The 228,532-nt window shown below is 53.9% G+C and carries 216 protein-coding genes, 5 tRNA genes, 3 other RNA genes, 4 pseudogenes and 1 other annotated feature (1 of these 229 cut by a window edge); of the genes and pseudogenes, 113 read left to right on the forward strand and 115 right to left on the reverse strand.

What is annotated here, in order from left to right; all coding sequences use genetic code 11:
- The coding region (locus MUU46_RS13130; protein ID WP_258965739.1) for a hypothetical protein at positions 1-192 on the forward strand (192 nt) is incomplete at its 5' end.
- 153 nt (positions 193-345) lie between these two features.
- Here MUU46_RS13130 and MUU46_RS13135 read toward each other — a convergent pair.
- Positions 346-780: pseudogene (locus MUU46_RS13135) on the reverse strand (Y-family DNA polymerase); the annotation flags it as partial.
- Between the two features lies 1 nt (position 781).
- Entirely contained in the window at positions 782-1,201 is a 420-nt protein-coding gene (locus tag MUU46_RS13140) for a translesion error-prone DNA polymerase V autoproteolytic subunit (protein ID WP_258965740.1), read from the reverse strand.
- A 167-nt stretch (positions 1,202-1,368) separates the two neighbouring features.
- On the opposite strand from MUU46_RS13140, the gene MUU46_RS13145 reads away from it, so the two are divergent.
- The gene (locus MUU46_RS13145; protein WP_110508335.1) at positions 1,369-1,587 is read left to right on the forward strand and encodes a ParD-like family protein; all 219 of its coding nucleotides are present in this window, start codon (positions 1,369-1,371) and stop codon (positions 1,585-1,587) included.
- A complete protein-coding gene (gene map / locus MUU46_RS13150) occupies positions 1,568-2,347 on the forward strand; it encodes a type I methionyl aminopeptidase (RefSeq protein WP_159756279.1) in 780 nt (259 codons plus the stop codon). Before MUU46_RS13145 ends, map begins: the two co-directional genes overlap by 20 nt.
- 105 nt (positions 2,348-2,452) lie before the next feature.
- Here map and pcaC read toward each other — a convergent pair whose 3' ends face one another.
- The 6 genes from pcaC to MUU46_RS13180 are packed head-to-tail and all read right to left on the reverse strand — an operon-like array spanning position 2,453 to position 7,506.
- The gene (gene pcaC, locus MUU46_RS13155; RefSeq protein ID WP_258965741.1) at positions 2,453-2,833 is read right to left on the reverse strand and encodes a 4-carboxymuconolactone decarboxylase; all 381 of its coding nucleotides are present in this window, start codon (positions 2,831-2,833) and stop codon (positions 2,453-2,455) included.
- Between the two features lie 3 nt (positions 2,834-2,836).
- A complete protein-coding gene (gene pcaD / locus MUU46_RS13160; RefSeq protein WP_258965742.1) occupies positions 2,837-3,589 on the reverse strand; it encodes a 3-oxoadipate enol-lactonase in 753 nt (250 codons plus the stop codon).
- Positions 3,567-4,931, reverse strand: a complete 1,365-nt coding sequence (locus tag MUU46_RS13165) for a 3-carboxy-cis,cis-muconate cycloisomerase (protein WP_258965743.1) — start codon at positions 4,929-4,931, stop codon at positions 3,567-3,569. The genes pcaD and MUU46_RS13165 overlap by 23 nt, the downstream gene beginning before the upstream one ends.
- Positions 4,932-4,940: 9 nt before the next feature.
- A complete protein-coding gene (gene pcaF / locus MUU46_RS13170; RefSeq protein ID WP_258965744.1) occupies positions 4,941-6,143 on the reverse strand; it encodes a 3-oxoadipyl-CoA thiolase in 1,203 nt (400 codons plus the stop codon).
- A 9-nt stretch (positions 6,144-6,152) separates the two neighbouring features.
- Complete coding sequence (locus MUU46_RS13175; RefSeq protein WP_159756264.1) at positions 6,153-6,809, reverse strand: 3-oxoacid CoA-transferase subunit B; 657 nt, start codon at positions 6,807-6,809, stop codon at positions 6,153-6,155.
- Positions 6,810-6,819: 10 nt separating this feature from the next.
- The gene (locus MUU46_RS13180) at positions 6,820-7,506 is read right to left on the reverse strand and encodes a 3-oxoacid CoA-transferase subunit A (protein WP_258965745.1); all 687 of its coding nucleotides are present in this window, start codon (positions 7,504-7,506) and stop codon (positions 6,820-6,822) included.
- Positions 7,507-7,675: 169 nt separating this feature from the next.
- Here MUU46_RS13180 and MUU46_RS13185 point away from each other — a divergent pair, with 169 nt between their 5' ends.
- The gene (locus MUU46_RS13185; RefSeq protein ID WP_159756258.1) at positions 7,676-8,482 is read left to right on the forward strand and encodes an IclR family transcriptional regulator domain-containing protein; all 807 of its coding nucleotides are present in this window, start codon (positions 7,676-7,678) and stop codon (positions 8,480-8,482) included.
- Here MUU46_RS13185 and smrA read toward each other — a convergent pair.
- Positions 8,479-9,042, reverse strand: coding sequence for a DNA endonuclease SmrA (gene smrA, locus MUU46_RS13190; RefSeq protein ID WP_159756255.1), 564 nt, complete (start codon positions 9,040-9,042; stop codon positions 8,479-8,481). The genes MUU46_RS13185 and smrA overlap by 4 nt on opposite strands.
- Before the next feature lie 806 nt (positions 9,043-9,848).
- On the opposite strand from smrA, the gene ogt reads away from it, so the two are divergent.
- The 3 genes from ogt (at position 9,849) to uspE (ending at position 12,397) form a co-directional block, all read left to right on the forward strand.
- On the forward strand, positions 9,849-10,364 hold the full coding sequence (gene ogt, locus MUU46_RS13195) for a methylated-DNA--[protein]-cysteine S-methyltransferase (protein WP_159756730.1): 516 nt from the start codon (positions 9,849-9,851) through the stop codon (positions 10,362-10,364).
- A 193-nt stretch (positions 10,365-10,557) separates the two neighbouring features.
- Positions 10,558-11,310, forward strand: coding sequence for a fumarate/nitrate reduction transcriptional regulator Fnr (gene fnr, locus MUU46_RS13200; RefSeq protein ID WP_110508346.1), 753 nt, complete (start codon positions 10,558-10,560; stop codon positions 11,308-11,310).
- A 136-nt stretch (positions 11,311-11,446) separates the two neighbouring features.
- Entirely contained in the window at positions 11,447-12,397 is a 951-nt protein-coding gene (gene uspE / locus MUU46_RS13205; protein ID WP_159756252.1) for a universal stress protein UspE, read from the forward strand.
- 66 nt (positions 12,398-12,463) lie between these two features.
- On the opposite strand, the gene MUU46_RS13210 is transcribed toward uspE, so the two are convergent.
- Together MUU46_RS13210 and MUU46_RS13215 are read right to left on the reverse strand one after the other, a co-directional pair.
- Entirely contained in the window at positions 12,464-12,652 is a 189-nt protein-coding gene (locus tag MUU46_RS13210; RefSeq protein WP_159756249.1) for a YdiH family protein, read from the reverse strand.
- Between the two features lie 91 nt (positions 12,653-12,743).
- The gene (locus MUU46_RS13215; RefSeq protein WP_159756246.1) at positions 12,744-14,063 is read right to left on the reverse strand and encodes an MFS transporter; all 1,320 of its coding nucleotides are present in this window, start codon (positions 14,061-14,063) and stop codon (positions 12,744-12,746) included.
- Positions 14,064-14,466: 403 nt separating this feature from the next.
- Here MUU46_RS13215 and MUU46_RS13220 point away from each other — a divergent pair, with 403 nt between their 5' ends.
- Positions 14,467-16,854 carry a glucose/quinate/shikimate family membrane-bound PQQ-dependent dehydrogenase gene (locus MUU46_RS13220; protein WP_258965746.1) on the forward strand — a complete coding sequence of 796 codons (2,388 nt, stop codon included), beginning with the start codon at positions 14,467-14,469 and terminating at the stop codon, positions 16,852-16,854.
- A gap of 143 nt (positions 16,855-16,997) precedes the next feature.
- Here MUU46_RS13220 and MUU46_RS13225 read toward each other — a convergent pair whose 3' ends face one another.
- The 3 genes from MUU46_RS13225 to MUU46_RS13235 form a co-directional block, all read right to left on the reverse strand.
- Positions 16,998-18,686, reverse strand: coding sequence for a methyl-accepting chemotaxis protein (locus MUU46_RS13225; protein WP_258965747.1), 1,689 nt, complete (start codon positions 18,684-18,686; stop codon positions 16,998-17,000).
- Between the two features lie 158 nt (positions 18,687-18,844).
- A complete protein-coding gene (locus MUU46_RS13230; RefSeq protein ID WP_159756237.1) occupies positions 18,845-19,963 on the reverse strand; it encodes an S-(hydroxymethyl)glutathione dehydrogenase/class III alcohol dehydrogenase in 1,119 nt (372 codons plus the stop codon).
- Positions 19,964-19,986: 23 nt separating this feature from the next.
- Positions 19,987-20,262 (reverse strand): metal/formaldehyde-sensitive transcriptional repressor, encoded by a 276-nt coding sequence (locus tag MUU46_RS13235; RefSeq protein WP_159756234.1) that lies wholly within the window; start codon positions 20,260-20,262, stop codon positions 19,987-19,989.
- 272 nt (positions 20,263-20,534) lie between these two features.
- Here MUU46_RS13235 and MUU46_RS13240 point away from each other — a divergent pair, with 272 nt between their 5' ends.
- Complete coding sequence (locus tag MUU46_RS13240) at positions 20,535-21,458, forward strand: hypothetical protein (protein ID WP_258965748.1); 924 nt, start codon at positions 20,535-20,537, stop codon at positions 21,456-21,458.
- Between the two features lie 462 nt (positions 21,459-21,920).
- On the opposite strand, the gene MUU46_RS13245 is transcribed toward MUU46_RS13240, so the two are convergent.
- The 5 genes from MUU46_RS13245 to pntA all read right to left on the reverse strand — a co-directional run bounded on the left by MUU46_RS13245 (position 21,921) and on the right by pntA (position 26,674).
- Positions 21,921-22,445, reverse strand: coding sequence for a YagU family protein (locus tag MUU46_RS13245; RefSeq protein WP_159756231.1), 525 nt, complete (start codon positions 22,443-22,445; stop codon positions 21,921-21,923).
- Between the two features lie 136 nt (positions 22,446-22,581).
- Positions 22,582-22,809: a putative hemolysin gene (locus MUU46_RS13250; RefSeq protein WP_159756228.1), complete on the reverse strand. Its 228-nt coding sequence runs from the start codon at positions 22,807-22,809 to the stop codon at positions 22,582-22,584.
- A gap of 188 nt (positions 22,810-22,997) precedes the next feature.
- Positions 22,998-23,636, reverse strand: a complete 639-nt coding sequence (leuE, locus tag MUU46_RS13255) for a leucine efflux protein LeuE (protein ID WP_258965749.1) — start codon at positions 23,634-23,636, stop codon at positions 22,998-23,000.
- 109 nt (positions 23,637-23,745) lie between these two features.
- On the reverse strand, positions 23,746-25,134 hold the full coding sequence (pntB, locus tag MUU46_RS13260; protein ID WP_258965750.1) for a Re/Si-specific NAD(P)(+) transhydrogenase subunit beta: 1,389 nt from the start codon (positions 25,132-25,134) through the stop codon (positions 23,746-23,748).
- Between the two features lie 10 nt (positions 25,135-25,144).
- Positions 25,145-26,674 (reverse strand): Re/Si-specific NAD(P)(+) transhydrogenase subunit alpha, encoded by a 1,530-nt coding sequence (gene pntA / locus MUU46_RS13265; RefSeq protein WP_258965751.1) that lies wholly within the window; start codon positions 26,672-26,674, stop codon positions 25,145-25,147.
- Positions 26,675-27,322: 648 nt separating this feature from the next.
- Here pntA and ydgH point away from each other — a divergent pair.
- The 3 genes from ydgH (at position 27,323) to folM (ending at position 30,597) form a co-directional block, all read left to right on the forward strand.
- Positions 27,323-28,279 carry a DUF1471 family protein YdgH gene (gene ydgH / locus MUU46_RS13270; protein ID WP_159756216.1) on the forward strand — a complete coding sequence of 319 codons (957 nt, stop codon included), beginning with the start codon at positions 27,323-27,325 and terminating at the stop codon, positions 28,277-28,279.
- Between the two features lie 177 nt (positions 28,280-28,456).
- Positions 28,457-29,839 carry an amino acid permease gene (locus MUU46_RS13275; protein WP_258965752.1) on the forward strand — a complete coding sequence of 461 codons (1,383 nt, stop codon included), beginning with the start codon at positions 28,457-28,459 and terminating at the stop codon, positions 29,837-29,839.
- A gap of 35 nt (positions 29,840-29,874) precedes the next feature.
- Positions 29,875-30,597: a dihydromonapterin reductase gene (folM, locus tag MUU46_RS13280; RefSeq protein WP_159756210.1), complete on the forward strand. Its 723-nt coding sequence runs from the start codon at positions 29,875-29,877 to the stop codon at positions 30,595-30,597.
- Here the strand turns inward: folM and MUU46_RS13285 are convergent.
- Positions 30,594-30,929 (reverse strand): GlpM family protein, encoded by a 336-nt coding sequence (locus tag MUU46_RS13285; RefSeq protein ID WP_159756207.1) that lies wholly within the window; start codon positions 30,927-30,929, stop codon positions 30,594-30,596. The two genes, folM and MUU46_RS13285, sit on opposite strands and share 4 nt — an antisense overlap.
- Before the next feature lie 125 nt (positions 30,930-31,054).
- Between MUU46_RS13285 and rstA the strand changes: the two genes are divergently transcribed.
- From rstA to tus, 3 genes are all read left to right on the forward strand, one after another.
- The gene (gene rstA, locus MUU46_RS13290; RefSeq protein ID WP_159756204.1) at positions 31,055-31,774 is read left to right on the forward strand and encodes a two-component system response regulator RstA; all 720 of its coding nucleotides are present in this window, start codon (positions 31,055-31,057) and stop codon (positions 31,772-31,774) included.
- Between the two features lie 24 nt (positions 31,775-31,798).
- Positions 31,799-33,100: a two-component system sensor histidine kinase RstB gene (gene rstB, locus MUU46_RS13295; protein WP_159756201.1), complete on the forward strand. Its 1,302-nt coding sequence runs from the start codon at positions 31,799-31,801 to the stop codon at positions 33,098-33,100.
- 73 nt (positions 33,101-33,173) lie between these two features.
- The gene (tus, locus tag MUU46_RS13300) at positions 33,174-34,106 is read left to right on the forward strand and encodes a DNA replication terminus site-binding protein (protein WP_258965753.1); all 933 of its coding nucleotides are present in this window, start codon (positions 33,174-33,176) and stop codon (positions 34,104-34,106) included.
- Here the strand turns inward: tus and fumC are convergent.
- A complete protein-coding gene (gene fumC, locus MUU46_RS13305) occupies positions 34,096-35,499 on the reverse strand; it encodes a class II fumarate hydratase (RefSeq protein WP_258965754.1) in 1,404 nt (467 codons plus the stop codon). The two genes, tus and fumC, sit on opposite strands and share 11 nt — an antisense overlap.
- Before the next feature lie 136 nt (positions 35,500-35,635).
- Complete coding sequence (gene fumA, locus MUU46_RS13310) at positions 35,636-37,282, reverse strand: class I fumarate hydratase FumA (RefSeq protein ID WP_258965755.1); 1,647 nt, start codon at positions 37,280-37,282, stop codon at positions 35,636-35,638.
- A 200-nt stretch (positions 37,283-37,482) separates the two neighbouring features.
- Here fumA and manA point away from each other — a divergent pair, with 200 nt between their 5' ends.
- Both manA and MUU46_RS13320 read left to right on the forward strand, forming a co-directional pair.
- Entirely contained in the window at positions 37,483-38,661 is a 1,179-nt protein-coding gene (manA, locus tag MUU46_RS13315) for a mannose-6-phosphate isomerase (RefSeq protein WP_159756189.1), read from the forward strand.
- A gap of 96 nt (positions 38,662-38,757) precedes the next feature.
- On the forward strand, positions 38,758-40,329 hold the full coding sequence (locus tag MUU46_RS13320) for a YdgA family protein (protein ID WP_159756186.1): 1,572 nt from the start codon (positions 38,758-38,760) through the stop codon (positions 40,327-40,329).
- A 29-nt stretch (positions 40,330-40,358) separates the two neighbouring features.
- On the opposite strand, the gene MUU46_RS13325 is transcribed toward MUU46_RS13320, so the two are convergent.
- Positions 40,359-41,384 carry a Mal regulon transcriptional regulator MalI gene (locus MUU46_RS13325; RefSeq protein WP_258965756.1) on the reverse strand — a complete coding sequence of 342 codons (1,026 nt, stop codon included), beginning with the start codon at positions 41,382-41,384 and terminating at the stop codon, positions 40,359-40,361.
- Positions 41,385-41,557: 173 nt separating this feature from the next.
- On the opposite strand from MUU46_RS13325, the gene malX reads away from it, so the two are divergent.
- The 3 genes from malX to add all read left to right on the forward strand — a co-directional run bounded on the left by malX (position 41,558) and on the right by add (position 45,493).
- Positions 41,558-43,150 carry a maltose/glucose-specific PTS transporter subunit IIBC gene (gene malX / locus MUU46_RS13330; protein ID WP_258965757.1) on the forward strand — a complete coding sequence of 531 codons (1,593 nt, stop codon included), beginning with the start codon at positions 41,558-41,560 and terminating at the stop codon, positions 43,148-43,150.
- Positions 43,151-43,220: 70 nt separating this feature from the next.
- Positions 43,221-44,393, forward strand: coding sequence for a MalY/PatB family protein (locus MUU46_RS13335; protein WP_258965758.1), 1,173 nt, complete (start codon positions 43,221-43,223; stop codon positions 44,391-44,393).
- Positions 44,394-44,491: 98 nt separating this feature from the next.
- A complete protein-coding gene (add, locus tag MUU46_RS13340) occupies positions 44,492-45,493 on the forward strand; it encodes an adenosine deaminase (protein WP_258965759.1) in 1,002 nt (333 codons plus the stop codon).
- 87 nt (positions 45,494-45,580) lie between these two features.
- Here the strand turns inward: add and MUU46_RS13345 are convergent, their stop codons facing one another.
- Entirely contained in the window at positions 45,581-46,621 is a 1,041-nt protein-coding gene (locus MUU46_RS13345; protein ID WP_159756172.1) for an oxidoreductase, read from the reverse strand.
- A 212-nt stretch (positions 46,622-46,833) separates the two neighbouring features.
- Here MUU46_RS13345 and blr point away from each other — a divergent pair, with 212 nt between their 5' ends.
- The 13 genes from blr (at position 46,834) to gstA (ending at position 58,639) form a co-directional block, all read left to right on the forward strand.
- Positions 46,834-46,974, forward strand: coding sequence for a division septum protein Blr (gene blr, locus MUU46_RS13350; RefSeq protein WP_159756169.1), 141 nt, complete (start codon positions 46,834-46,836; stop codon positions 46,972-46,974).
- A 110-nt stretch (positions 46,975-47,084) separates the two neighbouring features.
- Positions 47,085-48,485 carry a GH1 family beta-glucosidase gene (locus MUU46_RS13355; RefSeq protein WP_258965760.1) on the forward strand — a complete coding sequence of 467 codons (1,401 nt, stop codon included), beginning with the start codon at positions 47,085-47,087 and terminating at the stop codon, positions 48,483-48,485.
- Between the two features lie 226 nt (positions 48,486-48,711).
- Positions 48,712-48,927 carry a transcription modulator YdgT gene (gene ydgT, locus MUU46_RS13360; protein WP_159756163.1) on the forward strand — a complete coding sequence of 72 codons (216 nt, stop codon included), beginning with the start codon at positions 48,712-48,714 and terminating at the stop codon, positions 48,925-48,927.
- A gap of 75 nt (positions 48,928-49,002) precedes the next feature.
- Positions 49,003-49,446, forward strand: coding sequence for a DUF2569 domain-containing protein (locus MUU46_RS13365; RefSeq protein ID WP_159756160.1), 444 nt, complete (start codon positions 49,003-49,005; stop codon positions 49,444-49,446).
- Positions 49,447-49,523: 77 nt separating this feature from the next.
- A complete protein-coding gene (rsxA, locus tag MUU46_RS13370) occupies positions 49,524-50,105 on the forward strand; it encodes an electron transport complex subunit RsxA (protein WP_159756157.1) in 582 nt (193 codons plus the stop codon).
- Positions 50,105-50,683, forward strand: a complete 579-nt coding sequence (gene rsxB / locus MUU46_RS13375) for an electron transport complex subunit RsxB (RefSeq protein WP_159756154.1) — start codon at positions 50,105-50,107, stop codon at positions 50,681-50,683. Before rsxA ends, rsxB begins: the two co-directional genes overlap by 1 nt.
- Positions 50,676-52,811, forward strand: coding sequence for an electron transport complex subunit RsxC (rsxC, locus tag MUU46_RS13380; RefSeq protein WP_258965761.1), 2,136 nt, complete (start codon positions 50,676-50,678; stop codon positions 52,809-52,811). The genes rsxB and rsxC overlap by 8 nt, the downstream gene beginning before the upstream one ends.
- Positions 52,812-53,864 (forward strand): electron transport complex subunit RsxD, encoded by a 1,053-nt coding sequence (rsxD, locus tag MUU46_RS13385; protein ID WP_258965762.1) that lies wholly within the window; start codon positions 52,812-52,814, stop codon positions 53,862-53,864. It abuts the gene before it with no gap.
- Between the two features lie 8 nt (positions 53,865-53,872).
- Complete coding sequence (gene rsxG, locus MUU46_RS13390; protein ID WP_258965763.1) at positions 53,873-54,493, forward strand: electron transport complex subunit RsxG; 621 nt, start codon at positions 53,873-53,875, stop codon at positions 54,491-54,493.
- Between the two features lie 3 nt (positions 54,494-54,496).
- Positions 54,497-55,201: an electron transport complex subunit E gene (locus MUU46_RS13395; protein ID WP_258965764.1), complete on the forward strand. Its 705-nt coding sequence runs from the start codon at positions 54,497-54,499 to the stop codon at positions 55,199-55,201.
- On the forward strand, positions 55,201-55,836 hold the full coding sequence (gene nth, locus MUU46_RS13400; RefSeq protein ID WP_258965765.1) for an endonuclease III: 636 nt from the start codon (positions 55,201-55,203) through the stop codon (positions 55,834-55,836). The genes MUU46_RS13395 and nth overlap by 1 nt, the downstream gene beginning before the upstream one ends.
- A gap of 578 nt (positions 55,837-56,414) precedes the next feature.
- The gene (gene dtpA / locus MUU46_RS13405; RefSeq protein WP_159756136.1) at positions 56,415-57,926 is read left to right on the forward strand and encodes a dipeptide/tripeptide permease DtpA; all 1,512 of its coding nucleotides are present in this window, start codon (positions 56,415-56,417) and stop codon (positions 57,924-57,926) included.
- Positions 57,927-58,033: 107 nt separating this feature from the next.
- Entirely contained in the window at positions 58,034-58,639 is a 606-nt protein-coding gene (gstA, locus tag MUU46_RS13410; RefSeq protein WP_159756134.1) for a glutathione transferase GstA, read from the forward strand.
- Positions 58,640-58,753: 114 nt separating this feature from the next.
- Here gstA and tyrS read toward each other — a convergent pair whose 3' ends face one another.
- From tyrS to anmK, 4 genes are all read right to left on the reverse strand, one after another.
- Complete coding sequence (tyrS, locus tag MUU46_RS13415) at positions 58,754-60,028, reverse strand: tyrosine--tRNA ligase (protein ID WP_258965766.1); 1,275 nt, start codon at positions 60,026-60,028, stop codon at positions 58,754-58,756.
- A 127-nt stretch (positions 60,029-60,155) separates the two neighbouring features.
- On the reverse strand, positions 60,156-60,812 hold the full coding sequence (gene pdxH, locus MUU46_RS13420; protein WP_159756131.1) for a pyridoxamine 5'-phosphate oxidase: 657 nt from the start codon (positions 60,810-60,812) through the stop codon (positions 60,156-60,158).
- A 57-nt stretch (positions 60,813-60,869) separates the two neighbouring features.
- The gene (mliC, locus tag MUU46_RS13425; RefSeq protein ID WP_258965767.1) at positions 60,870-61,205 is read right to left on the reverse strand and encodes a C-type lysozyme inhibitor; all 336 of its coding nucleotides are present in this window, start codon (positions 61,203-61,205) and stop codon (positions 60,870-60,872) included.
- A gap of 91 nt (positions 61,206-61,296) precedes the next feature.
- A complete protein-coding gene (gene anmK, locus MUU46_RS13430) occupies positions 61,297-62,421 on the reverse strand; it encodes an anhydro-N-acetylmuramic acid kinase (protein ID WP_258965768.1) in 1,125 nt (374 codons plus the stop codon).
- A 276-nt stretch (positions 62,422-62,697) separates the two neighbouring features.
- Between anmK and slyB the strand changes: the two genes are divergently transcribed.
- Entirely contained in the window at positions 62,698-63,165 is a 468-nt protein-coding gene (gene slyB / locus MUU46_RS13435) for an outer membrane lipoprotein SlyB (protein WP_159756122.1), read from the forward strand.
- A gap of 94 nt (positions 63,166-63,259) precedes the next feature.
- On the opposite strand, the gene slyA is transcribed toward slyB, so the two are convergent.
- Positions 63,260-63,700: a transcriptional regulator SlyA gene (gene slyA, locus MUU46_RS13440; protein WP_159756119.1), complete on the reverse strand. Its 441-nt coding sequence runs from the start codon at positions 63,698-63,700 to the stop codon at positions 63,260-63,262.
- A 184-nt stretch (positions 63,701-63,884) separates the two neighbouring features.
- On the opposite strand from slyA, the gene MUU46_RS13445 reads away from it, so the two are divergent.
- Genes MUU46_RS13445 through MUU46_RS13455 form a run of 3 tightly spaced genes read left to right on the forward strand, consistent with a single transcriptional unit; the run spans position 63,885 to position 67,092 of the window.
- Positions 63,885-64,121 carry a DUF1656 domain-containing protein gene (locus tag MUU46_RS13445; RefSeq protein ID WP_159756116.1) on the forward strand — a complete coding sequence of 79 codons (237 nt, stop codon included), beginning with the start codon at positions 63,885-63,887 and terminating at the stop codon, positions 64,119-64,121.
- An 8-nt stretch (positions 64,122-64,129) separates the two neighbouring features.
- Positions 64,130-65,068, forward strand: coding sequence for an HlyD family secretion protein (locus MUU46_RS13450; RefSeq protein WP_258965769.1), 939 nt, complete (start codon positions 64,130-64,132; stop codon positions 65,066-65,068).
- A complete protein-coding gene (locus MUU46_RS13455) occupies positions 65,068-67,092 on the forward strand; it encodes an FUSC family protein (protein ID WP_258965770.1) in 2,025 nt (674 codons plus the stop codon). Before MUU46_RS13450 ends, MUU46_RS13455 begins: the two co-directional genes overlap by 1 nt.
- Here the strand turns inward: MUU46_RS13455 and sodC are convergent.
- The 3 genes from sodC to MUU46_RS13470 all read right to left on the reverse strand — a co-directional run bounded on the left by sodC (position 67,085) and on the right by MUU46_RS13470 (position 68,872).
- Positions 67,085-67,606 carry a superoxide dismutase [Cu-Zn] SodC gene (sodC, locus tag MUU46_RS13460; protein ID WP_159756107.1) on the reverse strand — a complete coding sequence of 174 codons (522 nt, stop codon included), beginning with the start codon at positions 67,604-67,606 and terminating at the stop codon, positions 67,085-67,087. The genes MUU46_RS13455 and sodC overlap by 8 nt on opposite strands.
- An 80-nt stretch (positions 67,607-67,686) precedes the next feature.
- On the reverse strand, positions 67,687-68,583 hold the full coding sequence (locus MUU46_RS13465) for an aldo/keto reductase (protein WP_159756104.1): 897 nt from the start codon (positions 68,581-68,583) through the stop codon (positions 67,687-67,689).
- 49 nt (positions 68,584-68,632) lie between these two features.
- The gene (locus MUU46_RS13470) at positions 68,633-68,872 is read right to left on the reverse strand and encodes a DUF1289 domain-containing protein (protein ID WP_125355416.1); all 240 of its coding nucleotides are present in this window, start codon (positions 68,870-68,872) and stop codon (positions 68,633-68,635) included.
- 110 nt (positions 68,873-68,982) lie between these two features.
- Here MUU46_RS13470 and MUU46_RS13475 point away from each other — a divergent pair, with 110 nt between their 5' ends.
- The 4 genes from MUU46_RS13475 (at position 68,983) to rnt (ending at position 71,987) form a co-directional block, all read left to right on the forward strand.
- Positions 68,983-69,582 (forward strand): TetR/AcrR family transcriptional regulator, encoded by a 600-nt coding sequence (locus tag MUU46_RS13475; protein WP_159756098.1) that lies wholly within the window; start codon positions 68,983-68,985, stop codon positions 69,580-69,582.
- 57 nt (positions 69,583-69,639) lie between these two features.
- On the forward strand, positions 69,640-70,737 hold the full coding sequence (locus MUU46_RS13480; RefSeq protein WP_258965771.1) for an alkene reductase: 1,098 nt from the start codon (positions 69,640-69,642) through the stop codon (positions 70,735-70,737).
- A 78-nt stretch (positions 70,738-70,815) separates the two neighbouring features.
- The gene (gene gloA, locus MUU46_RS13485; protein WP_110508445.1) at positions 70,816-71,223 is read left to right on the forward strand and encodes a lactoylglutathione lyase; all 408 of its coding nucleotides are present in this window, start codon (positions 70,816-70,818) and stop codon (positions 71,221-71,223) included.
- A gap of 107 nt (positions 71,224-71,330) precedes the next feature.
- Positions 71,331-71,987, forward strand: a complete 657-nt coding sequence (rnt, locus tag MUU46_RS13490) for a ribonuclease T (protein WP_159756092.1) — start codon at positions 71,331-71,333, stop codon at positions 71,985-71,987.
- 43 nt (positions 71,988-72,030) lie between these two features.
- On the opposite strand, the gene MUU46_RS13495 is transcribed toward rnt, so the two are convergent.
- Positions 72,031-72,381, reverse strand: a complete 351-nt coding sequence (locus tag MUU46_RS13495; protein WP_110508449.1) for a Grx4 family monothiol glutaredoxin — start codon at positions 72,379-72,381, stop codon at positions 72,031-72,033.
- Between the two features lie 338 nt (positions 72,382-72,719).
- Here MUU46_RS13495 and MUU46_RS13500 point away from each other — a divergent pair, with 338 nt between their 5' ends.
- On the forward strand, positions 72,720-73,535 hold the full coding sequence (locus MUU46_RS13500; protein WP_159756089.1) for a C40 family peptidase: 816 nt from the start codon (positions 72,720-72,722) through the stop codon (positions 73,533-73,535).
- A 120-nt stretch (positions 73,536-73,655) separates the two neighbouring features.
- Positions 73,656-74,237, forward strand: coding sequence for a superoxide dismutase [Fe] (sodB, locus tag MUU46_RS13505; protein ID WP_258965772.1), 582 nt, complete (start codon positions 73,656-73,658; stop codon positions 74,235-74,237).
- A 40-nt stretch (positions 74,238-74,277) separates the two neighbouring features.
- Here sodB and MUU46_RS13510 read toward each other — a convergent pair whose 3' ends face one another.
- Positions 74,278-75,444, reverse strand: coding sequence for an MFS transporter (locus tag MUU46_RS13510; protein WP_258965773.1), 1,167 nt, complete (start codon positions 75,442-75,444; stop codon positions 74,278-74,280).
- 171 nt (positions 75,445-75,615) lie between these two features.
- On the reverse strand, positions 75,616-75,705 hold the full coding sequence (cydH, locus tag MUU46_RS13515) for a cytochrome bd-I oxidase subunit CydH (RefSeq protein ID WP_159756080.1): 90 nt from the start codon (positions 75,703-75,705) through the stop codon (positions 75,616-75,618).
- A 292-nt stretch (positions 75,706-75,997) separates the two neighbouring features.
- On the opposite strand from cydH, the gene purR reads away from it, so the two are divergent.
- The gene (purR, locus tag MUU46_RS13520) at positions 75,998-77,023 is read left to right on the forward strand and encodes an HTH-type transcriptional repressor PurR (protein ID WP_159756077.1); all 1,026 of its coding nucleotides are present in this window, start codon (positions 75,998-76,000) and stop codon (positions 77,021-77,023) included.
- 18 nt (positions 77,024-77,041) lie between these two features.
- Here the strand turns inward: purR and punR are convergent, their stop codons facing one another.
- Positions 77,042-77,953, reverse strand: a complete 912-nt coding sequence (punR, locus tag MUU46_RS13525) for a DNA-binding transcriptional activator PunR (RefSeq protein ID WP_258965774.1) — start codon at positions 77,951-77,953, stop codon at positions 77,042-77,044.
- Between the two features lie 107 nt (positions 77,954-78,060).
- On the opposite strand from punR, the gene punC reads away from it, so the two are divergent.
- The gene (punC, locus tag MUU46_RS13530) at positions 78,061-79,260 is read left to right on the forward strand and encodes a purine nucleoside transporter PunC (RefSeq protein ID WP_258965775.1); all 1,200 of its coding nucleotides are present in this window, start codon (positions 78,061-78,063) and stop codon (positions 79,258-79,260) included.
- 299 nt (positions 79,261-79,559) lie between these two features.
- The gene (gene cfa / locus MUU46_RS13535) at positions 79,560-80,708 is read left to right on the forward strand and encodes a cyclopropane fatty acyl phospholipid synthase (RefSeq protein ID WP_258965776.1); all 1,149 of its coding nucleotides are present in this window, start codon (positions 79,560-79,562) and stop codon (positions 80,706-80,708) included.
- Positions 80,709-80,737: 29 nt separating this feature from the next.
- Here the strand turns inward: cfa and MUU46_RS13540 are convergent, their stop codons facing one another.
- Positions 80,738-81,379: a riboflavin synthase subunit alpha gene (locus MUU46_RS13540; protein ID WP_258965777.1), complete on the reverse strand. Its 642-nt coding sequence runs from the start codon at positions 81,377-81,379 to the stop codon at positions 80,738-80,740.
- Positions 81,380-81,616: 237 nt separating this feature from the next.
- Here MUU46_RS13540 and mdtK point away from each other — a divergent pair, with 237 nt between their 5' ends.
- The 4 genes from mdtK to MUU46_RS13560 all read left to right on the forward strand — a co-directional run bounded on the left by mdtK (position 81,617) and on the right by MUU46_RS13560 (position 83,373).
- The gene (gene mdtK, locus MUU46_RS13545; protein ID WP_159756062.1) at positions 81,617-82,990 is read left to right on the forward strand and encodes an MdtK family multidrug efflux MATE transporter; all 1,374 of its coding nucleotides are present in this window, start codon (positions 81,617-81,619) and stop codon (positions 82,988-82,990) included.
- Between the two features lie 138 nt (positions 82,991-83,128).
- A tRNA-Val gene (locus MUU46_RS13550) sits at positions 83,129-83,205 on the forward strand.
- A 2-nt stretch (positions 83,206-83,207) separates the two neighbouring features.
- Positions 83,208-83,284 (forward strand) — tRNA-Val (locus MUU46_RS13555).
- A 12-nt stretch (positions 83,285-83,296) separates the two neighbouring features.
- Positions 83,297-83,373, forward strand: a tRNA-Val gene (locus tag MUU46_RS13560).
- Between the two features lie 96 nt (positions 83,374-83,469).
- Here the strand turns inward: MUU46_RS13560 and MUU46_RS13565 are convergent.
- Complete coding sequence (locus MUU46_RS13565; RefSeq protein WP_258965778.1) at positions 83,470-84,498, reverse strand: LacI family DNA-binding transcriptional regulator; 1,029 nt, start codon at positions 84,496-84,498, stop codon at positions 83,470-83,472.
- 187 nt (positions 84,499-84,685) lie between these two features.
- On the opposite strand from MUU46_RS13565, the gene hisD reads away from it, so the two are divergent.
- Genes hisD through MUU46_RS13595 form a run of 6 tightly spaced genes read left to right on the forward strand, consistent with a single transcriptional unit; the run spans position 84,686 to position 90,675 of the window.
- Positions 84,686-85,993, forward strand: a complete 1,308-nt coding sequence (gene hisD / locus MUU46_RS13570; protein WP_159756056.1) for a histidinol dehydrogenase — start codon at positions 84,686-84,688, stop codon at positions 85,991-85,993.
- 7 nt (positions 85,994-86,000) lie between these two features.
- On the forward strand, positions 86,001-86,768 hold the full coding sequence (locus MUU46_RS13575) for an SDR family NAD(P)-dependent oxidoreductase (RefSeq protein ID WP_258965779.1): 768 nt from the start codon (positions 86,001-86,003) through the stop codon (positions 86,766-86,768).
- Between the two features lie 14 nt (positions 86,769-86,782).
- Positions 86,783-87,976, forward strand: coding sequence for an MFS transporter (locus MUU46_RS13580; RefSeq protein ID WP_159756053.1), 1,194 nt, complete (start codon positions 86,783-86,785; stop codon positions 87,974-87,976).
- Between the two features lie 2 nt (positions 87,977-87,978).
- Positions 87,979-88,716, forward strand: coding sequence for an alpha/beta fold hydrolase (locus MUU46_RS13585; RefSeq protein WP_258965780.1), 738 nt, complete (start codon positions 87,979-87,981; stop codon positions 88,714-88,716).
- A complete protein-coding gene (locus MUU46_RS13590; RefSeq protein WP_159756047.1) occupies positions 88,698-89,480 on the forward strand; it encodes an HpcH/HpaI aldolase family protein in 783 nt (260 codons plus the stop codon). Before MUU46_RS13585 ends, MUU46_RS13590 begins: the two co-directional genes overlap by 19 nt.
- Positions 89,481-89,490: 10 nt before the next feature.
- On the forward strand, positions 89,491-90,675 hold the full coding sequence (locus tag MUU46_RS13595; protein ID WP_258965781.1) for a cupin domain-containing protein: 1,185 nt from the start codon (positions 89,491-89,493) through the stop codon (positions 90,673-90,675).
- Between the two features lie 90 nt (positions 90,676-90,765).
- Here the strand turns inward: MUU46_RS13595 and pgeF are convergent, their stop codons facing one another.
- From pgeF to MUU46_RS13615, 4 genes are all read right to left on the reverse strand, one after another.
- Entirely contained in the window at positions 90,766-91,485 is a 720-nt protein-coding gene (gene pgeF, locus MUU46_RS13600) for a peptidoglycan editing factor PgeF (RefSeq protein WP_258965782.1), read from the reverse strand.
- Positions 91,486-91,574: 89 nt separating this feature from the next.
- Positions 91,575-92,297, reverse strand: a complete 723-nt coding sequence (locus tag MUU46_RS13605) for an amino acid ABC transporter ATP-binding protein (protein WP_159756720.1) — start codon at positions 92,295-92,297, stop codon at positions 91,575-91,577.
- Entirely contained in the window at positions 92,284-93,048 is a 765-nt protein-coding gene (locus MUU46_RS13610) for an amino acid ABC transporter permease (RefSeq protein ID WP_159767752.1), read from the reverse strand. Before MUU46_RS13610 ends, MUU46_RS13605 begins: the two co-directional genes overlap by 14 nt.
- Before the next feature lie 66 nt (positions 93,049-93,114).
- Complete coding sequence (locus MUU46_RS13615; RefSeq protein WP_159756035.1) at positions 93,115-93,882, reverse strand: basic amino acid ABC transporter substrate-binding protein; 768 nt, start codon at positions 93,880-93,882, stop codon at positions 93,115-93,117.
- A 197-nt stretch (positions 93,883-94,079) separates the two neighbouring features.
- On the opposite strand from MUU46_RS13615, the gene MUU46_RS13620 reads away from it, so the two are divergent.
- Genes MUU46_RS13620 through MUU46_RS13630 form a run of 3 tightly spaced genes read left to right on the forward strand, consistent with a single transcriptional unit; the run spans position 94,080 to position 96,887 of the window.
- Positions 94,080-95,144 carry an ABC transporter substrate-binding protein gene (locus MUU46_RS13620; RefSeq protein ID WP_258965783.1) on the forward strand — a complete coding sequence of 355 codons (1,065 nt, stop codon included), beginning with the start codon at positions 94,080-94,082 and terminating at the stop codon, positions 95,142-95,144.
- The gene (locus MUU46_RS13625; RefSeq protein ID WP_258965784.1) at positions 95,134-96,138 is read left to right on the forward strand and encodes a FecCD family ABC transporter permease; all 1,005 of its coding nucleotides are present in this window, start codon (positions 95,134-95,136) and stop codon (positions 96,136-96,138) included. Before MUU46_RS13620 ends, MUU46_RS13625 begins: the two co-directional genes overlap by 11 nt.
- On the forward strand, positions 96,138-96,887 hold the full coding sequence (locus MUU46_RS13630; RefSeq protein WP_258966011.1) for an ABC transporter ATP-binding protein: 750 nt from the start codon (positions 96,138-96,140) through the stop codon (positions 96,885-96,887). Before MUU46_RS13625 ends, MUU46_RS13630 begins: the two co-directional genes overlap by 1 nt.
- Here MUU46_RS13630 and MUU46_RS13635 read toward each other — a convergent pair.
- The 4 genes from MUU46_RS13635 to MUU46_RS13650 form a co-directional block, all read right to left on the reverse strand.
- On the reverse strand, positions 96,867-97,595 hold the full coding sequence (locus tag MUU46_RS13635) for a substrate-binding domain-containing protein (RefSeq protein ID WP_258966012.1): 729 nt from the start codon (positions 97,593-97,595) through the stop codon (positions 96,867-96,869). The genes MUU46_RS13630 and MUU46_RS13635 overlap by 21 nt on opposite strands.
- 70 nt (positions 97,596-97,665) lie before the next feature.
- The gene (locus MUU46_RS13640; protein ID WP_159756023.1) at positions 97,666-98,502 is read right to left on the reverse strand and encodes a shikimate dehydrogenase family protein; all 837 of its coding nucleotides are present in this window, start codon (positions 98,500-98,502) and stop codon (positions 97,666-97,668) included.
- Positions 98,503-98,511: 9 nt separating this feature from the next.
- The gene (locus tag MUU46_RS13645) at positions 98,512-99,843 is read right to left on the reverse strand and encodes an MFS transporter (RefSeq protein WP_258965785.1); all 1,332 of its coding nucleotides are present in this window, start codon (positions 99,841-99,843) and stop codon (positions 98,512-98,514) included.
- Between the two features lie 79 nt (positions 99,844-99,922).
- Entirely contained in the window at positions 99,923-101,776 is a 1,854-nt protein-coding gene (locus tag MUU46_RS13650) for a bifunctional sugar phosphate isomerase/epimerase/4-hydroxyphenylpyruvate dioxygenase family protein (protein WP_258965786.1), read from the reverse strand.
- A 125-nt stretch (positions 101,777-101,901) separates the two neighbouring features.
- On the opposite strand from MUU46_RS13650, the gene MUU46_RS13655 reads away from it, so the two are divergent.
- Entirely contained in the window at positions 101,902-102,540 is a 639-nt protein-coding gene (locus MUU46_RS13655; protein WP_159756014.1) for a TetR/AcrR family transcriptional regulator, read from the forward strand.
- Here MUU46_RS13655 and fumD read toward each other — a convergent pair whose 3' ends face one another.
- Positions 102,541-102,753 (reverse strand): fumarate hydratase FumD, encoded by a 213-nt coding sequence (gene fumD, locus MUU46_RS13660; protein WP_159756011.1) that lies wholly within the window; start codon positions 102,751-102,753, stop codon positions 102,541-102,543. It abuts the gene before it with no gap.
- A gap of 216 nt (positions 102,754-102,969) precedes the next feature.
- Between fumD and ynhH the strand changes: the two genes are divergently transcribed.
- The 3 genes from ynhH (at position 102,970) to MUU46_RS13670 (ending at position 105,132) form a co-directional block, all read left to right on the forward strand.
- Positions 102,970-103,161 (forward strand): protein YnhH, encoded by a 192-nt coding sequence (gene ynhH / locus MUU46_RS23050; protein WP_445326602.1) that lies wholly within the window; start codon positions 102,970-102,972, stop codon positions 103,159-103,161.
- Positions 103,162-103,175: 14 nt separating this feature from the next.
- Positions 103,176-104,588, forward strand: coding sequence for a pyruvate kinase PykF (pykF, locus tag MUU46_RS13665; protein ID WP_159756008.1), 1,413 nt, complete (start codon positions 103,176-103,178; stop codon positions 104,586-104,588).
- Between the two features lie 307 nt (positions 104,589-104,895).
- Entirely contained in the window at positions 104,896-105,132 is a 237-nt protein-coding gene (locus MUU46_RS13670; protein WP_034455915.1) for a major outer membrane lipoprotein, read from the forward strand.
- 67 nt (positions 105,133-105,199) lie between these two features.
- Here MUU46_RS13670 and ldtE read toward each other — a convergent pair whose 3' ends face one another.
- From ldtE to ydiJ, 10 genes are all read right to left on the reverse strand, one after another.
- Positions 105,200-106,204 (reverse strand): L,D-transpeptidase LdtE, encoded by a 1,005-nt coding sequence (ldtE, locus tag MUU46_RS13675; RefSeq protein WP_159756005.1) that lies wholly within the window; start codon positions 106,202-106,204, stop codon positions 105,200-105,202.
- Between the two features lie 107 nt (positions 106,205-106,311).
- Complete coding sequence (sufE, locus tag MUU46_RS13680) at positions 106,312-106,728, reverse strand: cysteine desulfuration protein SufE (RefSeq protein ID WP_258965787.1); 417 nt, start codon at positions 106,726-106,728, stop codon at positions 106,312-106,314.
- Between the two features lie 12 nt (positions 106,729-106,740).
- Positions 106,741-107,961: a cysteine desulfurase SufS gene (sufS, locus tag MUU46_RS13685; RefSeq protein ID WP_159755999.1), complete on the reverse strand. Its 1,221-nt coding sequence runs from the start codon at positions 107,959-107,961 to the stop codon at positions 106,741-106,743.
- Positions 107,958-109,229 carry a Fe-S cluster assembly protein SufD gene (gene sufD / locus MUU46_RS13690; protein ID WP_258965788.1) on the reverse strand — a complete coding sequence of 424 codons (1,272 nt, stop codon included), beginning with the start codon at positions 109,227-109,229 and terminating at the stop codon, positions 107,958-107,960. Before sufD ends, sufS begins: the two co-directional genes overlap by 4 nt.
- Entirely contained in the window at positions 109,204-109,950 is a 747-nt protein-coding gene (sufC, locus tag MUU46_RS13695) for a Fe-S cluster assembly ATPase SufC (protein WP_258965789.1), read from the reverse strand. Before sufC ends, sufD begins: the two co-directional genes overlap by 26 nt.
- A 16-nt stretch (positions 109,951-109,966) precedes the next feature.
- On the reverse strand, positions 109,967-111,454 hold the full coding sequence (gene sufB / locus MUU46_RS13700) for a Fe-S cluster assembly protein SufB (RefSeq protein ID WP_258965790.1): 1,488 nt from the start codon (positions 111,452-111,454) through the stop codon (positions 109,967-109,969).
- A gap of 2 nt (positions 111,455-111,456) precedes the next feature.
- Positions 111,457-111,831, reverse strand: a complete 375-nt coding sequence (sufA, locus tag MUU46_RS13705) for a Fe-S cluster assembly scaffold SufA (RefSeq protein ID WP_159755990.1) — start codon at positions 111,829-111,831, stop codon at positions 111,457-111,459.
- A gap of 334 nt (positions 111,832-112,165) precedes the next feature.
- A complete protein-coding gene (gene lpxP, locus MUU46_RS13710) occupies positions 112,166-113,080 on the reverse strand; it encodes a kdo(2)-lipid IV(A) palmitoleoyltransferase (protein ID WP_159755987.1) in 915 nt (304 codons plus the stop codon).
- 418 nt (positions 113,081-113,498) lie between these two features.
- A complete protein-coding gene (gene menI / locus MUU46_RS13715) occupies positions 113,499-113,909 on the reverse strand; it encodes a 1,4-dihydroxy-2-naphthoyl-CoA hydrolase (RefSeq protein WP_258965791.1) in 411 nt (136 codons plus the stop codon).
- Entirely contained in the window at positions 113,906-116,962 is a 3,057-nt protein-coding gene (gene ydiJ, locus MUU46_RS13720; RefSeq protein ID WP_258965792.1) for a D-2-hydroxyglutarate dehydrogenase YdiJ, read from the reverse strand. Before ydiJ ends, menI begins: the two co-directional genes overlap by 4 nt.
- A gap of 450 nt (positions 116,963-117,412) precedes the next feature.
- On the opposite strand from ydiJ, the gene ydiK reads away from it, so the two are divergent.
- Positions 117,413-118,537, forward strand: a complete 1,125-nt coding sequence (gene ydiK, locus MUU46_RS13725; protein WP_258965793.1) for an AI-2E family transporter YdiK — start codon at positions 117,413-117,415, stop codon at positions 118,535-118,537.
- A 194-nt stretch (positions 118,538-118,731) separates the two neighbouring features.
- An RNA gene (gene rprA / locus MUU46_RS13730) (antisense sRNA RprA) lies at positions 118,732-118,839 on the forward strand.
- Positions 118,840-118,842: 3 nt separating this feature from the next.
- Here rprA and MUU46_RS13735 read toward each other — a convergent pair.
- Together MUU46_RS13735 and ppsA are read right to left on the reverse strand one after the other, a co-directional pair.
- Complete coding sequence (locus MUU46_RS13735) at positions 118,843-121,212, reverse strand: glycoside hydrolase family 3 N-terminal domain-containing protein (protein WP_258965794.1); 2,370 nt, start codon at positions 121,210-121,212, stop codon at positions 118,843-118,845.
- A 192-nt stretch (positions 121,213-121,404) separates the two neighbouring features.
- Positions 121,405-123,783 (reverse strand): phosphoenolpyruvate synthase, encoded by a 2,379-nt coding sequence (ppsA, locus tag MUU46_RS13740; protein ID WP_159755956.1) that lies wholly within the window; start codon positions 123,781-123,783, stop codon positions 121,405-121,407.
- A gap of 454 nt (positions 123,784-124,237) precedes the next feature.
- Here ppsA and ppsR point away from each other — a divergent pair, with 454 nt between their 5' ends.
- The 8 genes from ppsR (at position 124,238) to MUU46_RS13780 (ending at position 132,414) form a co-directional block, all read left to right on the forward strand.
- Positions 124,238-125,071, forward strand: coding sequence for a posphoenolpyruvate synthetase regulatory kinase/phosphorylase PpsR (ppsR, locus tag MUU46_RS13745; protein WP_159755953.1), 834 nt, complete (start codon positions 124,238-124,240; stop codon positions 125,069-125,071).
- Positions 125,072-125,236: 165 nt separating this feature from the next.
- Positions 125,237-126,283: a 3-deoxy-7-phosphoheptulonate synthase AroH gene (gene aroH / locus MUU46_RS13750; RefSeq protein ID WP_258965795.1), complete on the forward strand. Its 1,047-nt coding sequence runs from the start codon at positions 125,237-125,239 to the stop codon at positions 126,281-126,283.
- A gap of 203 nt (positions 126,284-126,486) precedes the next feature.
- A complete protein-coding gene (gene hemP, locus MUU46_RS13755) occupies positions 126,487-126,711 on the forward strand; it encodes a hemin uptake protein HemP (RefSeq protein WP_159755947.1) in 225 nt (74 codons plus the stop codon).
- A gap of 81 nt (positions 126,712-126,792) precedes the next feature.
- Complete coding sequence (locus tag MUU46_RS13760) at positions 126,793-128,772, forward strand: TonB-dependent hemoglobin/transferrin/lactoferrin family receptor (protein WP_258965796.1); 1,980 nt, start codon at positions 126,793-126,795, stop codon at positions 128,770-128,772.
- A 49-nt stretch (positions 128,773-128,821) separates the two neighbouring features.
- Complete coding sequence (locus MUU46_RS13765; protein ID WP_258965797.1) at positions 128,822-129,850, forward strand: hemin-degrading factor; 1,029 nt, start codon at positions 128,822-128,824, stop codon at positions 129,848-129,850.
- Positions 129,847-130,665: a heme/hemin ABC transporter substrate-binding protein gene (locus MUU46_RS13770; protein WP_258965798.1), complete on the forward strand. Its 819-nt coding sequence runs from the start codon at positions 129,847-129,849 to the stop codon at positions 130,663-130,665. Before MUU46_RS13765 ends, MUU46_RS13770 begins: the two co-directional genes overlap by 4 nt.
- Positions 130,665-131,654 (forward strand): FecCD family ABC transporter permease, encoded by a 990-nt coding sequence (locus tag MUU46_RS13775; RefSeq protein WP_159755935.1) that lies wholly within the window; start codon positions 130,665-130,667, stop codon positions 131,652-131,654. The genes MUU46_RS13770 and MUU46_RS13775 overlap by 1 nt, the downstream gene beginning before the upstream one ends.
- Positions 131,635-132,414: a heme ABC transporter ATP-binding protein gene (locus MUU46_RS13780; protein ID WP_445326600.1), complete on the forward strand. Its 780-nt coding sequence runs from the start codon at positions 131,635-131,637 to the stop codon at positions 132,412-132,414. The genes MUU46_RS13775 and MUU46_RS13780 overlap by 20 nt, the downstream gene beginning before the upstream one ends.
- A 2-nt stretch (positions 132,415-132,416) precedes the next feature.
- Here MUU46_RS13780 and selO read toward each other — a convergent pair whose 3' ends face one another.
- The 15 genes and pseudogenes from selO to MUU46_RS13855 form a co-directional block, all read right to left on the reverse strand.
- Entirely contained in the window at positions 132,417-133,859 is a 1,443-nt protein-coding gene (selO, locus tag MUU46_RS13785; RefSeq protein WP_258965800.1) for a protein adenylyltransferase SelO, read from the reverse strand.
- Between the two features lie 61 nt (positions 133,860-133,920).
- Positions 133,921-134,634, reverse strand: a complete 714-nt coding sequence (locus MUU46_RS13790; RefSeq protein ID WP_258965801.1) for an EAL domain-containing protein — start codon at positions 134,632-134,634, stop codon at positions 133,921-133,923.
- Between the two features lie 277 nt (positions 134,635-134,911).
- Positions 134,912-135,376 (reverse strand): C40 family peptidase, encoded by a 465-nt coding sequence (locus tag MUU46_RS13795; protein ID WP_159755923.1) that lies wholly within the window; start codon positions 135,374-135,376, stop codon positions 134,912-134,914.
- Between the two features lie 77 nt (positions 135,377-135,453).
- Entirely contained in the window at positions 135,454-136,200 is a 747-nt protein-coding gene (gene btuD / locus MUU46_RS13800) for a vitamin B12 ABC transporter ATP-binding protein BtuD (protein ID WP_258965802.1), read from the reverse strand.
- A gap of 2 nt (positions 136,201-136,202) precedes the next feature.
- Positions 136,203-136,754 (reverse strand): glutathione peroxidase, encoded by a 552-nt coding sequence (locus tag MUU46_RS13805; protein ID WP_159755917.1) that lies wholly within the window; start codon positions 136,752-136,754, stop codon positions 136,203-136,205.
- A gap of 28 nt (positions 136,755-136,782) precedes the next feature.
- Complete coding sequence (btuC, locus tag MUU46_RS13810) at positions 136,783-137,760, reverse strand: vitamin B12 ABC transporter permease BtuC (RefSeq protein WP_258965803.1); 978 nt, start codon at positions 137,758-137,760, stop codon at positions 136,783-136,785.
- 101 nt (positions 137,761-137,861) lie between these two features.
- Positions 137,862-138,161 carry an integration host factor subunit alpha gene (ihfA, locus tag MUU46_RS13815; protein ID WP_006820203.1) on the reverse strand — a complete coding sequence of 100 codons (300 nt, stop codon included), beginning with the start codon at positions 138,159-138,161 and terminating at the stop codon, positions 137,862-137,864.
- A 4-nt stretch (positions 138,162-138,165) separates the two neighbouring features.
- Complete coding sequence (gene pheT, locus MUU46_RS13820) at positions 138,166-140,553, reverse strand: phenylalanine--tRNA ligase subunit beta (RefSeq protein WP_258965804.1); 2,388 nt, start codon at positions 140,551-140,553, stop codon at positions 138,166-138,168.
- Between the two features lie 15 nt (positions 140,554-140,568).
- Positions 140,569-141,552 carry a phenylalanine--tRNA ligase subunit alpha gene (pheS, locus tag MUU46_RS13825; RefSeq protein WP_159755908.1) on the reverse strand — a complete coding sequence of 328 codons (984 nt, stop codon included), beginning with the start codon at positions 141,550-141,552 and terminating at the stop codon, positions 140,569-140,571.
- Between the two features lie 63 nt (positions 141,553-141,615).
- Positions 141,616-141,739, reverse strand: a sequence feature (Phe leader region).
- Complete coding sequence (gene pheM / locus MUU46_RS13830; protein ID WP_001386830.1) at positions 141,690-141,734, reverse strand: pheST operon leader peptide PheM; 45 nt, start codon at positions 141,732-141,734, stop codon at positions 141,690-141,692. Its footprint overlaps the feature before it by 45 nt.
- Before the next feature lie 129 nt (positions 141,740-141,868).
- Entirely contained in the window at positions 141,869-142,225 is a 357-nt protein-coding gene (gene rplT / locus MUU46_RS13835) for a 50S ribosomal protein L20 (RefSeq protein ID WP_002440151.1), read from the reverse strand.
- 52 nt (positions 142,226-142,277) lie between these two features.
- A complete protein-coding gene (gene rpmI, locus MUU46_RS13840) occupies positions 142,278-142,475 on the reverse strand; it encodes a 50S ribosomal protein L35 (protein WP_001124225.1) in 198 nt (65 codons plus the stop codon).
- Between the two features lie 96 nt (positions 142,476-142,571).
- Positions 142,572-143,114: a translation initiation factor IF-3 gene (infC, locus tag MUU46_RS13845; protein ID WP_110508565.1), complete on the reverse strand. Its 543-nt coding sequence runs from the start codon at positions 143,112-143,114 to the stop codon at positions 142,572-142,574.
- 3 nt (positions 143,115-143,117) lie between these two features.
- On the reverse strand, positions 143,118-145,046 hold the full coding sequence (gene thrS, locus MUU46_RS13850; protein ID WP_159755905.1) for a threonine--tRNA ligase: 1,929 nt from the start codon (positions 145,044-145,046) through the stop codon (positions 143,118-143,120).
- 302 nt (positions 145,047-145,348) lie between these two features.
- Positions 145,349-145,465: pseudogene (locus MUU46_RS13855) on the reverse strand (IS3 family transposase); the annotation flags it as partial.
- A 171-nt stretch (positions 145,466-145,636) separates the two neighbouring features.
- Here MUU46_RS13855 and MUU46_RS13860 point away from each other — a divergent pair.
- The gene (locus tag MUU46_RS13860; RefSeq protein ID WP_258965805.1) at positions 145,637-146,860 is read left to right on the forward strand and encodes a mechanosensitive ion channel family protein; all 1,224 of its coding nucleotides are present in this window, start codon (positions 145,637-145,639) and stop codon (positions 146,858-146,860) included.
- 17 nt (positions 146,861-146,877) lie between these two features.
- Here MUU46_RS13860 and MUU46_RS13865 read toward each other — a convergent pair whose 3' ends face one another.
- Positions 146,878-147,654 carry a LamB/YcsF family protein gene (locus MUU46_RS13865; RefSeq protein WP_258965806.1) on the reverse strand — a complete coding sequence of 259 codons (777 nt, stop codon included), beginning with the start codon at positions 147,652-147,654 and terminating at the stop codon, positions 146,878-146,880.
- A 232-nt stretch (positions 147,655-147,886) separates the two neighbouring features.
- Positions 147,887-148,645 carry a DUF481 domain-containing protein gene (locus tag MUU46_RS13870; protein ID WP_159755893.1) on the reverse strand — a complete coding sequence of 253 codons (759 nt, stop codon included), beginning with the start codon at positions 148,643-148,645 and terminating at the stop codon, positions 147,887-147,889.
- Between the two features lie 316 nt (positions 148,646-148,961).
- Here MUU46_RS13870 and pfkB point away from each other — a divergent pair, with 316 nt between their 5' ends.
- The 3 genes from pfkB (at position 148,962) to MUU46_RS13885 (ending at position 151,232) form a co-directional block, all read left to right on the forward strand.
- Complete coding sequence (gene pfkB, locus MUU46_RS13875) at positions 148,962-149,894, forward strand: 6-phosphofructokinase II (protein ID WP_159755890.1); 933 nt, start codon at positions 148,962-148,964, stop codon at positions 149,892-149,894.
- A gap of 90 nt (positions 149,895-149,984) precedes the next feature.
- Positions 149,985-150,287, forward strand: coding sequence for a type V toxin-antitoxin system endoribonuclease antitoxin GhoS (ghoS, locus tag MUU46_RS13880; RefSeq protein ID WP_258965807.1), 303 nt, complete (start codon positions 149,985-149,987; stop codon positions 150,285-150,287).
- An 87-nt stretch (positions 150,288-150,374) separates the two neighbouring features.
- Positions 150,375-151,232 (forward strand): fructosamine kinase family protein, encoded by an 858-nt coding sequence (locus MUU46_RS13885; RefSeq protein WP_258965808.1) that lies wholly within the window; start codon positions 150,375-150,377, stop codon positions 151,230-151,232.
- A gap of 42 nt (positions 151,233-151,274) precedes the next feature.
- Here the strand turns inward: MUU46_RS13885 and tonB are convergent, their stop codons facing one another.
- On the reverse strand, positions 151,275-152,012 hold the full coding sequence (gene tonB, locus MUU46_RS13890; protein ID WP_258966014.1) for a TonB system transport protein TonB: 738 nt from the start codon (positions 152,010-152,012) through the stop codon (positions 151,275-151,277).
- Positions 152,013-152,232: 220 nt separating this feature from the next.
- Here tonB and MUU46_RS13895 point away from each other — a divergent pair, with 220 nt between their 5' ends.
- The gene (locus MUU46_RS13895; RefSeq protein ID WP_159755878.1) at positions 152,233-152,529 is read left to right on the forward strand and encodes a YciI family protein; all 297 of its coding nucleotides are present in this window, start codon (positions 152,233-152,235) and stop codon (positions 152,527-152,529) included.
- A 48-nt stretch (positions 152,530-152,577) separates the two neighbouring features.
- On the opposite strand, the gene MUU46_RS13900 is transcribed toward MUU46_RS13895, so the two are convergent.
- A complete protein-coding gene (locus MUU46_RS13900; protein WP_159755875.1) occupies positions 152,578-152,751 on the reverse strand; it encodes a YciY family protein in 174 nt (57 codons plus the stop codon).
- Between the two features lie 137 nt (positions 152,752-152,888).
- On the opposite strand from MUU46_RS13900, the gene cls reads away from it, so the two are divergent.
- Positions 152,889-154,349 carry a cardiolipin synthase gene (gene cls, locus MUU46_RS13905; RefSeq protein WP_159755872.1) on the forward strand — a complete coding sequence of 487 codons (1,461 nt, stop codon included), beginning with the start codon at positions 152,889-152,891 and terminating at the stop codon, positions 154,347-154,349.
- Positions 154,350-154,383: 34 nt separating this feature from the next.
- Positions 154,384-154,713: an HI1450 family dsDNA-mimic protein gene (locus MUU46_RS13910; RefSeq protein ID WP_110508601.1), complete on the forward strand. Its 330-nt coding sequence runs from the start codon at positions 154,384-154,386 to the stop codon at positions 154,711-154,713.
- Between the two features lie 42 nt (positions 154,714-154,755).
- Here the strand turns inward: MUU46_RS13910 and MUU46_RS13915 are convergent, their stop codons facing one another.
- The 7 genes from MUU46_RS13915 to MUU46_RS13945 form a co-directional block, all read right to left on the reverse strand.
- Positions 154,756-155,598 (reverse strand): ion transporter, encoded by an 843-nt coding sequence (locus MUU46_RS13915; protein WP_159755869.1) that lies wholly within the window; start codon positions 155,596-155,598, stop codon positions 154,756-154,758.
- A 45-nt stretch (positions 155,599-155,643) separates the two neighbouring features.
- Entirely contained in the window at positions 155,644-156,648 is a 1,005-nt protein-coding gene (oppF, locus tag MUU46_RS13920; RefSeq protein WP_159755866.1) for a murein tripeptide/oligopeptide ABC transporter ATP-binding protein OppF, read from the reverse strand.
- Positions 156,645-157,655, reverse strand: coding sequence for an ABC transporter ATP-binding protein (locus tag MUU46_RS13925; RefSeq protein ID WP_159755863.1), 1,011 nt, complete (start codon positions 157,653-157,655; stop codon positions 156,645-156,647). Before MUU46_RS13925 ends, oppF begins: the two co-directional genes overlap by 4 nt.
- An 11-nt stretch (positions 157,656-157,666) precedes the next feature.
- On the reverse strand, positions 157,667-158,575 hold the full coding sequence (oppC, locus tag MUU46_RS13930; RefSeq protein ID WP_159755860.1) for an oligopeptide ABC transporter permease OppC: 909 nt from the start codon (positions 158,573-158,575) through the stop codon (positions 157,667-157,669).
- Positions 158,576-158,589: 14 nt separating this feature from the next.
- Complete coding sequence (gene oppB / locus MUU46_RS13935; RefSeq protein WP_258965809.1) at positions 158,590-159,510, reverse strand: oligopeptide ABC transporter permease OppB; 921 nt, start codon at positions 159,508-159,510, stop codon at positions 158,590-158,592.
- A gap of 120 nt (positions 159,511-159,630) precedes the next feature.
- On the reverse strand, positions 159,631-161,262 hold the full coding sequence (gene oppA, locus MUU46_RS13940; RefSeq protein WP_258965810.1) for an oligopeptide ABC transporter substrate-binding protein OppA: 1,632 nt from the start codon (positions 161,260-161,262) through the stop codon (positions 159,631-159,633).
- Positions 161,263-162,141: 879 nt separating this feature from the next.
- Positions 162,142-162,789: a YchE family NAAT transporter gene (locus MUU46_RS13945; RefSeq protein ID WP_159755851.1), complete on the reverse strand. Its 648-nt coding sequence runs from the start codon at positions 162,787-162,789 to the stop codon at positions 162,142-162,144.
- Between the two features lie 478 nt (positions 162,790-163,267).
- Between MUU46_RS13945 and adhE the strand changes: the two genes are divergently transcribed.
- The gene (gene adhE / locus MUU46_RS13950) at positions 163,268-165,943 is read left to right on the forward strand and encodes a bifunctional acetaldehyde-CoA/alcohol dehydrogenase (protein WP_159755848.1); all 2,676 of its coding nucleotides are present in this window, start codon (positions 163,268-163,270) and stop codon (positions 165,941-165,943) included.
- Between the two features lie 72 nt (positions 165,944-166,015).
- Here adhE and tdk read toward each other — a convergent pair whose 3' ends face one another.
- Positions 166,016-166,642 (reverse strand): thymidine kinase, encoded by a 627-nt coding sequence (tdk, locus tag MUU46_RS13955; protein ID WP_258965811.1) that lies wholly within the window; start codon positions 166,640-166,642, stop codon positions 166,016-166,018.
- A gap of 556 nt (positions 166,643-167,198) precedes the next feature.
- Between tdk and hns the strand changes: the two genes are divergently transcribed.
- Entirely contained in the window at positions 167,199-167,609 is a 411-nt protein-coding gene (gene hns, locus MUU46_RS13960; protein ID WP_110508619.1) for a histone-like nucleoid-structuring protein H-NS, read from the forward strand.
- Positions 167,610-167,769: 160 nt separating this feature from the next.
- Here hns and galU read toward each other — a convergent pair whose 3' ends face one another.
- The 3 genes from galU to rssA all read right to left on the reverse strand — a co-directional run bounded on the left by galU (position 167,770) and on the right by rssA (position 170,891).
- Positions 167,770-168,678, reverse strand: coding sequence for a UTP--glucose-1-phosphate uridylyltransferase GalU (gene galU, locus MUU46_RS13965; protein ID WP_159755842.1), 909 nt, complete (start codon positions 168,676-168,678; stop codon positions 167,770-167,772).
- 198 nt (positions 168,679-168,876) lie between these two features.
- Positions 168,877-169,890, reverse strand: a complete 1,014-nt coding sequence (gene rssB, locus MUU46_RS13970) for a two-component system response regulator RssB (RefSeq protein ID WP_159755839.1) — start codon at positions 169,888-169,890, stop codon at positions 168,877-168,879.
- Between the two features lie 89 nt (positions 169,891-169,979).
- Complete coding sequence (gene rssA, locus MUU46_RS13975; RefSeq protein ID WP_258965812.1) at positions 169,980-170,891, reverse strand: patatin-like phospholipase RssA; 912 nt, start codon at positions 170,889-170,891, stop codon at positions 169,980-169,982.
- A 113-nt stretch (positions 170,892-171,004) separates the two neighbouring features.
- Between rssA and MUU46_RS13980 the strand changes: the two genes are divergently transcribed.
- From MUU46_RS13980 to MUU46_RS14005, 6 genes are all read left to right on the forward strand, one after another.
- On the forward strand, positions 171,005-171,463 hold the full coding sequence (locus MUU46_RS13980; protein WP_159755833.1) for a YchJ family protein: 459 nt from the start codon (positions 171,005-171,007) through the stop codon (positions 171,461-171,463).
- A gap of 47 nt (positions 171,464-171,510) precedes the next feature.
- Positions 171,511-172,353, forward strand: a complete 843-nt coding sequence (gene purU, locus MUU46_RS13985; RefSeq protein ID WP_159755830.1) for a formyltetrahydrofolate deformylase — start codon at positions 171,511-171,513, stop codon at positions 172,351-172,353.
- Between the two features lie 152 nt (positions 172,354-172,505).
- Positions 172,506-172,590 (forward strand) — tRNA-Tyr (locus MUU46_RS13990).
- A gap of 37 nt (positions 172,591-172,627) precedes the next feature.
- Positions 172,628-172,712: transfer RNA gene (locus MUU46_RS13995), tRNA-Tyr, on the forward strand.
- Between the two features lie 43 nt (positions 172,713-172,755).
- A non-coding RNA gene (locus MUU46_RS14000) (RtT sRNA) lies at positions 172,756-172,887 on the forward strand.
- Between the two features lie 43 nt (positions 172,888-172,930).
- Positions 172,931-173,062: non-coding RNA, RtT sRNA (locus MUU46_RS14005), on the forward strand.
- A 50-nt stretch (positions 173,063-173,112) separates the two neighbouring features.
- Here MUU46_RS14005 and MUU46_RS14010 read toward each other — a convergent pair.
- Positions 173,113-173,286: pseudogene (locus tag MUU46_RS14010) on the reverse strand (Lrp/AsnC ligand binding domain-containing protein); the annotation flags it as partial.
- On the opposite strand from MUU46_RS14010, the pseudogene MUU46_RS14015 reads away from it, so the two are divergent.
- Positions 173,280-173,732 (forward strand): annotated as a pseudogene (locus tag MUU46_RS14015) (DMT family transporter); the annotation flags it as partial. The pseudogenes MUU46_RS14010 and MUU46_RS14015 sit on opposite strands and share 7 nt — an antisense overlap.
- Here the strand turns inward: MUU46_RS14015 and narI are convergent.
- The 5 genes from narI to MUU46_RS14040 form a co-directional block, all read right to left on the reverse strand.
- On the reverse strand, positions 173,733-174,410 hold the full coding sequence (gene narI / locus MUU46_RS14020; RefSeq protein WP_159755828.1) for a respiratory nitrate reductase subunit gamma: 678 nt from the start codon (positions 174,408-174,410) through the stop codon (positions 173,733-173,735).
- Positions 174,410-175,120, reverse strand: coding sequence for a nitrate reductase molybdenum cofactor assembly chaperone (gene narJ, locus MUU46_RS14025; protein WP_159755825.1), 711 nt, complete (start codon positions 175,118-175,120; stop codon positions 174,410-174,412). Before narJ ends, narI begins: the two co-directional genes overlap by 1 nt.
- Positions 175,117-176,652 carry a nitrate reductase subunit beta gene (gene narH, locus MUU46_RS14030; RefSeq protein WP_159755822.1) on the reverse strand — a complete coding sequence of 512 codons (1,536 nt, stop codon included), beginning with the start codon at positions 176,650-176,652 and terminating at the stop codon, positions 175,117-175,119. The genes narJ and narH overlap by 4 nt, the downstream gene beginning before the upstream one ends.
- Positions 176,649-180,392, reverse strand: a complete 3,744-nt coding sequence (locus tag MUU46_RS14035; RefSeq protein ID WP_159755819.1) for a nitrate reductase subunit alpha — start codon at positions 180,390-180,392, stop codon at positions 176,649-176,651. The genes narH and MUU46_RS14035 overlap by 4 nt, the downstream gene beginning before the upstream one ends.
- A gap of 390 nt (positions 180,393-180,782) precedes the next feature.
- Positions 180,783-182,174, reverse strand: coding sequence for a NarK family nitrate/nitrite MFS transporter (locus tag MUU46_RS14040; RefSeq protein WP_159755816.1), 1,392 nt, complete (start codon positions 182,172-182,174; stop codon positions 180,783-180,785).
- A 311-nt stretch (positions 182,175-182,485) separates the two neighbouring features.
- On the opposite strand from MUU46_RS14040, the gene narX reads away from it, so the two are divergent.
- Both narX and narL read left to right on the forward strand, forming a co-directional pair.
- Positions 182,486-184,282 carry a nitrate/nitrite two-component system sensor histidine kinase NarX gene (narX, locus tag MUU46_RS14045; RefSeq protein ID WP_258965813.1) on the forward strand — a complete coding sequence of 599 codons (1,797 nt, stop codon included), beginning with the start codon at positions 182,486-182,488 and terminating at the stop codon, positions 184,280-184,282.
- Positions 184,275-184,925: a two-component system response regulator NarL gene (gene narL / locus MUU46_RS14050; protein ID WP_159755810.1), complete on the forward strand. Its 651-nt coding sequence runs from the start codon at positions 184,275-184,277 to the stop codon at positions 184,923-184,925. The genes narX and narL overlap by 8 nt, the downstream gene beginning before the upstream one ends.
- Here narL and MUU46_RS14055 read toward each other — a convergent pair.
- A complete protein-coding gene (locus MUU46_RS14055) occupies positions 184,922-186,313 on the reverse strand; it encodes a YchO/YchP family invasin (RefSeq protein WP_309582940.1) in 1,392 nt (463 codons plus the stop codon). The genes narL and MUU46_RS14055 overlap by 4 nt on opposite strands.
- A gap of 167 nt (positions 186,314-186,480) precedes the next feature.
- Between MUU46_RS14055 and MUU46_RS14060 the strand changes: the two genes are divergently transcribed.
- The 4 genes from MUU46_RS14060 (at position 186,481) to MUU46_RS14075 (ending at position 189,824) form a co-directional block, all read left to right on the forward strand.
- Positions 186,481-187,032 (forward strand): YbhB/YbcL family Raf kinase inhibitor-like protein, encoded by a 552-nt coding sequence (locus MUU46_RS14060; protein ID WP_258965815.1) that lies wholly within the window; start codon positions 186,481-186,483, stop codon positions 187,030-187,032.
- A gap of 93 nt (positions 187,033-187,125) precedes the next feature.
- The gene (locus tag MUU46_RS14065; protein ID WP_258965816.1) at positions 187,126-187,476 is read left to right on the forward strand and encodes a DsrE/DsrF/TusD sulfur relay family protein; all 351 of its coding nucleotides are present in this window, start codon (positions 187,126-187,128) and stop codon (positions 187,474-187,476) included.
- 105 nt (positions 187,477-187,581) lie between these two features.
- Complete coding sequence (locus tag MUU46_RS14070; protein ID WP_258965817.1) at positions 187,582-189,366, forward strand: methyl-accepting chemotaxis protein; 1,785 nt, start codon at positions 187,582-187,584, stop codon at positions 189,364-189,366.
- Between the two features lie 212 nt (positions 189,367-189,578).
- Complete coding sequence (locus MUU46_RS14075; protein WP_159755799.1) at positions 189,579-189,824, forward strand: DUF1883 domain-containing protein; 246 nt, start codon at positions 189,579-189,581, stop codon at positions 189,822-189,824.
- A gap of 91 nt (positions 189,825-189,915) precedes the next feature.
- Here the strand turns inward: MUU46_RS14075 and MUU46_RS14080 are convergent, their stop codons facing one another.
- Complete coding sequence (locus MUU46_RS14080) at positions 189,916-190,596, reverse strand: gamma-glutamylcyclotransferase (RefSeq protein ID WP_258965818.1); 681 nt, start codon at positions 190,594-190,596, stop codon at positions 189,916-189,918.
- 175 nt (positions 190,597-190,771) lie between these two features.
- The gene (gene chaB, locus MUU46_RS14085; RefSeq protein ID WP_159755793.1) at positions 190,772-191,002 is read right to left on the reverse strand and encodes a putative cation transport regulator ChaB; all 231 of its coding nucleotides are present in this window, start codon (positions 191,000-191,002) and stop codon (positions 190,772-190,774) included.
- A gap of 265 nt (positions 191,003-191,267) precedes the next feature.
- On the opposite strand from chaB, the gene chaA reads away from it, so the two are divergent.
- Positions 191,268-192,368 carry a sodium-potassium/proton antiporter ChaA gene (gene chaA / locus MUU46_RS14090; RefSeq protein ID WP_159755790.1) on the forward strand — a complete coding sequence of 367 codons (1,101 nt, stop codon included), beginning with the start codon at positions 191,268-191,270 and terminating at the stop codon, positions 192,366-192,368.
- 165 nt (positions 192,369-192,533) lie between these two features.
- Here chaA and kdsA read toward each other — a convergent pair whose 3' ends face one another.
- The 5 genes from kdsA to hemA form a co-directional block, all read right to left on the reverse strand.
- The gene (kdsA, locus tag MUU46_RS14095) at positions 192,534-193,388 is read right to left on the reverse strand and encodes a 3-deoxy-8-phosphooctulonate synthase (protein WP_159755787.1); all 855 of its coding nucleotides are present in this window, start codon (positions 193,386-193,388) and stop codon (positions 192,534-192,536) included.
- 39 nt (positions 193,389-193,427) lie between these two features.
- Positions 193,428-194,237, reverse strand: coding sequence for an invasion regulator SirB1 (gene sirB1, locus MUU46_RS14100; protein ID WP_159755784.1), 810 nt, complete (start codon positions 194,235-194,237; stop codon positions 193,428-193,430).
- 78 nt (positions 194,238-194,315) lie between these two features.
- Positions 194,316-195,152, reverse strand: coding sequence for a peptide chain release factor N(5)-glutamine methyltransferase (prmC, locus tag MUU46_RS14105; protein ID WP_258966015.1), 837 nt, complete (start codon positions 195,150-195,152; stop codon positions 194,316-194,318).
- Positions 195,152-196,234, reverse strand: a complete 1,083-nt coding sequence (gene prfA / locus MUU46_RS14110) for a peptide chain release factor 1 (RefSeq protein ID WP_159755781.1) — start codon at positions 196,232-196,234, stop codon at positions 195,152-195,154. Before prfA ends, prmC begins: the two co-directional genes overlap by 1 nt.
- Positions 196,235-196,279: 45 nt before the next feature.
- Complete coding sequence (gene hemA / locus MUU46_RS14115) at positions 196,280-197,536, reverse strand: glutamyl-tRNA reductase (RefSeq protein ID WP_159755778.1); 1,257 nt, start codon at positions 197,534-197,536, stop codon at positions 196,280-196,282.
- A 194-nt stretch (positions 197,537-197,730) separates the two neighbouring features.
- Here hemA and lolB point away from each other — a divergent pair, with 194 nt between their 5' ends.
- From lolB to MUU46_RS14140, 5 genes are all read left to right on the forward strand, one after another.
- Positions 197,731-198,348 (forward strand): lipoprotein insertase outer membrane protein LolB, encoded by a 618-nt coding sequence (gene lolB, locus MUU46_RS14120; protein WP_258965819.1) that lies wholly within the window; start codon positions 197,731-197,733, stop codon positions 198,346-198,348.
- Positions 198,345-199,205, forward strand: a complete 861-nt coding sequence (ispE, locus tag MUU46_RS14125) for a 4-(cytidine 5'-diphospho)-2-C-methyl-D-erythritol kinase (protein ID WP_258965820.1) — start codon at positions 198,345-198,347, stop codon at positions 199,203-199,205. The genes lolB and ispE overlap by 4 nt, the downstream gene beginning before the upstream one ends.
- A gap of 134 nt (positions 199,206-199,339) precedes the next feature.
- Positions 199,340-200,287, forward strand: a complete 948-nt coding sequence (gene prs, locus MUU46_RS14130) for a ribose-phosphate diphosphokinase (protein ID WP_110508800.1) — start codon at positions 199,340-199,342, stop codon at positions 200,285-200,287.
- 122 nt (positions 200,288-200,409) lie between these two features.
- A complete protein-coding gene (gene dauA, locus MUU46_RS14135; RefSeq protein ID WP_258965821.1) occupies positions 200,410-202,113 on the forward strand; it encodes a C4-dicarboxylic acid transporter DauA in 1,704 nt (567 codons plus the stop codon).
- Positions 202,114-202,121: 8 nt separating this feature from the next.
- Positions 202,122-202,646, forward strand: a complete 525-nt coding sequence (locus MUU46_RS14140) for a GNAT family N-acetyltransferase (protein WP_258965822.1) — start codon at positions 202,122-202,124, stop codon at positions 202,644-202,646.
- Between the two features lie 54 nt (positions 202,647-202,700).
- On the opposite strand, the gene ychH is transcribed toward MUU46_RS14140, so the two are convergent.
- Positions 202,701-202,976 carry a stress-induced protein YchH gene (gene ychH / locus MUU46_RS14145; protein ID WP_258965823.1) on the reverse strand — a complete coding sequence of 92 codons (276 nt, stop codon included), beginning with the start codon at positions 202,974-202,976 and terminating at the stop codon, positions 202,701-202,703.
- 271 nt (positions 202,977-203,247) lie between these two features.
- Between ychH and pth the strand changes: the two genes are divergently transcribed.
- Positions 203,248-203,832: an aminoacyl-tRNA hydrolase gene (pth, locus tag MUU46_RS14150; protein ID WP_258965824.1), complete on the forward strand. Its 585-nt coding sequence runs from the start codon at positions 203,248-203,250 to the stop codon at positions 203,830-203,832.
- Between the two features lie 115 nt (positions 203,833-203,947).
- A complete protein-coding gene (ychF, locus tag MUU46_RS14155; RefSeq protein ID WP_258965825.1) occupies positions 203,948-205,039 on the forward strand; it encodes a redox-regulated ATPase YchF in 1,092 nt (363 codons plus the stop codon).
- Between the two features lie 172 nt (positions 205,040-205,211).
- On the opposite strand, the gene MUU46_RS14160 is transcribed toward ychF, so the two are convergent.
- On the reverse strand, positions 205,212-205,973 hold the full coding sequence (locus MUU46_RS14160; RefSeq protein ID WP_258965826.1) for a FadR/GntR family transcriptional regulator: 762 nt from the start codon (positions 205,971-205,973) through the stop codon (positions 205,212-205,214).
- Between the two features lie 222 nt (positions 205,974-206,195).
- On the opposite strand from MUU46_RS14160, the gene MUU46_RS14165 reads away from it, so the two are divergent.
- The 8 genes from MUU46_RS14165 (at position 206,196) to MUU46_RS14200 (ending at position 213,235) form a co-directional block, all read left to right on the forward strand.
- Positions 206,196-206,936, forward strand: coding sequence for an SDR family oxidoreductase (locus MUU46_RS14165; RefSeq protein WP_258965827.1), 741 nt, complete (start codon positions 206,196-206,198; stop codon positions 206,934-206,936).
- A gap of 63 nt (positions 206,937-206,999) precedes the next feature.
- Complete coding sequence (locus tag MUU46_RS14170) at positions 207,000-207,842, forward strand: fumarylacetoacetate hydrolase family protein (RefSeq protein ID WP_258965828.1); 843 nt, start codon at positions 207,000-207,002, stop codon at positions 207,840-207,842.
- A gap of 27 nt (positions 207,843-207,869) precedes the next feature.
- On the forward strand, positions 207,870-209,147 hold the full coding sequence (locus MUU46_RS14175; RefSeq protein WP_258965829.1) for an L-fuconate dehydratase: 1,278 nt from the start codon (positions 207,870-207,872) through the stop codon (positions 209,145-209,147).
- 34 nt (positions 209,148-209,181) lie between these two features.
- Positions 209,182-210,009: an amidohydrolase family protein gene (locus MUU46_RS14180; RefSeq protein WP_258965830.1), complete on the forward strand. Its 828-nt coding sequence runs from the start codon at positions 209,182-209,184 to the stop codon at positions 210,007-210,009.
- Between the two features lie 25 nt (positions 210,010-210,034).
- A complete protein-coding gene (locus MUU46_RS14185) occupies positions 210,035-210,811 on the forward strand; it encodes an L-fucose dehydrogenase (protein WP_258965831.1) in 777 nt (258 codons plus the stop codon).
- Positions 210,808-211,167, forward strand: a complete 360-nt coding sequence (locus MUU46_RS14190; protein ID WP_258965832.1) for an L-rhamnose mutarotase — start codon at positions 210,808-210,810, stop codon at positions 211,165-211,167. Before MUU46_RS14185 ends, MUU46_RS14190 begins: the two co-directional genes overlap by 4 nt.
- A gap of 93 nt (positions 211,168-211,260) precedes the next feature.
- Entirely contained in the window at positions 211,261-212,499 is a 1,239-nt protein-coding gene (gene fucP / locus MUU46_RS14195) for an L-fucose:H+ symporter permease (RefSeq protein ID WP_258965833.1), read from the forward strand.
- Between the two features lie 253 nt (positions 212,500-212,752).
- Positions 212,753-213,235, forward strand: a complete 483-nt coding sequence (locus MUU46_RS14200) for a glutathione peroxidase (RefSeq protein WP_159755721.1) — start codon at positions 212,753-212,755, stop codon at positions 213,233-213,235.
- A 78-nt stretch (positions 213,236-213,313) separates the two neighbouring features.
- Here MUU46_RS14200 and MUU46_RS14205 read toward each other — a convergent pair whose 3' ends face one another.
- Positions 213,314-214,207, reverse strand: a complete 894-nt coding sequence (locus MUU46_RS14205; protein WP_258965834.1) for a LysR family transcriptional regulator — start codon at positions 214,205-214,207, stop codon at positions 213,314-213,316.
- A 294-nt stretch (positions 214,208-214,501) separates the two neighbouring features.
- Between MUU46_RS14205 and MUU46_RS14210 the strand changes: the two genes are divergently transcribed.
- A complete protein-coding gene (locus MUU46_RS14210; protein WP_159755715.1) occupies positions 214,502-215,689 on the forward strand; it encodes an MFS transporter in 1,188 nt (395 codons plus the stop codon).
- Between the two features lie 100 nt (positions 215,690-215,789).
- Here MUU46_RS14210 and MUU46_RS14215 read toward each other — a convergent pair whose 3' ends face one another.
- From MUU46_RS14215 to MUU46_RS14225, 3 genes are all read right to left on the reverse strand, one after another.
- Entirely contained in the window at positions 215,790-217,454 is a 1,665-nt protein-coding gene (locus tag MUU46_RS14215; protein WP_258965835.1) for a bifunctional aspartate transaminase/aspartate 4-decarboxylase, read from the reverse strand.
- 83 nt (positions 217,455-217,537) lie between these two features.
- A complete protein-coding gene (gene aspT, locus MUU46_RS14220) occupies positions 217,538-219,223 on the reverse strand; it encodes an aspartate-alanine antiporter (protein ID WP_159755709.1) in 1,686 nt (561 codons plus the stop codon).
- Positions 219,224-219,261: 38 nt separating this feature from the next.
- On the reverse strand, positions 219,262-220,962 hold the full coding sequence (locus MUU46_RS14225) for an aspartate-alanine antiporter-like transporter (RefSeq protein ID WP_159755706.1): 1,701 nt from the start codon (positions 220,960-220,962) through the stop codon (positions 219,262-219,264).
- An 882-nt stretch (positions 220,963-221,844) separates the two neighbouring features.
- Here MUU46_RS14225 and MUU46_RS14230 point away from each other — a divergent pair.
- A complete protein-coding gene (locus tag MUU46_RS14230; RefSeq protein WP_258965836.1) occupies positions 221,845-224,133 on the forward strand; it encodes an FdhF/YdeP family oxidoreductase in 2,289 nt (762 codons plus the stop codon).
- 39 nt (positions 224,134-224,172) lie between these two features.
- Here MUU46_RS14230 and catA read toward each other — a convergent pair whose 3' ends face one another.
- The 6 genes from catA to MUU46_RS14260 form a co-directional block, all read right to left on the reverse strand.
- A complete protein-coding gene (gene catA / locus MUU46_RS14235; RefSeq protein WP_258965837.1) occupies positions 224,173-225,099 on the reverse strand; it encodes a catechol 1,2-dioxygenase in 927 nt (308 codons plus the stop codon).
- Between the two features lie 43 nt (positions 225,100-225,142).
- The gene (gene catC, locus MUU46_RS14240; protein WP_159755697.1) at positions 225,143-225,430 is read right to left on the reverse strand and encodes a muconolactone Delta-isomerase; all 288 of its coding nucleotides are present in this window, start codon (positions 225,428-225,430) and stop codon (positions 225,143-225,145) included.
- Between the two features lie 11 nt (positions 225,431-225,441).
- On the reverse strand, positions 225,442-226,554 hold the full coding sequence (locus MUU46_RS14245; protein WP_258965838.1) for a muconate cycloisomerase family protein: 1,113 nt from the start codon (positions 226,552-226,554) through the stop codon (positions 225,442-225,444).
- A complete protein-coding gene (locus tag MUU46_RS14250) occupies positions 226,538-227,818 on the reverse strand; it encodes an MFS transporter (RefSeq protein WP_374685011.1) in 1,281 nt (426 codons plus the stop codon). Before MUU46_RS14250 ends, MUU46_RS14245 begins: the two co-directional genes overlap by 17 nt.
- Positions 227,819-227,912: 94 nt before the next feature.
- Positions 227,913-228,407, reverse strand: coding sequence for a flavin reductase (locus tag MUU46_RS14255; RefSeq protein ID WP_159755688.1), 495 nt, complete (start codon positions 228,405-228,407; stop codon positions 227,913-227,915).
- 10 nt (positions 228,408-228,417) lie between these two features.
- Positions 228,418-228,532: the 3' portion of a PDR/VanB family oxidoreductase gene (locus tag MUU46_RS14260; RefSeq protein ID WP_258965840.1), read on the reverse strand. 818 nt of this gene lie beyond the right edge of the window; only the last 115 of its 933 coding nucleotides appear in the window; the start codon falls outside the window, past its right edge; its stop codon occupies positions 228,418-228,420.

Raw genomic sequence — 228,532 nt, forward strand, 5'->3', positions numbered from 1 at the left:
TTTGGCCATGGTGCGTGCGCTGAACAAAATGACGAAGGCAGGTATGCCAGAAAGTGTACGTATCGGCTGAGAGCCGGAGCTGTTACAGGGGAAACTCGCCTCAAATCTGATTTATTCAACAAAGCCGTCGGTATTCTCAATACCGGCGCGCGGATGATAGGGTCAGTCAGCCTGTGGAGGATCTTTATCTGACAATGCTTGCCATGAGGTGGGGATATACACCCTCCCATAGACACCAAGAAAAGGTTAAGACACATCATTCTCAAGCTATCTACATATGCTACTAGCTCATGTGAAAGTTCTCATCATTCAAAAAAAATCACAAAAAAGTTGATCACTGTATAAGGCTAGCGTCTTGGTTTGAGCAATCCCCACCCCAACGGTCAGATGCGTGCGCTGCAAAACCGTCGCTCTGATTTCACGGCCAAATTCGGTCAGGTCGCGGCAATTTCGCACCCCGGTCAGGTCACAAAATACCTCATCAATGGAATAGATTTCGCAGCGCGGTAGCATCTCCTCGAGAGTGCTCATCACCCGGTTGGACATGTCCGCGTAAAGCTCATAGTTACTGCTAAAGCACACCACGCCGTGGCGCCTGAACGCGTCTTTTTGTTTGAAATACGGTTCACCCATTTTTACAAAGGGTTTGGCTTCGGCAGAGCGTGCAATCACGCAGCCGTCATTGTTGGATAAAACGACCACCGGCTTTCCCTTCAGATCCGGGCGAAATACGGTCTCACAGGAAGCATAAAATGAATTCACATCACACAGCGCAAACATGTCAGCACGCAGACTTCACGATGTAGGTGACGACACCGAACACTTCCAGGCAGTCTTCGCTGCCAATCATAATCGGTCGGTAGGCGGCATTCTCCGGTTTGAGCATGACGATGGGATGCAGCTGCAGGCGCTTCACCGTAAATTCGCCGTCGACCGCAGCGATGACGATGTCACCGTGTTCGGCCTTACGAGAGCTGTCCACCACCAGCAAATCACCCTCGCCGATCCCGGCATCCATCATTGAATCACCAGATGATTTCACAAAATAGGTCGCGCTCGGGTGCTGAATCATCAATTCATTCAGGTCGATACGCTGCTCAACGTAATCCTGTGCCGGGCTGGGAAAGCCGCATGGGACGTGGTCTCCAAAGAGAGGTAACGCCACAATTTGGCGCAATTCGCCAGGTGTGAAAAACTGCATAATAATCACCATCAATGATAACTGTATATATATACAGTATTATATGTTGATGACAAAGATCAAGCAGGATCCGCTGATAACGCAGCTCTACGGCCGCAACCGCAAGGTGACAGCAGGCTACGATTCATATACGCTTTGTATATGTTTCATATATAGAGTGTCGCTTTATGGGTATCGTTAAAATCTCCGACCTGCTGCATGAAGACATCCGTGATGCCAGCAAGGCCATGTCACGGTCGGTGAATGCGCAGGCCGAATACTGGATCCGTCTCGGGATGATGAGCGAGCTGTACCCGGATCTTAACTACCAGCAAATCAAAATGATGATGCTGAAATCTGGATCCGATCGACTACTGGAGGTGATCAATGCCATCAATTCTCATTAAAACTGCCGATGAACTCGCACGCCAGCGTCATGCGGGCGAGCTGTTAGCCTCTGTGTTTGCCATGCTGGATGACTTTATTCAGCCCGGCATTAGCACCATGGATATCAATAATCGCACCGAAGATTTTATCGTCAATCAACTGCAATCCCGGCCGGCCAGTAAAGGACAATACGATTTCCCGTACGTGCTGAATACCTCGGTGAATGAAGTGGTGTGTCACGGGATCCCGAAAGAGTCGGAACACCTGAAATCCGGCGCTATCGTGAACGTCGATATCACTCTGGAAAAAGACGGCATGATCGCGGACTCCAGCAAAATGTACCTGATTGGTGACGTTTCGCCGCTGGCCCGTCGGCTGGTGAACAAAACCTACGAAGCGATGTGGAAAGGCATCAAAGCAGTGAAGCCCGGTGCGACGCTGGGCGATATTGGGCACGCCATTCAGACGTATGCGGAAAGCAACGGTTATAGCGTGGTGCGGGAATACTGTGGGCATGGCATTGGCAAAGAGATGCACGAAGAGCCGCAGGTGCTGCACTACGGTAAACCCGGTACGGGCGAGGTGCTGCGTGAGGGAATGGTGTTTACCATCGAACCGATGATTAACCAGGGCGACAGCAAAATCAAAACCAAAAAGGACGGTTGGACGGTTATCACTCGCGACAAAAAATTATCGGCGCAGTGGGAGCACACCATCGCCGTGACCGCTGACGGTTATGAAGTACTGACCCTGCGTAAAGACGAAACGATCCCGTCGTAATGCGAGTGCCCGATGGCGCAATGCTTATCGGGCCAACACAGATCGAACCTAAGTACACCGCAGAACCCAACGTTAGCCCGTACAAACGCCGGGCCGCCGGGCATTTTACGCATCCATCTCTTCAAACACCTGTTGTGCCAGGTGCAGCGTCGCGTTGGCCGCCGGAAGACCGCAATACAGCGCCGAATGCATGATGAGCTCTTTGAGTTCATCACGCGTAACGCCGTTATTGAATGCCGCACGCAAGTGCATTTTCAGCTCGGCCTCGCGGTTGAGCGCAATGAGCATCGCGATGGTAATCATGCTGCGCGTGTGGTGGCTCAAGCCCGGACGGGTCCAGGTTTCGCCCCACGCATAGCGGGTAATAAAATTCTGAAACTCTTCGTTCAGCGGCGACAGGTTATCCAGCGTGCGATCTACGTGCGCGTCACCAAGCACCTTGCGACGCACATCCATACCCTGCTGATAACGTGCTTCATCGTCCATGCATTACCCCCGGAAATAGCTCAACACCACAGAGGCAAACTCATCTGCGGCTTCAACGTTAGAAAGATGCGATGCGGGCAGCGTCACGCACTGGCTACCGGCGATATTTTTATGCAGGAAATCGGCATCTACCAGCGTGGTCACCGGATCATATTCCCCGGCGATAATCAGCACCGGCGCGGTAATGGCGCTGACTTCAGCGCGTAAATCTGCCGCGGCCAGCGCCTCGCAACCTTCAGCGTAGCCTTCCGGATCCATGTGCGTCAGCTCGTGTACCAGTTGCTCCACTACTTCCGGAGAATGCTGGCGAAACGCCGGGGTGAACCAGCGGTCAGCCGTACCTGCTGCCACAACGTCCATGCCTTCCTGACGCACGGCGCGCGCACGCGCAAGCCAGCTGGCTTGATCGCCGATTTTTGCCGCCGTGTTCGCCACGGCAAAACCATAAAAACGTTCCGGCGCAAAACGTGCCAGCCACAGCCCTGTCAGGCCACCGACAGAAATCCCGCAGAAGCAGGCCTTGTCGATATTCAGGTGATCGAGCAGCGCAATCACATTCTCGCCCAGCTGCGCAAGCGTCACTTTACCGCGCTTGGTGGTTTGCCCATGGCCGTGGGTGTCATAGCGCAGCACGCGAAAATGTGCGCTCAGCGCCTGAATCTGCGGCTGCCACAGCGACAGCGACGTGCCCATCGAGTTCGAGAGCACCAGAACCGGCGCGTTTTCCGGGCCATCAATCTGATAGTGAAGCGTCATGACGTTGCTCCTGATATCGCGTCAGAACCTGACGCACAAAATGATCGGCGCTGCCGGTGGCCCGCGACGGGTCCAGTAGCGTATGTAATTCAGTGGAGGTGAACCAGGCGGTGATACGCGAATCGGCTTCCAGCAGCTGCAACAGCGGGCGTTTTTGGTCCAGCGCCGCGTGACAAAGTGTCTCCACGAGATGGTGCGCGTCCTGTTTGCCCAGATGTTTCGCCAGCGCCAGAGTTACCGATTCCGCCATAATCAGCCCGTGAGTGATATCCAGGTCGGCGCGCATTTTGGCGGCGTCCACCTGCATCCCACGCACCAGCTGTTCGCTCTGAACGATAGCCGCGCCGGTCAGCATCAGCAATTCGGGCAGCACTTCCCATTCCGCCTGCCAGCCGCCGAGCGCCCTTTCATGCTGCTGAATAAGACCGGCGTACAGCGTTGCCATCAGGCCCGGCGTTCGCTGGGCGGCGGTGAGAATAGCTGCGCAGCCAATCGGATTACGTTTGTGCGGCATAGTCGACGATCCGCCGCGCCCTGGGGCCGTCGGCTCGCAGACTTCCGCCACTTCGGTTTGCATCAGCAGTGAAAAATCGTTGGCGAATTTACCGAGCGTGCCGCACACGCCCGCGTACCCGTGCCCCACCTCGAGGAACCGATCACGTTGACTGTGCCACGGTGTATCCGGCTGCGTGAGGTGTAATTCCTGCGCTAACGCCTGCGCCACCGCCGGACCGCGCTCGTTGAGTGAGGCCAGAGTGCCCGCCGCGCCGCCAAACTGAAGCGTCAAAACGCGAGACTGCATTTCACGCAGGCGCCGCTGCCAGCGTAGTAGCGCATCCAGCGTTCCGGCGAGTTTGAGACCAAAAGTGACAGGCAACGCGTGCTGCATCCAGGTGCGGCCCGGCATCACCGTCTGGCGATGGATTTCAGTTTGTTCGGCCAGCGTCGACAACAGCCGCGTCAGCATCGCGTCCGTTTCACGCAACGCATTACGCAGTTGCAGCACAAAACCGGTGTCGATGGCATCCTGGCTGGTTGCGCCCCAGTGCACGTAGCGGGCCGCATTTTCATCACGCATCTTCACCTGTGCGGTGAGCTGTTTGACCAGCGGGATTGCCAGATTGCCCGCGCTGGCAGCAGCATCAGCCAATGCCAGCAGGTCAATATTCTTTACCTGACAGGCGGCTTCAATGGCCGCCACCGCCTCCTGCGGGATAACGCCGCAGCGCGCTTCAGCCCGCGCCAGTGCGGCTTCAAAATCGAGCATCCCCTGCACGGTGTTCGCATCGCTAAACATGGCCGTCAGCGCACTGCCGCGCAACAACGGGGTCAACACATCCATTCCGGCTCCTTAAACCCGTTCAATAATCAGCGCAATCCCCTGCCCAACGCCGATACACATGGTGCACAGCGCGTAGCGCCCACCGGTGCGTTTCAGCTGATACGCGGCGGTCATCGCCAGTCGTCCACCGGACGCACCGAGCGGATGTCCCAGCGCAATCGCCCCACCGTTCGGGTTGACGTGGGCCGCATCGTCCGCCAGCCCCAGCGAACGCGTCACCGCTAACGCCTGGGCGGCAAAGGCTTCATTCAGTTCTATCACATCCATCTGGTCGAGCGTCAATCCGGTCTGTGCCAGCACTTTGTGTACAGCCGGAGACGGGCCAAACCCCATTATTCGTGGTGCCAGGCCCGCCGTCGCCACGCCAACTACGCGCGCCAGTGGCTGTAAATCATAGGCAATTAACGCCTGTTCGCTTGCCAGCAGCAACGCACATGCCCCGTCGTTCACACCGGAAGCATTACCCGCCGTGACGCTGCCGTCAGCCCGCACCACCCCTTTCAGTTTAGCCAGTGATTCCAGCGAGGTGCTGCGCGGGTGCTCATCGCGCGCAAAATTCAGCGCATCGCCTTTACGCTGCGGCACCGATACGGCGATGAGTTCGTCGTCAAACAGGCCTTTTTCCTGCGCCAGTGCGGTTCGCTGCTGACTACGGAGCGCAAACGCATCCTGATCAGCACGAGAAATACCGAACTCATCCGCCACGTTTTCCGCCGTTTCCGGCATCGAATCTACACCGTACAACGCTTTCATCAACGGGTTGATAAAACGCCAGCCGAGGGTGGTATCTTCCATTTTCATGCTGCGGCTAAACGCGCTTTCGGCTTTGCCCATCACAAACGGCGCGCGGGACATGCTTTCCACGCCACCGGCTACCATCAGCTGCGTTTCCCCACTTTTAATAGCGCGCGCCGCTATGCCTATCGCATCCAGGCTCGAACCGCAAAGGCGGTTTACGGTGCTGCCCGGCACGCTTTCCGGTAGGCCAGCCAGCAGCAGTGCCATGCGCGCCACGTTGCGATTGTCTTCCCCGGCCTGGTTGGCACAGCCGTAAATCACGTCGTCGATACGCGCCGGATCCAGCCCCGGATTGCGTTCCAGCAGCGCTTTCAGCGGCAGTGCAGCTAAATCGTCAGCTCGCACCGTTGAGAGCGTACCACCAAAGCGACCAAAGGGTGTGCGCACTGCGTCGCAGATAAATGCCTGATTCATCGTCATTCCTTACGCGCTCTGCGCCAGTTGGCTGAAGGTCAGTTTCACCGGCGTGAGTCGCTGCAACTCTTCAAACGAGAGGCCGTTGAAAATTTCACGCACCACCGGGCCGTCAGGTGTGATATCAATCACCGCCAGGTCAGTATAAATGCGACTGACGCAGCCAATACCGGTCAGCGGATAACTGCAGCTATTCACCAGTTTGCACTCGCCATCGCGAGTCAGGTGATCCATCATCACGAACACCTGGCGTGCGCCAATGGCAAGATCCATCGCCCCGCCGACTGCCGGGATCGCATCCGGGGCACCGGTGCTCCAGTTAGCGAGATCGCCGCTGGCAGAAACCTGATACGCACCCAGCACGCAGATATCGAGATGACCGCCGCGCATCATCGCGAACGAGTCACCGTGATGGAAATAGCAACCACCGGGCAACAGCGTGACGTACTCCTTCCCGGCGTTGATCAGTTCCGGATCCTCTTCCCCTTTCTGCGGCTTTGGCCCCATACCAAGCAGCCCATTTTCGCTGTGCAGGAAGATCTCTTTATCCGCCGGAAGATAGTTGGCGATGCGGGTCGGCAGGCCGATACCCAGATTCACATACGCGCCTTCAGGAATATCTTGGGCCACGCGTTTCGCCATTTCGTCACGGGTCAATTTTTGCATCAGGTTCTCCTCAGGCGCTTTTTGCCGCGGTCAGGTTAGCCAGCGAAAACACGCGCTGAACGAAGATCCCCGGCGTTACCACGTTTTCCGGGTCAAGTTCACCAAGCGGCACAATGTCCGACACTTCCGCCACGGTGATTTTTGCCGCGGTCGCCATGATCGGCCCAAAGTTGCGCGCCGCTTTGCGATAAATCAGATTGCCCCAGCGATCCGCCTGATGGGCTTTGATCAACGCGAAATCCGCGTGGATCGGATATTCGAGCACATAATGACGGCCGTCGATTTCACGCGTCTCTTTGCCTTCCGCCAGCGGCGTACCGTAACCGGTTGGCGTAAACACCGCGCCAAGCCCGGCCCCAGCAGCCTGAATGCGCGCCGCCAGATTGCCCTGCGGCACCAGTTCCAGCTCTACTTTCCCACGGCGATAAAGATCATCAAAAATCTGCGAATCCACCTGGCGCGGGAAGGAGCAGATCATTTTGCGCACCCGCCCGGCTTTCAGTAGCGCAGCCAAGCCTACTTCACCGTTTCCGGCGTTGTTATTAATGATGGTGAGGTCGCGGGCGCCCTGTTCTATCAGGGCATCAATCAGAAAGGTAGGCTGTCCGGCGGGGCCAAAACCGCCAATCATGATGGTGGCACCATCGGGGATCCCGGCGATGGCCTGTTCCGGCGTCGGGACGCTTTTATCAATCATCAGGTCGCTCCTTGTTGTGCGGTTATCGCACTTATATGCGTTGTTCGCACAAAATGTGACCCGCTTAACGATGTTGGTCAAGGGCGATAATCGAAATATGGTGCGATTATCGAACATCCTGTATGTTTGTTTTCAGAATGTGATCAGTGGCAAATCCGGAGACAACAATATGACCAAACATCCTGACGATGTGCTGAACGGTGAAAGCGATCCGTTCAAGGGTGACCCGAATTATATGGCTTCGCTGGCGCGTGGTCTGGAAGTGATTCAGGCATTTACCCCGCAGCGCCCGGTGCTGTCGATTTCGCAAATCAGCCAGAAAACCGGCATTCCGCGGGCGGCGGTACGACGCTGCCTGTACACCCTCGGAAAGCTGGGGTTTGTGTACGCCGAGGACGGAAAAAATTTCCAGCTGCGTCCTCGCATTCTGTCGCTCGGGCACGCCTGGCTGGCCTCTACACCGCTAGCCCGCTCCGCGCAGCCGGTGTTAAAACATCTGAGTGAAATGCTGAACGAATCCTGCTCCATCGCCACGCTCGACGGCGACGATATTCTTTATATTGCGCGGGCATCGAGTTCCCGAATCATGACTATCGATTTGGATATCGGCAGTCGCTTGCCCGCCTGGGCGACGTCAATGGGGCGCGTGCTGTTGAGCCACCAACCGGAAGAGAAACTGAACGATATGCTGGCGCGGGTAACGATGATCCGTTACACGCCGCAAACGGTGGATTCAGTGAGCAAACTCCGCACAGAGCTGAAGCGCGTGCGCCAACAGGGCTACGCGCTGAATGATCAGGAGCTGGAAATGGGGTTACGATCGCTGGCGGTGCCGCTGTTTAACCCGCAGGGACATTGTGTTGCGGCACTGAACGTCGGGGTCCATGCAGGCCAGGTTTCTGCCAATGAAATGGTCGCTCGGGTGTTGCCAGAACTGCAGAAAGCGGCGAAGGAATTAACGCTGTTGCTGCGTTAGCGGCTGCGTTTGGCGTGACGTTCCCAGTTTTCCTGCTTCGCCTGTTCGGATTTCTTTAATGCCACATAACACGCCCCGCTGCCGCCGTGATGTGGCAGTGCGCTACAAAACGCCTGAACGTCGTCAAATTCTGTCAACCAGCGCGCCAGATAGCTCCGAATCACATTGGCGTGGGAGTTGTCCGCTTTACCTTTGCCATGAATAATCAGCACGTTTCTCAGTCCGTCTTTATGCGCCTGACGGATAAACGCAAACAGCTGCTGTCGACACTGCTCGACCGGCTGGCGCAATAGCGTCAGGCTCGCCTGTTGGCTGTATTTTCCTAAGCGCAATTTATCCAGAACGCCTGTTTGTAGCCCGTCGCGCTTGAACTCCAGCGGTATGCCGAGCGGCACGAGATCGAGGAAACCGGTGGTCAGGAAATTATCGTGCTGGAGCGTATCGAAATGCTGCGGCGTGCGGGTGTTGCGGCTGGGCTGCCAGTGCACGTCATCATTGTGCTTCAGCGGCTGAACATCTTCCATGGCGTCAAGAAACAGAAATTTGTCGTCAGGGTTCATCTTCACCTCCTCCCAGTGCTGCGACGGCTGAAAAGCTACTATAGCCGCGCCCAGCCCCGTGCTCAACGCGTTTTGGGATTCTGGAAACTGATTGCTGAAAGAATATATTCAGAGGTGAACGTTAACCGAATGGGGAATAGGGATACTTAACCCCCACTTAAATAGTATTAACGCGCGGTACAATGAAACAACAATGTTAAAAAATCGTGAAATCTATCACCTAAAAGTACTGGTAATTTAATTTAAATTCGCTATAACTATAATACCTGCATAGGGGAGCCAATTGCAGGAACACGTTATGGAAATATTGCTGTGTATACTGTGGGATCTGGCGGATGTCGGCAGATCCTGTTTTTTTATTGCGGCGACAACAGTCACCTTTGAAATAATTACCGACACCATTAACGTCATAAATTCATTAGCAAAATAAGTACCTGCTCGGGTTAACCATTTCGCCGTACACGTGTTGACACGCGCTTTCCACCATGGTCCGCGGCAGTCATCAAAGTCTGTTCATTCAGAATAAACCGCTGCGTTTTATCTATTTTGAAACGATGCTTAAATAATAACCCTCATCACTTAAGAATATATTTTTATAGCATCCGATTGCATTTCCCCTCACGCACTGAAATAACCTCTCCGATAAATAACCACGGAATTTTTCGATTACTTTTTACGCGTAAAAACCTCTTCTCATTGTTAATGGAGAACGCGTCTGTTTTTGGAGATGGTTGCGCAGACGACTGGCATGGTATCGTCCTCCCATTGCGCTCGGGATTTTCTCGCGGCTAAACTAAGGAAACATGATGCTGAGATTGCTGGAAGATAAGATCACGACGCCGCTCGGGGCACTGTGGATCCTGTGTGATGAGCAGTTCAACCTGCGGGCCGTCGAGTGGGACGAACACAGCGACCGTATGGGCTATCTGCTTGATCTTCATTACCACGCCGAGGGCTATGAGCGCGTAGCGTCCAGTAATCCCAACGGTTTAAGCAAAAAGATGCAGACCTACTTCGAGGGCGATCTCAGCGTGATTGATGACCTGCCAAGCGCGACTGCGGGCACGCCTTTTCAGCGAGAAGTGTGGCAGGCGCTACGTTCCATTCCCTGCGGCCAGGTCATGCACTACGGTGAGCTGGCCGAACAGCTTGGCCGACCTGGTGCGGCACGCGCGGTGGGCGCGGCTAATGGTTCAAATCCAGTCAGTATTGTGGTGCCCTGTCACCGTGTGATTGGCCGTAACGGCACCCTGACCGGATATGCCGGTGGTGTGCAGCGCAAAGAATGGCTTCTGCGCCATGAAGGCTATCTGCTGCTTTGATTTTTAGTGCTTTTCTGGAGTGATTGCGCAATTTATTAATAAATCGCTCCAGTTTAAACCCATAGATTTCAGAGAGATATAATCTTCAGACTATTTCCCTTGCTTATATTGCGTGAATAGGGTTTTCGAGACTTACCTGCTCAACAAAAAGATGTTAAAATTGACCAATATCAATTAAAGCCTGAGCAAATCTATGATCCCGGAAAAGCGAATTATTCGACGCATCCAGTCTGGCGGTTGTGCTATCCACTGCCAGGATTGCAGCATCAGCCAGCTCTGTATTCCGTTCACTCTGAATGAACATGAGCTCGATCAGCTTGATAATATCATCGAGCGCAAGAAGCCCATCCAGAAGGGGCAGACCCTGTTCAAAGCGGGCGACGAGCTGAAATCTCTGTATGCCATCCGCTCCGGGACCATCAAAAGCTACACCATCACCGAACAAGGTGATGAGCAAATCACCGGCTTCCATCTGGCGGGCGATTTAGTAGGTTTTGACGCCATTGGTACCGGCCATCACCCGAGCTTTGCTCAGGCGCTGGAAACCTCTATGGTTTGCGAAATCCCGTTTGAAACACTGGATGACCTCTCCGGTAAGATGCCAAACCTGCGTCAGCAGATGATGCGTCTGATGAGCGGCGAAATCAAAGGCGACCAGGACATGATCCTGCTGCTGTCTAAGAAAAACGCGGAAGAGCGCCTGGCAGCGTTTATCTATAACCTCTCCCGTCGTTTCGCCGAACGGGGTTTCTCGCCGCGTGAATTCCGTCTGACCATGACCCGTGGCGACATCGGTAACTATCTCGGTTTGACGGTGGAAACCATCAGCCGTCTGCTGGGTCGTTTCCAGAAAAGCGGCATGCTGGCCGTTAAAGGGAAGTACATTACCATCGAAAATAGCGATGCGCTGGCGGTCCTCGCTGGCCACGCCCGTAACGTCGCCTGATTCTTCTCTTTCCTTTCGCCGGATCGTTAAATTTTCCTGATTTATTGATCTGGCGAAGGTTCTCCCCTGTTTCAATCACTCCGGATGGGTTATCTTTTAGTTACAGACTGTGGTGACAGTTGTAAGGAGACCCTGTATGGCAAAGTATCAAAATATGTTGGTAGCCATCGATCCTAACCAGGACGATCAACCCGCATTACGGCGCGCTGTTTACCTTCATCAACGGATTGGTGGATCGATTAAAGCCTTTTTGCCGATCTATGATTTTTCCTACGAGATGACCACCCTTCTGTCGCCTGACGAGCGTACCGCGATGCGTCAGGGCGTCATCAGCCAACGAACCGCCTGGATCCGCGAGCAGGCAAAATTTTACCTGGATGCCGGTGTACCGATTGACATTAAGGTCGTCTGGCATAACCGTCCTTTTGAAGCCATCATTCAGGAAATCATGAGCAACGGGCACGATTTGTTGCTCAAGATGGCGCATCAGCACGACAAACTGGAAGCGGTGATTTTCACCCCAACCGACTGGCATCTGCTGAGAAAATGCCCGTGTCCGGTCTGGATGGTGAAAGACCAACCGTGGCCGGAAGGTGGTAGAGCGATTGTGGCGGTTAATCTCGCCAGCGAAGAGGAATATCACAACGCCCTCAACGATAAGCTGGTTCGTGAAACCCTCCAGCTCGCCGATCAGATTAACCACACCGAAGTGCATCTGGTTGGCGCGTATCCGGTTACCCCTATCAATATTGCAATCGAGCTGCCTGATTTTGACCCGAGCGTGTATAACGACGCGATTCGCGGCCAACATCTGCTGGCAATGAAGTCATTACGTCAGAAATACAGTATTTCGGAAGAGATGACCCACGTCGAAAAAGGCCTGCCGGAGGAAGTTATCCCGGATTTGGCGGAGCATTTGCAAGCGGGGATTGTGGTGCTCGGCACCGTAGGACGCACCGGATTGTCTGCGGCGTTCCTCGGCAATACGGCAGAACAAGTGATTGACCATCTGCGCTGCGATTTGCTGGCACTGAAACCGGATCAGTATCAGACGCCGGTCGAACTGGACGATGAAGACGACGATTAAGCGTTAGCCGCTAATAAAAAACCCGATGAGGACACTCACCGGGTTTTTTTATAGCTGACGTCAGGATCAATGGATACCCATGCGCCAGGCGTAGTCGATCTCTTCTTTCAGTTCGAGGGAAGAAAGCGCCATCAGGTCGGCAAACTCCAGCTCCAACTGTTTAACGCGTTTCAGATATTGCGCAGGGGTTAACGGGTTTGTATCGCGACGCAGAAATTCGACGGCCAGCTGCTTAGGGTTTAATTCGGTATCCATGACATCCTCTTTTACGTTGAAAACCGATTCAGTATAGCACTTGGTCTTGATTGTTTTTTGACCAAAAGCAACACTGGCATGAATATAAACCTCATCTTTTAAGCGGTTTTCCTGCAGTTTCTTTAGCTTTCAGCACGGTAAGGAAGGTGATCAATGCCGCACCCATCACGTAATACGCCGGGGAAAATCGATCGCCGGTGGCCCCAATCAGCCATACCGAGAACCACGGTGTGATGCCGCCAAAGAACGCCACCGCAAAGTTATAGGCGATGGATAAACCGCCGTAGCGCACGCTGGTCGGGAACAGCTCGGCCATGGCCGCGCTGCACGCCCCATCAAACGCGGCAATAAACGCACCGAGCAGCAACATCGCCAGCACCGCCGAAAGCATATTCCCCTGCGCCATAACCACCATCGCCGGGTAGCTGAACAGAATAAACCCGGCGCATCCGGCCAGCATTAGCGGCTTGCGGCCGTATTTATCCGAAAGCCAGCCCATAAACGGCACCAGAACCGCAATGCCAAACAGGCCGATAGTAGTGATCGCGTAAGCGTTGAGCTTTGAGAAATGCAGTTCGGTGGAGAGATAGCCCGGCATAAAGGTTTGTAGCGTCCAGTGCCCAACCGCTTTGAGCACCACGAATCCCATGCAAAACAGCAGCGCGCCCCAAGCTTTCGTCACCGCAGCCCGCAGCGGCTTGCTTTCGGTTTTACCGCTTTGCACTACGGCCTTGAATTCCGGTGAATCCTCCAGATGCTGGCGCAGATATAGCCCCACCCAACCCAGTGGCCCGGCCACCAGGAACGGGATCCGCCAGCCCCAGTCGTTCATCGCGCTTTCGCCCAACGACGCCGTGAGCATAAATACCAGCCCCGAACCGGCGACAAAAGCCATAAAGCCAAAGTTGTCTATCCAGCAGGTAAAATAGCCGCGCCGTTCGTTCGGGGCATACTCTGCCAGATAGGTGGTGGCGCCAGAGCTTTCACCGCCCGCGGCAAAACCCTGAACCAAACGGGTAATCACCAATAGCACCGTCGCCGTGACGCCAATCTGATGGAATGTGGGCAACAAGCCCATAACAAACGTCGCACCAGAGGTCAGCAAAATCACCGTCGCCAGTACCTTCTGCCGCCCCACCCGATCGCCAAGCGAGCCGAAATACAGCCCACCTAATGGGCGCATGATAAACCCGGCACCAAAAACAGCGAACGATGACAGCAGCGCCACGCCCGGACTGTCGGCGTGGAAAAACTGCATACCGATAATTGCCGCCAGCGTGCCGTACAATCCGAAATCGAACCATTCGACGAAATGCCCCACGCCGGTGGCAAGCAGCACCTTGCGTAGCTTACGCGACACTGGAATTTCAGCTGCGGTCGATACCGCCTGCAGCGTCTCTGTTCTGTTCATCGTTCATCATCGCCTTTTTTGTTTCTATTATAGATATAGCTTTAATCATGATGAGCAAAATACGCCCAGCGTTCACGGCGTGAATTGTGATGTTGATCGACGCTGGCAAAGAATTTATCAGTCCCGATCACAGTTTAGACCCTGCAGAATTTTCATCGGCTATCCTCGTTTTCGGCCACGCCTCTGCTGAGCAAATAATGCGAAATTATTTATTAACAATTGCGCAATGCAATTTAACAGATCTATTATGCTCACCATTCACCAAATGGTTCATATGAAACTCATAAAAGTGATTATTGCGCCTCTCTGAAGGTATTTATTGCTTCATTCAAAAACCCATTCGCATTTAAGCGTTACGTATGGTTCATAACATGTGTGTATGGGTGTCGTTAAGGAGACAGAAATGGCAACTGGCAGTTCGCCACGCGGATTACCTCGGATCCTGCAGTGGCTTTTAGTGGTGCTTATGACCGTGATCGGCCTCGCCGTAGGTGGCCTCGGAGCCAAACTCGCGAGCGTAGGCGGGAGCTTGTACTTCGTCATCGCCGGTATCGTGATGCTGATTTCAGCATGGTTTATCGCTAAAAACCGTCGCAGCGGTCTTGTGCTTTATGCTGTGTTGTTCATTGCTTCTATTGTCTGGGCAATTAGCGATGCAGGCTGGGAGTTCTGGCCGCTGTTCTCACGCCTGTTCACCTTCGGCGTACTGGCGTTACTGGCTATCCTGCTCTGGCCTTTCCTCGGCCAACAGACCGCCACATGTAAAGCACCGGCCTTTGGCATCGCCGCGGTGCTGGTTGTTATTTTACTGGCCAGCGCAGGCGGCATGTTCCGTCCACAAATGCTCGTGACTGCCGACGAACCCGTTCCGGTGAAACCGGTCGCACCTGGCGAAGCGCAAAAAAACTGGGAGCACTGGGGCAATACCACCCACGGCGACCGCTTTGCCGCCCTTGATCAAATCAATAAACAAAACGTCAGCCAGCTTCAGGTAGCGTGGACCGCACATACTGGAGATATTCCGCTGAGCAATGGTTCCGGCGCGGAAGATCAGAATACGCCGCTGCAAGTGGGCGACACGCTGTTTGTCTGCACGCCTTACAGCAAAGTGTTGGCGCTGGACGTTGACTCCGGCAAAGAGAAGTGGCGCTATGATTCAAAAGCCACTGCGCCAAACTGGCAGCGCTGCCGTGGTCTCGGCTATTACGATCAGGCCGCTGCAACACCTGCGGCTAACGCAACGCCAGCAGCAGATTCGCAGCCTGCTGCCTGCCCGCGTCGCCTGTTTTTGCCAACCACTGACGCCCGTCTGATCGCCATTAACGCCGACACCGGCAAACTTTGTGAAGACTTTGGCACGAACGGAGTGGTGGATTTGAGCGTTGGCATGGGCGAAATCAAACCCGGTTACTACCAGCAAACCTCGACTCCATTGGTCGCCGGGAATGTTGTGGTGGTCGGCGGTCGCGTCGCGGATAACTTCTCGACCGGTGAACCACCGGGCGTGGTGCGCGCGTATGACGTTCACACTGGCAAACTGGCGTGGGCGTGGGATCCGGGCAATCCGAACCTGACCGGTGTTCCGCCTGAAGGCACAACCTATACCCGCGGTACGCCGAACGTCTGGTCAGCGATGTCTTATGACGCGAAGCTGAACCTGATTTATCTGCCAACCGGCAACGCAACCCCTGACTTCTTCGGCGGTCATCGCACGGCGCTTGACGATAAATACAGCTCATCTATCGTCGCCGTTGACGCAACCACCGGTCAGGTGCGCTGGCATTATCAAACCACCCATCACGACCTTTGGGACTTTGACCTGCCCTCGCAGCCTCTGCTGTACGATTTGCCAGACGGTAAAGGCGGCAGTACGCCAGTCCTGGTACAAACCTCCAAACAGGGCATGATCTTTATGCTCAACCGCGCAACGGGTAAACCTGTCGCCAAAGTGGAGGAGCGTCCGGTGCCTGCGGGGGATATAAAAGGTGAACGTTATTCCCCAACACAGCCGTACTCTGTAGGGATGCCGATGATCGGCAATCAAACCCTGAAAGAGTCCGACATGTGGGGCGCTACACCCATTGACCTGCTGCTGTGCCGCATTCAGTTTAAAGAGATGCGTCATCAGGGCGTCTTCACTCCCCCTGGCCTCGACCGTTCGCTGCAGTTCCCAGGCTCGCTCGGCGGGATGAACTGGGGTAGCGCGTCGGTGGATCCGAACAACGGCCTGATGTTCGTGAACGATATGCGTCTGGGCCTGGCGAACTATATGGTACCGCGCGCCAACGTGGCGAAAAATGCCAGCGGCATCGAGATGGGTATTGTGCCGATGGACGGTACGCCGTTCGGCGCAATGCGTGAACGCTTCCTGTCCCCGCTCGGCATTCCGTGCCAGAAACCACCGTTCGGAACGATGTCCGCCGTTGACCTGAAAAGTGGCAAGTTGGTGTGGCAGGTTCCGGTCGGTACGGTAGAAGACACCGGTCCGCTGGGTATTCGTATGCACCTGCCGATCCCGATCGGGATGCCGACGCTGGGAGCATCGCTGTCAACGCAGTCTGGTCTGCTGTTCTTCGCGGGCACGCAAGATTTCTACCTCCGCGCGTTCGATACCGCGAACGGAAAAGAAATCTGGAAATCCCGTCTGCCGGTGGGCAGTCAGTCCGGCCCTATGACCTACGTGTCACCGAAAACCGGGAAGCAGTACATCATCATTAACGCGGGCGGCGCGCGTCAGTCTCCGGACCGTGGCGATTACATCATCGCCTACGCGCTGCCAGACAAGGAATAATCTTCATGCAGTAACGAAAAAGGGACCAAAAGGTCCCTTTTTTATATTCGTTGTTGTGTCCGGCGGCGCAGGCTTGCCAGACCTACGCTGATATTACATTCGAATGTAGGCCAGTAAGCGAAGCCTCCGGGCATTTCGCGCAATCAAAACGTTTCCCAGTTATCCCCGCTCGCCAGTGCTGGACGCTGCGGGACATAGTTCGGACCGGAAGTGGGTTTCGGCTGACGTACTACGCCCGCGTGCTGCAAGCGGAACGCGCCCACGGCCTCGGTCAAGCGAGCGGCCTGCTCTTCCAGTGACCCTGCCGCCGCAGACGCTTCTTCCACCAGCGAGGCATTTTGCTGGGTGACATTATCCATTTCGGTGATGGCCTGGCTGACCTGCAAAATACCACGGCTCTGTTCGTCGGACGCCGCCGCAATTTCCAGCATAATGTCGGTCACGCGCTTCACCGCATCAACGATTTCACTCATGGTGCTGCCTGCCGCAACCACTTCGCCAGATCCGCGTTCAATCAGCGTCACGGATTCGCTGATCAACCCTTCAATCTCTTTCGCCGCCTGTGCGCTACGGCTCGCCAGCGTTCGCACTTCGCTGGCAACCACGGCGAATCCGCGTCCTTGTTCACCGGCGCGCGCTGCTTCTACCGCCGCGTTGAGCGCCAAAATATTGGTCTGGAACGCGATGCTGTTAATCACGGCGGTAATTTCAGAAATTTTCTTCGAGCTGCTGGAAATATTACCCATCGTCGATACTACGCCCGACACAATCTGCCCGCCGCGAGTGGCTTTCCCGGAGGCATCTTCCGCCAGTTTGGTGGCGTGATGCGCGTTGTCGGCGTTCTGTTTCACCGTTGCAGTCAGCTGTTCCATGCTGGCTGCCGTTTCTTCAATTGCCGCTGCCTGCTGCTCGGTGCGGGATGAGAGATCGGTGTTACCAGCCGAAATTTCGCTGGTACCGCGGTAAATTTCCTCAGCACCTTGACGTACGGTACCGACCGTTTGCGACAGCGCGTGCTGCATTTTCTGCAAATCGTGGCTGAGCTTGCCGATTTCACTTCGTCCGGTGGCTTCATCCGCCAGAGTTAAATCGCCATCGGCAATCTGTTCGATGCGATGCAGCGCACGGCGAAGCGGGTTGATAACAGTGCGGCGCAGCGCAACGAAAGTCAGCAGCGTCAACACCAGCGCCAGCGCAAACGCACCGACCATAAAGACCAGGCCGAGCTGGGTGCGGCTATGGGCCGATTCAGAGAGATGACGCGCGCGGTCGCTACGGATTTTAATCGCTTTCAACAGCACATCGTTATAGGCCGAATCCAGCAGGCGAGCGTGCTCGTTTTCATGGTTAATGATCGCTTCAAACATGCCGTTTTTGGCATATTTCAGCATCGGTTTCATGCCGTCGATATAAGCGTTGTAACGGGCGTTGATTTCGCCATCCAGCGCTTCGTCCGCAGGTGTTTTCACGTCACGGCTCACGTACTGCTTAAACCCTTCCTGTGACTGTTTGATTCGCAGTTCAGCCTCGGAAATATTGCGTTTCATATCATCCATCTCGGCAATACGACTAGCAGCCCCAGCGTGGATCAGGTTGATACGCGCAGTACGCAGGTGGTTTGAGCTGTTCGAGAGCCCCATTCGGACTTCTAACTCTTGCGTGACGTCGCTCTGGTCTCTATCGGCCTGCAACAGGAAATAGCCCGCAAGACCCGAGCTTAATGCGAACAGCAGCAGGATGCCGCCCAAAATGGAGGAGAACAGTGGAACGAGACGGATGTGATGTAAGAAACTGACTGTTTGCGACTTTTGCCCTGCGGCTGATTTGTCCATGGCTTATCGACTCTCTTATTGTAAGAGGCGTACCAAAACGCCCGTTAGATTGTCATCGGCCTGGCGGGGAGATTGCTTACGGGTAAAAGCGCCACATCGGTCACACTTTGGAAATTAAGCGGGGAAAAGCCAGCGGAATGGCTCCGCTGGCTTGCGCATCAGTTGTCGCCGAAATGGATAACGGTGCGGATTGACTTGCCTTCATGCATCAGATCAAACGCTTCGTTGATCTGGTCCAGCGGCATACGGTGGGTGATGAACGGGTCGAGATTAATTTTACCAACCATCGCATCTTCAACCATGCCCGGCAGTTGGGTACGCCCTTTCACGCCGCCAAACGCCGAACCGCGCCACACGCGACCGGTCACCAGCTGGAACGGTCGGGTTTTGATTTCCTGACCTGCACCGGCCACGCCGATAATCACGCTTTCGCCCCAGCCTTTGTGGCAGCATTCCAGCGCCGCACGCATCACGTTCACGTTGCCGATGCACTCGAAGCTAAAATCCACACCACCGTCGGTCAGTTCGACGATAACGTCCTGCACCGGTTTGTCACTGTCATTCGGATTGATGAAATCAGTCGCGCCCATTTCACCAGCCAGTTTGAATTTCTCTGGGTTGGTGTCAACCGCAATAATGCGCCCGGCCTTTGCCTGAACCGCGCCCTGAATAACCGCCAGACCGATACCACCAAGGCCAAATACCGCCACGGTGTCGCCTTCTTTCACTTTCGCCGTGTTATGCACCGCGCCGATACCGGTGGTCACGCCGCAGCCCAGCAGACATACTTTATCCAGCGGCGCCTGCGGGTTTACTTTCGCCAGCGAGATTTCAGCCACTACCGTGTACTCGCTGAAGGTGCTGGTGCCCATGTAGTGGTAAATCGGTTCGCCGTTATAAGAGAAACGCGTGGTGCCATCAGGCATCAGACCTTTACCCTGCGTGGCGCGAACGGCCTGGCAAAGGTTGGTTTTACCGGATTTACAGAACTTACACTCGCGACATTCCGCGGTGTACAGCGGGATAACGTGGTCGCCCGGCTTCAGGCTGCTTACGCCTTCACCGACTTCAACCACTACACCGCCACCTTCATGCCCGAGCACCGCCGGGAAGACGCCTTCCGGATCGTCACCCGACAGCGTGAACGCATCGGTGTGGCATACGCCGGTATGGGTAATTTTGACCAATACTTCGCCCTTCTTCGGCGGCGCCACGTCAATTTCGACAATTTTCAGCGGCTGGCCTGGACCAAACGCAACTGCAGCACGTGATTTCATTCCGTCTCTTACCTTGTTGTCAGTTATTTTAAATACGATCGTAGCAGATGACCGACTTCCGCCATGCGAGCGGCGCGCTGATCGGCGGTGGTTTCGCCCGTCACCAACTCGTCTTTAAGATGCATTTCGATCATTTCGCCCATCAAGCCGTTGGCGGCCCCACGCACGGCGGCAATCTGTTGCAGGATGCTCAGGCACGGTTCGCCGGACTCCAGCGCCCGCTCAAGTGCATCGACTTGCCCGCGAATACGACGCACGCGCGTCAGAGCGCGCTTTTTATCTTCAGGTGAATGCGGCATAGGCCCTCTTATACTGTAGGGGGGTATAGTAACTTTTTTAACATCTGTCTGTATACATTAACTTTTATAAGGTTATCTGAACTCTTAATTGAAATGGCAAAGCCAATTTCGTGACTTGAAACAGGGTGCGTTAATTGTTTTTAACTATCAATAACAGGCTTATCAATCGATAAAAAAATGAAACCAAAAATAAAATTTGTCCTTACATGGAAAAATGTAACTCTTTGGTTATATTTAAAAAACATTTCTGAAAACAAGCAGATGTGAAGATTATGGCAGTGGTTCGACGTTGGAGGGTGCGCTGGACTATATGGATAAATTTGAGTTTTGGTTCAACACCGTTGCGCCATAAAATAATTTCCCGGCAGCTTCCGCGCCGCTGGGATGTAACTTCAGGTGATCATATGCGGATTCGACACACAATTTTGCCTTGTATTTTATGCCTTGCTTCAGCTTATGTTTCTGCGGCTGAAGATCATGCCCCCGATGCGGCACAAGCCAATAATCCTCTGGCGAATATGACTGCATTTAATATGCAAAACTATTACATCGGAGATGTCAGCGGTACTGACAAAGATGCGAATCAATTCTGGTTCCGTTATGCACAGCCTTTTTCATTAGGCGATAGCAAGTGGCTGTTACGCGGTTCATTACCCGTTAATACCTATCCTGTCGCGCCATCAGGCGGACATAAAACAGGTTTAGGCGATCTCAATTTATTTGCCTCATGGCTCATTGATACCGGAAATCCCGCGGTGAGTTTTGGTTTTGGCCCACAAATCACGGCCCCAACAGCAACTGAAAATGCTCTCGGGACCGAAAAGTGGTCCGCTGGTCTGGTCAACGTTCTTTTCAATGCCAGTTCGCCAAAATTCCAGTACGGTTATTTGGCTTCATGGCAACACAGTTTTGCGGGAGAAGATGACCGCAGCGACGTAAATCTTGGCACATTTCAGCCATTTTTATTCTATCAGTTAGGCGGCGGCACTTACCTAAGAGCAGCACCTATTTGGGTCTACAACTTCCAGAATGATAGCTACAGTGTTCCTCTGGGAGTAGGTATTGGACAGGTCATCAAACAGGAGAAAACCGTCTACAACGTATTTGTTGAGCCTCAAGGTTCGGTTGCAGACCACGGTCCAGGCCAACCTCGCTGGCAGATTTTCTTCGGTTTAAATCTCCAGTTCCTCAATTAAACACGTGTAGATTTAAAGCCCCAGTAGGACTTCATAATATTGCGCAGCGTCAACTCTGAGACCATCAGAGAAGACGCTCCGAATTCTGGAAAAAGAATGAATACCTTATTCTCTTCAAACTTCACAACCCGCCACCAATGCTCGAGGTAATACAACCAGTTCATATGCCCACCAAATTCAATCTTCTTATTGTTTATTTTTAGATTTTTGGGCATCCCTCGTCCACAAGTATCCTCCTAAAGTGCAAGGTTATTGGTAGTATTATGAAACGAATCAAGAAAAAAGCGCTTCATTGAATACCTGCTACCGACGCGATTTATCAACCGCGGACTCCCGTTCAGCATACACAACCCAATAGCGGCGCGGGAATTGGGTGCCTGCATCAAAAAACTCATAAAAAAGGCTCGCCAAAGCGAGCCATTATAGAATGATCTCATAAGTATTACGGTGATTAACAGCTAATCACTGAAACTCGGGATCTGGTTTTTTCGTTATTCGATTACGGATGTCACGTCGAACAATCTCAATTGCCCACATCCAAAGGATATGCCCGAGCGTCTCCGAGAGAAGCTCATCAAAAGGCAATTGCCATAATGGCGGAGCCCAATGAAATACTGGCAACATTACACCATGAAACCCAATGGTAACGAGTATGGCAAAAGCAGCGCCCTGCCATAGTTTAATTGCCGGGAATACTTCTGCAACGAGGCAATAAAACATAGCAAAAACGATAGAGAACATATGATGGATACCTGCCACTCCCCAGTTCACGACGTGACCGGAATAGTGATAGATCATTTCATTCACCTGAAACCCAACGTCCTGAAGCATTTCTGCCGGTGGGATAGCTCTGTCTGCAGTCCGTGGAGGCATAGGATTTTCTGTCCCCCACTTTACGAAACTCGATAAGTTTCCACCTAAAAAACCGGCCCATAATGCGACGCCATAGTTTCGCGCTTCAGCTTTGGTTCTCTTTAAAAAATCCATAACACGCTCCCTGAGGTTAAATTCGCCGCAAAGATGCAACAAAAACACAACCTAAATTTAGCTTTAAATGCTGGATTTTCAAGTCGCGTGTAAATGGACTGTTTATTTATAAACAATTCGTTAGGCAAAAATAATATCAATGTCCCATTCGGCGATATAGCTCCCACTCCTCTACCCGCTCTTTATTAGGCAGATTGCAGTAGCCAACTTCGCCATTGCCAGAGTTAACAATGCTCAATTTGCCGCCCTGCTTGATGCAGTAAATAGAAGCAGGATTTGAGAGGCCAGGTTCTGGGTTTTGTTCAGACTTAGATGTACATCCAGCGATGAGAATTACAGATATGGCTAAGATTGCTTTTTTCATTAGTTTCCCCTTTTGATGAGGAATGCTAACCAACCCACTCACAAAAAGCAAAAACCCCACAAAAGTGAGGTTCTAAAACACGTATAAACCCTGTCGCCAACTGCATTTCATGCTGTATTGATGGGCGTCGGGAATAAGAAACCACGCCCGGAGACGTGATTTTACATGTGGTCATATTGCCGAAAATTTTAAGACTGTAACGATGCCAGTCGTGCGGCAAAACCGACGAACACCAAGCCAATCAGGCTGTTGCCAAGCTTCACCAGCTTTTTACGGCTGCCGACGAAACGGGTCACCAGCGAACCGGAGACAATCAGGAAGCTGAGATAGGCAAAGCTGACGATTTCCAGCGTAACGCCGAGGATCAGGAATGCCAGACCCGGCGTAGTGGAGTTCACGTCGATGAACTGCACGAAGAAAGAGACGTAGAACAGAATCGCTTTCGGGTTAGTCAGGCTCAACGTCAGCGCGCGTTTGAAAATAGTGCTGCGCTGGTCAGCGGTGTGCGTGTGCTCGCCACCCTTCTGTTTGATAACTGCCCACAGCATTTTCAGCCCGAGATATAGCAGATACAGCGCGCCCAAATAACGGACGATGTTAAACAGCACCGGGGTGGTTTTAATCAGCGTGGCGACGCCCGCATAGGAGAGGAACATCAGCACCGCATCGCCGATAAACACCGCCAGCGCGGCCAGATAGCCAGTGCGGATGCCGTAAGCGGCCCCGGTTTTGAGCACAAAAAAGGTATTAGGCCCTGGCACCAGAATGATAAATATCGCGCCAACCAGGTAAGTCCAGTAATTCAGTACACCAAAATCCGCAAACACGTTGATCTCCCTTCACTGCTACTGATTAAAAATGTGACGGCCATCATAACAAAAAAGCCGCCTTCCTTTTACCGGAAGACGGCTTTAAGCACAGATTTATAGCAGGGAATTACAGCGCTTTAAGGATCGCATCCACACTGGCTTTTGCATCGCCAAACAACATGTGGGTATTCTCTTTGAAGAACAGCGGGTTTTGTACGCCAGCGTAGCCGGTGTTCATCGAACGTTTGAAGACAATAACGTTCTGCGCTTTCCACACTTCCAGCACCGGCATACCGGCGATTGGACTTTTTGGATCGTCCAGCGCAGCCGGGTTAACGGTGTCGTTGGCGCCAATGACCAGCACGGTATCAGTGTCGCGGAAGTCATCGTTGATTTCGTCCATTTCCAGCACGATGTCATACGGTACTTTCGCCTCAGCCAGCAGCACGTTCATGTGCCCTGGCAAACGGCCCGCCACAGGGTGAATACCGAAACGCACTTTGATACCGCGCGCGCGCAGTCTTTCAGTGATTTCAGCCACCGGATACTGCGCCTGCGCCACCGCCATGCCGTAGCCTGGAGTGATGATGACCGTCTGCGAGTTTTTCAGCATATCAGCGGTGTCTTCCGCGTTGATTTCGCGGTGTTCACCCACTTCGTCGTCAGCGCCGGTAGACGAACCGTCGGTGCCGAAGCCACCCGCAATAACGCTGAAGAACGAACGGTTCATCGCTTTACACATGATGTAAGACAGGATCGCACCGGAAGAACCAACCAGCGCACCGGTCACGATCAGCAGATCGTTGCTGAGCATGAAGCCCGCCGCCGCCGCCGCCCATCCAGAATAGGAGTTCAGCATCGACACCACAACCGGCATGTCAGCCCCACCGATGGACGCCACCAGGTGCCAGCCAAAGGCCAGCGCGATAACGGTCATGATGAGCAGGGCCAGTACCTGCAGGCCAACGCTTTCGGTGCGAACGAATACCACCAGCATCAGGAATGAAACCACCAGCGCGGCCAGGTTCATTTTGTGACGGTTCGGCAGCATCAGCGGCTTGGACGAAATTTTGCCGCGCAGTTTACCGAATGCAACGATTGAACCGGTGAAGGTCACCGCACCAATAAAGATGCCAAGGAACACTTCGGTCAGGTGAATATTGACCAGGATCGGCTCGAGACCCGGTTCGTGATACAGGTAGCTGTTAAAACCGACCAGAACCGCTGCCAGGCCCACAAAGCTGTGGAGCACCGCCACCAGCTCTGGCATTTCGGTCATTTCGACGCGTTTTGCCAGACGAATACCAATTGCCCCGCCGATGATCATCGCGACTAAAATCCATGCCACGTTGCCCGTTTCCGGCCCAAAAATGGTGGCAATCAGCGCAATGGCCATCCCGGCGATGCCGTAATAGTTGCCCTGCTGTGACGTTTCGTGTTTCGAAAGCCCTGCCAGACTGAAAATAAACAGGATCGCGGCAACAATGTATGCAGCTGTAACTAATCCTCCAGACATGTGCTACCCCTTACCCTTTGCGGAACATTTTCAGCATGCGCTGAGTTACGGTGAAACCACCGAAAATATTGATGCTGGCAATCAGCACGGCAATAAAACTGAGGAAACTAACCCAGCCACCGTGACCAATTTGCAGCAGCGCACCGACCACGATGATCCCGGAAATGGCGTTCGTTACCGACATCAGCGGCGTGTGCAGCGCATGAGACACGTTCCACACAACATAATAACCGACCACGCAGGAGAGCGCGAACACGGTGAAGTGTCCGAGGAACTCTTTGGGTGCAACGTCTGCGAGCCAGCCAAACAAAATAATCGCCAGCGCCATCAGCGCGTATTTGCGCCACGGCGATGCCGGTTTCTCCGGCTCCGCAGGTGCCGCTTCAACTTTTGCTGCCGCTTTCGGCTGAGCAGAAACCTGAATCGGCGGCGCAGGCCAGGTCACTTCGCCTTCGCGAACCACGGTCACGCCGCGAATAACCACGTCTTCAAAATCAATATTGATGTTGCCGTCTTTTTCTTTGCACAGCAGTTTAAGCAAGTTGACCAGGTTGGTGCCGTAAAGCTGTGAAGACTGGGTCGACAGGCGGCTGGCTAAATCGGTATAGCCAATCACCTTCACGCCGTTGGCCGTGGTGAACACTTCCCCCGGAACGGTGTATTCGCAGTTGCCGCCGTTTTGTGCCGCCAGATCAACCACCACACTGCCTGGATTCATCGAATCCACCATTTCACGGGTGATCAGTTTCGGGGCTGGCTTGCCAGGGATCAGCGCGGTGGTGACGATAATATCGACGTCTTTCGCCTGGGCGGCGAACAGTTCCATTTCCGCTTTGATAAAGGCTTCGGACATTACTTTGGCATAGCCGTCGCCGCTGCCCGCTTCTTCCTCGAAATCCAGTTCGAGGAATTCAGCGCCCATACTCTGGACCTGTTCCTTCACTTCCGGACGGGTATCGAAAGCACGCACGATAGCGCCGAGGCTGTTTGCCGCGCCAATGGCGGCCAGACCCGCAACGCCCGCACCGATCACCATGACTTTAGCCGGTGGCACTTTACCGGCGGCAGTGATTTGCCCGGTGAAGAAGCGGCCAAATTCGTGAGCGGCTTCGACAATCGCGCGATAACCCGCGATGTTCGCCATCGAACTCAGGGCATCGAGAGACTGCGCGCGTGAAATACGCGGCACGGAATCCATCGCCATCACGTTGACCTGTCGCGCGGCTAATTTTGCTATCAGCTCCGGGTTTTGTGCCGGCCAAATAAAGCTAATCAGCGTGGTGCCCGGATTAAGCAACGCGATTTCCGCGTCCGTTGGGGCATTCACCTTTAGAATGATGTCAGACTGCCAGACGGTTTCTGTGCTGACAACTTCAGCGCCCGCATCGGTAAAAGCACGATCATCGAAGCTTGCAAGCTTACCGGCACCGCTTTCAACTGCCACTGTAAAACCGAGTTTGAGCAGCTGTTCAACCGTTTTCGGTGTCGCTGCAACACGGGTTTCCAGGGCCAGCGTCTCTTTAGGTACTGCAATACGCATAGTTTTCCCTTCCATCGATTGTAATGATGGTTTGTTGTCTCATCGGGTTCCGTCCCAGCAGCCTGCGCTGACGTAGAGGCGAATCACCCGCAAAATAAAACATTCACAAACTTTCTATACCCTCAATAAATCGAACAGCAGGAAGGCGGCAAAAAAGTGAATCCTCAGGAGCTTACTTGAGTAAGTGGCTGAGGTGAGCGAGTGCAGCCAACGCCCCTGCTGTTTGAAGTATGACGGGTATATAACCTACTGAAAATAACGGTTGTGATCCACCGTCAGAAAACAGTAATTTTGATTTTATTCGGGAATATGGCACTTATGCAGGCCTCAGGCAGCAATATTTACCTTTTTTTGTCTGGCGAGCCTGATATTTCGCTTAAGCGAAGCGCTAAAACATGATTATTCGCGTCACTGTTACCGGAAATTAACATCACATTAACCTATAAAAGTCATAATGATTATCGCTTTTGCTGGTCAACCGTCCATTTCCACAACATATCGTGAAAAGTTATCGCGCCCTGTTAACGGGGTCGCACAAGATGAGCAAAATCACGCAGACAGTGAAGCAATTTAAATGCAATAATCTGTGACGTTTTAGTCACTAACAACTACCAGTACCTGGTTTGCGCAAGGCGAAGGATTATTTTTATGAAGCTTAAGTACACCCTCCTGGCGTCCGCTCTCCTGTCTGCAGCGGCTTTTTCTGCCAGTGCAGCAACTGAGTTAACACCGGAGCAAGCGGCAGCCCACAAGCCGTACGATCGTATCGTTATCACCGGTCGTTTTAATGCTATTGGTGACGCCGTTGATGCTGTTTCCCGTAAAGCCGACAAAGCAGGCGCAGCCTCTTTTTACGTCGTCGATACGTCCGATTTTTCCAGCAGTGGCAACTGGCGTGTTACCGCAGACTTATATAAAGACGATGCCGCTAAAGCCGACGCACCTAAAAACCGCGTAATTGATGGCGTGACTGAACTGCCGAAAGACCAGGCTGCCCTGATTGAGCCATTCGACACCGTCACCGTGCAGGGTTTTTACCGCAGCCAGCCTGATGTTAACTCCGCCATTGCGAAAGCCGCCAAAGAGAAAGGCGCTGCGTCGTTCTTTATTGTTCGTCAAGTGGATGCAAACGGCGGCGGTAACCAGCGTGTCACCGCTTATATCTATAAAGCCGATGCGAAGAAGCGCCTTGTTCAGAGCCCCGACGCTATCCCGGCAGATTCTGATGCAGGACGTGCGGCATTAGTGGAAGGTGGTGAAGCCGCCAAGAAAGTTGAAATCCCAGGCGTGGCGACATCCTCCACCGTGGGCTCGACTTCAGCGGCAGGCGTAGGTCTGTTCTTCGAAACGCAGTCTACCAAAGGCGGACGTTACAGTGTAACTCTGCCAGACGGTACTAAGATTGAAGAACTGAACAAAGTTACTGCCGCCCAGATGGTGCCGTTTGATAGCGTTCAGTTCACCGGCAACTACGGCAATATGACTGAAATCTCTTATCAGGTCGCTAAGCGTGCGGCTAAGAAAGGGGCTAAGTATTACCACGTTACCCGCCAGTGGCAGGAACGTGGTGGTAACATGACTATCAGCGCCGACCTCTATAAGTAATTGCTTTTCCTGACAGATAAGGCAGCTTCGGCTGCCTTTTTTATTTTTTTCTGGCTTACGCCATTGCATGCCACCTACTCTCTCCGTAAAATCGCGCGCCGTAGCGTAATCTTCCATTTTTATGCGTTTTAGCCAAATAAATATTCTGGCTTTTGTTCTTCCTTCGACAGGATGCCCATGGAAAAGAAACTCGGCCTTAGTGCCTTGACGGCCCTGGTACTCAGCTCAATGCTGGGTGCAGGTGTATTCAGTTTGCCGCAAAACATGGCCGAAGTGGCCAGTCCTTCCGCACTGCTTATTGGGTGGGCCATTACCGGCGTGGGCATTTTGTTCCTCGCTTTCGCCATGTTACTGCTGACCCGCATTCGTCCGGATCTGGATGGCGGCATTTTCACTTACGCCCGTGAAGGCTTCGGCGAGCTGATTGGCTTCTGCTCCGCCTGGGGTTACTGGCTCTGTGCAGTAATCGCCAACGTCTCCTATTTGGTCATCGTGTTTTCAGCCCTGAGTTTCTTTACCGATACGCCAGAATTGCGCCTGTTTGGCGACGGTAATACCTGGCAGGCGATGATCGGAGCCTCAGTTCTGCTGTGGGTGGTGCATTTCCTGGTGCTACGCGGCGTGCAGACCGCAGCCAGCATCAACATAGTGGCTACGCTTGCGAAGCTGGTGCCGCTCGGCCTGTTTATCGTGCTGGCGGCGATGGCCTTCAGCAGCGACACCTTCAGCCTGGATTTCAGCGGCGTGGCGCTGGGCGTGCCGGTGTGGGAACAGGTTAAAGGTACCATGCTCATTACCCTGTGGGTGTTCATCGGCGTAGAAGGCGCGGTGGTGGTTTCTGCCCGCGCGCGTAATAAGCAAGACGTAGGCCGCGCCACTCTGCTGGCGGTGCTTTCAGCATTGAGTGTGTATTTGCTGGTCACCCTGCTGTCGATGGGCGTCGTACCGCGTCCTGAACTCGCTGAGATGCGTAATCCGTCGATGGCTGGTCTTATGGTTCGCCTGATGGGTTCCTGGGGCGAGGTGGTGATTGCCGCCGGACTGATTGTCTCCGTGTGCGGCGCATACCTGAGCTGGACCATTATGGCGGCGGAAGTGCCGTATCTGGCGGCGACGCATAAGGCATTCCCTCGAATTTTTGCCCGTCAGAATAAAAATAACGCGCCGTCGTCCTCGCTGTGGTTAACCAACATCAGTGTGCAAGTGTGTCTCATCCTGATTGGTATTACCGGCTCTGACTATAATACGTTGCTGACCATCGCCTCAGAGATGATTCTGGTGCCTTATTTCCTCGTCGGCGCGTTCTTGCTGAAGATGGCAACGCGTCCGCTGCATACCGCTGTGGGTATCGGTGCCTGCATTTATGGCTTATGGTTACTGTATGCTTCCGGACCGATGCACCTGCTGCTGTCGGTTGTGCTGTACGCGCCGGGCCTGCTGGTGTTTATGTATGCTCGCCGGACGCACGCGTTGAGTGACACGCTTAAGCGCCGTGAAATGGCGCTGATTGGCTTATTACTGGTTGCCGCCGTACCGGCAATGTGGATGTTAGTGGGGTAATGCGCTTACCCCATCGCGACCCTAAGGAGAAAACGATGGGAGAAAGTCCTTCCCGCCCCGTTCTGATTACTGGTGGAGGCCGCCGTATCGGCCTCGCCCTTGCCCATCATTTTCTGAATCAACAACAGCCGGTGATCGTCAGCTACCGCACGCGCTATGACGCTATCGGTGTGCTGGAACGCGCCGGGGCGCTGTGCATCGCCGCCGATTTCTCCAGTGATGACGGTATCTTATCTTTCGCTGAAACCGTGAAGTCCCATACCGATAGCCTGCGGGCAGTCATTCACAATGCCAGCAGCTGGCAGGCCGAAAAGCCCGGCGTTTCATTGAGCGACGTGATGCAAAAGATGATGCAAATTCATGTTAATGCACCCTACTTACTGAATCATGCGCTGGAAGCACTGCTGTGTGGTCACGGCCACGCGGCCAGCGATATCATTCATTTCACCGATTACGTGGTGGAAAAAGGCAGCGACAAACATATCGCCTACGCCGCCAGTAAAGCCGCGCTCGACAATATGACCCGCTCATTTGCCCGCAAGCTTGCACCGGAAGTGAAGGTCAACGCCATCGCCCCGGCGCTGATTTTGTTTAATGAAAGTGATGATGCGGAATATCGCCAGCAAGCGCTGAATAAGTCGCTGATGAAAGTCGCGCCTGGCGAAAAAGAAATTATCGACCTGGTGGATTATCTGCTGACCAGTTGTTACGTCACCGGACGGTCGTTCGGCGTCGACGGCGGTCGCCCGCTGCGTTAATGCACGCGACTCCAGATGGCGATTAACAGCCAAGCGCTTAGACTCCAGCACGCGACTGCGCCTGCCAGCGCCAACGGCAGGCGAAGAAAACCGGTGAAATACCACAGCGAAAGAAGATAGAAAAAATAGGGAATGATCGACCACATACCAAACACGATGGTGGTGCGCAGCGCCTCGGTGCCCCGCTCGCTGGCGACGATATAATGCGCAATCAGGGCGAACGTCGGAAACAGCGGAATAAGCCCGGCAATATAATAATTTTTCGTTTTCGCCAGCACACCAATCAATAATACCACCAGCGCACCCAGCGCCGCTTTTATCAGTAAAGCCATCTTCCAGCCTGCAATTCACCTAATGAATGAATCGAGGATAGCGGAAGTTACATTGTTTATGAAAGATTAATAGCACCCCACAGATTGGCGGTGTATTTTAGTTTTTTTCGCCTCGCACAGTTGATATGAATAAGATCGTTTTTGTGGAAGATGATCCGGAAGTCGGATCGCTCATCGCCGCCTACCTTGGCAAGCATGATATGGACGTTATCGTTGAACCGCGCGGTGACCGCGCTGAAGAAGTGGTTCTGCGTGAAAAACCCGACTTGGTCCTGCTCGACATCATGCTGCCCGGCAAAGATGGGATGACCATTTGCCGCGATTTGCGCGCGCAGTGGCAAGGCCCGATCGTTCTGCTGACCTCGCTCGACAGCGACATGAACCATATTCTGTCTCTGGAAATGGGCGCCAGCGACTATATCCTCAAAACCACCCCGCCTGCGGTGCTTTTGGCTCGTCTGCGTCTGCATTTACGTCAGCACATTGCGAACCCGACAGGAGAAAAACCGGTAACCGGACTCACGCCGCATAAAGCGATCCGCTTTGGCACCCTGTCTATCGACCCGGTTAATCGGCAGGTATTGCTCAGCGGCGTTAATGTCACCCTGTCGACCGCCGATTTTGACCTGTTGTGGGAACTTGCAACCCATGCAGGGCAAATTATGGACCGCGATGCGCTGCTGAAAAACCTGCGCGGCGTGACCTATGACGGGATGGACCGCAGCGTGGACGTGGCAATTTCTCGCCTGCGTAAAAAGCTGCTCGACAGCGCTACCGAGCCGTACCGTATTAAAACCGTGCGTAATAAGGGCTATCTTTTCGCGCCCCACGCCTGGGATAACTAATTTTCCGTACTTCCGGGGCCAGAAATGAAAAAGTTGTTCGTGCAGTTTTACCTGCTGCTGTTTGTCTGCTTTCTGGTGATGACCATGCTGGTCGGGCTGGTGTATAAATTCACCGCCGAACGCGCGGGCCGACAGTCCCTCGACGACCTGATGAAAAGTTCGCTTTATCTGATGCGCAGCGAACTGCGTGAAATCCCGCCCCGGGACTGGAGTAAGACCCTTAAAGAACTCGATCTCAATCTCTCTTTCGATTTACGCATTGAGCCGCTGAATAAGTTCCAGCTGGCAGAAAGCTCAATGGAGCATTTACGCCGTGGCGATATCGTCGCTCTCGACGATCAGTACACGTTTATTCAGCGCATTCCGCGCAGCCACTACGTTTTGGCCGTCGGTCCGGTGCCGTATCTCTATTACCTGCATGAAATGAGATTGCTGGACGTGGCCCTGCTGGCATTCATCGCCGTCTCGCTGGCCTTCCCGGTGTTTATCTGGATGCGACCGCACTGGCAGGACATGCTACGTCTGGAAACAGCGGCCCAGCGCTTTGGTGAGGGTCATCTTGCTGAGCGCATCCATTTTGACAGTATGTCGAGCTTTGAGCGGCTTGGGGTGGTGTTCAACCAGATGGCGGACAACATCAATACGCTAATTGCCAGTAAAAAGCAGCTCACCGACGGGATAGCTCACGAACTGCGTACCCCGCTGGTGCGTTTGCGCTACCGTCTCGAGATGAGCGAGAAGTTAACCGACGCAGAATCTCAGGCGCTAAACCGGGATATCGGCCAGCTCGAAGGGCTTATCGATGAACTGCTGACCTACGCGCGCCTCGATCGCCCGCAGAACGAATTGATCCTCACCACACCTGACCTCCCTGCGTGGATAAGCGCCCATGTCGAGGATATTCAAGCAGTAAATCCTCAACGCGATGTGTCGCTTGTGAAATTGACGCCGGGTCACTATGGCGCGCTGGATATGCGTCTGATGGAACGCGTGCTGGATAACCTCGTGAACAATGCGATGCGCTACAGCTGCCAGCAGATTCAGGTCAGCCTGACGCTGAACGCCGGGCGCGCGACGCTGTTGGTTGATGACGATGGTCCAGGCATTGCACCTGACGAACGTGAACGCGTGTTCGAGCCATTTGTGCGCCTCGACCCAAGCCGCGACCGCGCCACCGGAGGCTGCGGGCTGGGCCTGGCTATCGTGCATTCCATTGGCCATGCGATGTCAGGGGAAGTGACCTGCGATGCCAGCCCGATTGGCGGCGCACGTTTCTGTTTCAGCTGGCCGGTAAACGTTTCGCAAAACCCTGGCGCCCCTGCCTGACTGAACATTGCACAATGCCACCACTCGGCTTATAGTAAAAATCAATGAGTATGTTGTAACTAAAGTGAGTGTTATGGCCGATTACGACATGATTGAGCGTTTAACCGCGACCTTCCGCCAGATGGAGCACGAACTGCTTGAGTTGCAGCAAATGCTAGCGGACTGTCGCCTGCTCGCCGCGCGGGTGTTTGAACTACCGGAGGTGAGCAAAGAGCATGAGCACGACCCGCTCTCTGCCATTTCGGTTGCGCCGCATCTGGGCGATGCGGCGCGGCTGAAAGCGCTGAACCACTATAGTCACCTGTTTATTCAGCAACAGTCGGAAAACCGCAGCAGTAAAGCGGCGGTGCGTCTACCCGGGGTGATTTGTCTGCATCCGGAGCCAGAGCAGTTGCAGGTGCTGCATGACAAAATCAGCACCATTAACGCGCTAAAAGCGGCGTTCGAAACCATTGTCACCGTCGAGTCTGGTTTGCCCTCCGCAGCTCGTTTTGAGTGGGTGCATCACCATTTACCGGGGTTAATTACTCTCAAAGCCTACCGCTCCCTGACGTTGTTGCGCGACCCGGCTACCATCCGCTTTGGCTGGGCCAATAAGCACATCATCAAGAATATGACCCGTGACGAAGTGCTAAAACAGCTGGAAAACAGCCTGCGCTCGCCGCGTTCCGTGCCACCTTTCACTCGTGAACAGTGGCAGGCCAAACTGGAGCGTGAGTATCAGGACATCGCGGCGCTGCCGCAGAAGGCAAAACTGAAGATTAAGCGTCCGGTGAAAGTCCAGCCGATTGCCCGCGTGTGGTATGCAGGAAAGCAAAAGCAGGTGCAGTACGCCTGTCCTGGGCCGATGATCGCATTAATCTCCGGCACTCAAGGCGTTAGCGTACCGGAGATTGGAGAGTTACTGAATTACGATGAAAATACCGTGCAGTATCGCTATAAGCCTGAGGCGCAGTTACTGGAGCTCATCATCCCCCGACTGCACCTGTATCTGGCTAGCGACTGATTTTCATGCTGCCGACCATCGCTTCCGGACGTACCCACTCGTCAAACTCGGCGTCGGTCAGATAGCCGAGTTTCAAAGCAGAGGCCTTCAGAGTCAGCCCCTCTTTATGGGCTTTTTTGGCAATTTCAGCCGCTTTATCGTAGCCAATATGGGTATTGAGCGCGGTTACCAGCATTAGCGATTCATTCAGCAGCTGATCGATACGGGTGCGGTTTGGTTCAATCCCCACCGCACAGTGCTCGTTGAAACTTTCCATTCCATCCGCCAGCAGGCGCACCGATTGCAGGAAGTTATGAATCACCATCGGGCGATACACATTCAGCTCGAAATTGCCCGACGCACCGCCCATATTCACCGCCACATCATTACCCATAACCTGACAGCACAGCATGGTTATCGCTTCGCACTGCGTCGGGTTCACTTTGCCTGGCATTATCGAACTGCCAGGTTCATTCTCAGGGATCGACAGCTCACCAATACCACAGCGCGGGCCAGATGCCAGCCAGCGCACATCGTTGGCGATTTTCATTAGCGACGCTGCCAGCCCTTTCAGCGCACCGTGGGCGTGAACCAACGCATCGCAGGTTCCTAACGCTTCGAATTTGTTCGGCGCGGTGATAAACGTCTGTTTGGTGATTGCCGCCAGTTCATCCGCCACACGCCTGGCGTATTCCGGATGGGTGTTCAGGCCGGTACCAACCGCCGTGCCACCCAGCGCCAGCTCGCTCAAGTGCGGCAGCGTTAAATCGATATGTTTTAGATTATGTTCCAGCATCGCCACCCAGCCTGAAATCTCCTGCCCGAGCGTCAGCGGCGTGGCGTCCTGCAAATGCGTACGGCCAATTTTGACGATATCAGCGAAGGCGTGGGATTTGCCGCTCAGCGTCTTTTTCAGTACCTGTAACTGCGGGATCAGGTTTTCGCGAATCGCGATCACCGCCGCAACGTGCATGGCGGTCGGGAATACGTCGTTCGAGCTCTGGCTTTTGTTCACATCGTCATTAGGGTGAACTTTCCGCTCCATGCCGCGCACGCCGCCGAGAAGCTCACTGGCGCGGTTGGCCAGCACCTCGTTCATATTCATGTTGCTCTGCGTACCAGAGCCAGTTTGCCAGATGGCGAGGGGAAATTGGTCTGCATGTTTGCCGGCCAGCACTTCGTCGGCAGCGCTGACAATAGCATTGGCTTTCTCAGCCGGAAGTAGCTGCAAATCCTGATTGACCTTGGCGGCCGCGCGTTTGGTCAGCGCCAGCGCGGCAATCAGCGAGACCGGCATTTTTTCGGTGGATATGCGGAAATGTTCCAGCGAGCGCTGGGTTTGTGCGCCCCACAGCTTGTCTGCAGGAACCTCAATCGCGCCCATGGAGTCGCTCTCGCGGCGTAACGTTGTCATGTCTTTCTCCTTGAAATCAAAGTGAAGGGTTTCGACGAAGCTCACATGCCGTCCAGAACGTTAAGTATTGAAGCTTTTTAACTTTTGTTTTATCGCAATGTGCCAAAAAAAAGCCGCCCCGAGGAGCGGCCTGTTATCACTTCACGCAGCGGTCGCACTGCGACGACTGAATCTGCTGGAAGAAATCGTTACCTTTATCGTCCACCAGGATAAACGCGGGGAAATCTTCAACTTCGATTTTCCAGATGGCTTCCATCCCCAGCTCCGGGTATTCGATGCACTCGAGGCTTTTGATGCTGCCTTGCGCCAGGACGGCTGCCGGGCCGCCAATGCTGCCGAGGTAGAACCCGCCGTGTTTGTGACACGCGTCAGTCACCTGCTGACTGCGGTTGCCTTTGGCGAGCATGATCATGCTGCCGCCTTCCGCCTGTAACTGGTCGACGTAGGAATCCATACGCCCGGCGGTGGTTGGGCCGAGAGAGCCCGACGCATACCCTTCCGGCGTTTTGGCCGGGCCTGCGTAGTAAATCGGGTGATCTTTCACGTACTGCGGCAGACCTTCTCCGTTGTCCATGCGCTCTTTGAGTTTCGCATGGGCGATATCGCGAGCCACAATAATGGTGCCGTTCAGCGACAGACGAGTGGAAACCGGGAAGTCAGAAAGCTGGGCAAGGATCTCTTTCATCGGACGGTTGAGGTCGATTTTTACCGCTTCGCCTTCTCCGGCGTTGCGCATTTCTTCAGGAATATACTTGCCCGGATTGTGTTCCAGCTTCTCAATCCACACGCCTTCGCGGTTGATTTTCGCTTTGATGTTGCGGTCTGCGGAACAGGATACGCCCATTCCCACCGGACACGACGCACCGTGACGCGGCAAGCGCACCACGCGAATGTCATGGGCGAAGTATTTACCGCCGAATTGCGCACCGAGGCCGAGGTTTTGCGCTTCAAGCAGTAATTCCTGCTCAAGCTGAATGTCACGGAACGCCTGGCCGTGCTCGTTACCAGCGGTCGGAAGGCCGTCATAGTATTTAGTCGACGCCAGTTTAACCGTTTTCAGCGTCGCTTCTGCGGACGTACCGCCAATCACAAACGCGATGTGATACGGCGGGCACGCAGCGGTACCGAGCGTACGCATTTTCTCGACCAGATAACCTTTCAGCTTCGCCGGGGTGATCAGCGCTTTGGTTTCCTGATACAGATAGGTTTTGTTGGCGGAACCGCCACCCTTGGCGATGCACAGGAACTTGTACTCTTCGCCGTCGACGCTGTAGAGGTCAATCTGCGCAGGCAGATTGGTCCCCGTGTTGACCTCTTTATACATGTCCAGCGGCGCGTTCTGTGAATAGCGCAGGTTATCTTCGATGTAGGTGTCATACACGCCGCGGGCCAGTGCCGCGTCATCGCCGCCGCCGGTCCAGACGCACTGGCCTTTTTTACCGACGATGATCGCCGTGCCGGTGTCCTGACAGGTCGGCAGAATACCCTTCGCCGCGATATCAGAGTTGCGCAGAAACTGTAGCGCTACGTATTTATCGTTTTCGCTGGCTTCCGGATCATTCAGGATATCGGCGACCTGCTGCTGATGCGCCGGGCGCAGCATAAAGGAGGCATCGTGGAAGGCGTGTTTGGCCAGCAGCGTGAGCGCCTGCGGGTCTACTTTAAGGATTTCCTGGCCTTCAAATTCGGTAACAGAGACGTGGTCTTTACTGAGGAGATAATATTCGGTGTCATCCTTTTTCAGAGGAAAAGGATCCTGATAGATAAAGGGTTTGTTCGACATTGTACTCTCACTTACGACGTTGGCTGATTAGTTCACGGGTCAGTTTTCCATAGACCCTGGGAAAAGCGAGTCCGCATATCCTACACAACTTTTTAACAAAAACTGAGACTAGTACGACTTTTTCCCTGAGAAGGTTACTTCTGTGCGGTTTATTGGTTTAATACGAACAGATAATTTCCTTATGAATACAGGGCTTGATAATGCAAAAACTCATCAACTCAGTGCAGAACTATGCCTGGGGTAGTAAAACTGCGTTAACGGAACTCTACGGTATCGCCAACCCGGATAACCTGCCAATGGCAGAACTCTGGATGGGTGCGCATCCGAAGAGCAGCTCGAAGATAACCGACACCAGCGGCCAGGTCCGCAGTCTGCGTGACGTTATCGACGCCGATAAAGCCGCACTGCTGGGCAAAAACGTTGCCGACCGTTTCGGTGAATTGCCGTTCTTGTTTAAAGTGCTGTGCGCCGATAACCCGCTCTCTATTCAGGTTCACCCGAATAAGAAAGCGTCCGAAGACGGCTTTGCCAAAGAGAACGCCGCGGGTATTCCGCTGGACGCAGCCGAGCGTAACTACAAAGATCCGAACCACAAACCGGAACTGGTATTCGCCCTCACCCCGTTCCTGGCGATGAACGCTTTCCGCGAGTTTTCCGACATCGTCTCTCTGCTGCAGCCGGTTTCTGGGGCGCACACCGCTATCGCCCATTTCCTGCAAGACCCGAGCGCCGAGCGACTGAGTCAACTGTTCGCCAGCCTGCTGAATATGCAGGGAGAGGAAAAATCCCGGGCGCTGGCCGTACTCAAAGCCGCACTCAACAGCCAGCAGGGCGAGCCGTGGGAAACCATTCGCTTTATCGCTCAGTTCTACCCGGACGACAGCGGTCTGTTCTCGCCGCTGCTGCTGAACGTGGTGAAACTCAATCCAGGCGACGCAATGTTCCTGTTCGCAGAAACCCCACATGCTTACTTGCAGGGTGTGGCGCTGGAAGTGATGGCGAACTCCGATAACGTACTTCGTGCGGGTCTGACGCCGAAGTATATCGACATTCCAGAGCTGGTGGCGAACGTGAAATTCACGCCGAAACCGGCGGCCGAACTGCTGACGCAGCCGGCTAAAAACGGTTCTGAGCTTGATTTCCCAATTCCGGTCGATGATTTTGCTTTCTCTTTGCACGACCTAAGCACGGCGGGTGCCGACGTTGCTCAGCAGAGCGCTGCGATCCTGTTTTGTGTTGAAGGCGAAGCGGTATTGCGTAAAGGTGAACAGCAGTTGGTGCTGAAGCCTGGTGAGTCCGCTTTTGTCTCCGCCAACGAATCACCGGTTAATCTGAGCGGTGTCGGCCGTGTCGCACGGGTTTTTAATAAGCTCAAGTAAATACTGAAGATCGGGGCAACTCTTGCTAAGCTTGAGGCAGCCTAACGACCTCACAGGCGGACGATTCCGCCTGTTTTTATTTTATGGACAAACGCTATGAAAAAATCGCTGGTTGCAGTTGGAATTATTGTGGCTTTAGGAGTGGTGTGGACCGGGGGCTCCTGGTACACCGGTAAACAGCTGGAAGGCCGTCTGACCGATATGGTTGCGCAGGCCAATGCGCAGCTCGCAAGCACCGCGCCGGAAGCCGGTATTCAGCTGGCCTATCAAAACTACCAGCGCGGCGTGTTCAGCAGCCATCTTCAGATGGTGGTTAAACCGGTAGACGGCGCGAAAAGCAGCTGGCTGAAACCCGGTCAGACCATCGTACTGGATGAAAACGTTTCTCACGGTCCGTTCCCTCTGGCGTCGCTAAAAACCTTTAATCTCGCTCCGGCGATGGCGACCGTTGAGTCAAAACTGGTGAATAACGAGGCCAGTAAACAACTGTTCGAACTGGCGAAAGGCCAGTCTCCATTTGATATCAGCACCCGCATCAGCTATGCCGGTGACACCCGCTCCGACATCAGCCTTAAACCGTTAAATTATGAAAAAGGCGAAGAGAAAGTCGCTTTCAGCGGCGGTGAATTCCAGCTTGATGCAGACCGCGATGGCAACGCTTTCGCTCTGAACGGTGACATGGAAAGCGGCGTGATTAACGCGGTTAACGAATACAACCAGAAAGTACAGGTCACTTTCAACAACCTGAAAACCAGCGGCGACAGCAAGCTCACCAGCTTCGCAGAACGCATTGGCAATCAGAAAGTGACACTGGATAAAATGGCGATTTCCGTGGAAGGCAAAGAGTTGGCGCTTCTCGACGGCATGACCATCGACGGTAAATCCAACCTGTCGAAAGACGGTAAAACCATCGACGCAACGCTGGACTACGCGCTCAACAGCCTGAAGCTTCAGGGCCAGGACATGGGCAGCAGCAAACTGGCGCTGAAAATTGGTCAGATTGACGGCCAGGCGTGGCACCAGTTCAGCCAGCAGTACAACGGCCAGGTTCAGGCCCTGCTTGCGCAGCCTGGCGTGATGGATAATCCGGAAGTGTATCAGCAGAAAGTGACCGAAGCGTTCTTCGGCGCCCTGCCGCTCCTGCTGAAAGGCGAGCCGGTGATTACCGTGGCACCGCTGAGCTGGAAAAACAGCAAGGGCGAAACCACCTTTAATCTGTCACTGTTCCTGAAAGATCCTTCCCAGGCGACCATCGCCCCGCAAACACTGGCGCAGGAAGTCGATCGCAGCGTTAAGTCGCTCGACAGCAAACTGGTTATCCCAATGGATATGGCGACCGAGTTTATGACTCAGGTAGCGCGTCTGGAAGGTTATCAGCAGGCCGATGCCGAGAAGCTGGCAAGTCAGCAGGTGAAAGGCCTGGCGGCGATGGGTCAGATGTTCCGCATCACCACCCAGCAGGACAACAATATTCAGTCCAGCCTGCAATATTCGAACGGTCAGGTCTCTCTGAACGGAAAGAAAATGCCACTGGCTGATTTTGTCGGAATGTTCGGCGTGCCGGATGTTGCTATTCCAGCCCCGCAGAGTGACGCACCATCCACTGCGCCACAGGGTCAAGTTGTACCTGCGCCGGAAGACGCAGCCCCGGCCATCGCGCCAAACTGATAAAAGAACCGGCAGCCCTGCTGCCGGTTTTACTGCTGTTTGACCAGCCGCGGCGGCATAATCTGATTACGCGCCGTGCTCTTTCTGTCTTCGATTCGCTGTAGCATTCTTTCCGCCACGCTTTTTCCCATTTCCCGGGCCGGGGTTATCACCCAACTCATCGGTGCGTCATCGAGATCTTTTTCCGGAACATCAGCAAACGCCGCCAGCGCGACTCGTTTATCGTAGTAATCGACTGCATGCTCGCCACTCTGCCACCCCGCACGCATCAACCCCAGCCACGCGCCCATCGCTACCACGTTGTTGTAACATACTACCGCGGTGATGGTCGGATTGTGCCGAAGGAGCTGCGTCAGCGCCTGTGACGCCTGTTTCTGGCTGGTTTCGCACTCAACGACCCATTCGCTGTGGAACGGTAAACCAAATTTTAACAGCGTGGAACAATAGCCACCGACGCGCTCCGCACGAGTCAACGACGCACTCAACCCACCGAGCCAGGCGATGCGCTGGTGTCCACGTCGGATAAGATGTTCGGTTATCATTTGCGCCGCTTGCATGTTGTCGGGACGGATTAAATCGACGTCATCGAGATAGCTTGCTCGCGAGGCAAATACCAGCGGGACCCCGCTTTCATCGGCTTTGTCACGCAGTTCAATGCCCTGATCAACCGAGCCGGCAATCACCACGCCGTCCACACCCTGCGACACCAGAGTATCGAAGCGCTGAAGCATGTGCTCGCCCGTCTTCCCACCCTGAGTGAGAAACACCATTTTGCCCTGCGATTCGAGGGCTTCGATAAGCCCAGCGGCCAGCTCTGCGTAAAAGGGTGAACTGAGATCGCCGACAATCAGTCCGATAACACCCGTTTGACCGCCGCGCAACGATGCCGCCTGGCGATTACGTACAAATCCGAGATGTTCAATCGCCTGAATGACACGCTCGCCCGTGGCAGTAGAAATACGCCCTTTACCACTTAATACCAGCGAAACGGTGGCGACCGACACCCCAGCAGCATGCGCGACATCGTTAATGGTGACTTTTTTTGCAATGGCCATGCGCCGCTTGCCACTCCTGTGTAGCGATAAAACGTTTTATCAATGGGTTATATTTATAAACCTTATCAGAGTTGGATTGTGTGATTTACCTCGCAATAAAAAGTGGTAAAACGTTTTATCTTTCTGCTGGATTCTACAACACCAACAGAAATCTCAGGACAAGGAGTCGTTATATGACGGCGAAAGCAGCACCAAAAATCACCTTCTGGGAATTTTTCCAGCAATTGGGTAAAACCTTCATGCTGCCAGTGGCACTACTCTCTTTCTGCGGGATCATGATGGGGATCGGCAGCTCGCTGAGCAGCCATGACGTCACTACGCTGCTACCGTGGCTGGACACCCCTTTACTGCAGGCCATTTTCATCTGGATGGGTAAAGTCGGCTCGTTTGCCTTCAGCTTCCTGCCTGTGATGTTCTGTATCGCTATCCCACTGGGGCTGGCACGTGACAACAAAGGCGTGGCCGCTTTTGCCGGCTTTGTTGGTTTCGCGGTAATGAACCTGGGCGTCAACTTCTGGCTGACGGCACAAGGCATTCTGCCGACAACGGATGCCGCCATTCTGAAAGCCAACAACATCCAGAACGTGATTGGTATTCAGTCGATTGATACCGGTATTCTCGGCGCGGTTATCTGCGGCGTTATCGTCTGGATGCTGCACGAGCGTTTCCATACCATTCGCCTGCCGGATGCGCTGGCATTCTTCGGCGGCACTCGCTTCGTGCCGATCATCACCACCGTGGTGCTCGGTCTGGTAGGACTGGTTATTCCGCTGATTTGGCCGGTCTTTGCTAAAGGCATCAATGCCCTCGGTTACGTGATTAACGAAGCCGGTGAGTTTGGTCCGATGATCTTCGGCACCGGTGAACGTCTACTGCTGCCATTCGGCCTGCATCACATCCTTGTTGCACTGATTCGCTTCTCTGAAGCCGGTGGCACCATGGACGTTTGCGGTCATTCGGTGAGCGGCGCACTGACTATCTTCCAGGCGCAGCTGAGCTGCCCGACCACGCAAGGCTTCTCCGAAAGCGCAACCCGCTTCCTGTCACAGGGCAAAATGCCAGCCTTCCTCGGCGGTCTGCCGGGTGCTGCGCTGGCGATGTACCACTGCGCACGTCCGGAAAACCGTCATAAAATTAAAGGCCTGCTGATCTCCGGCGTGGTTGCCTGCGTTGTGGGCGGCACCACTGAACCACTGGAATTCCTGTTCCTGTTCGTGGCTCCGGTACTGTATGTTATCCACGCCCTGCTGACCGGCCTTGGTTTCACCGTGATGGCGGTACTGGGTGTGACCATCGGTAACACCGACGGTAACATCATCGACTTCGTGGTATTCGGGATCCTGCACGGCCTGGCGACCAAGTGGTATCTGGTGCCGGTGGTGGCAATCATCTGGTTCGTGGCCTACTACGCTATCTTCCGCTTCGCTATCACCCGCTTTAACCTCAAAACGCCGGGTCGTGATATCGAAACCGCATCCAGTGTGGAAAAAGCGATGACAGGTACTATCGGTAAATCGGGCTACAACGTTCCGGCTATTCTGGCGGCACTCGGCGGCGCAGATAACATCACTAACCTCGATAACTGTCTGACCCGTCTTCGTCTGTCGGTTGATGACATGACCAAGGTCGACGTTGAAGCGTTAAAAGCGAACCGTGCCATCGGCGTGGTCCAGCTGAACCAGCACAGTCTGCAGGTCGTGATTGGCCCGCAGGTGCAGTCGGTGAAAGATGAAATGGCGACACTGATGCACAGCGTCGAGGCGTAAATCCCCTTTCCCCCTTCGCCCTGAAGGGGGACAATGTTTCCTCACCCGTTTTACCGAAATGGAGTTTCCGATGTTTGATTTCTCAACGGTCGTCGACCGCCACGGCACCTGGTGCACTCAGTGGGATTACGTCGCAGACCGCTTCGGCGTTGCCGATTTGCTGCCTTTCACTATTTCGGATATGGATTTCCCGACCGCGCCTTGCGTGCTCGAGGCTATCAACAAGCGCCTGAGCCACGGTGTCCTCGGCTACAGCCGCTGGAAAAATGACGAGTTTCTCGGTGCCATTCAGCACTGGTTCCAGACGCGTTTTGACAGCGCGATTAACACGGAACACCTGGTGTATGGACCGTCAGTTATCTATATGGTTTCCCAGCTGATCCGCCAATGGTCAGAGGTGGGAGATGGCATCGTGGTGCAAACACCGGCCTATGACGCATTCTATAAAGCGATTGAAGGCAATCAGCGTACTATCGCCGCCGTGCCACTGCACCAGACGGCCGAAGGCTGGGCCTGCGATATGGCCCTGCTGGAAAGCGTGCTCGCCGCGCCGCGGAACAAAGTGCTGTTGCTGTGCAGCCCGCATAACCCGACCGGGAAAGTGTGGACGCGTGAAGAGCTGACCACCATCGCGGCACTGTGTCAGAAGCACAACGTGAAAGTGATCAGTGATGAAATCCATATGGATATGACGTGGGACGGACATCGGCATATTCCGTGGTGCGAGGTGGCGCAGAACGACTGGGCTCTGTTCACTTCTGGCTCCAAGAGTTTCAACATTCCGGCGCTCACCGGTGCGTATGGCCTGATTGGCAATGAAACCTCACGCAACGCTTACCTCAACGCGCTAAAAGGTCGCGATGGACTCTCTTCCCCATCGATTCCCGCAGTGGTCGCGCACATTGCAGCCTATCAGCAAGGTGCTCCTTGGCTGGATGCACTGCGCGATTATTTGCAGGGTAATATGGGCTTTATTGCCAGCGAGCTGAACGCCGCGTTTCCGGAACTGAACTGGCAGCCGCCAGAATCCACCTATCTGGCGTGGATTGATTTACGCCCGCTGCATATTGACGACAAACTGCTGCAAAAAGTCCTGATTGAGCAGCAAAAAGTGGCCATCATGCCGGGTTATACCTATGGTGAAGAAGGCAATGGTTTTGTCCGTCTGAATGCAGGCTGCCCGCGCAGTAAACTTGAGCGTGGCCTTCAGGGTTTGATCAACGCCATTCACGCCGTCCGCTGAATCCGTTGCGCAACGGAGATTTTCGTTGCGCAAAATGGCTTTTTCATCCGCTTTGACTCTATAATACGCCGCACTTTAACTAAAAAAAGAGTGCGACCATGATTAATAAAGACCTGCCCCTGACAGACATTCACCGCCACCTTGACGGCAACATTCGCGCACAAACCATCCTTGAACTCGGTCGCCAACATAATATTGCGCTTCCTGCTTCCACTCTGGACGCTCTGCGCCCGCATGTGCAGGTCATCAGCCTTGAGCCTGATCTCGTCAGCTTCCTCAGCAAACTCGACTGGGGCGTGAAGGTGCTGGCGGATCTCGACGCCTGTCGTCGCGTCGCCTACGAAAATATTGAAGATGCCGCACGTAACGGCCTGCACTACGTTGAACTGCGTTTTTCCCCGGGCTATATGGCGATGACGCACAACCTGCCGGTAGCGGGCGTGGTCGAGGCGGTGATCGCCGGGGTGAAACAGGGCTGCCGTGACTTCCCGGTTCAGGCGAACCTGATTGGCATTATGAGTCGCACCTTCGGCGAAACTGCCTGCGAACAAGAGCTCAACGCCCTGCTCACCCATCGCGACAGTATCACCGCGCTAGATTTGGCCGGTGATGAACTGGGCTTCCCGGGCAGCCTGTTCCTCAACCATTTCAACCGCGCGCGTGACGCGGGCTTGCATATCACCGTCCATGCGGGCGAAGCGGCCGGTCCGGAAAGCATCTGGCAGGCAATTCGTGAGCTGGGCGCGGAGCGTATCGGCCACGGGGTGAAGGCGGTAGAAGATCGCGCCCTGATGGATTTCCTCGCAGAGCAGCGCATCGGCATTGAATCCTGCCTGACCTCCAATATTCAGACCAGCACCGTGCCGTCACTTGAGCGTCATCCTCTGAAGGTTTTCCTGGAACACGGCGTGCTGGCGTCACTGAACACCGACGACCCGGCGGTTCAGGGAATTGACATTATTCACGAGTATGAAGTTGCGGCCCCGGCTGCGGGCCTTTCGGTGGCGCAGATTCGTCAGGCGCAGATTAACGGCCTGGAAATTGCGTTCCTGTCGGCGCAGGAGAAACAGGCGTTAATTGATAAAGTAAAAGCAGCTTAAAAAAACGCCCGGCGGCGCGATACCTACATGCCTACACGCAAAATGTAGGCCAGCCGGAGTCGCGCCGTCAGGCATTGACGATGAGAATCAGGTCAAACTCAGCGTCGAACGATGTTTCGCTGATTCAATCCCCAGCTCAATCAATTCCATAATCTGAATCGCCTGGCTGGCCGGAACCGGGTTCTCACCGCTGCCGTTCAGCGCATCGCGAATACCCGCGTAGTACGCCGGATAGTTGCCCGGCACCGTCAACCACGTTTCTTCCGTACGCTCGTCACCATCCACACGCGTTACTACACCATCGCGCATGTCGTATCCCCAGTCCTCTTGCGGCAGACGTTCGCCATTTTTCAGGCGTTCTTCCTGCGGGTCGAGACCGTACTTCACATAGCTTGCGCGCGTGCCGTGCACGATATAACGCGCAGACTCCGCTGCAGCCAGCAGCGTGCCGTGCAAAACCACACGACGCTGTGGATAAGTCAGGACAGCATGGAAATAATCCGTGGACTGTGCGCCCGGACGCAGCTGCGCCAGATCGACCGTCAGGCTGACCGGTAGGCCGAACAGATTTACCGCCTGGTCGAGCAGATGCGGAGCCAGATCGTACCAGATGCCACTGCCTGGACCGCCCTGTTCGCGCCAGCGGTTACGCACTTCCGGACGATAGCGATCGAAATGCGATTCAAAGAAGGTCACTTCCCCAAGCGTACCGTCGGCAATTAATGCCTTCATGGTCAGAAAATCACTGTCCCAGCGGCGGTTGTGGAACACGGAAAGCAGTCGACCCAGGCTACGGGCTAGTGCATCCAGCTCACGTGCTTGTGACAACGTCACGGTAAACGGTTTGTCCACTACCACATGTTTGCCCGCTTCCAGCGCGGCTTTAGCCAGCGGGAAATGGGTGTCGTTAGGTGTAGGAATGACAATCAAATCGATGCTGGGATCGTTGAAAAGATGCCTGGGCTCAGAGACGACTTTTACCCCCGGCCAGTCCACTTTTACCTTCGCTTCATCGCTACTGGAAACAGCCGCCAGCTCCATGCCAGGCGTACCGCTGATCAGCGGCGCGTGGAAGGTTTTACTCGCGTAGCCATAGCCTATTAATCCGACCCGGATAGTGTCACTCATTTTATCGCCCTCATCTGTAGATGTCTGCCATTTCACAACATATGCAGGATGCTCACAACCAATTATTAACATTATCCCCCTTCCATCATTACGAGCACTGTGACTTTCAGCTACTGGTGAAAAAAACCGCAAGATTGTTCCGCAACGCCCTGGCCCGAAACCCGTGTTCCTGGTAATATTTCGCCCCTGGATAATTTTGGACATTGATTGTTATGACTATGGTATTTAATCGCATTGTCGAGTTGGTGGGCTGGATAGTGCTTGGGGTGTGCGTTTTGCTGCTCGTTGCCGCGCATCATATTGATAATTACCAGCCACCAGAGCAGCCTGTTGCGGCCCAGCCGCATAAGTAAGCGCCAGAAAGTGACCTCGATCGCAACTATGTAACCGGTTTCTGAAACCGGTTGCAGACTCATATCTTCACTCCTTACACTGGACTTATCTCATCGATAAGGAGCGTGTAATGGCCGCATTTCCGAAAGACTTTCTCTGGGGCGCTGCAACCGCCGCGTATCAGGTTGAAGGCGCGCATAACGAAGATGGTAAGGGACTTTCCATCTGGGACGTATTCTCTCATCTCCCCGGTACGACCTATCAGGATACAAATGGCGACGTCGCCGTAGATCACTACCACCGTATGCAAGAAGACGTGGCGCTAATGGCCGAAATGGGCCTGCAAAGCTACCGATTTTCCATCTCCTGGCCTCGCCTGCTGCCCAACGGGCGTGGTACCGTCAACGAAGCCGGGGTCAAGTTTTACAGTGATTTGATAGACACCCTGCTGGCGCACAACATTGTGCCAATGATTACCCTTTACCACTGGGATCTGCCGCAGGCCTTGCAGGATGAAGGCGGCTGGGAAGTTCGCTCGACGGCACACGCCTTCGAAGAGTACGCGCGCCTGTGTTATTCGCGCTACGGCGACCGCGTTAAGCTGTGGGCGACCTTCAACGAAACCATCGTATTTATCGGTCATGGCTACATTACCGGCAGCCATCCGCCTTCCGTGCGTGACCCGGCCAGAGCCGTTCAGGCCTGCCACCAGGTCTTTATCGCTCATGCGCTGGCGGTGAAAGCCTTCCGCGAAATGAACGTTCAGGGCGATATCGGTTTTGTGAACGTGCTGCAACCGCACACTGCGCTGACCAACAGCCCGGAAGACCGAATTGCCACAGAAATTGCCGATGCTATTCACACCCACTGGTTGTACGACCCGGTATTGAAAGGCCATTACCCGGAAGCATTACTGGCACAAACTCAGGCGCTGTGGGACGTACCCCGCTTTGAGCCGGGCGATGACGAATTACTGCGCAACAACCTCTGTGACTTTATCGGCTTGAACTACTATCGCCGTGAAACCGTGGTCGCCAACCCAGATGAAACGAAAACTACCCATAATCACAACGGTGAGCCAAACAGCGGCACGGAATTCGGCTTCAAAGACTTGTTTAAATTCGTCCGTAATCCGGAGGGGGTTTATACCGACTGGGATTGGGAAATCTGGCCGCAGGGGTTAACTGACGGCATCATGATGATCAAAGAACGCTACGGCGATATTCCGATGTATATCACTGAAAATGGCCTTGGCGCAAAAGACCCGATCATTGACGGGGAAATTGTCGACGAGCCCCGAATCGACTATTTGCGCATGCATATCGACGCAATGGAAAAAGCTATAGCGCAAGGCGCTGACGTTCGCGGATATTATCCGTGGTCATTTATCGATTTATTGAGCTGGCTGAACGGATACAAAAAACAGTACGGTTTTGTTTATGTCGATCACCAACAAAACCTGGCCCGTAAGCGTAAAAAGAGCTTCTTCTGGTATCAAAACGTGATTGCCACTCATGGTGAACAGCGTTAGTCTTCCTCACCAGGCGCCGTCCGGCGCCTGATATCCAGCTTGGAAAATTCTTAATTTAAATTTTACAGCAACAGAATCACCTTCTGTGCTTGTTTTTGGCATTTTTAGCCTAAATAATCCATGCAAATCTTATCGCCTGATCCCCTTACCCTGACTGGCGAAGATTGCCCTCACCAGGTTATTTTTACCTAATAAATACAACATTATAAAATGGAAGATCGCTAATATGACCGTTCAGGATTATTTATTAAAATTCCGAAAGATCAGTTCTCTTGAAAGTCTGGAAAAACTTTTTGATCATCTTAATTACTCGCTGACCGATACCCAAGAAATCGTCAATATGTATCGCGCGGCCGATCATCGTCGCGCAGAACTGGTTTCCGGCGGGCGTCTCTACGACGTAGGCCAGGTGCCGAAGAGCGTCTGGCGCTACGTGCAATAAAGACTGTTTTCTCACGCGTCAGTTGCTTATACTTCTCGCCCTGCATTTTTGACTGACGCTGATTCTGGAGAAGTAATGTCCGCTGAACCGACAGAAGAACGTATTGGTGGCTGGCTGCTCGCCCCGCTCGCCTGGCTCATTGTGGCCTTACTCAGCGCTTCGCTGGCTGTCCTGTTGTACGCAGGTGTGCTGTTGTCGCCTGCCGCACGTTCGAATCTGGCCGCATTAACAACGACCAATTTAAGTTTGTGGCTACTGTCTCTGGTTTTTGCAGTCGGCATGTGGTGTTACACCCTGTGGCTAACCGCGGCATTCTTTAAACGCCGAAAGCTGGTGCCTAAGCATTACATTATCTGGCTGCTGATTTCAGTACTGCTTGCAGTGAAAGCCTTTGCCTTCGCGCCGGTGTCCGATGCCCTCGCATTACGCCAGCTGCTCTTCCCGTTACTGGCCACCGCGCTGCTGGTTCCGTATTTCAAGCGTTCAGAGCGCGTGAAGCGGACCTTCATCAAGCCGTAATAACCCTACAGATAATCTGTTGTCGCCTGCTGCGGTTTGACCGATAATAGGCGGCTTTTTTTCGTTCCAGGTCCAATATGACTGATTACCTGCTGCTCTTTATCGGCACCGTCCTTGTTAATAACTTCGTTTTGGTGAAGTTCCTTGGGCTGTGTCCGTTTATGGGCGTTTCCAAAAAACTGGAAACGGCCATGGGGATGGGTCTCGCCACCACCTTCGTGTTGACGCTTGCGTCAGTTTGCGCGTGGCTGATTGATACCTGGATCCTCATTCCGCTTAATCTGATTTACCTGCGCACACTGGCCTTTATTCTGGTCATCGCCGTGGTAGTGCAGTTCACCGAAATGGTGGTGCGTAAAACCAGCCCGGCGCTTTATCGTTTGCTCGGGATTTTTCTGCCGCTGATAACCACCAACTGTGCGGTGCTCGGCGTGGCGCTGTTGAATATCAATCTTGGGCATAATTTCCTGCAATCGGCGCTGTATGGTTTCTCTGCGGCGGTCGGTTTTTCGCTGGTCATGGTGCTATTCGCGGCGATTCGTGAACGCCTCGTGGTGGCCAATGTGCCTGCTCCCTTTCGCGGGAACGCCATTGCGCTGATCACCGCTGGGCTGATGTCGTTGGCCTTTATGGGCTTTAGTGGTTTGGTGAAGGTGTAATGACGTTAGTGTGGATTGCCATCGCTGCCCTCAGCCTGTTAGGCCTGATTTTTGGCGGCATTCTCGGATACGCTTCGCGCCGTTTTGCGGTCGAGGATGATCCGGTGGTGGAAAAAATTGATGAAATCCTGCCACAAAGCCAGTGCGGCCAGTGCGGGTATCCCGGCTGTCGCCCCTACGCAGAAGCCGTAGGTGCCCAGGGCGAGAAAATCAACCGCTGTGCGCCAGGCGGCGAAGCGGTGATGCTTAAAATCGCTACTCTGCTTAACGTAGAACCGCAGCCTATCGACGGCGACGAACAAGCCGTGGAGCCAGTGCGCTTGATTGCGGTTATCGACGAACCGAACTGTATCGGCTGCACCAAATGTATTCAGGCCTGCCCGGTAGATGCCATCGTTGGCGCCACCCGCGCCATGCACACCGTGGTCACCGACCTGTGCACCGGCTGTAATCTCTGCGTCGCTCCTTGCCCGACGCAATGTATCGAATTAATTCCGGTCGCAGAGACGACCGAGAGCTGGAAGTGGGATCTGCAAACCATTCCAGTCCGTATTATTCCAGTGGAACACCATGCTTAAGTTATTTTCCGCGTTCAGAAAGGACAAAATCTGGGACTTCGACGGGGGCATTCATCCTCCGGAAATGAAGAGCCAGTCTAATGGCACGCCGCTGCGCCAGGTTCCTCTGGCGCAACGCTACGTCATTCCGCTGAAACAACATATCGGTGCCGAAGGCGAGCTGGCCGTGAGCACGGGCGATCGCGTTCTGCGAGGCCAACAGCTGACCCGCGGCTGGGGCCGTATGCTGCCGGTGCACGCACCAACCTCAGGTACCGTTATCGCCATTGCGCCCCACTCCACCGCACATCCATCCGCGTTAGCCGAAATGAGCGTCATTATCGAAGCCGACGGCGACGACTGCTGGATTGATCGCGATGGCTGGAACGACTGGCAGAATCGCAGCCGCGAAGAACTTATCGAGCGCATTCATGATTTCGGCGTTGCCGGACTCGGCGGCGCAGGTTTCCCGACCAGCATCAAGCTAAAAGGCGGCGGCGATAAAATCGACACGCTGATCATCAACGCCGCTGAATGCGAGCCGTATATTACCGCCGACGACCGCCTGATGCAGGATTGCGCGGCGCAAATCGTCGACGGCATTCGCATTCTGGCGCGTATTCTGCAGCCGAAAGAAGTGCTGATCGGCGTCGAAGACAATAAACCGCAGGCTATTTCGATGTTGCGTGCGGTGCTGGCCGATGCGCATGGCATCAGCCTGCGGGTGATCCCAACCAAATATCCGTCCGGCGGTGCAAAACAGCTGACGCAGATTCTTACCGGCAAACAGGTTCCGCACGGCGGTCGTTCGTCGGATATTGGCGTACTGATGCAAAACGTCGGCACGGCCTTTGCGGTTAAACGCGCCGTTATCGATGGTGAACCGCTGACCGAACGCGTCGTGACCCTGACCGGTGAATCCGTTTCCCGACCGGGTAACGTCTGGGCTCGATTGGGTACGCCGGTGCGTCATCTACTGGAAGACGCCGGTTTCTGCCCAAGCCCGGAGCAAATGGTGATTATGGGCGGCCCGCTGATGGGCTTTACCCTGCCTTGGCTCGATGTGCCGGTGGTTAAAATCACCAACTGTCTGCTGGCGCCTTCCCCACGCGAGATGGGTGAACCGGAAGAAGAACAGAGCTGTATTCGCTGTAGCGCCTGTGCCGATTCCTGCCCGGCAGATTTGCTGCCTCAGCAGCTGTACTGGTTTAGCAAAGGCCAGCAGCACGACAAAGCCACCGCGCACAATTTGGCCGACTGCATCGAATGCGGCGCCTGTGCGTGGGTGTGTCCGAGCAATATCCCTCTGGTGCAGTATTTCCGTCAGGAAAAGGCTGAAATCTCGACCATCCAGCAGGAAGAAAAGCGTGCGGCCGAGGCCAAAGCCCGCTTCGAAGCGCGTGCCGCACGACTCGCGCGTGATAAAGCCGCCCGCCTTGAGCGCCATAAACAATCTGCAGCACAGCCTGCCGCCCAGGATCAGGATGCGATTAACGCCGCCCTGAATCGTGTGCGTGATAAGCAAAAACAGGCGACGCAGCCTGTGGTTGTACAGGCCGGTACGCAGCCCGATAACAGCGCAGTGATTGCTGCACGCGAAGCTCGCAAGGCCTTGGCGCGCGCTGCTCAGGCAGAAAAGCGCCGGACCGACAGCGACAGTGACACGGTGAATGACGCAGCCGACCCACGCAAAGCTGCGGTTGAAGCCGCCATTGCCCGTGCTAAAGCCCGTAAAGCTGAATCGCAATCCGCTGAAACGCCTGCTGCGGAAGCCGTCGACCCGCGTAAAGCCGCCGTTGAAGCCGCGATTGCCCGTGCTAAAGCCCGTAAAGCCGAATCGCAATCCGCTGAAACGCCTGCTGCGGAAGCAGTCGACCCGCGTAAAGCCGCCGTTGAAGCCGCGATTGCCCGTGCTAAAGCCCGTAAAGCCGAATCGCAATCCGCTGAAACGCCTGTCGCCGAAGCAGTCGACCCGCGCAAAGTTGCCGTTGAAGCGGCGATTGCCCGCGCGAAAGCACGCAAAGCGGCACAGCAGGCAGCCAACGAGTCTGAGGCTGAAACCATTGATCCGCGTAAAGCCGCCGTTGAAGCGGCTATCGCCCGTGCGAAAGCACGCAAAGCAGAAAAACAGGCAGTAAACGAGGAATAAATGGTCTTTAAAATCGCAAGCTCCCCATACACCCACAACCATCGCCAGACCTCGCGCATTATGCTGCTGGTTCTGTTGGCGACCGTTCCGGGGATAGCCGTTCAGACCTGGTTTTTCGGCTGGGGCACGCTGGTGCAAATCCTTATCGCGAGCGTCACGGCCTGGGTCGCGGAAGCCGCTATTCTGCGTCTGCGCAAACAAGAAATTGGTAAAACGTTGGGCGATAACTCCGCCCTACTCACCGGGCTACTGCTGGCTATCAGTATTCCATCAATGGCGCCGTGGTGGATGGTGGTACTCGGCACGGCCTTCGCGGTGATTATCGCCAAACAACTGTATGGCGGCTTGGGCAATAACCCGTTTAACCCGGCGATGATTGGTTACGTGGTGCTGCTGATTTCCTTCCCTGTGCAGATGACATCATGGTTGCCGCCACAGGAAATCGCGATTAATACACCGAACCTGATGGATACGCTGCAGATTATCCTCAGCGGACATACCGTCACTGGAACAGATATCAACGCACTGCAAATGGGTGTTGACGGCATTAGCCAGGCGACACCGCTGGACACTTTCAAAACCTCGCTGCACGCGGGCCACAGCGTTAATGACATTCTTCATTCCACGATTTATCACGGCGCGCTGGCAGGCATTGGCTGGCAGTGGGTGAACGTTGCGTATCTGGCGGGCGGCTTATTCCTGCTGTGGCAACGTGCCATTCGCTGGCATATCCCGGTGAGTTTCCTGGCGACACTCGCCGTCTGCGCTACGCTCGGCTGGGCATTCTCGCCAGAATCGTTGGCTTCACCGCAGCTGCATATTTTGTCCGGGGCGACGATGCTCGGTGCCTTCTTTATTCTGACCGACCCGGTGACCGCCTCCACCACCAATCGTGGTCGCCTGCTCTACGGCGCACTGGCTGGTGTGCTGGTGTGGCTGATTCGTAACTTCGGCGGTTATCCAGACGGTGTGGCCTTCGCGACGCTGTTGGCCAACATTACCGTGCCACTAATCGACTATTACACGCGCCCGCGCGTTTATGGACACCGCTGAGAACGACCATGCTGACGACGATTCGCAAACACGGCATCACGCTGGCGCTTTTCGCTGCGGGCGCCACAGGAACGACGGCCATCATTAATCAGATGACCAAAAGCACCATTGATATCCAGGCGGCCAAGCAGCAAATGGCGCTGTTCGATCAGGTGGTGCCGCAGGGAAGCTATAATAACGACCTGCTGAAAAGCTGTTATGTGTTGGACGCTCCAGCGTTAGGTAAAGGCAGCCACATGATTTATATCGCCCGTAAAGATGACGTGCCGGTCGCTGTGGTGATGGAAGCCACTGCGCCAGACGGGTATTCCGGTGCCATTCAGCTTCTGGTTGGGGCCGATTTTAGCGGAACCGTACTCGGTTCTCGTGTGACCCAGCACCATGAAACACCGGGCCTGGGTGATAAAATCGAGATGCGCCATTCCGACTGGATCACCCGTTTTGCCGGTAAAATCATTCACGGCGATAATGACAGTCAGTGGGCGGTGAAGAAAGATGGCGGCGAATTCGATCAGTTTACCGGGGCCACCATTACGCCTCGTGCGGTGGTGAATGCAGTAAAACGCGCCGGACTTTTTGCCGAGACGCTGCCGCAGCAGATCAACGAACTTAGCCCCTGTGAAGAGTAAATCATGAGTGAAATCAAAGACGTTATTGTTCAGGGATTGTGGAAAAATAACTCCTCGCTGGTGCAGCTGTTAGGGCTGTGCCCGCTGCTGGCGGTGACCTCCACGGCAACCAACGCCCTTGGCCTGGGGCTGGCGACCACGCTGGTGCTGACGCTGACCAACCTGTTTGTCTCCTTGCTTCGCCGCTGGACTCCGCCTGAAATTCGTATTCCGATTTACGTGATGATCATCGCTTCGGTGGTGAGCTCAGTGCAGATGCTGATCAACGCCTACGCATTCGGCCTGTATCAGTCGTTGGGCATTTTCATCCCACTGATTGTGACCAACTGTATTGTCGTTGGCCGCGCCGAAGCCTTCGCTGCAAAGCAAGGTCCGATGCTGTCCGCGCTGGACGGATTCGCCATCGGGATGGGTGCCACCTGTGCGATGTTTGTGCTGGGATCCATCCGTGAAATTCTCGGCAACGGTACGCTGTTTGACGGCGCAGATGGCCTGCTGGGCAGTTGGGCTAAAGTGCTACGCATTGAAGTATTCCACACCGACACGCCGTTCCTGCTGGCGATGCTGCCGCCGGGCGCGTTTATTGGACTCGGTATGCTGCTAGCAGGAAAGTACGTCATCGACCAGCGCATGAAGCAGAAGGCCACAAGCTTGCGTAATCATTGCGAAGTTGCACCGGAAGTGAAAGTCACGACAGGGAAAGCCTGATGAATAAAGAGAAGCGTCTTGAGATCCTCAGCCGGTTACGGGACAACGACCCGCACCCGACCACAGAACTTAATTTCACCAGCCCGTTCGAGTTACTGATTTCGGTGCTGCTTTCCGCTCAGGCGACGGACGTCAGCGTCAATAAGGCCACGGCGAAACTGTATCCGGTGGCGAACACCCCGGAAGCGATGCTGGCGCTTGGCGTCGACGGAGTGAAAGATTACATCAAGACTATCGGCCTGTTTAACAGCAAGGCCGAGAATGTGATTAAGACTTGCCGTATTCTGATTGAACAGCACGGCAGCGTGGTACCGGAGGACCGGGCCGCACTGGAAGCCTTACCCGGCGTAGGACGCAAAACTGCGAATGTTGTACTGAACACCGCCTTTGGCTGGCCAACTATCGCCGTCGACACCCACATATTCCGGGTCTGTAACCGCACTCACTTCGCGCCTGGCAAAAACGTCGAACAGGTAGAAGAGAAACTGCTGAAAGTGGTGCCTGCCGAATTTAAAGTAGACTGCCACCACTGGCTGATTCTGCACGGTCGCTATACCTGCATCGCGCGTAAGCCTCGCTGTGGCTCCTGCCTGATTGAAGACCTGTGCGAATTTAAAGAAAAAGTCGATTGCTGATCCCGTTTTAACGCCGTGTTGCCACACGGCTTTCCTGCCTTCTGATTCACTCTCTCACCAGCCCAAATCTAACGCATGATCCGGTCATTTATCGCTCTGGCAGGTTAATCGTTTTTTTCTCAACTAAAATTTCTATACAAATGTGATCCAGATCACTTCGATAACATCACGTTACATCAATGTTATAAAAATGCTCGCAAGCCTTTGCCGATGCAGTAGTTAACTGTTTTTTAGCCAGACATATCACCACTATTTTTCGGATTAATGGACCATATCACTGGATGCAAAGCAAAACAGCAGAACATCTCGCCTTTAGGGCGCGAATCGGGCTCTGTTTTAGTGAAAAAATCTAGCGGAATCGAAACGGCGGTGTTAAACGCTGAATAACATTTAGATGAACGGACGATTATAACGATCTCGTTATGTGTAACAGAGTATTACAAACCCCTTGTGTGAACGTTCAGGATAGTGAACATTACCTCCCGTTTTCCCCTCCAAGAATAATTATAAGGCGGATGTCAAAACGAACGTCACGCCCACCACCCCCGTTAATATGGGATGTAAAAAAAGAGGTATATGTGTCTACTGCAAACAATAAACCAACTGAAGAAAGCGTAAGTCTCAACGCCTTCAAGCAACCAAAAGCGTTCTATCTCATATTCTCTATCGAACTTTGGGAACGTTTTGGCTATTACGGCCTTCAGGGCATCATGGCCGTCTACCTGGTGAAACAGCTGGGTATGTCCGAATCGGACTCCATCACGTTGTTCTCCTCTTTCAGTGCGCTGGTATATGGCCTCGTCGCTGTAGGCGGCTGGCTGGGTGATAAAGTTCTGGGTACCAAACGCGTTATCATGCTGGGCGCCATCGTTCTGGCGATCGGTTACGCCCTGGTCGCCTTCTCAGGTCATGATGCAGCTGTCGTTTATATGGGTATGGCGGCCATCGCGGTCGGTAACGGCTTGTTTAAAGCGAACCCGTCTTCCCTGCTTTCTACCTGCTACGACAAAGAGGATCCGCGTCTGGACGGTGCATTCACCATGTACTACATGTCCATCAACATCGGTTCCTTCTTCTCTATGCTGGCCACTCCATGGCTGGCGGCGAAATACGGCTGGAGCACTGCGTTTGCGCTGAGCGTAGTCGGTATGTGTATCACCGTGGTGAACTTCGCGTTCTGCCAGAAATGGGTGAAAAGCTACGGTTCCAAGCCTGACTTTGCGCCGGTACACGTCGGCAAACTGCTGGCAACGATCGTCGGTGTTGTGATTCTGGTTGCTATCGCCACCTGGCTGCTGCACAACCAGGGTATCGCACGCTTGGTTCTGGGTGTTGTTGCTCTGGGTATCATCTGCATCTTCGCGAAAGAAACCTTCGCCATGCAGGGTGCTGCACGCCGTAAGATGCTCGTTGCTTTCATCCTGATGGTTGAAGCTATCGTGTTCTTCGTGCTGTACAGCCAGATGCCAACTTCTCTGAACTTCTTCGCTATCCGTAACGTTGAGCATTCCATTCTGGGTATCGCGTTTGAACCAGAACAGTTCCAGGCACTCAACCCATTCTGGATCATGATTGGTAGCCCAATTCTGGCTGCCATCTACAACAAGATGGGCGATCGTATGCCAATGCCGAACAAATTTGCCTTCGGTATGGTGCTGTGTTCTCTGGCCTTCCTGGTGCTGCCAGTGGGTGCGAAATTCGCATCTGACGCAGGTATCGTCTCTGTAAACTGGTTGATTCTGAGCTACGCGCTGCAGTCTATCGGTGAGCTGATGATCTCCGGTCTGGGTCTGGCAATGGTTGCACAGCTGGTTCCACAACGTCTGATGGGCTTCATCATGGGTAGCTGGTTCCTGACTACCGCCGGTGCTGCAATCATCGCAGGTAACGTGGCCAACCTGATGGCGGTTCCAGAAAACGTAACTGACCCTCTGCTGTCTCTGCACGTCTACGGTGATGTGTTCATGAAGATTGGTATTGCGACCGCTGTTATCGCTGCACTGATGATGCTGACCGCGCCGAAACTGAATCGCATGACTCAGGATGACGAAGCGGATATCGCAAAAGCGCGCGAAGCCGCTTCCGCATAACTTTTCCGGAAAACGAATTAATTAAGCCGCTGATACATTCAGCGGCTTTTTTTTTATCTGTTCGCACTCTAGGATAAGGAACACATCTGTGTCCAAAGGAGTTCGTCATGAAATTGTTCTACAAACCCGGTGCCTGTTCCCTTGCTTCCCACATTGCGTTGCAAGAGAGCGGGATGGATTTTTCGCTGGTCGGGGTTGACCTCGCGCAAAAGCAGCTGGAAAACGGGGAAGATTATTGGCAAGTGAACCCAAAAGGCCAGGTGCCCGCCCTGCTTCTGGATGACAACACCCTGCTGACTGAAGGGGTGGCGATTATGCAGTACATCGCCGATACAAAAGCCGATCGTCAGCTGCTGGCCCCGGCTGGTAGCATTGCGCGCTACAGGACGCTGGAATGGCTGAATTACATCGCCACTGAGCTGCATAAGGGCTTTACGCCACTGTTCCGTCCCGACACCCCGGAAGACTACAAGCCAACCGTCCGTGCGCTGCTGGAGAAAAAACTGCACTACGTGAATGATGCTCTGCGTGATAACGAGTGGATTTGCGGTAGCCGCTTTACGATTGCCGATGGCTATCTGTTTACCGTTCTGCGCTGGGCACGTGCGGTGAAACTGGATATGAGCGGACTGAAGAATATTGAAGCCTACATGGCGCGTGTGGCGGCCCGTCCTGGCGTGACGGCGGCGATGGAAGCGGAAGGTCTGAGCTAACCCGGCGGGCAAGTCTGGCTGAGTGACACCAAAACACAGGACCGATAAGCGCTAGCGCCATCGGGCAATAAAAAAGGCCGCATATGCGGCCTTTTCTTTTGCTGTCTGCGGGAATTATTTCCAGCACACCAGGCAGTAGTTTTTCTTACCGCGACGCAGCAGCGTGTAGCGTCCGAACAGACGATCGATTTCAGCGAAGGTGTATTCCGGATCAATCTGCTTCTCGCCGTTGATAGTGACCGCATTAGAGGCGATAGTTTTACGCGCCTGACCGCGGGACGGCTGCAGTTCGGAATCCACCAGCGCCTGGATCAGGTCAGCACCTTTTTCCATTTCGACCATCGGAACGCCATCCTGCGCCAGCTGTTCGAAATCAGCTTCGCTTAACGCGCTCAAAGTGCCGTTGAATAGGCTTTCGGTGATGCGTTTTGCAGCCACCAGGCCTTCTTCACCATGCACCAGACGGGTCACCTGCTCGGCCAGAACGTACTGGGCGCGTGGCGCTTTGCCGCTGTTTTTGTCTTCTTCTTCCAGCGCATTGATTTCAGCAATGTCCATAAAGGTGAAGAATTTCAGGAAGCGGTAAACGTCCGCATCCGCGGTGTTGATCCAGAACTGGTAGAATTTGTACGGGCTGGTTTTCTTCGGATCCAACCACACAGCACCGCCTTCGGTCTTACCAAATTTGGTGCCGTCTGATTTGGTTATCAGCGGAACGGTCAGGCCGAAGACCTGGTTCTGGTGCAGACGACGGGTCAGGTCGATACCTGAAGTGATGTTTCCCCACTGATCGGAGCCGCCAATCTGCAGCGCCACACCGTGCAGTTTGTTCAGGCAAGCGAAGTCATAACCCTGCAACAGGTTGTAGGAGAACTCGGTGAACGAGATACCCTGATCGTCACGATTCAGACGCTGTTTCACCGCTTCCTTGTTGATCATCTGGTTTACAGAGAAGTGTTTACCGATGTCACGCAGGAAGGTCAGCACGTTCATGCCGCCGAACCAGTCGTAGTTGTTAGCCGCGATGGCAGAGTTGCTGCCGCAGTCAAAATCGAGGAACGGCGCAACCTGTTTGCGGATTTTATCCACCCACTCCTGCACTGTATCTTCGGTGTTTAATTTACGCTCAGCCGCTTTAAAGCTTGGATCGCCGATAAGACCGGTCGCTCCGCCCACCAGCGCCACAGGCTTGTGACCTGCTTCCTGGAAGCGTTTCAGGCATAACAGGGGAACGAGATGCCCCAAATGCAAGCTGTCAGCGGTCGGATCGAAGCCGCAATAGAGCGCGATCGGGCCCTGCGCCAGTCGCTCTGCTAACGCTTCCTCATCCGTCACCTGAGCCACAAGGCCCCGCTCTTGCAATTGTTTAATCAAGTTACTGCTCGCCATCAAAGTCTCCATGTATAAAACAGACTGCACCTTAGTCGGTACACGACGTTTCGCCGTTTGCGAAATGGTCAATAGAATAAAACGCCAGCCCGTGTTGTGCCAGCGCTTAAAACAACAAAATGCGCGATTACGGCGCGAGGCGGTCGATTTTCCATGCGTCGTTTTCACGCTGGTATAAAAAACGATCGTGCAGACGGTGTTCACCACCCTGCCAGAACTCCATCGACTCAATATTGATGCGGTAGCCACCCCAGAAACTCGGCAGCGGTACTTCGCCCTGCTGGAACTTCTGTTTGAGCTCGAGGAATTTGCTTTCGAGGATCCCGCGCGCCGAAATACGGCTGGACTGTTTGGAGACCCAGGCGCCAATCTGGCTGTCCCTTGGACGACTGTGGAAGTATTTCACCACTTCAAGGGTAGAAAGACGTTCGGCTTTACCGGTGACCATCACCTGACGCTCCAGCGTGTGCCACGGGAAAAGCAGGCTGATATGCGGATTCTGCTCGAGGTGGTGCGCCTTCCGACTACCGAGGTTGGTATAGAACACCAGCCCTTTTTCGTCGTAATGCTTCAACAAAACGATACGCTGATACGGTTGACCGTTTTCGTCCACGGTTGCCACAACCATCGCGGTAGGATCGGCGAGTCGGGCCTCACAGGCCTGACCCAGCCAGCGCTCAAACAGCGCCAGGGGTTCAGCAGGAAGGTCGCGACGGCGCAGGCCGCCACGGGTGTACTCACGGCGCAGATGCGCGATTTGCTGCAGGGAGTCGTTGTCAGACATGGCGTTTAGGATAGTTGTCTTCAGGTGGCGCTATTGTGCGCCGCCATCAGCAAAATCTCAACGCTTCGGGTTTTGTAACTGACAGTTATTCAGCACGATACGGTCACGTTTGTAGACCGTGGCGCTGTCGCCTTGCGACCAGAAGACGTAAATACCGTCGGTGTAACGCGTGCCAGAGGCGGAGATGCCCTGGGTTAACGTTTGCTGCTGATTGTCATAGATGAAATCCACCTGCTGACGGGTGTTATTGAGGTGAACGGTCAGCGGTTTTTCATCGCACTGGTATTGCAGGGTGTCGGTGTTCATTCGCTCAACGAACTGGTTGTAGTAGCTACAACCGGAGAGCATCAGGGGGGCTATCAGTGGTACTACAGCGAGAAGAATTTTTTTCATTGGCTTGCCTTAAGACTGTCCCGGTCCCGGAGGGCAGATGCCCTCCCTTAACCCTTCTATTCTATCGTCAATGGGCACGCGCCTCAGTCAGTTAACTCTGATTCTGCCGCGGATTTGCAGGGAAAATAGCCCCTAAAATAGTAGGCTCACTGGCACCAGTGACCGACGGTAAATTACCCGGTAGCCCTGCAAGGGTACGCCACGCGAGCCATGCGAAAGCCAGGCCTTCCATATCGTCTCCGCTGACGCCAGCATCATCGGTGGTCGAGACTTCGGTGCCAGACAGCAGTGCAGCCAGACGTGCCATCAACAGCGGATTACGGCTCCCGCCGCCGCACACCAGTAACCGTTCACAGCCGCCGCTCAGCAACACCTGCTCGCTGATGGTAACTGCGGTTAATTCAGTCAGTGTGGCCATGACATCTTTCGCCGCTAAACCCGGATGCTTCGCCAACTGCCGTTCCAGCCAGCCGTAATTAAAATATTCGCGACCGGTACTTTTCGGTGCCGGTAGCGCAAACCACGGGTCACTCAGCATTTCCTGCAACAGTGGCAGGATAACTTTGCCGGAGTTCGCCCACTCGGCGTCTTTATCGTACGGTTTACTGCACTGACGCCAGATCCACGCGTCCATCAGCATATTGCCCGGCCCGGTGTCGTGCCCTTTTACCGGCAAACCAGGACAAAGCATCGACAGATTCGCAATCCCGCCGATGTTCAGCACGATACGACGCTCATGCGGATTAGCCAGCAACGCGTGATGGAACGCAGGCACCAGCGGCGCACCTTGGCCACCAAGCGCGATATCGCGACGGCGGAAATCGCCAATCACCGTCACGCCGGTGCGCGCGGCAATAATATTGTTGTCACCAATTTGCAGCGTATGCGGGGCGTCTCCGTCCGGTTCATGCCAGACGGTCTGGCCATGACAGCCAATGGCAACGATATCATCGGCAGACAGTTTTTCCTGCGCCATCAGCGCCAACACCGCATCGGCAAACAGACGACCCAAGCGTGTATCGAGCTGACCGTACATCGACAGAGTCAGTTGCTGACCTTGGCAAATCGCGAGGATGTCTTCCTTCAGCGCAATGGGAATGGGATACGACAAGCTGGCCTGCTGCGCCACCATGTTATCGTCCATGGCCGCAAGCACTACGTCCACGCCATCAAGGCTGGTACCCGACATCACACCAATATAGCGACCCGAATTCATACGCCTTCCTTAGTTCATGACAGAGAGCCACACTGAAACATAAAGTCTTTCTTAATACCATGATCCAATAACAAAATTTAACAAACCTGTGCGTGGGCGCGATACGGCCTGAATCAGAGTGGCAACGTAACGGCCGTTTACGCTTGGTTAAGCACAAAGAGATTATAATTTTGCAGAGATCCTCGTAGAACATATGACCCGTGGCGCATAAATGCCATATAATTGCGGTGTAAGGATGCTCTCAAGAGCGTTTCTTGGTGAACAGGAGATTCATAAATGATGTTACGTGTATTGGCCGTTTCAATGATTGGTTTATCGCTTGCTGGTTGTGTTAATAGCAGCGGCCTCTCCGGGGACGTTTATTCCGCATCCGAAGCCAAACAGGTTCAGAATGTGACCTACGGGACCATCGTCCACACGCGTCCGGTACAGATCCAGGGTGGCAACGATTCTAACGTTATTGGCGCAATCGGTGGTGCGGTTCTCGGTGGCTTCCTCGGGAATACCGTCGGCGGTGGTTCGGGTCGTTCACTCGCGACCGCAGCAGGTGCTGTTGCAGGTGGCGTAGCGGGCCAGGGCGTTCAGGGGGCAATGAACAAAACCCAGGGCGTTGAGCTGGAAATCCGCAAAGACGACGGCAACACCATTATGGTTGTGCAGAAACAGGGTGATACGCAATTTGTCTCAGGCCAGCGCGTTGTAATGGCCAGCAACGGCAGCCAAGTGACCGTTTCCCCACGCTAATTATCAGGCCAGCTGGAGGTCACCGGATGGTGACCTGGCGGGCATAAAAAAAGGCCCTGATATCAGGGCCTTTTTGTCACTATCGGCGAGAAACTCAGTCTATGGACTGCAGTTCGTTGATATTTTGCTCTAGCTTACGAATAAGCCCAAGCAGTAAATCCAGTTCCTCAGGAGAAATGCCCGCAAGGATTTCACCCCGCGTCTTGCGAATCACCGTCTCCATATCTTCAATCAACGGTTCGGCTTTTTCTGTCAGTTTAATGCGTTTAGCACGACGGTCATTAGCACAGGTCTGACGCGTAATCAGGCCCTTCTCTTCTAGCTGATCCAATGTACGAACCAGTGAAGGTTGCTCAATCCCAATCGCTTTAGCCAGTTGAATTTGCGACTGTTCAGGCGGCAGCTGATGAATGTTATGCAGCGTGACCCAGTGAGTCTGCGTTAATTCCAGAGGTTTCAGGCGATGGTCAATCAAAGCACGCCAGATACGCACCAGCCGTGCCAGATCAGAACCCAGTGGCGATTCCAATTTCATCTCCTTATAATTAGCTTGCTAAGTTATTATACTGATTTTAGAATAGTGTGCAGCATTTAAATGCCCAAAACAAATGTATTGCCTTGTCCCCGCAGGCTGACACAATGATTTACACTGATAATTATGATGGCGCATCGTTACGGCCCTCGACCCGCAACGATGCATTTGCAAAGGATTTTTGCTCGTGAAGCTGACGCTCAATACTTCGGGACTTCCCCTCCAGGACCTCATCGTCGGGGCCTCTATTTATTTTCCCCCGCTGTTCAAAGCGGTTATCCTGGGTTTCCTCATCTGGCTGCTAGCCCATCGCCAACTGCGTGACTGGATGTACGCCGGTGACGTCTGGCATCCGTTGTTAATGGATCTTTCCCTGTTCGCGCTGGCGGTATGCCTGGCGTTGGTTTTGATTGTGGCGTGGTAACTAACTAAATGAAAAAACTAAAATATTTCTCCACGCTGCTGGTCGCGGCCCTGGCACTGATAGCCGTGTGGCTGGTCTGGAATTACTACATGCAGTCGCCGTGGACCCGTGACGGCAAAATCCGTGCCGAGCAGGTCAGCATCACGCCGCAGGTTTCGGGCAGTATCATGGAACTGAATGTGAAGGATAACCAGCAGGTTAAAGCTGGTGATGTGCTGTTTCGCCTCGATGCCACGCCGTTTCACATTGCGGTGATGAATGCCCAGGCACAACATGCTAAGGCTTTGTCTGATATGGCAAAAGCGAAATCGGATATGGACAGGTCACAGTCGGATATGGACAAGGCAAGACGTGAGGCCACTCGCCGTCGCAATTTGCCAAAAAACTTCATCTCCGCAGAAGATCTCGACACGGTTAACATCGCGCTACAAACCGCTAAAGCCAATACTGAAGCCGCTAAAGCCAGCGTTGCCGCCGCCAAAGCCAGTGCTGATGCCGCTAACGCCGCGCTGGAACATGCCAACTGGCAGCTGTCGCAAACCGAGGTCAAAGCCCCGGTTGACGGCTGGGTAACCAACGTGTCCACTCGCACTGGCGATTACGCCGCCGTCGGCCACCCTGTATTCGCCCTCGTAGACAGCCATTCCTTCTACGTCGTGGGCTACTTCGAAGAAACCAAACTTCGTCACATCAAACCAGGTGTCAGTGCCAGCGTGGTGCTGTACAGTAATGGGCAAGCGTTACAGGGTCACGTCGCCAGCATTGGACGCGCCATCTCTGATCAGAGCGTTGGCGCGGAAGGTAGCCTGATTGCCGATGTCAAACCAACCATTCCGTGGGTGCGCCTGGCCCAGCGAGTGCCGGTACGTATCGAATTTGATAAGTTGCCGGACGATATTATTCTGGTGTCCGGCACCACCTGCACCGTGTCGATTGGATCTCTGTAATGAACCTCCAGGTGCTCAACTGGCGGTCGCTGCCGTGGATTAAAGCGACCCGCCCGCAATGGCGATATGCGCTACGCAACGGCATCGCCATGTGTCTGGCCCTGAGCTTTGCGTATTACATCAATCTCGACCAGCCCTACTGGGCAATGACCTCCGCCGCAGTGGTGAGTTTCCCCACCGTCGGCGGTGTTATCAGTAAAAGCCTTGGCCGAATCGCCGGAAGCCTGCTCGGCGCCGTCGCTGCAATCCTGATTGTCGGGCACACCATGACCGACCCCTGGCTTTTCCTGCTGGGGCTATCTGCGTGGATAGCCTTTTGCACCTGGACCTGCGCGATGTACATGAATAACGCCGCGTATGCGTTCCAGTTGGCGGGCTACACCTGCGCCATCATCGCCTTCCCAATGGTCAATCTGGTGGATACCACCCATCTGTGGGATATCGCGCAGGCCCGTGTCTGTGAAGTTGTTCTCGGGATTTTGTGCGGCGCGCTGATGATGATGATCCTGCCAAGCACCTCAGATGGCACTACGCTTCTGACCGCCCTGAAAAACATGCATGCGCGTATTCTGGAGCACGCCAGTCTGCTTTGGCAGCCGGAAACCACTGATGCGATTCGTACCGCGCATGAGAGCGTTATCGGTCAGATCCTGACCATGAACCTGCTTCGCATTCAGGCGTTCTGGAGCCATTATCGTTTCCGACGCCAGAACAGCCTGCTGAACTATTTGTTACACCAGCAATTGCGACTGACCAGCGTGATTTCCAGCCTGCGCCGGATGTTGATTAACTGGCCTGAATCCCCCGCCAATACCCGCGAAGTGCTCGAAAAATTATTTGCCGAGCTCGCCAGAACTGACGCAAACGCGTATTCCGTGGCCCGGATAATCGCGCCGCTGGCCCCACGCAACCCGATGGATTACCGCCATCAGGCATTCTGGCAGCGTCTGCGCTATTTCTGCCGTCTTTATTTGACCTCCAGTCGTTGGCTGCAACGGCTGGAAAATGCCTCAGCGATCACCGAATTTGACGTACCAACAGCGCCTGCATTGACCCGGCGAACCGACCACGCTGAAGCGCTGTGGAACGGACTGCGCACCTTTTTCGCGCTGATCATGGTCGGGGCATGGACCATCAATACCCAATGGACATCCGGCCCTGCGGCGCTGACCCTGGCGGCGATTTGCTGTGTACTGTTTTCGACATCGCCCTCACCATTCAATTCTCTGGCTTTGCTGCTACGCACGCTGCTTTGGCTGTCGCTGTTCAGCTTTGCCGTGAAGTTTGGCCTGATGGTGCAAATCAGTGACCTCTGGCAATTCCTGCTGTTTCTGTTCCCTCTACTGATCACCATGCAACTGTTCAAATTACAGATGCCGAAATACGCGGGGCTATGGGGACAGTTGGTGGTGTTTATGGGTTCTTTTATTTCGGTCACCAATCCGCCAGTGTATGATTTTGCAGGGTTTCTCAATGATAATCTGGCAAAAATTATCGGCGTAGGAATGGCATGGCTGGCCTTTGCGGTGCTGAAACCGGGCTCTGACGCGCGTAAAAGCCGGCGTCATATTCAGTCGTTACGTCGTCACTTTATTGATCAACTGAGTCGTCATCCTCAGCAAAATGAGCATGAATTTGAATCGTTGGTTTATCACTATATCAGCCAGCTCAGTAACAGCCAGGATGCCTTCTCCCGCCGCTGGCTGCTGCGCTGGGGCGTGGTATTGCTCAACTGTTCCCACGTGGTCTGGCAGTTGCGTGATTGGGAAACGCGTTCTGATCCGCTGGTTCAGGTCCGGGACATGTGCATCAGCCTGCTGCGGGATGTAATGAGCGAACGCGGCGTCCAGCAACGCCCGCTGGCATCCACGCTGAGCGAGTTAAAACGGATTTACGAAACCTTGGGCCATCACCACCAGCCTGCCGCCGGTGAACTGGCGGCGATAGTATGGCGGCTTTACTGCTCTCTGTTACAGCTCGAACAGGCTCCGATAGCGGGCACCATAACAGAAAGAACTACTTGATAACCCCACAAGCATAGCGCACGCCACCACCGCCGAGCGGTTTCGGCTGATCGGACATGTTATCTCCGCCTACGTGGATCATCAGTGCTTTGCCTTTCACTTCATCAAGTTTTTTCAGACGCGGCGCCAGGACGGGCTGCGTCGCTTTCCCCTCTTTATCCACCACCAGCACTGGCAAATCACCTAAGTGCCCCAGTCCGGCGGGTCCTTCGTGTTTACCGGTATGATCCGGGTCCAGATGACCGCCAGCAGCTTCGGCTGCATTGGCTTTGCCCTCTTTAATCGCAGGCTGGCAGCTGCCGTTGGCATGTACGTGGAAACCGTGTTCGCCAGGAGGCAACGCTTTGAGGTCAGGAGAAAATTCGAGGCCTTTATCGGTTTCGGTGATTTTTACCTCACCAATGGACTGTCCGACGGCTTGCGGGGTGACAAGATTCATTTCCACTTCCGTGCTGGCCGCGTATGCGCCGCTTGAAATGGCAAGAGTCAGTAACGTGAGCGTGATGCGCTTCATAGTACCTCCAAAAAAAAAGTGTCCCTGGTAAGTCTAAACCAGGAACACCTTTTTGGACGGAACGTCAGCGCAAAACGTGATTACGGTACGTCGTAACCCAGCGCGGCTTTACGGATGCGGAACCACTGCTGACGGGTCATTTCGAGGTGCTCGGCAGCAATCGCAGAACGCACGCGTTCGATTTTGCCGGAGCCGATAATCGGCAGTGGCTGAGACGGTAGACGCATCACCCAGGCGTAAACCACCTGTTCGATGCTTTCCGCGTTCAGTTCTTTCGCGACGTTGGCCAGCTCTTCGCGCAGCGGGCCGAATTTGTCGTCATTGAACAGGCTACCGCCCCCCAGGCACGACCATGCCATCGGACGCACGCGCAACTGTTGCAGCTGATCGAGCGTGCCGTCCAACAGCAGCGGCTGGTGAACCGGAGAAAGTTCGACCTGGTTAGTCGCCAGGGTAAATGGCAGACGTGATTGCAGCAGCGAGAACTGCGCCGGGGTAAAGTTAGACACGCCAAAATGGCGCACTTTGCCACTCTGATGCAGCTCGGTGAAGGCTTCAGCCACTTCGTCTGCATCCATCAGCGGATCCGGACGATGGATCAGCAGCAGGTCCAGATAGTCGGTGGCCAGATTGGTCAGGGACTGCTCAGCGCTGCGAACGATGTGAGATTTATCGGTGATATAGTGCCCGATAGCGTGTTCAGGTTTCGCGGTGGTCGCAATTCCGCATTTGCTGACCACTTCCATACGCGAACGCAGCTGCGGAGCCAGTTTTAAGGCTTCGCCAAACGCGGCTTCGCACAGATAACCGCCATAGATATCGGCATGGTCGACGGTGGTAATACCGAGGTCGAGATGCTCTTCAATAAAGCTGACCAGCTGCTGCGGGGACATGTTCCAGTCCATCAGACGCCAGTACCCCATTACGAAGCGGGAGAATTCTGGGCCATTTGGCGCGAGAGTAATACGCTGAACCATACGAGCTTCCTCAACTGAAAAATTTCATCGAGTATACGCATATTTAGCGTTAAAACAGTGAAGGCTGATCAGGTTCTTCAGGTAAAGCGGATTTGTTTGCGCGGATTTTACGCAGCAGACGTTGACGGCAGAGTCGTAACACCTCCTGCTTTTGAGCATCATTGAAATTTTGCCAGTTGAATCGCTCGTCGCGGCTGCGCATACAACCCCGGCAGTAGCCGCGTTCATCGGACTGACAAATCCCCCGGCACGGACTCTGTACCGGGAAAAACTCCAGTTGTTCTGCCACGCCGCCCCCTGTTATCTGCCTACTCTCATTGAAGCCTGATAATGCGCATCCTGCAACCAGCAATCATTTATCTCTTGCATTAGACCGATCGGTCTACTACATTGAACCCCATGAACAAACATGCTGAACACGACACTCGCGAACATATCCTCGCTACTGGCGAGCGTTTATGTATGCACCGCGGCTTTACCGGAATGGGGCTCAGCGAGCTGCTGAAAACGGCAGAAGTGCCAAAAGGCTCGTTTTATCACTATTTCCGCTCTAAAGAAGCGTTTGGTGTCGCGATGCTCGAACGCCACTACGCAGACTATCACCATCGTCTCTCTGAGCATTTTGCCCATGGCGACGGCAACTACCGCGACCGCCTGCTGGCCTATTACCAGCACACGCTGAATCAGTTTTGTCAGCAAGGTATTATCAGCGGTTGTCTGACGGTAAAGCTGTCTGCCGAAGTGTGTGACCTCTCGGAAGTCATGCGCACGGAAATGAACAAAGGGGCCAGCCAGATTATTGTTTTGCTCTCCCACGCGCTTGAAGAAGGACGTAAAGAGAAAAGCCTTACCATTTACGGTGATGCTCATACCCAGGCCGAAGTGCTGTATTCGCTCTGGTTGGGGGCCAATCTTCAGGCCAAAATTTCTCGCAGTGCGACGCCCCTCGAAAGCGCGCTCGAACATGCGAAGACCATGATTGCCGCGCCTGGCCAATAACAGGCGTTTTTATTTTACGATTTACTAGACGACCGGTCTATTCAGGAGTCATGCACTATGTCACAACACAAACTGTTTACCCCGCTCAAGGCTGGCGCTGTTACGCTGCCTAACCGCGTACTGATGGCCCCGTTGACGCGTCTTCGCAGCATCGAGCCCGGTGACATCCCTACACCACTGATGGGTGAATACTATCGCCAGCGCGCAAGCTCCGGACTGATTATCTCTGAAGCGACGCAGATTTCTGCCCAAGCGAAAGGCTACGCGGGCGCACCCGGTCTGCACAGCCCAGAACAAATTGCCGCGTGGAAAAAAATCACTGCAGGCGTACATGCTGAAAACGGTCACATCGCCGTTCAGCTGTGGCACACCGGCCGTATTTCGCATAACAGCCTCCAGCCAGACGGCCAGTCACCGGTTGCCCCATCTGCGCTGAGCGCGGGCACCCGTACTTCCCTGCGTGATGCTAACGGCCACGCCACTCGCGAAGACACGTCTGTACCGCGCGCGCTGGAACTGGAAGAAATCCCGGGTATCGTTGACGATTTCCGCCAGGCGGTGGCTAACGCTCGTGAAGCCGGTTTCGACCTCGTTGAACTGCACTCCGCGCACGGCTACCTGCTGCACCAGTTCCTGTCTCCATCAGCAAACCAGCGTACCGATCAGTACGGCGGTAGCATTGAAAACCGCGCCCGTCTGGTGCTGGAAGTGGTAGATGCCGTCAGTAAAGAGTGGAGCGCCGATCGCATCGGGATCCGTGTTTCGCCGATTGGTTCGTTCCAGAACACCGACAACGGCCCGAACGAAGAAGCGGATGCGCTGTATCTGATTGAAGGACTGGGCAAACGCGGTATTGCATACCTGCACATGTCTGAGCCAGACTGGGCCGGCGGTCAGCCTTATACCGAAGAATTCCGTCGTAAAGTACGCGAACGTTTCCACGGCCCAATTATCGGGGCCGGGGCGTACACTCCGGAAAAAGCAGAAGATCTGATTGCTAAAGGTCTGATTGATGCCGTGGCATTTGGTCGCGCATACATCGCAAACCCCGACCTGGTTGCACGTCTGGAACGTAAAGCAGAACTGAACCCACAGCGCCCGGAAACCTTCTACGGCGGCGGCGCAGAAGGTTATACCGACTACCCTACACTCTAATCCCCGCATTGATAGCGGCGGGCATCCGCCGCTATACTGATTGTCCTGCTTTATAAACAATACGATAAGGGGAAGACTATGCGCCTACTTCACACCATGCTGCGTGTTGGCAATCTGCAACGTTCCATCGAATTTTACACCAACGTGCTGGGCATGAAGCTGCTGCGCACCAGCGAAAACCCGGAATACAAATATTCCCTCGCCTTCGTCGGCTACGGCCCGGAGAGTGAAGAAGCGGTCATCGAACTGACCTATAACTGGGACGTTGAAAGCTACGATCTCGGCACCGCTTACGGCCATATCGCACTGAGCGTAGATAATGCCGCAGAAGCCTGTGAGCGCATCCGCAATAACGGCGGCAACGTAACCCGCGAAGCCGGTCCGGTAAAAGGCGGCTCCACCGTTATCGCCTTTGTCGAAGATCCAGATGGATATAAAATCGAACTGATTGAAGCCAAAGACGCCGGTAAAGGTCTTGGTCATTAAGACTCCCTGGGTGCTACGGCACCCATTTTTTTGCTCCTGCCTCTGCTGCAACTGCTGGCAAAATTTGCCATAATGCGCGCTACTTTTTGTAAGCCTAAGAGATCCTGATGTCCGACAACGCTCAACGTAATGCACTGTGCGACCGCTTCCGTGGTTTTTATCCTGTAGTAATAGACGTAGAAACAGCGGGCTTTAACGCCAAAACAGATGCGCTGCTGGAAGTCGCCGCCGTGACGTTAAAAATGGACGAAGACGGCTGGTTGATGCCGGACAGTACACTGCATTTCCATGTTGAACCGTTTGAAGGTGCGAATCTGGTCCCGGAAGCGCTGGCGTTTAATGGTATTGATCCTAATGACCCTGAACGTGGTGCCGTCAGCGAATACGACGCCCTGCACGCTATCTATAAAGAAATACGTAAAGGCATGAAGGATCAGGAGTGCAATCGGGCAATCATGGTGGCGCACAACGCTACATTCGATCACAGCTTTATAATGGCCGCTTCTGAACGCGCCGGGCTGAAACGCAATCCCTTCCACCCGTTTGTGACTTTTGATACCGCCGCGCTGAGCGGGCTGGCACTGGGGCAAACCGTGTTGTCGAAAGCCTGCCTGGCCGCAGGAATGGAATTTGACGGCAACAAGGCACACTCTGCGCTGTATGACACCGAACAGACGGCGCAGCTGTTTTGTGAAATCGTCAACCGCTGGAAACGTTTGGGCGGCTGGCCGCTACCATTGCCAGAAAGCGAAAGCGAAGAATAAAAAAAGCGACCATCGGGTCGCTTTTTTATTACCAGTCAAAAACTTACTCAGCGCTGCTCTGCTCGTCGTCTTTGTACTTTGCAGCCGTCTCTTTGATCAGCTGCTGCAGTTCGCCACGCTGGTACATCTCAATCAGGATGTCACAGCCGCCAACCAGCTCACCGTCAATCCACAGCTGTGGGAAGGTCGGCCAGTTTGCGTATTTTGGCAGCTCAGCGCGGATATCCGGGTTTTGCAGAATATCAACGTAAGCAAAACGTTCGCCACAGGCAGACAGTGCCTGAACCGCCTGAGCAGAGAAACCACAGCTTGGCAGTTTCGGGGATCCCTTCATATACAGGAGGATTGGATTCTCGGCGATTTGGGTCTGGATTTTCTCAAGAGTCGTACTCATATCTTGCTTCCTTAAACTTCTTTTTATGGCTGTAGTCGCTAAGTGTAACGTCAACGACGGCTGTCAGAAAATAACATTTTGTTCACGATAATGCATTTTACCTCTGACCTTTTGAAGTTGCCTTAAAAATATGCCTTTATCGGCCTCCCCTGCCTAAACATGCGCATTTTCCGAGCATGTTATGTCCACTTTGACGCATTTTTTTGCAGTCGCTAACGAAACTGTGCAGCAGATACAAAAACACTATTAACAATTAATGTTTTTATGCTTTAGAATCGATTCGTTTTGTCAATCATACCCAGGCATGACCGTTTGCCTGCCTAACAGAGGAATGCTCAGTGGCGCGGATAAATAAAGTCTCGATCACGCTCTGTGCTTTGCTGTTTACATCGTTGTCCATTACGCCTTTGTCCCACGCATCGGAGCAGGCGCGTGCTTCTGCGTCGCAAAAGTCCCATCAAGCGAAAGCAGACCGTAAAAAGAAAACGACGGGCAACAAAACAAAATCGACGACGAAAACTTCAAGCAAAAAGAAAACCAGTACTCTTAAGCAAACAACGACCGCCAAAAGTAAAAAAACATCCGCCGTCAATAAAACCGCCTCCACCCGCAAAATACATAGCCCCGCACTGAAAACCGCTTCCGTCAAAATGGCGCAGAAATGCAGCGTACGTAAAGGCCATAAAAAGAAATGCCTTAGCGAAGACGTAAAACCGTTAACCATTGCGGATGCACATAAAGCACGCGTGCAGAAAGCACAAAAAACGGCGATGAATAAATTGATGGGCCAGATTGGCAAACCATACCGTTGGGGTGGCACTTCGCCACGCACCGGTTTCGATTGCAGCGGTCTGGTTTATTACGCGTATAAAGATCTGGTGAAATTCCGTATTCCTCGCACCGCGAATGAAATGTATCACTTGCGTGATGCGCGCGCTGTTAACCGGGGTGAGCTGCAAAGCGGCGATTTGGTGTTCTTCCGTACCCGCGGTCGTGGCACTGCCGATCACGTAGGCGTTTACGTCGGCAATGGCAAATTTATTCAGTCCCCGCGCACCGGCCGCGATATCCAGATTACCTCTCTGAGCGAAGATTACTGGGCGAACCACTACGTTGGCGCACGACGCGTGATGACGCCTAAAACAATTCGCTGATCCCTGCCCTGTCGATATATCGATAGGGTAAGTTCTTCTTTAGCCACATCTTTTAATTTGCTACCCTATCCATACTCAATGCATGGTTATTGAGTAATAAAATAATAGGGAGAATAAGCAATGTCATTCGAATTACCTGCATTACCGTATGCAAAAGACGCCCTGGCGCCACACATCTCCGTAGAAACGCTGGAATACCACTACGGCAAACATCACCAGACGTATGTCACCAACCTCAACAACCTGATCAAAGGCACTGCGTTTGAGGGCAAAACGCTGGAAGAGATCGTTCGCACTTCCGAAGCGGGCGTTTTCAACAATGCTGCACAGGTATGGAACCACACGTTTTACTGGAACTGCCTGGCACCCAACGCCGGTGGCGAGCCAAACGGTGACGTCGCAGCCGCTATTAACACGAGCTTCGGCAGCTTTGCTGACTTTAAAGCACAGTTCACCGATGCCGCTGTTAAGAATTTCGGCGCTGGCTGGACCTGGCTTGTGAAAAATACAGACGGCAAACTGGCTATCGTTTCTACGTCTAACGCGGGTACCCCGTTAACGACTGACGCCAAACCGCTGCTGACCGTGGATGTGTGGGAACATGCCTACTACATTGACTACCGTAACGCCCGCCCGAACTATCTCGAGCATTTCTGGGCGCTGGTAAACTGGGAATTTGTCGCGAAGAACCTGGCGGCATAATCTATTGCCCGGCGAGAAACATCACCCGCCGGGCATATTATCAATGGCTGGAATACACTTCTTCTGGCTGACGACGCCCAGTCATCAGCACAACCAGTAACGCAACCCCAGCGATAATCGCACCCATTACTGGCACGAAGGTGTAACCCAGACCGCCGGAAATCACTGCCCCGCCCGCGGCCGCGCCCAGCGCATTACCCAGGTTGAACGCCCCAATATTGACCGATGACGACAGACCTGGTGCTTCATGTGCTACACGCATCACGCGCATTTGTAGCGGAGGAACTACCGCGAAGGTCGCCGCCCCCCAGATAACCATGCTCACCGCCGCACCGATTTCGTTTTGCGCAAGCCACGGGATGAACGCCATGATAATGATAAGTAGCGTCAGGAAACCTTTCAGCGTGGCAGTCACGGAGCGGTCAGCAAACTTGCCACCGAGATAGTTACCGATAGAGAAGCCGATGCCAATCAGTACCAGCATGGCGGTAACGAACAGCGGTGACGCATGCGTAATGGTATGCAGCACTGGCGAAATATAGGTGTAGAGCGTGAACATCGCCCCGGCCCCGAGCACGGTCGTCAACAGCGCCGTCAGCACCTGTGGGCGCATCAGAACCGACAGCTCTTTTTTTACGTCCGGGCGTTCACCGCTGCTGCCCTTCGGTAACGAGAACCACAGGCTGACCATCGCCACCAGGCCAAGTCCGGCCGTCGCAAGGAACGACATTCGCCAGCCGATGGTTTCACCAAGCCAAGTGGCCGCCGGAACGCCGCCGATATTGGCAATCGTCAGCCCCATAAACATGGTCGCCACCGCGCTGGCTTGCTTGTGCTTAGGCACTACGCTTGCAGCCACAACCGAGCCGAGGCCGAAGAAAGCGCCATGATTAAGACTGGTGATAATGCGCGACAACAGCAGCGTAGTGTAATCCGGCGCGATAGCCGACAGCACATTGCCGAGCGTGAAAATTGCCATCAGGAAAATAAGCGCATTACGGCGCGCGCGATGTGAAAGCAGCAGCGTCATCAGCGGGGCACCGACCATCACGCCAATGGCATAGGCGCTGATCAGCATTCCGGCCGCGGGAATCGACACGTCCACACCTTTGGCGATGACAGGCAGCAGGCCCATTGGCGAAAACTCAGTGGTACCTATGCCAAATGCCCCAACAGCCAGTGCCAGCAGGGGGAAATTGATTTTCATGTAACGACTCCGGTAAGCCATCTCATTGAGACAGTGCGAAAGCAGAAGCCAAAAGCATGACATCAATCACAAAAAAACAAAAGTAAACAAAATGGCAAAAGTTTTTTGCGAATTTGATAACAATCAGGAAGGAAAATGAGAAGGAGGAAGAGAGCTCTCCCTCCGGATAAATCAGTGCAGTACAGCAGTCAGCGCGGCAGCAACGATCAGCGCCAAAGCGATAACGGTGGTCATCAGAGAGAGCTTCAGGTCGGTACTCATCAATTTTTCTCCTTTTAATCCCCACAACAAAAGTGAGCTTGCTCATTTTTGCACAAATATACGCAAAAATCTTCCAGGTTTTAGGCTCATAGCGATTTTTCTCTTTCCCTTTGCCTCAGAATCAGACAAAATTCCACGCTAATTTAAAAGCGTACCAGCCATTGACCCCCTCCCGTCGTCCTGTCTGTCTCCCGGCGTACTGCAATTCAGTTGAATTGTGTTAAGGGTGTGTAAAGGCAAACGTTTTCGTGTCGGTAATCAGGCGTAAGGAAAGGGTCTGGAGTGAGAACGAATGGCAACTATTAAAGATGTAGCGAAACGCGCAAACGTTTCCACTACAACTGTATCACATGTAATTAACAAGACGCGTTTCGTGGCAGAAGATACCCGTAACGCGGTATGGGCGGCCATTAAAGAGCTGCACTACTCCCCAAGCGCCGTGGCACGCAGCCTGAAGGTGAATCACACCAAAACAATCGGCCTGCTGGCAACCAGCAGTGAAGCTGCCTATTTTGCTGAAATCATTGAAGCCGTTGAGAAAAACTGCTTCGAGAAAGGCTATACCCTGATCTTGGGTAATGCCTGGAACAACCTTGAAAAACAGCGCGCCTATCTTTCAATGATGGCGCAAAAGCGCGTCGATGGCCTACTGGTGATGTGTTCCGAATACCCGCAGTCGGTGCTCGAGATGCTGGAAGAGTACCGTCACATCCCGATGGTGGTGATGGACTGGGGCGAATCTAAAGCTGATTTTACCGACTCGGTGAATGATAACGCTTTCCAGGGGGGCTATATTGCCGGACGCTATCTGGTCGAACGCGGTCATCGTGAAATCGGCGTCATTCCTGGCCCGATGGAGCGTAACACCGGCGCCGGACGTCTGGCGGGCTTCATGAAAGCCATGGAAGAAGCGCAAATCAACGTGCCTGAAAACTGGATTGTTCAGGGTGATTTTGAGCCGGAATCCGGCTATCGCGCCATGCAGCAAATTCTTGCACAACAGCCACGCCCAACCGCCGTGTTCTGCGGCGGTGACATTATGGCGATGGGTGCGTTGTGTGCCGCAGACGAAATGGGTCTGCGTGTTCCACAGGATATTTCAGTCATTGGTTACGATAACGTGCGCAACGCGCGCTTCTTTACCCCTGCCCTGACCACTATCCACCAGCCTAAGGATTCGCTGGGTGAAGCGGCCTTCGATATGCTGCTGGATCGCATCGTCAATAAGCGTGAAGAGTCGCAGTCTATTGAAGTGCATCCTCGCCTGATCGAGCGCCGCTCGGTGGCCGACGGCCCATTCCGCGACTACCGCCGTTAATGACCTCTCAGGAGCCGGTTATTCCGGCTCCTGTAACCACTCTTTATTCAACGTTTCACTGTCCCCCAAATACTCCAGCAGCCAGCTCAGCGCCGGTGACATGTCATTTTGTTGCCAGGTCAGGCAGCACGCTGCATCAGGGAACGGATTTTCCAGCTCCAGCGCCACCCATTCACCACTGTCGATATACGGACGGGCAAAATGCGTGGGCACCATTCCGGCACACAGACCAGCGGAAAGACAGGTCGCGGAAGATTCCCAGTCCGGCACCACAATCCGTTTTTGATTATCCAGCAACCAGGTGATACGTTTCGGCAGCGATCGCGAGGTATCTTCCCGTACCAGCGCCGGCCAGTTGCGCAACACATCATCGCTGAGCGGGCCGGGCATCTGCGCCAGCGGATGTTGACTCGACACCACGCAGTTCCAGCTCAGCATCCCCATATCACGAAATGCGTAACGCCCACCGACCGGGATCGCCTGTGTGGCGCCAATCGCCAGCTCTACACGCCCGTCGGATAACGCATCCCACACGCCGTTGAATACTTCCTGGAAAACGCACAGTTCGACATCCTTAAAGTGGCGATAGAAATCGACAATCATCTGCCGGGTACGTTCCGGGCGCACAATATTATCCACCGCGATGGCCAAATTGCCACGCCAGCCGTTGGCAATTTGCTGACACTGCTGGCGGGTGATCTGCATTTTTTTGATAACAGAGCGACCCTCTTTCAAAAACCAGGCACCTGCGGGGGTTAATTCTACGTCGCGATGGCGTCGTTCAAACAGCGGTACCGCCAGCCATTCTTCCAGCTGACGTACGGTATAGCTGATCGCAGAAGGCACACGGTGCAACTCCTGCGCGGCTGCGCTGAAGCTCCCGTTACGCGCTACGGCGTCCACGACTTCTAGAGAATATTCTGACCACATAGGCTGCCTGCAAAAAATTTGAACTCACCAGACAAATATTAGCGTTTCACAAGAGAAGTTGCACTCCCTACACTCTGCTGCCATCGACACCTGCAACGAGAAAGAAAATGAATAAGCAACCTGGGAAAGGATTTTTGTGCTGGCTGGCTGGCCTGAGCGTACTCGGTTTTCTGGCAACCGATATGTATCTGCCCGCATTTGCCGCCATTCAAACTGATTTACAAACCCCTGCTGCTGCCGTCAGCGCCAGCCTGAGCCTGTTCCTGGCCGGTTTTGCCCTCGCACAGCTGATGTGGGGTCCGCTGTCTGACCGTTACGGTCGTAAACCTATTCTGCTGACCGGCTTGGCGATATTCGCCTTTGGCTGTCTGGGGATGCTGTGGGTCCGTGATGCAACCCTGCTGCTGGTGCTCCGCTTCGTTCAGGCGGTCGGCGTTTGCGCCGCTACCGTCACCTGGCAGGCGATGGTCACCGATTATTATCCGGCCCAACGCACCAATCGTATCTTCGCGACTATCATGCCGCTGGTTGGACTTTCCCCAGCGCTGGCACCGCTGCTCGGCAGCTGGATCCTGCATCATTTCGAATGGCAGGCAATTTTTGCCACCCTGTTCGGCATTACGCTGCTGCTGATGCTGCCTGCGCTACGTCTGCAAAAACCCGTGCGAACCGTGCATAAAGAAGAACAGCCGCTGACCTTCCTGACACTTTTGCGCTCGAAAGATTATCGCGGCAACGTACTGATTTACGCCGCCTGCTCCGCCAGCTTCTTTGCGTGGCTGACCGGCTCGCCGTTTATTCTGAGCGCCATGGGTTACGGCCCGACGGTGATTGGCCTGAGCTACGTGCCGCAGACCATCGCTTTCCTTATTGGGGGCTACGGCTGTCGTGCCGCCCTGCAAAAATGGGAAGGACAACAGATGCTGCCATGGCTGCTGCTGGCCTTTGCCGTGAGCGTAGCGGGCACCTTTGCTGTCGGTTTGACCGCAGGCAGCTCACTGACCACCCTGCTGATCCCTTTCTGTCTGATGGCGATGGCCAACGGCGCGATTTACCCAATCGTTGTGGCTCAGGCACTGCGCCCGTTCCCACACGCTACGGGTCGGGCAGCTGCGATGCAAAACACGTTGCAGTTGGGTTTGTGTTTCCTGGCAAGCCTGGTGGTTTCCACCCTGATTTCTACTCCACTCCTGACCACCACCAGCGTGATGCTGGCCACCGTGGTTCTGGCAGGCTGGGGTTACCGGATGCAGTTTGTTGCACAACGTGATGAAAACGCGGGTCCAACTGAAGAATCACACGCATAGTATCGTTAGCGACTATGTAACAATTCAGTCATTAGTTTGCTAAGAATTTTTTATTGAATCACTCATTTTTGCGGCCTATACTGGTTCGGTAACACATAAATACGATAAATATTAGCGATTAACGGGGGAACGGATCTCCCCCGATTAACCACGGAAGGCCTTTCGGCAAGGGTTATCTCCCTTCCTCTGTTCTACGTCGGATAGCAGACTCACGGATATTCCGTGAGAGTTCTCACACAACCAAAAAAGCGTCTACGCTGTTTTAAGGTTCTGATCACAAGCCGCGTGATGGAGAAGCTATGAGTTCATCGTGTATAGAAGAAGTAAATGTGCCTGATGATGACTGGTACCGCATTGTTAATGAATTACTGAGTCGTGCCGGCGTCAGGGTTAATGGTTCTGCTCCCTCAGATATCCGGGTCAATAATCCCCTGTTCTTTAAACGTGTGCTGCAGGAAGGGTCACTGGGATTAGGCGAAAGCTATATGGACGGCTGGTGGGAATGCGAACGGCTCGATGTATTTTTTCATAATGTGCTTCGTGCCGGTCTGGAAAGCCAACTCCCCCACCATCTTAAAGACACGCTTCGTGTCGCAGGTGCCCGTCTGCTCAATCTTCAAAGTAAAAAACGCGCCTGGATAGTGGGTAAAGAGCATTACGATTTGGGCAACGATTTATTCAGTCGGATGCTTGACCCCTTTATGCAATATTCCTGCGCGTACTGGAAAGATGCGGAAACGCTGGAACAGGCACAACAGGCGAAACTGGACCTCATTTGTCAGAAACTGCATTTGCAGCGCGGCATGCGGGTTCTGGATATCGGCTGCGGCTGGGGTGGGCTGGCGCAATTTATGGCGAAAAACTACGACGTGAGCGTCGTCGGTGTGACCATTTCGGCTGAACAGCAGAAGATGGCCCAGGCGCGCTGCGAAGGGCTGGACGTGCAAATCCTGTTGCAGGATTATCGAGATTTGCAGGATCAGTTCGACCGTATTGTATCTGTCGGAATGTTCGAGCACGTCGGGCCAAAAAACTACACCACCTATTTCGACGTAGTGGATCGTAACCTGACACCTGACGGCCTGTTTTTGCTGCACACCATCGGGTCGAAGAAAACGGATAACAGTGTGGATCCGTGGATAGACAAATACATCTTCCCGAATGGCTGCCTGCCTTCCGTGCGTCAAATTGCCAACGCCAGTGAACCGCACTTTGTAATGGAAGACTGGCATAACTTTGGCGCTGATTACGACACGACTCTGATGGCCTGGCATACGCGTTTTCTGCATAGCTGGCCAGAAATTGCTGACAACTATTCAGAGCGTTTCAGAAGGATGTTCTCATATTATCTGAATGCTTGTGCCGGGGCATTTCGTGCTCGCGATATCCAACTCTGGCAGGTGGTATTCACCCGCGGTGCCGAAGGTGGTTTACGCGTCGCCCGATAAAACAAACCCCGGCAAGCCGGGGTTTGTTTTTACTCATCTGCGCTGAACGTTTTGGTTGCCGCTTCCTTTGCGGCCATGACACGTTCTACCGTATCCACCACCGCCTGCGTCTGCGGATCAATCTCAATGTTCACCTTCTCACCGAGCTTTTTCTTACCGAGCGTCGTGCGCTCCAGCGTTTCCGGGATCAGATGCACGCAGAAGCGCGTCGGTGTGACTTCTCCGACTGTCAGGCTAATACCGTCAATGCCGATAAAACCTTTATACAAGATATATTTCATCAGCGTCGGATCCTGAACCTTGAACCATATCTGGCGGTTATTTTCAGAGGTCAGGATTTTTGATACGTCGGCAGTGGTCATAATATGGCCCGACATTAAATGGCCGCCAATCTCATCGCTAAAACGCGCGGCACGTTCCACGTTAACCACGTCGCCAGCTTTCAGCTCGCCAAGATTGGTGATGCGCAGCGTCTCTTTCATCAAGTCAAAACTGATGTGATTGCCGTTAATTTCCGTCACCGTCAGGCAGCAACCGTTGTGGGCAACAGAGGCACCAGTTTCAATGCCGTCGAGCATATGCACTGGCATTTCAACGACATGCGTGCGGAAGTTAGGTTTTTCATCGATGGACACAATTTTTGCAGTGCCCTGAACGATACCAGTAAACATGCCAATAACTCCTGTATCTTACGAGGACGGAATCATCACCGCCTTTTATACCCCGCACAATACCAGTTGCCATCCAGCCTTGCCAGTCAGGCTGTGCTCACTGCCATTTTTTGACTGGCTTAATACCCATTACTCGCTACAATATATTCGAAAATTCCCCAGCTCTTTCTTTTTGCTGCCAGTGCCGGCGGCTTTTTTAGTCTTTTCAACAATAACAAACAATAAAAGGTACCTCCCGTGCAAAAGTACGTTATTGAAGCGCGCCAGCTTCTCGCGCTGGCAATCCCGGTCATCATTGCGCAGGTGGCCCAAACCGCAATGGGTTTCGTTGATACGGTCATGGCCGGTGGTTACAGCGCCACCGATATGGCCGCGGTGGCGATCGGCACCTCTATCTGGCTCCCGGCAATTTTATTTGGTCACGGCCTGCTGTTGGCCCTGACGCCGGTGGTGGCTCAACTGAACGGTTCCGGTCGTCGCGACCGCATCGGCCATCAGATTCGCCAGGGGTTCTGGCTCGCCGGTTTTGTCTCCATCCTGGTGATGGTTGTGCTGTGGAATGCCGGTTATATCATTCACGCCATGCATAATATTGACCCGGTTCTGGCGGATAAAGCCGTCGGCTACCTGCGCGCATTGCTGTGGGGCGTTCCAGGGTATTTGTTCTTCCAGGTATGCCGCAATCAGTGTGAAGGTCTGGCGAAAACCAAACCGGGCATGGTAATGGGCTTTATCGGTCTGCTGGTGAATATTCCAGTGAACTACATCTTCATTTATGGTCATTTTGGTATGCCAGAACTCGGCGGCGTTGGCTGCGGTGTGGCGACGGCTTCCGTTTACTGGGTTATGTTCTTCGCGATGGTTTCCTACGTGAAACGCGCCCGTTCAATGCGAGATATTCGCACCTACGAAGGATTCGGGAAGCCTGACTACGCGATCATGAAACGTCTGGTGCAGCTCGGGTTGCCTATCGCGTTAGCGCTGTTTTTCGAAGTGACGCTGTTTGCGGTAGTCGCACTTCTGGTATCGCCATTGGGGATTGTTGATGTGGCCGGACACCAGATTGCGCTTAACTTCAGCTCGCTGATGTTCGTCATGCCAATGTCTCTGGCGGCGGCGGTCACTATCCGCGTTGGTTTTCGTCTGGGCCAAGGTTCCACGCTGGATGCTCAAACCGCGGCCCGTACCGGACTTGGCGTCGGTGTCTGCATGGCGGTATTGACAGCGATTTTTACCGTGACGATGCGTGAGTATATTGCGCTGCTTTATAACGATAATCCTGAAGTCGTGACCCTTGCCTCGCACCTGATGTTGCTCGCTGCGGTATATCAGATTTCAGACTCCATTCAGGTTATCGGCAGCGGTATACTTCGCGGTTATAAAGATACGCGCTCAATCTTCTTTATTACGTTCACCGCCTATTGGGTGCTCGGTCTGCCAAGCGGATATGTGCTGGCGTTAACCGATATCGTCGTGCCGCGTATGGGTCCGGCGGGCTTTTGGATAGGCTTTATCATCGGCCTGACCTCTGCTGCAATCCTGATGATGTTGAGAATGCGTTTCCTCCAGCGTCAGCCGTCAACAATTATTCTGGCTCGTGCATCCCGATAAGTGTCTGACAGTCGCCTCAGGGCGGCTGCTTTCTCGACAGTTTGTGCAGTGTTTCCGCAATCGCGTGAAATCTGGAAGAAAAGTGGCATTTGCCTCTTGCCACTTCTCCTTCCTGCCGCTAATATTCGTCCCCGTTGTGCGTCCGTAGCTCAGTTGGTTAGAGCACCACCTTGACATGGTGGGGGTCGGTGGTTCGAGTCCACTCGGACGCACCATTGCGTTTATAGCTCAGTTGGTTAGAGCACCACCTTGACATGGTGGGGGTCGTTGGTTCGAGTCCAATTAAACGCACCATTTCTCTTTTATGCGTCCGTAGCTCAGTTGGTTAGAGCACCACCTTGACATGGTGGGGGTCGGTGGTTCGAGTCCACTCGGACGCACCATTCTGTAAAATATCTCTCCCTCTTTCCTTTATTCTTAAAAGCTGTCCACGCAACAATATTCAGGCAATGAAGCGCTTTCGTCCTTCTTATCGTGCCTCAAATTTCAGTCTGGGTCGGTTTGCGTGCACTGTTTCGTACCACCAGTTTTCCCGACAACACTTGCTGGACTGCCGGTGAGTCAGCATCGTCGAATTGCTGAGTAATGATCCGCACCGCGGAAGTCACCATGTCGTTAACCGGCTGAACATAGGTCGTCAGGCTGAATAAAGGCCAGGCCCCCATGGCAATGTTATCGAACCCCACAACAGAGATATCCTGACCCGCCACGAGCCCCAACTCACCAACCACGACATTCAATGCGCCTATCGCCATAATATCGTTGGCGCAGAAAATACCCTCCGGACGATCTTTACCTTTCAGCAACTGGCGGGTCGCCTCCATAGCCATTTCAAGATTGTATAGACCCTGAACACGCAGCGGTGGTGCAATACCCTGCGCACGCAGGCGATCACAGAAACCTTTCTCGCGATCCCGGCTGGTCGATGAACTGTCGAGCCCGGCCATAAATGCCAGACGTTGGTGCCCACCCGCCACCAGAAAATCGGCAATTTGTGCGCCGCCTGCGAGGTTGTCACTGGTCACACTTGAAACGCTTTTGCTGTCATTTTTTCGGTTCAGCAGTAATACCGGCAAGCCATTCTGTTGACACTCTTCAGCAAAATGGGATGAAAGAATGGTGGACACTAAGATCAGCGCCTCGACGCGATGCCGCAGTATCTCTTCCAGAATCGGATCAGTATCGCCATCGCCCTGCATTGAGAATAGCAGCACGCGATATCCTATTTCGTTGAAGGCGTGCGACAGTTCGTCTACCAGACTGGCATAGAAAGGATTCATCAAACCAGGCACCACTACGCCAATCAGATTAGAGCGACGGGTTATCAGTGAACGGGCGACAAAACTCGGCCGGTAACCCAGGTGTGCTGCGGCGAGTTTGACTTTCTCCCTCGTCGCATCAGAGACCTTGCCCCCTTCGGTAAAGGCCCTTGATACCGCAGATTGTGAAACGCCTGCAAGCTTTGCCACTTCATAGCTTGTCACGGGACGGCGGATACGTTCGACCATTGAGAGCTCCCTTCAAAAAGAAATACCGTGGCAGACATTATGGAGGATTACACCCCTGAATCATAATTTTTGCGATCTCCATTGCATTCGAATGCAATAAAAGTTTCTTTCCGATTTATTTCATGACTACTATTGAATGCATTCGAAGTCACACACCTGCATAAGAGACACTGGAGAGTAGACGATCATGGCAAAATGGCTGAAACACGGCGCTGAAGCTGAGGCACTTAAATCCGCAGACCGTAAGGTTCGGGAAACAGTCGAAAGTATTCTGGCGGATATCGCGGAACGAGGAGACGCGGCGGTGCGGGAGCTTTCCATTCGCTTCGACAATCTGGATCGCGAAAGCTATCGTTTAACCGTTGAAGAAATTGCCACTTGCTATGAGCAATTGTCCGAGCGAGATATTGCTGATATCGCTTTTGCCCAGGAGCAGGTGCGCAATTTTGCCCAGCATCAGCGTGACAGCATGCATGATGTTGAGGTTGAAACGCTGCCGGGCGTGATCCTGGGTCATAAAAACATTCCGGTCAGCGCGGCGGGTTGTTATGTTCCGGGCGGAAAATACCCTCTCCTGGCCTCCGCGCACATGTCGGTGATCACCGCAAAAGTGGCAGGCGTTCCCCGCATCATCACTTGCGCCCCACCCTTCAATGGCAAACCAGCTCCGGCAATTGTCGTTGCGCAGCACATGGCCGGGGCGGATGAAATATATTGCCTCGGCGGGATCCAGGCCGTTGCTGCGATGGCGATTGGCACAGAAACTATCTCCCCCGTCGATATGTTGGTCGGTCCGGGCAATGCCTTTGTCGCCGAAGCGAAAAGGCAACTTTTCGGTCGCGTGGGCATCGACCTGTTTGCGGGCCCAACCGAAACACTGGTAATTGCTGATGACAGCGTTGATGGTGAGCTGTGTGCCACCGATCTGCTTGGTCAGGCTGAGCATGGCCCGGACTCTCCGGCAATTTTGCTAACGACCTCTGAAAAACTGGCTATTGAAACACTTGCTGAAATCGAGCGCTTGTTAGAGATTTTACCCACGGCGCATATCGCTCGTCAGTCATGGGACAAATTTGGCGAAGTGATTGTCGCCGACAGCGACGAAGAAATGCGGGATATCGCCGATAAGCTGGCTTTCGAGCATGTCCAGGTGATGACCCGTAATCCTGACTGGTTCTTGCAGAATCTGCGTAATTTTGGCGCACTGTTCCTCGGACCTCGCACCAACGTCGCCTATGGGGATAAAGTTATCGGCACCAACCATACTCTGCCGACCAAACAGGCCGCACGATATACCGGTGGATTATGGGTAGGTAAATTCCTCAAAACGTGTTCTTACCAAAAAGTCCTTACCGATGAAGCTTCAACCCATGTTGGCGAATATTGCTCTCGCCTGTGTGCGCTTGAAGGATTTGCAGGTCACGGTGAGCAAGCAAACATTCGCGTACGCCGCTATGGACACAAAAATGTGCCCTACGCCGGCATTGTTGAATAAGGATGTAATGATGACGTTGCCCAAAACCCCCAGTTTTCGTCTGGATGGAAAACGTGCGCTGGTTACAGGAGGCTCTCGCGGCATCGGATATGCTGCGGGACTGGCGCTGGCCGAGGCCGGTGCGGAGGTATGGATTGCCGCCCGTGACGCTTCCCGGCTAAATATCGCGGCAGAGATGGCCTGCGAGGCAGGCCTGAAACTCAATCCAGTGCAGGTCGACATCACCCGGCCTGAGGACGTTCAGCACGTTATCGAACACCTTCCTCAAATGGATATTTTGATTAACAGCGCCGGACTGGCACGGCATCAGCATTTTACCGATGTCAGCCAGGAGAACTATGACGCCGTTATGGACATCAACGTGCGGGCAACATTCTTCCTGTCCCAGCAGGTGGTACGGCGGATGAAAAGTGCCGGTATTCACGGATCGATTGTGCATATTTCATCGCAAATGGGGCATGTCGGCGGACCGATGCGCAGCGTTTACTGCGCATCGAAATTTGCACTGGAAGGCCTTACTCGGGCGATGGCCATTGAATTAGGCCCCTTCGGGATCCGCGTCAACACCTTGTGCCCGACGTTTATTGAAACCGAACTGTCGAAAAGCTCACTGGCCGACCCGCAATTTCATCAGCAGGTTCTGAGTAACATTAAACTCGGGCGTTTAGGGCAACTGGAAGATGTGATGGGACCGGTGGTGTTTCTGGTGTCACCAGCAGCAGCCTTGATCACGGGCACTGCGTTAATGGTTGATGGTGGCTGGACCGCATCCTGAATCTGGAGGTTATTATGTCTGTGCAATTACTGCGTCGTGATGTCCTGCTGTTCTTCATTATCAGCCTGCTGTTTTTCGTCAGCATTCATGCTTTCGATCCGTTTCTCGCGCCTTACATTACTTCACTCAATGTCGAGGCCCGAACGATGGGCATTATTATTGGTGCGACGGGGCTGGCGTCAATGCTGCTGCGTTTCCCGACAGGCATACTTTCCGACCGTTTTCATAACCGTAAACGCATTATTCAGGTAGGTTTGCTGTTTACCATTCTTTCCTGGCCGATAGTGTTTTTGCATCCGACACCGGAAACCTTGTTTATTGCCAAGCTGGCTGATGGCGTGACCAGCGCGACATGGGTGATCTACAACGTGATGTTTGTCGCCTTCTTCCCGCCTCTTGAAGCCGCAGCCGCCGTGGCATTGCTCAGCGTCACCTCTCCGGTAGGCACCTTTATTGGCATCTCACTGGCGGGTTTTATGGCGCGTCATTTCGGTCCACAGTCGAGCTTTCTCGTCGCCTCCACGGCGGCGAGCCTCGCCCTGCTGCTGACGTTCTTCATTCGTGAACGCCGTCCTGAGCGTTCGCGTGAAGAAGCCGCCATATCTGCCGTGCGCAGCCAGCTTAGCGATAAATCTGTCTGGTTTCTCGGCGGACTCTGTGCCGCAGTGATGATGGTGCCTTTTGCCACCCGCGATACTCTCACGCCGCTGCTGGCGGAAGGGTTCGGCATGGCGGCGGGCTCACTGGCAACATTAAGCAGCATTCACCTGTTCTTTTATGCTCTCTCTACCGCTCTGTGCGCCCCCGTCTTCTATCGTCGACTCGGCCTCGCCAAAACCGCTGTGATTGGCGGGGTGATGCAAGGGGTGATCGCCATCGCAATGCCTTATGCGCCGAATATTCTGGTGCTCTATGGCCTGCAGGCGCTGGCTGGCGTGTCCTTCGGTATGATTTTCACCGTACTGAATTCTCTGATCATCACCCATACCCCGGTCTGGCAGCAGTCCACCCGCGTCGGGCTTTATCAGAGTATCTACTCCGCCGGGATTTTCTTCGGCCCGGTGCTGGTCGGCTACATCAAATACTACTTCGCCATGAAACAGGGATTCCTGGTGGTCGGCCTGATTTCCATCCTTTCGATTGTGCTCATCCATCATGTGATCCGCATGGTTGAAGCCCGTCGTGAACCTGAAACCGTACCGGCATGAAGATGAAACCGATCAAAAACGAAGACGTTCCGTTAATTCTGCTCGGCGGCACCCTGTGCGACGAGCAGCTATGGCAACCGATGCTGGATACACTCTCTGTCAGTCATGTGCAGTGTCTGACGCTGCAAGACGAAGAGTGCGCACAAGCCGCCGCAGAGCGTCTGCTGGCGCAGCTACCTGCAAGGTTCTGTGTGTGCGGATTTTCATTGGGTGCGATTGTCGCATTACAGTTGCAGGCCATCGCACCGCAACGCATCGCGGGACTGGCGCTGATTTCGGTTAATCCGTTCGCCGATTTGCCGCAAAATGCGCAACCACGTCGGGCGGCTGTAGAACACGCTCGGGCGCTTGGATTTGAGGCGTTTATTACACAACAACTCTGGCCACGCTATGTCGCGGCTCAGCGCCAAAATGATGACGCTTTGCGCCAAAACATTATCGCCATGGCGCAAAATTGCGGTCATGAGGTCTTCGCCAGACAGACAGAAATTGCTATCAGCCGCATCGATCGTCGGGATGCAATGACAAAACTCGCCGTACCGGTTTTGCTGATGAACGGCGAAGAAGACCCGATTTGCACGGCGGAGCATCATCGCGCCGTACATCACGCCGCGCCGTCCGCAGACTGGCAAACTCTGCCTGGCGTCGGTCACTTTGTGCCGCTCGAAGCGCCGCACTTAACAGCAAAAGCCCTTCATTCATGGTTAAACGAGGTCCTGCTATGCGACTTAACCCACTAAAACAACGCCAGCAACCGATAATCAATGGCTGGCTGGCCATTCCGAGCAGTTACAGTGCCGAAATCGTCGGCCACCAGGGGTATGACTCGGTCACGGTCGATATGCAGCACGGTATGATCGATTTCGCCTCCGCGCTGAGCATGTTGCAGGCACTGTCATCGACTCCTGCAACACCCATTGCTCGAGTCTCGCACAATGACGGCGCGCTCATTATGCAACTGCTTGATGCAGGCGCTTACGGCATTATCTGTCCAATGGTTTCCACAGCCGATGAAGCGCGCCGTTTCGTCTCAGCCTGCCGATATCCGCCTCTGGGTAACCGCTCATTCGGACCCGCGCGCGCCCTGCTGTATGGCGGCAAAGATTATCCTCAACATGCCAACGAGCAAATCCTGACCCTGGCGATGATCGAAACCCGTGATGGCTTAAAAAATCTGGATGCGATCCTCGATGTTGAAGGTCTAGACGGCATTTTCATTGGGCCTAACGACCTTTCCCTGACGCTGACCGGTACGGCCAGCGCAGAGTCTCAGCACCCGGAAATGCTGGCGGCGGTCGATCATGTTCTCAAACGCACTCAAGCGGCGCAAAAAATCGCCGGAATTTTCTGCACCTCGGGCCAGGCCGCGGCTGACCGTATCGCACAAGGCTTCACCCTGGTGACGCCAGCAAATGATGTTATGCAACTCTCTCAGGCTGGTCGCGAAGCGGTTGCTCGCGCTCGCGGCGACGTTCCTCCGGCCCGTTCAGGTTCCGGTTATTAATGGAGATGGTATGAAAAACACGACTCTGACCCACGAAGAAGCCCGTAAGCGTCTGATTACGCCAGAAGATATGGTGTCATGCAGCGTGGCGTTTATTGACTGCAAATTACCCGGATCTCATCTTAAGCAAAATTACTCATTTATCGGGCCTGGCGTCACGCAATCCAGCGAGCAAGTCATCAATATTCCGCTGCCTCACGGTTTCAATATTGGCGCCGCCGCGATGCCGAAAGGCGTCACCAATAATCTTCATCTTCATTTTACCGCTGAAGTGTTCCTGATCCATGAAGGGAGCTGGCGCTTTCGCTGGGGTGCAAACGGCGAAAACGAAGCGACATTCAGCGCACCGGCAATTTTGTCGATCCCGACGTGGATCTTCCGTGGTTTTACCAACGCTTCAGCAACGGACACCGATGGCTGGGTCTTCACCGTCCTGGGCGGCGATAACACCGGCGGTATTATCTGGCACCCTTCCGTTATGCAGGCGGCGAAAGAATACGGGTTATACCTCAGCCGCGAGAACATGCTGATCGATGTTGAAAAAGGAGATGCGATTCCGGACGATTCCGCGCTGATGCCGGAACTGGCACAAGCCGAAATCGAGAGTCTCACCCACTATACGCCGCAGCAAATGGCAGAATTTGCGGTGACGGGCGAACAACGCCAGTGGTCCTCGCAGGGATTGCTGGATGCTATCCTCCCCGGCCACGGTGCGCAAATTGCGCCGGTTATCGGGTTTGGTATCAGCCAGGATCGAAACAGCCTGCCGAAAATTATCCGTCCTCATGGTTTTTCAGTGGAATGGTTGAAACTGCCTGCTGGCGGCCAGCTTGGCCGTCACCGTTGTGAGCAGGTTCAGGTGATCATGGTCTTTAAAGGTACGCTGGAAGTGACGTTCAATCACCAGGGTGAAGAGGTCGTCCTCACCGCCCCGGAGCGCTCGGTCATTTCTGTTCCGGAAAATTGCTGGCGGCAGTACCGTGCACTGGACGGTGAGTGTGAAGTGACGCTGACCAGTCGCGGCGATCAGCGCAAAACGATCTACTGGGATGACGAGATCGTCGCCGCAGCGGAGCAACACGGCTGGGCGGTAGATCCTGACGGCTATATTGCGAAGGTAGATGTCATGCCGCTTACGGCACGTAAGGTTGCCCCCCGCGTGTCTGCGGCCTACACCGCGCGCATCGAAAACTAGACGGCATTCTTTCATGTTTATCGCGCTACAGTGTGATGTTACGCCGCTGTAGCGCTTTTCTCTTTGCAGCACACCCTGTCAGCCTGCGCGTTAATCCCGCACAATCCACGATACCTGCTGGGTTTTCGTTGCCGGAACGTGCGTCCGTCGACGATACGACCCTAAGCTTTCGGGCGTACAGTAGGTACAGTGTGCCAGACAGTCGATGTTTTCCTGACGCACGCCTGCATCCAGCAGATGAATCTCGCAAAATGCCGGTAAATCAAACCACAGACTGTTTTCTTCACGTGCTGTTGCACTGCGCACATTTGGCCCTCGCGGGGCCACAGAGAACAAACGCTGCCGGTGCAGGCGCACCTGTTCTGTGGCAGGTGTTTGTAATAACGCGTCATAAAATGAGGGCGATACCTCATAACAGCACGGGCGAATATGCGGGCCGATAGCAACGATAATATCCTCAAGACTAACCCCCGCTGCGCTAAACTGCGCCACGCTTTGCCGCACGATGCCTTCTGCGGTACCGCGCCATCCGGCATGAATGCAGGCAATAAAGTGTCCGTCACGCGACGCCATCAACAACGGTAAACAATCTGCGGTGTAGACCCCGATCTGCTGGCCTGAAATTTGCGTAAAAATGCCATCCGCATGAGGACGTTCTGTAGGAGGTGCGACGTAATTGAGGATGTCCGTGCCATGAACTTGCTTGATATCCACGAGGGTGGATTTATCAAACACCGCGGATTCATGCACGTCGAGTAAGGCGTGGCGAACGCCGGGGATGTCTGCCAGTAAACGGGAAAAATAGGCCATGAGGTTCTGTCATTCAAATGTCGTAGCCTTTAACCGTAATCCAGCGATGCCTTTCCGACAAGTCGGCTGGCATCGCTGGCAACGATTAATTACAACACCTTACTGAGAAACGACGCGGTGCGAGGGTTCTGCGGCGCGCTGAAAATCTGCTCCGGCGTGCCCTGCTCCTGAATAATGCCCTGGTCGATGAAAATCACCCGATCCGCCACTTCGCGGGCAAAGCCCATTTCGTGGGTCACGATAACCATCGTCATCCCTTCCGTGGCCAGTTTTTTCATCACTTCCAGTACGTCGCCGACCAGTTCCGGGTCAAGTGCGGATGTCGGCTCATCGAACAGCATGATCGACGGTTGCATCGCTAATGCCCGAGCAATTGCCACGCGCTGCTGCTGCCCGCCGGACAGACTGGACGGCCAGGCATCGCGCTTATCGCTCAGCCCGACTTTCGACAGCAGCCCTTCGGCATAGGTCACCGCCTCGGCACGGGACATCCCGCGCAGCGACATCGGCGCCATCAGCAGGTTTTCCAACACCGTAATGTGCGGGAAGAGGTTAAAGCGCTGGAAGACCATGCCCACGCTCTCGCGCAGTTTATTGAGATCGGTCTTCTTATCGTGCACCGGGAAGCCGTTGACCACCACTTCGCCTTCGCTCACCGATTCCAGCGCGTTCATGCAGCGTAAAAAAGTGCTTTTCCCGGAGCCGGAAGGTCCAATCACGCAGACCACTTCCTGAGGCTGAATATCACAGTCGATGCCGCGCAGAACGTGACTCGCACCGAAGTGCTTATGCAGATTTTTAATGTGAATCACTTTTGCCAAACCTCTTTTCCAGACGGTTAACCAGCTGCGCCAGCACGAAAGTAATGACCCAATACACAACCGAAATGGTCAGGTACGGTTCCCAATAAGTGGCATATGCCCCGGAAACGGTGCGCGCGGCGTACGCCAGGTCCGCCAGACCAATCGCCGACGCCAGCGAGGAGTCTTTCACAATCGCGATGGCGTTATTGCCGAGCGGCGGCAGAATACGGCGAAACGCCTGCGGTAAAATCACCTTGCGCATGGTTTTCCACCACGGCATACCCAGCGCGCGGGAGGCTTCCATCTGGCCTTTATCAATCGACTGAATGCCTGCGCGGAAAATCTCCGACACGTAGGCCCCGGCGTTGAGCGTAATCGCCACAATGCAGGATAAAAACGCGCCGTAGTTTGAACGCAATTCGCGGGCGAAATCACTGCTCATCACACCGTGAGTCACCAGCAGACCATCGCGTGGGTTAATGAACAGCGGTACCAACGCAAAATGGACCACCATGATCTGCACGAAAAGCGGTGTGCCGCGAAAGGCGCTGACATAAAAGCGCACCGGGAACTGCACCAGGTAACGCAGAACATATTTCCACGGTCCGTGTTCGGCCTTCGCCATCCGGCCCAGACCGAGCGTCAGGCCCCACAGAGTGCCGAGGATCACACAAATAATGGTGCATTTGAGGGTCATTATCGCGCCGTCGATAAACAGCGGGCCGTACTCCTCGATAATTTCCCAACGGAATCCCGTCATAGCTTTTCCCTGAAAAAAACGGCGATCGTCAGCAGTGGCGATCGCCGTGAAAATAAAAAGAAGATATTACTGAGCTGGCAACGTAGGAACGTCTGCGTCAAACCAGGTTTGATAAATTTTGGCGTAGGTGCCGTCGGCGACGATCTTTTTCAGTCCGGCGTTAATTTTGCCGAGCAGTTCGGTGTTGCCTTTCGCTACCGCAATACCGAAATACTGACGTTCAAATTTGGCATCCGGGACCAGTTTGAACTGTTTTTCCGGGTGCTGTTTGATGTAGTACTTCACCACACCAACATCGCCTACCGCTGCGCTCACGCCATCTTCAAACAGTTCTTGCAGCATCAGCGGAGTGTTGTCGAACCGCTTGATGGCAGTACTGTTTTTACCGAGCACGTCAGATACCACGATATCCCCGGTGCTGGAGTTCACCACGCCAACCTTCTCGCCTTTCAGCGCTGCCAGCGAACTGACTTTAGAATCCTTCGGCACCACAATCGACTGTTCCGCCGGGAAGTACGGCGCGGAGAAATCGATCATCTGCTTACGTTTGTCGGTAATGGTGATGCCGGAAATGATGATGTCACGGTCGCCGGAATTGAGGGTGGCGAAGATGCCTTCCCACGGCGTGTTGATCAGTTTGATATCGAAGTTCTCGGCTTTGGCGATAGCCTTAATCACATCGATATCAAAACCTTCCAGCTGTTTCTGGCTGTTTTCAAATTCAAACGGGCGATAAGTGCCACCCGAACCGACGATATACGTTTGAGCTGCAACATGGGCACTGGCCGCCAGCGCCGCTGTTAAACAAAATCCCTTCATCCATTTGCTGATCATATCATTACCTTTTTATGCATTTAATATGCATAAAAATACATAACTTGTCTGGCATATGCAACACGCGAGGCGGGATATTACATTCGGTTATAACGGCCTTTCCCATGAACCGTTGAGATAATCGGCACGAAAGGTTTGCAACCCGCATCGCTATATAATCTAATGCATAGCGATTTTTTCCCTTCTCAGAGTGAATCATGCCCAGACTACATCACCTTTATCTGTGCACTGCCCTTGCCTGCAGCGCCCTTCTTACCGCCACGGCCGCACAGGCTGACCGAACCGTTACTGACCAGTTGGGTCGTCAGGTTACGCTGCCCGATCACGTCAATCGCGTGGTGGTACTTCAGCATCAGACGCTGAATCTGCTGGTACAGCTGAATGCGCAGGACGACATCGTCGGCGTGATGAGCAGCTGGAAAAAACAGCTCGGGCCACAGTTTGCACGCTTTATGCCGAAAATCACCACGCTGCCAATGCCAGGCGACCTGACACAGGTCAATATTGAAAGCCTGCTGGCGCTGCATCCGCAGGTGGTTTTCGCGGCGAACTATGCGCCGACCGACATGATCCAGCAGATTCAGAATGCCGGTATTCCGGTGGTGGCGATTTCATTGCGCGAGGATGCCGCCGGTGAGAAAAATAAAATGAACCCGACGATGGCCAACGAAGAACAGGCCTATAACGAGGGATTGAAACAGGGCATTCGCCTGATTGGCGACGTAGTGGAACGGCCGAAAGAAGCCGAGGCGTTAATCGACTACACCTTCAGCGCACGCGCCAACGCTAACGCTCCAGTGGCCGATATTCCTGAGGCTAAAAAAGTCCGCGTGTATATGGCAAACCCGGATCTCAACACCTACGGCTCAGGTAAATATACCGGGCTGATGATGGAACATGCAGGTGCACTGAACGTGGCGGCGGCAACCGTTAAAGGTGCGCGTCAGGTGTCGCTGGAGCAGGTTTTACAGTGGGATCCTCAGGTTATTTTTGTGCAGGACCGCTACCCGCAGGTGCTGAAAGCCATCGAAAGCGATCCGCAGTGGCAGGCAATTGACGCCGTGAAAAATCATCGCGTATGGCTGATGCCGGAATATGCCAAAGCCTGGGGCTATCCGATGCCGGAAGCGATGGCGATTGGTGAGCTGTGGATGGCGAAAAAACTCTATCCGGAACGCTATAAAAACGTCGACGTGGATGCCCTGGCGCAAGATTACTATCAGCACTTTTACCGCGTGAGTTGGAAATCAAATGCCCTCTGAAGCCCGGTATCGCGCGCTGCAAGTGGGGTTAATGGCCTCAACTCTGCTGCTGGCGCTGGTTTCGTTGTGCCTCGGCCAATATCATTTGCCAATTAGTGACGTTGTCACTCATCTTCTCCATCTTGATACGACGAACGATAACGCCGGACAGGTGGTGTGGACGGTGCGTTTACCTCGCGTGGTGATGACCTTTCTCTGCGGCGCGGCGCTCGGTTTGAGTGGCGCCACGCTACAGGGCGTGTTCCGCAATCCGCTGGTCGACCCCCACATCATCGGCGTGACTTCTGGCGCCGCGTTTGGCGGCACGCTGGCGATTCTGCTCGGATTAAGTCCGCTTTTAATGATGGGCTCGACCTTTAGCTTTGGCCTGGCCGCACTTGGACTGGTGTATCTGATTGCGACCTTACAAGGGCGCGAAAGTACACTGGTGCTTATTCTGTCGGGTATTATCCTCAGCGGATTTTTCGCCGCACTGGTCAGCCTGATGCAGTACCTCGCCGACACCGAAGAGGTGTTGCCCAACATCGTATTCTGGCTGCTCGGCAGTTTTGCCACCGCCAACTGGCACAAAGTGATACTGGTCGCCGGGCCGGTACTGCTGGCGGGTGCGGTGCTGTTCGCCCTGCGCTGGCGCATTAATTTGCTGTCACTGGATGAGAAAGATGCGCGAGCGCTCGGCGTATCGGTGAAACCGCTGCGTCGCGGGGTGCTGGTCAGCTGTGCGCTTCTGGTTGCTGCCCAAGTGGCAGTCAGCGGCAGCATCGCCTGGGTCGGACTGGTGATTCCGCATCTGGCGCGGCTGTTAGTTGGGGCCGACCATCGACGCCTGTTACCGACCGCGTTCTGGCTCGGCGGCGGGTTTATGATTGTGGTCGACGATCTCGCCCGTACCCTGACTAACGCCGAAATTCCTGTCGGTATTATCACCGCCCTGGTCGGCGCGCCGGTCTTCACCTTTTTGCTGATTTACAGCCAACGCCGGAGTGCCCAATGATTACGACTTCGTTATCCGTCAGCGAACTGCTGTACGGTCACGGCCAGCCACTGTTTTCGCCGCTCAGTTTTAGGTGTCAGCCGGGGGATATCTGGGCCGTACTCGGCGCGAACGGACGCGGGAAAAGTACCTTACTGGATACGCTGACCGGAGTGTTGCCCGCTCTCGGCGGCCAGTTTTCGGTTGATGGCGGCGTCAGCGTGGTGCCGCAGGCTTTTCGCCCGGCCTTCGCCTGGCAGGTGCATGACGTAGTGCTGATGGGCCGCGCTCGCCACGTGGGGCTGTTTTCACAACCGTCAACCGATGACCGACAGCAGGTCGAGAGCGCGCTGGCGCAGCTGAACATTTCCGCACTGGCGCAGCACAACGTCGGCACGCTCTCAGGTGGTCAGCAGCAGCTGGTGATGATTGCCCGGGCGCTTGTCAGCGGCAGTCAGAATATTTTGCTTGATGAGCCCTGCTCCGCGCTGGATCTGGCTAATCAACAGGTGGTGCTGCAATTGATAAGCGACCTGGCACATCGCCAGCAGCGCAGCGTGCTGTTTACGACGCACGATCCGACCCACGCGTTACAGGTGGCGAGCCATACGCTGATGCTGTTGCCGGACAGGAAATGGCTGGCGGGTAAAACTGAAGATGTAGTAACGGACCGCCATCTACACCAGGCGTATGGCGTGCCAGTCAGGACGCTGACGCTGGATGACTATCCGCGTCAGGTCATTGCCCCATTATTTGCCATCGAGCGTTAAAAAAGCGGCCTCACGTAAAAACGCCTGGCCTTCTGATGCCACAATAAACTGTTCCAGCAGGTGCGCTTCGTCACTGAGCCGCGCCAGCTGATATTCACAGCGCGTCTGATACGTATCCGGCAGCGCCAGAATGCGCAAATCGTCCGAGTTTTCCAGCGCCTGAGCATAGTGCGCATAACCGACAAACAGGTCGGTCAAATTCTGACGTATCAGCCACGCACTGGCAATTTCCCCCGCAGGAACGATTAACGACGCTCTGCCACCCACCAGCTGCTGTGCCCGGGTAGACAGCTTGATATCCGGATACTGCGCCTCAATTCGGGCAAACAGCTCAAAAGTGTAATCGCCAGAAGGGTCACATCCGGGCGTCGACGTCCCCAACCGCAGCGCCGGATTCGACAGCAGGCTGAGCCAGTCGGCATTTTCCGTTTGCGCGGTTTTACGGGCCGTGAGGTTCAGGCGATTAAACGCAAAGGTAGTCGCCGCCTGCGCGCGTCCGCTCGCCAGCAGCATTTGCGGATGCCGGGTGTTCGCGGAGGCGAACAGGTCACAGCGCTGACCGGCTTCGATGCGCTCCCGCAGCAGGCCTGCTGGGCCAAAATCGACATGAACAAGAATACCGGTTTGTTGGCTGAAATGCTGACACAGCGGAATAAATGCCCGCTTGAGGCTGCCTGCGGCGAGTACGTGAAGGGTTGTGGTCATCAGTGTGAAATCTTTGCCCGGTTCGAAAGCGATTATCTTAGCCGGGCAAACAGGGAACGCCAGTCGAATCCGCTTATTCCCTGATCTCAGCCCGCTCACGCAGCTGTTCAGGGGTAGCGACCGGGAGGCCAAAGAACTTCAGATAGGCGGGGATCATTTCAAACAACATGTCGGTGCCACGCTGCACCTGACAATCGCGGGCCATTGCCGCCTGCAAGAACGGCGTCCACATCTGGCTCATGACCACTTCGCCGACGTACGTGCCGGGTGTCAGGCGGTCAGCATCCAGCGGCAGCGGGTCGCCCGGTTTCATTCCCATCGGTGTCGCGTTTACCACCAGCGAATGGCCCTGCGGATCCTTTTGCATCAGCCTGATGTCAAGTGTCGGATAATGACGTAGCAGGCGCATGGCCAGCGCCTGAGCGGTTTGCTCACGGGTATCAAACAACGTGAGCGATGGCACGCCCGCCGCAGCGAGGGAGGCAGCAATCGCCGATCCCACACCGCCGCAGCCCACCACTAATGCCCGGGCATTGTCCGTACAAAAACCTTTACGCTGAATGCCCTGCACGAAACCATCGCCGTCGAACATATCACCGGTGAGCGAGCCGTCCTCTTCACGCCGAATGGCATTGCAGGCTCCGGCAATCGCCGCCGTCGGGCTGAGTTGTTGCACCAACCCGGCGGTGACGACTTTATGCGGCATCGTCACCAGCGCGCCGACCAGATTAGTCATCTGAAACAGCGCTGGCACGAACGTGGCAAAGGCCTCCGGACGCACGCCCATCGGCACCACTTTGACATCCACGTTTTGCGCCGCAAACCACGGGTTGTAAATCATCGGTGCTTTGAAACTTTCCGTAGGCCAGCCCAGATGCGCAATCAGTCTGGTGTTTCCGGTAATGATCATGCGTGCTCCCTAATCCTGCTGTTCCGTGAGTTCGATGCGTTTGACATCGCCAAGAATAAAGACATACGCCACCACACCGAGCAACGCCGCAGCGCCGATGTAAATGAGCGCGTAGAAGAAACTGCCGGAGGCGGCGACGATAAAGCCAATCACCAGCGGCGTGAGGATCCCCGCCAGGTTGGCGCAGAAGTTAAACAGTCCGGCAGTCAGACCACCGAGTCCGTTGGGTGCCATGTCGGAAATCAGCGTCCAGCCGAGGCCAACCATTCCCTGGCCGAAGAAGGCGAACGACATCACCAGGATAACCGCGGTGTCACTATGCAACCAGTTGGCAGTGATGATGCAGCTCGCCATCAGCAGGCCGACAATAATCGGCAGCTTGCGCCCAAGGTTGGCGGAGCCAGTAGCTTTCAGCAGTTTGTCCGATACCCAGCCGCCGAACATTACCCCCCCCGCTGCCGCGAGAAACGGCAGAATGGCGAAGAAACCGACCTTCAACCATGGCATGTGACGCTCGGTGGCGAGCCAAGTCGGGAACCAGGTCAGGAAGAACACCAGCACCGTGTTACCGGCAAACTGCCCAATACTCGCTCCGACAATCTGACGTTTGCTCAGCAACTGGCGCACCAGCGGCCAGCTGAATTGCGTTTTTGTCGCCGTTGCGGAATGGATCCCGCCGCCAGCTTCAATGTATTCACGTTCTTGCTCGCTCAGACGGCTGTCTTCGTGCGGCTCACGGTACAGACGCCACCAGGCTATCGCGAATAATATGCCGACTACGCCAACGGTGATAAACAGTGCGCGCCAGCCAAAGCTGCCCATAATCCAGAACAGCACAGGAGAGAAGCAGGCGAGGCCAAGATATTCCCCGACGGTGTACACCGCCGTGGCTTTCGCCCTCTCCTGCTGTGGAAACCAGGCGCTGACCACCCGGCTATTCACAGGGAAGCACGGCGCTTCGCTGATCCCAAGCCCAAAGCGGCACAGTAACAAGGATTTGATACCCACCGCCATGCCGTGAAACAGCGTGAACAGCGACCACAGCGTGAGGGAAAGGAAATAGGTGATTTTGTTGCCGAAGCGGTCGAGGAACAGGCCGCCAGGAATCTGTGCCAGGGCGTAGGTCCAGGCAAACGCCGAGAACACCAGGCCCATTATCGCTGCGTTGATGCCCAACTCTTGGGTCAGTGCCGGCGCAGCGATGCCCAGCACCGTACGATCGAGATAGTTGATCATTGTGCCCACTGCCAGCAGGGCCAGAATACCGATCCGACGCCGGGTGCGGCGCACAGCGGTGACCGCCTCCGCGGCCACTGCGTGGTCATGGCTGTAAGTGCTCATAGTGTTTCCTGTCTTTGTAGGGTGCAGATGAATGTTGTTATTTTCACTCCACCAGCCGAACCTTTTGGTTCAGTCTGATTTACTCACTGTACTGCATGGCCGAAAGACGGACCGCCGCATTGACCGCACCGTATTGTGCATAGCCGTTACGTCGTTCGGTTAACTCAAAGAAAAAGCGTCCGGCGCTGAATGGGAGAGTATACAGATGTAAAAACTCGCCGCCGCTGCCGTCACGATCGTACAGGATCTGCTGCTGTTGCAGAATGTCGACCTGTTCACTGTCGCCAAACCGCGCCCGCAAATCCTCATAATAGTTGGCTGGAATAGGCAGCGCAGAAGGCAGCCCGCCGGGTAAGGTTTCAAGCACTGCGGGTAAATCCGCGCAGGAAAATGCCGCATGCTGCAGGCCCGCACCTTGATAGCAGGCTACCGAGCGCGCAATCTGCGTGGCGCGACTTTGGGAAATATTTAGCGCCAGGCGAATATTGCCCTGTGGGCTGTGTACCGCCAGGCTGCGTACCAGCCCGTAAGGATCGGGCATCGTCTGCTCATGCTCAAGCGTAAAACCAAAGACGGTGCGGAAGAACATCACCCAGTTATCGCGGCTGTCGGCTTCCATCCCTAACGCCAGATGATCGATGCCTTGCAGGCCAGAAGTCGAGACCGGCACATTGAGTTCAAAGTCGCGGGCGTAGATATCATCACCCTCTTCCACCAGATAAATCAGGCTACCGTCCGGGGCGCAAACCGCCGGGATAGTGCTTTCATTCGGCCCCACTTCCCCTTGCCAGGTGGCGTAGCCGTAAGCTTTTGCCCGGGAAATAATCGGCTCACTGCGGCTAACGCGCAGCGCCATAGCGCACAGAGAAACGCCGTGCCGCTGCCAGAAGTGATCGGCCCAGCTGTGCGGCTGGTGATTGACAATCACCCGTGCGCCGCCGTTTTGCCACAGGCTTACTTTTTTACTGCGGTGCATTCCCTGCTGCTGGAAGCCCATTTGGCTTAGGCTGGTACCGAGTTTTTTTGCTTCAGCGGGACTGGCGGCAAATTCAATAAATTCCGGCCCCTGATATTCCGGCAGCGCGGGCAGCGAGCAGAGTTCTGCTTCGGTTTCTGGTAACTGTTGACGGGTTTGTTCTTCCAGCCACAGCAGAGAACGATAACCGTCCTTCGCGGTTGCGCCGTTTGGCGAGGCGCGAAAACCATCGTTGAACACCTCCAGCGACCACGGACCGCGATAGCCCCGCCGGGTTAAATCGGTGGCAAATTCCACCACCGGAAGCTCGCCCTGCCCCGGGAAGCAGCGGAAATGGCGGCTCCACTCGAGTACGTCCATTTTCATCACCGGCGCATCCGCCAGTTGGAGGAAGGTGATTTTATCGACCGGCACTTCGTCCAGCCGGGCCAACGTGTCACCCAACGCCAGTACGTGGAAACTGTCGAGCACAATCCCCATCGCCGGGCTGTCCACCGCTTTTACGCGCTGCCACGCCTGATGCCAGCGATTCACCTGAGTTCCCCAGGCTAGCGCTTCGTACCCGACATTGATTTTTTCACGTTCGGCCAGTTCCGCCAGCGCACGCAGGTCGCTGATTTGCAGGTCAATATCCGGGCTGGTGTCCGGCGCTACGCTGCTGCATAACAGCAACGTGTCGCAGCCGAGTTGATGCATTAGCTCAAATTTACGTCTGGCGCGTTCGAGATTGGCGGCAAATTGCGGGCGACTGGCACCTTCGAAATCACGAAAGGGCTGAAAAAGCGTGATCTGCAAACCGAGATCGGCGGCCATCTGTCGGATATCCGCCGGCGAACCGGTATAATAGAGCAGATCATTTTCAAAAATTTCAACGCCCTGATAGCCTGCATCGGCAATGGCGCTCAGTTTTTCCGGTAAGGTGCCTGATATCGAGACGGTTGCGATGGAGCGCAGCATAGTGTCACCTGTCATGATCCACGGGAAAGCTGAATATGAATCATTTGGTTCATCTGCGCCATAATTCGTTGCTAATTTGTGATCATTGTGTGTATTTTTTGTTCTTACTAGAAGCTGGAGTTGCTATGTCTGTTGTTGTTCACGATGAAGCCCAGAGCCTGAAAGAGAAGATTTTTGCCGCTGCCATCGCGGTTTTCGCCGAGCACGGCCTGGCCGGGGCGAGAATGGAACAGATAGCCGGAGAGGCGCAAACCACCAAACGGATGGTGGTTTATTACTTCAAAACCAAGGAACAGCTGTATCAGGCGGTACTGGAACACGTGTATGCCCGCATTCGTGAAAACGAGCAGCAGCTGGGGCTAGAAAACTTACCGCCGGTCGAAGCGCTGGTACAGTTGGTGAAATGGAGCGTGGCGTACCACGCAAGCCATGCGGATTATATGCGGATCATTTGCATGGAGAACATGCAGCGTGGGAAGTGGCTGAATGCGTCAGGTTTGTTGAAACCGCTAAACAAAAGCGCCCTGTCGATTCTGGAAAATATTCTCGATCGCGGTCAGCAACAGGACATTTTCCAGCAAGGCGTTGAGGCCCGGGACGTACATCGTCTGATCAGCAGCTTCAGTTTCTACCAGGTGTCAAATTTTTACACCTTTAATAGCCTTTATCTGGAAGGCCCCCTGCCGGAAATTGACGACCCGCAACTGGTGGCGCATCACTCAGAAATTGCAGTGAAAGCTGTCTTGCGCTTTGTCATTGCCTGATTATTGACCCGCCAGCGCGGTGATGACGCGTTCCATCGCCTCGCGGGTCTGTTCGTTGCGTTTGATTTTCTGGTTAGCAAGCGATGTGCGCAATACGCCAGCAATTACAATGTGTTTGGGCTCTTGTCCCAGGTCGCGCATCTCCAGTACGACCTTGCCGACCACCCGGCACATCTCCTGATACAGCGCTTCATCTTTACCTTGATTGCCCATCTCTAACTCCTGCTAACTCATTAATTTTCAATTCATTACTGATGATAGCGTCTTTCTGGGTAACTTTCGCCATTAGATTCTGTTACAAAGTAAAGATCGCCTCGTAATGATTTTGTTAAGCGCTATCGTCTTGTTCTGAAACGGTGTTTTCATTTTCCTTTTCAACCGTAACCTCGTATAATACGCACCGATTCTTTCTTGAATGGTTTCAGCGCATTGGACTGCATAAAAAATAACGTAAAACTTCATCCAACCTTCGTAGCTGAAAACCAGGCTCACTTTCCTCTGCACGCTTTTTTGATGTCACCTATCCTTATCTCGTGGCATCGCGACTTTCGTAATACAGGTTTCGTTTCGTGGCAGTGCGCCCACGATCCAAATTTTCCTATTCCTTCTCTCTCAACTTAAAGACTAAGACTGTCATGAAAAAGACCAAAATTGTTTGCACCATCGGTCCAAAAACCGAATCCGAAGAGATGCTGACCAAAATGCTGGACGCCGGCATGAACGTGATGCGTCTGAACTTTTCTCACGGCGACTATGCTGAACACGGCCAGCGCATCAAGAACCTGCGCAACGTGGTGAGCAAAACCGGTAAATCAGCGGCAATCCTGCTGGATACCAAAGGCCCTGAAATCCGCACCATCAAACTGGAAGGCGGCAACGACGTCTCCCTGAAAGCAGGCCAGACCTTCACATTCACCACGGATAAAACCGTTGTCGGTAACACCGAGACTGTGGCTGTCACCTACGAAGGTTTCACCAGCGATCTGAGCGTCGGCAACACCATTCTGGTTGATGACGGCTTGATCGGTATGGAAGTTACCGCTATCGAAGGCAACAAGGTTGTTTGTAAAGTGCTGAACAACGGCGACCTGGGCGAAAACAAAGGCGTTAACCTGCCAGGCGTTTCCATCGCTCTGCCAGCTCTGGCTGAGAAAGACAAACAGGACCTGATCTTCGGTTGCGAACAGGGCGTTGACTTCGTTGCAGCTTCCTTTATCCGTAAGCGTTCTGACGTGCTGGAAATCCGTGAGCACCTGAAAGCCCACGGCGGCGAAAACATCCAGATCATCTCCAAAATCGAAAACCAGGAAGGCCTGAACAACTTCGACGAAATCCTCGAAGCATCTGACGGCATCATGGTTGCTCGTGGCGATATGGGCGTTGAAATCCCGGTTGAAGAAGTTATCTTCGCACAGAAGATGATCATCGAAAAATGCGTACGCGCTCGTAAAGTGGTGATCACCGCGACCCAGATGCTGGATTCTATGATCAAGAACCCACGTCCAACCCGCGCAGAAGCCGGTGACGTTGCTAACGCCATCCTCGACGGTACCGATGCAGTAATGCTGTCCGGTGAGTCTGCAAAAGGTAAATACCCGCTGGAAGCTGTGACCATCATGGCCACCATCTGCGAACGTACTGACCGTGTAATGAGCAGCCGTCTGGATTTCAACAATGACAGCCGTAAGCTGCGCATCACCGAAGCGGTTTGCCGTGGTGCAGTAGAAACTGCTGAGAAACTGGAAGCGCCATTGATTGTTGTTGCGACCCAGGGCGGTAAATCTGCGCGTGCTATCCGTAAATACTTCCCGGATGCCACCATCCTGGCGCTGACCACCAACGAACTGACTGCGCGTCAGCTGGTGCTGTCTAAAGGCGTTAACGCGCAGCTGGTTAAAGAAATCTCTTCTACTGATGATTTCTACCGTCTGGGTAAAGAAGTTGCACTGCAGAGCGGTCTGGCTCAGAAAGGTGACGTTGTGGTGATGGTTTCTGGTGCGCTGGTACCAAGCGGAACCACCAATACTGCATCCGTTCACGTACTGTAATTTCGGTTCAGTCGACTTAATTTGCATAAAAGCGCCCTCGCGGCGCTTTTTTTATTCCTTTGATAGACTTATTTAATAAAATTGCAAATCGGATTTCACTATTTAAATTTTGATTATCTAAGATTAATCCAATGAAATCGTACTGTTTTCACACAACTTTTGCATTTTGTACATCCATTAGATGCTTCTTTGAGCGAACGATCAAAAATAAGCGTATTCCCATCAAAAAAATATTCTCAACATAAAAAACTTTGTGTAATACTTGTAACGCTACATGGAGATTAACTCAATCTAGAGGGTATTAATAATGAATCGTACTAAACTGGTACTGGGCGCGGTAATCCTGGCTTCTACTATGCTGGCAGGTTGTTCTTCTAACGCTAAAATCGATCAGCTGTCTTCTGACGTTCAGACTCTGAACGCTAAAGTTGACCAGCTGAGCAACGACGTGAACGCAATGCGTTCTGACGTTCAAGCTGCTAAAGACGACGCAGCACGCGCTAACCAGCGTCTGGACAACCAGGCTCACTCTTACCGTAAGTAAGAGTACCTGTAATAAAAATGGCGCACATTGTGCGCCATTTTTTTTACCTGTTAATCACCTTTCCACGTTATTGCATTATCCGCGTTTCATTCGCCGTTGAAGGCGTTCCATTCTGAACGGAAATGACCTGATTCTGCCCTGTCGCCACCGGCGTTACGCCTGAAGAGACAACAACAGGGATCCCCGCCCGCCGGTACATCGCTTTATCCGCCATCACCTTATCGGTGCCTTTATCGGTGGCGAACTGCGAATAGCCCGCAGGGAGCACGTAGGTCATGGTCTGTGGGTTCTGGGTTTCATCCTGCGTCAGTGGACGGTGAACTTCCATATAACGCGTACCGTTCGGCTCAATCGAATATTTCACTGGCTGGTTAATCACCTGCACCGGCGTCCCGACCCGTACCTGTGCGAACAGCGCTTTGATGTCATCGGTAAACATCCGCATACAGCCGGAACTGACGCGTAGCCCGACGCTGCTCTGCGCATTGGTCCCGTGGATCAGATACTCACCGTTACCGTACGCCAGACGCAATGCGAAGCGCCCCAGCGGATTATTAGGCCCAGCGGGTACCACTGGGGGCAGCGTAATGCCTTTTTCCAGTGAGCGCTGGCGGATGCCCGCTGTGGGCGTCCAGGTCGGATTAGGGATTTTCTGACCGACGCGAGTGGTCATTTCAGGCGTTTCAAGCCCAAGCTGGCCAATGCCTAACGGATACACCTGCACCGTATTACCGCCTGGTGGGAAATAATAGAGCCGGAGCTCAGCCAGATTGACCACAATGCCTTCCCGCGGTACGTCAGGCAGTAGCAATTGAAGCGGAATGATCACCTGCGTTCCCGGTTTCGGCACCGGCGCAATGGTGTTATTCGCTTCAAGGATTATCATCGCGGCGGTATCAAAGCGCCGGGCAATGGTTTGCAGGCTATTGTCGCCTTCCTGCACCGTGTAGGTTTGGTTTTGTCCAACAAGACGGCTACCGTTAGCCGGTAAGGTGTATTCAACCGCTCTGGCGGCCTGAGACGCGCCGAGAGCACCTAAGAGCATTAACGAGATGAGAGATGCGCGTTTCATACTGAGTTTCCCTTTTATTCACTGACAGAACGCCAGAAAGCTGAACCACCCGCGAGGTGGAATCCCCACCTCGCGTTACAGAATGAAAGCTGTATTTTAAGATTAGTTTAGCTAAAACTCAGAGCCTGCGCGCGAATTGCGCGGATCATCGCTTCGAGCCCCTGCGAACGCGAGGGCGTAAGGTGTTGGGTGAGCGCCATTTTCTCAAACCACGGGCGTACATCGAAGGCCAGAATGTCCTGGGCAGTCATCTGATGGTAGAGAATAAAAACGACGGCGATCAGACCCTTAACGATAGCTGCGTCGCTGTCGCCGTGCAGCTCTATCCGCCCGTCGGCGCTGCGTTTCATCACAATCCACACCTGACTCTGGCAGCCCTGAATAATGTTTTCCGGGTTATGCGCATCCTCACTCAGCGGGGCTAAACGCTGGCCCAGCTCAATGATATACAGATATTTCTCTTCCCAGTTGGCGCAACGACTGAAGTTACGCAACAGCTTATCTTTGTCCGGCAATGCGGCCATAGAGCCTCCCTGTCAGCCCAGTAGACGATGTATACGTTTCAATCCTGCCACCAGACGGTCTACCTCTTCAACCGTGTTGTACATCGCAAGCGATGCGCGACACATAGCAGGCACGTTATAGAACGCCATTAGCGGCATGGCGCAATGGTGTCCGGTACGCACTGCAATACCGTAATTATCAAGGAAACTGCCGACATCATAGGCGTGATGTTTACCGAGATTGAACGCGATAACACCGAGTCGATTTTGCGGACCGTACAGCGTGAGTTCTGGTACCGTTGCCAGCTCCGCCAACGCATAATGCATTAAGGTGTGTTCGTAATCGGCAATATTGTCCAGACCCAGCCCGCTGATATACTCCAGCGCCGCCCCGAGCGCGATAATCCCGCCCGTGTTAGGCGTGCCCGCTTCAAAACGCCACGGCGCTTTCGCCCACGTGGTGCCTTCCGTCAGACTGACGGTGGCAATCATTGAGCCCCCGCCTTCCCACGGCGGCATATCCTGCAAAATTTCATCTTTCGCGTACAGTACGCCGATGCCGGTCGGGCCATACAGCTTGTGCGCTGAGAAAACATAAAAGTCGCAGTCCAGGTTTTGCACATCCACGGCGTGATGCATCACCGCCTGTGCCCCGTCGATCAACACTTTTGCGCCGTGCTGATGTGCCAGGTCGGTCAGCGCCTTCACGGGGTTTTCTGTGCCGAGCACATTCGACACCTGAGTTACCGCCAGCAGCTTCGTGCGTTCGTCAAACAGACCGGGTATTACATCCAGCTGCAGCGTGCCGTCAGCGTTAAGTGGGATGACACGCAGTTCAGCGCCAACGCGCGTACAGAGCATCTGCCATGGCACGATGTTGGCGTGGTGTTCCATCTGGCTGATAACGATGTTATCGCCCTGAGCGACATGACTGTCGCCCCAGCTGTTCGCCACCAGGTTGATGCCTTCGGTGGTGCCGCGCACGAACACCAGTTCTTCAGCCGAACGGGCATTGAGGAAGGTGGCAGCCTGCTGACGCACCTGCTCCATTCGGGTCGTGGCTTCAGCGCTGAGGGTGTGAATACCACGATGCACCGCCGCATAACCGTGACGATAAAACTCCGCTTCAGCGTCGATTACCGCGTTAGGTTTTTGCGCGCTGGCCGCGCTGTCCAGATACGCCAGCGGCTGGCCATTGACTTCACGGGTCAGCAGCGGGAAATCGGCCCGCACCCGTTCAATGGAAAATGTCATGCTCTTCCTCCCGGCAAGCGCTGGCCAATCCGCGCCAGCACTTCATGTCTGATGGTCTCATCGCTAATGGCTTCAGTCAGCTCAGCGGCAAACGCATACATGATCATCTGCTGGGCGGCCTGCTGTTTAATTCCGCGCGAACGCAGATAGAACAACTGTTCGTCGTCGATACGCCCAATGGTCGCGCCGTGGCTGCACTTTACGTCATCGGCATAGATTTCCAGCTGCGGCTTGGTGTCCACTTCTGACAGTTTTCCGAGCAGCAGATTATTGTTGGTCATCTGCCCGTCGGTTTTAATCGCGTGCTGTGCAACATTGATAAGCCCGTTAAATACCGCCCGGCCTTTATCGCTAACAATGGTTTTATGCAGCTGACGGCTGTTGCAATAACCTTTGTTATGCTCAAGCCAGGTGCGGGTGTCGCACACTTCGTTGTTCACCGGCATCGCCAGGCTGTTAATGCGCAGCGTGGTGTTTTCGCCGTTGAGCTGAGTGCTGGTGTTATGCCGCAGCACCACGCCGCCGAGCAGGAAACTGTGGCTCGCCGCGCTGGCATCCTGACCAAGCTGAATGTCGTTATGACCGAAGTGATAGCTGGTCGGGTTTTCAAATGCGAGCTTGATATGCTGCAAATGCGCGTTGTCCGCGACCTGCATCGTCAGGCGCGAACCGGTAAAGTGTCGCGCGGTATTCAGACTGACGTAATGTTCAATCACCGTAGCTTCCGCACCCTGCGCCAGTTCCAGATGATGGCGATAATGCGCGGTGTTCATCTCCTCACCTTCGGCACCCTGAGTGATATGCATCAACAGCAGCGGTCTGGCAGGACGCTGATTACGCGCCACCTGAATATGCGTCACCGTCTGCGCCAGGCTTTCCGTGAGGTGCAGGAACACGTCCGGCTGCACCGCCGCAGGCAGCGTCTCACGCGCGTTATCAACCGTGACCTGGAAACCACTCTCTGTCAGCGAGTCGCTCAGTTCGCGGATAAATCGACCGTTCACAAACACCATTCGCAGCGCATCAATTGGCAGCGCCAGCGCGTCACGCTGTTGCGCATCGATCGTCGCATCGGCGCTGACAAACTGGCTGTTCAGCAGTCCATCCAGCGGCGTGTATTTCCAGTTTTCTTGTTTACGCGTTGGCAGGCCGAGACGCAGCATCTGCTGCAGGTGCTGTTCCGAATGTGCCGTGTGCGCGGTGCTTTGCGCCTCGAACAGATGATGCCATTGCTGCAGCGCGTTACTGCTGTTCGGTAAGCCAGCCATAGCCCTGCTCCTCCAGCTGTTTAACCAGCGTGAAATCGCCGGATTTAACGATACGGCCCTGATACAACACATGCACAAAGTCCGGTTTGATATAGTCGAGAATACGCTGGTAGTGGGTGACGATAATAAACGCCCGTTTGCCGTCACGCAGCGCATTGACGCCGTCGGAGACAATTTTCAACGCATCAATGTCCAGCCCTGAATCCGATTCATCAAGAATGCACAATTCCGGCTCAAGCACCGCCATTTGCAGAATGTCGTTACGCTTTTTCTCACCGCCGGAGAAACCGACGTTGACCGAACGCGTCAGCAAATCTTCAGGCATTTTCAACAATTTGATTTTCTCTTCCATCAGATCCTGAAAATCAAAGCGGTCGAGTGATTCCTGGCCGCGATATCCCCGCACTGCGTTGAGCGCCGTTTGCAGAAAGAACTGATTACTGACGCCGGGGATTTCCACCGGATACTGGAAGGCCATGAAGATGCCTTCTCCGGCGCGATCTTCCGGGGCTAACTCCAGCAAATCTTTGCCTTTGAATTCAACCGTTCCGCCAGTCACTTCGTAATCTTCACGCCCGGCGAGCGTCGCCGACAGCGTACTTTTCCCGGAGCCGTTCGGCCCCATGATGGCATGCACTTCGCCCGGGCGAATTTCCAGATTAAGCCCGCGCAGGATCTCTTTATCTTCTACCGCTACCTGTAAATCTTTAATGCTTAACATGGGTGTCCCTTAATCCTTAACCGACGCTGTGTTCGAGGCTTATCGCCAGCAATTTTTGTGCTTCGACCGCAAACTCCAGCGGCAGCTCTGAGAAAACGTCCTTACAGAAACCGTTAACGATCATTGAAATCGCGTCGTCTTCGCTGATACCGCGTTGCAAGCAGTAGAAAAGCTGATCTTCACCAATGCGCGAGGTCGTGGCCTCGTGCTCAAGCTGAGCGGTGTTGTTGCGACATTCGACGTACGGGAAGGTATGCGCTCCGCTGTCCGGGCCAATCAGCATCGAGTCACACTGGGTGAAGTTACGCGCGTTGGTCGCCGTCGGCATGATTTTGACCAAACCGCGATAGCTGTTCTGGCTGTGTCCGGCAGAGATCCCTTTCGAGATGATGGTCGATTTGGTGTTTTTGCCGATGTGAATCATCTTGGTGCCGGTGTCGGCCTGCTGATGTCCTGCGGTCAGCGCCACCGAGAAGAACTCACCGATGGAATTATCCCCGCGCAAAATACAGCTAGGGTATTTCCAGGTAATGGCCGAGCCGGTTTCTGACTGGGTCCATGACATTTTGCTATTTTCACCTTCGCACAGCGCACGTTTGGTAACGAAGTTCAGAATGCCGCCGGTGTTGTTATCGCCCGGGAACCAGTTCTGCACTGTGGAATATTTCACTTCCGCATCTTTGTGGATAATCACTTCCACCACTGCGGCGTGTAGCTGGTAGCTGTCGCGCACCGGGGCCGAGCAGCCTTCGATATAGCTCACGTAGCTGCCTTCATCGGCCACCAAAATTGTGCGCTCGAACTGGCCAGTTTTTTCGGCGTTTATGCGGAAATAGGTCGACAATTCCATCGGACAGCGCACGCCTTTCGGCACATAAATAAAAGTGCCATCAGAGGCGACCGCGGCGTTCAGCGCGGCAAAGAAGTTATCGTTACCTGGCACCACGGTGCCGAGATATTTCTGCACCAGTTCGGGATAGTCATGGATAGCCTCGCCGAACGAACAGAAAATAATGCCCTGCTCGCCCAGTTTTTCGCGGTAGGTAGTGGCGACAGAGACGGAGTCGAAGATCGCATCAACCGCTACCTCACGACCTTCACGTACCGGCACACCGAGCAGGCTAAACGCATCTTCGACTTCCTGACTCAGGAACGCATTGGCCCCGGTTTGCTGAACCGCACCCGGTTCTGAGACACAGGTTTCATCGCAGTTACCGCAGGAGGGTGCTGAGTAGTAGCTGTAATCCTGATAGTTCAGTTTGTCGTAATGCGCTTTCAGCCAGTGCGGCTCTTCCATTTCGAGCCACGCACGAAACGCGTTCAGCCGAAATTCGAGCATCCACTCTGGCTCGTTGCGTTTAGAAGAAATGGCCCGCACTACCTCTTCGCTGATCCCTTTCGCCAGTTCGTCGGTCTGCAGGTGGGTAAAGAACCCTTCTTTATAATTGAGCTGACCACCGGCCCAGGTTTTGACATCGTCAGTTGCTTCAATATTACGTGACATAATTACTCCGCCTGAACCCCAAAACTTTCACCACAGCCACATTCATGCTGGGCTTTCGGGTTGTGAAACTTAAAGATCTGATTTAAGCCTTCGCGCACATAATCCACTTCCGTGCCGTCGATAAAAGGCATCGCCTGTAACGACACCCACAGCTTCGCGCCGTCAGACTCGAACAGTAGATCGTCCGCTTTCGGTTCGGTGACGGTATCCAGTACGTAAGCAAAACCCGCACAGCCGGAGGTTTTCACTCCCAAACGGATCCCCTGTACGCCCTGCTTGATTGCCAGATCGCACACATGCGCCGCCGCAGCGGGCGTCATACTGATTCCGCGCCAGGAAAAATCAGCCGGGTTGAAGGTTTCTGAATGCAATTCCATAGGTCCACCTTATACGTTGAAGCCATCAGGGCATCCCTCCATGTTAGTGATAATGATTATCACTTCAACCCCTTGTCAGCAGGGGCTTTCAGCAGAATGCCTCCAACAGAGGGCTTTTACTAAGCATAGACCCTGTGCGCAGACTGGACAGGGCTATCGGGAAATGTTCAATGCATTGAAAAATAAATGCTTTAACTTCAACGGCGGAGAAAAATTGCGGCAATGAAAAGATGTAAAGAAAATACCTATTTATGAGATAGGAATTGCTGTCTGCGGCGACAATAAAAAAGCCCCGTGGCAAATGCACACGGGGCTGTCATAAAAAATAGGTTCGTTAGTAGAGCGACGCCTGTCCGACCGGGCGCGTTTTGAAGCGACGATGCACCCATAAATACTGCTCTGGCGCGCGCAGGATCTCTTTCTCGATAACCTTGTTCATATAGCTCGCGGCCTTGAATTCGTCTTCAGTCGGGTAATCGGTCAGTGCTTCACTGATGTAAAGACTGTAACCCCGGTTATTGGCTTTACGCACCATGGTGATGGTCAGCAGAGCGGAACCTGATAAGCGTTGAAGCACAAACGTACCGTTGGTGGTCGCCGCCTCCGGGACGTTAAAGAACGGCGCGAAGGTGCTGCCTTTCGGGCCGTAATCCTGATCCGGGGCGAACCAGACCGCTTCCCCGGCTTTCAGCGCGCTCACCAGTCCACGCAGATTACGGCGGTCGATCATCGCTTTATTGGAACGCAGGCGCCCTTTGGTCTGCACCCACTCCATCAATTTGCTGTTATGTGGACGGTAGGTTGCCATCATTGGACGGCACAGACCCATCGTTCTGCCACCAAGCTCCAGCGACATGAAATGCACGCCGACCACCATAACCCCTTTTTTGTTTTCAAGCGCTTTGGTCAGGTTTTCGTAGCCTTCTACATCAAACCATTTTTTTACCCGGGCATCGCTCCAGAACCAGGCCATACCGGTTTCAATTAAACCCATTCCGAGAGAAATAAAGTTCTGCTCAATTAATTTCTCTTTTGCTTCGGCGGTCATATCCGGGAAACAAAGTGTTAAATTTGTTGACGCAATCTTTTCTCTTCTTTTCAAAAATGGACGCGCGGCGCGGCCGAGAGAAGACCCGATAATATACAGCAGCGGATAGGGAAGTTGGACTAGCAGCCACAGCACACCTAAACCAAACCAGGTTAACCCGTTGCGAGGGTGCAGTAGCGTTTTGTCGAAGGCTTTTGCCATCGTTAATTCCTGTAAGCATGTGAACCAGTAACGCATAAGGAAAAAACGAAGAAAATCATCAATCTTTAGGCGATACGTTGTGAATTTTCACGTCGATTAAAAGCCAGTTTTAACCGAAGCGCCAAAAGTCTCTTTGCAAAGTGAATCCAGAATAGAGACAAAAGTGGCTTCCGTGGGGTGCAGGCGAAGTGCTCCGATGAGGATGCAACATCTGTCTGGAAAAAGATAGTGAATTAATCTGAAGCTACAGTTAACTGCGCAGGAATAAAACGGGACCATTCTTATGGTTGAGCACAATAAACGTCAGCAATTCTTATCATTAATTCGAAGAGTGTCGGTTATTGAATCAATTCGCCAGAAATAAGGCAGAAAAGCACCGGGACTGAGTGCTTTTCTGCTCGCTTTTCGTTCAATAATTCTAAACCACCGCGGTGGTGAGTCGGGAAGAGCAGCACAATTTGCCGTACTCATCGAAGATCTCTATCTGCCAGACCTGATGACGCCGTCCGGCATGCAGCGCTTTACAGACGCCGCGCACCCTTCCGCTCCGCACGGCGCGCAGGTGATTGGCGTTAACCTCTACCCCTACCACTTTCTCATCGCCTTCAGTACAAAGATAACCCGCCACAGATCCCAGCGTTTCGGCCAGCACCACCGACGCACCACCGTGCAGCAGGCCAAAGGGTTGATGCGTTCGGCTGTCCACCGGCATGGTGGCTTCCAGGCTATCGTCGGTCAGACGCTCAAAGCGAATATCCAGCAGGCCAACCATGTTGCCCTCGCCCATCGCATTGAGCGCCTCCAGCGTCGTGCTACGTTTCCAGATCATCCCATAATCTCCAGTAAAGCCTGCAACGGATGGCGCACGCCGCTGCCCTCAACGCGCTTCACTTGGCTGCGACAGGAATATCCCGTGGCCAGACAGCGGTTGCGAGGCAGGCGTTGCATCGCCTGTTGCCACGACAGCGCATAAATGCCCAATGAGTTAGTGTGATTCTTCACTTCATGACCATAGGTTCCGGCCATGCCACAGCAGCCCACGTTGACGCTTTCCAGCTTTGCGCCAAAACGCGCGAAAATAGACGCCCACTGTTTGGGTGCCATCGGCAAGGCGGTCACTTCAGTGCAATGACCGAACAGATACCAGGCCTCACCGCTGACGTCACGCATTTCGGTGTTTTCCAGCGCTTTCGGCAACCACTCATGCACCAGCTGAACCTGGAAATCCCCGCGTTTTTCGCCGAGCGTTTGCTTGTATTCGTCGCGATAGCACAGCACCAGCGCCGGATCGACGCCCACCATCGGCATCTCGAGCTGCGCCACACGGTTGAGGAAATCGGCCGTTTTCTGCGCCGTTTTCGCAAAACGCGCCAGGAAGCCTTTAATATGCTGCGCTTTACCGTTCGGTGAGAACGGCAGTACCACCGGCTGATAGCCGACGCGTTCCACCAGCCGGACGAAATCTGCCACCACCTGCGCGTCGTAGTAGCTGGTGAACGGATCCTGCACCACCAGCACCATTTTCGCTTTTTGTTCCTGGCTCAACGCTTCAAGCTGTTCGAGAGTCAGATTCGCCGAGCGATGTCCCACCATTTGCTGCTGCAGCGACGGCGTCGACAGCAGCGGCAGATCAATCATGCCGATGTGCTTCTTCGACAAACTTTTCACCCACGGCTGGCTGATAAAGAAGTTGAACGTTTTCGGCGCGCGCGCCATCAATGGCGCATAGCTTTCGACCGTGGCGACCACGTGATCGCGCATCGGGCGCAAATAGCGGGTGTGATACAGCTGCAGGAAGCGCGAACGGAAATCCGGCACGTCAATTTTGATCGGGCACTGCGTTGAACAAGCTTTGCAGGCCAGACAGCCGGACATCGCCTCTTTCACTTCGTGCGAGAAATCGTATTCGCCTTTATTGGCATGCCAGCTGTTGCGCGTCCGCTCTATCAGGCCCCGCAGGCTGGCGCGTTTTTCCGGCAGCTCTTTTTCAAGCTTGAGCGGATCAATACCGCGATCCGCCAACAAACGCAGCCATTCACGCACCAGCGTGGCGCGCCCTTTTGGCGAATGCATTCGGTTACTGGTGATTTTCATCGACGGGCACATCGGGCTGTTCACATCGAAGTTAAAGCACAAGCCGTTGCCGTTACACTCCATCGCACCGCGCCAGGAGGTACGCACCGAAATCGGGATTTGACGGTCGAAGGTACCGCGTTTGACCGCATCGACTTGCATCATCGGCGCATCCACCCCTTCCGGCGGACATATTTTCCCTGGATTAAGACGGTTATTCGGGTCGAATGCCGCCTTTACTTTGCGCAGCTCGCCGTACAGACTGTCGCCAAAGAATGCCGGGCTATATTCCGCGCGGAAACCTTTGCCGTGTTCACCCCACAGCAGACCTCCGTATTTTGCCGTCAGCGCGACGACGTCATCGGAAATCTGCTTCATCAGGATTTCCTGCTGCGGGTCGCACATGTCCAGTGCCGGGCGCACGTGCAGCACGCCCGCATCAACGTGACCAAACATACCGTAGCTGAGGCCATGCCCATCGAGCAACGCACGGAATTCGACGATGTAATCCGCCAGATGCTCCGGCGGCACGCAGGTGTCTTCGGCAAACGGAATCGGTTTGGCAGCGCCTTTGGCATTGCCAAGCAGGCCAACCGCTTTTTTACGCATCGCATAAATTCGCTCGATACCGTCCAGTTCATTGCAAAGCTGCCAGCCGATTACGCCACCCTCGCCTGCGGCGATCAGCGCATCAAGACGCTGACACAGCGCACTCACCTGGCCTGCGATCAGTTCTTCATCATCACCGGCAAATTCCACGATATTCAGGCCGAGCATCTCTTTTTCCGGCACGTCGGTAATGAGTTCGTTGACGGAGTGCCAGACGATATCTTCCCGCGCCAGATTCAGCACTTTCGAATCGACGGTTTCCACCGACATCGCGCGCGCATCGACCATAAACGGCGCATTACGCAGCGCCGAATCGAAGGAATCATATTTGACGTTCACCAGACGACGCACTTTTGGCAGGCGCGTGATATCCAGGCGTGCTTCGGTGATGAATGCCAGCGTGCCTTCCGACCCGGTCAACACGCGGGTCAGGTCAAACTCGGTCATGTCGTCATTGAAGACATGACGCAAATCGTAACCGGTGAGGAAGCGGTTCAGTTTTGGGAAGCTGTCGATAATCAGCTGACGATTTTCTTTGCAGCGCTCATACACCGTGCGGTAAATGCGCCCGCTCGCCGACTGCTCTTTGGCCAGTGTTTCCGCCAGCAGCACCGGCACCGGCTGTGTATCAAGAATATCGCCACCCAGTAACACCGCCCGCACGCCCAGCACGTGGTCAGAGGTTTTGCCATACACCATTGACCCTTGCCCGGACGCATCGGTGTTGATCATCCCGCCAAGCGTGGCGCGATTGCTGGTTGACAGTTCAGGTGCGAAAAAATACCCGTAAGGTTTCAGAAACTGATTAAGTTGATCTTTGATGACGCCCGCTTCTACCCGCACCCAACCCTCTTCGGGATTGATTTCAATGATGCGATTCATATAGCGGGACATATCAATGACAATGCCCTGGTTCAGCGACTGGCCGTTGGTACCCGTCCCGCCACCGCGAGGCGTGAAGACCAGCGAGCGGAAACGCTCTTCATCGGCAATGCGTGAAAGCAGCGCGACATCTGCGGTTGAACGGGGGAAAACCACGGCATCGGGGAGGAGCTGATATATGCTGTTATCGGTCGCCATCGTCAGCCTGTCGGCATAACGGGTGGCAGTATCGCCGGTAAAACCTTGTTGCTCCAGTGCCTGCAAAAAATTCAGCACCAGCTGAACAACGCCGGGTGCCTGAGAAATCTGTGGGATCATGACGCTTGACCCTGCCTGACTAAGTTGTGTTGGACGGTTTTTACCCAAAAGAATTCGAGTTGCATCCAGGCGGCAACAGAGCTAGCCCGATGAGCTTACATAAGTAAGTGATTCGGGAAAGTGAACGCAGCCAACACCGATGCAGCTTGAAGTATGAAGGGTATGTTTATCGTTTGCGTATTGCCTAAACGTTGTATCACATTTTTCACGGATCAGCTTATTGGTTTTCGGGCCGAACATGGAAACGAAATTGTTGATATTATTATCAGTAAATGGATTTATACCCAAAATTGTTCACGTTACAGGCAGACGGCGACACAGTGAATCCCCAGGAGCTTACACAAGTAAGTAAATGAGGTGAACGAGGAAAGCCAACACATCTGTAACTTGAAGTATGACGGGTATATCATCTGCGCCTCTTTAGGGCGCAACTACTAAGGTACAAAACGTATGACAACCCTTCATCGGCCCCGTGATATACCGCAAATTCTGCTGTCGGTGCTGTTTTTAGCGCTCATGATCGTGGCCTGTTTATGGATAGTACGACCCTTCGTTCTGGGGTTTGCGTGGGCCGCGACAATCGTTATCGCTACCTGGCCGCTGTTGCTAAAACTCCAGCGTTTGCTGTTTGGCCGCCGCTCACTTGCGGTGTTGGTGATGACGCTGCTGCTGTTTTTACTGTTCGTTATTCCGATTGCACTGCTGGTTAACAGCCTTGTCGATGGCAGTGGTCCGCTGGTTCATGCCATCACCACGGGTAATATTGCCCTGCCCGATCTCGGGTGGCTGAACAGCATTCCGCTTGTTGGCAGCAAACTGTACACTGGCTGGCACAGCCTGCTGGACATGGGCGGCTCGGCTATTATGGCGAAGGTTCGCCCATACATCGGCACCACCACCACCTGGTTCGTTGGACAGGCCGCGCATATTGGCCGCTTTATGATGCACTGCGGTCTGATGCTGTTGTTCAGTGCGCTGCTGTACTGGCAGGGGGAAAAAGTGGCGTTCGGCGTACGCTATTTTGCCACCCGTCTGGCGGCTAAACGTGGCGATGCGGCGGTGCTGCTGGCGGGTCAAGCCATTCGCGCCGTGGCGCTTGGCGTGGTCGTCACCGCACTGGTACAGGCGGTTCTGGGCGGTATCGGCCTGGCAATTTCCGGCGTGCCTTACGCGACGCTGCTAACCGTGGTGATGATTTTCTCCTGTCTGGTTCAGCTTGGTCCCTTGGTGGTGCTTATTCCGTCTATCATCTGGCTGTACTGGACCGGCGATACCACCTGGGGCACCGTGCTGCTGGTGTGGAGCTGCGTGGTCGGTACCATGGATAACTTCATTCGTCCTATGTTGATTCGTATGGGCGCAGACCTGCCGATGATACTCATCCTTACCGGCGTTATCGGCGGCCTGATTGCGTTTGGCATGATTGGCCTGTTCATCGGCCCGGTACTGCTGGCGGTGTCCTGGCGTTTGTTTGATGCCTGGGTGCGCGAAGTGCCGCCACCGTCAGACGATGCTGAAGAAGTGCTTGAAGAACTTGAGGCTTTGGAAGCCAGCCACGACAAGCTCGGCAATTGATAAAACGTGGCCCGGATGCGCCTTTGCACCGGGTCTGATACTTAAGTATTACTTATCGTTGTGACCCCGTCGCACCGTTATTCTGCTCAGAATTACCGCTAACACCCATTCAGGCCACTCAAATCCTTTACCTTTTTTTAACGATTAAGACCAATCTGATCGACGCAAAAAATCTGCATGCCTACTATTAGCTCACGGTTATAAATCAACACCTTGATTTATAAGCATGGAAATCCCCTGAGTGAAACAACGAATTGCTGTGTGTAGTCTTTGCCCATCTCCCACGATGGGCTTTTTTTTATCCTTTATTTCACCTCACAGCGGCTCAGCATCTGCCAGTTTTTCGCTAATTCTCGCGTGGTTCCGCTGACGTTAACGATCGCGTTGCCATGAATATCTACTGATGATGAACCTGCCATCAGCGTAAATTCACCCGGTTCGACGATACGTTTCCCGTTACGGTCGGTAAAGTTCAGCATGTCGACAGGCACATGGAAGGTCAGCGTCGCCGACTGATTCGGTGTCAGCTCCACGCGCTGGAACGCTTTCAACTCTTTCACCGGACGCACCATCGACGCCACGTTATCGCGTACATAAAGCTGGACCACTTCGCTGCCGCGACGTTCCCCGATGTTGGTCAGCGTGACCTGCACCGCAATCTCTCCGTCGATAGCCACTTCAGGTGTGATAAGCGTCAGCTCGCTCCATTGGAACTGTGTCCAACTTTTACCGTAGCCAAACGGATAACGGCTACCGAAATGGAAGGCAAATGGCGTGCCGCCGCTTTTCAGTTTGTGGTTGTAGTAATACGGCATCGCCCCGGCACTTTTCGGCACGCTGACCACCAGCCGCCCTTGCGGTTCTGCGCGTCCGGTCAGGACGTCGGCAATAGCCCAGCCACCTTCTTGCCCGGGTGCCCAAGCCATTATTAGCGCCGCCACCTTATCTTCCAGCCCTTGCAGGTTATATGGCCGCCCGCCGGTCATCACTACCACCACCGGTTTGCCGGTTGCCACCAAGGCTTCAAGAAGCTGTTGCTGGACGCCGGGTAGATTGAGTGAGTCGGTATCGGAGCCTTCGCCAACGGTCCCGCTCTGGAACAGTCCAGCCAAATCCCCCACGCAGGCCACAACGACCTCGGACTCCTCAGCCACACGTACCGCGTTTGCAATGAGTGACGTATCCAAAGACACCGGTGATTGCTGGATAGGTTTTCCGCTGCTGTCCCCCGGGAATACTGGTGCGCCCGCCATGCGTTTTTCGATAATGTGGCAGCCTTTGGCATAGCGAACCTGCTGCTCGCCGAGCGTCTGGCGCAGCGCGTCCAGCGGCGTGGTCACCTGCGACGTTTGTTCCAGCATATCGCTGATAATCAGATGGACCGGGAAGCTGTAGCCGCTGAGCAATGCCAACGGATCGTCCGCCGTTGGGCCAATAACCGCCACGTTCGGATTCCCGGTAAATGGCAGCACGCCGTTGTTTTCCAGCAGCGTCAGTGAGCGCGTTGCCACGTCCCGCGCTGCCTGCCGCGTTTGCGCACTTTGCAGTTCAACCGCATTTTCATCGGTGTAAGGCTGTTCAAACAGCCCGAGGCGGAATTTCTCCGTCAAGGTTCGGGTCACGATTTCATCGACTTTGCTCATTGAAATCAGCCCTCGCTCCACGGCCTCTGCCAGATGTCGCGCGCAGTCATCTTTTGGCAGCTCGACGTCCAGCCCGGCGTTAAACGCCAGCGCCGCGGATTCAGCCGCGTCATGAGATACGCCGTGATGCTGATGCAGCAGACTGATTCCGCCGTAATCGGCGACGATAATGCCGTCAAACCCCCACTGCTCACGCAAGATGTGTGTCATCAGGAAGGCGTCGCTGTGGCCCGGCTGGTTATCAATGTCGTGATAGGCGGGCATCACCGACCCGGCGTTGGCGAGTTTGACCGCCATTTCAAACGGCAGCAGGAAGGTGTCGTTGAGTTCACAAAAACCCAGATGCACCGGAGCATGGTTCCGTGCGCCTTCGCTGAATGAATGTCCGACATAATGTTTGAGCGTCGCCAGCAGGTCGCGTTTTTCGCCCTGTAAACCTTCGACGTAGGCGCTGGCCATGACGCCAACCAGCCACGGATCTTCGCCAAAGGTTTCTTCGGTGCGGCCCCAGCGCACGTCGCGAGAGACATCCAGTACCGGTGCCAGCCCCTGATGGCACCCCGTTGCACGGGCCTCATCGCCAATACAGGCGGCGGCGTGGCGAATGAGTTGCGGGTCCCAGGTCGAACCGTAGTTCAGCGGCGACGGAAACAGCGTCGCGTCTTTGCACAGCAGGCCGACCAGGCACTCTTCATGGAACAGCGCCGGAATACCGAGCCGCGTCTCCTCCACCAGCATTTTTTGCAAACGATTTGCGGCGCGCACCCCGGTTCGGGCATCGACAATGTGCGTCCCCATTGGACGGGTGATTTGCCCGACGCCGAGCTTCAGCCGCTCATTCAACGAAGCCTGAGCAGATACCCCGGCAAATTCATCACTCATGTCGCTGCGTTCGCGGTGATCGCCGGTTTCACTCAGCACCAGCCAATAGGCGTGCATCTGGGCAAACTTCTCTTCCGGCGTCATTCTCGCCAGCAAATCGGCAACGCGTTCAGCGACTGGACGCTGCGCATCCTTATACAGTGCGGTCATCAACTTCCCCTCCGTTAAGGTTTATCTGGTTGAGAAGCAGTATTCAGAACCGAGCGAAGGGCGACAATTGTCGAAATTAACAGCGAAGTTATGATTTTTCGTTTTGTTTCAATTCTGTGAAGGCGCTCGACAAACTGTGTCGTGCATAAAAAAGCCCCGACAGCGCAAGCTGCCGGGGCGTTGATTGAGCAATTACTTACGCAGTTCGGCGAGGCTCAGCCAGGTCTGTACCACGGTGTCCGGGTTCAGCGACAGGCTGTCGATCCCCTCTTCCATCAGCCAGGCGGCGAAATCCTCATGGTCAGACGGACCCTGACCGCAGATGCCGACGTATTTACCCTGCTTCTTCGCCGCGCGAATCGACATCGACAGCAGCGCTTTCACCGCCTCGTTGCGTTCATCGAACAGTTCAGACACCACCCCGGAGTCACGGTCCAGACCCAACGCCAGTTGAGTCATGTCGTTCGAGCCGATAGAGAAGCCGTCGAAATACTCGAGGAACTGTTCCGCCAGCAGCGCGTTGGATGGGATCTCACACATCATGATGATTTTGAGACCGTTTTCGCCACGCTTCAGACCCTGGCGCGCCAGCTCATCGATGACCGCTTTCGCCTGGTCCACGGTGCGCACGAACGGGATCATGATTTCCACGTTGGTGAGGTCCATGTCGTTTCGCACCCGTTTCACCGCGTCGCACTCCAGCGCGAAGCAATCGCGGAAGCTGTCAGCCACGTAGCGACCCGCACCACGGAAGCCCAGCATTGGGTTCTCTTCTTCCGGCTCGTAACGCTTGCCGCCCACCAGGTTGGCGTATTCGTTGGATTTAAAGTCAGAGAGTCGCACAATCACGCGTTTCGGGTAGAAGGCCGCGCCGAGCGTAGCGATCCCTTCGGTCAGACGGCCAACATAGAACTCTTTTGGCGAGTCATAGCCTTTCATCATTTCGCGAATTTCGTTTTGCAGCTTCGCGTCCTGATCGTCAAATTCCAGCAGCGCGCGCGGGTGCACGCCGATCATGCGGTTGATGATGAATTCCAGACGCGCCAGACCGACACCTTCGTTCGGCAGGCAGGCAAAGTCAAACGCACGATCCGGGTTGCCGACGTTCATCATAATTTTCAGCGGCAGATCCGGCATGGTGTCGACGGTTGAACTTTTCACGCTGAAATCGAGCATTTCAGCGTAAACGTAACCGGTGTCGCCTTCAGCACAGGACACGGTAACTTTCTCGTCATCCTTCATGCGTTCGGTCGCATCGCCACAGCCGACGACTGCCGGAATGCCCAATTCACGGGCGATAATTGCTGCGTGACAGGTCCGTCCGCCACGGTTGGTAACAATCGCCGCCGCCTTTTTCATGATCGGTTCCCAGTCCGGGTCGGTCATGTCGGTAACTAATACATCACCCGGCTGAATGCGGTTCATTTCACTGATGTCGTGAATGACTTTCACCGGACCTGCGCCGATGCGATGCCCAATGGCACGACCTTCGGCAATGATTTTACCCTGCGAATGCAGCGTATAACGCTCTGTCACCTGGCCGCGAGACCGCACGGTTTCCGGACGCGCCTGCACGATATACAGTTTGCCGGTGTGACCATCTTTGGCCCACTCGATGTCCATCGGGCGACCGTAGTGTTTCTCAATCTGTACCGCCTGTTTCGCCAGTTCCTGAATTTCGTCGTCGGTCAACGAGAAGCGGTCGCGGTCAGCCTGCGGCACATCTTCGATGCGCACCTGCTTCCCGTGTTCCTGGGTTGGGGCATACACCATCCGAATTTTTTTCGAGCCCATGGTGCGGCGCACGATGGACGGACGGCCTTTTTCCAGCGTCGGTTTGTGGACATAGAACTCGTCCGGGTTCACCGCGCCCTGCACAACCATTTCGCCGAGGCCGAATGCGGAGGTGATGAACACCACCTGATCAAAGCCGGATTCGGTATCGATGGAGAACATTACGCCTGCGGCACCGAGGTCGGAACGCACCATGCGCTGCACGCCCGCTGAGAGCGCTACGCCGCGATGGTCATAGCCCTGATGCACACGGTAGGAAATCGCGCGGTCATTAAACAGGGAAGCGAAGACGTGCTTCACCGCCACCAGCACCGCATCGTAGCCCTGCACGTTAAGGAACGTTTCCTGCTGACCGGCGAAGGAGGCATCCGGCATATCTTCGGCAGTCGCGGAAGAACGCACGGCAAAAGAAGCGTCGGCGTCGTCAGACGAAAGCTGGTTATAGGCCTGATGAATCGCCTGTTCCAGCTCAGGTGTAAAGGGAGTATCGATAATCCATTGACGAATTTGCGCACCAGCTTTCGCCAGAGTGGAGACGTCGTCGATGTCGGTTTCATCCAGCAGTTGATAAATACGCTGGTTAACGCCGCTCTGGTCAAGAAACTGATTGAAAGCATCAGCCGTGGTAGCAAATCCGTTGGGTACGGAAACGCCCAAATCGGACAGATTGGTAATCATTTCACCCAGGGAGGCATTTTTGCCTCCAACGCTATCTACATCATTCATGCCGAGTTGGTTATACCAGAGCACCAGCGGTGACGAGCTATTGTTGGACATCGAAACAATTCCTTTTATATCCTTCATTCTTCATGCTGCATGGGCTGCGTTCGCTCCCCCCAGTCACTGACTTAAGTCAGCACTGCGATTCACTAACGTGTCGCCTGCCTGCAGCGCGAATTATTATGGATAGAATAATTAAGAAAAATGCCAGAGCAGATCCGGCGTCGTTATTTATCCTGCCATAATTAACGTGACGGGAAAAAAGGTGAATCGTTCAAGCAAATTAATTTTTTGCTTTTTAAGACTGTTCCTCGAAAACCTTTAACTCCATGATTATTGAGGATTCCCACATAAAAACACGGTTTCCACCCCTCTACCATAAAATGAACACCCCTTTTCAAATAAAATAAAAACCACGTTTCATTTTTAAATTTAAGACAAAACCCACTCGGATGTGATTAAAATAAATATAGGCTTCATGGAATTAACTTAATCTTACCGGATGGTCAAAATGGATATAAATGTCGATCGCCATGTGTTTTACATTTCTGACGGTACCGCCATTACCGCCGAGGTGCTCGGGCACGCGGTGATGTCGCAATTCCCGGTGTCGGTCAACAGCATTACCTTGCCGTTTGTCGAAAGCGAAAGCCGGGCGAAGGCGGTGAAGGAGCAGATTGACGCGATTTATCAGCAATCTGGCGTCCGTCCGCTGGTCTTCTATTCGATCGTCATTCCGGAAATCCGAACTATCATTCTGCAAAGTGAAGGCTTCTGTCAGGACATCGTGCAGGCACTGGTTGCACCATTGCAGGAAGAACTGAAGCTCGACCCGACACCCATCGCCCATCGCACCCACGGCCTGACACCGGGGAATCTCACTAAATATGACGCCCGTATCGCCGCCATTGACTACACATTGGCGCACGATGACGGTGTTTCGCTGCGCAATCTCGATCAAGCACAGGTGATCTTGCTCGGCGTCTCACGCTGCGGCAAAACGCCAACCAGCCTTTACCTCGCGATGCAGTTTGGTATTCGCGCCGCCAACTATCCGTTTATCGCCGACGATATGGATAATCTGGTGCTGCCCGCCGCGCTGAAACCGTTACAGCATAAATTATTCGGGCTAACCATCGACCCGGAACGTCTGGCCGCGATTCGTGAAGAGCGCCGCGAAAACAGCCGCTATGCATCGATGCGCCAGTGCCGCATGGAAGTCACCGAAGTCGAAGCGCTGTACCGTAAGAACCAAATCCCGTGGATCAATAGCACTAACTATTCAGTGGAAGAAATCGCCACCAAAATCCTCGACATTATGGGACTCAATCGCCGCATGTACTAACACACTAGTACAGCATTGCAAAATGCGCTATCATCTTTTTGCAATGTATGCGCCTCACGTTGCTGAATAAGTGTTGAACCTTGAATTCAGCAGAGATTGGTTTATCGTGATGCGCATCACTTCCGGTATTCCTGCCGTAGAAGCCATCAAATTCTGAGAGTTCCAATGAACAAAACTGATGAACTGCGTTCGGCGCGCATCGACAGTCTGGTAACGCCTGCTGAACTGGCGAAGCGTTACCCTGTCACTTCCGAGGTTGCTGGTCATGTTACCGCCTCCCGCCGTCGCATCGAAAAAATCCTCAACGGCGAAGATAAACGTCTGTTAGTGGTGATGGGGCCCTGCTCTATCCATGATCTGGATGCGGCGATGGATTACGCACATCGCCTGCAAGTACTACGTGAAAAGCACCAATCACGGCTTGAAATCGTGATGCGCACCTATTTCGAAAAACCGCGTACGGTGGTGGGCTGGAAAGGCCTGATATCCGATCCGGATCTCAACGGCAGCTATCGCGTTAATCACGGTATCGAACTGGCGCGCAAGCTGCTGCTGCAGGTCAATGAGTTGGGGGTACCCACCGCCACCGAATTTCTCGATATGGTGACCGGTCAGTTCATCGCCGATTTAATCAGCTGGGGTGCGATTGGCGCTCGCACGACGGAAAGCCAAATTCACCGTGAAATGGCCTCCGCGCTCTCTTGCCCGGTTGGATTCAAAAACGGCACCGACGGCAATACCCGCATTGCCGTGGATGCAATCCGCGCCGCTCGCGCCAGTCATATGTTCCTGTCGCCGGACAAAAACGGCCAGATGACCATTTATCAGACCAGCGGTAACCCGTACGGTCACATCATCATGCGCGGTGGCAAAAAGCCGAACTACCACGCATCAGACATTGCGGTCGCCTGCGATACGCTGCACGAATTCGACCTGCCGGAACAGCTGGTTGTCGATTTCAGCCACGGCAACTGCCAGAAGCAGCACCGCCGTCAGCTGGAGGTGTGTGACGATATTTGTCAGCAAATTCGCAACGGTTCGACGGCGATTGCCGGGATCATGGCGGAAAGCTTCCTGCGCGAAGGTACGCAAAAAATCGTGGCCGGACAGCCGCTGGTGTACGGGCAGTCGATCACCGATCCTTGTCTGAGCTGGGAAGACAGTGAAATTCTGTTGGATAAACTTTCTGCAGCGATTGATACCCGCTTCTGAGTGTACTTTTCGTGTCGGGCGAATCGCATTGCCCGGCACGGAAATCCCCCGAATCCCCTCCTCACTCTCGTCAAAAATCAGCCACCATCGTCGGTTAAACAAGTATGTCGCCGGACAATATCCTCCTGTACTGAAACAATCTTTTTTGATCCAGTCACATATTTTTCACAAAAGGGGTTGCTGAGCTTTTTGATTTGTTGATAATGATTATCATTGTTACATTAATTGCTATTTATAACACTATGACATCATCGGATACATTTCTGATCGCAGGTAAAAGATCCCCGACGCCACAACCGCAGGCTGAAGATCGTCGCGTGAGCAGCAAAACCCTGCTAGGCGCGGAAGGTCGCGTCATCATTGAGCATGATGGCCAGCAATACTTACTGCGCCAGACCCATGCCGGAAAACTGATCCTGACTAAATAACAAACTTACACACAACATTTCGCCAGCCACCCAGGGACTCGCCGAGGCAGCCAGCGCTTTTCACTTTTCATGGAGAGTTGCATGCTACACCTGCATTCCGCGTCGCTGCGCCCATCGCTGGTCGCACTGGCTGTATTCGGCGCAATCACCACTCCGGCTTTCGCCGCCTCTGAACAAATGACCGTCACCGCCACCGGCAACGAACGCAGCGCGTTTGAAGCGCCGATGATGGTCACCGTTATCGACGCCGACACCCCTGAAGGCCAGACCGCCAGCTCCGCCGCAGATATGTTGCGCCAGGTCCCGGGTTTGACCATTGACGGTACCGGCCGCACCAACGGTCAGGACATCAACCTGCGCGGCTACGACCGTCGCGGCGTTCTGGTAATGGTCGATGGCATTCGTCAGGGCACCGACACTGGCCACCTCAACAGCACGTTTCTCGACCCGGCGCTTATCAAGCGTATCGAAGTCGTACGTGGCCCCGGCGCGATGCTGTACGGCAGCGGAGCGTTGGGCGGCGTGATTTCCTATGACACCGTTGATGCAGCAGACCTGCTACGAGTGGGTCAGAACAGCGGCTACCGCGTGTTCGGCACCGGCGGCACTGGCGATAACAGCCTTGGCATGGGTGCCAGCGCTTTTGGTCGCACTGATACCCTCGACGGGATTGTCTCCTGGTCCAGTCGTGACCGCGGTGATTTGAAGCAGAGCGACGGTTTCACCGCCCCAAATGACGAAAGCATTACCAACTTCCTTGCCAAAGGTAGCTGGAAAATCGATCCGGCGCAGAAGCTGAGCGGTTCGTTACGTTATTACAACAACGCCGCGCAGGAGCCAAAAAACCCGCAAACGCCACAAGCGTCTGACAGCAGTAACCCGATGACCGACCGTTCAACCATTCAGCGCGACGCGCAGTTGACATACAACATCGCGCCGGAAGGCAACGACTGGCTGAATGCCGACGTCAAAGGCTACTGGTCAGAAGTGCGTATCAACGCGCAGAACCTCGACGACTCCGGCGAGTTCCGCAAACAAACCACCAAAGGCGGGAAAGTAGAAAACCGCACTCGCCTGTTCACCGACAGCTTTGCCTCGCACCTGCTGACCTACGGCGGCGAATACTACCGTCAGGAGCAAAATCCGAGCGGCATGACCACCGGTTTCCCGAACGCGCGCATTAACTTCAGCTCTGGCTGGTTGCAGGATGAAATCACCCTACGCGACCTGCCGGTAACGATTCTCGGCGGTACGCGCTACGACAACTATCGCGGTACCAGTGACGGCTATGACGACGTCGATGCTGACAAATGGTCTTCCCGCGCGGGCATGACCATCAGCCCAACCGACTGGCTGATGTTGTTTGGCTCCTACGCTCAGGCTTTCCGCGCGCCGACGATGGGCGAGATGTATAACGACGCCAAACATTTCTCCATCGGCAGTTTCTACACTAACTATTGGGTACCGAACCCGAACCTGCGTCCGGAAACCAATGAAACGCAGGAGTACGGTTTTGGACTGCGCTTTGACGACGTATTGCTGGCGAACGATGCTTTCGAGTTTAAAGCCAGCTACTTCGACACTAACGCCAAAGATTACATCACGACGTCTGTTGATTTCGCGGCGGCCTCGACCACTTCCATCAACGTTCCGAACGCCAAAATCTGGGGTTGGGATGTGATAACCAAATACACCACTGACCTGTTCAGCCTCGACGTGGCGTATAACCGTACTCGCGGCAAAGACACCGATACCGGCGACTGGTTGACCTCAATCAACCCGGATACCGTCACCTCTCGCCTCGACGTTCCGATTGCCCAGAGCGGTTTCTCGGTGGGCTGGATTGGCACCTTCGCAGAAGACACGAAGAGCATCAGCGCTACCCCGCAGGCGGGCTATGGCGTGAATGATTTCTACCTGAGCTATAAAGGCCAGCAGGCGCTGAGCGGCCTGACCACCTCGCTGGTGTTCGGCAACGCCTTCGACAAAGAATATTACTCACCGCAGGGCATCCCGCAGGATGGCCAGAACGGTAAGATTTTCGTGAGTTATCAGTGGTAATCACCCAACCCCGGTTCGCCGGGGTATTTCACCTGGAAGGAATATGACAATGAATCACTACACACGCTGGCTGGCATTAAAAGAAGAAAATCCGGGCAAATATGCGCGTGACATCGCCGCGATGATGCACATCAGCGAAGCGGAATTGAGCTGGGCGCGCGTAGGCCACGATGCCTGGCGTCTACAGGGTGAAGTGCGCGACGTGCTGACCGGCCTTGAGGCTGCTGGCGACGTGAAATGCATCTGCCGTAACGAATACGCCGTTCACGAACAGGTTGGCAGCTTCACCAATCAGCACCTCAGCGGCCATGCCGGTCTGGTGCTCAATCCGCGCGCGCTCGATTTGCGCCTGTTCCTCAATCAGTGGGCCAGCGTTTTCCACATCAGCGAGATGAGCCCTCGCGGCGAGCGTCAGAGCATTCAATTCTTTGACCATCAGGGCGACGCGCTGCTGAAGGTGTACACCACAGACGCCACCGACATGACTGCATGGGCTGATATTCTGACCCGCTTTATCCATGCCGATAACCCGACGCTTGAACTGAAAGCAGCTGATGCGCCGACCACCAGCGGAGATATCGATGGCAAAACCCTCGACGGCGAATGGCGTGCGATGACCGACGTACACCAGTTTTTCACCCTGCTTAAGCGTCACAATCTGAGCCGCCAGCAGGCTTTCCGCCTGGTGGGCGATGACCTGGCGTGTCAGGTGGATAACGATGCGGTAGCGCGCCTGCTGGCGAATGCCCATCAGGATGCCAACGAGATTATGGTCTTCGTTGGCAACCGTGGCTGCGTGCAAATTTTCACCGGCGCTATCGAAAAAGTAGTGCCTATGAAAGGTTGGCTGAACATCTTTAATTCAGTCTTCACTCTGCACCTGCGCGAAGACACCATCGCCGAAACCTGGGTGACGCGTAAACCGACCGCCGATGGCCACGTTACCAGCCTTGAGCTGTTCGCCGCCGACGGCACGCAGATTGCGCAGCTTTATGGTCAACGCACCGAAGGCGAGCTGGAACAAACCCAGTGGCGTGCACAGGTTGAAGCACTGATTACCAAAGGGCTGGCCGCATGAAAACCGTCGTCGCGTTGATGGCCGCCCTGCCTCTGTTGGCAGGGGCGGCAGCTCAAAAAGTGGTAACGCTTGGCGGCGACGTGACGGAGATTGTCTATGCACTGGGGGCGCAGAGCGCCCTCGTTGCACGTGACAGCACCAGCATGTGGCCGACTGAAGCGTTGAAATTGCCTGACGTGGGCTATCTGCGGCAGCTGAACGCCGAAGGAATTCTCGCCACGCGCCCGACGACCGTTCTCGCCAGCGTGCAGGCCCAGCCGTCGCTTGTGCTGAAGCAAGTCGAACAAAACGGTGTGACGGTGGTGACGGTTCCGGGCAGCAACGACATTTCCGTGATTGACGACAAAATTCGCATCGTCTCCGAGGCATTGCATAAAGACGCCGAAGGCGAGCAGCTCCGTCAGCAGATGAAACAGGCGCTGGATGCGTTGCCTAAAACGACGCTCAATAAACGCGTGCTGTTTATTCTCAGCCACGGTGGCATGAGCGCCATGGCCGCCGGGCAGCAAACAGGGGCCGATTCGGCTATTCGTGCCGCGGGGCTTCAAAATGCAATGCAGGGTTTTAATCGTTATCAGCCGCTTTCTCAGGAAGGTGTGATCGCCAGCCAGCCGGATCTGGTGGTGATCTCAACCGATGGCGTTAAAGGCATGGGTGGCGAAAACGGATTGTGGACGTTGCCAGGTCTGGCGCAAACCCCGGCGGGCCGGAATAAACAGGTGCTGCAGATTGATGACATGGCGTTGTTAGGCTTCAGCATTCGCACTCCGGAAGCAATTCAACAGCTGCGGCATAAAGCGGAGCAGCTTCCCTGATGACGCCGTTGGTTTCCCGTTCTCTGTGGTCACTTCTGGCCCTGCTAACGATGTTAACGCTGTGCGCTACCACCTTCGGCGCACTGAAGCTGCCGTTAGATATACTTTGGCGTGGCGACAGCGCGCTGCGTCAAATCTGGTTCACTATCCGTTTGCCTCGCGTACTTTTGGCGCTGACCATCGGCGGTTCGCTGGCGTTGGCGGGCTGCGTGATGCAGGGCTTGTTTCGCAATCCGCTGGCGGACCCAGGCCTGCTCGGGATCAGCAGCGGTGCCGCGTTGGCGGTAGCGATGTGGGTGGTTTTACCCTTCTCACTGCCGATGGTGCTGATGCTGTACGCCCCGATGTTGGCGGCATTTCTCGGCAGCCTGGCAGTGACGATGGTGATTTTTGTCCTCAGCCAGCGCAACGACAATTCGCTCTCGCGCCTGCTGTTGGTGGGGATCGCTATTAACGCGCTGTGCGGCGCGGCAGTCGGCGTGCTGTCGTGGCTCAGCAACGATGCGCAGCTTCGCCAACTCTCGCTGTGGGGCATGGGCAGTCTCGGTCAGGCACAGTGGTCAACGCTGCTGGCGACGGCCTCGCTGATGCTGCCGACGGTTTTCATTCTCTGGCGGCTGGCAAAACCGCTGAATTTACTGCAACTGGGGGATGAAGAAGCGCATTACCTCGGCGTGAACGTGCGTCAGATTCAGCGACGTTTATTGATGTGCAGTGCCCTGCTGGTTGCGGCTGCAGTAGCGGTCAGTGGCGTGATTGGCTTCATCGGGCTGGTGGTGCCGCATTTACTACGCATGTGGCTCGGGGCCGATCACCGTGCGGTCATTCCCGGTTCGGTGCTGGTCGGTGCCATTTTACTGCTGGTGGCGGACACCGTGGCGCGTACGCTGGTTGCGCCTGCGGAAATGCCGGTCGGTCTGTTGACCAGCCTGCTCGGCGCCCCCTGGTTTTTATGGATGATTTTCCGTCGTGGAGGCCAACATGGCTAATCGCTTACAGACTGTTAATCTGTACTACTCCCCGGTGTTACGTGACATTACTCTGACACTGGTACCCGGCGAACTGGTAGCGCTGATTGGCCCCAACGGCGCGGGAAAATCGACGTTGCTGCGCGTGCTGACCGGCTATTTGCCGCCGGATAACGGGCACTGTCTGCTGAACGATAAACCGTTATCCGCCTGGACGCCTCAGGCGCTGTCTCGCCAGCGGGCGGTAATGCGCCAGCAAAACCAGCTTGGCTTCGACTGGCCTGTTGAAGATGTGATTACCATGGGACGCGCACCGTGGGAACAGAGCAATAGCCGAAAAGTCGTTGAACAGATCATGGCTCTGACCGGGTGTGCCCCGCTGTCGGGCCGGAAATACAATGCGCTTTCAGGAGGGGAGCAACAGCGGGTTCAGTTGGCGCGCGCGCTGGCGCAGCTATGGGTGAACGATGCGCCACAGGGCTGGTTATTTCTCGATGAGCCGACGTCGGCACTGGATTTATATCACCAGCAACATTTGCTTCGTTTGTTGAAAAATCTGACCCAGGCAGGAAATCTTCACGTCTGTGCGGTGTTGCACGATCTCAATCTGGCAGCACTTTGGGCTGACAGGCTGATCCTGCTTCATGAAGGAGAGATAGTGGCCCAGGGCAGCCCGCAACAGGTATTGCAGGCAGAGACCCTGAGCCGCTGGTACGGTGCCGAAGTGCACATCGGTCAGCACCCCGGCAACCACGCACCACAGGTGTTTTTAGCCCCGTAGCGTCAGCTCGAACAGCTCACTTCCAGCCGTTTGCCCCACTCAGGCGGACGACTGGCATAGTCATCATCCCGTTCCGCAAATGGGTCACGTAACGCCTCGTGCAAACGCTCAAACTCGGCATAGTCTCCGCGTTCAGCCTGCTCGATGGCACGCTGTGCCAGCCAGTTACGTAACACCACCGCCGGATTGACCTGCTTCATACTTTGCTGGCGCGTGGCGTCATCCACCCCATCCTGCTGCAAGCGCGCGCGATAGTCGCTGAACCACGAATCAAACGCCGCCCGGTCGATAAACTCATCGCGCAAGGGTGAACTCGCACTCTGCTGTTCCGTCACACACAGCATACGGAAGGTGCGGGTATAATCGCTGCCCTCCCGCTCCATCAGGCTAAACAGCCCGTTCAGTAGTTCATTATCGCCCTTTTGCTCCGAGAACAGACCGAGCTTGCCGCGCATCCTCTGACCGTATTCCACCAGCAATGCTTCCTGATAGCCGTCCAGCGTATCGTTGAGCACATCCACCGCAATAAACGGCGACAGCGACTGCGCCAGGCGTTGCAGGTTCCATAGCGCCGCCGCAGGCTGATTATCAAAACTGTAACGGCCCTGATGGTCGGAGTGATTACAGATAAAGCCCGGCTGATAATCATCGAGGAAACCGTACGGACCGTAGTCCATGGTCAGACCCAGAATCGACATATTATCTGTGTTCATCACCCCGTGACAGAAGCCAACGGTTTGCCAGCGGGCAATCAGACGCGCGGTCCTGGTGACAACGTCACGGAACCACAGCGCATACTTTTCGGCTTCGGAATCCAACTGCGGCCAATGGTGACGAATCACATAATCCGCCAGCATACGCACCTTTTCAGGTTCACGGCGGTAGTAGAAGTGTTCGAAATGGCCGAAACGCACATGACTTTCCGCCAGACGCATCAGCATGGCACCCTGCTCAACCGTTTCTCGGTACACCGGCGTGTCGCTGGTTATCACCGATAGCGCACGCGTGGTCGGAATGCCGAGCGCGAACATCGCCTCAGACGCCAGACTTTCGCGCAACGTGGAACGCAATACCGCACGCCCATCGCCCATTCGGGAATACGGCGTCAGTCCTGCGCCTTTGAGGTGCCAGTCATAACGACGTCCGTCGGCCAACTGCTGTTCGCCGAGCAAGATGCCACGCCCGTCGCCAAGCTGACCGGCCCAGACGCCAAACTGATGGCCGCTGTAGACCTGCGCGAGAGGCAGCATTCCGGGCAGCAGCGTTTCGCCGCCCCACACACCCGCGCCTTTTTCTGGCCTGAACAGCGATTCAGGTAAGTCGAGACTCTGCGCCAGCGCCGCGTTGTGCCAAATCAGGCGTGCATTGGCCAGCGGCGTCGGTGACAGTTCGGTATAAAAACCTGGCAGCTCATCGCGCCAGTGATGGGTAAAAGACAGGGTCATGGTTCCTCCTGTCTGTAGTGTAGTGCCTGTGAGGGCAGATAAATACGGGCAGGATACAGGGTTATTCCTGCATCAACCGGGTCAGCGATGCGCAATCAACGGTGGGCCACAGTAATCCCTGGTATGCGCTCAGGCCCCAAGGCTCCAGACGTTCAAGGATCTGTGGGTTGTCCACACCTGCCGCCATAATCGCACTACAGCAGGGCTGCACCTGGGCGATTATCGCCCGTATAAAGGGATCAAACGATAATAATAACGCCTGCTGTTGAATAAAGTTTTTATCCAGCATAACGCGTTTGAACAACCCGCTGAAAACAGCCTGGGTTGATGCGTCTCCGGCACCAAAATTGGCCTGCACCAGCGGGAAAAGATTCGCCAGTTGAACCAGCAAATGATTTTTGTCGATGGTATTCAATTCTGGAAAGTTTTCATTAACCGTAAACTCCAGAAAGGAAAATCGCGCCGCCTGTTCCGCCAACACGTTTTGTGTTAACAACGCAAAAGCTATTGCCGGCGTTATATTAATCCACGCAATTAATTGCTGTTGAATAAAAAAGATTTGGCAGGTTTCGAGTAACGCGAGTTTTTCGCGAAACAGGATGACTTCCTGTTCAGCGCTCAGGCGTGACATCACCAGCGTGGTTGGCGTACGCACCGCATCATCCACGCCAACAACGTTCGCGATTATTTCTAATCCGACAAGTTGCCCCCCACCATTTCTGGCAGGCAGGAATAACAATTCGGTTTTCCAGGCTTTATCCAGAGTAACAATCATTACGTCCACCCTTGTTCAAGGGAGCTCCCTGGTCGCTGCTGCATGGTTCCAGTTGAAAACAAAATCTTTGATTTTAAAAAGATTAATTTCATTCGTCCCTTTGTAATTCAGGAATTCCTTTGCTTTATCATTGGGATGATTGTAATCCATATTCGTACAATCGCACAATCCAGAGATTCATTAGCTGAATGCAATGACAATTGATAATTATTTCGTAGCGCATTTTTATATTTATCTGCCAACAAAAAAGGGCCATCAGGCCCTTTTGTTTTTACGACTAAATACGTCTGGCTTGCCAGAAGTGCTTTCGCCAGTAGACATTATCCAGTGAGGATCGGGTGACCCCCTGGCTGGTTGAGGCATGAATAAATTGATTATCCGTATCATAGATGCCGACATGCAGACCATTTCCGCCCGACCCGGTGTTGAAGAATACCAGGTCGCCCGGCAACAAATCGTCTTTATCAATTTCGGTGCCGATTTTAGACTGCTGTTTGGTATCGCGCGGCAGCTGTAAATCAAACTGGTCCCGAAAGGTCATCATTACGAACGCAGAGCAATCCACGCCACCGCGAGTACTTCCCCCATAGCGATATGGCGTGCCGCGCCAGTTTGCCAACTGATCATTAAGATTGGCAATAACTGTGATGGAGTCCGAAAGCCGTGGGTTAGGCGGCGGCGCACGATGGCTGCTGCACCCGCCTAAAATTAGCGCTGCCACTAAAATAAATAAGAGACGCATATCCTGGCGTTTCCTCTGATATTTTTTATAAGAATAATTTAGCCTGCGAATTTGCAAAGTTGCAAGAAACCTTGAGGTTACAGCGCAGAAATTAAGATCTGTACGCCATCCGCGTTTAGCTTTTTGAACGGCATATCATACGCAGCCGTCAGATTTTCGATCGTCAAAACGTGCGGCGTATCACCGCTGGCCAGCATTCGCCCCCGACGCAATAACCACGTCTGACTGGCAAAGCGTAACGTGTGATTCAAATCATGGCTGCTCATGACCACCGTAACACCGGCAAGCCTTAGCTCGGTCAGCAATTTATCCAGCCCGCTCTGCTGGGCCACATCCAGGCTGTTCATCGGCTCATCCAGCAACAGCAGCTTCCCTTCCGGATTTCCCCGCGGGTGAATTTGCAGCACCACCGCCGCGAGACGGACACGCTGCCATTCACCGCCGGAAAGCTGGTTCACCTGGCGGGCTAGCTTATCCCCCAGACCCAACTTTTCGGCGATTTCTTGCTGTAATGCATGTTGCGTTTTGTCGTGCTGATGCAGCGTCAGGTAATGCCATACCGGCATCGCAAAGGGCGGCGTCTGATGCTGCGTCAGATACGCCCGATGACGCGCCAGTTCAGGTGCAGGCCAGTCAGCCAACGGTCTACCGTTTAGCATAACCTGCCCTACGCCCTGGCTTAAGCCTGCCATTCTGGCGAGCAACGTGCTTTTTCCTGCGCCGTTGGGGCCGACAAGATGCACCATTTCGCCCTGACGGACGTCTGCGCTGACCGGGTGCAATCGTCCCAGTTCCGCCGCGCCCTGCAACTGCATCAGCGGCATGATTACTTCGCCAGTGCCAGCTTGATGGATTCCATCACAATCGGATCTTCAGGCGTCATGTCCGGGGAGAAACGCTGAATAACTTCGCCCTCACGACCAATCAGGAATTTTTCGAAATTCCACAGAATATCGCCTTCCTCCTTCGGCGCTCGGCCTTTGCTGGCCATACGCTCGTAGAAACCGCTGCTTTCTGGCGCGACGGCGACGGGGGCGGCCGAGGTCAGTTTCTGGTACAGCGGATGACGCTGTTCGCCGTTGACGTCGATTTTGCTGAACATCGGGAACGTCACGCCGTACGTAGTACTGCAGAAAGTTTTTATTTCTTCGTCACTGCCCGGCTCTTGGCCGAGGAACTGGTTACATGGGAAGCCCAGCACGGCGAAACCGTCTTTGCTCCAGGCTTCATGAATATTTTCCAGCTGCTCGTACTGTGATGTCAGCCCGCACTGGGAAGCGACGTTCACCACCAGCAGTACGTTACCTTTGAACTGTTCGAGATTGACGTTTTCACCGTCGATGGTTGTGACATTGGTGTTGAGAATATCGTGTTGCATAGCGTCCTCTTGGGTTATCAGCCGGCGCTTAGCGGCCAGCCCTTAATAGTAGCCAGATAAATACAGGTGCGCCCAAGGTCGCGGTGACGACGCCTATAGGCAATTCTGCCGAAGCCAGCGCCATACGCGCCACGATATCGGCGAACAGCAGCGTTGCGCCCCCTGCCAGGACACAGGCAGGCAGAAGCACACGATGGTCGGTCAGGCCGCACAGCCGCAGCATATGGGGAATAACCAGCCCGATAAAGCCAATGGCACCAGAGAGCGCCACGCTGACGCCTACCAGCCAGCCCGTCGCCAGCACCAGAAGCCTTCGCCACAGCCACAGTGGCAAGCCAAGCTGGCGGGCAGACGTTTCGCCGAGCGATAATAAATTCAGCGGCTGCGATTGCAGACAAGCCCAGCCAATCACGGGCACAAGCGCCAGCATTAGCCAGCCCTGATTCCAGTCCACGCCACCAAACCCGCCCATCATCCAGTACATCAGCTGGCGCAGGTCAAACGACGTCGAAAAATATACGGCCCAGGTCATTGCCGCGCTGCAAATAATCCCCAGCGCCACGCCTGCGAGCAGAAGCCGACTGGTCGATAAGTGACGGCGTGCAAAACGCAGTAATATCACGGTGATGATCAGCGCCCCGACAATCGCGCTCAAGCCCAGCGCCCAGTTTGGCAGCCCTTTTCCCAGCAATACGGCGGCAATCAATCCGACTCCCGCGCCGTTAGATACGCCGAGCAAGCCAGGCTCCGCAAGCGGGTTCTCAAATAATGCCTGCATAATTGCCCCGGACACCGCCAGCGCCGCGCCCACTAGCACCACGGCCACGGTACGCGGCAGACGAATTTGCCAGACAAACAGCTCCCCACGAGCGGTAAACCATTCACCCGGCGCAATCCACGCTTCACCCGCGCACAGGCTGATGAACACCGCGAGCAGAAGAAGCAACAGCAAGAATCCGAGCCATCGCTGGTTTCGTTGCTGCTGACGTTGGGCGAGTCGTTGCATGATGTCCTGAGATAATGAAGTGAAGTGTCTGATTTTATTGTGCCTGATGCTCGCAGAAAAGAAAAAAGGCCGCAAGAGCGACCTTTTTGGTTAATCAGAAATTATTCTGCTTTGGGCGAAGCGTTTTCGACACGACTTTTCAACTTCTGGCCGGGTCTGAAGGTCACCACGCGCCGGGCTGTAATGGGAATATCTTCGCCCGTCTTCGGGTTGCGCCCGGGGCGTTGATTTTTATCGCGCAAATCGAAGTTACCAAAACCGGAGAGTTTTACCTGCTCACCGTTTTCAAGAGCGCGACGAATCTCTTCGAAAAACAACTCTACCAGTTCTTTGGCATCCCGTTTGCTAAGCCCAAGCTTATCAAACAGATATTCTGACATTTCAGCTTTTGTAAGCGCCATAGGTTCAATCCCTCAATGATGCCTGGAATCGCTCTTTTAATGCCACTACACATTTGGCAACGGTAGCGGCAATCTCCTCTTCTTCGAGTGTACGGCTGGTATCCTGAAGGATCAGGCTAATAGCGAGGCTCTTGAAACCCTCCTCTACGCCCTTACCGCGGTACACGTCAAACAAGTTTACGCCAACTACCTGATTTACGCCAACTTTCTTACACTCATTGAGAATATCAGCTGCAGGAACGTTTTCGGCCACGACCACAGCGATGTCACGACGGTTCGCAGGGAAGCGAGAAATCTCTTTCGCCTGAGGCACCACGCGGTCTGCGAGCTTGTTCCACTCCAGTTCAAACACCATCGTGCGACCGTTCAAGTCTAGTTTACGTTCCAGCTCAGGATGAACAACCCCAATGAAACCAATACGTTCGCCTTTCAGATAAATCGCCGCAGACTGTCCCGGATGCAGCGCTGGATTGGCTTCAGCTTTAAACTGGATATCGCCCAGCTTGCCTGTCAGGTCCAGAACGGATTCGAGGTCGCCTTTTATATCATAGAAATCAACTGTCTCTTTCGCCAGATCCCAGTGTTCTTCATAGCGGTTACCGCAAATAACGCCGCTCAGCATCACGTCCTGACGGATGCCCAACGGGGCCTGAGTGTCCGGTACGAAACGCAGACCGCTTTCGAAAATACGTACACGGCTCTGTTGACGGTTCTGGTTATAGACCACGGTGCCCAGCAGGCCAGTCCACAGAGAAAGACGCATAGCGGACATTTCACTGGAGATTGGGCTTGGCAGGATCAGCGCTTCTTCGCCCGGGTGGATCACCTGCTGCACTTTCGGATCGACGAAGCTGTAGGTGATTACTTCCTGGTAGCCTTTGTCATTCAGCATGGTTTTCACACGCTTAAGAGACAAGTGAGCTTCATGATGATGACCCATGATCAGACCCGCCTGAACTGGCGCATCCGGGATATTGTTGTAGCCGTAAACGCGGGCCACTTCTTCCACCAGATCTTCTTCGATTGAAATATCGAAACGCCAGCTTGGCGCGACGGCCTGCCACTGGTCCTGACCCTCTGTCACTTCGCAGCCCAGACGGCGCAAGATATCGCAAACCTGCTCATCGGCAATGTGATGTCCAATCAGGCGGTCAAGTTTGCTACGACGCAGCGTAATGGTGGCACGCTTCGGCAGAGTGGCTTCGTTGGTCACGTCAATAACCGGTCCCGCTTCACCGCCGCAAAGGTCCAGAAGCAGACGCGTTGCACGTTCCATTGCTTTATATTGCAGCGCCGGATCCACGCCACGCTCGTAGCGGTGGGAAGCATCGGTATGCAGACCCTGACGACGCGCGCGACCAGTGATGGACAGCGGATTGAAGAATGCACATTCCAGCAGCACGTTTTGGGTTTCGTCATTCACGCCAGAATGTTCACCACCGAAAATGCCGCCCATTGCCAAGGCTTTATTGTGGTCAGCGATAACCAGCGTATCAGTACTCAGCTTGGCTTCGTTGCCGTCCAGCAAAACCAGAGTTTCACCTTCTTTCGCCATACGCACCACGATGCCGCCGTCGATGCGGTCGAGGTCGAACGCGTGCATCGGCTGACCCAGCTCCAGCAATACGTAGTTGGTCACATCAACGACTGCATCGATAGAACGGATACCACAGCGACGCAGTTTTTCTTTCATCCATAGTGGCGTTGGCGCTTTAACGTTGATACCTTTCACTACACGACCCAGATAACGTGGGCACGCGTCGGCAGCGTCGACGTTGATTGGGAAAGTGTCATTGATGGTTGCGGCAACGGGTGCCATTTCTGGCACGTTCAGCGGCTGCTGGTTCAGAACCGCGACGTCACGCGCCACGCCGATGATGCCTAAGCAGTCAGCACGGTTCGGGGTAACGCTGATTTCGATGGTGTTGTCATCGAGTTTCAAATATTCGCGGATATCAGTTCCCAACGGAGCATCCGCAGGCAGTTCGATAATCCCGTCATGATCGTCGGAAATACCCAGCTCGGAGAACGAGCACAGCATGCCTTCAGACGGTTCGCCGCGCAGTTTCGCTGCTTTGATTTTGAAGTCGCCAGGCAGAACGGCCCCGATGGTCGCGACGGCCACTTTCAGGCCCTGACGGCAGTTTGGAGCCCCGCAGACGATGTCCAGCAGACGCTCGCCACCAACATTAATTTTGGTCACGCGCAGTTTATCGGCGTTCGGATGCTGCCCGCATTCAACCACTTCACCCACTACGACACCATTGAATACGCCTGCAACCGGCTCAACACCGTCCACTTCCAGGCCTGCCATGGTGATTTGGCCAGACAGCGCTTCGCTGTCAATCGCCGGGTTAACCCATTCGCGTAACCACAGTTCACTGAATTTCATTGTTCTGTCCTGCCCTTATTTAAACTGTTTGAGGAAACGCAGATCGTTTTCGAAGAATGCACGCAGGTCGGTGACGCCGTAGCGCAGCATGGTCAGACGTTCCATACCCATGCCGAAAGCGAAGCCGGAGTAAACTTCCGGATCGATGCCGACATTACGCAGTACGTTCGGGTGAACCATGCCGCAGCCCAGCACTTCGAGCCATTTGCCGTTTTTACCCATAACATCAACTTCTGCAGACGGTTCGGTGAACGGGAAATAGGACGGACGGAAACGAATCTGCAAATCTTCTTCAAAGAAGTTACGCAGGAAGTCGTGCAGCGTGCCTTTCAGGTTGGTAAAGCTGATGTTGGTGTCAACAATCAGGCCTTCCATCTGATGGAACATTGGCGTGTGGGTCTGATCGTAATCGTTACGATAGACGCGGCCCGGCGCAATGATACGGATAGGCGGCTGCTGGTCTTTCATGGTGCGGATCTGTACGCCAGAGGTCTGGGTACGCAGCAGACGCGTTGCGTCGAACCAAAAAGTGTCGTGGTCAGCACGTGCCGGGTGGTGACCTGGAATATTCAGCGCATCGAAGTTGTGATAGTCATCTTCGATTTCCGGGCCAGTCGCCACGGTAAAGCCGAGCTCACCGAAGAAACTTTCAATGCGGTCGATGGTGCGGGTCACCGGGTGCAAACCACCGGTTTCAACACGACGCCCCGGCAGAGAAACATCGATGGTTTCTGCGGCCAGACGTGCATTAAGGGCTGCCCCCTCGAGAGCGGCTTTACGCTCATTCAGCGCCTGCTGAACCTGTTCTTTTGCTTCGTTGATAACGGCACCTGCGGCCGGGCGCTCTTCCGCCGGCAATTCACGCAGGGTTGTCATTTGAAGGGTCAGATGCCCTTTTTTACCCAGATATTCGACACGCACGTTATCCAGCGCGGCGACATCTGAAGCTTCATTAATAGCTGCCCTGGCACTGGCAACCAGCTCTGCGAGATGTGACATGGTTTTCCTCAATAATGTCGATGCAAACACCCGTTTGCGGACTTAATCTCTTGAATTCTACATACGAAAAAAGCCTCCCTGGGGAGGCTTTCTGGCGCTGTTTTTCGTTTCGTCTTTCACGCGCTAGCCTCCTGGATTCAGGTGCTAAAGTAAAAAAAGAAGCGGAAAATAGCAGCATTCATGCTTGCGTTACCTTGTCTGATAAGGGCAGCGAAGAACTTATTGAAAAGTTTTCACTCTGAAAAGTCAACGAGTTACTGATTCTTAACGATAATGTGAAAGAGAAGAGGGAGGCAAGCCCCCCTCTTCAACTGGCTTATGCCAGTGCAGATTTCGCTTTTTCGACCAGAGCGGTGAACGCTACTTTGTCGAATACTGCGATGTCAGCCAGAATCTTACGGTCAATTTCAACAGAGGCTTTTTTCAGGCCGTTGATGAATTTGCTGTAAGAAATACCGTTCTGACGTGCTGCTGCGTTGATACGCGCAATCCACAGTTGACGGAACTGACGCTTACGTTGACGACGGTCACGGTAAGCATACTGACCTGCTTTGATAACTGCCTGGAAGGCAACGCGGTATACGCGTGAACGCGCACCGTAGTAGCCTTTGGCTTGTTTCAAAATTTTCTTGTGACGTGCACGGGCAACTACACCACGTTTTACGCGAGCCATATGAGCTCTCCTGTTCTATATTCTTGATTAATAAAAGTTAAACGTTAACGACTTATGCGTACGGAAGGCACGCGATTACCAGACCCAGATCGCCTTTAGAAACCATGGCTTTCGGGCGCAGGTGACGTTTACGCTTAGTAGCTTTTTTGGTCAGAATATGACGCAGGTTAGCGTGCTTGTGCTTAAAACCACCTTTACCGGTTTTTTTGAAGCGCTTAGCAGCACCGCGTACGGTCTTAATTTTTGGCATCTTAATAACTTCCACTTCGCATTGTTGAAAAATGAAACGTAGGCGAACAAAGACTGTGAGACCCGAGGGTCCCACGGTCAATGCTACTTGAAGGCCTTACTGTTTCTTCTTAGGAGCGAGCACCATGATCATCTGACGGCCTTCGATCCTTGTTGGGAAGGATTCGACAACTGCCAGTTCACTCAGATCGTCACGGACGCGGTTAAGCACTTCCATACCAATCTGTTGGTGGGCCATCTCACGTCCGCGGAAACGCAGAGTGATTTTGGCCTTATCGCCCTCTTCGAGAAAGCGTACCAGGCTGCGGAGTTTTACCTGGTAATCGCCATCGTCGGTGCCAGGACGGAATTTAATTTCCTTAACCTGAACAATCTTTTGCTTTTTCTTCTGTTCCTTAGAAGATTTGCTTTTTTCATAGAGGAATTTGCCGTAGTCCATGATTCGGCAAACTGGCGGTTCGGCGTTAGGGCTGATCTCTACCAGATCCACTCCTGCTTCTTCAGCTTTTTCCAGAGCTTCTCTCAGACTCACTATACCAAGCTGTTCGCCTTCCAGACCTGTTAAGCGAACTTCCTGAACTCGAATCTCGCCATTTATACGATTCGGACGTGCCGTTTGTACTCGTTTTCCGCCTTTAATACTTTATTCCTCCAGTTGTTGAAGACTGCGGCTGCGTATTTCGTTCAGCAGCTTCTCGATCACTTCGTTTACGTCCACAGTGCCGAGGTCTTTTCCGCGACGGGTGCGCACGGCAACTTTGCCTGCTTCAACCTCTTTGTCGCCACAAACCAGCATATACGGGACACGACGCAATGTGTGCTCGCGGATTTTAAAGCCAATCTTCTCATTTCTCAAGTCTGCTTTTACGCGAATGCCCGCATTTTGTAGTTTACGAGTCAATTCGTTGACGTATTCAGCCTGAGAATCAGTGATATTCATCACCACGACCTGCACAGGTGCAATCCAGGTTGGGAAGAATCCAGCGAACTCTTCGGTAAGAATACCGATGAAGCGTTCGATGGAACCCAAAATGGCGCGGTGAATCATCACCGGCACCTGACGCTCGTTACTTTCGCCTACATAAGAGGCGTTAAGACGCTGCGGCAGGGAGAAGTCCAGCTGTACTGTTCCGCACTGCCATGCACGATCGAGGCAGTCATACAGTGTAAATTCAATTTTCGGGCCGTAGAAGGCACCTTCACCCAGTTGATACTCAAACGGGATGTTGTTTTCTTCCAGAGCCACGGCCAGATCGGCTTCCGCACGATCCCATGTTTCATCGCTACCAATGCGTTTTTCAGGACGCGTAGACAGCTTGACGACGATTTTCTCGAAGCCAAAGGTGCTATACATATCGTAGACCATACGAATGCAGGCGTTGACTTCATCACGCACCTGGTCTTCAGTACAGAAGATATGTGCATCATCTTGGGTAAACCCACGAACGCGCATCAAGCCATGCAGCGCGCCCGATGGCTCGTTACGATGGCAGCTACCGAACTCCGCCATACGCAGCGGCAGATCGCGATAGGATTTGAGTCCCTGGTTGAAAATCTGCACGTGGCCTGGACAGTTCATCGGCTTGATGCAGTATTCACGGTTCTCAGAAGAAGTGGTGAACATCGCATCTTTGTAGTTGTCCCAGTGCCCGGTTCTTTCCCATAGCACGCGGTCCATCATGAACGGACCTTTTACTTCCTGATACTGGTACTCTTTCAGCTTAGAGCGCACGAAAGTTTCCAGTTCACGGAAGATAGTCCAGCCATCGTTATGCCAGAACACCATACCCGGTGCTTCTTCCTGCATATGATACAGGTCAAGCTGCTTACCGATTTTACGGTGGTCGCGCTTCGCCGCTTCTTCAAGACGCAGCAGATAAGCGTTCAGCGCTTTCTTATCGGTCCATGCGGTACCGTAGATACGCTGCAGCATTTTATTGCTGCTGTCGCCGCGCCAGTAGGCACCTGCTGTTTTCATCAGTTTGAAGTAATGACAAAAACGCATATTCGGCACGTGCGGACCACGGCACATGTCGACGTATTCTTCGTGATGATACAAGCCTGGCTTGTCATCTTGGGCGATGTTTTCATCGAGAATGGATACTTTATAGCTCTCACCGCGGTTCACAAATGTTTCGCGCGCTTCGCTCCAGCTCACTTTTTTCTTGATGACATCGTAGTTCTTCTCAGCCAGCTCATGCATCCGCTTTTCGAGGGCGTCGATATCTTCCTGGGTCAGCGTGTGGTCGAGGTCAACGTCGTAGTAGAAACCGTTATCAACGACCGGACCGATAGCCATTTTGGTGTGCGGCCACAGCTGTTTGATAGCGTGTCCCAGCAGATGCGCGCATGAGTGACGAATGATCTCCAGACCGTCAGCGTCTTTCGCGGTAATCAACGACAGAGTAGCGTCTTGTTCAATGAGATCGGAAGCATCAACCAGCTCACCGTTAACACGGCCAGCAATGGTGGCTTTCGCCAGACCTGGACCAATGTCCAGAGCAACATCCATAGGGCTTACAGCGTGATCGAACTGGCGTTGACTGCCATCAGGAAGAGTAATTACAGGCATTTTATATCCTTATTCACAGTGGTGCCCCACACGAAAGAGCACATGCAAAAATAATTTATTTATTCATATCAGCAAGTTAGAGGGCTTTATTTGCTTCACTCTGCAAACTGTGTACATCAAGGTGTACATCATTCGAAATGTACATACCTTCGCTTGCTGATAACGAGCAACCATAGTACACGGCATTGCTTATTTATTAAAGCCAATGAAGAACATGGGCTTTTACCGCAGCTGCGATCACAGCCTGTTTGCAATAAAAAACCGCCCGTATGAAGTGAACCCCATTTGTTGGACACGTTACTTCACCTGGCGGTCGACATGGCCTGAGTTCGGTATTGTACCGGGCTCAGGCCATTTAGTTTTAGCTTGATTCGCTCATTGTTGTAGTAGTGGATGTACTCTTCCACTGCATTTCTTATTAGTTGACTTACGTCATAAATAAAGTTTGATCCCGTTAGGAGTATTCTGCAATACGGCATACCTGCATCAATCCCGGCTTTCATTGAAATTTAAATAAAGACTTGAAACACTCTGCCGATTGCCAGCCCGTGTCTTTTTCCACACCATACGCGCCTTTGCCCGGAGCGTTTATGCGTCACCTACTGGCCTTCTTGCAACGATATGGCATCGATCTGAACAACCCTTCCTCACTGTTTATTGTGTTCGGTTATATTTTCCTGACCGCACTCGTGGCGCATTTTATTTTACGACTCATTTTAAGAAAAATTGAAAAACATGCGGAACAGGGTAACCGTCCGTGGTTGAAAATATTCACGCAAAATAAGTTATTCCACCGCATTTCGCTGACTTTGCAGGGTATCCTTGTCAGCGTACAGCTCAGTTTCTATCTCGAAACCGGCAGCCACGTGGGGCTGTTTTTCAACATCTGTGTACAGTTGTGGATCCTGCTGTTCGCCCTGCTCTCCTTTTTCTCGCTGCTGGACGTCATCCTCAAGCTGTCACACCAGTACAAGTTTTCTGTGCAACTACCGCTGCGTGGAATTTTCCAGGGTGTGAAGCTGGTCGCCGCATCGATTGTCGCTATCCTGATGATTTCCCTGCTGATTGGTAAGTCCCCAGCCATTCTGTTTAGCGGCCTGGGTGCCATGGCGGCAGTGTTGATGTTGGTGTTTAAAGACCCGCTGCTCGGCCTGGTCGCCGGGATCCAGCTTTCCGCCAATACCATGCTGCATATGGGTGACTGGCTAGAAATGCCAAAATACGGCGCAGACGGCACGGTAATTGATATCGGCCTGACGACGGTGAAAGTACAGAACTGGGATAACACCATCACCACGATCCCGACCTATGCACTGGTGTCTGATGCTTTCAAAAACTGGAGCTATATGTCGGCTTCCGGTGGACGTCGTATCAAGCGTAGCGTGTTCATTGACAGCACCAGCATTCACTTCATGTCAGCCGATGAATTGCAGCGTCTGGGTCAGGTTGATCTGCTGAAGCCGTGGCTTAAAGAGCAGAGTCAGAAAGTGGCGAACGGCAATGCCGCGCAGAGCGTGCTGAATGGCGAAAGCATGACTAACATCGGTGCTTTCCGTGCCTGGCTGACGGAATACCTGCATCAGCATCCGAAAATCCGCAAAGACATGACGCTGATGGTTCGCCAGCTTCCGCCAGGCGCTGAAGGCCTGCCGCTTGAAATATATGCCTTTACCAATACCGTTGAATGGCTGAAATATGAGGCGATCCAGGCCGATATTTTCGACCATATTTATGCGGTGATTGAAGAGTTTGGCCTGCGCATTTATCAGCGCCCTTCCGGAAACGACCTTCGTCCGCAGGCGCTTGTCTGCTGATACAACGACAGGGCGCGTTATGCGCCCTGCTTAAATCCTCTGACGACAATCCCTTCTACATCCAGCCGCTGACGTATCTGTCGCGTCATCTCCACCGCACCCGGGCTGTCGCCGTGTACGCAAATGGAATCCGCATGAATAGCAGTGAACTCGCCTTCAATGGACATCACCCCACCATCGATAATCATCCGCACTACTCTTTCAGCGACCTCATTCGCGTCGTGAATGACGCCTCCCGGTTCACGTCGGGAAACCAGCGAGCCATCCTGGTGATAAGCGCGATCGGCAAAGGCTTCCGCCACAGTATGTACTCCCGCATCCTGCGCCCACTCAATCAGCGCCGAACCCGCCAATGCCACCAGCGATAACGACGCATCTACTGCCCGCAAACCGGCGATTACCGCCATCGCCTGACGCTTGTCATGCGCAATGGTGTTATACAGCGCCCCGTGTGGCTTGACGTAACGCACGCGCGTACCCGCCGCTGCCGCTAAGCCCTGCAAAGCGCCAATTTGGTAAATCACGTCGGCGGTCAATTCATCGCTGGCAATATCCATATTCCGGCGACCAAAGCCGACCAAATCAGGGTAGGAAACATGCGCCCCGACGTTTACACCCAGGCGCTGTGCGGCGCGCAGTGTTTCGAGAATGCCCGCAGGTGACCCCGCATGAAATCCGCAGGCCACGTTGGCGCTGGTCACCAGCGGCATAATTGCGGCGTCATCACCCATTATCCACTGGCCGTAGCTTTCACCTAAATCGCTATTTAAATCAATGCATGGCGCAACGGACATTTCTAGGATCTCCTGGCTGTTAGCCTTTCGTTAAGGTCTCACGGTTTATCACTGTTTCATTCGTTTTACCACGAGGGACACAAAATGGACTTCACGGGAATAATACAAAGCACCACTGATTTTATCAGTGGTCCATCCGCAACTGGCAGACGGGCGCCCTGGCATTCCGCAACTGGCGGAGTTGTTTGCGTAATACGGAAACAATCAGGCCGGATTGCTCCGGCCTGACAAATTACATCTTATAACCTAAGGTCACCATGGTGCGGCGGTCCGTATGCTCCGGTGCCGATGATGGCGGCTCGGAGTTCCAGGTGATGTTGTAGGCCACTTTCAGACCAAAGTTGTCGTTAATGGCAACGTCCAGCGCCGTCTCTGAGTTGACGGTGGTGTCATCTGCACCAAACACCGAGAGACCCTGGGTAAATTTGGTGGTGTCGGTCATCTGCCAGGCGTAGGTGCCGGAAGCATAACCCAGCGGCTGAGTTTTGGTTTCACCGTTGGTGTATTCGTCGTAACGCACACCAGGACCGAATTCAAAACGCAGGCTGTGGACCGGCCCGTTGAGGATCTGACGACCGTAACCGGCCGTAAATACATCGCGCTGACGATAGCCGTTATAACGGTCGGTCAACCAGCTTGCCTGGCCGAAAAGATAGTCAGCGTCGGTAATGTTGTAACGCGAACGGCCGCCGACTGAATAGGTTTCAGACGAGCGTTCATCGTTAGAAGACGTGTTGCTGGCGTTACCCCACAGCGACCATGCTGTCGTATCGCCGTACCAGGTCAGTGTGGAATCAGCAGTCAGAGAAGAACTTTTAGTATTGCCAGACTGTGCCAGGTAACCGCCGTTGATTTTACCTTCAAACGGTTTCTTCGCTGTGGAAGGGTCGTCCATGACAGTAAAAACGGTATTATCGGCCATGGCGTGCAGTGACGCAAAAAGGCCCCCCGCCAGAACAACTACTGCGGGTACTGTCTTGAAAAGCTTCATTTATTATAAGTCCGTACAACAAAAAAAGAGACCATTACGGTCCCGGAAACTTTCGCGAGGATCAACAACAGGCGGTCCTAAGAAAGGTAACAAATTATAAAAAGGCGTGAATAACATAGCAATGAATTCTTGTTTCATTTTTTGAATAAGAACGATCTCAAATAGCACTTTTTTTCATATATAAACGCAGCCATAAGGGATTGTAAATTTGCGAAAAATCATATTCTTGTCACTTTCTTAACCCCCCTTAAGGTGCCAGGCTTATCGCTGACCATAAAATCGGCGACTCGTCTGGGTCATAAATGGAGGTAATCGAATGGTTAACATCTATACGCTTACGCTGGCACCCTCTCTCGACAGCGCAACGCTGACGCCACAAATCTATCCTGAAGGCAAATTACGCTGTAGCGCCCCGGTGTTTGAACCCGGCGGCGGAGGGATAAACGTTGCCCGCGCCATTACGTTTCTGGGCGGAAAATCCACGGCGATTTTCCCGGTCGGTGGCGCCACCGGTGAGCATCTTGTTTCCCTGCTCGCTGATGAGCAGGTGCCTGTGCAAACGATCTCTGCTCATGACTGGACGCGTCAAAATCTGCACGTGCATGTCGAAACCAGCGGTGAACAGTATCGCTTTGTGATGCCTGGTGCTGCGCTAAATGAAGACGAATTCCGCCAGCTTGAGCTGAAAGTCCTGCAAATCGAAGTCGGCGCTATTTTGGTGATCAGCGGCAGTCTGCCGCCGGGCGTGGGCGTGGCGAAGCTGGTAGCGCTTATCAAATCGGCCCAGCAGCACGGCATTCGCTGCGTGGTGGACAGCTCCGGCGACGCACTTTCCGCCGCGCTCGACGTCGGTGGCATTGAGCTGGTGAAACCGAATCAGAAAGAACTTAGCGCACTGGTGCAGCGGGAATTAACCCAACCTGATGACGTGCGTAAAGCGGCCGAAGAGATTGTCCGCAGCGGAAAAGCGCGACGCGTGGTGGTCTCATTGGGACCACAGGGGGCCTTGGGTGCCGACGCCACTGGCAGCGTGCAGGTCGTGCCGCCGCCGGTTAAAAGCCAAAGCACCGTCGGGGCCGGTGACAGCATGGTCGGCGCAATGACCCTGAAACTGGCTGAGAGCGCGTCGCTCGAAGAAATGGTTCGTTACGGCGTGGCCGCCGGGAGTGCCGCGACCATCAACCAGGGCACCCGTTTGTGCTCGCTGGAAAACACACAAACGATTTACGATTACTTGTGCCGAAGCTGACCGTCACTCCCGCTGTAACCGCGGCGGGAGTCGAAAAATCACGGTAATCGGCTATGCTATAAAACTCCATGCTTAACAACGAGGTTTCCGATGAGCGGCGAAATCACGCGTTACGTGGTAACCGTCAGTTTTCATGAACAGACGCTGACCGAAATAAATGAGCTCAATAACCATCTGACCCGCGCCGGATTTACGCTGACGATGAGCGACGACGGCGGTAAAGTACACGATCTGGGCACCAACTCGTTTGGTCTCGTCAGTCCGCAAAGTGAAGACGATATCAAAGCCCTGACCACCGGCCTGGCGGAAACCGCAATTGGCCACCAGCCCGACGTCAGCGTTGTGACCTTTGAACAGTGGCTGCAGGGCAACGCAACCAATACGGCAAGTTAAAACGCACAGTTGTGCGTCAGTTCGAGTTTTTCCACCGCATTTATACGCTAACCTTATGATCTGGCAGAAAACATGGGGAGAGAGAGCATGTGGCAAGCGATCTGTAGCCTGTTGAAAGAGCACGGAGACGGCGAAATCGAGCTGCGCAACGAACTGCCCGGCGGAGAAATCCACGCCGCATGGCATTTACGCGTTAGCGGTCAGGACTATTTCGTCAAATGCGATGAGCGAGAAATGCTGCCCATCTTCACCGCGGAAGCCGATCAACTAGACCTGCTGTCGCGCAGCGAAACCGTTGCCGTACCTGAGGTGTACGCCGTTGGCAGTGACCGGGATTACAGCTTTGTGGTGATGGAGTTTCTTCCTCCCCGACCGCTGGATGCGCACAACGCCTTCCTGCTCGGCCAGCAGCTGGCTCGTCTTCATCAGTGGAGCGAGCAACCGCAGTTTGGCCTCGATTTCGACAACGACCTTTCCACCACACCTCAACCCAATGCCTGGCAGCGACGCTGGTCAACCTTCTTTGCGGAACAGCGCATTGGCTGGCAGCTGGAGCTCGCCGCCGAAAAAGGCCTCGCGTTCGGTAACATTGATGCCATCGTTGAGCACATCCATCAGCGTCTGAGTTCGCACCAGCCCCAGCCTTCGTTGCTACACGGCGATTTGTGGTCTGGCAACTGTGCACTCGGCCCGTCTGGCCCCTATATTTTCGACCCGGCCTGCTATTGGGGGGACCGTGAATGCGATTTAGCGATGCTGCCGCTGCACCCGGAACAACCGCCGCAAATTTATGATGGCTATCAATCGGTCTCGCCGCTACCACTTGATTTTCTCGACCGGCAGCCGGTTTACCAGCTCTACACGCTGCTTAACCGCGCCATTCTGTTCGGTGGGCAGCATCTGGTGAACGCGCAAAAGGCACTGGATCACGTACTGGCCGCATAAAAAAAGCCCCATTAAAAGGGGCTTCATTTATTAATTGCTGCGTTAGTTAATCGAAACGCCTTTGAGACGGAATTCGATATTCATGACAATCCCTGAACCCGGTTTACCCGGTTCGTAGCGCCATTTGCGCATCGCAGTTTTCACCTCACGCTCAAACATGTTCGACGGTTGGGCTGAGAGGATCTCGAGATTATCCACGCGCCCATCTGCCGTAACGTCAAACTTCACGCGCACTTTGCCTTCAATACGCAACGCCTGGGCGCGGGCCGGATATTGCGGCTCACCACGGCTTAATGCCCGTGGGCCGGTAGGTGCCGTTACGGCTGGTTTGCTTGGCGCAGGAGCGGTATTGGTCGCCGGACGGCTCTGGGTCGTCGAATTTTCAAACGGTGACGCCGGGCGCGGCTCAACCGGTTTCGGCTGTGGCTTCGGTTGTTCCACCTTTTTCACCGGTTTCGGTTTCGGCTTTGGCTTAGGTTTAGGTTTAGGTTTCGGCTCAGGCTTATGAATCACCACCGGCGCTTCTTTCGGCGGTTCTGGCACCACTTCTGGCTCAGGCTCCGGCTCAGGTTCAACCACCGGTTGTGGCGGCGGTTGTACAGCCTGCGGCGGCTCCAGATCGGCTGGCGCTACCATCGTCACCGTAATAGGCTGCGCGGGTGCGGGCAGTTCAATAACCTGATGTACCGAGGTATAAAGTAAACCCGCCACTAAGGCTCCGTGAATGACCACAGAAAGCAACGTGGGCCACGGAAAACGGCGAGGCATATCGAGGGTCATTGAAGTCATAATCGCTGCAGTTGAAAAATGATGCCTCGATTTTAAATGCAAATAGCAATCATATTCAATAAGCCATCTTATCTTCGGTCAACTTTCTGCCACTGTTGGCGAAAAAAAACACACTTATCACGTTCTGCCAAGCCTCCAGGAATCTTTGCATTGCAGTCATCAGCGCTTTGAAATAACGTGTTTCGACTATTTACCGATAAGGACTGTGCCCGTGCTTTACGTGATTTATGCTGAAGATGTCGCCGACTCTCTGGAAAAACGTTTGTCGGTCCGCCCTGCTCATCTTGCCCGTCTGCAGTTGCTGCACGACGAAGGCCGTCTGCTGACCGCAGGCCCAATGCCCGCTGTGGACAGTAACGATCCTGGCGCAGCCGGTTTTAGCGGTTCGACGGTGATTGCAGAGTTTGAGTCGCTGGAAGCGGCACAGGCCTGGGCTGAAGCCGATCCGTACGTTGCGGCGGCGGTGTACGGTAATGTGAGAGTGCGTCCGTACAAGAAAGTGTTCTGATAAAACCCAAAAAACAAGAGGCACCGCATGCGGTGCCTTTTTTTGTTATCAAAATTCGTAGATTGCGAAGAGCAGTGAATTTCGCTGCCGCGCGCCCAAACATTTTCTGATTGAGTGGATACGCATGTTGCGGCGCGACTGAGCTTCCAGCCAACGCGCTTTGCGACGGCTGGCTTGTCTCAGCATCCGCCAGCGCCCCACTTCGTTTCTGCTACGCTTCATTTCAACATCTCAGAGATGAAAGAGCGAACATTATAAACCCTTGCGCCCGGCTGACCAGTCTTTTGCCGCCTGTTTTTATTTGCCAGATGAATCCGTACGCGTAAACTCTTAACGACAGGCTTTCAAAAGGATTTTTTATGACAACCTTCTACACCGTGGTGAGTTGGCTGGTCATTCTGGGGTATTGGTTGTTAATCGCGGGCGTGACGTTACGTATCCTGATGAAACGACGCGCGGTACCTTCAGCAATGGCATGGTTGCTGATCATTTATATTCTGCCGTTGGTCGGGATCATCGCCTATCTTTCCGTGGGAGAGTTGCATCTGGGGAAGCGTCGTGCCGAACGTGCCCGTGCGATGTGGCCGTCTACCGCCAAGTGGCTCAACGATCTTAAAGCCTGCAATCATATATTTGCGGAATCTAACAGCCCGGTGGCGAGCTCACTGTTCAAACTGTGCGAACGTCGTCAGGGCATTGCCGGAGTTAAAGGCAATCAGCTCCAGCTGCTGACCGAATCGGATGACGTCATGCAGGCGCTGATCCGCGACATTCAGCTCGCGCGTCACAATATCGAAATGGTTTTCTATATCTGGCACCCGGGTGGCATGGCTGACCAGGTTGCGGAATCGTTGATGGCCGCCGCGCGTCGGGGTGTGCACTGCCGGTTAATGCTGGATTCCGCCGGTAGCGTCGACTTTTTCCGCAGCCCATGGGCGGCGATGATGCGTAACGCCGGTATCGAAGTGGTGGAAGCGCTCAAGGTTAATTTGATGCGTGTATTTCTGCGCCGTATGGACTTGCGTCAGCATCGTAAAATGGTGATGATCGATAATTATATTGCCTACACCGGCAGCATGAATATGGTCGATCCGCGCTTCTTCAAACAGGAGGCAGGCGTTGGGCAATGGGTCGATTTGATGGCTCGTATGGAAGGTCCAATCGCCACTTCAATGGGGATTGTCTACTCCTGCGACTGGGAAATCGAAACCGGCAAACGCATTCTGCCCCCTACCCCGGACGCCAATATTATGCCGTTCGAAGAAGCGAGTGGGCACACTATCCATACCATCGCTTCCGGCCCGGGTTTCCCCGAAGACTTAATTCATCAGGCCCTGCTCACTGCGGCTTATTCTGCACGTGAATACCTGATAATGACCACCCCGTACTTTGTGCCAAGCGACGACCTGCTGCACGCAATTTGCACCGCCGCTCAGCGTGGGGTGGACGTGAGTATTGTTATGCCGCGCAAGAACGATTCGGTGCTGGTAGGTTGGGCGAGCCGTGCCTTCTTCACCGAGCTGTTAGCCGCTGGCGTTAAGATTTATCAGTTCGAAGGCGGCCTGCTGCATACCAAGAGCGTACTGGTCGACGGCGAGCTGAGCCTGGTCGGCACGGTCAACCTGGATATGCGCAGCCTGTGGCTGAACTTTGAAATCACTCTGGCGATTGATGACGCTGGTTTTGGTGGTGATTTGGCAGCGGTACAGGACGATTATATTTCCCGTTCGCGCCTGCTGGATGCTCAGCGCTGGTTAAAACGCCCGCTGTGGCAGCGCGTCACCGAGCGACTGTTTTACTTCTTTAGTCCGTTGCTGTAAAACGTGCCCATTAGCTGAAAATCTAGGTGTCATCATGGAAATGGATTTAAATAATCGCCTGACCGAAGACGAAACGCTCGAGCAGGCCTACGATATTTTTCTCGAACTGGCGGGTGATAACCTCGATCCTGCGGATATCATTATCTTTAATTTGCAGTTTGAAGAACGTGGCGGCGCCGAGCTTTTCGACCCGGCCGAAGACTGGCAGGAACATGTCGATTTCGATTTGAACCCTGATTTCTTCGCTGAAGTGGTTATCGGTCTGGCCGATACCGATGGCGGCGAATTAAACGATATCTTTGCCCGCGTGCTGCTGTGTCGCGATAAAGACCACAAGATTTGCCATATTCTGTGGCGTGAATAATCGCAGAATATGAACAAGATAAGGCTGCTTACGCAGCCTTTTTTATTTCCCTTCCGGTAATGGCGTGCCACAAATGCTGCAGTAGTTCGCTTTTTTTTCATGCCCTGTATGCCGACATTTAGCGCACACACGGGCACTACGGCGATTCTGAAACTCATTACTCATATGGGTGGTAATTAACCCGGTTGGAATGGCGATTACCGAGTAACCAATCAAAATGAGAAGCGACGCCACAAACCGCCCGACACCGGTGTGTGGGGCAATATCGCCGTAGCCCACGGTAGTGGCGGTTACCACCGCCCAGTACACCGACGCCCCTAAGGTCACAAAGCCGTTCTCAGGGCCTTCGATGCCGTACATCAGCGAGCCGAACACCACCATCACAATCGCGATTAAGAAATAGAACACCATTAATTGATGTCGGGCGCTGACAATCGCCACCCAGAAGATCCGCAGTGATGACATATAGCGCAGCAGCTTTAGCACGCGCAGAATACGAATGGTCCTTAATGCCCGCCAGGCGAAAACATAATTCACGCTGATTTCCGGCCATAGCCAAAGAACATACATCGGCAGCACGGTGATTAAATCGATTATTCCCCAAAAGCTGAATACATATTTCGCGGGCTGCGGCCAGCACAGCACTCGAAGAAAATACTCAACGGTAAATACCGCAGTGATGAGCAGTTCCAAATAGACAAAGGTGTGCCACTGATCGAAAGTCAGATGGTAATGAGAATCCAATGCCGATTCGATAAAAATAATCATGACGCTGAATAGCGCAAAAAAACCGCACAACGCCTCGACGCGACGTCCGCAGCGGGTACTTTGATCAAACAGAATGCGGTAAAGACGCTGACGGAGTGAAACCGGGGCGACGGGCACAATAACCTCACAATAAAAAGGGCTGACATTTGTCAGCCCGGGAGATTATAGCGGGTCCACCTTCAGACAGGAAACGGCATGTCGGAAGCTACCCTCCAGAACCGGTCGCGTTTTCGCGCATTCCGGCCCGGCAATCGGGCAACGGGTGCGGAATACGCAGCCTGACGGCGGGTTGATAGGTGACGGTAACTCACCTTCCAATAATTGTATCTTTTTGTTCTTTTCCAGATCCGGGTCTGGAATGGGCACCGCGGACATCAGCGCTTTGGTGTAGGGGTGCAGCGGATTGTGGTAAACCTGATCGTAGGTGCCCAGCTCTACCGCGTGGCCCAGATACATTACCAGTACACGATCGGAGATGTGTTTTACCACCGCCAGATCATGGGCGATGAAAATAAGCGACAGGCCCATTTCACGTTGCAGCTGCTGGAGCAGGTTTACCACCTGCGCCTGGATCGACACATCCAACGCCGAAACTGGCTCGTCACAGATAATCAGTTTTGGCTCAAGAATCAACGCACGTGCGATGCCGATACGCTGACACTGACCACCGGAAAACTCATGCGGGTAACGGTTGATGAGGTTCGGCAGCAGGCCTACTTTCATCATCATCGCCTTCACGCGGTCACGGACTTCCTGACGAGGCATTTTCGGATGATAGGTGCGCAGCGGCTCGGCGATGATATCACCGATATTCATACGCGGATTCAGGGAAGCCAGCGGATCCTGGAAAATCATCTGAATGTCGCTGCGCACGGCGCGCCATTCGTCCGGTTTCATGCCCAGTAAATCTTTACCCAGCCAGGCGACACGCCCTTCGGTGGCTTTCACCAGACCGATGATGGCGCGGGCAAAGGTCGATTTACCACAGCCAGATTCTCCGACCACACCCAGCGTTTCGCCTTCATACAGTCGCAGCGTTACGCCATCGACCGCCTTCAGGGTTTTCGAGGGCTGCCAGAACCACTGTTTGCCGTCTTTGATGTCAAAGTGCACTTTCAGATCGGCAATTTCGAGCAGAACTTTTTTATCTTCAGTCACGGCGTTCATACCAGATCCCCCACCGGTTTAAAGCAGGCGCGTAAACGGCCAGGCGCGAACGCCTCCAGAGGCGGAGCCGTATTGCAGATTTCCATCGCATGCGGGCAGCGTGGCTGGAACGGACAGCCTTTCGGCAGACGCATCAGGTTTGGCGGGTTGCCAGGAATGGTTAACAGCGCTTCACCTTCCGCATCCAGACGCGGCACCGCGTTAAGCAGCCCTACTGAATACGGGTGCGCCGGGTGATAAAACACGTCGCGCGCGTTGCCATATTCCATGGTGCGTCCAGCGTACATCACCAGCACTTTGTCACAGATCCCGGCCACAACGCCAAGATCATGCGTGATCATGATGATGGCGGTGTTGAATTCACTTTTCAGCTCATTCAGCAGGGTCATGATTTGCGCCTGAACAGTCACGTCCAGTGCGGTTGTCGGTTCATCCGCAATCAGAAGTTTTGGCCGACACAGCAGCGCCATGGCGATCATCACACGCTGACGCATACCACCAGAAAACTCGTGCGGGTACATGCGCATACGCTTACGCGCTTCCGGCATTTTTACCGCATCCAGCATCCGCACGGACTCTTCAAATGCTTCGGCTTTACCCATGCCTTTGTGCAGCATCAGCACTTCCATCAGCTGCTCGCCTACCCGCATGTACGGGTTCAGGGACGTCATCGGATCCTGGAAAATCATCGAAATCTGTTCGGCGCGCAGGCGGTTAAGCTCTTTCTCCGGTAGATTCAGGATCTGACGGCCGTTAAAAGACGCGACGCCGCCAATGCGGCCGTTCTTCGCCAGCAAGCCCATCAGCGCAAACGCGGTCTGGGATTTACCGGAACCGGATTCACCGACGATCCCCAGCGTTTCGCCTGCTCTCAGGCTGAAATTCAGATCATTTACCGCCGTCACGTCGCCGTCTGCGGTGGCAAACGTTACGCGTAAATCTTTCACGTCCAGCAGCAGACCAGATTGTTGCTGCTGCGGGGCGTTAACCATTTCAATCGTGCTCATGGCATCACTCCTTAGCGGTCTTTCGGGTCGAGGGCATCACGCAGGCCATCGCCGATAAAGTTGAAACAAAACAGGGTTACCACTAGGAAACCTGCCGGATACAGCAGCAGCCATGGAGACACTTCCATAGAGTTGGCGCCATCACTCAGTAATGCGCCCCAGCTGCTGAGTGGCTCTTGGGTACCCAGACCGAGGAAGCTCAGGAACGATTCAAACAGGATCATGCTTGGCACCAGCAGTGAAGCGTAAACCACCACCACGCCCAGCACGTTTGGCACAATATGGCGCACAACGATATTTGCGGTTGAGACACCGCCCACCTGTGCCGCTTCGATAAATTCTTTGCGCTTCAGGCTTAAGGTCTGACCGCGTACGATACGCGCCATATCCAGCCAGGAAACCATCCCGATTGCCACAAAGATAAGCAGGATGTTTTGGCCAAAGAACGTCACCAGCAAAATAACGAAGAACATGAACGGGAAGGAGTTCAGGATTTCCAGCAGACGCATCATGACGGAATCCACCTTTCCACCGAGATAGCCGGAAAGTGAGCCGTACAGCGTCCCCAGGATTACGGCGACCAGCGCCGCGGCGATCCCTACCATCAGCGAGATTCGACCACCAATCGCGACACGTACTAATAAATCACGGCCGGATGAATCGGTCCCGAAATAGTGCCCAGAAGGCATATCAGGGGCGCTGGACATCATGTCCCAGTCGGTATCGAAGTAGCTGAACTGCGATAGCATCGGGGCCAGCGTTACGAACAGGGCGATAACCACCAGCACAATCAGGCTGGCAACCGCCGCACGGTTATGCATAAAACGACGGCGGGCGTCCTGCCAAAGGCTGCGACCTTCAACTTCCAGTTTTTCACTGAAGTGTTCCAGCGCCTCGCTGTTTTTCTTACTCAACATCATGGCGAACTCCAGTGTCAGTAACGGATTTTCGGATCGATAACGGCATACAGCACATCGACGATCGCGTTAAACAGAATGGTCAGCGCACCGACCAGAATGGTCAGGCTCAGTACCAGGGAATAATCGCGGTTCAGTGCGCCATTCACGAACAGCTGACCGATACCCGGCAGGCCGTAAATGGTTTCGATGACCATCGAACCGGTGATGATGCCCACAAACGCTGGTCCCATATACGAAAGCACTGGCAGCAGCGCCGGTTTCAGCGCATGACGCAGAATAATGCTGCGCATCGGCAACCCTTTCGCCCTTGCGGTACGAATGAAGTTGGAGTGCAGGACTTCAATCATCGAACCACGGGTGATACGTGCGATACTAGCGATATAGGCCAGCGACAGCGCCACCATCGGCAGGATCATGTATTGCACCGCCCCGCCGTTCCAGCCACCGCCCGGCAACCAGTGCAGCGTGATGGCAAATATCATCACCAGCAATGGCGCGACCACGAAGCTCGGGATAACCACCCCGGTCATCGCCACCCCCATGACGGCATAATCCCATTTGGTATTTTGATTCAGCGCGGCTATTACCCCGGCACTAACGCCCAGGATTACGGCGAGGAAGAATGCAGCAAAACCTAACTTAGCTGACACCGGGAAGCTCGCGACCACCAGGTCGTTCACAGAATAATCTTTATATTTGAATGACGGTCCAAAATCGCCGTGTGCCAGCTGCTTCAAATAATTGAAGTACTGGACCCCGATAGGATCATTCAGGTGATATTTGGCTTCAATGTTCGCCATGACTTCTGGCGGCAGCGTACGTTCGCCGGTAAATGGACTGCCCGGCGCCAGACGCATCATAAAGAAGGAAATGGTAATCAGGATAAAGAGTGTCGGAATTGCTTCCAGACAGCGACGTAATATAAATTTCAACATTGCCCGTACCTTCTGGCGTGTGCCTTTACATGTCGCAATTCAGCGTGGCTGATGCAGTCATGTGATAGTGCGTGAAATAAGACACAGTGGGGCAACCCTGTGTTGCCCCACGTATTGCCATTAATGCTTAATGATGTACAAATCTTTGGTGTAGATGTTGTCCATCGGATCTTTACCGGTATAACCGCCAATCCATGGTTTCACCAGACGGGCATTCACATAGTAATAGACCGGAACGATAGCGGAGTCTTTGCCCAGCTGCTGTTCAGCTTTGTCATACAGCGCAACACGCTGTGCTTCGTCGGTCGCTTGAAGAGTCTGCTTCATGATCGCATCAAACGCCGGGCTCTTATAGTGCGCGGTGTTCATTGAGCTATCAGACAGCATGGTATTCAGGAAGGACGTCGGTTCGTTGTAGTCCGCACACCAGCCAGCACGCGCAACGTCGTAAGTACCCTGATGACGGGTATCCAGGAAGGTTTTCCACTCCTGGTTAACCAGCTTCACGTTCACGCCCAGGTTTTTCTTCCAGATAGACGCGGCAGCGATTGCCAGTTTTTTGTGAAGATCAGAGGTGTTGTACAACAGTTCGAAGGTCAGCGGCTTATCTGCGGTGTAGCCTGCTTCGGCCAGCAGTTTCTTCGCTTCTGCGTTACGTTTTTCCTGAGTCCAGGTAAACCACTCTGGTTTGGTCAGCTTCGCGCCATCAGTGTACGGAGGGGTGTAACCGTAAGCTGGCAGGTCACCCTGCGCTTTCACTTTGTTGACGATGATGTCGCGGTCCAGGCCCAGTTTCAATGCGGTACGTACACGCTCATCGGTGAACGGGGCTTTCTGATTGTTAATTTCGTAGTAATAGGTGCACAGGTACGGGTCAACGTGAACTTCGGTTGGGATCTCTTTCTTCAGCTTCTGGAACAGCTCAATCGGCAGGTTGTTATAGGTCATGTCGATTTCGCCGCTACGGTAGCGGTTTACGTCGGTGACTTCAGAAGAGATTGGCAGATAGGTAATCTGGTCAATAACGGTATCTTTGTTATCCCAGTAGTTGGTATTGCGCTCCATTACGATGCGCTCGTTCACTACCCAGTCTTTCAGTTTATACGCACCGTTGGTGACGATATTGGCAGGCTGAGTCCACTTCTCACCGAATTTGTCGATGGCGGTTTTATTTACCGGGGACATCGCCGGGTTCACCAGCAGTTTGTAGAAATAAGGAACCGGTTCGCTCAGAGTGACTTCCAGAGTGTGATCGTCGATGGCTTTCACGCCGAGATCGGAGGTCGGTTTTTTGCCGTCGATGATTTCATCAACATTCAGGATGTGACCGTACTGCGGATAGCTCGCATACGGGGACGCGGTTTTCGGGTCCACCAGACGCTGCCAGCTATAAACGAAATCTTGTGCCGTTACCGGCTCGCCGTTGGACCATTTTGCGTCTTTACGCAGATGGAAGGTCCACACTTTGAAATCTTTGTTATCCCAGCTTTCTGCTACGCCCGGGATCGGGTGACCATCTTTGGTGGACGTGATGAGCAGGCCTTCGAACAGGTCACGGCTCACGTTTGCTTCTGGAACACCTTCAATTTTGTTCGGATCCAGTGACTGCGGCTCAGCGCCATTGTTACGGATCATGGTTTGCTTATCTGCCAGCTTAACACCTGCAGGAACGTCTGCAGCCATTGCACTTCCTGCGATAAGTGCAGCTAAAACACCGGCTGCAATGAGGCTTTTTTTTGTGATGTTGGACATTGTGTTGATACTCCGCTCATTATAATTACTGGCTGTGCCAGCCTGTTTAATCCCCGAAGGGTTCCCATACAGCGCAGGAGTGAATGCGTCTGTCAGGTGTTTTACCCGTCATACTTCACGTTGCTGCTTCGTTGGCTTCGTCTGTTCACCCCAGTTACTTACTGGAGTAAGCTCCTGGGGATTCCCAGGTTTGCCGCCTTTCTGCAACTCGAATTATTTAGGGTTTACTGCGTGCTATCACCGACTTCTTTATTACGGTCACTCTTTATTCGGCAACCTTTCGTCGATTCTTTAGGCCATCCCCCTGTCGGGATAACCAAGATTCTTTTTCGCATCAGGAGATTTATTTGAAAATTATTCTCATCTCCACTTTTTGTATCGCGAAATGTCTGGGCGGAAAGTACCAAAAGCATTTCTCCCCCGCCAATACAATTTGCAAATTTGTTAACCAATTCTCTTTTGTTGAACCTGTGTCGAATAAAACAGGCCAATTTTCGCAGTGCCGATTGAAATTTAATTTTTATTAATCATTAAGTTAATCAAAAAACGCCCCAGCACGCGGGTCGCACAACGCCGGCGGCGGCTTTTTGCACAAAAATTTAACAATTGATTATTATTTAGCACATTACTCTGCGTGAACGTTGAAATTACTAATAACATTTCAAATATCCCACGGCAAGCGTAAGAGTATCATGTTAGTGAAATAACATTATTGCCCAGGGTACTACACGGAGCTCTTAAGGTTAATTACCTGATAATAATAGAATTAATGAGGAATAACAGAAGGCTATTACGACGGGATAATTCACATTTATTGATATGTTTTGCTAATAGATGAAAGAAAAAACGGGGGCGTGTTCGCCCCGTTTCAGGACCGTGTCATGCGAGCAATCCGGGGAAGATAGATTTGATACCGGCCACAATAAATTCAATGCCAAGCGCCATCAGCAGCAGACCCATGATACGGGTGATAACGTTGATACCCGTTTGTCCCAGTAACCGCACCAACCACGGCGCAATGCGGAACAGTCCCCAACAGCAACCGGCAAAAATCGCGATAGCGACGGAGAAGCCAATCAGATGCGCGATATTATGGTAGCGCGTGCCCCAGACAATCGTGGAGCTGATTGCCCCCGGCCCGGCCATTAAGGGTAATGCCAGGGGGACAACGCCAACGCTTTCGCGGATTGCCGTCTCTGATTTTTCCTGCTTATTCTGTTTATCCTCACCGAGCTTTCCGCTGATCATCGACATCGCAATCGTGACCACCAGAATACCGCCCGCAATACGGAACGAGTCGATAGAGATACCGAAGAGTTGCAGAATGCCGTCACCAAGAAACAGTGAAGTCCACAAGATGATGGCGACCGAAAGGTTTGCCGTCAGGTTGGTTTTATTGCGCGCAGGCGCTGACTGGTAGCTGGTCATACTGATGAACACCGGGATGATACCCACCGGGTTTACCAGCGCAAATAAGCCAATGAAAAACTTAATATAAGTTGGAAAATCGAACAGCGATTGAATCACGGTAACCCCGCGCCCTCATCAATTGTAGTAGTTGACGTACAGTAATCACGAAAAACGCGCTGAAGATACGCTGTTTGACGGCATTCTTCACCACAAATCTGCTGTAAAACGCTACCAATACACGTTGTTATGTATCTGTTTAAATTATGCTAATGTTACCCCAGCCCGAAATTACGATCTTTTAACACTTGATACAAACCGCTAAAATCGGCCTGCTGAATGGAGTCAGCTTGGTGTAATCTTGATTTAGATCACGCAATTCGTACTCAGAAGTGGGTAATCTTAATGTCGCACCAGGGAGTAGCCCGGTACCTCTACCGGGTGTAATGGAAGGCTCTTTTAGTAAATCAGTGGATGAAGGTCGTTAAGTAACCTGTTGTTTTTATGGCTCTTACGCAAGCTGCTTGTGGTCTGTCTATACTGACGTATCGCGCAGCTGATTTACTAAAAAAGTTTAACATTATCCAGGAGAGCATTTATGGCTGTTACTAATGTCGCTGAACTGAACGCACTCGTCGAGCGCGTAAAAAAAGCTCAGCGTGAATATGCCAACTTCACCCAAGAACAGGTTGATAAAATCTTCCGCGCGGCCGCACTGGCTGCTGCAGATGCTCGAATCCCTCTCGCGAAACTGGCCGTTGCCGAATCTGGCATGGGTATCGTGGAAGATAAAGTGATTAAAAACCACTTTGCTTCTGAGTATATCTACAACGCCTATAAAGATGAAAAAACCTGTGGTGTCCTGTCTGAAGATGACACTTTCGGTACTATCACCATCGCTGAACCTATCGGCATCATCTGCGGTATCGTACCGACCACCAACCCAACATCTACCGCTATCTTCAAGTCTCTTATCAGCCTGAAGACGCGTAACGCAATCATCTTCTCCCCACACCCACGTGCGAAAGACGCGACTAACAAAGCCGCTGATATCGTTCTCCAGGCTGCAATCGCAGCAGGTGCGCCGAAAGATCTGATTGGTTGGATTGATCAGCCTTCCGTAGAGCTGTCCAACGCTCTGATGCATCACCCAGACATCAACATGATCCTCGCCACGGGTGGCCCGGGCATGGTTAAAGCAGCATACAGCTCCGGTAAACCTGCCATCGGCGTAGGTGCGGGTAACACCCCTGTTGTTGTTGATGAAACAGCTGATGTGAAACGCGTTGTGGCGTCCATCCTGATGTCTAAAACCTTCGACAACGGCGTAATCTGTGCATCTGAACAGTCCGTTATCGTAGTTGACTCTGCGTACGCTGCTGTACGTGAGCGTTTTGCTTCTCACGGCGGCTACATGCTGCAGGGCAAAGAGCTGAAAGCCGTTCAGGACATCATCCTGAAAAATGGCGGTCTGAACGCAGCTATCGTTGGTCAGCCAGCAACCAAAATTGCAGAACTGGCAGGCTTCACCGTCCCAGCAGATACCAAAATTCTGATTGGCGAAGTGACCCTTGTTGACGAATCCGAGCCGTTCGCTCACGAAAAACTGTCTCCGACTCTGGCGATGTACCGTGCTAAGAACTTCGAAGACGCCGTTGTTAAAGCGGAAAAACTGGTTGAGATGGGCGGCATCGGCCACACCTCTTGCCTGTACACCGACCAGGACAACCAGCCAGAGCGCGTTAAGCACTTCGGCGACAAAATGAAGACGGCTCGTATTCTGATTAACACCCCGGCGTCTCAGGGTGGTATCGGTGACCTCTACAACTTCAAACTCGCGCCTTCCCTGACTCTGGGTTGTGGTTCCTGGGGTGGTAACTCCATCTCTGAGAACGTGGGTCCTAAGCACCTGATCAACAAGAAAACCGTTGCTAAGCGAGCTGAAAACATGTTGTGGCACAAACTTCCGAAATCCATCTACTTCCGTCGTGGCTCACTGCCAATTGCGCTGGATGAAGTGATTACCGATGGTCACAAACGTGCGATGATCGTGACTGACCGTTTCCTGTTCAACAACGGCTATGCAGACCAGATCACGTCTGTTCTGAAAGCAGCTGGCGTTGAAACTGAAGTGTTCTTTGAAGTTGAAGCTGACCCAACTCTGACCGTAGTACGTAAAGGTGCAGAACTGGCGAACTCCTTCAAACCAGACGTGATTATCGCGCTGGGCGGCGGTTCCCCGATGGATGCTGCGAAAATCATGTGGGTCATGTACGAACACCCAGAAACTCACTTCGAAGAACTGGCTCTGCGCTTTATGGACATCCGTAAACGTATCTACAAGTTCCCGAAAATGGGTGTGAAAGCGAAGATGATTGCGGTCACCACCACTTCCGGTACCGGTTCTGAAGTGACCCCGTTTGCGGTAGTTACCGATGATGCGACTGGTCAGAAATATCCACTGGCTGACTACGCGCTGACTCCGGACATGGCTATCGTTGATGCCAACCTCGTGATGGATATGCCGAAATCACTGTGTGCATTCGGTGGTCTGGATGCGGTAACTCACGCCCTGGAAGCTTATGTGTCTGTACTGGCATCTGAGTTCTCTGATGGTCAGGCTCTGCAGGCTCTGAAACTGCTGAAAGAAAACCTGCCAGCGTCTTACCACGAAGGCTCTAAGAACCCAGTTGCACGTGAACGTGTTCACAACGCTGCGACTATCGCCGGTATCGCGTTTGCTAACGCCTTCCTCGGTGTATGTCACTCCATGGCGCATAAACTGGGTTCCCAGTTCCACATTCCACACGGTCTGGCCAACGCCCTGCTAATCAGCAACGTTATTCGCTACAACGCGAACGACAACCCGACCAAGCAGACTGCATTCAGCCAGTACGACCGTCCGCAGGCTCGTCGTCGTTACGCAGAAATCGCAGACCACTTGGGTCTGACTTCTTCCAGCGACCGTACTGCTGCGAAAATCGAGAAACTGCTGGCATGGCTGGACAGCATCAAAGCTGAACTGGGTATTCCTAAGTCTATCCGTGAAGCAGGTGTTCAGGAAGCTGACTTCCTGGCACACGTTGACAAACTGTCTGAAGACGCGTTTGATGACCAGTGTACCGGTGCTAACCCACGTTACCCACTGATTGCTGAACTGAAGCAAATCCTGCTTGATACCTACTACGGCCGCGAATTTAGCGAAGGCGACGTAGCTGAAAAGAAAGCAGCAGCTCCAGCTAAAGCTGACAAAAAAGCGAAGAAAACCGCTTAATTTGAAAGCCAAATAAAAACCCGCCAGATGGCGGGTTTTTTTATGTCTGTTGCGCGCTAAAGCGTGGTGAGATTACTCTTCCACCTTCCCTCGCACTCGCTGCTGAATAGCGCTCAGAGAGCCTTCCAGAAGCGCTTCTTTGTAATGTTTACGGCATACGGAGACGTAGCGCTCATTCCCGCCGATAACCACCTGTTCCCCTTCGTTATACGGACGCCCTTCCTGATCCAGTCGCAGCACCATGCTCGCCTTACGACCACAGAAGCAGATGGTTTTTAATTCCACCAGTTTATCGGACCAGCACAGCAAATATTGGCTGCCAATAAACAGCTCGCCGCGAAAATCTGTACGCAGGCCGTAACACAGCACCGGGATATCCAACTCATCCACAACCTCTGACAGCGCGTAGACCTGCTCGCGAGTCAGGAACTGGCTCTCATCTACCAGCACACAATGAATCGGCTCCTGCGCGTGCTCAGCAGCGATATCGTCAAACAGCGATGTCTGTTGGTTGTAGAGCTTCGCCGGTGAGGATAATCCGATGCGGGAACTGACTTTTCCTGCGCCAAATCTGTCGTCAATTTCTGCGGTATAAACCAGCGTTCGCATTCCGCGTTCCTGGTAATTATAGGAGGATTGTAACAAAGCCGTAGACTTCCCTGCATTCATTGCAGAGTAGTAAAAATAAAGTTGTGCCATTCGCAGCATCACCTCAATCATCGTGATTTAACGGCACGAATTGTACCATATCCCCTGTAAATTTCAGCGTTCACGCAGCGCATAATCCATTGCGCCTTCACGTAAAATATTAAGTTCTTCTTATCTATAATAACAATCAGAAACAGTCAGCTATTCACATGACGCTTTAAGATAATGCCGAGTTATCAGCCAGCTAATCCCTTACCTGGTGGCCCAAGGCTTTCGTGACGTTATGATTCAGATTCTATTGATTCCAGGAAATTCGCCCCCTGGGCCGCGAGTAATACGAAAGGCTGATATTCGCGTTCCTCTTATATATGCCGCGCTGTAACAGAGAAAAAGGCATACTTTGTAAGGGTGTTCTTATGATTGATGACTGGCAATAAGCCCTCATGATGTGAACTGGCGCGTGAAATTTAACTTTATCTAATTATTAATCGCGGTAAATAACACGATATTTTGACTTCCTTACAAAGCACCCTATTGCACATCTGAAATTAACGCTCTATTATTACCTCAACAAACCACCCCACAATATAAGTTTGAGAATACGACAATGAGCGAAGCACTTAAAATTTTGAACAACATCCGTACTCTTCGTGCGCAGGCAAGAGAATGTACTCTCGAAACTCTCGAAGAAATGCTGGAAAAATTAGAAGTTGTTGTTAACGAACGTCGCGAAGAAGATAATGCGGCCGCTGCCGAAGTTGAAGAGCGTACTCGTAAACTGCAACAATACCGTGAAATGCTGATTGCTGATGGCATTGACCCAAATGAACTGCTGAACAGCATTGCTGCAGCAAGTAAATCTGGTGCTAAAGCTAAACGTGCAGCTCGCCCGGCTAAATATAGCTACGTTGATGAAAACGGCGAAACTAAAACCTGGACCGGCCAGGGTCGTACCCCGGCAATCATCAAAAAAGCAATGGATGAGCAAGGTAAATCTCTGGACGACTTCCTGATTTAATCTTTCTTGTTTGTTTGAAAATCCCGCTCTGCGGGATTTTTTTTATCCTGAAATCGACCCTGGCATTCTCAATAGTGCCTGGTTTTAACACGATCCTGATGACAGGTAATAAAAAACCGGGGTCTTTTCAGAACCCCGGTCGGTACAGCAGGTGAGCAAATTACTTGCCCGCTTCCACTGTTTCTTCCAGCCAGGCTTTAAAATCCGCACCCAGTGAATTGTGGCGAATGCCATATTCAACAAACGCACGCATATAACCCAGTTTATTACCGCAGTCGTGGCTTTTGCCTTTCATATGATAGGCTTCAACGGTTTCTTTCTCGATCAGCATATCGATTGCATCGGTCAGCTGGATCTCGTCCCCGGCGCCTGGAGGCGTCTTCGCCAGCAGCGGCCAAATCTCCGCGCTCAGAACATAACGGCCTACAACGGCGAGGTTAGACGGCGCCACGTCGGCTTTTGGTTTCTCAACCACACCCACCATTGGCACGCTATCTCCTGGATTCAAGGCTTCGCCTTTGCAATCCACAACACCGTATGCAGTTACGTCGTCAACCGGTTCAACCATGATCTGGCTGGCACCTGTTTCATCAAAACGCTTCATCATATCGGCGAGGTTGTCACGGGACAGATCGGATTCATACTCATCCAGAATCACGTCTGGCAGAATAACCGCGACAGGCTCATCACCCACAACCGGATGCGCACACAGAACTGCGTGGCCCAGACCTTTTGCCAGCCCCTGACGGACCTGCATAATGGTCACGTGTGGCGGACAAATAGACTGCACTTCTTCCAGCAGCTGGCGCTTAACGCGTTTTTCCAGCATGGCTTCAAGTTCAAAACTGGTATCGAAATGGTTTTCGATAGAGTTTTTAGAAGAATGCGTAACCAGAACAATTTCAGTAATGCCTGCAGCAATACATTCATTGACTACATACTGAATTAATGGCTTGTCGACCAGCGGCAGCATTTCCTTAGGAATCGCTTTAGTGGCGGGCAACATCCTGGTACCCAATCCCGCTACCGGGATTACGGCCTTAGTGACTTTCGTATTTAATGCAGCCATTGAAATCTCCTGAACTGTTCAACTTTTGAACGTGCTCGTTAATTAATAACGCGTTAAGTATATCAGTACCGATTGCTCAATCTGGTCTGAAAAGGACACGTTAACCTTGAATTAGGATTTTTACGTATAAATCCTGCTGATAGTACCACTACCGTCTGAAAGCGGGGACCGCAATAACCCGAGATTCAGACTAATTGTTCATTCCGCAGACAACATCAGGCGCAAGCGCCCCCCTGCTCCCCAAATTTGGCACTGCCAGGATTCGCAGCGCTGGCTGATTTGATTTAAATAAGTATTACCTAATGTGCCCAGCGGAACCCCATTGCTGATCTGTATTTGGTGCTCACCGGTGTTAAGCGATCCGTTGAGTCCGGCAGAGACGAGGATCAGATTTTTAATTCCGCTGTGGTAATACCCAACCAGTAACGGGAATTGTCCTGGTAAATTGGCCTGGCGCAGCAATTGATTGACCTGTTTTAGCAAATTGCCTAATTCAGGTAGACGCTGTCCTTCGTGCGAAAGCTGTTCTTGTAACAAACCGTTAAATAAAGCACGCAACAAAAGTGCGGCCAAAACGCCATTATCACCCGCTCGCGTAACGTCGAGACAATAAAATGCCAGATCTTTATCTGAGAGTGGTGCAATATCGAGCACCAGACCATGATTATCGGCTGACACCAGCTGACGATAATTTATTCGGCAGTGAGATATAACCTGCTGGACGGGTGGTTGAAGTTCCTGAAGTAATTTCGCCGCAGCGGATGGGTTCGTCACCAACGCATCCCAATCCTCAAATAAACGCTCTTCTTCCTCAACGCGAGAGTTGAACATATTGGGATAGAGGCAGGCGAAAACGGTTTCACGCAGGCGGTTTAGATCTTTGACCGGTTTGAGCAGCACATCCTGCACGCCGAGACGCAGCGCTTTGGCGATGTCTGCCATATTTTCGGTTGCGGAAATGACCAGAATCGGAAGCTGATGTCCGTTGTTACGTAAGAATTCGACCAACTTAAGGCCGTTCATTCTCGGCATCGCAATATCGCAAATCATCAGATCAGGGTTGAGCTTGACCATCTTTTCGAGAGCATCCACACCGTCTTTAGCCAGGGCCGTATCTGCACCCAGCGATGAAAGCCACGAATCTAACAATGAGCGGAAAACGGGTTCGTCCTCGACGATAAGAATCTGTTTTCCCGCCAATGGCTGCGTCATGATATCTCCCCTGGCAGACGATAAGTAAATAGTGGCACGCTATTCGTGCTATCGCCTGTCAGATTTTGCTGAAGTAATCGAAAAATGCCCTAACCCATGCTGCGGACTAACGGTAAAAGCTCGTCCATCTTTTTCTCAACCGACAATTGACCTGCGGCGATGGCCGCGGGCGCTCGGTGGAAATCAAGCGTAGATATCTGTGGGCAAAAAGGTTGCAACAGGATGTCGGGCGGATCGCCTGCCATACGGTTGCGCTTTAATCGGTTTTCCAGCACCTGAATAGAGGTCGTCATGATCTCCATGGCCGTGGGTGTTATTGCCGTCCGGCGTGATGTCATGCGCCCTAACCTGGCACGAAAACGTTCATGCCAGGTGAGCGATTCATCATTCTCTAAAGACTGTGGATCGGGCTGAAGGTTCACCGACAGCAGATCCTGTTGCATTAAATGCGCATCGTGCTGCAAATCGACAGCAATCACGATGTCTGCACCCAACGCACGAGTGAGCGAAACTGGGACTGGGTTCACCACCGCGCCATCGACCAACCAGTAACCGTTATGCATCACGGGAGACATCAACCCAGGGATACTGCACGAGGCGCGGACGGCCATATGAAGGTCACCTTCGGTAAACCAAAGTTCACGCCCAGTGCTGAGGTTGGTGGCGACGGTCGCAAAACGACGTTCGCAGGATTCGATAGTATCGACAGGGAGAAGCTGGCGGAAATGGCTGAATACACGTTCGCCGCGCAGCAGTCCGCCGCGCCGCCAGGAGAGATCCATCAGACGTAAAACATCCCACGAACTGAAAGAGCAAACCCACTTTTCCAGAACAGGGAGACGATCGCAGGCAAAGGCCGCCCCCACTAGCGAACCAATGGAACACCCTGCAACGATATCAATCTCAATGCCCATTTTTTGCAGCGCTTTAATGACGCCGATATGTGACCATCCACGCGCCGCGCCCGAACCCAGGGCTAATCCTACTTTAAGCTTTCTCATTCCTGGCTGTACTGAACCCTATTCCCAACGTAGCAACATTGCCACTGCTCGGTTAACATATTTACCGCCGGCGCAGCTGCGCTTTTCTTTATTGACTCAACGGGAAGGCATTTATGCATTCACTTTGCCCCTGCGGCAGCGCTCTGGAGTATAGCCTATGTTGCCAGCGATATCTGTCAGGCAGCGAGCTTGCGCTAACGCCGTCACAGCTTATGCGTTCGCGCTATAGCGCCTTTGTGATGAAGGACGCAGATTATCTGGTGAAAACCTGGCATCCGTCCTGTGAACCAGACGCATTCCGTGCGGATCTCGAGAAGAGTTTCGCTGGAACGGAATGGCTCGGTCTGACACTTTTTGCCGCCGATAACGGGAAACACGCCGACGAAGGCTTTGTCAGCTTTGTTGCCCGCTTTCGTGAACATAGCAAGAGTAGTGCCCTGATTGAGCGTTCAAGATTCTTAAAAGAAAATGGACAATGGTATTATATTGATGGTACACGTCCGTTAATCGGCCGCAACGACCCATGCCCGTGCGGATCGGGTAAAAAATTTAAAAAGTGCTGCGGTCAATAAGGCCGCCACACAGAAACAGCAAACACCTCAACAGGATTTCCCCCGCAATGCACTCATTACAACGAAAAGTGTTGCGTACAATCTGCCCCGACCAAAAAGGGCTGATCGCACGTATTACCAATATTTGCTACAAACACGAACTGAACATCGTGCAGAACAATGAATTTGTCGATCATCGCACTGGGCGTTTCTTCATGCGCACCGAGCTTGAAGGCATCTTCAACGATGCCACACTGCTGGCCGATCTCGATGGCGCATTACCGGAAGGTTCGATTCGCGAACTGACCCCAGCGGGCCGTCGTCGCGTTGTGATTCTGGTCACCAAAGAAGCACACTGTCTGGGCGACCTGTTAATGAAAGCTAATTACGGCGGCCTGGATGTCGACATCGCCGCGGTTATTGGCAACCACGATACATTGCGAACGCTTGTTGAGAAATTCGATATCCCGTTTGAGCTGGTTAGCCACGAAGGCCATACCCGTGAAGAGCATGATGCCCTAATGGCGGATGCCATCGACAAGCACGCGCCAGATTACGTGGTTCTGGCGAAATACATGCGCGTCCTGACTCCGGCCTTCGTGTCACGCTTCCCGAATAAAATCATTAATATTCACCATTCGTTCCTGCCCGCGTTCATCGGCGCACGTCCTTATCAGCAGGCTTACGATCGCGGCGTGAAAATCATCGGTGCCACCGCGCACTACGTGAACGACAACCTGGATGAAGGCCCGATCATCATGCAGGACGTGATTCACGTCGATCACACCTACACGGCAGAAGACATGATGCGCGCTGGTCGAGACGTCGAGAAAAACGTTCTCAGCCGCGCGTTGTATCAGGTTCTCGCACAGCGCGTGTTTGTGTACGGTAATCGGACAATTATTCTGTAAGGCGGATGACCGTTGCAGGGCTTTTAAACGTTATGGGCAAAAAGCACGCAAACGGTTCATTTTCCTGAAAGGAAGTCTTTACAGCGGCGCGTCATTTGATATGATGCGCCCCGCTTCCCAAAAGGGAGCAGGCTAGTAAAAGCATTACCCCTGGCGGGGTTCCCGAGCGGCCAAAGGGAGCAGACTGTAAATCTGTCGTCATCGACTTCGAAGGTTCGAATCCTTCCCCCGCCACCACGAATTCCGGTCAGTACCAGCATCACATCATACCCCTGGCGGGGTTCCCGAGCGGCCAAAGGGAGCAGACTGTAAATCTGTCGTCATCGACTTCGAAGGTTCGAATCCTTCCCCCGCCACCATCTCTTCTTCAGCACCATCTTCAAACTCACTTTAGATGCCACATTTTTCCCTGCACAGGGAAGGATGAGAAGCTTCGACCAAGGTTCGATTCGAGCAAAGCGAGAAAGCGTTGCCGCAGGCAACGACCCGAAGGGCGAGACGCACTAGCGTCAAGTCATCCTTCCCCCGCCACCATCTCTTCTTCAGCATCATCTTCAAACTCACTTTAGATGCCATATTTTTCTCTGCACAGGGAAGGATGAGAAGCTTCGACCAAGGTTCGATTCGAGCAAAGCGAGAAAGCGTTGCCGCAGGCAACGACCCGAAGGGCGAGACGCACTAGCGTCAAGTCATCCTTCCCCCGCCACCATCTCTTCTTCAGCACCACCTTCAAACTCACTTTAGATGCCACATTTTTCTCTGCACAGTATCCTTCACGACTAAACGCATCACAAAGCAGTCTTTCCCGGTAACCTTGTCGCATTCAATGCATTCCGGCATCGCCTGAATATATTTATCGACTTTTTGTAGTAGCCCCGGCAGCGGTCTGACACGCACCAGCGCTTGCAGGGTATAACCGAGCGCTGACAGGGATTACGCTGGCATTAAGTGCGGCCTTTTTCTACGCACTGACGGCCATCATTGTCCGGAAAGTACGCCCGTTTCCTCCGCAGCATATCGCCTTTATCCAGGTCTTGACCAGAGTAGTGATGCTGCTCCCGCTGGCGCATTTCACCTCGATTTCAACAACCTTCCCGTGGGGAATTTTGCTCACGCTCGGGATTGTTCACACCGGAGTAATGTACCAACTGCTCTACAGCGCCATTCAGAAATTACCAACGCCCATTATCGGCTCACTCTCGTTTATTTATCCGCTCGTGGCGATTGTGGTCGATAGCCTGGCGTTTGGTCATACGCTAAGCGCGATACAGTGGTTCGGCGGGATACTGATCCTATTTGCAGCGGCGGGGAATAATCTGGGCTGGGGCACAAAAGAAAAGGCCCCGCATCAGCAGGGCCTTGAACAGAAAGCGCGGTAATTAGCGACGCGCGCGAACAACCTGGTATTTGCGGGTCAGGTATTCCACCGGCACGCTCCAGATATGTACCAGACGCGAGAACGGGAACAGCAAGAACAGCGTCATACCGAGCACCAGGTGCACACGGAAAATAAACGCTACGCCGTCGAGGTACGCAGATGCACCACCGTGGAAAGTCACCACCGACTGCGCCCAGCCAACCAGTTTCATCATTTCGCTGCCGTCCATATGCTGCGCAGAGAACGGTATGGTCAGCAGACCCAGCGCGCACTGGATAACCAGCACTGAGAGCACCAGAATGTCGGCGCCGGTAGTGGTGGCACGCACACGCGGATTAAACAGACGGCGTTTGAGCAGCAGAATACCACCGACCAGACACATCAGTCCGGCAGCACCGCCGCCGAACATCGCCATTTTCTGTTTCACTTCCAGCGGCAGGAACGATTCATACATCCAGTGCGGCGTCAGCATCCCGAGGGCGTGACCGGCAAATACGCCGAGGATCCCGAGGTGGAACAGGTTCGACGCCAGGTTCATGCCTTTTTTGTCCAGCATCTGGCTGGATCCCGCCCGCCAGGTGTATTGTCCATAGTCGTAACGCAGCCAGCTGCCGACCAGGAATACCGCTCCGGCGATGTACGGGTAGATGTCAAAGAAGAACATATTCAGGAATTGCATTAGCGCTCCCCTCCAGTGGAAATATTCAGATACTGCGGCGCAACGGCACCGGCAAAACGACGCTGATGGGCGGCGATATCCGACTCAGCGCATCCCGGGTCTGCAAAGAATTTAACCTGCTCTTCTTCCCAGACCGCATCCAGCGCCTGCGGGGTATCATCGCGGGCTTCGTCCGCAATTTTTTCCGCCATTTTCTCGCTATCCACGTCGGTACTCGCCAGCTTCAGCAGTACGTCGAACAACACCGCATACTGACTTTCACGCTGTTGCAGACGCGCACTCAGCAGCGCCAGAATAGGCGCGATATCCTGCAATCCGCCCTGCGCTTCTTCACGCGGCAGCTGCGCCAGATATTCCAGATACAGCGGCAAATGATCCGGCAGTTCCCGGCTGTCGAGTTCTAAACCGTGCTGCGCATACTGCGCCATCAGATCGACCATCGCCTGGCCACGATCACGAGATTCACCATGAACATGTTCGAACAGCAGCAGCGACGTAGCGCGGCCACGATCAAACAGTTCGCTGTAGGCCGCCTGTACATCGAGCACATCTTTATGCGTCTGGTCGCGAACGAATACGCACAGCGACTGGGCGTCCTCTTTGCTCAGCACGTCAGACTCAGTCAGCGCATCGTAAACTTCCTGCTGATGCTGCCACAAGGCAGCATCCGGGTATTCCAGAAGACGGGAGACAATCACCAGTTCTTTCATGATTTGCGCTCCGTTTTGCTGGTCACATCAATCGCGTCAATACGACGGCTGTTGAACAGGTTGAACGAGCTGTCGGAACCACTGCACCCGTCGCCGAAGCTAAAGCCACAGCCGCTTTTTTCCGGGAACGCGTCGCGAGCCAGTTCACGGTGGCTGCTTGGCACCACGAAGCGATCTTCGTAGTTAGCGATAGCCAGATAACGGTACATTTCCTGTGCCTGGGCTTCGGTCAGACCGACTTCGTCCAGCGCGGTCGTGTCGTTCACACCATCAACAGTTTCGGCGCGCTTGTAGTGGCGCATCGCCAGCATACGTTTCAGGGCACGCAGAACCGGCGCGGTGTCGCCCGCCGTCAGCATGTTCGCCAGATACTGCACTGGAATGCGCAGGCTATCGACGTCCGGCAGAATGCCATTGCTGCCAATCTCTCCGGCATCCGCCGCAGACTGAATTGGAGACAGCGGTGGCACGTACCAGACCATCGGCAACGTGCGGTACTCCGGATGCAGTGGCAGTGCCAGCTTCCAGTCCATCGCCATTTTATACACTGGCGATTGCTGTGCGGCGTCAATCACGCTCTGCGGAATGCCGTCTTTCAGCGCCTGCTCAATAACTTTCGGATCGTTCGGATCGAGGAACACATCCAGCTGACGCTGGTACAAGTCTTTCTCGCTCTCGGTGCTTGCCGCCTGTTCGATAGCGTCCGCGTCATACAGCAGCACGCCGAGGTAGCGAATACGCCCCACGCAGGTTTCGGAGCACACGGTCGGCTGACCGGCTTCGATACGCGGGTAGCAGAAAATGCACTTCTCGGATTTGCCGCTTTTCCAGTTGAAGTAGATTTTTTTGTACGGACAACCGGTGATGCACATGCGCCAGCCGCGGCACTTATCCTGGTCGATAAGCACAATGCCGTCTTCTTCGCGCTTGTAAATCGCCCCGCTCGGACAGGTCGCCACACATGCCGGGTTAAGGCAGTGTTCGCACAAACGTGGCATATACATCATGAAGGTGTTTTCGAACTGGCCGTACATTTCCTTCTGGATGTTTTCGAAGTTTTTGTCACGGGACAGTTTGGAAAACTCGCCGCCCAAATCATCTTCCCAGTTCGGGCCCGAGGTGATTTTATCCATGCGCTGGCCGGTAATCAGCGAGCGCGGACGCGCAATCGGCTGATGCTTACTTTCACCGGCTTTATGCAGGGTCTGGTAATCAAAATCAAACGGCTCGTAATAATCGTCGATGCCCGGCAGATGCGGGTTCGCAAAGATTTTACCCAGCAGCAGCGCTTTGTTACCCATGCGCGGCACCAGTTTGCCGTTGATTTTACGGATCCAACCGCCCTTCCATTTCTCCTGGTTTTCCCAGTCGTTAGGGAAGCCGACGCCCGGCTTGGTTTCCACGTTGTTGAACCACGCGTACTCCACACCTTCACGGCTGGTCCAGACGTTTTTACAGGTGACTGAGCAGGTATGGCAGCCGATGCATTTATCGAGATTCAGCACCATGCCGACTTGTGAACGAATTTTCATTTTACGCTCTCCTGTACCTGGTCACACCCTTCGCCATCTAACCAGTCAATATTCTTCATCTTACGGACCACCACGAACTCATCACGGTTAGAGCCGACGGTGCCATAATAGTTAAAGCTATACGCCAGTTGCGCGTAGCCACCAATCATGTGGGTTGGTTTCGGGCTGATACGTGTGACAGAGTTATGGATCCCGCCACGCTGGCCGGTAATTTCCGAACCTGGCAGGTTCACGATACGTTCCTGGGCGTGATACATCATGGTCATCCCCGCCGGAACACGCTGGCTCACAACCGCACGCGCTGTCAGTGAACCGTTGCTGTTGAACGCTTCAATCCAGTCGTTATCTTCGATACCCAAATCTTTGGCGTCGGATTCACTCATCCACACAATCGGACCACCGCGTGACAGGGTCAGCATCAGCAGGTTGTCGCTGTAGGTCGAGTGAATGCCCCATTTCTGGTGCGGCGTCAGGAAGTTCAGCGCCTTCTCAGGATTGCCGTTGGACTTCTGGCCCATCACCGCTTTCACCGAACGGGTGTCGATCGGCGGACGGTACACCAGCAGGCTTTCACCGAAATCGCGCATCCACTGGTGATCCTGATACAGCTGCTGACGACCAGATAGCGTACGCCATGGGATCAGCTCGTGGACGTTGGTGTAACCTGCGTTATAAGAGACGTGTTCATCTTCAAGGCCAGACCAGGTCGGGCTGGAGATGATTTTTCGCGGCTGGGCCTGAATATCGCGGAAGCGAATTTTTTCGTCTTCTTTATTCAGCGCCAGATGCGTGTGGTCACGACCGGTGATTTCACTCAGTGCGGCCCAGGCTTTTACCGCCACTTGACCATTGGTTTCCGGGGCCAGCGTCAGGATCATTTCTGCGGCATCAATCGCCGTGCTGATCAGGGGCTGGCCTTTCGCCGGGCCGTCAGCCTTGGTGTAGTTCAGCTTACGCAGAAGCTCGACTTCGCTGTCGGTGTTCCAGGCAATGCCTTTCCCGCCGTTGCCGATTTTCTCCAGCAGTGGTCCGACTGAGGTAAAGCGTTCCCAGGTGGCTGGGTAATCACGTTCCACGGTCATGATGTGCGGGGCAGTTTTGCCCGGAATCAGGTCACATTCGCCTTTTTTCCAGTCCTTCACGTCCATCGCCTGCGCCATTTCGGCCGGGGAATCGTGTTGAATTGGCAGTGTCACCACGTCCGTTTCTTTACCCAGATGACCCACGCAGACTTCAGAGAATTTCTTGGCGATGTCTTTGTAGATATCCCAGTCGCTTTTCGATTCCCATGCTGGGTCAACAGCCGCAGAGAGCGGGTGAATAAACGGATGCATATCCGAGGTATTCATGTCGTCTTTTTCATACCAGGTTGCGGTCGGCAGCACGATGTCAGAGAACAGACAAGTGCTCGATAAACGGAAGTCCAGCGTCACCACCAGATCCAGTTTACCGTCGAGGCCGTTATCAACCCATTCCACTTCTTCCGGCTTCACGCCGCCTTGCACGCCCAGATCTTTGCCCTGAATGCCGTGCTCGGTACCCAGCAGGTACTTCAGCATGTATTCATGGCCTTTACCGGACGAGCCCAGCAGGTTCGAACGCCAGATAAACATGTTACGTGGGTGGTTTTTGCCGTTATCCGGACGCTCAGAGGCGAAGTGCATCGAGCCATCTTTCAGGGATTTCACGGTGTAATCTACCGCGGACATCCCGGCTTTCTCAGCGTCAGCCGCAATGTGCAGCGGGTTGGTGCCCAACTGCGGCGCGGATGGCAGCCAGCCCATGCGCTCTGCACGCACGTTGAAGTCAACCAAATGCCCGGTGTAGCGGGATTTATCCGCCATCGGCGACAGCAGCTCCTGCGCGGTCAGCGTTTCATAACGCCACTGGCTGGAGTGATTGTAGAAATAAGAGGTGCTGTTCATGTGACGCGGTGGACGGTTCCAGTCCAGCGCGAACGCCAATGGAGTCCAGCCGGTTTGCGGACGCAGTTTTTCCTGGCCCACATAGTGTGCCCAACCGCCGCCGCTCTGACCGACGCAGCCACAGAAAATCAGCATGTTGATAATCCCGCGATAGTTCATATCGAGGTGATACCAGTGATTCAGGCCCGCGCCGACGATGATCATCGAACGACCGTGGGTCTTATCCGCGTTGTCCGCAAATTCACGCGCGGTACGGATGATCTGTGCGCGGGATACGCCGGTAATTTTTTCAGCCCATGCCGGAGTATACGCTTTGATGTCGTCGTAGCTATTGGCACAGTTTTCATCGTTCAGACCACGTTCCAGGCCATAGTTGGCCATGGTCAGGTCATAAACGGTGGTCACCAGCTGAGTAGAACCGTCTGCCATCTGCAGGCGTTTCACCGGCAGTTTGTGCAGCAGAATGTTTTCCAGTTCTACGTTGGTGAAATGTTCGGTACCGTCGCCGCCGAAATACGGGAAACCGACTTCAGCGATATCGTCATGGCTACCGAGCATGCTCAGGCGCAGCTGAACTTCTTCGCCGCTTTTACCGTCGCGCTGTTCGAGATTCCACTTGCCTTTATCGCCCCAGCGGAAACCGATCGAGCCGTTTGGCACGGTCACTTCGCCGTTATCGTCAAAGGCCACCGTTTTCCATTCTGGATTCTGTTCCTGGCCCAGACCGTCAACGAGGTCTGATGCGCGCAACATACGGCCTGCAGCGTAGTAACCGTCACGTTCTTCCAGCGCCACCAGCATCGGCATATCGGTATAACGACGCACGTAGTCGGTGAAGTACTGGCTCGGTTTGTCGAGGTGGAATTCGCGCAGCATAACGTGGCCCATCGCCAGCGCCATTGCAGCATCGGTACCCTGTTTCGGGGCCAGCCACAGATCGCACAGCTTGGCGATTTCAGCGTAGTCAGGAGTAACCGCGACGGTTTTGGTACCTTTGTAACGCACTTCGGTAAAGAAGTGAGCGTCCGGGGTACGCGTCTGCGGCACGTTAGAGCCCCAGGCGATGATGTACGAAGAGTTATACCAGTCGGCCGATTCCGGCACGTCGGTTTGCTCACCCCAGGTCTGTGGAGACGCCGGAGGCAAGTCGCAATACCAGTCGTAGAAGCTCAGGCAGGTACCGCCAAGCAGAGACAGATAACGCGCGCCCGCCGCGTAGGAAACCATCGACATCGCCGGGATCGGCGAGAAGCCCGCCACACGGTCGGGACCGTAGGTTTTGATGGTGTAGACGTTCGACGCCGCAATCAGTTCGTTCACTTCCTGCCATGAAGAACGTACGAAGCCGCCGCGACCACGAGCCTGTTTGAAGCTTTTCGCTTTGTCTGAGTCTTCGATGATAGAAGCCCAGGCATTCACCGGATCCGGATGCTGAACTTTCGCTTCACGCCACATTTTCATCAGGCGTTTGCGCATCAGCGGATATTTCAAGCGGTTAGCGCTGTAGAGATACCAAGAGTAACTGGCGCCACGTGGGCAGCCGCGCGGCTCATGGTTTGGCATATCCGGACGGGTACGCGGGTAGTCGGTCTGCTGGGTTTCCCAGGTTACCAGGCCGTTTTTCACGTAAATCTTCCAGCTACATGAACCCGTGCAGTTTACGCCGTGGGTAGAACGCACCACTTTGTCATGCTGCCACCGTTGGCGGTATCCATCTTCCCAGTCCCGGTTAGTTTCCATAACCTGACCATGCCCATCGGCAAAGGTTTCGCCCTTCTGCTTGAAGTAGCGAAACCGGTCCAGAAATTTGCTCATCGGGTTTCTCCTGTATGGAGCCTGTCGGCTCTCTGATAAATCGACATTGCAACAATTGCGGCGAAAGTAACCTTATGAAAGGAGATGGGAATTGATGGCGATCAAGGCGGGATTTGTTAACAATCGGACGAAAAACAACAAATACCACCAAAGTATTATCTGTTTTTATTTTTTAAATCATTGTTTTATAGATATTTATTGAGAAATGTCTGACTTATTTTGTGTCTGGAGACCGATGCGAGGTATTAAGGAGTAGATGCTTGTCCGCGCGCCTTTTAGACGCCAAAACGCACAGGCCGATAACATGGATACATCAAAGAGTATGTTGTAACTAAAAGAGGATAAAAAAATGGCGCGATCTCTCGCGCCATGATAATCAAAAAGTAACGCTTATTTTTTTGTTTTACGTCCGTATACCACCCAGGTGATCAGCACACAGGCGATGTAGAACACGAGGAATACTTTCATAGCACCCGCCGGAGAACCGGTCATCTCCAGCGAAATACCGAACGATTTCGGGATGAAGAAACCGCCAATCGCGCCGATTGCAGAGATGAAGCCCAGCGCCGCAGCAGTGTCGGTTGCTGCTTCACGCAGAGCATGTTCTTCACTTCCACCTTCGGCCTTCACTTTATCCATGGTCAGCTTGCGGAAGATAACGGAGATCATCTGGAAGGTGGATGCACTTCCCAGACCGGCCGTCAGGAACAGGCCCATGAACACCGCGAAGAAGGCGATGAAGTTCCCACCCTGGCCGTTAGTTGGCAGGGTCAGGAACAGCAGTGCGGAGAAGATGGCCATCGCGATGAAGTTAAACAACGTGACGCGTGTGCCGCCCAGACGGTCAGAAATGCCGCCGCCCAGTGAACGAGCCAACGCACCAATAAATGGACCGAAGAATGCGAAGTGCAGGATTTGCACGTCCGGGAACTGGGTTTTCGACAGCATTGCAAAACCAGCAGAGAAGCCGATGAACGAGCCGAAGGTTGCCAGATACAGCACCGCCATGATCCACAGGTGACCACGCTTCAGCACCGGCAGCTGCTCTTTCAGAGAGGCTTTCGACGCCGCCAGGTCGTTCATGAAGAACCACGCTGCGAGGGTGAAGATAATCAGGAACGGAACCCAAATCCACGCCGCGTTCTCAAGGAACAGCGAAGAACCGTCTGGCTGAGCCACACCGTCGCCGCCAAACATTGCGAATACGGAGACGGAGATAACCAGCGGTGCAACCAGCTGCATTACGCTCACGCCCATGTTACCCAGACCGCCGTTCAGACCCAGCGCCCCGCCTTGCTTCACTTTCGGGAAGAAGAAGCTGATGTTCGCCATACTTGAAGCAAAGTTCGCCCCGGCGAAACCGCACAGCAGCGCGATAATCATGAAGACGCTAAACGGCGTAGAGGTGTCCTGCACCGCAAAGCCCAGCCACACGCACGGAATAATCATGATCCCAGTACTGAATGCAGTCCAGCGACGACCGCCGAAAACCGGCACCATGAATGCGTAAGGCACGCGCAGCAGTGCGCCAGACAGCGCAGGCAATGCGGTCAGCATGAACAGTTGGTCGGTGGTGAAGTTAAAACCGACTTTATTGAGGTTTACGGCAACGGCGCTGAATAACATCCAGACGCAAAACGCGAGCAGCAGGCAGGGAACGGAAATCCACAGGTTGCGACTGGCAACACGATGGCCACGAGACTGCCAGAAGGCCGGGTCTTCAGGGCGCCAGTCAGTGATGACCGCGCCTTTATCCTTTTCCGAAGCGGAAGTATGACTCATATAAACCTCAAATGATGGAGTTAGTTGCCGCCACATTAGGGTTTACCAGCCAGGGTAAGTTGATATAAATCAAAGGAAAAGAGAACATATTTTTGGGCGAAAAACGGGCATTACCCTTAGTGAGTAGGTCGCATCACTCAAAAAACTGTGGTTTTTCACGTTGCTCAGGCAGGGATTACCCCTTTACACCCTTCCCCTGCCACCCCTGGCAATTAAGGAGTAATCCTTTTTGAGTATATGTATACTCCGGTTGATATCCCAGAATAAGCCGCACTCCCGGATTGCATCCCAGGTCAGGAGCCAGACTGTCGATGTTTAAACGTCTTTTTACCCCGCTTACGCTGGTCAATCAACTGGCGCTTATTGTTTTGCTGTCCACCGCTATCGGTGTGACGGGCATGGCGATTTCTGCACGCCTGGTCCACGGTGTCCAGGGCAGCGCGCACGCTATCAACAAAGCAGGCTCCTTGCGAATGCAGAGCTACCGCTTGCTGGCAGCGATTCCGCTGAAGGCCAACGATCGGACATTGCTCGATGAAATGAATCAGACCGTGAGCAGCCCGGAACTGATTGAATCCGCGGATCGCGACGGTCAGCGTCAACAGCTCGAAGCCCTACAACGGTACTGGAAATCAGAGCTGGCACCAAACCTGAAGCAGGCGACCCGCCAGGAACAAGTTTCCGGTGAGGTGGCGGCCTTTGTGAACCGCATCGACAAGCTGGTCACCGCGTTTGACCATACCACTGAAAAACGCATTCAACATGTGGTGTGGGTACACAGCATGATGGCGCTGTGCATGGCATTGCTATTCCTGTTTACCATCGTCTGGCTGCGTGCGCGGCTGCTGCACCCCTGGGAACAACTGTTGAGCATGGCGCGGGCAGTGAGCCAGCGTGATTTCAGCAAACGCGCGAAAATCAGCGGTCGTAACGAAATGGCGACGCTGGGCATGGCGCTGAACAACATGTCGAAAGAGCTGGCCGAAAGCTACGCCGTGCTGGAACAGCGCGTGCAGGAAAAAACCGCTAATCTCGAACAAAAGAACGAAATTCTCGCCTTCCTCTGGCAGGCCAACCGGCGTCTGCATTCCCAGTCGCCGCTGTGTGAACGTATTTCCCCGGTGCTGAATGGCTTGCAAGGTTTGACCTTGCTGCGCGATATCGAAGTGCGGGTTTACGATATGGAAGACGAGGAAAACCACCAAGAGTTCAGCTGTCATTCTGAGCCCGACTGCGACGACAAAGGGTGTTATCTCTGTCCGCGCAATCTCCCGGATTTGCCCGGCGGCGGCACAACCCTGAAATGGCGGATGACCGATGCGCATAATCAGTACGGTATTCTGCTGGCAACGCTGCCCGCAGGCCGCCATTTAAGCCACGACCAGCAGCAACTGGTGGACACGCTGGTTGAGCAGCTGACCGCCACGCTGGCCCTCGACCGCCAGCAAGAGCGCCAGTATCAGCTGATTGTTATGGAAGAGCGAGCCACCATCGCCCGCGAACTTCATGATTCCATCGCCCAGTCGCTTTCGTGCCTGAAGATGCAGGTCAGCTGTCTGCAAATGCAGGGCGAAAAACTGCCGGAAGACAGCCGGGTTCTGCTGAGCCAGATGCGCAACGAGCTGAATACCTCGTGGGTGCAGCTGCGCGAGCTTCTGACGACCTTCCGACTACAATTAACCGAACCGGGGCTGCGCCCTGCACTGGAAGCAAGTTGTGATGAATACAGCGCCCGCTTCGGCTTTACCGTGCAGTTGGATTACCAGCTCCCTCCGCGTTTTGTTCCTTCGCATCAGGCTATCCATGCATTACAGATTGCCCGTGAAGCGTTGAGCAATGCGCTTAAACATTCTGAAGCGACGGAAGTCACTGTGACGGTTACCCAAAACGACAATCAGGTTCGTCTCACCGTGGCCGATAACGGCCTCGGCGTTCCGGACCACGCTGAACGGATTAACCACTACGGCTTAATCATCATGCGCGATCGGGCGCAGAGTCTGCGTGGCGATTGCCAGGTCAGACGCCGTGATACCGCTGGCACTGAAGTTGTCGTTTCTTTCATTCCCGAAAAATCGCTTCCACAACCGCAAGGACTTATTCATGAGTAATCAGGAACAGGCCACTATCCTGCTAATTGACGACCACCCAATGCTGCGCACCGGCGTCAGACAGCTTATCAGCATGGCCCCTGACCTTCTGGTGGTGGGCGAAGCCAGCAATGGCGAACAGGGCATCGAGCTCGCAGAATCTCTCGATCCGGATTTGGTGCTACTCGATTTGAACATGCCGGGCATGAACGGACTGGAAACCCTCGACAAGCTGCGTGAAAGATCCCTCTCCGGGCGCGTAGTCGTGTTCAGCGTATCCAACCATGAAGAAGACGTGGTGACGGCGCTTAAACGCGGTGCGGATGGCTACCTGCTGAAAGATATGGAGCCGGAAGATTTGCTGAAGGCGCTGCATCAAGCCGCCGCCGGGGAAATGGTATTAAGCGAAGCGCTGACGCCGGTGCTGGCTGCCAGCCTGCGAGCGAACCGTGCAACGTCCGACCGCGATATTAATCAGCTGACGCCGCGCGAGCGCGATATTCTTAAGCTGATTGCCCAAGGTTTACCGAACAAAATGATTGCCCGTCGACTCGATATCACCGAGAGCACGGTGAAGGTTCACGTGAAGCACATGCTGAAAAAGATGAAGCTCAAATCCCGCGTCGAAGCGGCGGTATGGGTCCATCAGGAACGTATTTTTTAAGGCAGTAACAGCGAATCTGACGCCGCCGGGAAAGCTACCAGCGGTTCAGTCAGCGCCAGCGTAATCTCATTGGACGAGACGCGCTGCCCCTTCTCATCTTCCACCACTACCGACAGATGCCAGCGGTTCTTCGCGCCGTCGCTGTAATCCCATGCCGGCATAATGACGGTCCAGCCATCAGGGCTGCTGTGATTCACCGGCGGCGTCAGGCTCAGAGCCTGCGAATCGCCCTGCCAGGTCAATGACTTAATCGTAAACCGACCGCGCACCTGAAGCTTCAAAGACACCGTTTCGCCCGGGTGCAAATCCCACGGCGGCGTGGCGAGGAAAACGGATAATGTTTTACGCTGGCGATACTCGACCACAGGCAGATTGCTGCGTTCCGGGCTGTCATAACGACTGCCACGCAGCGAGGTAAACGCCGCCACTTCGCTGGACTCGAGCTGTTTCTTCAGCGGCACGCCGAAACGGTAGTTGAGCTTCATGCCCAGATTATTCTGGCTGACGCCGCTTTCACCCTGCTTATGCGCGGCAGAAATCGTCACCAGCGGCACCGGGGTGTAAGCCAGCCCTAGCGAAACCGCCATCGGATTGTGATAACCGGTGCCGGTATGGAACAGATCGACGCTGTCACCAAAATAGCGTTCAAAGCTAACGCTGGTATTAATGAAACGATAGAACGGCAGTCGCGCCTGGGCCGTGAGATCGTACCCGCGCGCCATTCGACTTTCGACCGTATCACTGTCATCGCGCCAGCTGTTGAAAGGCTGATAAAAGTTGGCCGACAGCCGTAAATACTCTCCCCAGGCTTCAGCCCCTAAACCGCCACGTTGCAGGCTTTCACCCATCAGGCTGTCGTAAAAGGCGTTATAGCCGAGCAGCCAGTCACCCGCCACCCAGCGCTGCCCAAGCCCGAGATTGCTCACCAGTCCGTCGTCCTGCTGCGTTAAGCCAACCTGAGTCCAGGTCAGATAGCGATTGTTGTCTTCCAGCGGCACAAACCAGTTACCGTGGCTGCCGGTAAACTTACCTTCGCTGTTCACCAACAGCTCCGCCGAGGCGCTCCCCCACGGAGAAAGCCAGTAATCGAGCTGCTGATTCATTTCGGAATTGAGCTGATAGCTGAGTTTTTCGATGGCAAAGAGCCGCGCCTGATCGCCGGTATCCAGGCCGTTGTCCTGCATGCTGGCTTCACCAAACGCCTTCATCATTTCTGCGAGGTGTTTTTCACTTTCGTGATCATCCGGGGTCATCCCCAGATTGGGCAGGTGGTCGGTGCTTTCATCAAACGGGTGTTCGGCCTGTTCGACGAAGGTTTGGCGGGCAGATGCGGCACCTCCTGCCAGGGGCAAGAGTAACAACAACAGTAGACGTGGACGTGACAACAAATACCTCAAAACGCAGCGGGATCCCTCAATAAATCAATATCGTGCCAGACGGCACGTCTTCTTACTCTAACGGTTTTAGCGCTCTCTTTCAGCTTTAGCACAAAATTCAGGAAGATCCTTAAGCATCGGCTACAGTTAAACCACCTTTCCTGCGTGAGAAGCCCCCCATGAAAACCCTCCCCTGCGCCATCGCCTGCGCGGCCCTGTTCGGCAGTATCGGCAACGTCTGCGCGGAGGGGCTATTTATCGTCCAGTCACCGGCTTTTGCCGATAACGCCATGCTCAATAGCCAGTACGCAGGTAATGATCCTAAAAACACAAACTGCACTGGCAAAAACAGCTCGCCACCATTGGTATGGAGCAATATTCCGTCGCAGACGCAGAGTCTTGCGCTGGTTGTTCACGATCCGGAAGGCAATAAAGGACTCGGCGTTACGCATCTGGTGGCCTACAACATTTCGCCTGCGTCCACCGGTTTTGGCCCAGATGCACTGCGCGATGCGAAAGGTTTTACCGGCGGAAAAAATACGCCTGGCACCGCCAGCTGGTACGGGCCATGTCCGCCGCCCGGCTCTGGCGCACATCATTACACCTTCACGCTGATTGCGACCGACCTGCCACCCACTTTACCTGCGGGCTTAACCCGCGAGGCGCTGTTCGAAAAACTCAAAGGGCATCAGCTGGCCGCTGCCGGGCTGATTGGGCGTTTCGGGCAGTAACGTTGTGCCATATCATCACCCTGGCGTAAACCGGTTGGCAGACAGCAAGCGTCACAGTAGCATCAGAGGCCTAATCCTCTTTCAGGAGTGAACATGCAACGTATTGTTATTATTGCTAACGGCGCGGCCTACGGCAGCGAATCCCTGTTCAACAGCCTGCGTCTGGCCATTGCGATACGCGAGCAGCAGCCCGTTGAGTTGAAAGTGTTCCTGATGTCCGACGCCGTCACCGCCGGGCTGCGTGGGCAGAAGCCCGCCGAGGGCTACAACATTCAGCAAATGCTGGAGATTCTGACCGCACAGGATGTGCCGGTAAAATTATGCAAAACCTGCACCGACGGACGCGGCATTACTCCACTGCCGCTCGCCGATGGTGTTGAAATTGGCACGCTGGTTGAGCTGGCACAGTGGACGCTCGACGCGGACAAAGTATTAACTTTTTAAGTCAAAAAACGCTGATAAAGTCTTTTTTCTTATGTACCCGGTTATAGCATCAAGTTCCTGGTTGGGTTGCCGATATGCCAGCACACAACACAGCAGGAATATATTATGTTTCGTTCTATTCGCACGCGTATTATTGCCGCAACCGCTGGCTGTCTGGCGGTTGCGCTTCTTCTCAACACCATCATCAATTATCAGGTTACGCGTCGCGATAACCTTCAGGCTCAACATGAAATGCTGGTCAGCACCCGCACCAGTCACGGGGTGGCGATTTCTGACTGGGTAAGCAGCAAAATGGCAGTTATCGCCTCGCTGGATAACGTCGCGCTCAGCGACGATCCGGTGCCACAGTTCCTGCAAATGGCGCGCGCAGGCGGCTTCAGCAATGTGTATGTCGGCTACGCCAGCAAAACCGCGAAATTCTCCGACCCGACCGGTGTACCTGCAGACTACGACCCAACCCTACGCCCGTGGTATCAACAGGCTGTGCATGACGATGCGCCGGTGGTCACCGCGCCGTACGTCGATGCAGGCACCGGGAAATTGGTGGTCACTTTTGCGGTGCCGGTGAAAGACAACGGCACGCTGAAAGCAGTTGTCGCCGGAGACGTCACTATGGACAATGTGGTCGCCAACGTGCGTGAAATTCACCCGACGCCCGCCAGTAGCGGTCTGCTGTTGAACAGCGACGGGAGTGTGATTGCGGCCAGCAATCCGGCGTTAACCCTGAAACCGTTTAGTCAGGCAATTTCCGGCGTGTCGTTATCGGCCCTGACTCGCGGCGATACCGTTCAGGGTACCCTCGGTGGCAGCGATAAAATCTTCTCGGCTATCCCGGTTCAGGGAACTCATTGGCTGTTAGTGGTGGCGCTCGACCATCAGGATGCCACCTCGGGCATGAACGCCCTGCTCAAAGCCTCATTGATTACGTTTATCGTGCTGATGCTGGTCGGCGGTGGTGTGGTGCATCTGCTGGTCGCCGCGATGCTGAAGCGTCTGCTGACTATTCGCGACGCGATGCTATCTATCGGTAACGGCACCAACGACTTGTCTCAGCGCCTGCCGGAAAACGGCAAAGATGAGGTCGCGCAAATCGCCCACGCCTTCAACTTGTTCAGCGACAAACTAGCCCAAGTGATGCTCCAGCTGCGCGACGCGACCTCGTCCGTGCAAACCGCTGCCAGGGAAATTGCCGCCGGGAATCGCGACCTTTCTGTGCGTACCGAACAGGCGGCCTCCAGCCTGCGTGAAACCGCCAGCGCAGTGGAGCAAATCACCGCCTCTGTTTCGCAATCCACTGAATCCGCCACTGCCGCCAGCGCGCAGGCAGAAAAAGCCACCAAAGTAGCCTCGAAAGGCGGCAGCGTCGTGTCCAGCGCCATCGACACCATGCAGGCCATCGAAATCGCATCGGCAAAAATTGGCGATATCACCAGCGTCATTGACGGTATTGCCTTCCAGACCAACATTCTGGCCCTCAACGCTTCCGTCGAAGCGGCCCGCGCGGGGGAACAGGGTCGCGGTTTCGCAGTGGTCGCAGGTGAAGTGCGTAATCTTGCCAGCCGCAGTGCCCAGGCGGCAAAAGAGATCAAAACGCTGATTGATACCACTGCGCAAAGCGTGGCCACCGGTTCGCACTATGTGCGTCTGGCCGGGGAAAGCATGGAAGAAATTGTGTCCAACATCGGCAGCGTGTCGGGGATCATCCGCGAAATAAGCATCGCCAGTAGCGAACAGATGCAGGGCATTCAGGAAATTAACCACGCGGTGATTCATCTCGACCGAATGGTTCAGCAGAACGCCGAACTGGTGGTGGAATCTGCCGCTGCGGCGGGCGCACTGCAAAGCCAGGCGGGTGACCTTGCTACGACCGCGAGCCATTTCCGCATTTAATCTTCTGCTGGCGCGTATTTGAACCATAAATGACGTGCCAGCTGAATGGTTTCAGGTACATTGTCATTTTCGTTTAATTGTTGCAGCATTTTTTGATCAAAATCAGCATCGGTAACCTCTCCCTTTGGTGTTATGCCATGAGTGAATTGTGAACAACATCACATAGGAATTTCAGGCACGGAATGCGCGGGCTGATAGTGACGGGGTAAATAATGGCGATGGTGAAAGCGAGTTTGACGTTATTTGGTGGGGATACAGTGGTTGTACGCTGTTCGGAGCGCTGCCATATTCATTTAATGAGTGCCAAAAAGCAGGCGCATGATATTCATACGGATATTTTGAGCGTGCAAAATCGGGAAAATGCGTATTTAACGGTGCCTTATAGCGGCACCTGGAATGTGTTGATCGACAGTCACAGCCAGTCGCTGGAGCATTCGATAAGCTTCGTTCCGGCATAACCGCGAGACAAGAATGCCCGGTGGCGTTTAACGCTGATCGGGCCTACAAAACCTGTAGGTCCGTGCAAACGCTAGCGCCGTTGGGCATTTTTCACGCTGAGCGCGGCAGGCTTTCACCGTTGAGCAAATGGCGGACCTTCCCCACCAGCTCATTCAGACACTCATCCTGCATACCAAGCTTCACCAGTTCCAGCTCGAGCGAAAAAAGGTACTGTGAGTTAGTTCCGAGCGGCCCGCTGGCGGCGGCGATCAACGGTGCAATCACCTTCACGCTGGTATCGGATTCATACAGGGGATGGCGCGGGTCCATGATGAACACCAGGGCATTAACCGTACGGCCATCGTCAAGTTCCAGCTTGCACCAGGTCGGCAGATAGCAACCGGTTATCATCTCGCGCTTCCACAGCAGCGCCAATTCTTCATCCATCGCACACTCCCGCAGGCGATAGGCCACGCCGGTGGTGCGTCCGCCCTCTTTGAGTGCAAGCATCCGCCCAGGCTGACAGGCGCTACCGCGTCCTGCCGTCAGGCGTAAACAGAAGGCACGGTGCCAACCGACGAGCGTGCCGGTGCAGGATTCACTGTAATCCAGCGCCGGGTTCCACATCAGCGAACCGTAACCAAAGATCCATACAGGGCCACCATCAGGTCGGCAGGCAAGCGTCGCGGCCAGTGAGGCTGCGCGTTGCTCCGGCGACCAGAGTAGCGATTCCTCGATTGCACCAAACGCCGTTTTGCAATCGGCCTTCAGCAAGAAATCACGTGTTAACACTTTATACCTCCACCACTGCACACTTCCCTGCAACCCCATTCCCTTCTGATTTGCTGAAATATTATCCAGCGTCCTCAGACAATATGCAATGAACGGGCCGCTTGCAACACAACGGAGTTCAATAAAGTGCAAATAAACGATTCGTGATTAACCTCACTTAAATAAGACCTTCAATTTATTTCTTTTTATGCCATTTATCGTCATCGCCTTTTTGATAATCATTCTTTACTGCTGCCCATGCGACCTTATGCGCAGTCTCTTCACGGCTGGCATCATCCTGCCGGTCTTCTTTGTGCTTATACTGATCCCATGCGCTATTGAACGCTTCTTTATAAATGTCCTGCGCATGAGCAGGCAGAACATGCTGAACGCTGTCAGGTAAATCGCCGGTGCTTTTATAAGGCATAAAACCTCCAGATTTCACAGGAACTGTAAGTGTGGCTCAGTCCGTGGACAGGCGCAAATACGGGTGAAAATTGGATAACCAATGGAATCAACATGCTGTTATTTAAACAAAAAATAAACAAAACCCCGAAATAACACCCACTGCGATGTTTTATCATCATTCGGGTAAATTTCAGTAAAAGTTCACCGGGATGTTTCTTGAGTCTGCTATTTTATTGCCTTTATTTATTTATAATTATAAAAATTTCGCAAAATGGAGATGGTTCATGACACAAGCACATGAGGCGGTTAAGACCCGTCACAAGGAGACGACCCTTATTTTCCCGGTCGTGGCGCTGGCGATACTGGTTTTCTTTGGCCATAACCAGTCTCTGCCAGTGGTTATTGGGATTAACATCCTGGCGTTAATCGGTATTTTAAGCAGTGCATTTAGCGTTGTTCGTCATGCAGACGTCTTAGCTCACCGTCTTGGCGAGCCCTATGGCTCATTAATTTTAAGCCTTTCGGTGGTTATTCTCGAAGTAAGCCTGATTTCCGCATTAATGGCGACAGGTGATGCTGCACCGACGTTGATGCGCGATACGCTGTATTCGATAATCATGATTGTCACCGGTGGCCTGGTTGGTTTCTCACTGTTACTCGGCGGACGTAAGTTTGCCACTCAGTACGTGAATTTATTCGGCATTAAACAGTACCTGATTGCCCTGTTCCCGCTGGCTATTATCGTGATGGTATTCCCGATGGCGCTGGAGGGCGCGAATTTCTCCTCCGGCCAGGCGCTGCTGGTTGCGTTAATTTCCGCCGCCATGTACGGCGTGTTCCTGCTGATTCAGACCAAAACGCACCAGAGTCTGTTCGTTTATGAGCATGAAGATGAAGCTGACGACGAAGATCCGCATCATGGTAAACCATCCGCACATAGCAGCCTGTGGCACACGGTGTGGCTGATCGTGCATCTGGTTGCGGTGATTGCGGTGACCAAGATGAATGCCATTCCTCTGGAGACGCTGCTGAGCAGCATGAATGCCCCTGTGGCGTTTACTGGCTTCCTGATTGCGTTGTTGATCCTCTCGCCTGAAGGTCTCGGTGCGCTGAAAGCCGTACTGAACAATCAGGTTCAGCGGGCAATGAACCTGTTCTTCGGTTCAGTACTGGCGACCATTTCCCTGACGGTGCCGGTGGTGACGCTGATTGCTTTTGCAACAGGGAATGACCTGCACTTCGCACTCGGCGCGCCGGAGATGATCGTGATGGTCGCGTCGCTGGTTCTGTGCCAGATTTCATTCTCGACCGGACGCACCAATGTGCTGAACGGTGCAGCGCATCTGGCGTTGTTTGCAGCGTATTTGATGACGATATTTGCGTGATTTGTGCGGACTGATGCCCGGCGACGCTTATGCCTCCTGGACCGACATATTCTGCTTTGTAAGCCAGGCAAGCGACGGTTCGCCGGGCACATCGGTTTCGGGCATCAAATAACCCCCATAAAAAAACCCGCCGCGGCGGGTTTTTGCTTTTAACAAGCGAACAAATTAGTTACTGGTATCCAGCGGCTCGAAGTTCTTCACCAGATCGTCAATCGCTTTGATCTGTTTCAGGAACGGTTCCAGCTTAGCCAGTGGCAGAGCAGACGGACCGTCGCATTTCGCGTTTTCCGGGTCCGGGTGCGCTTCAATGAACAGCCCAGCCAGGCCCGTTGCCATACCGGCACGTGCCAGTTCAGTAACCTGTCCACGACGACCGCTGGATGCAGCGCCAAACGGGTCGCGGCATTGCAGGGCGTGGGTCACGTCGAAAATAACCGGAGAGTTGCCAGAAACGGCTTTCATGACGCTGAAGCCCAGCATATCAACAATCAGGTTGTCGTAGCCGAACTGGGTGCCACGGTCGCACAGAATCACTTTGTCGTTGCCGCCTTCAGCGAATTTATCAACGATGTTACCCATCTGACCAGGGCTGACGAACTGTGGTTTTTTAACGTTGATGACCGCGCCAGTTTTTGCCATCGCTTCCACCAGATCGGTCTGACGAGCAAGGAACGCAGGCAGCTGAATAACGTCAACCACTTCGGCGACAGGCTGTGCCTGGGCGGCTTCGTGTACGTCGGTGATCAGTTTCACGCCGAACGTCTGCTTCAGCTCCTGGAAAATCTTCATCCCTTCGTCGAGACCCGGGCCACGGTAAGATTTGATGGATGAGCGGTTGGCTTTATCAAAAGAGGCTTTGAACACATATGGGATACCCAGTTTCTGGGTCACGGTCACGTAGTGCTCACAGATGCGCATTGCGAGGTCACGGGACTCCAGCACGTTCATGCCACCGAACAGCACAAACGGCAGGTCGTTTGCGACATTGATATCGCCAATGCTAACCACTTTTTGTTTCATAGGATCGCCTTATCAGGGGTTAATCGGATTCTTTCCGGATTAATGCAAGGTAATGTGTTTGCTCGCGATGTTATTGATCTGGGCGCGAATAATTTCGCTGATAGGATCTTCCGGGCACTGCTCTACGAAATAGCTCAGATCGCTGAGCGCGACATGTTCACACTCCAGCTGGGCGTAGATCAGGCCGCGATCGCGGATTTCATACGGATCTTCTGGATTAAACTGCAGCAGGGCTTCGCTGACGCGCAGGGCCAGCTCCATCTGCCGCTCTTCCATCAAGGCAGATTTCAGGGTATCGAGCAGTTTGCGGATAACCTCTGCGTTTTCTGCTTCATCCAGATCTTCGTTAAACAGTTCAGATACCGGGCTGATATTGCCTTTCAGCCACACTTCCAGCGTGTGTTCATCAAGGGTATCGCCGGTAAACGGATTAATCAGCCACATTTCACCGGTTTCAACGTCCGCGCGCAGCAGCAGCTGCGTCGGGAAAATCACCGGCATCATGGGAATCGAGAGTTGACGTGCGATCCACAGCATAATCGCGCCCAGCGACACGGCGCTACCTTCACGGTTTTTCAACACGGTATCGAGCCACAGCGCATCAGAAAGACGGTATATGCCGTGTGCGGAGCTGAAGCCCCACTCGCCGTAGAACAACTCAATCAGGCGTTCCACCTGACGAGTTTCAGTCCATGATGGGCTAATCTCTTCGCGCGCCAGGCTCACCAGTTGCTCCAGCTCATCTATCACATACTGGGCCTGAAAATCGTCGCGGATCAGTTCAGTGATGAGGATCATGCCGTCGCACAAGGGTGCTTTGTTAAATTCAAAATCTGCTAATGACCTCATGACCTACCCCAACTGCGGGTTACCGAATGGCAACCTGATGACTTCAAAATGATGCTAATAATAACGCTAAACGCGCTTTCAGTCAGCATTGCGTCTCCCGACGGTTAAGCGCTCGTTGTCGCCATAGTCACGACAGGTTTCCACCTGCGTATAACCGGCCTGAATATAAAGCTCTCTTACCGCGGCGCCCTGCGTCCAGCCGTGCTCCAGCAACATCCAGCCATCGGGCAGTAGAAAGCGCCGCCCTTCGTGAATGATATGAGCCAAATCGGCCAGCCCTTCATCGGCGGCAACCAGCGCACTGAGCGGCTCGAAGCGTACATCGCCTTCGGCCAGGTGCGGGTCCTGCTCATCGATGTAGGGCGGGTTGCTAACAATCATGCCAAACGTTTTATCTTCCAGCGCGCTGAACCAGTTGCTGTGGGCAATCGTGACATTGCTGATTCCCAGACTACCGGCGTTACGCGTGGCAAGCGCAACCGCATCGGCGACAAAATCAACGGCAATCACCCGGCAATCCGGGCGTTCACTCGCCAGCGCCAGCGCAATAGCCCCAGTGCCGGTGCCTAAATCGAGAATATCGCAAGGCTCAGGCGACAAACGGGCCAGCGCCTGTTCGACCAGACACTCGGTGTCCGGACGCGGGATCAGCGTCGCAGGGGTGACTTCCAGCGGCAGCGACCAGAACTCGCGCATCCCAATCAGATGCGCCACCGGTTCGCCGTTAACGCGGCGGCTGAGCAGCATTTCCAGCTGAGCACCCTCTTCCGTCGTTAACGTCGTTTCGTCGAAGGCCAGAATATAGGTACGTGATTTACCCGTCACGTGGCCGAGTAAAATCTCAGCGTCACGGCGCGGACTTTCGCTGCTCGCGAGACGCTCAATCGCCTGAATCAGCCACTGTTTAAAACTCATCATTCCTGATCGGACAACGCCGCCAGCTGATCGGCCTGATATTCCTGCACGATCGGTTCAATGAGCATATCGAGTTTGCCTTCCATGGTTTCATCCAGACGGTACAGCGTCAGGTTGATACGGTGGTCAGTCACGCGGCCCTGCGGGAAGTTATAGGTGCGGTTACGATCGCTGCGATCGCCACTACCCAGCAGGTTACGGCGAGTGGACGCTTCTGCCTGCTGGCGTTTTGCGATTTCAGCGGCACGAATACGCGCACCCAGCACGGAAAGTGCTTTGGCTTTGTTTTTATGCTGAGAACGCTCGTCCTGACACTCCACCACAATACCGGTCGGCAAGTGGGTAATACGGATTGCGGAATCGGTGGTGTTAACGTGCTGACCGCCCGCGCCCGAAGAGCGGAAGGTATCAATACGCAAATCGGCCGGGCTGATATCCGGCATTTCGGCTTCAGGCAGTTCAGGCATTACCGCGACGGTACAGGCGGAAGTATGAATACGCCCTTGGGATTCGGTGGCCGGAACGCGCTGCACGCGATGGCCGCCGGATTCAAATTTCAGACGACCGTAAACGCCGTCACCGCTGACTTTGGCGATCACTTCTTTGAATCCACCATGTTCGCCTTCGTTGGCGCTCATGATTTCTACGCGCCAGCGACGCGCTTCGGCATAACGGCTGTACATACGGAACAGATCGCCCGCAAACAGCGCCGCTTCATCCCCGCCGGTACCGGCGCGGACTTCGACAAACGCGCTGCGCTCGTCATCCGGATCTTTCGGCAGCAGCAGAACCTGCAGCTCTTGTTCCAGTTCTTCGCTTTTGGCTTTTGCTTCCTGCAGCTCTTCTTGCGCCATTTCGCGCATTTCCGGGTCGTCGAGCATCATTTGTGCGGTTTCAATGTCTTCCTGGACCTGCTGCCAGTCGGTAAAACATTTCGCGACATCGCTGAGCTGCGCATATTCCCGCGACAGTGCGCGGAAACGGTCCTGATCGGCGATGGTTCCGGCATCACCCAGCAGCGCCTGGACTTCTTCATGGCGCTCATGCAGCGCTTGCAGTTTGGCAACAATAGACGGCTTCATAGGCGTGTAAAATTCACCCTGTAATTAAAATTTGAGAGAGCAGCGCTATTCCAGCCCGAGGCTGTCGCGCAGAATATTCAGGCGTTCATCATCCCCGTCACGGGCAGCCTGCTGAAGTGATTTGGTTGGAGTGTGGATCAGGCGATTGGTTAACTTTCGCGCCAGATCCTGCATGATGGCTTCGGCATCGCCACCCTGCTGCAACGCGGCCAATGCGCGGGCGGTGAGTTCATCACGCACCTGATCGGCCTGCGAGCGGTAATCGCGGATAGTCTCACTGACGCTTTGCGCGCGCAGCCAGGCCATAAATTCACTGGTTTCCTGCTCGACAATCGTTTCAGCCTGCTGCGCGGCGGCATGGCGCTGCGCCATATTGTGCTGAATGATGTTTTGCAGGTCGTCGACGCTGTAAAGATAGGCGTTGGCGAGTTTGCTGACGTCGGGCTCTACGTCGCGCGGCACGGCGATATCCACCAGCAGCATCGGCTGATTGCGACGCGCCTTCAGCGCTCGTTCCACCATGCCTTTACCGATGATCGGCAGCGGGCTTGCGGTAGAACTAATAATAATGTCCGCCTCTTTCAGGCGCTCATCGACGTCGCTCAGGGCAATCACTTCTGCCCCAACCTCATCGGCCAGCACCTGCGCGCGTTCACGCGTGCGGTTGGCGATCAGCATTTTTTTGACGCGATGTTCACGCAAATGACGGGCAACCAGTTCAATCGTCTCCCCGGCGCCGACCAGTAACACAGTGACTGACGACAGAGATTCAAAAATTTGGCGGGCAAGCGTACAGGCAGCAAAGGCCACGGAAACGGCGCTGGCTCCAATGTCAGTTTCGGTGCGCACGCGTTTGGCCACGGAGAAGGATTTCTGGAACATGCGTTCCAGTTCACTGACATGCAAATGACCACGGCTGGAATCGGCAAAGGCTTTTTTCACCTGCCCAAGAATTTGTGGTTCACCGAGAATAAGCGAGTCCAGCCCACTGGCAACGCGCATCAGATGGCTGACTGCGTCGTTATCCTGATGCCAGTAAAGGCTGTTGCGCAGGTCTTCTTCATTGAGCTGGTGATAATCACACAGCCAGCGAATCAGCGATTCCTGCAAATCACCTTCTTCCTCAACGCTGAGATACAGCTCGGTGCGGTTGCACGTCGACAGCACCACGCCGCCCTGCACCATTGGCTGGGACAGAAGACTTTCCAGCGCCTTGTCGAGCGTATCTGGCGAAAACGTAACACGTTCTCGCAGCGCGACCGGAGCGGTTTTGTGGTTGATGCCTAGTGCCAGGAGCGTCATGAATGCAGGAGTAGTACCAGCGTTGATAAGGTTAGTCTGAGCGCATCATACAGGATGCGTAAGGTCAATAAAAGGGAGGGCCCCCTTTCGGAGTAATCGGTAATTTTGTGATTTGAGACAACTTGAACGTAGACGCTGGATAAAGGCGGCGCTAGCATTGGGAGTTATAACTGCAACGTATATCAAGGATTTTTATGAACCTGTCCCGTGTATTACGCCTGATGCCCCTGGCGGCGCTGGTATTAACCGCCTGTTCCATCAACGCGCCAAAGGGTCCAGGTAAGAGCCCGGATTCGCCGCAGTGGCAGAAACATCAGCAGGAAGTGCGTCAGTTAAGCCAGTATCAGACCCGCGGTGCGTTTGCATTCTTGTCTGACGACCAAAAAGTGTATGCGCGCTTCTTCTGGCAGCAGACGGGTAAAGATAACTATCGCCTGCTGCTGACTAACCCGCTCGGCAGCACCGAGTTGTCGCTCACCGCTAGCCCAGGCAACGTGACCCTGATTGATAATAAAGGTCAATCCTACACCTCCACCGACGCCGAAGAGATGATTGGCAAACTGACCGGAATGCCTATTCCGCTGAACAGCCTGCGTCAGTGGATCCTCGGCCTGCCGGGCGACGCGACCGACTACAAACTCGATGACCAGTATCGCCTGAGTGAAGTGAACTACACTGAAAACGGTAAAGACTGGAAAGTGGTGTACAGCGGGTACGACAGCAAAACCCAGCCGTCATTGCCGTCGAACATGGAGCTGACCGAAGGCAGCGAGCGTATCAAACTGAAAATGGACAGCTGGATCGTTAAATGAGTACCCGTTGGCCTTCTCCGGCAAAGCTGAATCTTTTTCTCTATATCACCGGCCAGCGCGCCGATGGTTATCACACATTGCAGACGCTGTTTCAGTTTCTTGATTACGGCGACACGATAACCATTGACGTGCGTCCCGATGGCAAACTGCGGTTGCTGACACCGGTGGACGGTGTGCCGAATGAGGAGAATCTGATTATTCGCGCCGCCCGAATGCTGATGCGCGCGGCGACAGAAAGCGGTCGACTGTCGGAAGGCGCGGGTGCGGATATCAGTATCGACAAGCGTTTGCCGATGGGCGGCGGTCTCGGCGGCGGCTCATCAAACGCTGCCACTGTACTGGTGGCGTTAAACCATTTATGGGAATGCGGGCTATCGGTTGATGAACTGGCGACGATGGGCCTGACGCTTGGCGCTGACGTGCCGGTATTTGTGCGTGGACACGCCGCCTTCGCCGAAGGGGTTGGCGAAGTGCTCACACCGGTCACGGTGCCAGAAAAATGGTACCTTGTCGCACACCCTGGTGTGAGTATTCCGACGCCGGTTATTTTTAGCGACCCAGAATTGCCCAGAAATTCGCCACACAGGTCAATTGAAACGTTACTAAAATGTGAATTCAGCAACGATTGCGAGGTTATCGCAAGAAAACGTTTTCGTAAGGTTGATGCAGCGCTTTCCTGGCTGTTAGAATACGCCCCGTCGCGCCTGACTGGCACAGGGGCCTGTGTGTTTGCTGAATTTGACACCGAATCCGCCGCCCGCCAGGTGCTTGAGCAAGCCCCGGAATGGCTGCAGGGCTTTATTGCCCGCGGTGTGAACATCTCGCCGTTAATGCTGACTTTCGAAGGGGCAGACTGAGTTTCGGTGACAACGTCACCCCGTTCCAGACGTTGCATCGTGCTCAAAAACACACCGCCTGGATGAAATGCGCCTGGCCCGCACAGTTTTTGGCCCATTCATCCACCACTGGACGCATGCCTGAGGTTTTTCTCGTGCCTGATATGAAGCTTTTTGCTGGTAACGCTACCCCGGAACTAGCACAACGTATTGCCAACCGCCTGTACACTTCTCTTGGTGACGCCGCCGTAGGTCGTTTTAGCGACGGTGAAGTCAGCGTACAAATTAACGAAAACGTACGCGGTGGTGATATTTTCATCATCCAGTCCACTTGTGCCCCAACCAATGACAACCTGATGGAATTGGTTGTAATGGTCGATGCCCTGCGCCGTGCTTCCGCAGGCCGTATCACCGCCGTTATCCCTTACTTTGGTTATGCCCGTCAGGATCGTCGCGTACGTTCCGCTCGTGTGCCAATCACTGCCAAAGTTGTCGCGGACTTCTTGTCCAGCGTCGGCGTTGACCGCGTTCTGACCGTAGACCTGCATGCTGAACAGATTCAGGGCTTCTTCGATGTGCCGGTAGACAACGTATTCGGTAGTCCAATCCTGTTGGAAGACATGCTGCAGCTGAAACTGGAAAACCCAATTGTGGTTTCTCCGGACATCGGCGGCGTAGTACGTGCCCGTGCTATCGCTAAGCTGCTGAATGACACTGACATGGCTATCATCGACAAGCGTCGTCCACGCGCTAACGTTTCACAGGTGATGCATATCATCGGTGATGTTGCTGGCCGTGACTGTGTACTCGTTGATGACATGATCGACACCGGCGGCACTCTGTGCAAAGCCGCCGAAGCGCTGAAAGAACGTGGTGCGAAGCGCGTATTTGCTTACGCAACTCACCCGATCTTCTCTGGCAATGCGGCAAGTAACCTGCGCGGCTCCGTCATCGACGAAGTAATTGTCTGCGATACCATCCCGCTGTCGGATGAAATCAAAGCGCTGCCAAACGTTCGTACCCTGACCCTGTCAGGAATGCTGGCCGAAGCGATTCGTCGTATCAGCAACGAAGAATCTATCTCTGCCATGTTCGAGCATTAATCGAGCCCGATATAAAAACCCGCTCCGGCGGGTTTTTTTGTTTTACTCAACCATTTGTATGACTAATGCCTCCTTCATTTGCTCTCCCCTGGCAAATGATGCGCTCATGGATGAAGACCACTGTGAACCGATCCACACTCGCAGATATCTTGCCGTTTCGCGCCCTTATCGACGCCTGCTGGAAAGAAAAATACACCGTTAACCGCTTTACCCGCGATCTGGTAGCCGGGGTCACCGTCGGCATTATTGCCATTCCACTGGCGATGGCGCTGGCCATTGGCAGCGGCGTTGCGCCGCAGTACGGCCTTTATACGTCTGCCGTTGCCGGGATAATCATTGCCCTCACCGGCGGCTCACGCTTTAGCGTGTCCGGTCCGACTGCCGCATTCGTGGTGATCCTCTACCCTGTTTCTCAACAGTTTGGTCTCGCCGGTTTACTGGTTGCGACCCTGCTTTCAGGCGTGTTCCTGGTGTTGTTCGGCCTCGCCCGTTTTGGCCGTCTGATTGAATATATTCCGATCTCGGTGACGCTCGGCTTTACTTCCGGGATTGGCATCACCATCGCCACCATGCAGATAAAGGATTTCTTCGGCTTGTCGTTGCCACATATGCCAGAACACTACTGGCAGAAAGTGGGTGCGCTGGTGATGGCGCTGCCGACGCTGAACCCGGGCGATGCCGCCATTGGCGTGGTGACGCTGGCGATTCTAATTTTTTGGCCGCGGCTGGGCATTCGTTTGCCGGGGCATTTACCCGCGCTGCTGGCGGGTTGCGCGGTAATGGGCATCGTGAATATGCTGGGTGGAGACGTAGCGACCATCGGCTCACAGTTTCACTATGTGCTGAGCGACGGCACGCAGGGCAACGGTATTCCGCAGCTTTTACCGCAGCTGGTGCTGCCGTGGAAAATGCCTGATTCCGACTTTACCCTGAGCTGGGATTCCCTGCAGGCGCTGCTCCCTGCCGCTTTTTCGATGGCAATGCTGGGCGCGATTGAATCACTGCTCTGCGCGGTGGTGCTCGACGGCATGACCGGCACGCGCCATAAGGCCAACAACGAACTGATCGGTCAAGGCCTCGGCAACATGATTGCGCCATTCTTCGGTGGGATCACCGCCACCGCCGCCATTGCCCGTTCCGCCGCCAACGTGCGCGCCGGTGCCAACTCGCCGATGGCGGCGGTTATCCACGCGGTACTGGTAATAATGGCGCTGCTGGTGCTAGCCCCGCTGCTTTCCTGGCTACCGCTTTCCGCGATGGCTGCCCTGCTGCTGATGGTGGCGTGGAACATGAGCGAAGCGCACAAAGTCGTTCACCTGCTGCGCCGGGCACCTATTGATGACATTGTGGTGATGCTGATGTGTATGTCGCTTACAGTGCTGTTTGATATGGTGGTCGCTATCAGCGTCGGCATCGTGCTGGCATCTTTGTTATTCATGCGACGGATTGCCAGAATGACACACCTTGCGCCAGTGAATGTTTCCGTGCCAGATGACATACTGGTGATTCGGGTGATCGGTCCTCTGTTTTTCGCCGCCGCAGAAAGCGTCTTCCTCGATTTGCAGTCCCGTATCGACGGAAAACGCATTGTGGTGCTGAAATGGGATGCGGTGCCGGTGCTGGACGCCGGTGGCCTGGAAGCGTTCCAGCGCTTTGTCAGCCGGTTGCCGGAAGGCTGTGAACTGCGGGTGTCGAATCTGGAATTTCAGCCGCTGCGCACGCTGGCTCGCGCTGGCGTTAAGCCGATCCCAGGTCGACTGGCGTTTTATCCGGACCGAGATGCGGCCCTGGCGGACCAACGCGATAATCAAATGACCAACCAATAAGGAAGACGATGCTCACACACGCCCCGCACCTGGAGACCGAACGGCTGGTATTACGCCATTTTACCGTAGATGATTTTGACGATCTGGCGGCCTTCTGGGCCGATCCGCAGGTGGTGAAATTTATTGGCGGGGAGCCACAAAATGCGGAGGTAAGCTGGAGCCGATTACTGCGCTATATCGGCCACTGGCAGGTGCTGGGTTACGGTTATTGGGCGGTGTTTGAGAAGCAAAGAGGACGCTATATTGGCTCGTTTGGCTTGCAGGAAGCGAAGCGTAATCTTACCCCGGCGCTGGACTGCCCTGAAGCAGGTTGGGCGCTTATCCCCGCGGTGCACGGGATGGGTTATGCCAAGGAAGCCTTAGAGGCGATGCTGCAATGGGCAGACCGTGAACTCGGTACACCGCTATGCTGCATTATTGATGAAGAGAATCAGCGTTCCGTGCATCTGGCCCAACGTTTTGGATTTCAGTTCCAACAAGACGTCAGCTATCACGGCAGCCCGGTGCGGATGTTTACTCGCCCTGCACCCTGACCTCATAAATGAAAACGGCTCACTCAGGAGCCGTTTTGCTGAAAAATCCAGGTATTAGCTGTGGCGATGGGTGTCCCGACGACAGCGTTTATCATAGTGACGCACCCACCAATATCTGTCGCTCACCTGCTCGTGACCGCTGACACGAGCCCCCGCCAGCCAAAGGACTGCACCGAGGAAGATACTGAGCACTGCGCCGTGCGCAAAGTATTGCGGCAGGTCAAGTTGCGGAAGCTGGTTTAAAATAGAGTAACCAACCCCGACGACCATGACAGTTAACCCTAAACCCATGAGCACGTTACCGAGTCGCGAAGCGTTTCTGCGTTTCATATGTCACCTCCGGAACTTTGGGTTGACAGGGAATATCCCTGGTCCTTGTGTGTAAAGTATAGACAACACTTTTGTCGGTTAGTGCGTATGCGATCACAATTACGAACATCTGGGCAACATAACTTTACAAATAACAGCCTGAACTATATAAATTTCTAATGGTTCAGCACCGCAACGACTCCCTTCACCCCGTCTGGCTTGCAGAATTTTGTCTCCCGCAGCGATTACAGTACACTACGCGCCAGATATCGACGCACTCAGGAATAAAAACGTGACGATTAAACTGATTGTCGGCCTTGCCAATCCAGGGGCTGAATATGCCGCTACCCGCCATAACGCCGGGGCCTGGTATGTAGATTTACTGGCCGACCGCTGCCGCGCCCCGCTGCGCGAAGAAAGCAAATTCTTTGGTTATACCTCGCGCATCAACTTAGCGAGCGAAGATGTGCGCCTGCTGGTGCCGACCACCTTCATGAACCTCAGCGGTAAATCCGTTGCCGCGATGGCGACCTTTTTCCGCATCGCCCCGGACGAAATTCTGGTCGCCCATGACGAACTGGACCTGCCACCCGGCGTGGCGAAGTTCAAACTTGGCGGGGGACACGGCGGTCATAACGGTCTGAAGGACATCATCAGTAAACTCGGTAACAACCCTAATTTTCACCGTTTACGCGTGGGAATCGGTCATCCGGGCGATAAAAACAAAGTTGTTGGTTTTGTTCTGGGCAAACCACCAATGTCGGAACAGAAGCTGATAGACGAAGCGGTTGACGAAGCGGCACGCTGTACCGAAGTTTGGCTGAAAGACGGGTTGAGCAAAGCGACCAACCGCTTACACGCTTTTAAAGCACAATAACGCCCGGCGGGCGGCAATTTTGCCCTGCGCCGTGTATAATAGGCGAAGTTGTTTACTTTTCTGCAATCTGTTCAACGTAACAGGTTGATTACCAAAGATTAAGGTGATTTACATCATGGGATTTAAATGCGGTATCGTCGGCCTGCCTAACGTCGGCAAATCCACCCTGTTCAACGCGCTCACCAAAGCGGGTATCGAAGCGGCCAACTTCCCGTTCTGTACCATCGAGCCGAACACCGGTGTCGTGCCGATGCCCGATCCGCGTCTGGATGCGCTGGCTGAGATCGTCAAGCCGCAGCGTATTCTGCCGACCACCATGGAATTCGTCGACATCGCCGGTCTGGTGAAAGGCGCGTCCAAAGGCGAAGGCCTGGGCAACCAGTTCCTGACCAACATCCGTGAAACCGAAGCTATCGGTCACGTGGTGCGCTGCTTTGAAAATGACAACATCATCCACGTGAATAACAAAGTCGATCCGGCTGATGATATTGACGTTATCAATACCGAGCTGGCGCTGTCGGACCTCGATACCTGCGAACGTGCTATCCACCGCGTACAGAAACGCGCGAAAGGCGGCGACAAAGACGCGAAAGCTGAACTGGCCGCACTGGAAAAATGCCTGCCGCAGCTGGAAAACGCCGGTATGCTGCGCTCGCTGGATCTGACTGAAGAAGATAAAGCCGCCATCAAATACCTGAGCTTCCTGACCCTGAAGCCAACCATGTACATTGCGAACGTCAACGAAGACGGTTTCGAAAACAACCCTTACCTCGACCTGGTGCGTAAAATCGCCGACGCCGAAGGTTCTGTGGTGGTTGCCGTATGCGCCGCAGTAGAATCCGACATCGCTGAACTGGACGATGCTGACCGTGACGAATTCATGGCTGAACTGGGCATCGAAGAGCCAGGTCTGAACCGCGTTATCCGCGCCGGTTACGAACTGCTGAACCTGCAAACCTACTTCACCGCTGGCGTGAAAGAAGTTCGCGCCTGGACCATTCCTGTCGGCGCTACCGCCCCACAGGCTGCGGGTAAAATCCATACCGACTTCGAAAAAGGCTTCATCCGCGCACAGACTATCGCCTTTGAAGACTTCATCACCTACAAGGGTGAGCAAGGTGCCAAAGAAGCCGGAAAAATGCGCGCAGAAGGCAAAGACTACATCGTTAAAGATGGCGACGTGATGAACTTCCTGTTCAACGTCTAAAATAAAATGTGTTGTCTTATGAGATCTCAATGTATCTCGTGAAGACTGACAAACCCCATAAAATCCACGCAATTGCGTGGATTTTTCTTTTCATGGTGTCTCATCCATCTCATGACAGCGCAGTCAAAAATGAGTACATGGATGAGTACAATCCGTTTCCACCTTCATTCTCTTAGCCTTGTCCAAAAATCTTAATCACTGCATCCAGATGATCTTTCATCGCTTTTTTCGCCGCACGACTATCGCGTGCTTCCAGCGCGGTCAGGATTTCGAGATGTTCAATTTCAGAACGATGGGGCATGTCTTGCGGGGTGTAATGCAATTGCAGACTGCGGAACATAGTGCCGTAGCGGTGCCCAAGCAGGTGCGCGATGATGAATGCGTAGGCCGGATTTCCGCTGGCCTGGGCGATGCGGATATGGAATAAGCGGTCGCCGGGATGAGTGGCCGAGCCATTACGGTTATCGCGACAATTCTGCTCATATGCCTGCCTGATTGCCGAAATTTCGTCGTCACTCGCGTTTTTTGCCGCCAGCGCAGCGGTTTCTGGCTCAATCAAACGACGGGTTTGCAACAGCGAAAACGGCGGCAGCTCGGCGGTAAAATCCAGCTCGATATTCAGCTCGTCATCCACATCCGCCCACTGATTGCGCCCGGCCTGCGACATCACTGGTTCCTGTGAGGCTGCAACCGGTGTAGCCGAGGGCTGACGCACAATCACGCCGTTCCCTACCCGCACATCCACCAGCCCGATCACTTCTAACGCTATCAGCGCTTCACGCACCGAAGCCCGGCTGACCTGCAACTGACTGGCCAGCTCACGCTCAGCGGGAAGTCGGCTGCCGGGTGGAAATTCCTTGTTATCAATTAACGTTTTTAGCTGGTCAGCTATCTGCCTGTATATTCTAGGATTTTCTAATTTTTTTATCGGCATTGGACACCTGATGTCAATTCTCATTAAGTGATTCAGCTTGCATTTCTCGGACAAAAATCTTGCTGATTTGTTTTATACATGTGAAAAATTAGTTAATCGAAATGATATTTTAAGTAGAAGCTTGCCGAACATCTTAGCAAACCGCATCGCTTTTAACTTATTTTTTTCGCCCTCAATGGCCTGACCATTAGACCTAAAATGCTTTTTTAATTGGGAGTTACTATGAACCTGGCAGGGAAAAAAGTTCTGATCACCGCCGCCGGACAAGGCATCGGTTTTAACACCGCCACGCTGTTTGCCCGCGAAGGTGCTGAAGTCATCGCGACCGATATCAACATCGACGCGCTACGCGATATTCCGGGCATTACGCCACGACTTCTCGATGTGACCGACCCACAGGCTATTGCCGCGCTGGCGGAAGAAACCGGCGCGCTCGACGTGCTGTTCAACTGCGCGGGCGTAGTACACAGCGGCGATATACTGACCTGCACCGAACGCGAATGGCAGTTTGCGTTAGATCTCAACGTCACCGCGATGTTCCGCATGATCCGTGCCTTTTTGCCCGCCATGCTCGAACGCAACCGCGGTTCGGTGATCAACATGTCTTCTGTGGCCTCGAGCATCAAAGGGGTGCCGAACCGCTTTGCTTACAGCGCCTCAAAAGCGGCGGTGATAGGCCTGACCCGCTCAGTCGCAGCGGATTACGTCACCCGCGGCATTCGCTGCAATGCGATTTGTCCTGGCACGGTGGAATCCCCGTCCCTGCGCCAGCGCATTGCCGCGCAGGCTCAGGCTGAAGGCCGCAGCGAAGAAGAGGTATATGCGGCGTTTGTTTCCCGCCAGCCGATCGGGCGTATCGGTAAAACCGAAGAAATCGCGCAACTGGCGCTGTATCTGGCTTCAGATGCCAGCTCGTACACCACCGGCACGGTTCAAATTATTGACGGCGGCTGGAGTAACTGACTCAACAGCCGCTTTAACCATTTGATTTTCGCAGATCTGACTTTCACAGAAGGACACTGACCCATGAAATTATTACGTTACGGCAATCCCGGCGCTGAACGTCCCGGCCTGCTCGACGGCAACGGAAAACTACGTGATCTCAGCGCGCACGTTAGTGACATCAGCGGCAAATTTTTGCAGCCTGAAACGCTGGACAAACTACGCCAGCTCGACCCGCAAAGCCTGCCGCTGGTCAGCGGTGAACCCCGTCTGGGTGCCTGTGTTGGCAAGGTGGGAAAATTCATCTGTATCGGTCTGAACTATGCCGATCACGCTGCCGAAACCGGCGCGGAGATCCCGAAAGAACCGGTGATTTTCAGCAAATGGACCAGCGCGATTGTCGGGCCGAATGACAACGTGGAAATCCCACGTGACTCCGTCAAAACCGACTGGGAAGTGGAGCTCGGCGTCGTCATCGGTACCGGCGGACGCTACATCAGCGAGGCCGATGCCCTGTCGCATGTCGCCGGTTATTGCGTGATTAACGATGTGTCTGAGCGGGAATTTCAGATTGAACGCGGCGGCACTTGGGATAAAGGCAAAGGCTGCGATACCTTCGGCCCAACCGGCCCGTGGCTGGTGACGGCCGATGAAATCCCCGATCCGCACCAGCTGAATCTGTGGCTGGAAGTGGACGGCAAGCGCTGGCAGCACGGCAACACCCGCACCATGATTTTCAAAATTCCGGAAATCATCAGTTATCTCAGTCGTTTCATGAGCCTGCAAGCGGGCGACATCATTTCCACCGGCACACCACCGGGAGTCGGTCTGGGGCAAAAGCCGCCAGTCTATCTGAAAGCAGGTCAGGTGATGCGCCTGGGAATTGAAGGTTTGGGCGAGCAGCGCCAGAAGACGGTGCAGGCGTAACCGATTACAGCTGAAGGAATTTTTTCGATGACAACGATTACAGCTATACGTGTAGAAGATGTGCGCTTCCCGACTTCGCTGGCGCTGGATGGCTCGGACGCCATGAACCCGGATCCGGATTACTCCGCCGCTTACGTGATTTTAGAAACCGATAACCTGGCGCTGAGCGGGCACGGACTGACCTTCACCATCGGGCGCGGTAATGAAATTTGCTGTGCGGCGATCAGCGCACTGGAGCACTTAGTAGTCGGTCGCAGTCTGGCGGGAATTACCGCCGATATGGGTAAGTTCTGGCGGGAATTCACCAGTGACAGCCAGCTGCGCTGGATTGGCCCGGACAAAGGCGCGATTCATCTGGCGACGGGTGCGGTGATCAATGCCGTGTGGGACTTATGGAGCAAAGCGGCCGGTAAACCGCTGTGGAAACTGGTTGCAGATATGACACCGGAAGAGTTAGTGCGCTGCATCGATTTCCGCTACATCACCGACTGCATCACGCCACAGGAAGCCCTGACGCTGCTGCAACGCCGTGCCGACAATAAAGCACAACGGACGGAGAAACTGCTTGCAGAAGGCTACCCGTGCTACACCACCTCGGCAGGTTGGTTGGGTTATCCCGATGACAAACTGCGCCGTTTGTGTCAGGAAGCGGTCGATGCCGGTTTTGATTATCTGAAGCTTAAAGTCGGACGTGACCTGGAAGATGACATCCGTCGCGTGCGCATTGCCCGCGAAGTCATCGGCCCGGATCGCAAACTGATGATCGACGCCAATCAGGTATGGGAAACCAACGACGCCATTCCGTGGGTGAACGCCCTCGCCTTCGCCAAACCTTGGTTTATCGAAGAACCGACCAGCCCGGACGATATCGAAGGCCACCGCAAGATCCGTCAGGGTGTTGCACCAGTCAAAGTGGCGACCGGTGAAATGTGCCAGAACCGCATCATGTTCAAGCAGTTCATCATGCGCGAAGCCATTGACGTGGTGCAGATTGATGCCTGTCGCATGGGCGGCGTCAACGAAGTACTGGCCGTGATGCTGATGGCCGCGAAATACAATCTGCCGGTGTGTCCGCACGCAGGCGGCGTCGGCCTGTGCGAATACGTACAGCACCTGTCGATGATTGATTATCTGTGCATCGCCGGAACCCACGAAGGCCGGGTCATTGAATACGTTGATCATCTGCACGAACACTTTGTGCATCCGTGTGACATTCGTGGTGCGGCCTATATGCCGCCGCAGGCACCGGGATTCTCCATCGATATGCATCCGGCCTCGATAGAAAAATACCGCTATCACGCCTGAGTTTGCGTCGCTAAAAGCAGGAAGGAGAACGCCGATGATGCGAATCGACAGTCACCAGCATTTCTGGCGCTACACGTCGCAGGATTACCGCTGGATAAGTGATGAGATGGCGGTACTGAAGCAGGATTTGTTGCCGCAGGCGCTGCGTCCAACGTTAGAGCATCACGATATTCAGGGCACAATTTTGGTTCAGGCATGTTCCTCTGTGCAGGAAACGCGCTTCCTGCTGAAACTCGCAGAGGAAACTGACTTCGTACGCGCCGTCACCGGCTGGGTGGATCTTTCATCGCCTGCTCTGCAAGGTGATCTGGAGGCGCTTTCTCACCCGCTGCTGCGCGGTTTTCGTCATCAGGTTCAGGACGAACCTTCGCCCGCGCAATGGCTGACAGATCCGGCCATCAACGCCGGTGTAAACCTGCTTCAGCGGCAGGAAAGCGTCTATGAAATTCTGGTGACGCACCGCCATTTGCCAGAAGCCGTGCAGTTTGCGGCGCGCCATGACGGGCACTTTCTGGTGCTCGACCATTTCGGCAAGCCAGATCTCAGCCTGGGCGCAGCGCACTGGAAAAAACAGATTGCGCAGCTGGCGGCGTTAAAACACGTCAGTTGCAAACTCTCTGGACTACTGACCGAGCCGCGTCCGGCCGGGATGTCAGCCCGCGATCTGCTGCCCTATTTCGAGGTCGCGCTGGAGGTTTTTGGTACTGAACGACTGATGTTTGGCTCCGACTGGCCGGTATGTCTGCTGGCAGCGACGGATGAAAATCCGTGGGATTTATGTGAACAGGCCACGGCTTCACTCAGTTCTGACGAGCAGGCAGCCATTTTTGGCGGCAATGCCTGCACTGTTTACCGACTATAGCTTTTACCGACGACAGGAACGCGTAATGAATCTGCATCTGCAAAATAAGGTAGTGATCGTCACCGGCGGCGGTTCCGGTATCGGCGCGGCGATTTCGCTGACGCTGGCGGAAGAAGGTGCAATCCCGGTGATCATCAGCAATACCGAACCGGCCAACGAACTGATGCATAAACTGCAACAGCTTTCGCCCCAGACCCGTTTTGTACTGACCGAGCTGTGTGACGAAGCCAGTTGCCAGGCGGCGGTGAATGAGGTGCTTCGCCGCTACGGCAGTATCGACGGGCTGGTGAATAACGCCGGTGCCAATGACAGCGTCGGGCTGGATGCCGGTCGCGAAGCTTTTGTGCAATCGCTCGAAAAAAACCTGATCCACTATTACCTGATGGCCCATCTGAGCCTGAACGCACTACGCGCCAGTCGCGGAGCGATCGTCAATATCAGCTCGAAAACGGCGTTAACCGGACAGGGCAATACCAGCGGTTATGCTTCGGCGAAAGGCGGCATTCTGGCGCTGACCCGCGAATGGGCAGCGGCGCTGCTCGGCGACGGTATCCGCGTGAATGCGGTGATCCCGGCAGAAGTGATGACGCCGTTATACGAACGCTGGATCAAAAGCTTCGACGCTCCGGAAGCAAAACTACAACAAATCACTGCGCATATTCCCTTGGGGCAACGTATGACCACGCCACAGGAAATCGCTAATACCGTGGTGTTTTTGCTTTCTTCCCGCGCCTCTCACACCACCGGCCAGTGGCTGACGGTCGACGGCGGCTATATGCATCTTGACCGGGCGCTGACATGACGCGCCGCTTTTGTCAGGCGCTGGATCTGGCCGACGATCCTGCGCTTATCGAAGAATATCAGCGTTATCACCGCGAAATCTGGCCGGAAATTACTGCGCATCTGCGTCGTTATGGCATCGAAGAGATGGACATTTACCGGCTGGGAAACCGCCTGATGATGGTGATGGAAACCACGGAAGATTTTGACAGCGGGCTGTTTGAACGCCGCAGTCTGGAGGATCCGAAAGTCTGCGAGTGGGAATCCCTGATGTGGAAATATCAGCGCCCCACGCCGTGGACACCCGCCGGTGAAAAGTGGGTGGAAATGGAGAAGATTTTTTCGCTTGCTGAACAGAAGCCACTCTCCCTGCTGTGAGGGAGTCGACCGTTTTTCACGTTATCTGACATAAAAAAATCAGCCAACTGAGCTGACCCCCTACATGCGTTACCAGATACTGAGGAATACACTATGCTCGCCGACAAAACTGCCGCGCCCGCTTATGCGCAGCGCAAAACGACGACCAGTTTCCGACTGGCGTTCATTTTGGTCACCACGCTGTTTTTCCTGTGGGGCTTATCCTACGGGCTGCTGGATGTCCTGAATAAGCATTTCCAGGAAGTGTTACACGTCAATAAAGCCCAATCAGGCCTGTTGCAGGCCGCGTATTTCGGGGCTTACTTCATCATCGCCCTGCCCGCCGGTTTCTTTATGGACAGGTTCGGCTATAAAGCCGGGATCCTGGTCGGATTGTGCCTGTATGCGCTGGGCGCGCTGTTATTCGTCCCTGCCGCCTCCGCAGGAAGCTTCGGCATGTTCCTGTTTGCGTTGTTTGTGATTGCTCTCGGCCTGGGCTGTCTGGAAACTGCCGCAAATCCGTTCGCTACCGTTTTAGGCGATCCGGCTGGTGCAGAACGCCGATTAAATCTTTCACAATCCTTCAATGGGTTAGGCCAGTTTATCGGCCCAATCATCGGCGGTTCGCTGTTCTTCTCAGCTACTCAGGGCACCACCGCTGACGGATTGTCTTCGGTAAAAACCACCTACGTCGCCATTGCAATATTGGTGCTGCTGATTGCCTTCCTGTTCGGGCGCACAAAATTGCCGGATATCCGCGAGCAAAGTACATCGGAAGATCACGGCGTTGAGAAAGGATTGTGGCAGCACAGTCATTTCACTGGCGGCGTGATCGCCCAGTTCTTTTATGTGGCGGCGCAAGTGGGTGTCGGGGCGTTCTTCATCAACTACACCACCGAGCACTGGCATACGCTGTCTAACCAGAATGCCTCGTACCTGTTGTCAGTCGGTATGATCAGCTTTATGGTTGGGCGCTTCTTCAGTACATGGCTGATGGGATTTGTCCGTCCTGCTACACTGCTGGTGATTTATTCCATCATCAATATTGTGCTATGCGGGGTGGTGGTCGCGGGGATTGATAACGTCTCGGTGATCGCACTGGTGGCAATATTCTTCTTTATGTCGATCATGTTCCCGACCATTTTCGCGATGGGCGTCAAGAATATGGGCAAACAAACCAAACGCGCCAGCTCAGTGATGATTATGGCGATTGTCGGCGGCGCTGTGATGCCGTACCTGATGGGCGCTATCGCCGATCACTACAACACTGCCGTCTCCTATTCACTGCCGATGGTGTGTTTCGCTGTGGTGTTGTTCTATGCCGTGAAACAGAGAGCGAAATCTATCTTCTGATTAAAAGTCTCGTGGATTAACAAGCGGAGTGAGTATCAGCAGCGATATTCACTCCGTGACATTTCTTACGCTCAGCGTTTAAATTAGTACATCGCTATTACATTCCCTGCCGGGTCATTCACGGCAACGTCGCAATACGATCGGCTTTGTTAATGGAATGGTCACCCCCTTCTCTTGTGCCGCAGTGGGACGAAAAATCGTCACTACAGTAGTAATATCGACGACAACCTGATTCCGCTTTGAGGATCCCGACATGACCACCTTTCATCAACTTACTGCCACCAGCCTGCGAGGACAGCCTGTCTCTATGGCTGACTATGCTGGGGAACTTGTTCTGGTGGTTAACACCGCCAGCCATTGTGGCTTCACGCCACAATACGCAGGCCTTGAGGCACTCTACAAGAAGTACGCCGTCCAGGGTCTGGTCGTGCTTGGTTTCCCCTGCAACCAGTTCGGCAAACAGGAACCCGGCGGTGCCGACGAAATCGCGCAGACCTGCCATATCAACTACGGTGTCAGCTTCCCGATGTTCGAGAAAGTAGACGTCAACGGCGCCGCGACACACCCGGTGTTTCGTTACCTGAAAGACGAATTGCCCGGCGTGCTGGGTGGACGAATAAAGTGGAACTTCACTAAATTCTTGGTCGGACGCGACGGCAAACCGCTCAAGCGTTTTGCACCCTTCACTACCCCAGAGAAAATGGAAACCGCCATCCTCGCTGCACTTGAAAGCTAAGTGTTCGTGAAATGCGAACGGCCAAAAATTCTAACCGGTGTAGTCATTCAAACAGACCTGGAAGTCATCATTAAATGATCATGGCAGCGTCAATTGATCTTTAACCTCATCAAATAAGGCAATTAAATGGTCTGCGACCACTCTGACCCGCCGCGAACCAGCTAAGTCTGAGTGCATCACCAGCCATAATGTCTGGTCTACAGAGATATCTGAATTAACGCAATACAGGCCGTTTCTCCTTGCCATAAAGTGCGGCAAAACACCTAAACCAATGCCTGCTGAAACTGCTGATAACTGTGTCACGAGCGAGTTTGCTTCCACTCTACATGGCCTGCCGCGAAGCATTCGCGTTACCCATTGTGCAGCAGGCAAGTGCTGGTGAGCTTCCGGCCAGCCCACATACTGAGCGTTACTTAAAGATAATCCGGTGAGCCCATCATTCAACATTTTTAAATATGCATCAGCACCGTATAATCCAAATCCCACCGTTCCGAGACGCTTCAATGTCAGATTCCCGCTGTCAGGTTTGATCATCCGTATTGCTAAATCGGCGTCCCTACGATTCAGATTTACTGACTGTACACCGCTGAGCACCTCCACACGCAGATCGGGATATTTCTCCAGAATATCCTTAAGCGAAGGTAGAATAAAATGCGTGGCCAGATTGTCCGATGTCGCAAGCCGGACAATTCCGGCAACGTTACCCTGCAATTTTGCCGACTCACCTAACGCTAGCCCCGCATATTCGAGCGCCTCAGCTCGCTCCAGAAGAGCCTCGCCATCATCCGTCAGTCGGTAGCCGTTCTGATGCCTGCTGAACAGTGGCACCCCGAGTGATTTCTCAAAGCGCTCCAGCTTTCTTGAGAGGGTAGCAATGCCCATCCCCATGGTATCTGCTGCACCACTCAACGTACCCACGCGAGCAATTGCCAGAAAAACCCGCGCATCGTCCCAGTTAAAATCTGCTTTCATGCTTTTCCATTTATGGAAAACGGATCTCCGTTTTCTGGTCTGTTTTATCATATTTAGCCGGATGATACTGCAGTCCCACACAAGGAGATAGACATGCATAAAAGCAATCTAGCGACATCCCCTGATGTATCCACACTCGGTCAGGGTTTTATAACGCCCGGGCTGGTTAGTTGCTCAAAGCGAAAGCGCCGAAGAACGTTACGCACCGAGGGATAAAAGGCATGCGAACCCGCACCCAGCCTACGAAACATTCTTCACACATTTCTCCCAGTATCTATCAAGAGTATTTATGACATGAACGACACCATTTTACAGGTAAGTCCGGTGCCCGCCCGCGCCTGGGTGGCAGTAACAGCGCTCGGGATCAGTGCGTTTACGATTGTGACCAGCGAACTTGCACCTGTGGGCATGCTGAGCATGTTAGCGAAGGATCTGAATCAGACTGAATCTGGTGCGGGTCTTGTCGTTACCGCTTATGGCTGGGTTGCCGCTTTGGCCGCTTTTTTGTCCGGCACAATGCCAGCACGAATTTCCCGAAAGGGTCTGCTGGTTGCACTAATGTTGATTCTGGCTCTCTCCTGTCTGCTCGCGTCGCAATCTCACACAATGAATGCATTTATGACTGCCCGTATAGCAGGCGCACTGGCACACGGTGCTTTCTGGGCATTAATTGGTACCGTGGCCATACAGCTTGTTCCGACAGGTAAACTCGGATTGGCCACGTCAATCATCTTTGGCGGTGTTTCGGCTGCCAGTGTTTTGGGTGTGCCGCTGTCCAGCTTTATTGCAGACACGGCCGGATGGCGCCATGCGTTTACAGCGATTTCACTGTTGTCATTGGCCACCGCCTGCGCTTTATTCTGGACGCTGCCCACACTGGCTTCTCCTCAGCCACTGAGGTTGGATGTTTACCGCGGTATATTTAAAAATCCAGAGATCCTTTCTCTTTATGGTGCAACTGCCTGCATTATTTCGGCGCACTTTGCGGCATTTACTTACCTTGAACCACTGCTGACAAAAACCAGGGGGGTACTGGCGGTTTCCATTTCTGGTCTGTTGTTGATTTCAGGACTGTCTGGACTGATAGGGAATATCATTGCCGGCAAGTTGATTGACCGACATATCAAAGTACTGATTTTGATTTCACTGTTTCTCAGTGCAGTTGCGCTTGGGATACTGGGTATGAAGAGCTTTGCATCACTTCCTCTGTGGTTCACAGGTATGCTGCTCTCTATATGGGGCGGGAGTATGGCAATTGTATTCGTTGGATTGCAGACATGGCTTCTGCGAAATGCGGGAAATGCCGCACAGCCAGCGTCAGCAATTTACGTTGCAATTTTCAATGCAGCGATTGGCACCGGTGCACTTGCCGGGGGACAGATATTAGCTGTCATCGGTCTTCAGAGCATGGTCTTATTGGCTGCGTGTGTCATCATGTGCAGCATAGTCTTTGTATTAAGGCTGCAAAGCCCTGCAAGATAAAGTGAATCGTCGCAATGTGTTCCTCTAAATAACCGCCCCATAAAAAAGGCAGTGCCCCTAAGGACACTGCCTGTTATTCCATCAGAACGACCCTACCCGATTATTTCTTTTTGCCTTTCGCTTTTACAGTGGCATTTTCAATCGTTTTGACGGCTTTGGCCGCAGGCGTCGTAACTTTGGCCCCGGTCGCCTGAACAAACATTTGATAATACTCTTCTGATAGTTTGCGTATCGCTTTACCGATATTGGCATAGTCATATTCATTCAGGTTTGCCAGTGAAACGCGCCATGATGGGTCGGTGGTGCCGAACCCTTTACCTGGCAGCAGGATGACACCCGTCTCTTCGGCAAGGCGGAACAACGCCTGATTCGGTTTCATCTGGCTTATCATCCACTTGGTAAAATCTTTTCCGTACATTTCTTCTGCCAGGTCTTGCAGATCCAACAGGTGGTAATAACGTACCGAGTTGGCGTCATACGGCATTGGCAGACCCAGCTCACGGTAAAGCGCTTCTTTACGGCGCAATACAATACGTTTCATTTCCGCCTTGTAGGCATCCGGCTCATCCATCAGACAGAACAGAGAGAACAACGTCATCTGCGCCTGAATTGGCGTTGAAAGCCCCGCAGTATGGTTCAGCGCTACGGTACGGCTATCCGCCACCAGACGATCGATAAACTTCAGGCTACGAGGTGTGGTAGTGATTGAAGAATAGCGTTTATCCAGCTGTTTCTGTTTGGCTTCCGGCAACGCCGCAATCGCCGCATCAATGATGTTGTTTTCGTGGGTCGCCACAATCCCCATACGCCAGCCCGTTGCGCCGAAGTATTTGGAGAAGGAGTACACCAGGATGGTGTTGTACGGGCAAATAGCAAACAGCGAAACGAAGTTATCCGCAAACGTGGCGTAAACATCGTCCGTCAGGATGATAAGGTCAGGCCGTTTTTTCACAATTTCGGCGATATAACGCAAGGTATCGTCGTCAATTTTAACCGATGGCGGGTTGCTTGGGTTGACCAGGAAGAAGGCTTTAACCTTTGGATCCAGCAACTTATCCAATTCTTCGTGCGTGTACTGCCAGTTGTTCGACTGCGGCGCGTCGATATGGATGGTTTTAAGGTTGTAGTCACTCAGCTCAGGGATCTCGATATATGGCGTAAATATCGGCATCCCGAGCGCAATCGTATCGCCTTCGTTGATGACATGGTTCGATTTCATGCTGGCGAACAGATACGTCATCGCCGCCGTACCGCCTTCCAGCGCATACATATCGAATTTGCCCACGAAAGGATAATTGCCAATCATTTCTTTGTGGATGTACTTGCCGATGATCTCTTCGCTCATCTTCAGCATGCGGTCCGGCACTGGATAGTTACAGCCCAGGATGGCTTCACACATCTCGTAAATGAAATCGCCCGCGTTCAGCCCCATTTGGTCGCGGATATAGGACACGGCGGACTCAATAAAACGCACCCCAGGAATCGTTTCATGTTGTCGGGCAAACAGTTCAAAGCGGGCCTCGATCCCTTCACGCTGAGGGAATCCGCCAACATGTTCCATGTACTTGTAAGAACGTTCGGCTTCGGTCATCGCAAACAGGCCAAACTGGAAGAAGCCATGACGTGGAGTGGTTGCCAGGAAGTTAGGGTTGCCACGCCCGGCATTTAACATCAACTGATTGCTTTGAACGGCACGCTGCATCAGTGCATCTTTCAGTTCAAAAGGGCTTAATAGCGCGAGTTTTTCCGAATCGCTAAAATCCATGTCACTACTCCTTACTGAATCATTGACAGAATAAACTGCCAGCCCGTGTAGGCCCGGGCTGGCGACCATTTGATGAAACTTCTTTAAACCAGTGCAACCACCAGCGGCCCCAGCAAGGTCAAAAACACGTTAGCGAGGGCGTAGGTGATGGCAAAGGGAACGGTTGGGACGGAGTTTTCAGCTTTATCGAGAATTTCACCGAAGGCAGGGTTAGCACTGCGCGTACCGCTCAGCGCCCCGGCGAAAATGGCGGTGTTGTTGTAGCGAAGAACATAGCGGCCAAACAACATGGTAAGAATTAACGGCAGGATCGTTACCACGATACCGATGATAAGCAGTTTCAGGCCCTGGCTTTGAACGGTTTGCACCGCCTGCAGGCCGGATGAAATCCCCACTACCACCACGAAGGCAGCCAGACCCAAATCTTTCAGGATTTGTACCGCACCAGAAGGCATATAGCCGAACGACTGGCGACGAGAGCGGAACCAGCCGAACAGTAAACCAGACAGCAATGCGCCACCGCCGCTGCCGAGGGTTAACGGAATAGAACCGATTTTTGCGGTCAGCATCCCGACCAGTAAACCGACCACCAGGCCTGCACCCATATAGACGAAGTCTGTTTTGGCACTCGGCACAATCGCATGGCCGACCAAATCCACCACGCGTTTAACGTCATTTTCAGCGCCAAACACGGTGACCATATCGCCCAATAACAGCTGCGTTTCCGGTTCCAACGGCAGAATTTTACCCTGACGGGAAATCTGCGAGACATACACGCCGTGACGCACATCGTGCGCTACTTCCGCCCGGATTTCGCCAAACGCCCGTTTGTCGAGCGTCTTGTTGGTGATGACCACATCCCGGCGCTGCATGGTCAATTCCATGCCTTCTTCGTCGTGCATCTCCTTGCCCAATCTATCGGCAACGGAAACCACCGCGTTACGGCGTCCCACCACCAGCACAATATCGCCAGGCAGTAATTGCATGTCCGGGCTTGGCTCAAGAAGCTGTTTGTCGCGTTTAACACGCTCAATGGTGATAGCCACTTCAGTGGTATTTTCGAGCGCCTGCACGCTTGTCGCGGTACCGGCTGGTAACTTGAAAATCCTGCCCACTAAGTCAGGTGCGGCCGCTTCCTGGCCCGGACCAAAGACGTTCGCTCCGGCCTGAATTTCGTTCTCAGCCTTCAGGGCATCGTCTTTGATGCTTCGGCCCATAAATTTCGGCAGCAGGTTCACACACACCAAAATGGCGCCGAATGACCCGAACACGTAGGTCACCGCATAGCCAATCGCCACATTCCCTTGCAGACGCTGAACCTCATCGGCCCCAAGGCCCAATTTGGTAATCGCGTCACCCGCCGTACCGATGATCGCTGACTGAGTCAGTGCTCCCGCAGCAACACCCGCAGCCAGCCCTTTATCAAGGTCAAACCAGCGGGCTAACACCACCACAGTGAGCAGGCCGGTGACAGCGAGAACAACCGCGAGAACGATCTCTTTAATCGATTGTTTCCCCAGAGAACGGAAGAAATCTGGCCCGCTCTCATATCCCACGGCATAAATAAACAGCGCAAACATCACGGATTTCACTTCGGGATCAATCTGCACCCCGACCTGGCTAACTAACACGGCCACCAGTAACGAGCCTGCTACCCCACCTAACTGAAATTTCCCAAATTTAATCTTGCCGATGTAATACCCGGCAGCAATCGAGAAAAACAGTGCGATCTCGGGAGACTTTTGAAACAAATCGTGCAACCAGTTCATGGGTTAACCTCAGTTACATGGATGAAAAGTCCTGACAGCTATAAGGGCTGGAATGAACTGGCCAGCCCGACAATCAACGGCCCCATCAATGGGAGCACGACGTTGGAAATTGCATAGGTGATGGTGTAACCCAGCAGCGGCGTGGAGTTTCCACACGCGTTCTGAATCGCACTCAATGCCGGTGTACTGCACTGCTGCCCAGCGATGGCGCCCAATAAAACGGGCGGGCTGAGCTTCAGCCAGAAATGACCAACTATCAGGGACAGCGAGGCAGGAATGACCGCAATCGCCACCCCAAGAACCGGCAAGGTAAAGCCATATTGTTCAATCAGCGCCAGCGCCTGAGGCCCGGATGACAGACCGACACCGGCAATAAACCCGGCGAGACCAAGGTCTTTAAGCAGCGACAACGCATCAGAATTGACCGTATGCAGATCGGCACGACGGGCGTGATACCAGCCGAGGATCAAGCCGACAACCAGCACGCCGCCGCCGGTACCTGCGGAGAAAGGAATGCCGCCAATTTTGAGGGTGAAGCTGCCCAGAATTGTGCCTACAGCAATCGCCAATCCGGCGATGCCGAGATTACTGGCCAGTTTGTCTGGCAGCATTTTGCCGATACCACCCAGCTGCGGGGCTGATGTGCGGCCGCCACCGGGACTGGCGTCGTAAATCTGCAAAATATCGTGTTTCTGCAACAGCGTGCCGGGTAGCGAAGGAAGCGTGGAATCGCCCCGCTGAATGGAGGCGACATGCGCGCCTGGCGGTAACGTCAGCGACTGAAGCGGCTGGTTAAACATAGCGGGGGCGAGAAGGACAATGCTGTAGGTATCAAGCCCGACGCTCAGCGACGTAGTATCGGGCATTTCTCTACCAAGCATCTTCGAGATATCAATCATCGAACCGCGATAGCCCACCACCAGAACTTCATCGCCACGGCGGAGCTTAAGATCCGGCGACAACGCCACCTGCCGCCCACGGCGTTGAACGCGAATTATGCTGCTTTGCTGCCCCAGCTTCGTCAGGATCGAAGACACGGTATAGCCTGCCCCGCCCTCAACAACGTAGGCACGGCCGACGACCGCAGGCAGAGCAGAAACCCCTTCGGTTTCAATGCGCCCGCCCATGCTCACCCACAGTTTGTCGGCCTCTTTGCGCAAATTAACGCGCAAGAAAAGGGGAAACAGCTGGCTGGTAACGATCACGATGGTGATCAGGCCGCAGATGTAGGTAATGGAATACGCCGTCACGACATTACCCTGCAAGCGAATGATTTCGTGCGCGGGCAGGTCGAGACGAGAGATCGCATCCGTCGCAGTACCCACCACGGCTGATTCGGTCGCGGCTCCGGCCATCATCCCTGCCGCAGTGCCTGGGTCCAGATGCATAACAACCGTGGCTGTCAGCACCAATGCCAGTACCGCCACCACTTCAATCAGGCAAAATATGCCCAACTGCAGGCCTCTGGCATTCAGATTGGCAAAAAACTGTGGGCCACCGCTATAACCTAAGGCGAAGATAAACAACATGAAAAACACATTTTTAATCCCCGACTCAACCGGGATATTAAGCTGACCAATCAATAAGGCTGCGATTAAAGTGCCGCAGACACCGCCAAGCTGAATTGGACCAAGGCGGATCTGACCAATTCCATATCCAAATGTCAGGGCCAGAAAAATCGCCAGCCCTGGCGTTGTTTGCAATGCATGAGTGACTTCGGCGATCAACGTATCCAACATTCTGTATCCCCGGTCATTAAATTGAACCTAACGCAGCGCATAAAGGCTGGTCATCAGCGATGCCCAACCGTCACTCTTGACGAACCCGTAATAAACCCAGGGAAATAACATCCCCATTGATAAATGCCAGCATAAACCCGACGAAATATTTTTCATCAGTAAGAAAGACGGTTTACGAAAATATAGCAGACAATTCAATCATCAACATATAGATGCGGGGATCAGGGGCTGAACGATGCGGTCGCAACATTGACAATATATTATCTTTGTTATACCGGCGTTAGCGTCAGTTTACCCGTGCGGTCCGCCTGTGGGTGATTGCTAAATAGATAACAACAATGCTTTTTTAATTAATTAGCAGCGCTAAACCTCCATGACAAGCCTCTACCGAACCTAATTATTAATCTGAATACTTTATCTCCAGCGGTATTATCTCGCATAAAAACAGAAAAGTTCACAACAATAAACTGGCCATACTCATCATTTCGAATGAAATCACAAACAGTAAAAGGGTATTCAAACAACCGCGTCGTTTCGATCAAAACGGTATAGCTTCCAAAAACAACCTGCCAAAAATAAGGAGGGGGCTGATGTAATATAAACGAAACGGCACAAAATAACCCTCATGAAAATACAGAGTTAAATACCCCTTACTTTTCACAAGGCTTATTTAACGTGTTGGATATAATTCATAATAAGGAGGCATAACGACTCTCGAACGAAATGTACTGCCGACGTAACATTTTCACTTTGTGGAAAATAACCACCGGGAGTGTCGTCTTCAATGCGCCCGCCCCCTCACAAATTGTTCCTCTTTTGTCGTTAAACCGTTAACGCCAGCAGTGTAGAATTGTTCCAGTAAACCACCCAGCAGGAGCTGATATGAGTAACAAACGACGCGCAGTACCCGGGATCAGACACTATGACGGGCCTGCTGGCGGCTGGGGAGCATTGAAAGCCACGGCAATTGCCGTACGCACGCAAATGGATACCTTTGACGCGCCTCCCACGCTGCTGCGCACCAACCAGCCCGATGGGTTTGACTGCCCAGGCTGCGCGTGGCCAGATAAAGAACACAAATCCACCTTCCAGTTTTGCGAGAACGGCGCGAAGGCCGTCACCTGGGAAGCCACCAACAAACGGGTCACGCCTGCGTTTCTGGCGGCAAATACCGTGACCTCGCTGCTGGCGAAAAGTGATTTCGAACTGGAAGGCTATGGCCGTTTAACCCATCCTCTGGTGTACGACAAAGCCAGCGACACCCTTCGCCCGGTGGACTGGGAAGCCGCCTTTGCGCGCATAGGTGAAATCCTGCGTGGGCTGGCCCCGGATGAAGTCGAGTTTTACACTTCCGGTCGTGCCTCGAACGAAGCAGCCTGGTTATTCCAGCTGTTCGCCCGCGAACTGGGCACCAATAATTTTCCCGACTGTTCCAATATGTGTCATGAAGCCACCAGCACCGGCTTACCGCGATCCATCGGTATCGGCAAAGGCACGGTCTCGCTCGATGATTTTGAGAAAACCGAGCTGGTACTGTCCATTGGCCATAATCCGGGCACCAACCACCCGCGCATGATGGGCACTCTGCACGAACTGGCCCGCCGGGGCGTGCCGATTATCGTCTTTAACCCGCTGCGCGAGCGCGCGCTGGAGCGTTTTGCCGATCCGCAGAGCGTGGTCGAAATGGCAACCTACAGCTCAACCGATATCGCTTCGACCTATTTTCAGGTTAAAGCGGGCGGCGACGCGGCCGCGTTAAAAGGCATCGCCAAACATTTGCTCGCCTTTGAAGCCGAGCGCGGTAACGTGCTGGACGGTGAATTTATTGCTGCGCACACCGAAGGCTTTGCCGAGTTTTCCGCGGATATTAACGCGACCTCATGGGAATCCATCGCACAGGAATCGGGGCTGACACGCGCCGACCTTGAAAGCGTCGCTACCGCCTACGCCAAATCTAACGCCACCATCATTACCTACGGCATGGGCGTCACCCAGCATAACAAAGGCACCGCCAACGTCCGTTTAATTGCTGATTTACTGCTAATGCGCGGCAATATCGGTAAGCCCGGCGCAGGCATTTGTCCGTTGCGCGGGCACTCTAACGTGCAGGGCAACCGCACGGTCGGTATCACGGAAAAACCTGGGGCAGCATTCCTGTCAAAAATTGAAGAAGTGTTCGGGTTTGTGCCGCCGTCAAAACACGGTCACGATGCTGTGGCCGCGACGCAGGCAATGATTGACGGTGATGCTAAAGCGATGATTTGTCTCGGGGGTAACTTTGCCGTAGCGATGCCCGATCACCAGCAGGCCTTCCCGGCAATGCAAAAGCTCGACCTCAGCGTTCATGTGGGTACCAAACTCAATCGCACGCATTTGCTGGTCGCCAAAGAGACGTTTATTTTCCCGTGTCTGGGCCGCACCGAGCTGGATATGCAGCAGAGCGGCAGGCAGTCGATTACCGTGGAAGATTCGATGTCGATGGTCCACGCCTCTTCCGGCAAGCTGAAACCGGCGTCCTCGCTACTGCTTTCCGAACCGGCGATTGTCGCGGGCATGGCCAAAGCGACGCTGCCGAAGACCAAAGTGGCGTGGACAGAGTTGGTCGCCGATTACGATCGGATTCGCACGTTGATTGAACGAACCCTGCCCGGCTTCACCGATTACAACGAACGTATTCGCGTGCCGGGTGGTTTCCGCATGCCGCTGCCGCCAACGGAGCGCGTGTGGCCGACGGCGACCGGCAAAGCCATGTTTTCGGTATTCCACGGCGTGGATGAAAACGTCAAAGGCGAAGGCGACAACACCTTACGGATGATCACCCTGCGCAGTCACGATCAGTACAACACCACCATTTACGCGCTGGATGACCGCTATCGCGGTGTGTTTGGTCGTCGTGATGTGCTGTTTATGAACGAAGATGACATGGCGCAACTGGGGCTGGAGCACGGCGACCGGGTAGATATTTCCACCGCGTTGCCCGACAGCCATCAGCGGCTGGAAGATATCACCGTGGTGGCATACAGCATCGCCTCCGGCTCGGTCGGGGCATATTATCCGGAAGCCAACGTGCTGATTCCACTCAGTTATCGTGATGAAGACAGCGGCACGCCGTCGTATAAATCGGTGCCGGTGCGGGTGACGCTGCGCTCGAAAGAGATCCGCGCCCTGTAACGCTGGAGCAGGGCAGTCTGATACTGCCCTGCTTTTTATTTATGCCTTCACGCGCGCGCGTTTCACCCTTTCCTCTTCGCTGCTTTCATCGGTCGCCACCAGCGAGAAATCAAAACTCACTTCGGTATGCGGGGCAGGAATATCACGCTGCTGCGCCAGACGTTCATCGGTAATTTTTACCGGGTCAGCAATCAGCTCTTCGCGGGTCGCAAAGGCAAAGTCATCCCACAAATATTCGTCACCGTTGAGGTTAATTTGCGTGGTCAGATGCTTAAAGCCTGGTGCGGAAACGAAGAAATGCACGTGCGCCGGACGATTACCGTGGCGGCCTAATCCGTTCAGCAGTTTTTGCGTCGGGCCATCCGGCGGGCAGCCATAGCCACACGGCACAATACTGCGTACCGCATAGCGTCCGTCAGCTCCGGTTTCTACACGACGGCGTAAATTGTATTCACTCTGCGACGGGTCGAAGAACGAATAGCCGCCCATCGTATTCGCATGCCAGATATCCACCACCGCGCCCGCCACCGGCTGGCCGTTAATATCGGTCACCTGCCCGTGCAACCACATCGCTTCGGCTTTTTCACTGCCGTCATCCATCCGCGCAAAGCCCTGACTCAGCGGTGCATTCGCCACATACAACGGCCCTTCGATAGTGCGCGGCGTACCGGTTTCATTCCCGGCAGCGGCCTCTTTTTCATCGGCGCGCATATCCAGATAGTGTTCCAGGCCTAAACCCGCCGCCAATAGCGCCGCTTCTTTGCGTTCCCCCAGCTCGTTGAGATAGTTCACCGCCAGCCAAAACTCTTCATCGGTGATATCGAACTTTTTGATGGTCTGGCACAGGTCGCCGAGCACCTGATGCATGATGGCTTTAAACCGCTCGCTGCCCTGCGCTGAATTTAAGCCGCTGCTGATGGCGAGTAACGTTTCCAGTTCTGTTTGTTTTGCCGGATTGACTGACATTGCAACTTCCTCTTGTAGGGTAAGGGTTGTTTTCGTTGTTTAATTACTGCTCGCTATAAATCGACGACGGGTGTTCACACAGCGGCTGCACGCTGATGTCCATATACGGATAGAGCGGCAGCGCCGTCAGAATGGTGTGCAACTCCTGGTTGTCCGCCACGTCAAAAATACTGACGTTGGCGTACTGACCGACCACGCGCCAGATGTGTGGCCACTTGCCGTCGCGCTGCAATTGCTGTGAATAAGCTTTCTCTTTGGCTTTAATTTCATCCGCCTGCGCTTTCGGTAACGTAGACGGAATGTTGACCTGCATTTCAACTTTAAAAAGCATGTTGATATCCTTTAGGTTCTGGCGTAATGCCGAAGTTTATCGGCGTCGATTTCAACGCCCAGCCCCGGGCCTGACGGTAGAGTGACCTGGCCGTGACTGAAATCCAGAGGTCGCACCACGATGTCGTCTTTGAGCAGCAGCGGGCCGAACATCTCGGTGCCCCACTGCATATTCACCGTTGACCAGGCGTGTAAAGAGGCCACCGTGCCGAGCGTGCCTTCGAGCATGGTGCCGCCGTACAGCGCAATACCGGCGGCCTGTGCCACCTGCGCCAGTTTTAACGCCTGCACCGGCCCACCCTCTTTGGCGATTTTCAGCGCGTACGCGCCAGTGAAACCGCCGCTGGCCAGCGCATAGCCGTCGTGGAGGGTTGCCACCGCTTCATCCGCCAGAATCGGCACGGCAAAGCGCTGACTGAGCGTGATTAATCCGCGTTGATCCCACAGCGGAATGGGCTGCTCGACCAGGTCAATGCCGCCGGCCTGCAGTTCGGTCATCCCTTTAATGGCGGTGGCCACATCCCACGCCTGATTGACGTCCACCCGAATGCTGACCTCGTCGCCAAGCGCGGCTTTGATCGCCAGCGCGTGGTGGATATCAGTTTTCAACTCGCGCGCACCAATCTTCAGTTTGAAGGTGTCGTGCCGCCCTTCCGCCAACAGGCGTTTTCCTTCATCGATATCCTTTTCGGCATCGCCGCTCGCCAGAGTCCACAGCACCGGCAGACGTTCGCTTAACGCCCCGCCGAGCAGCGTACTGACCGGCAGACCAAGCATTTTCCCCTGTACGTCGAGGAACGCGGTTTCGAGAGCCGATTTCGCAAAGGTGTTGCCCTTCACGCTGGCGTTCATTTTCGCGGCGAGCGCCGCCACACCGCTGAAGGTTTGCCCGCACAGCAGCGGCGAAAGATAGGTTTCAATCGCTGATTTAATCGATTCCGGGCTTTCTGAGCCGTAACTTAAGCCGCCGATGGTGGTGGCTTCGCCCCAGCCAACACCCTGTGCGCAGGTCATGCGTACGATGGTCAAGGTCTGACAGCCCATGGTGGTCATCGACAGCTTGTGCGGGCGAATGGTCGGGATATCCACCAGCCAGCAGGCGATGGACTCAATGCTGATGCTCATGTTTCACTCCTGTGTGCGTGTTTTGTTGGCCGGACGGCAAGCTGCGCAGCGCCACCCAGGCCAGTAATGCGTATACCATCAGCAACAGGGAAACCGGCCAGGAGGCGTCAAACTCCATCAGCAACGCCACCGCCAGCATCGGCCCCAGTCCACCGGAAAATATCGAACCCACTTCATGCCCCAGCGCCAGTCCGGAATAGCGCACCCGCACCGGGAACAGGTCGCTCATAATGCAAGGCTGAGTGCCGATCATCGCCCCGTGACACACCGGCAAACCGAGCATCATGGCTAGCATCACCCAGCCGTAGTTACCGGTGGAAAGCAGCCAGAAGAACGGAAATGCCATCACCAATAGCCCCATCACGCCGATGTAATAGACCGGTTTCAGCCCAATGCGGTCGGATAACGCTCCCCAGAACAAAATCGAGAAAAATTCCACCAGCATCGCCAGCGTCACGGCACTGATGATCTCCCCGGTGCCGATGCCGATGTGTTTGGCGTACACCACCGAAAAGGTGAAGAAAATATAGGACGCGCCGTTTTCCGGCAGACGCAAAGCAATCGCCTGCAACAGCGCTTTTGGGTGATCGCGCATCAGCGTCACCAGCGGGATTTTTTCGTGCTTGTCTTCCGGGTTCGCCTGGGTAAAGGCTTTGCTTTCACGGATGTTTTTGCGGATATACACGCCAACTAAAAAGATGACGATGCTGAGCAGGAACGGCACACGCCAGCCCCAGCGCATAAAGTCCGCTTCCGGCAGTTGCTGCACCAGATAAAACGCGAAGGCCGAAAGCACGAAACCACCGGAGACACCCATCTGACTCCAGGCGGTATAAAAACCACGGCGTGACGCGGGCGCGCTTTCGCTGAGCATCAGCACCCCTCCGCCCCACTCGCCACCCGAGGCCACACCCTGCAAGAAGCGCAACGAGATCAGACAGATCGGCGCCCAGATGCCAATCTGCGAATAGACGGGCAGTAGACCAATCACGAAGGTCGTCGCGCCCATCAGCGTCAACGTCATGATCAGCGTCATTTTGCGGCTGTAGCGATCGCCGATATGCCCAAACGCGATACCGCCCAGCGGACGGGCCAGAAAGCCGACCGCAAAGCCGGAGAATGCCAGCAGCGTACCCTGGAGCGGGTCACCGCCCACCGGGAAGAACAGCGGGCCGAAGACCAGCGCCGCCGCCGTGCCGTACAGGAAAAAGTCATACCATTCGAGCGCATTACCCAGCACCGACGCCATCACCAGCTTACGCATTTGCTGCGCATCCTGGGGAACGGCCCCGGCGGTTACGTTATTTTCAGTTGCCACATTGCTCATCACGCGTGCCCTTTTTATATAATGAGTGGCTTTACGCCTCGACGTCATGCCCGATGGCATGATAACGACGGTTGAACCAGACCAGCCCGCGCGGCTGCTCGCTGATGCGGATCGCCTGCACCTGGCAGTAAAAGACCGAGTGGCTGCCCACTTCATGACAGTCGGCAATCAGGCAATCGAAACAGGCAACCGCCGAACTCAGTACCGGCGCGCCGCTGCTCAATATCTGCCAGTTATCATGTTCAAAACGTTCCTCTGAACGCAGGCTGGCATTAGCAAACACGCCCGACAGCGTCTGGTGGTCGCTCGATAACACGTTGACGCACAGCGTGCCGTTGCGCTTGAAGTGCTCATGGGCGAAAGAGTTGCGGTTCATGCACACCAGCAGAGTTGGCGGCTGGTCGGTCACGCTACAGACCGCAGACGCCGTGAAGCCAAATTTCCCCGCCGGGCCGTCGGTAGTGATAACTGAGACCGCGCTGCCCAACTGGGCCATCGCATTACGAAAATCAGTTTGCAGAGTCATGTGAGATTCCTTACAAGTCGATAACCAGACGGCCGCACTTCGCCCGGGAACAGCACAGCAAGATCTGGTCGCCGTCGGCCTTTTCTTCATCAGTGAGATAACTGTCGCGATGGTCCGGCTCGCCT

Origin of the sequence: Scandinavium tedordense (genome assembly GCF_024764965.1) — a bacterium.
Lineage (GTDB): Bacteria > Pseudomonadota > Gammaproteobacteria > Enterobacterales > Enterobacteriaceae > Scandinavium > Scandinavium tedordense.

Excerpts from the sequence above, each read along its gene's own strand:
- MUU46_RS13355 (WP_258965760.1), top strand. The coding sequence starts at position 47,085 with ATGGCCGCATTTCCGAAAGACTTTCTCTGGGGCGCTGCAACCGCCGCG.
- MUU46_RS13510 (WP_258965773.1), bottom strand. The coding sequence starts at position 75,444 with ATGAAAATCAATTTCCCCCTGCTGGCACTGGCTGTTGGGGCATTTGGC.
- add (WP_258965759.1), top strand. The coding sequence starts at position 44,492 with ATGATTAATAAAGACCTGCCCCTGACAGACATTCACCGCCACCTTGAC.
- MUU46_RS13925 (WP_159755863.1), bottom strand. The coding sequence starts at position 157,655 with ATGAGCACGATTGAAATGGTTAACGCCCCGCAGCAGCAACAATCTGGT.
- btuC (WP_258965803.1), bottom strand. The coding sequence starts at position 137,760 with ATGCAACGACTCGCCCAACGTCAGCAGCAACGAAACCAGCGATGGCTC.
- MUU46_RS14230 (WP_258965836.1), top strand. The coding sequence starts at position 221,845 with ATGAGTAACAAACGACGCGCAGTACCCGGGATCAGACACTATGACGGG.
- gstA (WP_159756134.1), top strand. The coding sequence starts at position 58,034 with ATGAAATTGTTCTACAAACCCGGTGCCTGTTCCCTTGCTTCCCACATT.
- nth (WP_258965765.1), top strand. The coding sequence starts at position 55,201 with ATGAATAAAGAGAAGCGTCTTGAGATCCTCAGCCGGTTACGGGACAAC.
- catA (WP_258965837.1), bottom strand. The coding sequence starts at position 225,099 with ATGTCAGTCAATCCGGCAAAACAAACAGAACTGGAAACGTTACTCGCC.
- chaA (WP_159755790.1), top strand. The coding sequence starts at position 191,268 with ATGACACAAGCACATGAGGCGGTTAAGACCCGTCACAAGGAGACGACC.
- MUU46_RS14060 (WP_258965815.1), top strand. The coding sequence starts at position 186,481 with ATGAAAACCCTCCCCTGCGCCATCGCCTGCGCGGCCCTGTTCGGCAGT.
- rsxD (WP_258965762.1), top strand. The coding sequence starts at position 52,812 with ATGGTCTTTAAAATCGCAAGCTCCCCATACACCCACAACCATCGCCAG.
- rsxB (WP_159756154.1), top strand. The coding sequence starts at position 50,105 with ATGACGTTAGTGTGGATTGCCATCGCTGCCCTCAGCCTGTTAGGCCTG.
- MUU46_RS13980 (WP_159755833.1), top strand. The coding sequence starts at position 171,005 with ATGCATTCACTTTGCCCCTGCGGCAGCGCTCTGGAGTATAGCCTATGT.
- pheT (WP_258965804.1), bottom strand. The coding sequence starts at position 140,553 with ATGAAATTCAGTGAACTGTGGTTACGCGAATGGGTTAACCCGGCGATT.
- oppA (WP_258965810.1), bottom strand. The coding sequence starts at position 161,262 with ATGTCCAACATCACAAAAAAAAGCCTCATTGCAGCCGGTGTTTTAGCT.
- btuD (WP_258965802.1), bottom strand. The coding sequence starts at position 136,200 with ATGCCGCTGATGCAGTTGCAGGGCGCGGCGGAACTGGGACGATTGCAC.
- narJ (WP_159755825.1), bottom strand. The coding sequence starts at position 175,120 with ATGAAAGAACTGGTGATTGTCTCCCGTCTTCTGGAATACCCGGATGCT.
- pdxH (WP_159756131.1), bottom strand. The coding sequence starts at position 60,812 with ATGTCTGACAACGACTCCCTGCAGCAAATCGCGCATCTGCGCCGTGAG.
- ppsR (WP_159755953.1), top strand. The coding sequence starts at position 124,238 with ATGGATATAAATGTCGATCGCCATGTGTTTTACATTTCTGACGGTACC.
- rplT (WP_002440151.1), bottom strand. The coding sequence starts at position 142,225 with ATGGCTCGCGTAAAACGTGGTGTAGTTGCCCGTGCACGTCACAAGAAA.
- pcaD (WP_258965742.1), bottom strand. The coding sequence starts at position 3,589 with ATGACGCTTCACTATCAGATTGATGGCCCGGAAAACGCGCCGGTTCTG.
- MUU46_RS13575 (WP_258965779.1), top strand. The coding sequence starts at position 86,001 with ATGATGACGTTGCCCAAAACCCCCAGTTTTCGTCTGGATGGAAAACGT.
- hemA (WP_159755778.1), bottom strand. The coding sequence starts at position 197,536 with ATGACGCTCCTGGCACTAGGCATCAACCACAAAACCGCTCCGGTCGCG.
- MUU46_RS13215 (WP_159756246.1), bottom strand. The coding sequence starts at position 14,063 with ATGAACAGAACAGAGACGCTGCAGGCGGTATCGACCGCAGCTGAAATT.
- MUU46_RS13805 (WP_159755917.1), bottom strand. The coding sequence starts at position 136,754 with ATGCAACACGATATTCTCAACACCAATGTCACAACCATCGACGGTGAA.
- map (WP_159756279.1), top strand. The coding sequence starts at position 1,568 with ATGCCATCAATTCTCATTAAAACTGCCGATGAACTCGCACGCCAGCGT.
- MUU46_RS13450 (WP_258965769.1), top strand. The coding sequence starts at position 64,130 with ATGAAAAAACTAAAATATTTCTCCACGCTGCTGGTCGCGGCCCTGGCA.
- hisD (WP_159756056.1), top strand. The coding sequence starts at position 84,686 with ATGGCAAAATGGCTGAAACACGGCGCTGAAGCTGAGGCACTTAAATCC.
- hemP (WP_159755947.1), top strand. The coding sequence starts at position 126,487 with ATGATTATCATTGTTACATTAATTGCTATTTATAACACTATGACATCA.
- MUU46_RS14065 (WP_258965816.1), top strand. The coding sequence starts at position 187,126 with ATGCAACGTATTGTTATTATTGCTAACGGCGCGGCCTACGGCAGCGAA.
- MUU46_RS13320 (WP_159756186.1), top strand. The coding sequence starts at position 38,758 with ATGAAAAAATCGCTGGTTGCAGTTGGAATTATTGTGGCTTTAGGAGTG.
- MUU46_RS14035 (WP_159755819.1), bottom strand. The coding sequence starts at position 180,392 with ATGAGCAAATTTCTGGACCGGTTTCGCTACTTCAAGCAGAAGGGCGAA.
- ispE (WP_258965820.1), top strand. The coding sequence starts at position 198,345 with ATGAGTACCCGTTGGCCTTCTCCGGCAAAGCTGAATCTTTTTCTCTAT.
- MUU46_RS14175 (WP_258965829.1), top strand. The coding sequence starts at position 207,870 with ATGACAACGATTACAGCTATACGTGTAGAAGATGTGCGCTTCCCGACT.
- MUU46_RS13565 (WP_258965778.1), bottom strand. The coding sequence starts at position 84,498 with ATGGTCGAACGTATCCGCCGTCCCGTGACAAGCTATGAAGTGGCAAAG.
- MUU46_RS14180 (WP_258965830.1), top strand. The coding sequence starts at position 209,182 with ATGATGCGAATCGACAGTCACCAGCATTTCTGGCGCTACACGTCGCAG.
- pntA (WP_258965751.1), bottom strand. The coding sequence starts at position 26,674 with ATGCGTATTGCAGTACCTAAAGAGACGCTGGCCCTGGAAACCCGTGTT.
- smrA (WP_159756255.1), bottom strand. The coding sequence starts at position 9,042 with ATGAACCCTGACGACAAATTTCTGTTTCTTGACGCCATGGAAGATGTT.
- cls (WP_159755872.1), top strand. The coding sequence starts at position 152,889 with ATGACAACCTTCTACACCGTGGTGAGTTGGCTGGTCATTCTGGGGTAT.
- oppC (WP_159755860.1), bottom strand. The coding sequence starts at position 158,575 with ATGATGTTGAGTAAGAAAAACAGCGAGGCGCTGGAACACTTCAGTGAA.
- MUU46_RS13325 (WP_258965756.1), bottom strand. The coding sequence starts at position 41,384 with ATGGCCATTGCAAAAAAAGTCACCATTAACGATGTCGCGCATGCTGCT.
- sufA (WP_159755990.1), bottom strand. The coding sequence starts at position 111,831 with ATGGAATTGCATTCAGAAACCTTCAACCCGGCTGATTTTTCCTGGCGC.
- ydgT (WP_159756163.1), top strand. The coding sequence starts at position 48,712 with ATGACCGTTCAGGATTATTTATTAAAATTCCGAAAGATCAGTTCTCTT.
- ldtE (WP_159756005.1), bottom strand. The coding sequence starts at position 106,204 with ATGAAACGCGCATCTCTCATCTCGTTAATGCTCTTAGGTGCTCTCGGC.
- manA (WP_159756189.1), top strand. The coding sequence starts at position 37,483 with ATGCAAAAACTCATCAACTCAGTGCAGAACTATGCCTGGGGTAGTAAA.
- MUU46_RS13250 (WP_159756228.1), bottom strand. The coding sequence starts at position 22,809 with ATGAAAAAAGCAATCTTAGCCATATCTGTAATTCTCATCGCTGGATGT.
- MUU46_RS14040 (WP_159755816.1), bottom strand. The coding sequence starts at position 182,174 with ATGAGTCATACTTCCGCTTCGGAAAAGGATAAAGGCGCGGTCATCACT.
- MUU46_RS13610 (WP_159767752.1), bottom strand. The coding sequence starts at position 93,048 with ATGACGGGATTCCGTTGGGAAATTATCGAGGAGTACGGCCCGCTGTTT.
- punC (WP_258965775.1), top strand. The coding sequence starts at position 78,061 with ATGAATAAGCAACCTGGGAAAGGATTTTTGTGCTGGCTGGCTGGCCTG.
- tdk (WP_258965811.1), bottom strand. The coding sequence starts at position 166,642 with ATGGCACAACTTTATTTTTACTACTCTGCAATGAATGCAGGGAAGTCT.
- MUU46_RS14165 (WP_258965827.1), top strand. The coding sequence starts at position 206,196 with ATGAACCTGGCAGGGAAAAAAGTTCTGATCACCGCCGCCGGACAAGGC.
- MUU46_RS13180 (WP_258965745.1), bottom strand. The coding sequence starts at position 7,506 with ATGATTGATAAAAGCGTCCCGACGCCGGAACAGGCCATCGCCGGGATC.
- MUU46_RS13865 (WP_258965806.1), bottom strand. The coding sequence starts at position 147,654 with ATGTCCGTTGCGCCATGCATTGATTTAAATAGCGATTTAGGTGAAAGC.
- anmK (WP_258965768.1), bottom strand. The coding sequence starts at position 62,421 with ATGAATTCGGGTCGCTATATTGGTGTGATGTCGGGTACCAGCCTTGAT.
- MUU46_RS13640 (WP_159756023.1), bottom strand. The coding sequence starts at position 98,502 with ATGATCATTACCGGAAACACCAGACTGATTGCGCATCTGGGCTGGCCT.
- MUU46_RS13475 (WP_159756098.1), top strand. The coding sequence starts at position 68,983 with ATGAACAAACATGCTGAACACGACACTCGCGAACATATCCTCGCTACT.
- sodB (WP_258965772.1), top strand. The coding sequence starts at position 73,656 with ATGTCATTCGAATTACCTGCATTACCGTATGCAAAAGACGCCCTGGCG.
- uspE (WP_159756252.1), top strand. The coding sequence starts at position 11,447 with ATGGCAAAGTATCAAAATATGTTGGTAGCCATCGATCCTAACCAGGAC.
- pheS (WP_159755908.1), bottom strand. The coding sequence starts at position 141,552 with ATGTCACATCTCGCAGAGCTGGTTGCCAGTGCCAGGGCAGCTATTAAT.
- aspT (WP_159755709.1), bottom strand. The coding sequence starts at position 219,223 with ATGAACTGGTTGCACGATTTGTTTCAAAAGTCTCCCGAGATCGCACTG.
- sufC (WP_258965789.1), bottom strand. The coding sequence starts at position 109,950 with ATGTTAAGCATTAAAGATTTACAGGTAGCGGTAGAAGATAAAGAGATC.
- MUU46_RS13175 (WP_159756264.1), bottom strand. The coding sequence starts at position 6,809 with ATGCAAAAATTGACCCGTGACGAAATGGCGAAACGCGTGGCCCAAGAT.
- rpmI (WP_001124225.1), bottom strand. The coding sequence starts at position 142,475 with ATGCCAAAAATTAAGACCGTACGCGGTGCTGCTAAGCGCTTCAAAAAA.
- MUU46_RS13620 (WP_258965783.1), top strand. The coding sequence starts at position 94,080 with ATGCCCAGACTACATCACCTTTATCTGTGCACTGCCCTTGCCTGCAGC.
- kdsA (WP_159755787.1), bottom strand. The coding sequence starts at position 193,388 with ATGAAACAAAAAGTGGTTAGCATTGGCGATATCAATGTCGCAAACGAC.
- MUU46_RS13585 (WP_258965780.1), top strand. The coding sequence starts at position 87,979 with ATGAAACCGATCAAAAACGAAGACGTTCCGTTAATTCTGCTCGGCGGC.
- MUU46_RS13670 (WP_034455915.1), top strand. The coding sequence starts at position 104,896 with ATGAATCGTACTAAACTGGTACTGGGCGCGGTAATCCTGGCTTCTACT.
- MUU46_RS13365 (WP_159756160.1), top strand. The coding sequence starts at position 49,003 with ATGTCCGCTGAACCGACAGAAGAACGTATTGGTGGCTGGCTGCTCGCC.
- rssB (WP_159755839.1), bottom strand. The coding sequence starts at position 169,890 with ATGACGCAGCCATTGGCGGGAAAACAGATTCTTATCGTCGAGGACGAA.
- MUU46_RS13165 (WP_258965743.1), bottom strand. The coding sequence starts at position 4,931 with ATGGATGTGTTGACCCCGTTGTTGCGCGGCAGTGCGCTGACGGCCATG.
- sufE (WP_258965787.1), bottom strand. The coding sequence starts at position 106,728 with ATGGCCGCATTGCCGGACAAAGATAAGCTGTTGCGTAACTTCAGTCGT.
- MUU46_RS13140 (WP_258965740.1), bottom strand. The coding sequence starts at position 1,201 with ATGCAGTTTTTCACACCTGGCGAATTGCGCCAAATTGTGGCGTTACCT.
- lpxP (WP_159755987.1), bottom strand. The coding sequence starts at position 113,080 with ATGGCAAAAGCCTTCGACAAAACGCTACTGCACCCTCGCAACGGGTTA.
- narX (WP_258965813.1), top strand. The coding sequence starts at position 182,486 with ATGTTTAAACGTCTTTTTACCCCGCTTACGCTGGTCAATCAACTGGCG.
- MUU46_RS14075 (WP_159755799.1), top strand. The coding sequence starts at position 189,579 with ATGGCGATGGTGAAAGCGAGTTTGACGTTATTTGGTGGGGATACAGTG.
- fumD (WP_159756011.1), bottom strand. The coding sequence starts at position 102,753 with ATGGGCAATCAAGGTAAAGATGAAGCGCTGTATCAGGAGATGTGCCGG.
- MUU46_RS13220 (WP_258965746.1), top strand. The coding sequence starts at position 14,467 with ATGGCAACTGGCAGTTCGCCACGCGGATTACCTCGGATCCTGCAGTGG.
- MUU46_RS13775 (WP_159755935.1), top strand. The coding sequence starts at position 130,665 with ATGACGCCGTTGGTTTCCCGTTCTCTGTGGTCACTTCTGGCCCTGCTA.
- chaB (WP_159755793.1), bottom strand. The coding sequence starts at position 191,002 with ATGCCTTATAAAAGCACCGGCGATTTACCTGACAGCGTTCAGCATGTT.
- MUU46_RS14185 (WP_258965831.1), top strand. The coding sequence starts at position 210,035 with ATGAATCTGCATCTGCAAAATAAGGTAGTGATCGTCACCGGCGGCGGT.
- MUU46_RS13625 (WP_258965784.1), top strand. The coding sequence starts at position 95,134 with ATGCCCTCTGAAGCCCGGTATCGCGCGCTGCAAGTGGGGTTAATGGCC.
- MUU46_RS14200 (WP_159755721.1), top strand. The coding sequence starts at position 212,753 with ATGACCACCTTTCATCAACTTACTGCCACCAGCCTGCGAGGACAGCCT.
- MUU46_RS13235 (WP_159756234.1), bottom strand. The coding sequence starts at position 20,262 with ATGCCGCATTCACCTGAAGATAAAAAGCGCGCTCTGACGCGCGTGCGT.
- MUU46_RS13645 (WP_258965785.1), bottom strand. The coding sequence starts at position 99,843 with ATGAGCACTTACAGCCATGACCACGCAGTGGCCGCGGAGGCGGTCACC.
- ychH (WP_258965823.1), bottom strand. The coding sequence starts at position 202,976 with ATGAAACGCAGAAACGCTTCGCGACTCGGTAACGTGCTCATGGGTTTA.
- rssA (WP_258965812.1), bottom strand. The coding sequence starts at position 170,891 with ATGAGAAAGCTTAAAGTAGGATTAGCCCTGGGTTCGGGCGCGGCGCGT.
- MUU46_RS13540 (WP_258965777.1), bottom strand. The coding sequence starts at position 81,379 with ATGTTTACTGGTATCGTTCAGGGCACTGCAAAAATTGTGTCCATCGAT.
- MUU46_RS13335 (WP_258965758.1), top strand. The coding sequence starts at position 43,221 with ATGTTTGATTTCTCAACGGTCGTCGACCGCCACGGCACCTGGTGCACT.
- pcaC (WP_258965741.1), bottom strand. The coding sequence starts at position 2,833 with ATGGACGATGAAGCACGTTATCAGCAGGGTATGGATGTGCGTCGCAAG.
- cydH (WP_159756080.1), bottom strand. The coding sequence starts at position 75,705 with ATGAGTACCGACCTGAAGCTCTCTCTGATGACCACCGTTATCGCTTTG.
- lolB (WP_258965819.1), top strand. The coding sequence starts at position 197,731 with ATGAACCTGTCCCGTGTATTACGCCTGATGCCCCTGGCGGCGCTGGTA.
- ihfA (WP_006820203.1), bottom strand. The coding sequence starts at position 138,161 with ATGGCGCTTACAAAAGCTGAAATGTCAGAATATCTGTTTGATAAGCTT.
- tus (WP_258965753.1), top strand. The coding sequence starts at position 33,174 with ATGGCCGATTACGACATGATTGAGCGTTTAACCGCGACCTTCCGCCAG.
- pgeF (WP_258965782.1), bottom strand. The coding sequence starts at position 91,485 with ATGGCCTATTTTTCCCGTTTACTGGCAGACATCCCCGGCGTTCGCCAC.
- menI (WP_258965791.1), bottom strand. The coding sequence starts at position 113,909 with ATGATCTGGAAACGTAGCACGACGCTGGAGGCGCTCAATGCGATGGGC.
- slyB (WP_159756122.1), top strand. The coding sequence starts at position 62,698 with ATGATGTTACGTGTATTGGCCGTTTCAATGATTGGTTTATCGCTTGCT.
- MUU46_RS13870 (WP_159755893.1), bottom strand. The coding sequence starts at position 148,645 with ATGAAGCTTTTCAAGACAGTACCCGCAGTAGTTGTTCTGGCGGGGGGC.
- MUU46_RS13790 (WP_258965801.1), bottom strand. The coding sequence starts at position 134,634 with ATGATTGTTACTCTGGATAAAGCCTGGAAAACCGAATTGTTATTCCTG.
- rstA (WP_159756204.1), top strand. The coding sequence starts at position 31,055 with ATGAATAAGATCGTTTTTGTGGAAGATGATCCGGAAGTCGGATCGCTC.
- MUU46_RS13185 (WP_159756258.1), top strand. The coding sequence starts at position 7,676 with ATGACCAAACATCCTGACGATGTGCTGAACGGTGAAAGCGATCCGTTC.
- MUU46_RS13900 (WP_159755875.1), bottom strand. The coding sequence starts at position 152,751 with ATGAAGCGTAGCAGAAACGAAGTGGGGCGCTGGCGGATGCTGAGACAA.
- MUU46_RS13615 (WP_159756035.1), bottom strand. The coding sequence starts at position 93,882 with ATGATCAGCAAATGGATGAAGGGATTTTGTTTAACAGCGGCGCTGGCG.
- MUU46_RS14245 (WP_258965838.1), bottom strand. The coding sequence starts at position 226,554 with ATGAGCATCAGCATTGAGTCCATCGCCTGCTGGCTGGTGGATATCCCG.
- MUU46_RS13225 (WP_258965747.1), bottom strand. The coding sequence starts at position 18,686 with ATGGACAAATCAGCCGCAGGGCAAAAGTCGCAAACAGTCAGTTTCTTA.
- MUU46_RS13455 (WP_258965770.1), top strand. The coding sequence starts at position 65,068 with ATGAACCTCCAGGTGCTCAACTGGCGGTCGCTGCCGTGGATTAAAGCG.
- mliC (WP_258965767.1), bottom strand. The coding sequence starts at position 61,205 with ATGAAAAAAATTCTTCTCGCTGTAGTACCACTGATAGCCCCCCTGATG.
- selO (WP_258965800.1), bottom strand. The coding sequence starts at position 133,859 with ATGACCCTGTCTTTTACCCATCACTGGCGCGATGAGCTGCCAGGTTTT.
- MUU46_RS13760 (WP_258965796.1), top strand. The coding sequence starts at position 126,793 with ATGCTACACCTGCATTCCGCGTCGCTGCGCCCATCGCTGGTCGCACTG.
- ogt (WP_159756730.1), top strand. The coding sequence starts at position 9,849 with ATGCTGAGATTGCTGGAAGATAAGATCACGACGCCGCTCGGGGCACTG.
- hns (WP_110508619.1), top strand. The coding sequence starts at position 167,199 with ATGAGCGAAGCACTTAAAATTTTGAACAACATCCGTACTCTTCGTGCG.
- purR (WP_159756077.1), top strand. The coding sequence starts at position 75,998 with ATGGCAACTATTAAAGATGTAGCGAAACGCGCAAACGTTTCCACTACA.
- MUU46_RS13590 (WP_159756047.1), top strand. The coding sequence starts at position 88,698 with ATGCGACTTAACCCACTAAAACAACGCCAGCAACCGATAATCAATGGC.
- MUU46_RS14225 (WP_159755706.1), bottom strand. The coding sequence starts at position 220,962 with ATGTTGGATACGTTGATCGCCGAAGTCACTCATGCATTGCAAACAACG.
- folM (WP_159756210.1), top strand. The coding sequence starts at position 29,875 with ATGGGAGAAAGTCCTTCCCGCCCCGTTCTGATTACTGGTGGAGGCCGC.
- cfa (WP_258965776.1), top strand. The coding sequence starts at position 79,560 with ATGAGTTCATCGTGTATAGAAGAAGTAAATGTGCCTGATGATGACTGG.
- rsxA (WP_159756157.1), top strand. The coding sequence starts at position 49,524 with ATGACTGATTACCTGCTGCTCTTTATCGGCACCGTCCTTGTTAATAAC.
- MUU46_RS13495 (WP_110508449.1), bottom strand. The coding sequence starts at position 72,381 with ATGAGTACGACTCTTGAGAAAATCCAGACCCAAATCGCCGAGAATCCA.
- MUU46_RS13595 (WP_258965781.1), top strand. The coding sequence starts at position 89,491 with ATGAAAAACACGACTCTGACCCACGAAGAAGCCCGTAAGCGTCTGATT.
- MUU46_RS13395 (WP_258965764.1), top strand. The coding sequence starts at position 54,497 with ATGAGTGAAATCAAAGACGTTATTGTTCAGGGATTGTGGAAAAATAAC.
- adhE (WP_159755848.1), top strand. The coding sequence starts at position 163,268 with ATGGCTGTTACTAATGTCGCTGAACTGAACGCACTCGTCGAGCGCGTA.
- rsxC (WP_258965761.1), top strand. The coding sequence starts at position 50,676 with ATGCTTAAGTTATTTTCCGCGTTCAGAAAGGACAAAATCTGGGACTTC.
- MUU46_RS13245 (WP_159756231.1), bottom strand. The coding sequence starts at position 22,445 with ATGGATTTTTTAAAGAGAACCAAAGCTGAAGCGCGAAACTATGGCGTC.
- MUU46_RS13885 (WP_258965808.1), top strand. The coding sequence starts at position 150,375 with ATGTGGCAAGCGATCTGTAGCCTGTTGAAAGAGCACGGAGACGGCGAA.
- sirB1 (WP_159755784.1), bottom strand. The coding sequence starts at position 194,237 with ATGAGGTCATTAGCAGATTTTGAATTTAACAAAGCACCCTTGTGCGAC.
- MUU46_RS13910 (WP_110508601.1), top strand. The coding sequence starts at position 154,384 with ATGGAAATGGATTTAAATAATCGCCTGACCGAAGACGAAACGCTCGAG.
- MUU46_RS14250 (WP_374685011.1), bottom strand. The coding sequence starts at position 227,818 with ATGCGTAAGCTGGTGATGGCGTCGGTGCTGGGTAATGCGCTCGAATGG.
- fumC (WP_258965754.1), bottom strand. The coding sequence starts at position 35,499 with ATGACAACGTTACGCCGCGAGAGCGACTCCATGGGCGCGATTGAGGTT.
- MUU46_RS14205 (WP_258965834.1), bottom strand. The coding sequence starts at position 214,207 with ATGAAAGCAGATTTTAACTGGGACGATGCGCGGGTTTTTCTGGCAATT.
- pfkB (WP_159755890.1), top strand. The coding sequence starts at position 148,962 with ATGGTTAACATCTATACGCTTACGCTGGCACCCTCTCTCGACAGCGCA.
- pntB (WP_258965750.1), bottom strand. The coding sequence starts at position 25,134 with ATGTCTGGAGGATTAGTTACAGCTGCATACATTGTTGCCGCGATCCTG.
- pykF (WP_159756008.1), top strand. The coding sequence starts at position 103,176 with ATGAAAAAGACCAAAATTGTTTGCACCATCGGTCCAAAAACCGAATCC.
- oppF (WP_159755866.1), bottom strand. The coding sequence starts at position 156,648 with ATGAACGCCGTGACTGAAGATAAAAAAGTTCTGCTCGAAATTGCCGAT.
- aroH (WP_258965795.1), top strand. The coding sequence starts at position 125,237 with ATGAACAAAACTGATGAACTGCGTTCGGCGCGCATCGACAGTCTGGTA.
- MUU46_RS14255 (WP_159755688.1), bottom strand. The coding sequence starts at position 228,407 with ATGACTCTGCAAACTGATTTTCGTAATGCGATGGCCCAGTTGGGCAGC.
- ppsA (WP_159755956.1), bottom strand. The coding sequence starts at position 123,783 with ATGTCCAACAATAGCTCGTCACCGCTGGTGCTCTGGTATAACCAACTC.
- MUU46_RS13735 (WP_258965794.1), bottom strand. The coding sequence starts at position 121,212 with ATGACCGCACTGTATAAGGATGCGCAGCGTCCAGTCGCTGAACGCGTT.
- ychF (WP_258965825.1), top strand. The coding sequence starts at position 203,948 with ATGGGATTTAAATGCGGTATCGTCGGCCTGCCTAACGTCGGCAAATCC.
- sufB (WP_258965790.1), bottom strand. The coding sequence starts at position 111,454 with ATGTCACGTAATATTGAAGCAACTGACGATGTCAAAACCTGGGCCGGT.
- MUU46_RS14160 (WP_258965826.1), bottom strand. The coding sequence starts at position 205,973 with ATGCCGATAAAAAAATTAGAAAATCCTAGAATATACAGGCAGATAGCT.
- MUU46_RS13465 (WP_159756104.1), bottom strand. The coding sequence starts at position 68,583 with ATGGTTCAGCGTATTACTCTCGCGCCAAATGGCCCAGAATTCTCCCGC.
- MUU46_RS13860 (WP_258965805.1), top strand. The coding sequence starts at position 145,637 with ATGCGTCACCTACTGGCCTTCTTGCAACGATATGGCATCGATCTGAAC.
- fnr (WP_110508346.1), top strand. The coding sequence starts at position 10,558 with ATGATCCCGGAAAAGCGAATTATTCGACGCATCCAGTCTGGCGGTTGT.
- MUU46_RS13275 (WP_258965752.1), top strand. The coding sequence starts at position 28,457 with ATGGAAAAGAAACTCGGCCTTAGTGCCTTGACGGCCCTGGTACTCAGC.
- MUU46_RS13210 (WP_159756249.1), bottom strand. The coding sequence starts at position 12,652 with ATGGATACCGAATTAAACCCTAAGCAGCTGGCCGTCGAATTTCTGCGT.
- narH (WP_159755822.1), bottom strand. The coding sequence starts at position 176,652 with ATGAAAATTCGTTCACAAGTCGGCATGGTGCTGAATCTCGATAAATGC.
- thrS (WP_159755905.1), bottom strand. The coding sequence starts at position 145,046 with ATGCCTGTAATTACTCTTCCTGATGGCAGTCAACGCCAGTTCGATCAC.
- MUU46_RS14215 (WP_258965835.1), bottom strand. The coding sequence starts at position 217,454 with ATGGATTTTAGCGATTCGGAAAAACTCGCGCTATTAAGCCCTTTTGAA.
- fumA (WP_258965755.1), bottom strand. The coding sequence starts at position 37,282 with ATGTCGAACAAACCCTTTATCTATCAGGATCCTTTTCCTCTGAAAAAG.
- MUU46_RS14140 (WP_258965822.1), top strand. The coding sequence starts at position 202,122 with ATGCTCACACACGCCCCGCACCTGGAGACCGAACGGCTGGTATTACGC.
- MUU46_RS13765 (WP_258965797.1), top strand. The coding sequence starts at position 128,822 with ATGAATCACTACACACGCTGGCTGGCATTAAAAGAAGAAAATCCGGGC.
- galU (WP_159755842.1), bottom strand. The coding sequence starts at position 168,678 with ATGGCTGCATTAAATACGAAAGTCACTAAGGCCGTAATCCCGGTAGCG.
- MUU46_RS13240 (WP_258965748.1), top strand. The coding sequence starts at position 20,535 with ATGGCAGTGGTTCGACGTTGGAGGGTGCGCTGGACTATATGGATAAAT.
- rstB (WP_159756201.1), top strand. The coding sequence starts at position 31,799 with ATGAAAAAGTTGTTCGTGCAGTTTTACCTGCTGCTGTTTGTCTGCTTT.
- MUU46_RS14190 (WP_258965832.1), top strand. The coding sequence starts at position 210,808 with ATGACGCGCCGCTTTTGTCAGGCGCTGGATCTGGCCGACGATCCTGCG.
- MUU46_RS13285 (WP_159756207.1), bottom strand. The coding sequence starts at position 30,929 with ATGGCTTTACTGATAAAAGCGGCGCTGGGTGCGCTGGTGGTATTATTG.
- ydgH (WP_159756216.1), top strand. The coding sequence starts at position 27,323 with ATGAAGCTTAAGTACACCCTCCTGGCGTCCGCTCTCCTGTCTGCAGCG.
- malX (WP_258965757.1), top strand. The coding sequence starts at position 41,558 with ATGACGGCGAAAGCAGCACCAAAAATCACCTTCTGGGAATTTTTCCAG.
- MUU46_RS13345 (WP_159756172.1), bottom strand. The coding sequence starts at position 46,621 with ATGAGTGACACTATCCGGGTCGGATTAATAGGCTATGGCTACGCGAGT.
- MUU46_RS13655 (WP_159756014.1), top strand. The coding sequence starts at position 101,902 with ATGTCTGTTGTTGTTCACGATGAAGCCCAGAGCCTGAAAGAGAAGATT.
- rnt (WP_159756092.1), top strand. The coding sequence starts at position 71,331 with ATGTCCGACAACGCTCAACGTAATGCACTGTGCGACCGCTTCCGTGGT.
- rsxG (WP_258965763.1), top strand. The coding sequence starts at position 53,873 with ATGCTGACGACGATTCGCAAACACGGCATCACGCTGGCGCTTTTCGCT.
- MUU46_RS14210 (WP_159755715.1), top strand. The coding sequence starts at position 214,502 with ATGAACGACACCATTTTACAGGTAAGTCCGGTGCCCGCCCGCGCCTGG.
- narL (WP_159755810.1), top strand. The coding sequence starts at position 184,275 with ATGAGTAATCAGGAACAGGCCACTATCCTGCTAATTGACGACCACCCA.
- prmC (WP_258966015.1), bottom strand. The coding sequence starts at position 195,152 with ATGAGTTTTAAACAGTGGCTGATTCAGGCGATTGAGCGTCTCGCGAGC.
- pcaF (WP_258965744.1), bottom strand. The coding sequence starts at position 6,143 with ATGAATCAGGCATTTATCTGCGACGCAGTGCGCACACCCTTTGGTCGC.
- ydiK (WP_258965793.1), top strand. The coding sequence starts at position 117,413 with ATGACAACCCTTCATCGGCCCCGTGATATACCGCAAATTCTGCTGTCG.
- narI (WP_159755828.1), bottom strand. The coding sequence starts at position 174,410 with ATGCAATTCCTGAATATGTTCTTCTTTGACATCTACCCGTACATCGCC.
- MUU46_RS14070 (WP_258965817.1), top strand. The coding sequence starts at position 187,582 with ATGTTTCGTTCTATTCGCACGCGTATTATTGCCGCAACCGCTGGCTGT.
- MUU46_RS13770 (WP_258965798.1), top strand. The coding sequence starts at position 129,847 with ATGAAAACCGTCGTCGCGTTGATGGCCGCCCTGCCTCTGTTGGCAGGG.
- MUU46_RS14170 (WP_258965828.1), top strand. The coding sequence starts at position 207,000 with ATGAAATTATTACGTTACGGCAATCCCGGCGCTGAACGTCCCGGCCTG.
- sodC (WP_159756107.1), bottom strand. The coding sequence starts at position 67,606 with ATGAAGCGCATCACGCTCACGTTACTGACTCTTGCCATTTCAAGCGGC.
- MUU46_RS13580 (WP_159756053.1), top strand. The coding sequence starts at position 86,783 with ATGTCTGTGCAATTACTGCGTCGTGATGTCCTGCTGTTCTTCATTATC.
- sufS (WP_159755999.1), bottom strand. The coding sequence starts at position 107,961 with ATGACATTTTCCATTGAACGGGTGCGGGCCGATTTCCCGCTGCTGACC.
- catC (WP_159755697.1), bottom strand. The coding sequence starts at position 225,430 with ATGCTTTTTAAAGTTGAAATGCAGGTCAACATTCCGTCTACGTTACCG.
- blr (WP_159756169.1), top strand. The coding sequence starts at position 46,834 with ATGACTATGGTATTTAATCGCATTGTCGAGTTGGTGGGCTGGATAGTG.
- MUU46_RS13480 (WP_258965771.1), top strand. The coding sequence starts at position 69,640 with ATGTCACAACACAAACTGTTTACCCCGCTCAAGGCTGGCGCTGTTACG.
- fucP (WP_258965833.1), top strand. The coding sequence starts at position 211,261 with ATGCTCGCCGACAAAACTGCCGCGCCCGCTTATGCGCAGCGCAAAACG.
- slyA (WP_159756119.1), bottom strand. The coding sequence starts at position 63,700 with ATGAAATTGGAATCGCCACTGGGTTCTGATCTGGCACGGCTGGTGCGT.
- MUU46_RS13230 (WP_159756237.1), bottom strand. The coding sequence starts at position 19,963 with ATGAAATCACGTGCTGCAGTTGCGTTTGGTCCAGGCCAGCCGCTGAAA.
- tyrS (WP_258965766.1), bottom strand. The coding sequence starts at position 60,028 with ATGGCGAGCAGTAACTTGATTAAACAATTGCAAGAGCGGGGCCTTGTG.
- prfA (WP_159755781.1), bottom strand. The coding sequence starts at position 196,234 with ATGAAGCCGTCTATTGTTGCCAAACTGCAAGCGCTGCATGAGCGCCAT.
- ghoS (WP_258965807.1), top strand. The coding sequence starts at position 149,985 with ATGAGCGGCGAAATCACGCGTTACGTGGTAACCGTCAGTTTTCATGAA.
- MUU46_RS13795 (WP_159755923.1), bottom strand. The coding sequence starts at position 135,376 with ATGCGTCTCTTATTTATTTTAGTGGCAGCGCTAATTTTAGGCGGGTGC.
- purU (WP_159755830.1), top strand. The coding sequence starts at position 171,511 with ATGCACTCATTACAACGAAAAGTGTTGCGTACAATCTGCCCCGACCAA.
- tonB (WP_258966014.1), bottom strand. The coding sequence starts at position 152,012 with ATGACCCTCGATATGCCTCGCCGTTTTCCGTGGCCCACGTTGCTTTCT.
- punR (WP_258965774.1), bottom strand. The coding sequence starts at position 77,953 with ATGTGGTCAGAATATTCTCTAGAAGTCGTGGACGCCGTAGCGCGTAAC.
- sufD (WP_258965788.1), bottom strand. The coding sequence starts at position 109,229 with ATGGCTGGCTTACCGAACAGCAGTAACGCGCTGCAGCAATGGCATCAT.
- MUU46_RS13145 (WP_110508335.1), top strand. The coding sequence starts at position 1,369 with ATGGGTATCGTTAAAATCTCCGACCTGCTGCATGAAGACATCCGTGAT.
- oppB (WP_258965809.1), bottom strand. The coding sequence starts at position 159,510 with ATGTTGAAATTTATATTACGTCGCTGTCTGGAAGCAATTCCGACACTC.
- ydiJ (WP_258965792.1), bottom strand. The coding sequence starts at position 116,962 with ATGATCCCACAGATTTCTCAGGCACCCGGCGTTGTTCAGCTGGTGCTG.
- gloA (WP_110508445.1), top strand. The coding sequence starts at position 70,816 with ATGCGCCTACTTCACACCATGCTGCGTGTTGGCAATCTGCAACGTTCC.
- MUU46_RS13650 (WP_258965786.1), bottom strand. The coding sequence starts at position 101,776 with ATGCTGCGCTCCATCGCAACCGTCTCGATATCAGGCACCTTACCGGAA.